Source organism: Yoonia sp. R2-816 (assembly GCF_046762905.1).
Taxonomy (GTDB): Bacteria; Pseudomonadota; Alphaproteobacteria; order Rhodobacterales; family Rhodobacteraceae; genus Yoonia.
Map to the genome: position 1 here is coordinate 110012 of NZ_JBKQXN010000207.1, position 218901 is coordinate 328912.

Genomic DNA, 218901 nt, shown 5'->3' on the forward strand with positions numbered 1-218901 from the left:
CCCCACAAGCCCGGCGACGACGATGATCGTCGCGATATAAGGTGCCATGGCGAGGAACTCTGACGGGATCGGTGTCTGCAACAGCGCCAGTTTTTGCTGCAGCGAGTCAGCAAAGCCGAACACAAGCGCGGCAGCCAGCGCACCCACGGGATGCCAGCGCCCAAAGATCATCGCGGCAAGCCCGATAAAGCCGCGTCCGCCGGTCATGCCTTCGTCAAACCGGCCCACAGAGCCCAGCGTGAACCACGCCCCGCCAAAGCCCGCGACCATCCCGGCAAGCGTTACGTTGATATAGCGGGTCCGATAGACATTGATCCCTAACGTATCCGCCGCGCGCGGGTGTTCCCCGACGGCGCGAGCGCGCAGGCCAAGCCTGGTATGGAAGAGATAGTAGGTGGCAACCGCCACCATGATCAACGCCCCATAGACAAAGATGTTCTGATTGAAAAACATTGGCCCGATTACGGGGATGTCGCCCAAAATGGGAATTTTGACGGATCGGAAGACCGGGGCGTTGTTGAGCGACCGGTATTCTGCAAACACCTGTGAACTGACATAGGACGTGAACCCGAGAACGAAAAGGTTGATCACGACACCGGCGATGATCTGGTCCATCCGATAGGTGACAACCAATGCTGCAAGGATGAAACCGAAGACACCGCCAACAGCGATGGCGGCTGCCAGCCCGCCGAAACCGCCGATCAGTGACCCAACGAGCGCCCCGGTGAACGCGCCGGCAAGCAGCATGCCTTCGATGGCGATATTGACCACTGCCACTCGTTCAGACAGGACGCCCGCCAGCCCACCAAGGGCGATTGGGACGGCGCGCACCATCGTCGCCTGCAACATGCCGGTCAGCGAAAACGCCTTGCCCGCGGTGGCCCAGACGAGAAACGCTGCAACAGCGATGGCCAGACCGATACCAAGTGACAGGGAAGTCCATTTTGTGCCGCTATGCAGGAATTGCCGGACACCCAGAAAGGCAAGGATCGTTGCGGCAACATAGATAAAGGGACCGCCCGGCACGACAAGGTTTGGCACCGGGATTGCGTCTGTTGGCCGGGACAGCCGGAACGTTGCATTGCCGGCTGCGTCAGGGGCAAAAAAGAGTGTAATCAGGATCGCGATGCCCAGCAGAATAAAGCCGGTAATCCTCGCCTGCCGTTGTTTGCCGGTGTCAATCTTTGTGCCTGCGGTTGGGCCAGTAATCACGGTCATGATCCGCCCTCCCTGTCGCGGCGAAAGCCCCAAGGGAAGATCGCCCGCACCAGCAATGGCGCCGCGATGAAGACGATGATCAGCGCCTGGATGATCCCGATAAGGTCGATGGAAACGCCCGCATCGACCTGCATCTGGCGTCCCCCGGCCTCCAGCGCGCCGAAAAGCAGCCCGGCGAACAAAACGCCCACGGGGTGCGACCGGCCCAGCAGGGCGACCGCGATAGCATCAAACCCGAGACCCGCGGAAAATCCCGGCGTGGCCCGGCCCAGAACACCCAGCACCTGATTGGCCCCGGCCAGCCCGGCCAAGGCCCCGGCGGTTGCCATGGCGGCTACGATGATCACGCTGGAATGAATACCGGCAAACCGGGCCGCTTCGGCGTTTTCGCCGCTGGCGCGGAACTCAAAACCCAGCTTGGATCGGAAGAGGAGCCAATAGACAATGGCCACCGCGATCAGTACCAGAAAGATGCCCGCGTGAACCCGCAAATTCGGATCGAGAAAGCTGAGTAGCCGGGGCAGTTCGGCGGCCTCGGGCACCGATTTCGAGATCGGGTCGGCGCGCCCTTCCTTCTGGATCGCGGGCATGCGGAGCATGTAGTCAAGCAGCCGGTAGGAGATCAGGTTGAGCATGATGGTCGAGATCACCTCATGCGCGCCGGTCGTGGCTTTGAGAAAGCCTGCAATCGACGCATACAGCGCCCCTGCCAGTGCCCCGGCCAATAATGACATGGGAAGCAGGATGAGGGTCGGCAGGCCTGCAAAGCTGAAGCCCGTGATGACCGCCGCGATGCCACCCATCACGATCTGCCCCTCGGCCCCGATGTTGAACAACCCGGCCCGAAACCCCAGCGCGAGGCCCAGCCCGGCCAGCACCAGCGGCGCAGCTGCCGTGAGCGTTTCCGATATGGCGTTCAGTGAGCCGACCGACCCTTTCAGAAGCGCCAGGTAGGATAGACCAATCGTGCTCAGATCCACATTCGTCGCGAGCATAGCCACAGCGCCAAGCAAAAGGGCGACGATGATGGCGAACAGTGGAACAACCACCAGATCTTCGATCTCGGTCCGGCCGATCACCTTTGCCTTCATCAGATCGTTCATCGACAGGTCGGTCATGCCGCTGCCCCCGCCATGGCCAACCCGATGGCCCCCTTGTCAACAGTCCCGGCCTCGTATTCGGCCACAACCCGGCCTTTGAACATCACGAGGATACGGTCGGACAGGGCCATGATCTCATCCAGTTCGGATGAGACGATCAGCACGCCGTCACCTTCTTCACGGGCAGCGATCAGGCGCTCGTGGATGTATTCGATGGAGCCAACATCAAGCCCGCGCGTGGGCTGACCTGCGATGACCAGCTTTGTCTGGCGCGATAACTCGCGAGCAACGACCAATTTTTGCTGGTTGCCGCCGGACAGATGCCCCGCCGCCTCGAAAATGGACGGGGTGCGAATGTCGAAATCCTTCACATACCTCGCAGTTGTTTCGTTCACCTTTGGCCAATCGATCTGGGGTCCGCGCGAAAAGCGGTCATCGTAATAGGTGTCCAGCACCATGTTTTCGGCCACGGTGAAATTCTTGATCATTCCGTTGGTCTGCCGGTCCTCGGGGATATGCGCGATACCCAGCCGGTGGCGTGCCCGCGCCGATGTGTGGGTGATATCCTGACCGTCGAACATTACCGTCCCGCTTGCCACCCTGCGCACGCCAGTCAGTGCCTCGATCAGTGCGGATTGCCCGTTGCCCTGCACACCTGCGATGCCAACCACTTCGCCGCTCCGCACGGTCAGGTTCAGCCGGTCGACAGCAATGTCATCATTGTCGCGCAGGATTGTCAGATCGCGGGTTTCCAGCAATGTGGGACCGGGTTCGAAGGGCTGCTTGGTCACTTCGAAACTGACGGGCCTGCCAACCATCATTTCCGCCAGTTCCGGTCGCGTCAGGTCCTTGGGCAGACCGCCCCCGACAATGCGTCCACTGCGGATCACGCTGATCCGGTCAGCGATTTCGAGGATCTCGTTGAGCTTGTGGGTGATAAACACCAGCGCCTTGCCTGCGTCGCGGAGTGACTTCACGATCTCGAAAAACTCATCCACCTCTTGCGGGGTCAAAACGGCTGTTGGCTCATCCAGGATCAGCACATCGGCGGACCGAAACAGCACTTTGATAATTTCGACCCGTTGCTGTGCGCCCACCGGCAGCGTTTCGATCAGTGCGTCAGGGTCCACATGAAGGCCATATTGATCATTGATTTCGCGGACCTGCGCACGGGCCGTATCAAGATCAAGATGATCAAGCCGACCCGTGGGTTCAACGCCCAAAACGACGTTTTCGGTCACAGTGAACACCGGCACCAGCATGAAATGCTGATGCACCATGCCGATCCCTGCGCGGATCGCTTCGCCGGGGCCATCAAATGTCAAGGGCGTCCCGTCGATCAGGATTTCGCCAGCGGTGGGACTGTAAAGGCCGCAAAGCACGTTCATCAGCGTCGATTTGCCTGCCCCGTTTTCACCAAGCAGACCCAGCACCTCACCCGCTTTGATGGTCAGGTTGACGTCTTCATTCGCCGTAACGGGGCCAAAGCGTTTTGTGATGCCACGCAGTTCGATATTCATGGGTCTGTTTCCGCCGCGCGCTTACCGGCCGACCGGGATCGAGCCATCAATGATGCCCATGCGAATGGCATCCAGTTCGGCCTTGAGGTCATCGGGCACCGCGTCTGCAAGGTCATGAAACGGCGCAAGGCCGACACCGCCATTGTCCAGCGAGCCAACAAGCAACCCACCTTCGAATTGATCATTCATGGCCATTTCAATGACCTGCCGCACGGTTGCATCCATGCGTTTGGTAATCGAGGTCAGGTACACATGACCTTTCTCCGGGTCGGTAAGGTAGAGGTCAGCGTCAACGCCGATGATCTTGAGCCGATCCGTGCCCAGCTCATCCGCCAAGGCTGCTGATCCAAGCCCCACGGGCCCGGCAACAGGCAGCACGATATCCGCACCCTCATCATACAGGTTTTGCGCATAGGCACGCCCATCATCCAGTGATTCAAAGTTGTTGGTGAACAGCCCTTCGCGCGTGTCCGGGTCCCAGCCCAGCACAATCACGGATGTGCCCTTTTGCGCATTGTGGTAGTCGACGCCCCACGAAAACCCGTCCATGAAGATGGTCACCGGCGGAATGTTGATCCCACCAAAGACCCCCAGAACTTCAGTCTGCGTCATTCCTGCCGCGAGGTATCCGGCCAGAAACGCCGCCTCATCTGTGGAGTAAACCTGACCAAGAACATTGGCGATAGGCGGATCGTAAGCGAAGTCCACAATCGAGAACTTCTGGTCGGGGTTCGCTTCGGCGGCCGTCTTGGTCGCATCCCCCAGCAGGAACCCGACCGTGATGATAACGTCGCAATCGCCTTCGATCAGAGAGTTGATATTGGCTTCGTAATCCGTCTCTGCCTGCGATTCCAGAAACCGGGCTTCGATACCGAAATCCGTCACTGCATCTTGCACGCCTTTCCACGCGGTCTGATTGAAACTGTTGTCGTCGATACCGCCTGTGTCCGTAACTTGACAGGCTGTGAACGCTGTTGCGCTACCGGTCAACGCCATCACGACAGCGGCGGTCGCGCAAAAATATCTTGGTGAAAACAACTGGCTAAACATGACTTCCCCCCAAAGAGCCTTAGATCACCGCCCAGCCTAGTGAATTGGAAGACGGGGCGGTTGAGGGAAATCAATCCTGGCTTCGATGCGCCTTGGCGGTCGCGTCTGTCTCCAGGATTTCATCGCAAATATCACACCTCAGTATTCGCCGGTGTATCGCCTAAGACGCCGACCGCAACGCGGATTGATATCGGTCAGTTCTACCATTGCTTTGCACCTTAATATGGCGCCCGACGCAGATTGTTGGGGAGGGCGGTCGATGGCCTACGACCAGATCAGGAAAAGTCCCGGGACCGGACCAGCATCCAACATGGCGGATTATGATCTAACCCGGGCGACGTTCAGTTGGGCCGAAGCGCATAAATCGATTGACGGGCTGCCCAATGGCAAGCTGAACATCGCGCATGAGGCGATTGATCGGCATGTGGCCGCGGGTCATGGCAGCCAGATCGCGCTACGCTGGGTCGCCAAATCCGGCGTGCGCACTGATTTCACTTATCAGGACCTGCAGGAGCGCACCAATCGCTTTGCCAATGTGCTGCGCGCGCGCGGGATCAATCGGGGCGACAAAGTCTATTCCCTTCTGGGTCGTGTGCCAGAGCTTTACATCGCCGCCTTGGGTACACTCAAAGCCGGGGCCGTTTTCTGCCCGCTCTTTTCCGCTTTCGGGCCTGAACCGATTCATTCGCGGATGGAGATCGGTGGTGCGAACGCTGTCATCACCTCGTCACGGCTCTATAAACGCAAACTCAAAGGGATACGTGACAGCTTGCCAGAGTTGCGCGAGGTCTTCCTGATCGACGCCAATCAAGAAGGGACGACCCACCTTGCCCCCCTGATGGATGCCGCATCCGCCAGCTTCGATACCGAACCAATGGGCCCCGAAGAAACCGCGCTGCTGCATTTCACGTCCGGAACCACCGGCAAACCCAAAGGCGTTGTGCATGTGCACGAGGCCGTTGTCGCCCATCACACCACAGGCCGCTTCGCGCTCGATTTGCGGCCCGGAGATGTCTACTGGTGCACGGCTGATCCAGGCTGGGTCACCGGCACCTCCTACGGGATCATCGCGCCACTGACCAACCGGGTGACGATGATCGTGGATGAAGCCGAATTCGACGTGAACCGCTGGTACGATATGCTGGAACGCGAGGCGGTTAATGTATGGTACACGGCCCCGACCGCGATCAGGATGCTGATGAAAGCGGGCAAGGAAGCCGCCCGGTCGCGGGAATTCAAGGCGCTGCGTTTCATGGCCAGCGTCGGCGAACCGCTAAACCCCGAAGCAGTCGTCTGGGGCAACGAAACCTTCGGTATGCCCTTCCATGACAATTGGTGGCAAACCGAAACCGGCGGCATCATGATCGCCAACTATGCCTGCATGGATGTCAAGCCCGGCTCCATGGGTAAACCGATGCCAGGGATCGACGCCGGGATTGTCGAAGTTACCGAAGACGGGGCGAAGGAACTAACCGAACCGCTTGCCATGGGCGAACTGGCCCTGCGGCCCGGCTGGCCCTCCATGATGCGCGGCTATCTGCATGAACAGGCGCGCTATGACAAATGCTTTGTGGACGGCTGGTATCTGAGTGGCGATCTGGCGATGCGCGATAGCGACGGGTATTTCTGGTTCGTCGGGCGCGGGAATGACCTGATCAAAAGCGCGGGCCACCTGATCGGCCCGTTCGAGGTGGAAAGCGCGCTGATGGAACATGCCGCAGTCGCCGAAGTTGGGGTGATCGGTGTGCCGGATGAAACGGCTGGCGAAATCGTGAAGGCTTATGTCGCCCTGAAGCCCGGCAACGCACCATCCGACGACCTGATGCTGGAACTGATGGGCCACGCCCGTAAACGCCTTGGCCCCGCGGTTGCACCCAAGGAAATCGTGTTCCGCGAAAACCTGCCCAAGACCCGCAGCGGAAAGATCATGCGGCGCCTTTTGAAGGCGCGCGAACTCGGCCTGCCGGAAGGCGATATCTCGACATTGGAGAGTGATGAAAAATGACCGTAACGGAACTCAAACCCCATCTCGACCAATCCCATGTCCGCGATCTGCTGAAATCGATGATCCGCATCCGCCGGTTCGAGGATAAATGCGCCGAACTATATACCCAACAGAAAATCCGGGGTTTCCTGCACCTCTATGACGGGGAAGAGGCGATCGCGTCCGGCATCATCCCGCTGCTGGAAGATAAGGACCGCGTTGTCGCGACCTACCGCGAACACGGGCATGCCTTGGCGCGGGGTGTCCCGATGGGGTCGATACTGGCCGAAATGTACGGCAAAGCTGAGGGCTGCGCGGGCGGGCGCGGCGGCTCCATGCATCTGTTCAGTCGCGACCACAATTTCTATGGCGGGAACGCTATTGTCGGAGGCGGTTTACCGATGGCCGTTGGTCTGGGTTTGGCTGACCACATGGAAAAGACCGGTGGTGTTACAGCTTGTTTCTTTGGTGAAGGGGCCGTCGCCGAGGGCGAATTTCACGAAAGCCTGAACCTTGCGGCCCTGTGGAACCTGCCGGTGCTCTTTGTCTGCGAAAACAACGGCTACGCGATGGGGTCGGCCCTTGCGCTCACGGAATCCGAGACCGAGATCAGCGTCAAGGCCCGCAGTTACGAGATCGAGGCTGAAACCGTCGACGGCATGGATATCGTCGCGGTCGAGGCCGCGGCGCGGCGCGCCCTGAAATACATCGGTGACACCGGGAAACCCTATTTCCTGGAATGCAAAACCTACCGCTTCCGCGCCCATTCCATGTTCGATGCACAGCTTTATCGGCCCAAGGACGAGGTGGAGCAATGGCGTGCTAAGGGTCCAATCGTAAGGTTCCAGAAATGGCTGGAAGATACCGGGCTGATCCATCCGGAACAGGTCGCTGAAATCATGGTGGAAGTAGACGCTGAAATCGCCGACGCTGTGGCCTTTGCCGAGGCAGGCACGGATGAACCCATTGAAAGCCTGACCAAGCACGTCGTTTCCGGTCAACGTCCGTCCCCACCGCAACCCGTCGCACCCGGCAACATGATCACGACCACCTATCGCGAGGCCATCAAGGGCGGGATTGTCGATGCGATGACCCGCGATGACGGTGTATTCCTGATGGGCGAAGATGTGGGCCATTACGGCGGCTGCTACGCGGTCAGCAAGGGGCTGCTGGACCAATTCGGTGCCGATCGTATCCGCGACACGCCGTTGTCGGAATCCGGGTTCACCGGCGCGGGGATCGGCGCGGCCATTGCGGGGATGCGCCCGATTGTCGAATTGATGACGGTCAATTTTTCGCTTCTTGCGCTTGACCAAATCCTCAACACAGCCGCCACGCTGCGGCACATGTCGAACAACCAATTCGGGGTGCCGGTTGTGATCCGCATGGCCACCGGTGCAGGCAAACAGCTTGCCGCCCAGCATTCGCACAGTCTGGAAGGCTGGTATGCTCACATCCCAGGCCTGCGAATCCTGACACCCGCGACGATGGAAGACGCGCGCGGCATGCTCTGGACCGCACTGCAGGATCCGGACCCGGTGCTGATCTTTGAAAACGTCATGCTTTACAACCGCGAAGGGGAACTGGCCGAAAATGCAGGGCCAGTTGACATCGACAAGGCCGCCGTGCGGCAGACCGGCGATGACATCACCCTCATTACCTATGGCGGGTCGCTGTTCAAAACACTGGATGCAGCCAAGGCGCTCGCTGGTGACGGTATCTCGGCGGAGGTCATCGATCTGCGCAGCCTCCGCCCGCTCGACATGACGACAATCATCGCGTCGGTCACCAAGACCCACCGCGCCCTGATCGTCGACGAAGGCTGGAAAACCGGCAGTCTGGCTGCGGAAATCGGGATGCGGCTGGCAGAAGATGCATTCTTCGAACTCGACGCCCCGCTGGCGCGCGTCTGTAGTGAAGAGGTCCCCATCCCTTACCCGCAACACCTTGAACAGGCGGCCATTCCGCAGACGGACAAAATCGTCACTGCGGCGAAACAACTGATGGCGGCCCAACCATGAGCCAGTTCCTGATGCCCTCACTCGGCGCCGATATGGAGGCCGGGACACTCGTCGAACAGCTGGTTCATCCCGGCGACCCGGTGAAACGCGGTGATATCATCGCAGCTGTCGAAACCCAGAAAGGTGCCATCGAAATCGAGGTTTTCGAGGATGGTATATTGCAGGAATGGCTGGTTGACCTTGGCACAAAGGTCCCCGTCGGCGCGCCGCTGGCCGTGGTCCAGACAGAGGGCGAGGCACAGACGAAAGCGGAGCCAGTGCCCAAGGTCGTCGTCCCGAAAGAGGACATGATGGTCGTGGACTACGAGACACCAACCCAGCCCAAACCGCACGCCGCCCCACGGTCAGGCGACCGCCCCCGCATCACACCCGCCGCCCGCAGACGTGCCGCGCAGCAAGGTATCGAGCTTTCCAGTTTGCCATCAAAAGGTACGATATCGCTGGCAGATGTCGTGGCGATGGGAACCAAACCCAAACCCGCTCCGATGTCGGATATGCGCACCGCCATCGCCGCAGCAATGTCACGGTCCAAGCGTGAAATCCCGCATTACTACCTGTCCCATATGGTCGACCTGACGACGGCGGACGACTTCGTTACCAAGACCAACGCGGACCGCGCGCCAGAGGACCGGCTGCTATTGGGCGCAGTATATGCCAAGGCCATTGCCAAGGCGCTGAAGAAATACGGCGAATTCAACGGGCACTTCACCGATGATGCTTTCCACCAAAGCGATGCGGTGCATTTGGGCCTCGCCATCAACATCCGTAGCGGTGGACTGGTTGCACCGGCCCTGTTCGATACAGACAACAGATCCCTTGATGATTTGATGCAAGCAATGCGCGATCTGGTCGAACGGGTCCGGGCGGGGCGCTTTCGGGCGCGTGAACTGTCCGATGCAACCATCACCCTGACCAGCCTTGGGGACCGCGGGGTCGATCAGCTATACGGCGTGATCTATCCACCGCAGGTCGCCATCGTTGGGCTCGGTACGCCGCGGCTGCTACCGGCAATCCATGAAGGCGAAGTTACCGCTCGGCTCACCGCGACTTTGACACTCGCCGCCGACCACCGTGTCAGTGACGGGCATCGCGGCGCGCTGTTTCTCAAAGCCATCGACAAATACCTGCAAAGGCCGGACACGCTATGACCAGACAAGAGATCGAAACCGCCATCAGCAAGGAACTGAACCGGATCGCCCCGGAAATTGACATGGATGACATCGATCGCGGCGAGGATCTGCGCGAAGAATTTGATATCGACTCGATGGATTTTCTCAATTTGGTCACAGCTCTCGGTAAAATATTCCGCGTCGAAATACCGGAGGCGGATTACGGTCAAATAGGCAGTTTCAACGCGCTGGCCGACTACATGGCTGGCAAAGTAGCTACATAGGCCTCATCGCCAAATCTGATCTATCGGCTACCCGATTCCGGCCCCACCGGCCTGTCTTACTGGCTGGTCGAGCCAATCGATCAGATGCGCCCTCGCGAAGTGGAAACGTTTCGGAAATAGTTTCTCAGTGAGGTCGCCAGCTAGTGTGTCGACACGCTGAACACTAAATGTCACGAGACGTGCAGCGAAGCGGAAGCAGACGTTCATCTGCTTCTGTCGAAAGGCCGGTTTGTCCGCGGACCGTGAATTCCGCCAGACCTAGACCTCGCACCAGCAGCGAATGGCGGTTTTGACGAACCGCACCGCGGCAACGGTTGCGCTAGCTGAATGGCAGGAATGGGCCCTATCCAAACTTTGCAAAGTTCGCTTCCTGCGCAAAGCCGCGATTGGGGCATGGCGCAGCATTTGGCAAAGAGGGCGCTGAGTGGTTATCCGCTACAGGACGGACCAAGGTGAGCTGCAGCGACATTCGGTAGATTGAATTTTGATGAGTTTTGACCCTAAACTATGTGAAAATGCATTGCCAAAGCTCATGATTTCTAGCGTGAGGTGGTATGAATCTTTAGGGCTATAAAAATACTATTAATAAGCGATGTCCTACAAGGATAGGCAGGTGGATTGTCTCTCCACCAATCAGATTAAGCCACTGATTTGTATGGTGTTGATACGATATGCTGGAACCAAATACATGGTGTATCGCGGACCTCTCGAAACAGGACAGGATCGCCTCGAACTAGCAAGAACCGAAAATGCGGCATCTGAAGAAGCCACAGGGGAAGGATCACGCCGTTCATATGGTTACATCCGAAGAACTGGTTGGCGCAAAAAAACCATGAACCGGAAAACCCTTTGGACACGAGATCAAGTTGGAGTTGAGGAGCGCCTGAACTACTACCGAAAAGAGGATTTCGAACCCAAAAACTACTTTGTACTTTATAGCCTTTGCAGGTTTCGGTGCATAAAAAGAAGCAATGGCGGACAGACAGGGATTCGAACCCTGGAGACGGTCTCCCGCCTACACACTTTCCAGGCGTGCGCCTTCGACCACTCGGCCACCTGTCCGTGGCGTGCGGTTTAGCCTCAACCGCCACCCTTTTGCAAGACCCCCGCACATATGTTTGTGACCGGCGTTTACTCTGTGGCAAACCACGCCCTATAACCGAGGGATGACAGGAAACGAGTAAGCCCAGATGTTGCACGATCCACCCAAGACCAGCCCGACGGACAAGCGGTATGACGCAACCCGCCTGCAGACAGGTGCGCTGGTGATCATTGCATTTGCGGTTGTGCTGTTCCTGCTGGTGCAGGCCCGGTTCATCCTGATTTCGCTGGCTACCGCAATCATCCTCTTCAGCCTGACCAGCGATGTGATCAATTCCATCGCGAGGTTGCGGATCGGGCCATTCCGGATCCCGAACGTACTGGCCAGTATCGCGGCCATGGTGCTGATCGCCACAGCCCTGATTTCGCTGACGTCGATCCTCCTGGCGCAGGTCAACACCGTGCTGGTCACCACCTTGTCCTATACCGAACGCGCCCCATCTGCGGTGGCGTCCTTGTTCAGCTGGCTGGGCGAAGACAGCCAGTTGGCGATCCAGAATGCCCTGCGATCCATAGATATTTCAAGCTATCTGCGTACTGCCGCCAGTCAGGCCAGCGGTATGACGCAGGCGACGGTTCTGGTCATCCTCTTTGTCGGCTTCCTGTTCGCGGAACGCATCTGGTTCCAGACCAAACTGCACAATTTCGTTGGGGATCAGGCGCAGGCCGAACGGGTCGGCAAGATCATCCAGTCGATTATCCATCGGGTGAACTACTACCTGCTGGTCAAGACCGTCATCAGCGCCATCACCGGCGCCATGATCTATGTGCTGGCGAGCGCTTTCGGGCTGGAACTGGCTGTGTCCATCGGGATCATCACCTTTGTTCTGAATTTCATCCCGAATATCGGGTCGATTGTGGCGACAGCGCTGATCGCACTGATTGCCCATGTCCAGCTGGGCGATCCGACCATCACGCTTGCCATTTTTGCCAGCGCCGGGGTGATCCAATTCGTAAATGGCAGTATTATCGACCCCATGCTGATGGGGCGTGCCCTGCGCCTGTCATCCTTCGGGATTATCCTGTCGCTTGCGTTCTGGGGGGCGGTCTGGGGTATCCCGGGTATGTTCCTATCGGTTCCTATCATGGTGATGCTTCTGGTTGTGTGCAGCCATGTCCCAGACCTGCGCCCCTTTGCTATTCTGCTATCCCGCGAAGGCTTGCCCGAATCCGAAAAGATGCTCGATCAGCCAATTGAACGGGATTTGTTTGGTCAGGATGTCCGGCCAGACTAGCGCCTGCGACCGATCAGAAACCCGATGGCCAGTACAAGTTCCAGTGCCGCTGCGGCGACGATCATCGGTTGTGCGGTGCCGACCGAAAACTCATAAATGCCCGTGGCGGCAATGCCCGCCCACATGGCAGCCATACCATAGCAGATCGCATCCCGCGCAGCACCGGCCCCGGTCCCCCGCCCCATCCAGAGCAACACAGCCAGCCCCAGAAACATGGGCGAGGCACGACGACCCAGAAAATCAGCCCCGGCATCCGCCGCAACGCCATAAGACTGCACATAAAACCCGCTGTTCAGCAGCAATAGCGGGAAAAGCGCGAGACTCAGAATTGCCGAAACGATGCTGACGATGCGAAACACGCTCAGTTCTCCCGATCAGCCGCAGGCGGTTTGCCGGCAACCGGCTGGCGGGCGTAATAAGTCACGTCTTCGGTGAAATACTGATAGCTGTCCGCGTTATCGACAGCGCGGCGCGGGTTCCGCTCCGCCATTTCGGCGCATTCGCTGCGGGAATAGCAATAATCCTCGGTCCCGGCGATCCGGTTGAAATGGGTCAGCTCATGCACCAGCGTACCTTCACGGGTCCCGTTATCACTGCGCCGTGTTCCCGGCTCCAGGGCGGTCAGCGGGGGCAGGTTGAAAAACGGCGGGCACAGATACATCCGGTAGGGCTGACCCGCATACACCCAGGCATAGGTGCCCGCATCGCAGCCTTCGACACCAACCGCATCGCATTGGGCGGTCACACCCCCGCCCCGTATGGCCGAAACCACCGATTTCAGCGTCGCGCGCACAGCTTCCGCGTTGCCTTGGGAAAAAGTCCCGAACCAGCGTTCATATTCAGGAGTGTCGCCCACCGTACTGGCCGCCTTCAGCGTCAGATCCTTGGCGTTGCGCATGGCATCGTTGATGATGCGCACCTCGTCCTTGTCGCAACCCAGGTAGTTTTCAGCCCACACCGCCGGAGCACCGCACGTCAGCATAAAGCCAAGGATGATCGCGAACTTCATACCGCTACTCCAGATGCAGATAGACGCGCCTGTTCTGGCGGCCCTTCTTTTCGATCTTGCCCAATCGCACCTTACCGATCTCTTCGGTATTGGCGACATGGGTGCCGCCGCAAGGTTGCAGATCGGCGGTCTCAGGTCCGACCCCGATACGGATCAGGCGGATTTTGCCAGTGCCGCGCGGCGGTTGGACGGACATCGTCTTGACCAGATCCGGCTGGGCGTCCAGTTCCGCATCGCTGATCCACTCGGCGGTCACATGCATGTTGCAGGCGATCAGGCGGTTCAGATCGTCCTCCAGTGCGGCCTTATCCTCCGGCGCGTCCGGCATATCGAAATCCAGACGGCCCTTTTCGGCAGTGATGGCCCCGCCCGACACGGGCAAGGGGATGACAACTGACAACAGATGCAGCGCGGTGTGCACGCGCATATGCCGGTATCTGCGATCCCAATTCAGCTTTTGTGTGACCACCTGTCCAACATCGGGCATCGGCGCAGGTTCAGCAGGCAGCAGCAGCACGTCATCCCCCTGCCCCTTCACGGTCGTCGCGATCTCCATTCTGCGGCCCTGCCAGGACAACGTGCCGCTATCGCCTGGCTGACCGCCTGAAGTGGGATAGAAAACAGTCTGGTCCAGCACGATCCCCCCTTCCGATGTGATCGCTGTGACCGTCGCCGGTGCCTCGCGCAGATAGGCATCATCACGAAACAAAAGCGTACTCATTCCTTCTCTCCCCTCAGCGCTTCGGGATTGCGCAACCAGATGTCGCGCTGCGCAAACGGTATCTCGATCCCGGCTTCGGCGAACTTCTTGGCGATTTCATGGTTCATTTCAGACCTTGTGACGATGACATAGTTCACATCACGCAGGATCGCGCGGATCTCGAAATCCAGTGAATCCGCACCAAAGCCCACGAACAGGACCGACGGGGGTGGCGTCATGACGACCATGGGATGCGCCTCGGCAATCCCCCTCAGGATTTCGGTTACCTTATCCACGTCCGACCCATACGCGACGCCAACCGGCACAATCACCCGACCAACCAGATTGCCGCGGGTCCAGTTGGTCACCTGCCCGCTCACCAGATCGGCGTTCGGTACAATGACATCCGTGCGGTCAAAGGTCTCGATCCGGGTCGAACGCACCGAAATCGACCGGACATAGCCCATCTGCCCGCCAACCTCGATCCAGTCGCCTTCGCTGACCGGGCGTTCGATCAGCAGGATGATCCCCGACACGAAATTCGACACGATGTTCTGCAGGCCAAAGCCGATGCCAACCGACAGCGCACCGGCAACAATCGCCAGATTGGACAGATCAATGCCCGCACTTGTGATCGCGATGATGGCGGCAAGGATGATCCCCACATAACCAAAGCCTGCCACGATGGCATTCTGCCCGCCCAGATCAAGCCGGGTGCGCGGCAGGACGGATCGGCGTAATGTGCCCTGAATGAAACGGGTCAACAGGTAACCGACCGCAAAAACCAGTGCGAAGGTCAGGAAATCGGTGGGTGAAATCCGGCTTTCGCCGATGGCAAACCCTTCCCGGAAACGGGTCCAGATTTCCAGCAGATCATCGGTGCGCGCGCCCCAGATCAGCGCAAAAATCGGCAGACTGGCAAGATAAAGCGCAAAACTGATCACGACGGGTATCAGCGACCCACGTGTCGTCTCGGCCCCATCCTTGGCGCGGGTGTTGCTCAGATCATTGACGATCCTCTGCAGGATCAGGATGACACCAATCAGCGCGAGCGAGACCAGCCAAGGCACCATCAGCGCCCGACCAGCGTTGTCATAACCCACTGCCGCAATCACCGGCGCAACAATGGCCACCACGGTACAAACCTTGCCCACGATACTGCGCATGCGGCCTTGCGATACGGTCTCGCCCTCGATCGGTTCCGGCAGGCGTTTGATCTTGCGGCCAAGACGCCACAACAAAACGCCCAGCAGGACCAGAATGGGCCAGACCATCGCAGCGCGTGTTGCCTCGGCCGTATCAATGGTCTGCAATGCCGCCTCAAACAGCAAGGCAACCGCCAGAACCCAGGCAATCGCGATACCATAACGGCGACCGCCAGCACGGGTCGCGGCATCCTGACCCAGAAAACCGGGTTTTTGGCCCACCGGAAAGATGTGGCGGCTCAGCCACCAGGCAAAAACCACCAGAAAACCCGCAACCGGCAGCGCATCAACAACATGTCCGCTGCGCAGGCCAAACACGTTCAACGTCTCCAGCCCGGCGGTCATGGCGATCAGGCCCAGGACAGGCACAATGATCTGCCCAAGGGATAAGACGAACAGCCATAGCGGCAACAGGCGCCCCTCGCCTTGGGCCGCGCGCATACGCCAATTCGTCACCCAGCGGCGGGCAAACACCAGCAATATGATGGCCAGCGCCAGAAAGAACCCCGCGCGGGGAAAGTTGGCTGCCAGTCGTCCATCACCCGTTTGCTGATGAAAACCTGCAACGACCTCGGAACTGGTCACCCGAACCACATCCCACAAGGCCAGACCAGCCGCCGCCAAGTGGGTCGGGTTCAGCGGTGACGGGCCGCGCTTGGTCAGTTCAGATGTTTCGCGCAGCAGGATCTGGGCATCGAATTCCCCAATCAGGCCATTCGCCCTTGCATGAGCTTCTTCGGCCAGAATACGCGGCGCGGTCAGATCATCCAACTGGGATTGCAGCGCAGCACGCCGGTCCGCGATGGCAGGCGGCTCTTCGCCACTTTCGGGCGCGGGGCCAAGTGCGGCAATCTGCGCTTCCACCGTGGCAATCCGGCCCGCATTAATCGTTGTGCGCGACAGGAATTCATCGCGCCATGACACCAGTTCAGCCCGCAAGCGATTGATTGCAAACCGTGATGCATCGCCACGACGCGCCAGATCCTCGGCACGTGAGGCCAGTCTTTCCCAAGCAGGTTCATCCGATGGCAGATCGCTGGTCCCGATTTCAGGGGCCTGCTCCTCTGCTTGCGCAGCTTCGGTGGTTGGTGCCGCTTCCTCGGCCTCAGGCTCTGTCTGCTCAGCAGGCGCTGGCCCAGCCGTATCCGCCTGCTGCGCATGGACAGCCAGCGGCCAGAGCAGCAATGCAATTGCAAGGAAAAGAGGGCGGATCATGCCTCTTCGAACACCGACGGCACATCAATCCGGGCTTCGAGCCACTCAGGAACCGGCAATCCTTTTTCGCGCATGAAGTCAGGGTTATAAAGCTTGGACTGATACCGCGTACCATAGTCGCAAAGGATCGTTACAATCGTATGTCCGGGCCCCATCTCGCGCGCCATGCGTATCGCTCCGGCGATATTCACGCCGGTTGACCCGCCCATGCATAGCCCTTCGTTTTGCAACAAATCAAATACAATAGGAACGGCCTCTTGATCACTGATATTAAAACATAAATCAGGCTTAAGCCCTTCCAGATTCTTGGTGATACGGGCCTGCCCAATCCCTTCCGAAATCGAACTTCCCTCCATCTTCAACTCGCCCGTGGTGTAGTAGGAATACAGCGCCGCGCCATCGGGGTCGGCAAGGCCCATCTTGACGCCCTTGTCCTGCAGCGCCATCGCCACACCAGTCAGCGTGCCACCTGACCCGCAGGCACAGATGAAACCATCCACCTTGCCGTTTGTCTGCTCCCAGATCTCGGGACCGGTGGTTTCGATATGGGCTTGCCGGTTGGCGACATTGTCAAACTGATTGGCCCATATGGCACCGTTCGGCTCCGTCTTGTTCAATTCATTGGCCAAACGCTCGGAATAGCGGACGAAGTTGTTGGGATTGCGGTAGGGTGCTGCAGGCACCTCGACCAGTTTTGCGCCCGCCAGTCGCAACATATCCTTCTTCTCCTGGCTCTGCGTTTCCGGGATCACGATCACCGTCTTGAACCCCATCGACGCACCTACCAGCGCAAGGCCAATGCCCGTGTTCCCGGCCGTGCCTTCAACAATCGTGCCGCCCGGGCGCAGCGTGCCCTTGGCGATGGCATCGCGGATCATGAAAAGTGCGGCCCGGTCCTTGACCGATTGCCCGGGGTTCAGGAACTCGGCTTTTCCCAAAATGGTGCAGCCCGTCGCCTCGGACGCGGCACGCAGTTTGATCAGGGGGGTATTGCCGACAGCATCGGCAAGATCGGTTCGGATTGTCATCGGCTGGGCCTTTCATTGCGCCTGATATGTGTAGGACCCTGTCCGACCGACATCAAGAGATCGCGCAACCCGGTGCGGCGATCATTCCATGCCGCGCAGCCGGTCCCGATGATAAGCCAGCCAATAGAGCAGATGATGCAGCGGGCCGGTTGCGATCTCGCCGCTCTCGGCCAATGTCATGGCCTGATCGAATGACAGCGGATGCAGCCGCAAATCCTCGTTTTCCTGCTCCAGCCCACCCAGCCAGCTTTGGCTGCGGGGCACATCGCACAAACTCACAAAGCAGTAGAAATAGTCGGTCGATGATCCGGGCGACGGGTAATACTGACCTGCAGGCAATAAATCCTGCGGTTCAACACCTGCCTCTTCGATCATCTCACGGCGCGCGGCCTCTTGCGGTGTTTCGCGTGCGTCGATGATCCCGGCAATAGGCTCCAGCATCCAGGGGTTGGGGTCCTGACGTGCCGCCGGGCCAAGGCGGGCCTGCTCGACCAGCAATACCCTGTCCCGCGCCGGGTCATAAGGCAGTATCATGGCGGCATCGACACCCAGAAACGCCTCTCTAACCAGAACATGAGACTGCTTGCGATCAAACCGCTGATGCGTGATATCGAGGCTTTGCAGGCGATAAAACGATCCCAATGGCGGGCGTTGCGCGACGAACTGAAAATCACCCGGCTCGGTCGCACGCCGCACGGTTGCAGGTGCCGCCGCTGCCCGATGTTTGGCCCAGGCCCGGTTTTCGATCATCGGCCACATGCCGCGCAATTCGCCGTGATCCGGCAGAGGTCGGTGCGAAAAAAGCTCTGCGGCCGCCAAAACCGCCGGGGCCAGATGCCCCTCTTCCCAGTTCTCCAGCGACCAATCGCCGGGGCCCGGCGCATTCCGGGTTGTGGGCAGATAGGTCTGCGCGGCCACCGGCATTCCATCCACCTCGACTGTGACGGGCGACAGTTCATAACCAAACGCGCGTTCATAAACATCAAGACGCGTGATCTGCTGATCAGTCAGATCGGTCCAAAGCGTGCCGTCCGTCGTCGCACCGGCATCAGCGACGATAAAGGGAACGACGTTGTCGCGAAGGGGGTGACGCCGATAACCCCGCAGTGTCGCGCTACGCGCTTCCAGATTGCCCGGCCCCGCCACCGCCTCCATCAGCGTGGCCGACATCAGTGTGCCGTAGACGAACAGATCCATCGGTCACGGATACCGTTTGGCAAAATACTCTGTGATAAGGCCGCATATGATGCCGCCAACAGCAACATTGATAATCAAATTGATGTCGTAAAAGTCTGTGCCTAACTTCAGCATCAGGTTAAAAACATCTGTGATCGCATCCATCGGGCCATCATAAAGGCGGCGCAGCGATTTGCGGATCATGTCATAAAAAGAGATCAGAAAAACCATCCACAAGGTGTAGGCAGCAGCGCCGGTCAGCCCGTTCCCGATGGCCGCGATATAACCGCGCCCTGCCCGGCTGCCGACAACCATCCAGCCAACCAGTATGCCCACGACAATGGACAAAGGTACGGCATAACCGGGTAGATTTCCTTCTGGAAAAAGCGGTGTCGCCTGCAGGGGGATATACCAGCCGTAGATGAAAAAGGCCAAGGCGGCGGCAAGGCGTCCAGCGGTAGGCATGTCACTGCGTCCTCATTCGGGCCGCGAACGGCCTTCTTTATGGGGCGCGTGTCACGGTAATCTGCGTTACATCGCAGTTTCCGCTATGAAAAGTGCCCGCGCAAGAGGTCAGATAAAAGTTCCACATACGCTTGAACCGTTCATCAAAGCCAAGGGCGGCAACCTCGTCCCATTTGGCATTGAAGGTTTCGTGCCAGCGACGCAGCGTCTGGCTGTAACTCTCGCCGAACTCAATCGACCGGGCCACTTTTAATCCAGCCTTTTCAATCTCTTGGCGCAGAATAACCGGACTTGGCAGCATGCCACCGGGGAAGATGTATTTCTGGATGAAATCGACACCCCGCTTGTAAACTTGCCAGCGGCGATGCTCGACCGTGATGATCTGAAGTGTTGCGTGTTTGCCCGGTTTCAATCTTTCACGCAGGGTATCAAAGTAGACAGGCCAGTATTTTTCGCCCACCGCCTCGAACATTTCGATGCTGGCGATGCCGTCATAGATACCGGTTTCATCGCGGTAATCCTGCATCTTGATCTCGACCATGTCGGACAAACCGGCCTTGGCGATGCGGTTAACGGCGTAATCATGCTGTTCCTGGCTGATGGTCAGCCCGGTAACCTTCAGACCACGCTCTCTGGCGGCGTATTCGGCAAACCCACCCCAGCCACAGCCGATCTCAAGCACATGATCGCCGGGTTGTGCGCCCATCTGATCGACCATGCTCTTGTATTTCTCGATCTGGGCAGCCTCCAGGCTTTGCTGACCGGTGTCAAACTTGGCCGAGGAATAGGTCATCGTGTCATCCAGCCACAGGCTGTAGAATTCATTGCCAAGATCATAGTGATAGCTGATGTTCTTCTTGGCCTGGGTCTTGGAATTACGCTGCATCCAGAACCGCATCTGTTCGTAAAACCTGACAAGGAACTGACCGGGGAAACCATCATACATGTCCTCGGCATCATCATGAACCAGATCCATGAAGGCCATCAGATCGGGGGTGGACCACCATCCGTCCATATAGGCTTCGCAAAATCCCAGATCGCCCTCGCGGATGGTGCGGGCAAACAGATCGTCGTTATGGACATGGACCTCGGCAACAAAACCCGGGTCAGGGCCTTCGGCGCGAAAATGCCGCCCATCCGGCAGGATGATGTCCACACGCCCGCGTTTCATATGTTTGATTTTGTCGAACACTGCCGCGAAATAGCGTGGCAGTTGCGTCTGCCCATCGGTACTGGTGATGATCATGTCGTCCCTGTTTCTTCTTTGCCGCGCCACAGTGCCTGCCCGCACAGCTTTCACTCAAGTTAACCTTTGATACGTGGAAGTCACGGGAAACGTTCAAAAATTTCTGGCCACTTGACCCAGCGTCACTAAAAGTTGCGGTTTTCGTAGGCATCCAGCGCCCGTTTGCGCCCCTCATCGACAGCCACAATCGGATCGGGATAGCGATCATCCGGCGACATGCCCCACTGTTTGGGGATCATATCAAAATAGCTGCGGGCAATGTCAGATGCATTTTTGTAAGGTTCCGCCAGCCACCGTTTCGCATAGGCACGGTCTTTGTCGAACTTATCAAGCTGCGTGACCGGATTGAAAACCCGGAAATAAGGGGTCGCATCCGGCCCCGATCCTGCCGACCATTGCCAGCCCATCGCATTGCTGCACGGGTCCCAATCGATCAGGCAATCGGCAAACCAATCCATCCCGATCTTCCAGTGACACAAAAGATGCTTGGTCAGGTAAGACGCCACAATCATCCGCCCCCGGTTATGCATCGTGCCGGTCACATACATCTCGCGCATGGCCGCATCGACGAACTGAATGCCTGTGCGCCCCTGTTTCCATGCCTTCACCTCGGCCAGCCGTTCATCGGTGTTCCACGGGAAAGCGTCCCAATCCTCTTTCCAGTTATCACTGACAATCCGGGGCGTGTGATGCGCCAGGTGATAGGCGAACTCGCGCCAGACCAGCTCTTTCAGGAACACTTCGGCATCAGACTTGCCATCATTCAAAGCCCGCCAACCCGAATGCCAGCAACTGCGTGGACTAATCTCGCCATAGGTCAGGTTCTCGGACAGGCCCGATGTGCCGTCCACCGCTGGAAGGTCGCGGTTCTTCTGATAACCCGCCACGCGGTGCGCCATGAATGCGCCCAGACGGTGCGACGCGGCAGTCTCACCCAAGGTGCAATGCGTGCGCAAGATATCCGCGCCACGTTGCATTCCCGCGCCCATCTGCCAGTCATCCAGATCGTCAGAGGTTGGCCAGCCATCAGGTGCGGGTATATTGCCCGGTGTGGGCAAGGCGGACGGCACATCACTGCCACGCACCGATTTCCACATCGGCGTGAATACCTTGTAAAAACCACCTGTCTTGGTCTCGACGGTCCACGGCTCAAACAGGACATGCCCGGCAAAGCTTTTGGCATCAATCCCGTCATCCTTCAGCGCCGCTTTTGCATCCATATCGCGCGCCTTGCTGTCTGGATCATAAAGCCGGGACCAATAGACAGCCCCTGCCCCGGTCTCGTCGATCAGGTCGCGCAGCACATCCAGCGCCTTGCCGCGGCGCAGGATCAGCCGACTGCCCTTGTCCTTCAGCGATTTCGCCAGATCCGCAACAGACAGGCCCAGGCGAAACCGAGGGGCCGCGCCATGCGTCTCAACAACTTCGTCATGAATGAACAGCGGGATCACCGGACGCCCACTGTTGCACGCGGCGGTCAGTGCCGCATGATCGCCAAGCCGCAGATCGCGGCGAAACCACAACAGGATCGGGGACTTGCTCATAACACCTCCGCGCAAGGCACGAAAGCGGCCTGCCTACAGAACCTGATCTAGCGCCGTCATCAGCGCGTCAACCTCGCCCTTGGTTGTGTAATGCACAAAGCTGACGCGCAGCACGCCTTTGTCCATGTCCACACCACAGGCCTGCAAGGGGCGTTGGGCATAGAAATCGCCACCGCTGGCCATGATCCCAAGATTAGCCAAAGCCGCAGCCGCATCCGGCCCGCTCGTCTTCAGCGCAAGTGCGACAGTCGGTGCGCGGCGGTCAGCATCGGCTGGACCAATCAGCCGTACCGAGTTCTTGGCGCTGACATAATCCAGAAGCGGCTGCAGTAACGCCACCTCATGCGCACGCATCAGGTCATGCGCCTTTCGGGCCGCATCGGCACCCGCGCCGCCACCATGATGGGCGGCCATATCCTCAAAATAATCCGCCATACCGGCGCTTGCAGCCACCTGCGCATGATCCGGTCCAGCAGGTGTGAAGCGCTTATAAAGCGTATCACCATTGAAATGATGCCCCTGATTGGGCAGTTCCATCCCCCAGTCTTCGCGGATCACCATCAATCCCTGATGCGGGCCATAGGTCTTGTAGGCGCTGAAGAGATAAACGTCACACCCCATCGCCCCCACATCCGGCAGCCCATGCGGGGCATAGCTGACACCATCCACGCAAACCCGGGCACCGGCGTCATGGGCCAGCTTGGTGATCGCGGCCACATCATTAATGGCACCGACCACATTCGAACAATGTGGAAACACCACCAGCGCCACATCATCGTCCAGCATCGCAGTCAAATCATCCAGCGCCAGCTCGCCCGTCTCGGGATCGACCTGCCATTCGCGAATGGTCACACCCTCTTCGGCCAAGCGGCGCCACGGGCCACTATTGGCCTCGTGATCTTGATTGGTCACAATGATGCTTTGGCCCGGCCTCAACCAGTGGCGAACGGCCCGCGCCAGCACATAGGTATTCTGCGTGGTCGAGGGGCCGAATGATAACTCATGCGGGGCCACACCCAGCATCGCCGCCAGGCGCGACCGGGCCTCGTCCATCTCCTCACCGCCCAGATGGGACGCGCCATAAGGGGCATAGGGCTGCACCTTGCGTTCGGTATAGAACCTGTGCAGCCGGTCAATCACCTGCTGGCAGGCATATGAGCCGCCTGCGTTTTCAAAAAATGCCTGTCCTTGCAATGATGGCGTGCGAAATGCGGGAAACTGGGATCGAACCCATTCAATATCTAATGTCATGAACCCACATCAAACCGGTTGCACCGCAGAGTCAAGAAAGGCCGCCCGTGACAGACGGCCTTTCCCAATTTCCGAACGACGATTCCTCTACAGGTCAGGCACGCCGTTCGCTCTGACCATCGTCAACCCGCAAGGGTCATTCCGCAGGCACAGCGTCATCCACAAAAGTGGTCGGAATGCCTGCAGCCTCTCGGCGGCCATCATTATAGATGGCCTTGACCAAGGCGATACACATCAGCGCCATGACGATCGAGAACGGCAAGGCACCGATGACCATCGCCGTCTGGATCGCCCCCGTACCGCCCGAGATCAGCAAACCACCCACCACAAGGGCCAAGGCAGCACCCCAGAACATGATATGTGGGCGCGCCTTGGGTCCTTCATCGCCTGCCGCGTTGATCGTGTTGACGATCAGAACAGCAGAGTCAGCCGAGGTGACAAGGAACGTCATCAGCAAGACCACGATCATGACAGCCATGGCCCATGACAACCACTGGCTGATCGGCGACAACATGAACTCCGTCATCGCAAAGATCTTGTCGCCATTCCCCGCATTCAGGATCACACCATTCGCATCGCCGTTCAGCTCCAGATCGACAGCAGTGCCACCGGCCCATGCAAACCAGACAAAGCACATCAGTGACGGGACGATCATCGCACCCAGCACGAATTCGCGGATCGTGCGCCCGCGCGAGATGCGGGCCAGGAACAGACCCACAAAGGGCGCAAAGGCGATCCACCATGCCCAGTAGAATACCGGCCACCAGCCCTGCCATGTGGTCAGGCGGTCATTCAGTGTCGCATCCAACGCCACGGCCAGATCAGCGGCCGGAACCGTGATCGAATCTTCGGCCAGTTTGGCTGTCACACTATCGACACTGGCACCCGGACCAGACAAAGCACTCAGAACCGCCTGCGCTTCCTCGGGCGACAAGGCCTGAATCGAGGCTGGCGCAGCCGCGACGAATGCCTCAAGAGCGGTGCCCGCATGGACCTGAACCGACAGGCCCGGCAGCGCAATCAGATAATCCCAGATCCCGACAAAGAAGGCCGATGCCCCAAACCATGTCGCGCCAAAGATGATGAAAAAGCCCAGCAGAATGATCGACAGAACCATGTTGATGTTGGACAACCACTTGATGCCTTTGCCAACGCCCGACAGCGCGGAAAGTGTCGACGCGCCCATGATGAAGAGGAGCGCCACGACAATACCAAATGTGTTCACCGTCCCTGCGATACTTTCGCCATCAGCATTCAGCGCACCTTCGGCATGCACCAGACCATCGATCCCGATCCGGGTCAGACCTGCGACAAACTGATCCACACCAAAACCAAGCGTCTGCGCCACACCCAGAATGGTCGCCACAACCGCCACGATATCAATGATGTGGCCCAGCACGCCGGACAGGGATTTACCGAAAAGCGGGGTCAGCGCCGACCGGATTGTCAGCGGCAAGCCGCGCCGATAGCTGAAGAACGCAAGCGAAAGACCTGCAATCGCGTAGCATGCCCAGGCACCCAGCCCCCAATGCATGTAGGACCACACATAGGCCGTGCGCACATTATCTTCACCAAGGCTTGTCGTGATACCCGCGATAGTTGACGGGTTCTGGCCAAAATGCGCAACGGGTTCCGCCACGGCCCATGTCAGCATGCCAACCCCGATCCCGGCACCAAACATCATCGAGAACCATGAAAAATTGGAAAATTCCGGCTTCTCTCCTTCGACACCCAGGTTCAGCCTGCCACCTGCCGGCCAAATAGCAAGGCCCAGGCAAACAATGACAAATGCCGCCACAACCCAGATATACCATGCCGCGAACTGTGCCAGAATGGCAGAGTTCCAATCGCCAAGGATTCGGCCAGCCTGAAGCGGCCAAAAAATGCACCAGACGACAAGCATGCTGATGATGATCTTGCTGATCACCGTGACATTCACACTGAACCCGCGATAAAAACCGCTGTCAGCGGTCTTGATCGGAAGGTCCGATAAAGGTGGTTTGAGCGCCATTTTGTTTCCCCGTTGGCTATTATTATGCACCAACTATACCTACAAAACCCAGCAGTATAAGCGGTTTTTGCGGCGTGCCGATCACAATACCGACGCTGCAAGTGCAAGATATTCAATGCAATTGCAGCATTCGCACATCAAAAAAACCGCCCGGCGACGATTATCCCGGACGGCTATTCCGATGTCGATTTAGGTCAGATCCGGAAACAAAGCAGCCCGTCAGCCGTTCAGATCAACAACCACCCGGCCCTTCACCTGGCCTTTCAGGATGTCGGCGCCCAGTTGCGGCAGATCAGCCAGCGTCGCAGGCCGGATCATCGCTTCCAGCTTGTCCATCGGCAGATCCTTTGCGATCCGCGCCCAGGCCCGAACCCGATTGTCATATGGCTGCATCACACTGTCGATCCCCAGCAGGTTCACGCCCCGCAACAGGAACGGAATAACCGTCGCGGGCAGCGCGGCACCCCCGGCAAGGCCTACAGCAGCAACCGACGCTCCGTATTTCATCTGGCCCAACACGCGGGCCAGCATTGCCCCCCCCACGGCATCGACACAGCCCGCCCATGTCTCGCCCTCCAACGGGCGTTTGGTGGTCTCGTTGATCTCTTCGCGCGCAACGATCTGGCTGGCACCCAGCGACCGCAGATAATCCGCCGTTTCAGGCCGCCCGGTGACACCGGCAACCTCATACCCAAGATTGGCCAAAATAGCCGTGGCCACGGACCCGACACCGCCCGCAGCGCCAGTCACCAACACCGGCCCATCCTTGATCCCGTGATCCTCCAGCGCCATGACAGCCAGCATCGCAGTAAACCCGGCGGTCCCCACGGCCATCGCCTGCCGGGCATCCAGACCATCGGGCAGCGGCACCAGCCAATCGGCCTTGACCCGGGCCTTCTGCGCATAACCGCCCCAATGCGCCTCGCCCACGCGCCAGCCGGTCAGTACAACCTTATCGCCGGGCTTGTAACGATCATCATCGGATGCCTCGACCGTCCCTGCGAAATCAATACCGGGCACATGCGGATAGTTGCGCACCAGCCCGCCGCCGGGGCCGATGCACAAACCGTCCTTGTAGTTCACGGTGGAATACTCCACCGCCACGGTCACCTCACCTGCAGGCAGGCGGTCCTCCGACAGCTCCTGCACGCTGGCGCGGGTCTTGCCGTCATCGTCTTTTTCTACCACCAATGCCTTGAACATCGCCGTCTCCCTCAAATCCAGAATTTTTCATGAACGGTCGCATCGCGCGGCCCGTCCGGTGTGTCGACCTGCAAAACCGTACCGTCATCCCAATGGGTCATCCTGACCATGCCAACGGCAACATTGGCACCAAAATCGGGGGATCTCGCCGCCGATGTCACCTGCCCCACCCGTTTGCCCTTGGCCATCAAGGGCCAGGCCCGATCACAGGACGGGATGTCACCATCAATCGAAACGGGCCTGACCTGTTGCGTCGGCCCTTCCTTAGCAACGCGCAGCAAGGCGTCACGCCCGACGCACCCAATCGCCGTCTGTGTCGAACAGAACCGGCCCAGCCCACATTCATGCGGCGTGTTTTCCCGGGTCATGTCATTGCCATAAGACAACAGGCCACCCTCGATCCGTTCAATCAGGTTGGGGCAGCCGGCCCGCACATCCAGATCGCGGCCCGCCTCGAACAGCGCGTTCCACAGCGGCATGCCGTTGGCGGTGCCATCCACGTAAATCTCGAACCCGCCCTGCTTGGAATAGCCGGACCGTGCGACCGCCATGCTGACGCCCTGAAAATCAAACCAGCCAAAGCGGAAGAACCTGATGGCGCGTACCGCATCGCCAAAGACGCGGGCGACCAGTTCTTCGGCCTTAGGGCCCTGCACGGCCAATGGCGAAATGTCAGGTTCGTCCACCAGCACATCCAACCGATAGCCATAAGCCAACCCTTTGACCCAGAACAGTAAATCGCTGTCGGCAATGGATATCCACCACCGATCCTCTGACAGTTTCAGCGCCACAGGATCGTTCAACATGCCCCCCGTCTCATCAACGATGGGCACGTAATAGCACTGCCCCGGCAGCATCCCGCGCAAATCGCGCGGGGTCAGCATCTGCATCAGCCGGGCAGCGTCAGGTCCGCGCAACTCGATCTGGCGTTCAACCGCCACATCCCAAACCTGCACCGCCGATTTCAGATGATGATAATCCGCCTCGACACTCTCAAAGACCGTCGGCAGCAGCATATGGTTGTAAACCGTATACCCTTTGACACCCGCCGCCTCCACGCCGGGGGTGAATGGGGTGCGCCGAATACGACGGGACGGTGCAATTGTCGCCATCACAGTGATCCACCCATTCCACGTTTGCACTCCTGCGGCGGCTTGCCGCCCTTTGCGTAGGCCGTGACCTTGCAGGTCTTGCAGCGGTATTCGCCCAGCGACACCGTGTCATTTCCGGTCGCCACCCAGCGACAGCTCCCCGAGGGTCGGCGCGCACCAACCGGTGCCGACCTGCGACCCAGGTTCCAGAACAGAAACGCAATCAGCAGCGCAGCAATGATCAGCACCGGCATGTCAGCGATCCTCCGGCATAAACGGCAAATCGGTATCGTTGGGCTTTTGCCGTGCCGCCGTCAGCATGGCATGGACCTGGCCGCGATGATGGGTCTGGTGGTTGAACAACTGCATCACACACAGCGCGACAGGCTTCTCAAAATCCCGCTTCATCGCGCCCGAATACCATTTCAGATCGCCCACCAGATCAATCGCACTGACGCTTTCGGCCCAAAGCGTAATCCGGGCGTCTATGCGAAACCGGTCCGCGGCCCAGACCGCCGGTGTCGGGGTAAAATCAATACTTTCGGCAATCGACAAATCAGGGCCCGCCCCGCCATCAAACCGGCTGATCCACAGATGATCGGCCCAAAGCAGATGGTTCAATGTGCCCATGATTGACCCGAAAAAGGCGCCACGATCCTGATAAAGCTCCTCTTTGGACATCGCCGGGATCATCTCGCGCAGCCCGGTATTCTGCCAGGCATTATAGCGGGCCATGGTCTGACAATATTCTGGCGTGATCACGGTTTTGGGCCTTTCCAATCAATCGGGCAGATCTCGGCCGATTTGCCGCCAAAATCCCAGACGCGGCCATAATCGCGAACCTTCGATTTCGTCCCGGCGGCAGCAATGATATCCGGGCCCATCCAGTATTTCGAATTGCTGATCATGACCGGATGGTCGGGGCTAGCGCCCTTCATCATCTCGATCTCACCCTGAATTTTGCGGCCAATATAGATGCCGCGCTTGGTCCCTTCGCGGACGATCTCGACCTTTTCGCGCTCGGCGCCAATGATCTCGGACACCAGCATCGTGAACAGGCCTGTCGTGCCCCCCGCAGCCCCGCTAAATATCTTCAGAATACCGTTATAGGCCTTCTGCGTGGACCGCTCATCAACATAAGCCGCCACACGCCAGTTCCCTTCAGCCATCCGACCCGGAATATCGACCAGCAAACCGACGTTCAGACCGGACAGATCCTCACCCTCAAAATGCCCCTCATCAATGGCAATCGCCATCCAGGCATGGCAATGCCCTTCGGTCGGGGGATGGGCACCAAGGCTGACGACACAGGGACAAAACACCGTGCAGGAACAGTTCAGAAACAACTCTCCCTTGATGGCCCATTCGGTGGGCTTCATCTTGCGGCGCAGCGGGTTGCTTTCCATCCGCTGATCAATCCGTTGTGAAATGGGCAGCCTGTCTGCCGGTGCGCGTTCTTTCTTGTCTGCCATCCGGCGTTCCTTTCCTAAATGAATGCCAAACCGATGCCACCCGCAATCAGGGCAACTCCGGTCGGTTTGATCACGCGATGCCCGATATCAGGCAGCTTTTCGAAAACCATCAACAACGTGGCAAGGCCCATCCAGAGCAGGCTCATCACGCCGCCCACAAAACCAAGAACCATAAAGCCCCAGCAACATCCCACACAAAATGCGCCCATAACCAGCCCCATGCGCAAACCACCACCAAAACCGGTTTTCCAATGGCCCAGGAAATAGGTCATCGGCGCATGGCAGACGCCATGGCAGACCTCCTTGGCGCGGGTGAACTGGAACGCGCCGACCGCGATCAGCAGGATGGATGACAACCAGATCGGCGCGATGCCCAGCATGTTCACCACCCCGCCAAACAGCAAGGCCAGTTGCAGGCCGGCAATGACCGCCGCAAAGCAGACCCAGACCAGAAAATATCCCAGCAACACACCCAGCCATCCGGCCCGAGTGCCATCGGCACTGACCATCAACCGCTCATAAGTGGTCAATGTGGGCACCATCGTCGGCAGCATCATCGCCGCCATCATGATGGCCCACATGGTAAACAGCGGACCGAACCGGGCCATGGGCATATCCATCGGCATGCGCGGGTCCATATCGGCCATCGCCTGCCCCATCGGCCCCGGGCGGCCCAGCAGATCCAGATCCATATCCATGGCCATCACATACATGATCCACCACGCCAGCAGGATCGCCCCGAAAAAGGACAACCAAAGCGATGACCGGATCAGGTGAGGCATCGGCGTCCTCCCAAAACGACGACTCAGGACTTGCCACATCATATGTCAGACGTTTAATTGTCTGACAAATGAAAATTGATCCTACCAACCCCGCTGACCTGTCAGCCCAGATCGCCAAGGCGATCCGCGATGCGATTATTTCGGGCGCCTTGCCGGTCGATAAACGGCTCCCGTCAGAGGCGGAACTGGCCGAACAATTCGCCGTGTCACGGCCCACCGTGCGCGAGGCGCTTAAACGGCTGGCCGCGCAATCACTGATCCGCACCCAACGCGGGGCGACCGGCGGGGCCTTTGTGAACCGGCTGAAATTCGAAGACGCCTATGGCCAGCAGATCACCACCTCGACCCTGCTTTTGTCGATGAACGATGTCAGCTTCGCCACAGCGTGCGAGGCGCGCTATGCGCTCGAACGGGCCTGTGCACCGCTCTCCACCCAACGGCGCAGTGCGGACCATCTGGCCACCATGCGGGCCGAAATCCACCGGCAGGGGCAACCGGGTCTCACGGATGAGGCGTTCTGCGCCTCAGATGTCGCCTTTCACCGGGCATTGGTCGATGCGGCTGGCAACCCGGTCCTGTCCTATCAACTCGCCGGTGCGGTCGAAGGCATGCAGCCCCTGATGAATATGATCACCTTCACCGCCCGCTCCCGCGAAACCATCATCGCCTTGCACACCGCCCTTGCCGACGCGGTCGCGGCGCGCGACAGCACCAAAGCTGATGAAAATCTGGTCAGTCTGGCGCAATATTCTCAACAGTTGGCGCAAGAGGTGATCGCCAAACGCAATGCGGCGCGCGCTGCGAAATGACACTTGTCGTGGCCTCCGTGCGGCCCTAATTTGCGGCAGGTTCTAACGGGAGAAACCACCATGAAACTTGCCACCATTTTGGGTGCCGTGTCGCTAACGGCGCTCACCACTGCCGCCAGCGCGCAGGATGCAGACCTGCTGGTGTTTGACTATCCGGGGTTCGAAAACCCCGATTTCCATGTCGGCTATACCGAGGCGCATGGTGACAGCCCCACATTCGCCTTCTTCGGGGACGAGGATGAAGCGTTCCAGAAAATCCGCGCCGGGTTTGAGGCTGACGTGGCCCATATCTGCGCCGGGTCCGTCAGCAAATGGACCGAAAGCGGGATTATCGAGCCATGGGATGTATCCCGCATTCCCGTCTATGGTGACCTTGATAGCAACCTGACCGGCACCGATGTCGGCGCAGGCGATGCGGTCTATTTCGTCCCCGTTGATTTCGGCTCCACCGCCATCGCCTACAACCCTGACGAGGTCCCAGCAGAGGATGTGGCCAGCCTCGATGTGTTCAAGAACCCGGCCTATGCGGGCCGCCTCACCCTGCCGGACAATGTCGATGATGCCTATGCGCTGGCCTATCTGGCCACCGGGGTCAGCAACTGGGCCGACGCAACGGACGAAGAATTCGAAGCCGCCTCCAACTGGCTGCGCGAGGTCCACCCCAATCTGCGCACCTACTGGACCGACCCGGCAGAGCTGGCACAGCTTTTGTCCTCGGGCGAAGTGCTGGTGAGCTGGGCCTGGAACGAAACCTACCCGACCATGGCCGCCGAAGGGCGCCCCATCGGGTTCCAGCGTGAAGCCACAGAAGGCTCCTCACTCTGGCTTTGCGGCTATGTGAACCTCGTCGATGGGCAAGGGTCCGAAGACAAGGCTTATGATTTCCTCAACGCCATGCTGGCGGAATCCTCTGTCGTGCCCCTGCTTGATGCGGGCTACGGGTCCTCGAACGTGGTCGCATTGGCCAACCAGGTCACCGAAGAAGACCTCGAAGCCTCCGGTCTGGGCCAGATCGACGTGCCAGTCCTGGCACAACTGCCCATGTCCAACGAAAAACGCGAACGGCAGGCCGAAACCTTCGAACTGATCAAGGCCGGTTTCTGAAACAACAGATGGGCGGCGCCACCGGGGCCGCCCACAGCAAACTGCGATCAAATGACATAGGTCAAGATCCGGTCAACTTGCCTACGTTATTGGGTGTAACTTATCGTCAAAGCGTATAACTGACCTATCAACGCACCAGATCGGGCGACCCGGAACGACATGCAACCAATGCAGCAAAAAACCTGCGATAAAGCTTTCGCCAGCAGCAATCAGGCACGCGCCACATGATCTGGCGTGGCATCATCTCGGCACTGGCTATCCTTGCGCTGCTCACCGTCAGCCTTGGTCATCAACCGCCTGATCCGGGCAAACAGGCCCAAGCCGCCGCCTATATCCTCGCCGGTGGCTCTTTCAGCGATCTTTGCAGTGAAAACGGCGACCCCACAGCCGGGCATACACCAAGCTGCGAGGCCTGTACGATCAGCGCCACCAGCGCCCTGCCCGACCCGTCAGGTCAGCCCATGCATGTCAGCCTTCCGCGGACCATCGCGTGGATCAATAGCCATGTTGTCGAAACAACGACGCGCTTGAACCCTGACGCGCCTGCGCGCGCGCCACCTTTTGTCTGATCTTTCGAACACCCTTCACTGATCAACACGACCGGATATCAGACCCGGATCAACGAAAGACAAAGACATGAAACCGCTCAAACTGGCCGCTCTGGCCGCATTTACTCTTATGGCCTCCACCGCCCATGCCGATAGCGTCAGCATCGAAAACGCCAGGGCCTTCGCCACTGCGCCCACAGCAATGGCTGGCGGTGGCTTTCTGACGATCACCAATACCGGGGATCAGGACGATACGCTGATCGGGATACGGGCCGATTTCCCAAGGGTCGAACTGCACACCACCGAATTCACTGATGGGGTTGCCAGGATGATGCATCTGGATGCAATCCCCGTGCCCGCTGGTGAAACAGTCTCGCTCGAACCGGGCGGGCTGCATGTGATGTTCATGGGGCTGCGCGGCAACCCGCTTGAAGAAGGGGAAACGATCCCCGCCACGCTGATCTTTGAAAACGCGGGCGAGGTCGAGATCACATTCGACATCGTCAAACGTGACATGGCCCACAGCAACTAGACCTGCGCGCGGGCGTTGCCGCATCCGGCAGCAACACCCGCCAACCAAATAAAGGAGACGCTTATGAAAGCCGTCATCTTCGGCACCACCACCCTCGCCGCCGCTGCCGCCATCGGGCTTTACGTGTGGCAATCGACCAGCGGCACCCCCAACCCCTGCGGCACCACCGCCATCGCAGGCAGCACGATTGGCGGCCCGTTCGAACTGGTCTCGGAAACCGGTGAAACGGTCACCGACGCGGATGTCATCACAAAGCCAACCCTGGTCTATTTCGGCTACACCTTCTGCCCGGATGTATGCCCGCTTGACAGCATGCGCAACGCGCAGGCCGCCTATATGCTGGAAGATCAAGGACTTGATGTCGGCACCCTTTTCATTTCCGTCGATCCACAGCGCGACACCCCCGAGGTCGTGCGCGATTTCACCGACAATTTCCACGAAGACATGATCGGGCTGACCGGCAGCCCCGAACAGGTGCGAGCCGCCTCGCGCGCCTATAAAACCTACTATCAGGCGCATGAAGACGATCCGGAATTCTATCTGGTCGATCACTCCACCCAGACCTATCTGATGTTCCCGAAAACCGGGCTGGCGACCTTCTTCCGACGCGATACCAGCCCAGAAGAAATCGCAGCCACCACGGCCTGCTTCATGGGCCAGCTGACCTGACCGAGTTTCTGCCCGCCATTTGATCTGGCGCAATAAAACCGGCGGGGGACCGTGCCAGTAAAAGGCATGGACAATCTCTCAGACCTCCGCCGGCTCGGCCTTTTTGATGCCCGCGTACCCCGCTACACCAGCTATCCGCCCGCAACCGCGTTCAACCCGCAAACCGGGGCGCAATTCCAGACCAACTGCCTGAAGGCACTTGATCCGGCCAAGCCTGTCTCGGTCTATATCCACATCCCCTTTTGCGAACGGCTCTGCTGGTTCTGCGCCTGCAGGACCCAGGGCACATCCACGCTGAAGCCGGTCGTGAACTATCTGGCCTCGGTCAAGGCAGAGCTTGCACTGCTGCGCGACACGCTGCCCGCCGGTGTCCAGATGGGACAACTGCATTGGGGCGGCGGCACACCCACAATCTTGCCGCCGGACCTGATCAAGGAACTGGCAGACGCCATCAAAGCGGTGATCCCTCCTGCCCCCGATTTCAGCTTTTCAGTTGAAATCGACCCCACGCTGGTGGACGCGGCCAAGATCGACATGCTGGCACAGGTCGGCATGACACGCGCCAGCATCGGCATTCAGGATTTCGCCCCACAGGTGCAGGATGCGATCGGACGACAACAAAGTTTTGCCGCGACCAAGGCTTGCGTCACCATGCTGCGCGATGCTGGCATCACCTCGCTGAACGCCGATCTGGTCTATGGTCTGCCCCATCAAACCCCCGCCAAATTCGCCGACACCATCGCCAAGGTGCGGGTGCTCAACCCCGACCGGATCGCACTTTTCGGCTATGCCCATGTGCCCACATTCTCCAAGCGACAGAAACTGATCCCCGAAGCCGCGCTTCCCGATGAAGAGGCGCGCTATGCGCTCGCCCGGCAGGCCGCACTGGCCTTTACCGGGACCGGATACCAACCCATCGGGATCGACCATTTCGCCAAACCGGGTGACAGCCTGACCCGCGCCCGCGATACCGGCCATCTGCGGCGCAATTTTCAGGGCTATACCGATGATACCTGCCAGACCCTGATCGGCATCGGGGCCTCCTCCATCTCGCAATTCGCCGAAGGCTACGTACAAAACGCCTCGGCCACCGCCGCCTATATGGACCGGATCGGCGCCGGTACGCTGGCCGGGCATCGCGGCTATACCCTGACGGCCGACGATCGGTTACGCGGCGATGTCATCAACATGCTGATGTGCGATTTTGCCATTGATACCGACGCGCTCGCCAGCCGCCACCCAGATGCTAACAGCCTCAACGCAATCCATGATGCCATCAGCGCCGAATTCGGTGATATGTTCCGCAGAACCGCCAATGGCCTGAAGATCACCAAGGCAGGGCGCCCCCTGACCCGGATCATCGCGCAGCGCTATGACGCATTCAGCGATATTGCCGCCCAGTATTCGCAGGCGTCGTAATCTGGTATTGATATCAACCCATCTGTTGACCTTGGGCAAAGCCGCCGCATGTTCATGACAGAACACAGGATTGGTCATGGATATCATCAACATCATCTTCGCCTTGCTCAGCGTCGGATTGGGCTGTTTCGGCTGGCTCGCGCCCAGATACACACTCTCGACGCTCAACCTCGATCCGGGCACTTCAAACATGGGCCCGTCAGAGATCAGGGCCTCAGCAGGTGCACTTTTCATCGGCATGGGCGTCGGCGCGCTGCTCATCGGAACACCGCAGGCCTACATGATGCTCGGGTTCTGCTGGTCCGGTGCCGCTTTGGGGCGGCTGACATCGCTGCTGCTGGACGGGCAGTCGCGCAAGAAATGGGTGTTCTTTCTGGTTGAGGCTGGCGTCGGGATCCCCGCCGTCCTGCTGAACCTCTGATGGGCAAAGCTTAACGCCGCGTTTACACTTTCGCAGTGCGCAGCATTAACCGGGCGAAATCCGCGTTTGGGGTCCGACGTTTTGCCGACGCCCTGCCGACGCAAATCCGACCGGCGATTTCGACCCAAAACCCAGCATTAACAAATGATTCGCCAGAATTGGGCGATGTGGGGTGTTGCGCGCCCTTGCCGACCCACCGAACGTTGCCTATGTATGGGATGTCCTTCGGGACTATGGACATAAACGCGCTCGTAATAAGCGGATCGGACCCGGGGGCGGTACCCGGCGTCTCCACCAAAAACTGCTCATTTGGCAGCCATGGGGACGAAACAGGATCGACGAACGTCTAAAGGGGTTTGCTTTGTCTCGGTGAGTTACCACCGTTATCGGTACAAAAAAGCTAGTTGCAAATGACAACAAAGCACCGATGGCACTCGCAGCGTAAGCTGTGCGTAATATCGAAAATTAACTCCTAAGGTTTTGCGACCTTGGGCGGGGTTCGCAGGTACCTGGCAACAGAAACCTGCACTTCAACCTCCTGAAAAATCACAAAAAAAGCCACCGCAAAACGCGATGGCCCTTGTCGTTTCAGTAGCGCGTGCGGCTAGGTTATTCCACACCCTCACCCAACGCCGCAACCTGCGGAACCGGGCCGGTGTCAACCGGGGCCAAGTAGATATCGACCAATGACGCCATGCGGGCATCCACCGCGCCAGCGCGCAACCGCAGACCATTCAGATCTTCGGCAGTCGCACCACGGTTTGCGACAATCTTCTCCAACACGGGTTTCATGTCCTGCCAGTCAAAGGCAGCCGCCGCCAGAACCTGATTGACGGCGTAATCCTCTGGTGCGGCCAGACCGATGGCAGGCACGCCGTTGGTCAGCGCGTCCATGCTCGCCTCATACAGGGTCATGGTGTCTTCCAGCTTGGCCAATACCTCGGTTCCTGCTGTCTCATCCGCCATTTCGCAGGCCATCAGCTTCATCATCTGGACAAAGACCTCCTGCCGTTCGGCCAGATCCACGGTCAGCACATCCGACATGGTCACGCCTTCAGCGTGCTCGTAATTGGCCGATGTTTGATCCAGCAGGGACAATGTGGTGAACTGCAGCGGACCCTTACCCGCCTGCACCGCTTCGGCATATTTTGCTGGGGTATCCCCGGCCAGGATCATGCTGATCGCGGCATCAACCGGCAGCCAGTTTTCCTTGACCTCCCGGGCCTGATCGGCCAATTCACCCTCTGACAGCGCGGCGAGGGTTTTGATAAAGGACTGGTGCGCAGCCAGCAATGTCTGCATCTCCGCTTCAACCGCGACGCCCGCATTGATCATGCAGACAGAGGCCGCCGTTTCATGAACAAGCGTGTGCAGCTGTCCCGCCAGATAGAGTTGCGAATGCGCTTGGTCGGCAGACGCGCCATTGGCGGCAAAAACGATGGCGGCGAACGATGCGCAGCGCGCAAATCCGGATTTAAGCATAGTGAGACCTTTCAACTGTGGCAGCATCATCGGCCAGATTGCGTGAGTGGTGGCCGAAAACGCGAGTGAGTGGGCAGTGAATGTGTTCGATCCTGTGTAGGTGCCATGTTCTTCCTCGCGAATTGGGCCAAGAAAAAGGCAGAATGAGGCAGAACAGCCGGCAAACCCGTAAAAACCATAGCTTCCCTCGCGTTAACCAATGTGACTTGAAATGCCCCAAGTCCATGCGCAGGATGCAATCATGAAAAGATTAACAATTGCTTGCGCCTTTCTTTGGGGTCTGATTCCAATTGCTGCCTCTGCCTGCGACACGGCCCTTGTTCTGACCATTGATGTCTCCAATTCCGTCGATACCGCCGAATACCGGCTGCAGGTTGACGGGCTCGCAGACGCCCTGCGCGACCCTGAAATCGTCGAAACCATGATCCAAGGTCAGACGGCAATTGCCGTGGTGCAATGGTCCGGGCAGGACAGACAGGAACTGACGATCCCGTGGTTGCGCATCCGTACAGCGCTTGATGCGGAATATCTGGCCAATCAATCCCGGCTGATGCAGCGCGCCTTTGTCCTGTCGGATACCGCCCCGGCAGAGGCCATCTATTTTTCCCTACAACTTTTTGACGAGGTGCCGGATTGCGAGCGCCGCGTCATCGATATCTCTGGCGATGGCACACCCAATGGCGGCACCGATGTGCGTGCGGCCCGTAACGCCGCCGAACGCGCCGGGGTCACGATCAACGGCATCGCCATTGAATCCATGGGCCTCGCCATCACGAATTTCTATCGCAGCGCGGTCATCACCCGAAACGGCTTCGTCATCACCGCCCGCACCCACCGGGAATATCCCAGCTCCATCCGGGCGAAAATCCTGCGCGAGCTGAGCAAGATCGTGGGTTAGTATTGACCCTGCGCCGCTGATCTCGCATCAATGGTACATGGGGTCCGCGAACGCCCCGTCAGGCCAAGGCCCAAGCGTCGCATCCACTGACCACTTTCAGAAAGGATGCACCATGACCGGCTTGAACGAAATTTCCCCTGCAAAACTGATGCGGCTGATCGGCACACCCCGGTGTCCTGTGTTGATTGACGTCTGCATAGATAACGACTTCGACGACGATCCACACCTCGTTCCCACCGCACGGCGCCACCCCCATACAGATATCGACGGGCTTTCGGCCCAAGTGGCCGGGCAAGAGGTCATCGTAATCTGCCAGAAGGGTCTGAAACTGTCACATGGGGTCGCTGCCCGGCTGCGCGCCCGTGGGATCAGCGCGCAGGTCCTTGAAGGCGGCAATTATGGCTGGCGCGACGCCAAGCTGCCGCGCATCCCCGCCGCAAAGATCCCCGGTTCCCTCTGGGTCACCCGCCATCGCCCCAAGATCGACCGGATCGCCTGCCCCTGGCTGATCCGGCGTTTTGTGGACCCGATGGCAGAATTCATGTTTGTACCGCCTGCCCATGTCGCCGGTGTGGCCGAACGCTTTGATGCCACCCCTTTCGATGTCCCTGATGCATTCTGGGGCCACCGCGAGGGAAACTGCACCTTTGACACCATGATTGCGGAATTCGGGCTTACCCATCCTGCACTTGAAACAATGGCGACGGTGATCCGCGCGGCCGATACCAACCAGCATGATTTTTCCCCTCAGGCGGCGGGTCTGCTGGCGATGTCCGTGGGCCTGTCGCGGATGTATCGCGATGATACGGCCCAGCTTGCTGCGGGCATGGCACTCTACGATGCCCTGTACCGTTGGGCGCGCGACGGCCAGGACGAAACCCATGACAGCTGAACTGGTACGTGTCTTCGGGCGCATCGGGCTTTTGTCCTTCGGCGGGCCCGCCGCACAGATCGCCCTGATGCATAAGGAACTGGTCGAAACCCGCGACTGGCTCAGCGAAGAGCAGTTCCTGCGCGCCCTGTCATTCTGCATGCTGCTGCCGGGCCCCGAGGCGATGCAACTGGCCACCTATGCTGGCTGGAAACGGCAGGGGATCATCGGGGGGCTGATCGGCGGCGGGCTGTTCGTGCTGCCCGGTGCGTTCGTCATTCTGGCACTCGCGCTGGCCTATGGGACCTATGGCAACCTGCCTGTCGTGCAGGCGCTGTTTCTGGGGGTCAAGGCGACGGTCGTCGTGATCGTCATCGAAGCGCTCATCAAGATTTCCAAACGGGCGCTGATCAGGCCCGAACATAGCCTGATCGCCATTGGGGGCTTTCTGGCCTTGTTCTGCTTTGCCCTGCCCTTTCCACTGGTCATTGGGGTCGCCGCCATCATTGGTGCGATGCTGACCACATCTGAATATGAGGCCCCGCCGACCAAACCCGCCAACCTCTCTGGCAGCCTGCGGATCATCCTGATCGGCGGGTTGATCTGGGCGGCACCCTTGGCACTGGCTGGCGCGCTCAACCAATCGTTCCTGATCGAGGTCGGCTTGTTTTTCTCCACCCTTGCCGTCGTCACCTTCGGCGGGGCCTACGCGGTTCTGGCCTATATGACGCAAGAGGTTGTGGTCTCTTACGGCTGGCTAACAACCGCACAGATGATGGACGCGCTGGGGCTCGCGGAAACCACACCGGGGCCACTGATCCTTGTCACGCAATTCGTCGGCATGATCGCCGGGATGGCAAAGGGCGGGACCGGCATGGCGCTGTTGGCGGGCGCAATGACGCTTTGGGTGACATTCGTGCCTTGCTTCATCTGGATTTTCGCCGGTGCCCCGCTGATAGACTGGCTCGACGGACGGCCGCGTCTGCGCGGGGCGCTGGCCGGGATTACCGCGGCAGTTGTAGGGGTGATCGCCAACCTGACACTCTGGTTCGCGCTGCATGTCTTTTTCAGCGGCGTCGCACCCGTTGACTGGGGACCGGTCCAGACCATCCGGCCCATCCTTGACACCGCTCAACCCCTTGCGGTTGTGCTTGCAGGCATCGCCGCCGCACTGCTGTTGTGGCGGCACTGGTCGCTCGCCATCGTCCTGCCGCTTTGCGCAGCGCTCAGCCTTGCCGCATCTTATGCGACCGGCACTGCCTGAGATCGGCCCTTTCCTCCGGGATGGAATCGCTTATGCTGACAACAGACCTTGCAAAGGATGATTTGTCGTGAGCCGCTCCATTGACTACGGGAACCTGATGCACCGGGCGATGCGCGGCCTCATTCAGGAAGTGCTCGACAAGGTCGCAGCCGAAGGTTTGCCGGGCGCACATCATTTCTTTATCACCTTTGATACAATGCATCCCGACGTTGAAATCGCCGATTGGCTGTCAGACCGGTATCCGGGCGAAATGACCGTGGTCATCCAGCACTGGTTCGCCGATCTGATGGTCACCAGCGAAGGGTTCACCATCACGCTCAACTTCGGTGACAACCCCGAAACGCTCTATATCCCTTACGACGCGATCAAAACTTTCGTCGACCCGTCTGTGGAATTCGGCCTGCGGTTCGAAACCCAGGATGATGAAGAGGACGAGGACGAGGAGATCGCCGAAGCACCGATGGAAGAAATGGTCGAACCCGAGGCGGAGCCTGAAACAGACCGCAAAGAGGCCGACGTGGTCAGCCTCGATCAGTTCCGCAAGTAAAAGCCCCCACAATACTTTACGAGTACGCCGATGACCGACACTGTTTTCCTGACTATTCGCCTGCCGCTGAAGATCGGCCCATTGGATCGGGGCGAATTATGGGAAGACCCGCTAGACGAAATTCTCGAAGCAGAGGAACTGGGCGAGGTCAGCGGCGGTGGTACCATGATGGACCCGGATGGTGGCATCCTGTTCTGCGATCTGGAGCTGGAGTTGGCTGATCTGTCTGATGACCGGTTGGACAAACTGCAGGACGCCATGATCCGGCTTGGCGCACCACGAAAAACGCAGTTCCTGAACGACGATGGCGAAAGCCTGCGTGAACTCGGCACCGTCGAGGTGGTTGGCATCGGCTTGGACGGCACCGGTCTGCCGGACAGCTCCTACGAAGATTTCGACCCGGACAGTTTCAACGATGAAATCCTCGCGGCTCTCGGCGATGGGCACAGCTATGGCGGCAGCGAGGCTGGCGAACGCTACACGTTTTTCTACTACCATGGTGCGGACGGAAAACAGATCGAAGAGAAGCTTCGCACCTTTGCCGCGACCAAACCCATTGGCGAAGGCGCACAGTTCGTTCACCTGACCTGAACTTTGCGATATTGCGGTCTGCCATCCCCGCCAATATAGGTCATGTGACACTGTATCAGGGGGATCACGATGACCGAGACACGCACCGAAACCGACAGCTTTGGCCCGCTTGAGGTTCCAGCCGATCGTTACTGGGGCGCGCAGACACAGCGGTCCATCATGAATTTCCCCATCGGCTGGGAAAAGCAGCCGGTCGCCATCGTGCGTGCGCTCGGCGTGATCAAACAGGCCTGCGCCATGGCCAACAAGGACCGGGGCAAGCTGGACGCGGAAAAGGCCGATGCGATCATCGCCGCCGCCGCCGAAGTGGTTGCAGGCAAGCTTGACGATCATTTCCCGCTGGTCGTCTGGCAAACCGGGTCCGGCACGCAATCGAACATGAACGCCAATGAGGTGATCAGCAACCGCGCCATCGAAATGCTGGGCGGCGTGATCGGATCCAAGGATCCCATCCACCCCAATGATCACTGCAACATGGGGCAATCGTCCAACGACACCTTCCCAACCGCAATGCATATTGCGGTAGCGACAACCGCCCATGACGTGCTGCTGCCGGGTCTGGCCAAACTGCACGCCGCGCTGGAACAGAAACAGCGCGAATTCGACGACATTATTAAGATCGGGCGAACCCACACGATGGACGCCACGCCCCTAACACTGGGGCAGGAATTTTCCGGCTACACCCATCAGGTCGCCATGGGCATCCGGCGGATCAAGGCAGCTCTGCCCGCGATCTACGAACTGGCGCAAGGCGGCACCGCAGTCGGCACCGGCCTCAACTCTCCCAAGGGCTGGGGCGAAACCGTGGCGGCGCATATGGCCGATATCACTGGCCTGCCCCTTGTCACTGCGCCCAACAAGTTCGAAGCACTTGCCGCCCATGACGCGCTTGTCGAAATGTCGGGTGCACTTAAAACCGTGGCCGCAAGCCTCTACAAGATCGCCGCTGACATTCGCATGCTCGGTTCCGGCCCGCGCTGCGGTCTGGGCGAACTGATGTTGCCCGAAAACGAACCCGGCTCATCCATCATGCCGGGCAAGGTGAACCCGACCCAAGTCGAGGCGATCACACAGGTCTGCGCCCACGTCATGGGCAATGATGCCGCTGTTGGTTTTGCCGGAAGCCAAGGGCATTTTGAGTTGAACGTCATGAAACCGATGATGGCCTACAACGTGTTGCAATCCATGCAGCTTTTGGGCGATGCGGCGGGTGCATTCACCGACAACTGTGTCGCTGGAATCCGCGCCGACCGGACCCGGATCGAAAAATTGATGCGCGAAAGCCTGATGCTGGTCACAGCCCTTTCGCCCACCATCGGCTACGACAACGCCACCACCGTTGCCAAGACAGCGCACAAGAACGGCACAACGCTGAAGGAAGAGGCGATCAAGCTGGGCTTTGTGGACGAAGCGACCTTTGACAAGGTCGTGCGCCCCGAAGACATGATCGGGCCAAAGTGAAGCCGATCAACCTCAATCAGGCGCGCAAGGCGAAGGCACGGACCGCAGCCAAGACCAAAGCGGACGAAAACGCCGTCCGCTTCGGGCGGACCAAGGCGGAACGACAGCTTGACGCAGCCCGCCGGAAACAGGTCGATGACCGGCTGTCGCAACTGAAACGCAGTGATGACTGATCACAGGCGCCCGGTCAAAAGATCGCTCACCCTGCGCGGGCACCGCACATCGGTTTCGCTGGAAGATATCTTTTGGGATGCGTTTCGTCAGATTGCCGAAGAGGATGGCAAGACGATCAACGGACTGGCCGCCGAAATAGACGAAGGCCGAGGGGACATCGGTCTCGCCTCGGCCTTGCGGGTCTATGTGTTCGAGCGCGCCTTGCGGCGCGATCAATCAGAGTAAAGCGCACCGCGCAGGCTGTTCAGCCGATCACGATCCTTCTTTTCTGTGTCGTTCAGCTTGGCAGGCGTGGCTGCAACAGCGGCCTTGCGATCCTGCGTAAACAGCTTGGCAACCTCATGGCGGCCCAACTGCTTTTCAGCTGTTGTCTTCGTCCCGGCTACACCGGTTTCACGACGTTTGCGGCCCAATAGTCCCGAAAGGCCCCGCTTTGTCGTGCTAGGTAGAGCAATAGTCATGTCATCCCCCGATAAACCCACTCACACTAAGCCATTGAGTATCGCCAGCAATGCGGCGGAAAAAAGGCAGTGCGAATTTCACTTAACTTGTCTGATTAGGTCACCCAACTGTGTAAGTGTCTATAATACTTACATTAACACAGGTTAAATGAGCGCTTATCCGCTAGTCATGGGCACAATTACGGCGCGTCAGTTTCTACAATGGCCCTAAATTTAGCCCGTTTTTCGGCTTTGTGCCCCGTTTCGAAACGACCTAGGAAGGGCGCCGTATGATTCGCAGCCGGATTCCATTTTTTGCTCTGACCGTCAGGTGCGCAACCGGCACGGGAGCCGCGCTATCATCAATCGCGAATTGGTAGTTCTTCAGCAGCGACGCCAGCAAAACCATCCCTTCAATCATCGCGAACCCGGCCCCGATGCAAACGCGCGGACCCGCCGAAAAAGGCAGGTAGGCGTCGCGCCCGCTTTCCTTGCCCGCATCCGTCTGCCAGCGCCCGGGATCAAAGCCATCCGGATCGTCCCATAACCGGGAATGGCGATGCAGATGCCACGGAGACAGAACAATCTGCGCACCCTTCTGCACGGGCCTTTCACGGAACACTTCGCCCTGACTAGCCTCCCGCACCATCATCGGCACCGGAGGATAGAGGCGCAGTGTCTCGCGAAACACATCTCGCGTGATTTTCAACTGCGACGGGCCCGCAAAATCCTCTGACCATGCGGCAGCCTCTGCCGCTGCCTGGTCCTGCCAGTCAGGATAAAGCGCCAGAAGGTATAGAGCCCATGCCAGTGCAGAGGCACTCGTCTCATGCCCCGCCAGAAAAAAGATCGCCACCTGATCCACCATTTCCGGCAGCGTAAAGGTCTCGCCCGTCTCAGGATCGGTCGTGGTCAGGATTTTCGTGGCCAGATCGTCCGGCGCATTCCCTTCGGCAATCTGTGCCAGCCGCGCCTTTGTCAGGTCTGTAATCAGCGCCCGAATGGTCCGGGCCGTCTGACGCGTCCCGCGCCGAAAGAACCGGGGCATCCAACGCGGCCCGGGCACAAAAGCCGCCAGGTTCAGGATCGGTTGTGAGCGTTGATAATCGCGAAACGCCTCAAACACCTGACGGGCCGTTTCATCCTCGATCGGGATCGAAAACAGCGTGCGAAACATCACGTCAGCCGCAATGTGACTGGTGATCGCCTCGATCTCGACCACTTCATCAGTACCATCCAACCGGGCCGCACCCGCCTGCCCTGCCGCCAGAATACCGGGAAAGGCGTCGCGCAACCTGCCGCCTTCAAACGCGGGATCAATGATCCGGCGCTGGCGTTTCCAGACATCGCCATTGGTCAGGAACACACTCTCGCCTAGCAGCGGGCGCAGGCCCGCGCCAATCCGGTCGGATTTCGGGAAATCATCTGGCCGCGTCTGCAGCACCTCGCGGATCAATGCGGGATCATTGATCAGGTAGCTGCGAAAAAACGGCGTGCGAAACTCTGCCATCCACGCCCGATAAAGCCGCGCAGGCTGTGCCGACAGAATATCGCGGCGGAACAACCGCATATAACGCCAGAGCGACACCTTGTCAGGCCGAGGCACTGGCTTGGGCGGTTGCATACTCAAGGCAGCAAGGATGTATACTTCGACACCGCCACGTCGATCCGCGATTTCGATGGCGGGCGGTCGCGATAGCGGTCGACCAGCAGCCGGGGTCCAGCGGTGATCTGGAAATAATCGTAATCCTTGGGCCGGTCAAAGGCGCACAGATATTGAAAATGCAGCCGAAAGAACCGCCAGCGCAGTTGTTTCCAACGCGCCTCTGACAGGCTTTGGGTAAAAGCCGCCGACATGATCAAGGGCCAACGTTTGCCCGGCGGGGTCACCCCGGTCACCGCCACGGGGTCGCACAAGGCAAAAGAACAGCCATCGCCGGGGGCAGATACGTCAACCCATGTGATCCGATCCTGCGTTGCCAGAAACGCCAGATCGCTGCGCAACCTGCGCGCCCGCGGTAAAAACGACATCATAGGCACCACCTGCCCCAAAGTCAGAAGTGCCAGTTTTGGCCCATCGGCAGGCACGCGGCCATCCCGGAGCAAGTCAGCCAGCACCGATATCGCCACATGCGCGCCCGATGAATGGCCGACCACCAGCACCTCATCCACATTGGTCATGAAGGCTTGGGCAATCGTATCGCCAAATTCCTTCATCCGCGCCTCCAACTCTGGAGGATGTTCCCCCCAAAGCCGCGCAGAAAAGGCATAATCATGCATCAGGTAATAGGCATAAAGCTTGCTGTCCTTCGACTTAAACCAGCGCAGCAGCAGCACGACAACCACAGCCCAGATACCCAGCTTCAACAGGAATGCAATCCACGCAATCAGCGTAAAAAAGAACCCCGCGCTCAACCCGGCCAGCGCCAGTAGCCACAGGATGCCACCCTGCACCAGATTGCCCAGAAACCGACCCAGCAGGACCGCCGCCAGTAGCTGCAAAAGCAACATACCCACCGGATAAAGGGCGGCAATGACCGGCCCTTTGCGCATCCACATCAACCGGCGCAGGGTGTCGGTGCTGATATAGATCCAGGCGGTCTGTAGCAGTTGCAAATAGGTCGCCGGGATCGACTGTGCCATGCTGTCGCGCACAATATCCGACCAGACCAGCACATCGACACGGGCGGCGACGTCGTAATTATCGATACTGGAATTGACCGACCAGCTGAACGTGTCCGCCGATGCCTTGGCCTGCACGTCAATCTTGTAGCCGCTGATTTCCGCCTGCTTGGCCCCTTCAGTGCGATAAAGTTCGCGATAGCGTCGGGGATGGATCGGGTCATAGCCGGGAATATGAAACACCCTGCGGCGCGTGACCCGCGTGCTGTCTTCGTTCATCGATAGTCCCTGTCTGTCCCGACAAGGCTTAGGCTAACCCAACGCTTTTGAAAACATAAGTCCCCTAACCGACTGTGGCGAGCGCGGGGAACCGCTCAAGCAACCAAAAGCTGAACGCGGTGAACTGACCGGTGACCATCATCAACCCCACGGTCCACAAAAGCAGGCCCGATATCCGTTCAATCCGGGACATATTGCGTTTCATCCAGGCCATCGGCCCCTTCATCATCGGGAAAAACGCCGCGACCAGCAAAAACGGAATGCCCAGACCCAGCGCATAGACCCCCAACAACAACGTGCCGCGTGCCATATCCGCCTCTGACGCGGCCAGACCCAGGATAGCGCCCAATATGGGCCCAAGACACGGTGTCCAGCCAAAGGCAAAGGCCAACCCCAGCACATAGGCCCCAAAGGCCGACCCGCCGCGGTCACCGGCTTCCACCCGCGCCTCGCGATCCAGAAATCCAATGCGGAAAACCCCGATGAAATGGGCACCAAAGATCATCACCACGATCCCGGCAATCGTCACGAACCAGTCCTGCGCCTGCAACAGCATCCGACCCATGGCTGATGCAGCGAGACCCAGCAGCAAAAATATGGTCGACAGGCCCAGCACGAAAAACACCGCCGCCAGCAGAACACGACGGCGCGCTGTCCGCGTCTCGTCCATATCAGTCACCGACACACCGCCCATATAGGCCAGATAGGGCGGGACAATGGGCAACACACACGGGCTGAGGAATGACAGCAAACCGGCTACCATCGCGATCAGCATCGCGGGCAACAGTGTGGCGTCCAGAATAAGGGTCGAGTCGAGCATATCCGTTCCTTTCGCACCTGCCTAAGGGAACAAGGCCGATCCGTCACCCGGCAACTCGTCACAAGTTAGTGGACAATCTGAAACATCACGCCGAGGCGGTGTCTGCATTTATCTCTCGCTATCGGCGCGAGATACATTTTGCCGCTGACAAGCCGATTTGACCGCAGCGATGTGGTTCATCGGCAGGGTAAATCCGCGATGGCAGAGGCAGTCAGGGCGTTCAGCAAAACGTCCAGTGGACGTTTTATAGCCCGCAACGCGCCGCACCCCGCAGGGGTTTCGCCCAAATTGCCCATTTCTACGTCAAAAGAGCTTGAATTAACCCGTTAGTCCTGCGCTCTCTTTCCTGGAACTGAGCAATTTTGACTGAAACCGATAGCGAGAGATAAATGCAGACGCCGCCTGATCCGCTGGCCATGACCTATGATGCCGAACTTGATGCAACCGGACTGCTTTGCCCCCTGCCCGTTCTGAAGGCGCGCAAACGCCTGCAGGCGCTGCAGTCTGGGCAGGTGCTACGCATGCTGGCCGATGATCCAGCGGCGATTGTAGATGTCCCACATTTCTGCACGGAAGCCGGGCACGACCTGCTCGATATGGCCGACACCGATAAGGCGCAGATCTATCTGATCCGCAAGGGCTGAGACCAGATTGACAGCATCCGAGCCCCTGCCTAGGGTTTGCACCCTATACAAAGGTGCCGCATGCCCCCAACACCAGACACGTTTGACTATATTGTCGTCGGCGGCGGATCAGCCGGCAGCGTCATCGCCAACAGGCTCTCTGCGGACGGACAGCGCAGCGTCTGCCTGATCGAGGCCGGGGGCAACACCGACCATATGCTGGTCCGGGCGCCGATGGGGGCCGTTGCGATGATGCCCGCGCATCTGGGGATCAAGATCAACAACTGGGCATTTCAGACCGTCCCACAACCCGGCCTGAACGGGCGACGCGGGTATCAGCCACGCGGCAAGGGTCTGGGCGGCTCATCCATCATGAACGCGATGATCTATATCCGGGGCAACCGGCGCGATTACGACGGTTGGGCCGATATGGGCTGCGACGGCTGGGGGTATGACGACCTGCTGCCGCTGTTCCGCAGGGCTGAAAACTTCACCGGCGGGGCAGATGACATGCATGGCGGCGATGGCCCCCTTCATGTCACCAACCTCGCCAGCCCTCACGCGATCACCGCCGATTTCATCAAGGCGGGCGAAGCCACCCAACTGCCCCGCAACGATGATTTCAGCGGGCCGGACCAATACGGCATCGGCCCCTATCACGTCACCCAATTCCACGACCACCGGCGCGGCGAGCGTTGTTCTGCGGCCGCAGCCTATCTCAACCCCGCCCGGTCGCGCCCCAATCTGGACATCAGGACCAAAACAACCGCGCTCCGGATCATTATGGAAGACGGGCGCGCCACTGGCCTTGCCATTCAAAACCGCGCTGGCAAATCGGTCATCAACTGTCGGCGGGAAGTCATACTCAGCGCCGGGGCGTTCCAATCCCCGCAACTGCTGATGCTGTCGGGCATCGGCGAAGGCGACCACCTGCGCGCCATGGACATCCCCGTCGCCATCCACAGCCCCGATGTCGGGCAAAACCTGCAGGACCATATCGATGTCACCCTGTCCTATGGGGTGAACCGGACCGATGTGATCGGCATCGGGCTGGCCGGGACCGCCCGACTTTTGCGCGGCATCCGCCAATGGCGGCGCGACGGCACCGGCCCGGTCAGCACCAATTTCGCCGAAGCCGGGGCGTTCTTCTCGGTCGGCGATAGCGGCCGCGACTGGCCCGACACGCAACTGCATTTCGTTGTGGCCCGGGTCGAGGATCACGCCCGCCGCCTGCGCTGGGGCTATGGCGTGTCCTGCCATGCCTGCGTGCTGCGGCCTCATAGCCGGGGCGAAGTGCGGCTGACATCGCCCCTCGCCACGGACGCACCGCTGATCGACCCCAGGTTTCTGGAGGATGAGCGCGATCTGACCCAGCTCAAACGCGCCGTGCGCAAAACCCATGACATCATGACAACAGCGCCGATGCGTGACCACATCACGAAGTCCTACACCATGCCCGACAATGCCTCCGATACCGAACTGGAACAGGTCATCCGCGATCACGCCGACACGGTCTATCACCCCGTCGGCACCTGCCGCATGGGGGCCGATGCACAATCGGTTGTCGATCCGCAATTACAGGTGCGCGGCGTTGATGGGTTGCGAGTGGCCGACGCCTCCATCATGCCGCGCATCATCAGCGGCAACACAAATGCACCGGCGATCATGATCGGTGAAAAGTTGTCCGACCTTGTGCTGCATGGCTGACACCATGACAGTACAGACCCTCAGCAAGACCAAACACCGCATCGTCCAGGGGGCCATCACCGCCTTCAACCAAAGCTCATTCGCTGAAGTCACCACCGCCGCTCTCGCGGCACGTCTGGGCATGTCAGAGGGCAATCTGTGGTATCACTATCCCACCAAGGCCGATCTGCTGGCGGCGGTACAGCAGGCGTTTCTGGCTGACTGGACACAGGTGTCCAAGGACATCCCCGCCAGCCCCGATCCCATTGCGGATTACATCGCCTATATGCATCGCTGGCAGGCCCTGTTCGACAGCTATCTGTTCATGTTCCGCGACCGGTCGGAATATGGCGCACACAGCCCCGAACTGGCCGCGAACCTGTCCCGGATATATAGCGCCGTGAGCGTGCGGCTACGAACGCTGTATGATGCGCTGATCGCCGCCAATCTTTTGACGATCCCTGCTGAGGCCGTTGATGACCTGATCACAAACGTGATGATCATCTCGCGCTTCACACTCGAATTCAGACAAGAAGCACAACCCGGGCTTGCCACCCCACCCGCTGCAGGTCTGGCGCAACATCTGTCGCTGCTGAAACCCTATCTTGATCCGGGCAGTTTCCGGCGCGTGCAGGACGGGCTGAAAGGCAACTAAGCCACAGCCGCCTGCGCCATGATATCGGCAAACCCGGCATCGCCATCAAACCCCAGCGAAACGGCAAGGCGCGTATCAAACAACGTCGGCCAGGACCCGACAATGGCTGCAATCTGCGGATCGGGTTGCATATCCACCAGCGCGCGGCGTTCGCCCAAAGCCTCCAGCATCTGCGCTACCGTCACCCGAAGACCCGGCACATTCACTGCACCAAATGCGGGCCAATCCGCCCCCGCCACACTGGGCGCATGATGCAAGGCACGCACAGCCGCATCTGGCGATGCAACCCACATTGCCAATGCCGGATCAACCGGGCAAATCGCCCGCTGCCCCGCCAAAGGCTCGCGAATGATTGACGATGCAAAGGATGATGCCGCCGCGTTCGGCTTGCCCGGCCGGACCGTGACGGTCGGCAAACGCAAGGTTCGGGCATCCGCCCAGCCCCGCCTGCGATAATCGGCCATGACCAGTTCGGCCATCGCCTTGGTCACACCGTAGGTATTGCGCGGCTGGATCGGGGTTGCTTCGGTCAGCGGTTCGACCGCGCCACTCCCATAGACCGCCAATGACGACGTGCCGATCACGCAAACCTCGTGATCAACGGCACGGGCCGCCGCCAGAACCGCATTGGTCCCGCCCAGATTGACCCGCATTGCCAGATCATAATCCGCTTCGGCCTGCCCGCTGACCACAGCGGCCAGATGATAGATCAGAACCGTGTCGGCGGGCATCGCGGCACCCACAGCATCACTATCCGCAATATCAATCGCCGTGAAATGCACATCCGGCAGGTCAGGCACCTGCGCACCCGGAATGTCCCACAAATGCACCCCGGAAACGGAAAGACGCCGCCCATCGGGCAGCGTCACACCTTGTTTGGCAATCCGTCTAGCCAGCGCCGTCCCCAGAAAGCCGCAGCCTCCGGTGATGACGACAGCGCCGGTCATCCCCTGCCGAGCGACCACCAGCCCTTGCGTTTGGGCTTGGCCGGGGCGTCGTCCTGCGCGGGTTCCGGTGCAGCCTCCGCCGCGACAGGTTCCTTCACAGGCTCTGGCTCTGGCTCTGGTTCAGGCGCCGGTTCCGCCTTCGGCGCTTCGGCAGGTGCTTCGACCGCAACCTCTGCTTCCGGCTTCGGCTTGGCCCGACTACGCCGCTTGGGCTTGGGCTTTTCCTCGGCCTCTGGTGCAGCAGCAGCCTCCTCGACAGGCACCTCTTCCACCGCAGCTTCCTCAACCTTTGGCTCCGCCTTCTTGCGAGTCCGGGTCCGTTTCTTCGGCGCAGGCGTCTCCTCAGCGGCCTCAGCCGCAGCAGGTTCGGCAACAGCCTCTTCCGCCGCCTCTGCAGGCTGTTCTACCTTCTTCCGGCGGGACCGCGTGCGCTTGGGCTTTTCTTCCGGCTCCGGCGCATCCTCGGTCACAACAGCCTCAACCGGTGCCGCTTCTGCCACGGCAGGCTGCTCTTCGGCAGTCGCCTCAGTCGCCTCCGCCTGCTGGTTCTCGGCATTGTTGCCGCCACCCCGTCTGCGGCGGCTACGACGACGGCGCTTGCGCTTGGGCTTGTCCTCACCACCATCAGACCGTTCTTCTGCATCTGCCTCGACAACCTCGGCGACAACATCATCGTCATCGTCATCCATCAACGCGGCAGAGGCCACGACAGGGGCCGCCTCCGGCACGACACGGGTCGCTGTCTTAAACTTCTCAATGGCATAATCGGGCGACACCAGCGTCGGATCACATTCAATCCGCACCGACATGCCATAACGGGCCTCGATATCGGCGATATGCTCGCGCTTGCCGTTCATCAGGAAATTCGCAATCGAAATCGGGGCCCTGATCAGCACTTCCTTGCTGCGGCCACGCACGCCTTCCTCTTCCAGCGCACGAATAATCGACAGCGCCACATTGTCGTCAGAGCGCAACAGGCCGGTGCCGTGGCAATGCGAACACATCTGCGTCGTGGCTTCCAGCATGCCAGGGCGCAACCGCTGACGGGACATTTCCATCAGGCCAAAACCGGAAATCCGGCCGACCTGAATACGGGCGCGATCCGTCTTCAACTTATCTTTGAACCGCTTTTCAACGGCCGTGTTATTCCGCCGCTCATCCATATCGATGAAATCGATCACGATCAGACCGGCCAGGTCGCGCAGACGCAACTGGCGGGCCACCTCGTCGGCAGCCTCAAGGTTAGTCTTCAGCGCGGTCTGCTCGATCGACCCTTCCTTGGTCGCCCGGCCAGAGTTCACGTCGATCGCGACAAGCGCCTCGGTAATCCCGATCACGATATAACCGCCCGATGGCAACTGCACCGTCGGATTAAACATGCCGCCCAGATAGCCCTCAACCTGATAGCGGGCAAAAAGCGGCAGTTGTTCGGCATAGTATTTCACGTTCTTGGCATGGGACGGCATGATCATTTTCATGAAGTCCTTGGCCGTCCGATACCCCTGCTCGCCCGCAACGATCACCTCGTCGATCTCTTTGCTGTAAAGATCGCGGATCGACCGCTTGATCAGGTCACCCTCTTCGTAGATCTTCGCCGGTGCGATGGATTTCAGGGTCAACTCGCGGATCTGTTCCCACATCCGCTGCAGATATTCATAGTCGCGCTTGATCTCGGCCTTGGTCCGCTGGGCACCGGCGGTCCGAATGATCAAACCGGCACCATCAGGCACGGTCATGGACCCTGCAATTTCCTTCAGTTTCTTGCGGTCGGCCGCATTGGTAATCTTGCGAGAGATACCACCACCACGCGCTGTATTGGGCATCAAGACGCAGTAACGGCCTGCCAGCGATAGATAAGTCGTCAGGGCAGCACCCTTGTTGCCGCGTTCTTCCTTCACGACCTGGATCAGCAGGATCTGGCGGACCTTGATGACTTCCTGGATCTTGTAACGCTTGGGGCGCGGCTTGCGGACCGGACGAACGTCTTCGCTGTCATCCTCTTCCGCGACACTCTCAATCGTCTCGTCCTTGTCAGACGCATCATCCATGGCGACGTAGGGCTTTTCGTCATCACCATCGTCATCATCATCTTCACCAGCGGCAGGCGTCTCAACCGGTGTCTCGCCCACCAGCTCCATGGGCGAACTGCCCTCTTCCTCGTCCACCAGATCAATGGTTTCCATCCCGGCGATATCGCCGGATGTTTCCTCTTCCGGTGTCTCCACCTCAGCGGTGGTAACCGCATCCTCACCCTCAACCGCTGCGGCTTTGGGCTTGGCGCGGCTGCGGCGGCGCTTGGGCTTGGCCTTTTCTTCGTCCTCGGCCTCCGCTTCGGCCTTCAGGCTTTCGGCATAGGCTTTTTCCTCGGCGATCAGCGCCTCACGGTCAGCAACCGGGATCTGATAGTAGTCGGGATGAATTTCCGAGAACGCCAGGAAACCATGGCGATTGCCGCCATAGTCCACAAAGGCGGCCTGCAGTGATGGTTCAACTCGGGTTACCTTTGCAAGGTATATGTTGCCGGCAAGCTGACGCTTGAACTGGCTTTCAAAATCAAATTCTTCGACTTTGTTTCCGTCGACCACAACAACGCGGGTTTCTTCCGCGTGTGTGGCATCTATTAGCATTTTCTTTGGCATATTTTCCGTTCACAAACAGCCCCGGTGGCGCCCCTGGGGGCGCTGTTGTCCGTACTGCTTGTTTGATTATGGCGACCTGCGCGCGGGCAAAACATGGGCCCCTTGGGGCCGCCCTGTCTTGCCTGTCATATCCTGCGCGTTGCATCGCGTTTCTTCTCCGACCCCACGAAATCGGGGGCCCGTTCAAGGCCCGGTCTGCGTTTGAGTGGACGCAGCCAAGGGCGTTCTTCTGGCCATTGAAGACCAAATCAGCTGCTCCAAGGTGTCGGACAATCCGCCCGCATCACTCAAAACAGAGAATTCTCCCGGATGGCACCGCGCGTACCCCGCCCAGACATCCGTAACTCATACATAAGGGAGGAAGGCCCGGTATTACAATGGCAATTTCGCGACCGCGATAATTGGGTCGACCCGTTCCCACGACCCCGCGCACAACACTGACTGACGGAACCAACCACCCCTCAACACGTTGCCACAATGAACTTAGAAAGACCGGAGCTTGGGATGTCCTCATCGAAATCACATGATCAAATATGGGACGAATGGCGCGACCTCGTCAACATGGCCCCTCAGGAACTCGAAGACTGGCTGGAAACGTCAGAGTCAAAATCCGTGGGCGACAGCGAGGATAGCGAAAGCACCGGCCATAAGTCGGGCCGCCAAATCGTCAACATCAAGCGCACCAACAAGGATGACCTGAGTGATGATCAGTGGGACCACATGGCAACCGTCGTCGGCTACATCAAACGCCATCTGTCACAGGGCGGACCTGATGATGATATCGAACATTCAGACTGGCGCTATTCGCTGATGAACTGGGGTCACGATCCGCCGAAAGAGGAATGAATGTCATCTGCAACGAAAACTGATCCCGATCTTTGGGAGAAGGTCAAAGAAGAACTGATGGAAAGCGACAAGGGCGGTGAGCCGGGCCAGTGGTCCGCGTGCAAGGCCCAACTCGCCGTGCAAGAATATAAAAAACGCGGCGGCGGCTAAGCGGATGATGGTTCAGATCAGGAAGACACCAACGAGAACGGGCGGGGAAAGCGGTCCGTCGCTTCGCTGGAAAACAAGACAAAAAGCGAGCTTTACGACATGGTGCAGGATCGCGAGGTTGAAGGCCGATCAGATATGAGCAAAGACGATTTGGTCAAAGCGCTCGCAAACGACTAACGCGGATCGACACGGCGGCAGAGTTACCGCAGGACACACAATAGATACCGGCGGACGTTAGAAATTTACGAAAGGCACCGCGCGCTGCGTTAAAGGCGGCGATGCCCGCCAAAAGGTCCGACGTTTTGCCGACGCAAATCCGACGTGATGCCGACAGTGGAAAACGCCAGAATATACAGCGTTAACGTACGATTCGCGGCGGTGACGCGAAAATCACCGCCCGATGGGGGTCACGCAACGCCACGGTGCGTTTACAAATAGTCCGACCGCTGCAATCCGTATTTCGCCATCTTCTCGTTCAACGTCCGGCGTGGCAGGCACAGCTCTTCCATCACCGACACGATCGATCCCTTGTGCCGGCGCATCGTGTTGTCGATCAGCATCCGCTCGAACGCTTCCACGAATTCTTTCAAGGGCTTACCCTCGGTCGTCATCGCCGGTTTGGTCTCTTCGGTATCCGCCATCAGAAGTGACGCAATCGACCCTGTGCCGCGCCGGTTCTGCAACACGGCGCGTTCAGCCACATTGATCAACTGACGCACATTGCCCGGCCATGGGGCCTGCAGCAACTGGGCGGCCTCTTGCGCGCTGACTTCGGGCGCATCGCAGCCATATTCATCGGCAAATTGCTCGCTCAAACGCGTAAACAACGCCAGAATATCCTCGCCCCGCTGACGCAGCGGCGGCACCGTGATCCGCAGCGCGGCCAACCGATAAAACAGATCCGGGCGCAGCACGCTTTCACAGGTCTTGTCTTGCTCCTGCAGGTTACAAATGGCGACGATCCGGGTTTCAGCCGGGGTGCCCTGATCATTGATCGCGGTCAGCAAACGGGCCTGCAATGCGTGGCTAAGTGCCTCAATATCCTCAAGAACCAGCGTCCCACCGCGGGCCTCTTCCATCGCCGGCACAGGCTCATCATCCTTGGCTGGTCCAAAGATGCGGCGACCCAGCGTTTCCTCGTCATAGGCCGAACAACTCAGCAGAACAAACTTCTTGCTGGCACGCGCACCAACCGCATGCAGGGCGTGGGCGACAAGGGTTTTACCCGTCCCGGTTTCACCCTCGACCAGCACATGACCATCGGCCTGGCCAAGATCCAGAATGTCCTCTTTCAGGCGCTCCATCGGGGCAGACTGGCCGATCAGTTTCTTGATCAGGGCCGATCCATCCGACAATTCCTTGCGCAGCGCGCGGTTGTCCAGCGTCAGCCGACGGGCCTGCGTGGCCTTCTTGGCCAGTTCGGTCATCCGGTCCGGGTTGAACGGCTTTTCGAGGAAATCAAAGGCACCGACGCGCATTGCCTCCACCGCCATCGGCACATCACCATGACCTGTGATCATGATCACCGGGAGCGAGCTATCAACGCCCTTCAGCTTCTTGAGAAACTGCATCCCATCCATGCCGGGCATCTTGATGTCGCTGACCACAACGCCGGGGTAATCACTTCCTAACCCTTTCAGCGCATCCTCAGCCGAGGCAAAGGTTTCGGTGTCGAACCCGGACAGGGCCAACCACTGGCTGATCGACTGCCGCATATCCTTTTCATCATCGACAATCGCGATTTTCATAGCCTTGGACATATTTTCTTTCCTTACTCTGCCGCAGCGACTTCGTGTTGTTTCAGTGCGGGCAACTGCACCTCAAAGATGGCGCCACCATCTACCGCGTTGCGGGCCGTCAGACGGCCGCTCAAATCGTTCACGATGCCAGACGAGATAGCAAGCCCCAGACCAACCCCGTCACCAGGCTGTTTAGTGGTATAGAACGGCTCGAACAACTCATTAAGGTTTTCAATACCGTCGCCATTATCACGGATTTGCAGGCTGACGGTGTCTCCAGCGGCCAACAGGATTTCAATGGTTGGATTACTTGCGCTTTTGGTCGCATCAAACGCATTACGCAGCAGATTGATGATCACCTGTTCAAGGCGCAGGCGATCACCATAAATCATCACCGGCTCGTTGGGCAATGTGCGGATGATATTGACGTCACGCGTCTTGAGCTGCGGCTCCATCATCGCCAGCGCTGTGGACACAGCAGCCCTGCAATCAACGGGTTCGAACGCATCCTTGCCCTTGCGGGCATAGGATTTCAGCTGCCGGGTGATCGCGCCCATCCGCTCCAGCAGATCGTCGATCCGCTGAAAGGATGACAGCGCCTCATCTGGCCGTTTGCGTTGCAGCAATAGCCGCGCGCCCGCCAGATAGGTTTTCATGGCCGCCAATGGCTGGTTCAATTCGTGACTGACCGCCGCTGACATCTCGCCCAGGGCGGCCAGTTTCGACGATTGCGCGATGGTCTGTTCGGCCACCTGAAGCGTCTTTTCGACCTTCTCACGTTCGGCGATTTCCCGCTGCAGCCTGCGGTTCAATGCGCGCAACTCTGCTGACTCGCGCTGAAAGAAGACCAGTCGAGACGCGGTCTTGCGGGACATGAAATAAAACACGACCGCCAGAAGCAGCGCGAATCCCATAACCTCGAGCGCCAGAATGCCGTTCACCTTTTCACGGACCGACGCATAGGTGGTAAAGCTGACCATCCGCCAGCCTTGATGCGATACGCGCGCCTCGCGGCGCAAAACGGCCTCGCCGCGCAGGTATGCATCGGCAGGCAGTGCGGCCCAGCCCTGGGTCAACCTGATGGCCCGCTCAATCGCGGACGGGGCTGACTGACGTGACAGCGCCTCTTCCTCGTTCAGGCCGCGCCAGCGTGGTTCGGTCGACATGATGATCGTGCCTTCGCTGTCCATCACGATGACAGCTTCGGAAAATCCGGTCCAACCTCGTTCAAGGGTCGGCACGTCCACCTCGACCGATATGACGCCAAGAAATTCGCCATCCACCTCAACCCTACGCGAATAGATGAAGCTGAACGCACCATCCTCATCCCGATAGGTGGTGTAGATAGTTTCGTTTGCCCGTTGTGCGTTGACAAAGTAGGGGGCGGCGCGATGAGACTCGCCAATGCGGTTCCGGTCTGTCGCCGCAACGGTCCGCCCATCGCGATCAAACAGCATCGCAGAGGCACCACCGAATTCATCGATATTTGCCACAAGGCGGGCGGTCGATAGCGAATAGTTCCTATCTTTCAACGCCGTAATCAATTCAGTGTCCCGCGCCAGAAATGACGGGTCCCGCGAAGTGTTCCGTAATTCGTAGCTCAAATCGCTGACATGACCGGCCAACCGGATTTCGGCCCGATTGCGGATTGTTTCGGTAAAGCGCTGGGTCAGAAACTGGTTGCTGACATAAATGACAATGACCGCAAACAGGCAGATCACAAGAATGGACAATCGCAGATACCATCTGCCCTGCCCCTTGCGCGGCTTCATTTTACCAAACCCCTTCATGGGTGCAGTCTAGGCCCATGGCGGACCTGCAGCAAGAACGCAGATCAGGCTGCGGTCAATTGCCCGACCAGCCCGCGGAAAAGTGCCTGCCCATCAGTGCCGCCATGGCCCACATCAACTGCCCGTTCAGGATGCGGCATCATCCCCAGCACGCGCCGGTTTTCCGACAATATGCCAGCAATATCTGCGACAGACCCGTTAGGGTTTTCAAGGTAACGGAACGGAATACGCGCCTCGGCCTCAAGCTGCGCCAGCGTATCAGCATCAGCGGTGTAATTACCATCGTGATGCGCGATGGGAAAGCCCACGGTATCACCTGCATTATATCCTTCGGTAAAGGCACTGTCCGAGGTTTCCACTTTTAAATCAATCGCTTTGCAGACAAATTTAAGGTTCGCATTGCGCATCAATGCACCGGGCAAAAGCCCGGTTTCGGTCAGCACCTGAAACCCGTTGCAAACACCCAGGGCAAAGCCGCCACGCTCCACATGGGCCACAACCGCCTTGCAAATCGGCGACTTGGCCGCAATCGCCCCGCAGCGCAGATAGTCACCAAATGAAAAACCACCGGGGATCGCCACCAGATCAACGCCATCCGGCAAAGCGGCATCCTTGTGCCAGACCATGCTGACATCGGCACCCGCAGCCTTAAGCGCGACCGCCATGTCGCGGTCGCAGTTCGATCCGGGAAAGACAATGACCGCGGCCCGCATCAAAGCATCTCCACCCGGTAGCTTTCGATCACTGTGTTGGCCAGCAGCTTTTCACACATCTCGTTGATGGTCGCCTCTGGCGTGCCATCGGCCAAATCAAGCTCGATCACCTTGCCCTGACGCACACCTTCAACGCCGTCAAACCCAAGCGAACCAAGGGCGTGGCGCACCGCCTCGCCCTGCGGGTCCAGAACACCATTCTTGAGCATTACATGCACACGCGCTTTCATTGTGCGGACCTTTCTAGTTGATCAATGTCGGCTTCGCTGGGCGGTGTGTGACGTTCGACGGCATCACACCCAAACGCTTTGCCACTTCGGTATAGGCATCGGTCAGGTTGCCCAGATCGCGGCGAAACACGTCCTTGTCCAGCTTCTGACCGGTTTCGATATCCCACAGGCGGCAACTGTCAGGGCTGATCTCATCAGCCAGCAGCAGGCGCGGAAACTCATTGTCCCAGACCCGCCCGATTTCGATCTTGAAATCAACCAGTTTGATGCCCACGCCATACATCACACCAGACATCCAGTCGTTGACCCGCAAGGCAAGGCTGACGATATCGTCCATGTCCTGCTGTGTCGCCCAGCCGAATGCGATGATGTATTCCTCGGGGACCAGCGGGTCGCCAAGGCTGTCATCCTTATAGGAAAACTCGACAATCGGACGTGGCAAGGCCGTCCCTTCTTCCATCCCCATCCGCTTTGCCATGGTTCCGGCGGCAAAGTTGCGCACGATCACCTCGAGCGGAATGATCTCGACCTGGCGGATCAGTTGCTCGCGCATGTTCAGGCGCTTGATGAAATGGGTCGGAATGCCGATCTGGGTCAGGCCGGTCATGAAAAACTCGGACAGGCGGTTGTTCAACACGCCCTTGCCTTCGATCACGGCCTTCTTTTCAGCGTTGAACGCAGTGGCATCATCCTTGAAATACTGCACCAGTGTGCCCGGTTCAGGGCCTTCATACAGGATCTTCGCCTTGCCTTCGTAGATCTTTTTGCGGCGCGCCATGCTCACCCCTTAACACTGCGCTGGCCCGGCATGGGCTGCGCGTTGTGCGCGTCATAGTGCAAGCCCCCCTTGCGGGCAAGCACCTGCGGAGGCATATCAAGGGTAACAGTTGTTTCAAATGATGAGGCCCACATGAGCACCTTTGACGACCGCGAACACGCCTTTGAGGCAAAATTCGCCCACGATGCCGAAATGCAATTCAAGGCAGAGGCCCGACGCAACAAGCTTCTGGGCCTCTGGGCCGCAGACCTGATGGGAAAATCCGGTGATGAGGCGCAGGTCTACGCACAGGACGTCATCAAATCCGATTTTGAAGAGCCGGGCCACGAAGACGTCTACCGCAAAGTCTCTGGCGATTTGGGCGATCTGGCCGATGAAACAACTATTCGCACCAAGATGGCTGAACTGATGGCCGAGGCGAAGGCTCAGTTGCTTAGCGAATACTGATTAACATCAAATTTTCACTATCTTGACGACGTTTTGGCCCGGCCAAGGCGTCGTTTGCATGTGGGGCAAGGTCTGACTTAACCCGGCCTTCACCTCTGGCCCCTAGCCCGGTGTGACACCCGCCGGAGCCGCCATGATCAACCTTCCCGCCACCCGCCCCCGCCAGTTTCTGCGCAATGGCTTGCCGGTTGCGGTTTTGCTGATCTGTGTTCCACTGCTATGGCAGCGCCTGTCGATCATGGATATGGGCGCGATCCGCGCGGCGGTTGGTGCTGTCGGTTGGGATCAGTGGCTGCTGGCCGTCCTTGCGACCTGCCTGAGTTTTCAAGCGATTGGACGCTACGATGCGGTCTGGCATCGTCTGATGGGTACAGGCGTGTCGCCTGCCATTGCCAGACGCGCCGGTATGCAAGCCATCGCTGTGGCACAACTGCTGGGGTTTGGTGCAGTCACGGGCAGTCTGGTGCGCTGGCGCTGTCTGCCCATGTTTTCGCTCTGGCAAGCGACCCGCCTCTCCATCGCCGTCACGCTGGCCTTTACCCTGTGCTGGGCCCTGTTTGCATTATGCGCATTCTGGTGGTCGGGCCTATACCCAGCGTTTTCGGCACTGCATCTGGGCCTACTGCTGTTGGCGGCGGCTGTTCTGATCACGATAGTGCGGCGCAGACTGACCCATAATCTGACCGCCGCCGACATCGGGCAGTTGATGGTCTGGACGGCAGTGGATCTGTGTTGCGCCGCTGCGGCCCTTTCCGTGATGTTGCCGGACGCCATTGACGTCAGTTTTTCACATATTCTGGCCGCCTATGTTCTGGCACTCGGGGCGGGCCTTGTCTCAAACACCCCGGGCGGTGCGGGCGCGTTTGACCTGGCCCTTTTGACACTGTTGCCAATGGACACGCCTGAACCGCTCGTCGCCGCCATCATTGCGTTTCGGCTGGTCTATTATCTGCTGCCTGCCAGCCTCGCGCTTGTGTCCTTGGCCCGTCCGGCGCGGCAAGCAGGCGCATCGCGCAACACACCTGCCCATTGGGCGCTGGCCCGGCAGTCCGGTGAGGTCCGGACCATCGCGGATCAAGCCTGGTATCTGAGTGACTTGCCTTTCGTGATGACTGCGGTGGGGCCTGCCCACCGGGCAACCGCCAAAGCGCCCAATCTGACGGCGCTGCGCCGGCACGCCGCAATCCGCACCAGGTTTCCGGCGCTCTACAATTGCGACCCAAGGCTGGCCATGGCTGCCAGAAATGCAGGTTGGCATGTACGCCGCACCGCGATGGAGGCGTTGATCCGCCCCGCGACATGGTCCACCGCCGGAAACCGGCGACAGACCTTGCGGCGCAAACTCCGCCATGCCGCCGCCGCGGGTGTCGAGGTCACGCGCCCGGGCGCGATGCAACCAATCCAACAGATGCACCATGTTGCACGGCAATGGGCGCTGTCGCATGGCGGAGAGCTTGGCCTGTCGATGGGGCGGTTCTGCCCTGATTTGCTGAAACAACAAGAGGTTTTTCTGATCACGATCAACGGGCAACTCATCGGTTTTGTAAGTTTTCATGCATCACCTGCCGGGTGGGTGCTTGACCTGATCCGCCATGTTGACGTGATACCAGACGGCGCAATCCAGACAGCCATCATCTTCGCAATCGAAGCCGCGAGACAAAGCGAAATTCCGATACTGTCGCTGGCCTGCACGCCCGATCCCCGTTACACGCCGGATCGCTGGGCAAATCGCAAGGCCGGCCTGATCCAGTTCAAGCGGTCGTTCGGACCGATCTGGGTACCGCGTTATCACGCCGCCCCGTCCCGTTTCAGCTTTTGGATGACAGGCATCGTGATCGGAATCGGCATTCATCGACCATGGACCAATCTGCCCTGGAAACTTGCGCGGCGCATCAAGATCATCATGCAGAAATATCAAGTCGCGCTGGTCCGATACTGATTGAAAAACACAAAGATGCGTGACAAGCGAGCTGTATCGGCTGCCAAGGAGGTCGCGGGCCCATGACGAATGCACTTTCCAAACTGCTCGAAACCCGCGATTGGCTGATGGCCGACGGGGCCACTGGCACCAATCTCTTCAATATGGGGCTGATGTCCGGTGATGCGCCGGAGTTTTGGAACATCTATGAAACCGCAAAGATTACAACGCTTTACAAGGGCGCTGTTGATGCGGGTAGTGACATTTTCCTGACCAACAGTTTTGGTGCCAATGCGTCACGGCTCAAACTTCATGGCGCCGAGGGGCGCGTTCAGGAGTTGAACAAAGCCGCAGCCGAGATCGGTCGCGAGGTCGCTGACGCCTCTGGTCGCACTGTTGTTGTCGCGGGTTCCGTCGGGCCAACGGGCGAGATCATGGCGCCCATGGGCACGCTGACGCATGAAACCGCTGTTGAGATGTTTCATGAGCAGGCCGAGGGTCTGAAGGCCGGTGGCGCAGATGTCTTGTGGGTGGAAACCATCAGCGCGGCTGAGGAGTTCAAGGCTGCCGCAGAAGCGTTCAAACTGGCTGACATGCCATGGTGCGGCACAATGAGTTTCGACACGGCTGGCCGGACGATGATGGGGCTGACCTCTGCCGAGATGGTCAAGATGGTTGGCAAGATCGACAATCAACCCCTTGGTTTCGGGGCAAATTGCGGGGTTGGCGCCTCAGATTTGTTGCGCACTGTGCTGGGCTTTGCGACCGCCGGCCCCAGTGTTCCGGTGATCGCAAAGGGAAATGCGGGCATTCCCAAATACCACGATGGACACATTCACTATGACGGGACGCCAGCGCTGATGGGCGATTATGCGGTGCTGGCCCGCGACTGTGGTGCGACGATCATCGGCGGCTGCTGCGGGACAACACCAGATCATCTGCGCGCGATGCGAGAGGCGTTGGAGACGCGGCCCAAAGGCGAAGCGCCGACCTTGGATGCAATCACCGAAGCGCTGGGCGGATTCTCATCCGCATCGGACGGGACCGATGGTGCCGGACCTGTCGCGAGCCCGCGCCGGGGGCGCCGCCGCCGCGGTTGATGTCGGGCGCGACAACAGACATGACCTATCCTGCGTCATCGACGGAGGGGGCGCTGCCCCCGCCGCATACGGCGCCCCCCCGAGGTATTTTGGAACAAAGAAGATCATGTTTACAGCTTATTCACGATGAAACCGGATTGTCGGGATGCGGCACAGGCTGAGGAGCCGATGACCGTAACGGAAGAAGCCCCCGCGAGACGTCAACGTCTTTGCGGGGGTTGTCTTCTTTTGTTTTTAAATACCTCCGCCGGAGGCTCCGGCAATCACCACAAGCGCAGGCTCAAAAAAAGGAAAGCTGATCACCCCGTTGCGGTGGGCGCGCAAAAAGGTCCGTGCGCAGCGGTGGCAAAGATCGATCCAGCCCCAGTTTCCGCGTTGCCAGTTTAAAGCGTTGTTGGATCATGGCCGCCCACTCCCCCTGCCCGGTCATCCGTTTGCCGAACTCCGGGTCGTAATCCCGACCGCCATGTAACTCCCGCACACGGCCCATCACGCGGGCGGCACGGTCCGGGAAATGTTCGGCCAGCCAATCACGGAAAAGCGTTGCAACCTCGCGCGGCAGGCGCAGCACGATGGATGAGGCCGCGACCGCACCTGCATTGGCGCAGGCATGCAGGATCGCCTCCAACTCGTGATCGGTCAGGGCGGGCACTACCGGCGACACCATCGCGCGGACCGGGATGCCAGCGGCGGTCAGCCGCCGGATTGTGCGCAGACGCGCCGCCGGGAGCGGCACGCGCGGCTCCATCGCGCGAGAGGTTGCATTGTCCAGGGTAGTGACCGAAATCCCGACACGAACAAGATCCTTCGTCGCCATCTCGCCTAGGATATCAGCGTCGCGTTCGATCAATGTGCCTTTGGTCACGATCCCCACCGGATGGTTGAAATCACGCAGGACCTCCAGCACCTCGCGCATGATCTTACGCTCTTTCTCAATCGGTTGATAAGGGTCGGTATTGGTGCCGATGGCAATTGTTTTGGGCACGTAACGCGGGTTCGCAAGTTCAACCCGCAAACGATCGGCCGCATTGGGTCGCGCGATCAGTTTGGTTTCAAAATCAAGACCAGGCGACAGGCCAAGAAAGGCGTGACTGGGCCGGGCAAAGCAATAGATGCAGCCATGTTCGCAACCGCGATAGGGGTTGATGGACCGATCAAAGCTGAGATCGGGCGAGGTGTTGCGGGTGATGATCTTGCGCGCCATCTCTTCGCTGACTTCGGTGCGCAGAACGGGCAGTTCCTCGTCCCGTGCCCAGCCATCATCCACCATTTGCGAGGTGTAGCGATCAAACCGCACATCTGGGTTGGATGTGGCCGCGCGGCCGGGGGTGCGATGTGACTTTGGCGCGGTATGATCAGTCATGATCTTTATTAGAACATTTCATGAACGCGCACAATGGCAGGTCGGTCACGATCTGATGTATGTCGTTATTCAGCAGGTAGTCAAAGCTGATCGCGCGCACTACTAACAAAGTAACGCTTTTCAAGAGGTTCCGCATGTCTGACGAAGAAGACGACATCATCCTGTCCGAGTTGAATGACGAGGACCTCGTCGCGCAAATGTTCGACGACCTTTATGACGGCATGAAGGAAGAAATCGAGGAAGGCGTGAACATCCTACTGGAACGCGGGTGGGAACCTTATCGCATTCTGACCGAGGCGCTGGTTGGCGGCATGACCATCGTGGGCCACGACTTCCGTGATGGGATCCTGTTTGTGCCAGAGGTCTTGCTGGCCGCCAATGCGATGAAGGGCGGCATGGCCATCCTGAAGCCGCTTCTGGCCGAAACAGGTGCCCCGCGCGTGGGTAAAATGGTGATCGGCACCGTCAAGGGCGACATCCATGATATCGGCAAGAACCTGGTGTCGATGATGATGGAAGGCGCCGGTTTCGAGGTCGTTGATCTGGGGATCAACAACGCGGTCGAGGCTTATCTGGAGGCGTTGGAAACCGAGCAGCCTGACATTCTGGGCATGTCCGCCCTGCTGACAACCACCATGCCCTACATGAAGGTTGTCATCGATACGATGATCGAAAAGGGGTTGCGCGACGACTATGTCGTTCTGGTCGGTGGCGCGCCGCTGAACGAAGAGTTTGGCAAGGCGATTGGCGCGGATGCCTATTGTCGTGATGCGGCTGTCGCCGTGGAAACGGCCAAGACATTCATGGCGCGCAAACATAATCAGGGTGCTGCCGCGACCTAAGCCCTTTCAATTCGCGGCGACCGTGCACATCTAGAGCGACAAAGGAGAGTGCCGATGCCGTTTCGAACCTTTGCACTTATCGTGATTGGCGTGATCGCCACGTCGGCCGGGACCGTCTGGTTGATGTCACTCATCGCTATCCACCTTCAGGTCCGACCAATGCCCATGTTCGTGATGTTGGGCTTGGTGGCTATAGCTGCGTTTGTTGCGGTGCGAAGGCGCAATGGATGATGCGACGCTGACGCGTGACGGGCTTGCGCCTGACGGGGGTGGTCGCATCCTGCTGATCGCTTGCGGTGCGCTTGCGCGGGAAATACTGGCGATCAAATCAGCAAATGGTCTGGATCATCTTGATCTGCAGTGCCTGCCAGCCATCCTGCATAATCACCCAGAGCGGATTGTGCCGGCGGTGCGGAAAGCCGTGCAGACCTACCGCGACGAGTATGCTGATATCTTTGTTGTTTATGCTGACTGCGGCACGGGCGGGCAGTTAAAGGCCGCTTGTGATGATTTGGATGTGAAGATGGTGGCTGGCCCGCATTGCTATTCATTCTTTGAAGGCAGTGATCGCTTTGCCGCGCGCGAGGAGATGACGGCGTTCTATCTGACCGATTTTCTGGTGCGTCAGTTCGATGCTTTTGTGTGGGAGCCGCTGGGTCTGGGCCGTCATCCTGCCCTGCGCGACATGTATTTCGCCAATTATGAAACGCTGGTCTATCAGGCCCAGACCGACGATCCGGCTTTGACAGAAAAAGCCCGCACATGCGCCGAGCGGCTCGGGCTGCGGTTCGAGCGACGCTTTACAGGCTATGGCGATTTGGAACCAGCGCTCGCGGCTTTGCGCTGAAAATTTCTGACACAGAAATTTGCCCAGATTTTTCGTAAAAATCTGGCGCGGCTAGGCTGCCGCTGCGGATTGTCTGATCCGCTCAACCATCGCCCGCAATCCGTTGGACCGTTGCGCGGACAGATGGTCGTTCAGGCCCAGCCGCCCGAGTTCTGCAGCGGCGTCAATTTTTAAGACATCGGCAGCCGGCTGGCCGCTGTAAAGCGTGTGAAGCACGGCAATCAATCCGCGCACGATCATCGCATCGCTGTCGCCACGAAAGGTAAAAGTGCCATCCTTGATCTGGGGCACAAGCCAGACCTGGCTGGCGCAGCCATCCACCTTGGTGGCGGGCACGCGCAACGCATCCTCCAGCGGATCCATCGCCTTGCCCATGTCAATGACATGGCGATACCGGTCTTCCCAATCATCAAGGAATTCAAAGGTTTCGACCAGTTCTTCAAAATCGGGGTTTGCCATGGATGCGCCTTTAGCTGTCTGCCGTTGATGTAGGGCGCGCAGACTGCAGCGTCCAGATCAAAGCGCGACGGTCACAACCTTCTGGCCCTTCACGGCCAGTGCCACCTGCCCTTCGCAGAGCAGCAGGGCATCATTGCCGAACACCTCGCGCCGCCAGCCCTTGAGCGCAGGCACGTCCCGTTCGCCTGCCGCCAGCGCATCCAGATCGGCAGAATTGGCAATGAGCTTTTGCGCCACGCCTTCGTTTTCAGTCTTGGCCTTGAGCAGCACGCGCAACAGATCAGCCAGCGCCGGGTTCACCTGCAGTTTGGCCCGGTCGTTGTCGGGTTTGGGCATGTCTTCGGGTTTCACGGCCAGCCCTGTCTTGATGCTTGTCAGGATACCCTGGGCAATGTCGCCCTTGCGCGCCTCGCGCAGCAAGAGCCGGGACCGCCCCAGATCCTGCTCCGTCTGCGGCTTGGTGGACGCCAGTTCAACCAGCGCATCGTCCTTGTAAACCCGGTTGCGGGGGATGTTGCGTTCCTGCGCGTAGGTTTCGCGAAACCGGGCCAGCTCGCGCACGATGGCCAGAAATTTGCCGGACGTGGTGCGTGTTTTAACCCGCTTCCATGCGTCATCCGGGTTGGCTTGATAAGTGGCGGGGTCTTTCAGCACCGCCATTTCTTCAGCCACCCATTTTTTGCGGCCAGACTTGCCCAAACGGTCAGACAGGTATTCGTAGATATCGCGCAGATGCGTAACGTCAGCCAGCGCATATTTCTTCTGCGCGTCAGTCAGGGGACGACGCGACCAATCGGTGAAACGGGACGATTTATCCAGATCGGCTTTGGCGATCTTGCGCACCAGCGTTTCATAGCCGACCTGTTCGCCAAAGCCACAGACCATTGCGGCGACCTGCGTGTCAAACAACGGTTCGGGGATAACCCCCACATCGACATAGAAAATCTCAAGATCCTGACGTGCGGCGTGGAATACTTTGACGACACCTGCATCGCGGAACAGATCATAAAGTGGCTCGAGCGACAGATCATCGGCGAGCGGATCGAGCAGAACCGCATCCTCGGCGCCATCATCCCGATAGGCCAACTGCACAAGACAGAGTTTGGAATAGTAGGTCCGCTCGCGCAGGAACTCGGTGTCTACGGTGACATAGCTGCATTTTGCAGCCTCTGCACAGAATGCGGCCAAGTCCTTGGTTGTGGTTATTGTTTTCATTCTTGTTCCGTCACTCGTTCAGGGCCCACACCCAAGCGCCGTTCATTGATAGGCGATCAGGTGGCCCATGGAAAGAAGGACGCTGCGGATCAGGCGGAAACTGTGACCTGGCTGCGATCCCCGATGGCAAATTTGCGCAAAACGGCTGCGTAAAGCTGGTGTTCCAGTGGCAAAAGACGCGCGGCAAGCATCTCGGGCGTGTCGTCAGGCTGGATCGCGATACGCGCCTGCCCCAGCACCGGGCCGCCATCCAGCTCTGCTGTCACCTCATGCACCGAACAACCATGTTCACTGTCGCCAGCTGCCAGGGCACGGGCATGTGTGTGCAGCCCCTTGTATTTCGGCAGAAGCGATGGATGGATGTTCAGCATCTTGCCGTCCCATTTCTTGATGAACTCGGGCGTCAGGATGCGCATGAAACCGGCCAGACAGATGATATCCGGTCTGGCCGTTGACAGGGCCCTATGCAATTCGGCCTCAAACGCCGTTCGATCCTTGCCGAATGGTTTATGATCAATGGCGAGTGTGGGCACATTCAGCGCCCGCGCCTTGGCCAACCCTGCCGCCTCTGGATCATTGGACAGCACCAGAACCGGACGCGCCGGATGATCGCCGGTCATGGATTTGACCAGCGACACCATGTTGGAGCCGCTGCCGGAAATCAGGATCGCAACCCGCTTGGTCACAAGAGCGCACCTGTGTAGCTGACACCGTCACCCTTGATGACGCTGCCAAGCCGGTAGACCGTTTCGCCGGACGCGGTCAGATTTGACGTCAGATCATCGGCGCTGTCCGCGTCCACGACCAACACCATGCCAATGCCCGCGTTAAAGGTTTTCAGCAGTTCCGCCTCTGCCATACCGCCGGTTTCGGCCAGCCAGCCGAACACCGGGGGAAGCGTCCAGGCGCCCAAATCAATCTGCGCGCCAAGCCCCTCTGGCAGGACACGCGGAAGATTTTCTGTCAACCCGCCGCCGGTGATATGGGCCAGAGCATGCACACCCCCTGCCCTGACCGCCGCCAGCGCCTGTTTGACATAGAGCCGGGTCGGGGCCAGCAGGGCCGCACCAAGGGTCGCATCGGCAAAGGGTGCGGGATCAGCCCATGTCAGCCCGGACAGATCGACAATCCGCCGCACCAGTGAATACCCGTTGGAATGCACCCCGTCCGACGCCAGCCCCAGCAACACGTCGCCTTCAGCCATGTCGGCAGGCAGATCCGCGCCGCGTTCCATCGCGCCCACAGCAAAGCCCGCCAGATCGAAATCCCCATCGTGATACATACCCGGCATCTCGGCCGTTTCACCGCCAATCAGGGCACAGCCAGACGCGGCGCACCCGGCGGCGATCCCTTCTATGATACGGGTGGCCTGATCAAGCTCCAGCTTGCCGGTGGCAAAATAGTCAAGGAAAAACAAAGGCTCCGCCCCTTGGCAGACCAGATCGTTGACGCACATGGCGACCAGATCGACGCCGATCGTGTCGACATTGCCCGTATCGATGGCGATCCGCAGCTTGGTGCCAACTCCATCGGTGGCCGCCACAAGGATGGGGTCGACATAGCCTGCACCCTTCAGATCGAACAGCGCGCCGAACCCGCCCAGTCCCGCCATAACGCCCGGACGGGCAGTGCGTTTGGCAGCCGGTTTGATGCGATCCACAAGGGTGTTGCCCGCGTCGATATCGACGCCTGCATCGGCATATGTCAGGCCATTTTTTGTCATCGCGACACCCCGTTTTTCCGTTGGCGCTGCGATAGCGGATCAGCGGCATGGCCGCAAGAAGACATAAATAAAGTGTATTCTGTTGAGCGTTTGTTAATACTTTGACTGCAGAACGATAGGTGAGACGAAGCGCCCTCCTCAAGTTCTTGTCAGTCTCGCTGGTATAGGGGCGGCCGGCGTTTGGTTAGTCAGTATCTACTCCAGCGTCGCCGCCTCGTCATCCTTCACACGAAAACCCATCCTGATCTTGACGGCCCGGCCCTGTCTGGTAGTGCAGGATAATGGATGGGCCTGTAGCTCAATTGGTTAGAGCAGAGCGCTCATAACGCTTTGGTTGCGGGTTCAAGTCCTGCCGGGCCTACCATCCTTGCCTCCACTCAGTATACGAATGCATACCACCTTTCCGTCCGCAAAGATTTGCGTTATGGGGGCGGCAGAATCCATGCAATGCGGAGGGACGAGATGTCCAAGATCAAGGTAGAGAACCCAATCGTCGAGATGGACGGGGATGAGATGACCCGGATCATCTGGGACTTCATCAAGAAAAAACTGATACTGCCTTATCTGGATGTGGACCTGCTCTACTACGATCTGGGGATCGAGGAACGCGACCGCACCGAGGACCAGATCACCATCGATGCTGCCGAAAAGACCAAAGAGGTCGGTGTCGCTGTCAAATGTGCGACCATCACACCGGACGAAGCCCGGGTCGAGGAATTTGGCCTGAAAAAGATGTGGCGCAGCCCGAACGGCACCATCCGCAATATCCTGGGCGGTGTGGTTTTTCGCGCGCCGATCATTTGTAAAAACGTGCCGCGCCTTGTGCCCGGATGGACCCAACCGATTGTGATCGGGCGTCACGCCTATGGTGACCAGTACCGTGCGACCGACATGAAATTCCCTGGCCCAGGTAAACTGTCGATGAAATTTGTCGGCAATGACGGCGAAGTGATCGAACATGAAGTGTTCGATGCCCCGTCCTCCGGCGTCTATATGGGCATGTATAACCTTGATAAATCGATCGAGGATTTCGCGCGCGCCTCCCTGAATTACGGTCTGAACCTCGGCTGGCCGGTCTATCTGTCCACCAAGAACACCATCCTGAAACAGTATGACGGTCAGTTCATGCTGATCTTCCAGCGCATTTTCGAGGAAGAGTTCAAGGACAAGTTCGAAGCCAAGGGCATCACTTACGAACACCGCCTGATCGACGATATGGTCGCCGCCGCAATGAAATGGTCCGGCGGCTTCGTCTGGGCCTGTAAAAACTATGACGGCGATGTGCAGTCCGACACTGTTGCGCAAGGCTTTGGCTCGCTTGGTCTGATGACCTCGCAACTGATGACCCCCGATGGGAAGATTGTCGAGGCCGAGGCCGCGCACGGCACCGTTACCCGTCACTACCGACAGCATCAGGCGGGCAAGGCGACATCGACCAACTCGATCGCGTCGATCTTTGCATGGACCGGCGGGCTCAAGCACCGTGCCAAGCTGGATGACAATGCAGAGCTGATGAAGTTTGCCGACACGCTGGAAAAGGTCATCGTGGACACGGTCGAAAGTGGCCACATGACCAAGGATCTGGCCCTGCTGGTTGGTCCCGATCAGCAATGGCTGACCACCGAAGGGTTCCTTGAAAAAATCGACGAAAACCTGAACGCGGCGATGTAATCCTGCAACGATTGTTCAGAAAAGGCGGCCCTGTCATGGGCCGCCTTTTTGTTGTCAGTTCGCTGGTTCACGTGATCCGAACATCGCAACCGAAATGATCCTATGACCCAATACGAATTTACTGATCTTTCCGGCCCGGGGCGGCGCGCCATCTGGGCCACATGTGCCTATGCCTGTGCCCAGCTGGGCCTTTCGGCCGCGCATGTGTACCAAAACGCCGTGATCCGCGGCTACATCTCCGGCACAACCGATGATGCGGCCTTGTTGCAAAGCGACAACGTCGTCGGAATGACGTCAATTGTCTTTCTTCTGCTGCTCATTCTCGTTTTCATCGTGAACGGGCGCTTTATCTATCTGGCAAGTCGAAATGCAGCAGTCATGACGCCTGACAGCCAGGCGATCACCCCCGGATGGGCTGTCGGTTGGTTCGCGGTACCTATTGCCAATTTCTGGATGCCCTACAGAGCGATGAAAGAGACCTGGCTGCGGACGTTTAAGACGGCAGATACCGTTCCGGGATGGTTTGTCATATGGTGGCTCAGCTGGGTGGCCATGAATATAGTCGATCAAGTTCTTGGCCGTATGTCGCCACCAAACAACCTGCCCGACTACATCGGCTATAATCAGGCCTTTATCGTCTCGGGTGTTCTTTGGCTGATCCCCGCCTACCTTTTCCTTCGGATCATCCGCGCACTCAAAGAGGCCAAACACAACCCTGCCGAGGTTTTTGCCTAGGTCTAGGTCGTTTTACTTTGCGTCCTGCGTGTTCGTGTCAGTTTGGGACTAGCCATTCGCGCCGCCTCGCGTTATCCGCGCCGCAACTTATCCCTAAAGGCTGATCCCATGGATATCCGCAATATCGCGATTATCGCGCATGTTGACCACGGCAAGACGACACTGGTTGACGAACTTCTTAAACAGTCCGGCGTGTTTCGCGAAAACGAAGCCGTGTCCGAACGGGCGATGGACTCGAATGATATCGAGCGCGAGCGCGGCATCACCATTCTGGCCAAATGTACATCGGTTGAATGGAAGGGTACCCGGATCAACATCGTCGATACACCGGGTCACGCCGATTTCGGCGGAGAGGTGGAACGAATCCTATCGATGGTGGACGGGGTCGTACTGCTGGTTGATGCCGCCGAAGGGCCAATGCCGCAGACAAAATTCGTGACATCCAAGGCGCTTGCGCTTGGCCTGCGCCCGATTGTGGTGGTTAACAAGGTGGACAAGCCCGATGGGGAGCCTGACCGCGCGATTGACGAGGTGTTTGACCTGTTTGCGGCACTGGAGGCCGAGGATGAGCAGCTGGATTTCCCCTCCATGTATGCTTCCGGCCGCGCGGGCTGGTGCGACGCCACGCTTGATGGGCCGCGCAAGGATCTATCAGCTCTGTTCGATCTGATCGTCGATCACGTGCCGACACCAGCGCAAATCACGCGCAAGGACGAACCGTTTCAGATGCTGGCGACAACCCTGTCAGCCGATCCATTCATCGGGCGTATCCTGACCGGTCGGGTCGAGGCAGGGACTTTGAAAGCCGGCGAAACGGTCAAGGCCTTGTCGCGGACAGGTGAAAAGATTGAACAGTTCCGGGTGTCCAAGATCCTTGCGTTTCGTGGCTTGTCGCAACAACCGATTGATGTGGCCGAAGCCGGTGACATCGTGACCCTCGCCGGGATGACCAAGGCAACCGTTGCTGACACAATCTGCGATCTGAGCGTTGATACCGCCATTCCCGCTCAGCCAATCGACCCCCCCACGATCACAGTGACGTTCGGGATCAATGACAGCCCACTTGCAGGTCGTGATGGCAAAAAAGTGCAGTCACGCGTCATCCGCGAACGGCTGATGAAAGAATCCGAAGTCAATGTCGCGATCAAGGTCGCCGACACGCCCGGTGGTGATGCATTCGAGGTGTCCGGCCGCGGCGAATTGCAGATGGGCGTGCTGATCGAAAACATGCGCCGTGAAGGGTTCGAGCTGTCGATTTCCCGCCCGCAGGTGATTTTCACGGAACAAGATGGTCAGCGGATGGAGCCGGTCGAGGAAGTCACTGTCGACGTGGATGATGAATATACCGGCGTGGTCGTCGAAAAACTGACCGGTCCGCGCAAGGGTGAGTTGGTCGAAATGAAACCCGCCGGTGCGGGCAAGACACGCATCATTGCGCATGTCCCGTCGCGCGGACTGATCGGCTATCATGGCGAGTTTCTGACCGACACGCGCGGGTCTGGCGTGTTGAACCGCCTGTTCCACGGCCAAACCCCATATAAGGGCAAGATCGAAGGTCGCCGACAAGGCGTCTTGATTTCGATGGAAAACGGAACGTCTGTTGCCTTCGCCCTGTGGAACCTGGAAGATCGGGGCAAGATGTTCATTGGCGCACAAGAAGCGGTTTATACCGGCATGATCATCGGCGAGCACAGCCGGGATAACGATCTGGAAGTGAACCCGCTGAAGGGCAAGAAGCTGACCAATGTGCGGGCGTCGGGCACGGATGAGGCGGTGCGCCTGACAACACCTGTGACCATGTCATTGGAGCAGGCAATCGCCTATATTGACGATGATGAACTGGTCGAAGTCACGCCAAACGCAATCCGTCTGCGCAAGCGCTATCTTGATCCGCATGAACGCAAACGGCAGGCGCGGGCAAGCTGAGCGGCACAAAGTTTCGCAGAAACTTTGGCAACAGACTTTCCTCGAAAGTCTGGCTACGCCGTTGTCATCGGATCACCAAGCGATACATTACCGGGCCCAACGACCGAGGCGTACCAACCGCCGTGACCGCGCATGGCGTTGTAACCGCCCGGCCCCAATTCCTGTTCCATACGCGAACAAGGCGGGCATGGTCCTTCGATCTGCAACACCGCCTGCCCGACCTTGATACGTGATTTTCTAAGCGCATAAAGATTGACGCCCGACACCATCAAGTTGCGCCGCAATTGTCCGGGCTGCACGCATTCGAGGCCAGCCAGACTTGCGATGACCTGCAGATGCTCCTGCTGGATCAGCGTCACAGCTCTTTTCTCGCCCGACGCGTGATCACCAACCAATCCATTTTCGTCAATGAAAACTGAACTTTGACTGATCACTGCCTCTCTACGTGCTGGCCGCAGGCCGATCCAATCCAACCGACCGGGCTTCGCGTGCCGGGCCATCATTTCAGCCAGATGGCCCTTCAAGCGATCTCTTCTACGATGCTGAGTTCGCGCTGACTTGCGCCTTTGGCAAAGCTCAGCGCTTCCTGATAAGCATCTGAATAGTAGCAGTCATGGGCCGCCTGAAGGCTTGGAAAGCGGGCCACCACATTGCGCGGCCTGTCCGGCCCTTCCAGCTGTTCATAGGCCCCGCCCCGCGCCAGAAAGACGCCGCCGTGATCGGCAATGGCACCCGTTGCCCGTTTGGCGTATTCGCCATAGGCCGCTTCGTCCGTTACCTTGACATGTGCGATCCAAAGTGCGCTCATTTCAATTCCTCCAAGACTTTCCTTGCTGCTGCAATTGCGCCTTCGGCGTTGTCAGCCGATGCCCCACCACCTTGCGCCATATCCGGACGGCCACCGCCGCCCTTACCGCCCAGTTCGGGGGTTGCGGCACGCAGGATATCCACAGCCGAGACCCGGCCCGTCATATCATCCGTCACGCCTACAGCCACTGCAGCCTTGCCGCCAGTATCGGCGATCAGCAGCACAGTACCGCTGCCCATCTGCGCCTTGATGTCGTCGATAAGAGACGGCAGGTCCTTTCCAGTCACCCCGGTCAGAACCTGCGCCTGAAAGGCGACGCCATTGATCACCTCTGATGGTGCGGTCTCTTTCGCGCCACCGCCCATAGCCAGTTCGCGGCGCAGTTGTGCGACTTCATTGGCCAGCGCCTTGCGCTCATCCAATAGTGCCTTCACCCGATCTGCAACTTCCGTTGCGGGGGCTTTCAGCGCCAGTGCGGCCTGTGCCAGTCGGTGATCCTGTTCGCGCAGGTAATCAAGGGCTGCCTGCCCGGTCAGCGCCTCAATCCGGCGCACCCCGGCGCTGGACGCGCTGTCGCCCAGCGTGACAAAGGCCCCGATTTCACCCAATTGTTTGACATGGGTGCCACCGCAAAGCTCCAACGAATAGGTGTTGCCATCGGTGCCCTTGCCAGAGTCGGTTTTACGGCCCATGGACACCACGCGGACCTCATCCCCGTACTTCTCACCAAAAAGCGCCTGTGCACCCATGGCGCGGGCGTCATCGGGCGTCATGACCCGAGTTTCGACAGTATCATTCTGGCGGATGACTGCATTCACATCGCGCTCAATCTGTTCCAGCTCTTCAAGGCTCAGCGCCTTGTTATGACTGAAATCAAAGCGCAACCGGTCCGGGGCGTTCAGCGACCCGCGCTGTACCACGTGGTCACCAAGCGCCTCGCGCAGCGCCTCGTTCAGCAGATGCGTGGCTGAGTGGTTCGCCATGATCCTGCCCCGCCGCTCCACATCCACAGCCAGTTCAGCGCCCTGCCCTTTGGCTAGCGCACCATCTGTGACCTTCGCGATATGCACATGCAGGCCAGCGACCTTTTTCGTGTCCGTAATCTCTGCGGTGCCAGTTTCGGTCCTGATCGTCCCGGCATCGCCGACCTGACCGCCGGCCTCTGCATAGAAGGGCGACTGGTTCAGCACGATCTGGACAGAGCCGTCCGCCTTGTCGGTTTGCTCACCATCCGCCACCAACGCCACGATCTGACCCTCTGCGGTCAGCGTGTCATAACCCAGAAAATCCGTTGTGCCATGCGTATCGGCGATGTCGAACCAGACGGCGCTATCGGCGGCCTCGCCCGTGCCGGACCACGCCGCGCGGGCCTTGGCCTTCTGTTCGGCCATGGCCGCCTCGAACCCGGCAGTATCAACCTCGCGCCCCTGTTCGCGCAGTGCATCCTGCGTCAGATCCAGCGGGAAACCATAAGTGTCATAAAGCTTGAACGCCGCCGCACCCGGCAATGCGGCATCCTCTGATAACCCGGACAGCTCATCATCCAGCAGCTTCAAACCCCGGTCGAGGGTCTGTTTGAATCGTACTTCCTCGTTCAGAAGCGTCTCTTCAATCAGGCGCTGCCCTTGGCCCAGTTCAGCGTAAGCAGCACCCATCTGTTGCACCAGCGCGGGCACCAGTTGATGCATGACCGGGTCCTTGGCGCCCAGCAGATGCGCATGGCGCATGGCGCGGCGCATGATGCGGCGCAGGACATAGCCGCGCCCTTCATTTGACGGCAAAACACCTTCAGCGATCAGGAAGGCGGTCGAGCGAAGGTGATCAGCGATGACCCTGTGATGAACAATCAGATCATCATCGGTTCCGGTAGAGGTGGCATGGGCCGATGCATCGACCAGCGCCTTCATCAGATCCGTTTCAAAGACATTGTTGGTGCCCTGCAATAGCGACGAAATCCGTTCCAGCCCCATACCGGTATCAATGGATTGATTGGGCAGTTCGGTCCGGCTGCCATCCTCGAACTGCTCGTACTGCATGAAAACGAGGTTCCAGATTTCGATGAACCGGTCGCCATCTTCCTCGGCCGAGCCGGGAGGGCCACCCCAGATATGATCGCCGTGGTCAAAGAAAATTTCGGATGACGGCCCGCACGGCCCCGTCGGGCCCATCATCCAGAAATTGTCGTCCGTGGCGATCCGGATAATCCTGTCATCGGACAATCCGGCAACTTTCTTCCAGATATCAGCGGCCTCATCATCTGTGTGGTAAACCGTGACCAGCAGCTTTTCCTTGGGGATTTCAAGCTCTTTGGTCAGCACCTCCCATGCATAGGGAATGGCGGCTTCCTTGAAATAGTCACCAAAGCTGAAATTCCCCAGCATTTCGAAAAACGTCAGGTGCCGGGCGGTATAGCCCACATTGTCGAGGTCATTATGCTTACCGCCCGCACGCACGCATTTCTGGCTAGTGGTGGCCCTTGTGTAGTCGCGGGTCTCGACCCCGGTGAACAGGTTCTTGAACTGCACCATACCCGAATTCGCGAACATCAGTGTCGGATCATTACGCGGCACCAGCGGGCTGGAGGCTACGACCTCGTGCCCCTGCTGGCCGAAGTAGTTCAAAAAGGTCGCGCGGATGTCAGCAAGAGAGGTCATGACAAGGTTCTCATTGGATTGCGTTAGGCCGGAGAAATAGCCCTGCACCCGCACACTGTCCACAGCCAACGCAAAAAGGGTGCCGCAATGCAGCACCCTTTTTCCGGAGTATTCTTCACCGCATTGCGGTGCGGGCGTTTCAGCAGTCGCCGTCTGCGTGCCTTAAACCTCGACCAGGTCGTCATCCCCATCGTCCATTCCGCCCTCTGGCAGATCAAAATCCAGACCATGGGCGGCTCTGATCTTGTCTTCGATCTCATGCGCAATATTGGGGTTTTCTTTCAGGAACAGCTTGGAGTTCTCACGCCCTTGCCCGATCCGTTCATCGCCATAGCTGAACCAGGCACCGGATTTTTCGACCACACCAGCCTTGACCCCAAGGTCGAGCAATTCGCCGGTCTTCGAAATCCCCTCGCCATACATGATGTCGAATTCCACCTGCTTGAAAGGCGGGGCCACCTTGTTCTTGACCACCTTCACGCGTGTGGCATTACCAACCACCTCATCACGATCCTTGACCGCACCGATCCGGCGGATATCGAGCCGGACAGAGGCGTAGAACTTCAAAGCATTCCCGCCTGTGGTTGTTTCCGGAGACCCGAACATGACACCGATCTTCATGCGAATCTGGTTGATGAAAATCACCATACAGCCAGAGCGGTTGATCGACCCGGTCAGCTTGCGCATCGCCTGGCTCATCAGACGGGCATGTACACCGACGCTGCTGTCGCCCATATCGCCTTCAAGCTCCGACTTTGGCGTCAGGGCCGCGACGGAATCGACAATCACCATATTGACGGCACCAGAGCGCACCAGCGTGTCCACAATCTCCAATGCCTGTTCGCCTGTGTCGGGCTGAGAAATGAGCAATTCATCCAGATTCACGCCCAGTTTCTTGGCATATTGCGGGTCCAGCGCGTGTTCGGCGTCAACAAACGCGCAAACGCCGCCTTTTTTCTGTTCTTCGGCAATCGCATGCAGGGTCAGCGTGGTCTTACCGGACGATTCAGGCCCGTAAATCTCGATCACCCGGCCCTTGGGCAAACCACCGATTCCCAGCGCAATATCCAGACCCAGTGAACCGGTCGATGTCGCCTCGATATCGGCCATCTGGTTTTGACCGCCGAGCTTCATGATAGAGCCCTTGCCGAACTGCCGTTCGATCTGTGCCAGCGCGCTTTCCAGCGCCTTTTCCTTATCCGCGGTCTTCTTGTCAGTCATTTTGAGGAGTTCTGCCGTTGCCATATTTCCTGTCCTTATTTCATGCGCCTTCAAGGGCGGCAATCACTGCTTTGTTCTTCTTGTGTTCTCACTGTTAATGAGATCAAAAAGAGAACATTGCAACTAAAATTTTCCTGTCTCAGCCTCTGCTAAGAGTGGTTAAAGAGTGGTTTATGCCCTAGAAAAGGTTCCAAGGCGGACGAAGGACACCGATCAAATGCTTGTTTTCTGGAAGGAAAATCTTGTTCTGCTGGCTGTGCCCAAGACCGGATCAACCGCGCTCGAAGGCGCGCTGGCCCCCCGCGCGTCGATGGTATTACGCGACCCGCCGCACCTGAAACATGCCCCCTGTTACCGCTACAAACGATTCCTCAAGCCGTTTTTCGTACAGGCCGGCGGGCAGAAACCGGAACTGATGGCCGTGGTGCGCAACCCGATCGACTGGCTGGGCAGCTGGTATCGTTACCGGACGCGGGATGACCTGATCGGCCATGAAAACTCCACTCGCGATGTCAGTTTCGATGATTTTGTGCTGGAATACTGCAAAGGCACCCCCGCCCCCTTTGCGAATGTGGGATCACAGAACAAGTTCCTGCGGATCAACGATGGCGAAGTCGGCGTGCAGCATTTGTTCCAGTATGAGCAGTGGGACAAGGTGATCGGTTATCTGGAGGAGCGGCTGGAGATGACGATCACGCTGAAGCAGAAGAACGTGTCGCCAAAGATGGATTTGACTTTGTCGCCCGCTGTCGAGGCAAGGCTACGCGACAAACGCGCAGCGGAGTTTGAGGTGTGGGAGTTGGGGCGGAGAGAAATCTCTGGCTAGGCCCGGAATCCGCCCCCAAACTACATAATGGTTGCAGACCAATAGCCTGCCTAATCTTCCTTGTCTCGCGGTATATCCGGAGGGACAATATAGCCTATGACTGCTGCAAAGGTAGCGGCTCCAAAAATCGCTATAACCGACGGCACCTCAAAGTCGATGCCTTGTATAAGACTCAACAACAAACTGACAATCCCTGGTACAAAAATGCCGAAAAACAAGCTCACAGCGTTCTGCAAACGCGCGTGCAACTCATCATCAACGACCCAGTTGTGCTTGCGGCCTTGGTCGGCCAAAGCACTGCCTGCCAACATGCCAACCCCAATGCTCAGGAACACTAATACGTATGCCAAACCAGTAATGATCTGATACCGTTGACCTGTCAGGATCGGAGCGATGAAGACTGCAACGAAAATGAAGCCCAGAAACAGGCGCGAGTGTCCTAGAAAACCACTTGGAACGCTCGAGCTTCTTTATCACGGTCAATATCATACCCAAATCATAGAAGAGTGCATCATGACTGGCCACTCTTCACTGCAAGTCCGTGTCGGAAGCAGGCTACATCACCGCGTGGAAAGCGTCCGCCTCACCGCATCCTGCCACCCGGCATACCGGCGCTCTCTGGTCGCCTCATCCATCGCGGGTTCGAACCGCCGATCCAGCGCCCATTCAGCGGCAAAGCCTGCTTGTTCGGGATAGACCCCAGCCTTCATCCCCGCCAGCCATGCCGCGCCCAGTGCCGTTGTCTCCAAAACCTTGGGCCTGTCCACCGGCGCGCCGATGATGTCGGACAGGAACTGCATCGACCAGTCCGAGGCGCTCATCCCGCCGTCTACGCGCAAAACACCAGCCGTATCAGATGTTTGCCAATCGCTTTTCATGGCCTCCAGCAAATCCCGCGTCTGAAAACCAACACTTTCCAGCGCGGCACGGGCGAACTCGGCCGGTCCCGAATTGCGGGTCAGGCCGTAAATCGCGCCCCGCGCCTCCGCATCCCAGTATGGAGCGCCGAGGCCAGTGAAGGCGGGAACCATGTAGAGCTCCTGCCCCTGATCTGCTTTCTCGGCCAGCGGTTGGGTCTCGCTTGCCTCGCGAATGATCTTCAGCCCGTCGCGCAGCCATTGCACCACAGCCCCTGCGATAAAGATCGACCCTTCGAGCGCATATGTCGGTTTGCCATCAAACTGATAGGCGATGGTGCCCAGCAGGCGTTTCTGGCTTTCGACCAGCGTATCGCCGGTATTGAGCAGCGCAAAACACCCCGTCCCATAGGTGGATTTCAGCATACCGGGCTGGAAACACGCCTGCCCGATGGTCGCCGCCTGCTGATCGCCAGCCACGCCAAGAATGGGGAGTTCCTTGCCAAAGAGATCAGCGCGCGTCGTACCGAAATCAGCGGCACAGTCCCGCACCTCTGGCAACATGGACATCGGGATACCGAAACGCTCGCAGATCGTGCTGCTCCACCGTCCCTTGCGAATATCATAGAGCATCGTGCGGGCCGCATTGGTCGCGTCGGTTGCGTGAACCTTGCCACCAGTAAGCTTCCAGATCAGATAACAATCGACAGTGCCGAACAGCAGATCGCCAGCCGCTGCCCGTGGCTTGGCCCCCTCAACATGGTTTAGAATGTAATGCACCTTGGTGCCGGAAAAGTAGGGATCAGCCAGCAGCCCGGTGCGCTGCGTGATCGTCGCCTCGAACCCTTCCTTGCGGAGCTCCTCGCAAAACGGGGCGGTGCGCCGGTCCTGCCAGACGATGGCATTGTGGATCGGCTCGCCTGTCTTCCCGTCCCAAACCAACGTTGTTTCGCGCTGGTTGGTGATGCCGATGGCGGCCACATCTGCGGCGGTGATCCCCGCCTTTTCGATGGCCCCACGGCAGGTGGACGCGACAGAGGACCATATATCGGACGGATCATGTTCAACCCAGCCAGAGCGCGGGAAATGCTGGGAGAACTCCTCTTGCGCGGTGGCTTTCACGCGCATCTCGGCGTCAAAAATAATCGCCCGGCTGGATGTGGTGCCCTGATCGATGGCCAGAATATTGGTCATGGTGTCCCCCCGTTTGTCGTTTTGTTTCAAGCCGCCATGAATGCGTCAAGGGCCGCAATCTGATCAGGCGTCATCCGCAGGCCCAGCTTGCTGCGCCGCCAGACGACATCCTCGGCCGTGCGGGCGTATTCGCGGGTCATCAGCCATTTGACCTCGGCCTCGGTCAGGGTCGCCCCGAAATCCTGCCCAAGATCAGCCGCTGATTTGGCATCGCCCAGTATCTGTGCCGCTTCGGTGCCGTAGGCGCGGATCAGACGCAAGGCCCAGAATGGCGTCAGAAAACTGTAGCTGGCCTGCAAATCCGCCACCAACGCATCGCGCCGTGACACCGGGAAATCGCCTCCGGGCAAGGGTGCGCCCGCCGTCCAGGGTTCGGACCCGCCCAAGAGCGGTGTCAGCCTTTTCAGCGCGTTTTCGGCCAGTTTGCGATAGGTCGTGATCTTGCCGCCAAAGATGTTCAACAACGGCGCGCCATTGTCATCGAGCGACAGCACATAATCACGGGTCGCCGCCGTCGCCGATTTGGCCCCGTCATCGTAAAGCGGACGCACCCCGGAATAGGTCCAGACGATATCATCGCGAGTCACTGGTTTCTCGAAATACTGCGATGCGAAGTTGCATAGATAATCCTGTTCTTCGTCCGTTGCATAAGGCTTTTCGGACAGGTCTTCATGCTCTGCATCTGTCGTCCCGATCAGGGTGAAATCAGTTTCATAAGGGATAGCGAAGATGATCCGCCCATCCTCTCCCTGAAAAAAGTAGCTCTTTTGATGGTCGAACAGCTTTTTCGTAACGATGTGACTACCCCGCACCAGCCGCACCCCTTCGGAGGTGTTCTGCCGCGCCACCTGCCGGACGATATTTTCAACCCACGGACCGCCAGCATTGACCAGCCCACGGGCGGTATAAACGGTCTGTTTGCCACTGGTTTCCAGGACGATCTTCCAATGGTTTTCGACCCGCTCCGCGCTGATGACCTTGGTACGCGTCATGATCTTCGCGCCACGCTCCTCTGCATCGCGGGCGTTCAGGACGACAAGCCGCGAATCCTCAATCCAGCAATCGGAATATTCATAGGCGCGCTTGAACTTGTCCTTCAGCGGGCCACCGACCGGGTTCTTGGTCAGATCCACCGTCCAGGTGCCAGGCAGGATTTTCCGCCCGCCCAGATTGTCATAAAGAAACAAACCCAGCCGGATCAGCCAGGCAGGCCTGCGCCCTTTCATCCACGGCATGAACAACGACAGAAGTTTTGACGTTGGCGTGTCCCCTTCGAACCGCATATCCTTGTGATAGGGCAGTACAAAGCGCATCGGCCAGCTGATATGCGGCATTGCCCGCAGCAACACCTCGCGTTCGATCAGGGCCTTGCGAACCAGTCCAAACTCGAAAAACTCGAGATAACGCAACCCGCCATGGAACAGCTTGGTCGAGGCCGAAGATGTAGCCGACCCCAGATCATTCATCTCGGCCAACCCGACCTTCAGCCCGCGCCCTGCCGCGTCGCGCGCAATGCCGCAGCCATTGATTCCGCCGCCGATGATGAAAAGGTCGAAATCCGTTTGCATGATGTGCCCCATATGTTCGACTGCCTGCTAGGCCCCCTGTCCTGCCGGCGCAAGCGCAGTGCTGCAATATGTTCGCCCCGCGACGAACGAACACGAAACGAAACCAAGTTTTCCAATAAATATAAAGAAAATGGCTTGCCAATCGTTCGCATAATCCGCAAACCGAACATATGGAAACATCCCAGCGACACGCCCTAATCCGGAATGAGGCGCAAAAGCACGGCAAGGTCACGGCGACTGACCTTGCAATCAATCTGGGTGTCGCGGTCCAGACGATCCGTCGCGACCTGCGCCAGCTTTGTGCGACAGGGCTGTTAGAACGTGTGCATGGCGGCGCAGTTCTGCCATCCGGGGTAAGTAATATCGGCTATGGCGACCGGCGGGCGCTGAACCGGGACGCCAAGATCAAGATCGCCCGCCGTGCCGCCCAGCTGATCCCCGATAGCGCGTCTGTCTTCCTCAACATCGGCACCACGACCGAGGCCGTGGCCCACGCCCTGCAGACCCATCGCAACCTGATGGTGGTGACGAACAATCTGAACGTCGCGAATATTCTGGCTGACAACCCAAGCTGCGATGTGGTGGTTGCAGGAGGCCTGCTGCGCCGGTCCGACGGGGGTCTGGTCGGTGACCTGGCCGCGATCGCCATCGATCGGTTCAAAGTGGATTTCGCCGTGATTGGGGCGTCAGCGATCGACCTTTCCGGCGATCTACTGGATTTCGACCCCGAAGAAATACGCGTCAGCCAACAAGTGATCAGGGCCGCGCGGTCAACGATCCTTGTGGCTGATAGTACGAAATTCACACGCAAGGCCCCGGTCAAGATCGCCTCACTCGCGCAGATGGATCATTTCGTGACTGATCGGGTCCCATCCGAGGCGCTGATCAACCAGTGCGCCGACTGGGGAACGAAAATTGCTTTGGTTTAGATCTTATGTCCGATTATCACACCGCAAGAATGTCGGACGAAAACCGCTGGAGCCTCTTCGGCAGACTTGGAAATTGGAACGATCATGAAGGTCAGAAGATCAGTTTTCCTGAAAGGCGGCAACAAATATGGGTTCAAACCCATCTTACGATAAACGACTGTCAGAAAACAAAAAAACTGCCAAGGCCCGCCATCGCCAATGGCACGCTCATCGGTGTGCTTTTACCGCGCAGAACATGCCAATTGCTTTCTTCATTTCCGATGAACTTTCGCGCTTGAATCACCACAAAGCCGGTCAGGAAAACTGACGCAACAAAAACAGCCGTTGCGGTCAACGCCTCTGACACCGGGACGAACAGCGCCAGCCCGCTCATCAGTTTGACAGCACCCGCACCGAACCCCACAAACGCAAACAACAGCAGGCCCACGGCAAAGACAGCCACAGCCAACATTAATTGCCAGAGCAGTGCTGATCGATCCTCAACCGTGACTGCAACCGCAATGAAAACCACAAACGGCACCAGTGTCAGCCAGTTCGGGATTTTACCCGACCTGAGCTCAAATAACATCGCAGTGATCAGGACAAGTCCGATCAGGTAGAGTGCGTATTGCGCGATCATTCCGCTCATTTCCTCTTTGGACGCCCTGCGCCCTTATGGCAAAGCCACCGGTGGATTACACCCCGTTCCTCTGCAAAAACCCGACAAGTGCGGCAGTTGAGCCATCCTTGCCCTCAACCCCCGACTTTCCTTCGACCACAGGCTGCAGTGCGGTGGCCAGTTCCTTGCCTAACTCAACACCCCATTGATCAAATGAATTGATCCCCAAAACCGCCCCTTCAACGAAAACCCGATGTTCATAGAGCGCGATAATCTGACCCAACACAAACGGTGTTAGTTGGGGGTAGGCAATTGTCACCGTTGGACGATTGCCGGGAAAGACGCGGTGCTTGGCCTGGCGTTCCAGTTCAGCCCCCTCAAACCGGTCTGCCACTTTTGCGCGTGCCTCATCCAGTGTCCGCCCGCGCATCAGCGCCTCTGACTGTGCCAGACAATTGGCCACCAGCAACTGGTGCTGATGGTGCAGATCATCCTCATGACCCCGCGCAGCCACCAGAAATTCACAAGGGATCACGCGGGTGCCCTGATGGATCAGCTGATAGAACGCATGTTGCCCGTTCGTCCCCGGTTCACCCCAGACAACAGGACCGGACGGAACCTCCAGATCGGCGCCATCCATGCTGACTCCCTTGCCGTTGCTCTCCATCTCCAATTGTTGAAGATAGGCTGGTAAGCGACTGAGACGATTATCATAAGGCAACACAGCCCGGGTGGCATAACCACAAACCTGATTGTGCCAGATCCCCACCAGCGCCAACAACGCAGGCAGGTTTTCATGCCACGCGGCCGCGCGGAAATGCGTGTCCATCGCCTGCCCGCCGCGCAGAAACGCCTTGAACGCCTGTGGTCCGATGGCAATCATCAGCGACAGACCGATCGGGCCCCAGACCGAATACCGCCCGCCGACCCAATCCTCGAAACCGAACACACGAGACGGATCAATCCCGAAATCGGTGGTCTTGTCCTCTGCCGTCGACAACGCGGCGAATTGCGCACCGGTATCGCTGACAACCTCACCCATCCAGGCCTGCGCGGTGCGGGCATTGGTCATGGTTTCGATCGTCGTAAAGGTCTTGGAGGCGACGATGACCAAGGTGGTCGCGGGATCACATTGGCGCAACACACCGGCAATATCCGCCGGGTCCACGTTGCTGACGAAATGACAGCGCGGGCCATCGTGATAGGGCGCCAGCGCCTTGACCGCCATGGCAGGCCCAAGGTCTGAACCGCCAATCCCGATATTGACCACATCGGTGATCTTGCCGCCCTGCCCGGCAAATCGGCCCTCGCGAATATCGGTCGCGAAATCCTCCATCCGGGCCAGCGTCTCCAGAACACCCGGCATGATGTCCGCACCATCAACAAAAACCGGATCACCATCCAGATTGCGCAGCGCAGTATGCAGCACGGCCCGGCCTTCGGTTTCATTGATCGGCTTGCCGCTGAACATCGCCTCGCGCTTGGCGGCTACGCCCGCCCGCTCCAGCAGATCGATCAGCAGCGCACGCCCCTCTACGTCGATATTCGTCTTGGCGTAATCCAGCAGCATATCGCCCGCCTGCGCCGAAAAATCGGCAGCGCGATCCGCGTCCACAAGGCTCTCAAAACGGCGGTCGGCAACCTTGGCATGATGGGCACGCAACTTATCCCACATAGCTCAGCTCTCCGCCCAATGCACGGTCGTACCAGGCAGGATGGCGACGACCGGCGCCTCTTCGGGGGGTAAATGGCGGGCACGTTCCAGCGCAGCACGCTTTTCGCCACCAACAATGACCATATGACGGCTCATCGCGCTTTTCAGCACCTTGGCCGAAAGCGTGATGCGCGGCTCCGGCGCACCGGGGGCGCGCATCGCGACCAAATGATCATCACCATGCAACGCGCGATCCAGCTGGTCCGCCCCGGGAAAGATCGACGCGGTGTGCATATCCGCCCCCATCCCAAGCAACATGACGGAAATCGGCAATTCCGGTTCCAGCGATTTTGCCAGATCATCAAGTTTATCTTCTGGCGTCTCGGCTTCCGCGTAAAGCGGGACGTAAACCGCAGCCGCCGCCTTTTCGATCAGCAGACGCTCGCGCAGCAACCGTGTGTTCGACCGCTCTGACGTTTCCGGCACCCAGCGTTCATCGGTCAGCATCACATGCACGCGCGACCAGTCCAGATCGACGGCACACAGGCTGTCAAAGATCGGGCCGGGGGTCGTACCACCCGGCACGGCAAAGGACGCATGTTCATGCACCAGTAGACAATTCTTCAGCTCACTGGCCAGGGTATCGGCCAGATCCATCATCATCATCTCCGCGTCCGGATATTCGACTACCTTCATCGCCTTCGCCCCCATGGTGATGTGTCAGACGTTTTGATCAAGTGTGTACACGCCCGATATACGCCATCTGTACGTGTTCTGCAGACCGGCGTCAGCCCTTGATTTCGCGCCATTTGCGGCCATCGCGATGCATCAGCATCATCGCATCCTCTGGCCCTGCCGACCCCGCGTCGTAATGCTTGGGCACGTCATTGCGCGCCTCCCAGCCTTCGATCAGTGGATCGGTCCAGGCCCATGCGGCCTCGACCTCATCACCGCGCATGAACAGGGTCTGGTTGCCGCGGATCACGTCCATGATCAGACGCTCATAGGCGTCCGTCACCTCGTGTTCTTCATCACCCAACGCCTCGGCAAAGGTCATGTCCAGCGGCACATCGATCAGCCGCATGCCACCCGGACCCGGTTCTTTTATGGTGACCTGCAAATCCATGCCTTCATTCGGCTGCAACCGGATCGACAGGATATTGCGATGGCGGGCCTCGTCACCTTCAAAAATCGAATGGCCGAGATCCTTGAAGACAACGGCAATTTCCGATGACCGCGCCTTCATCCGCTTACCGGTACGCATGTAGAACGGCACGCCAGCCCACCGCCAATTGGCAATGTGACAGCGCATCGCGATAAAGCTTTCAGTAAAGCTGCGCGGATTTTCAGCATCCGCGCGATAGCTGGGGCCATCCGGCCCGGCATCATATTGGCCGCGCACAATATGATGATAATCTATGGGCTGCAATGCCCTGATAACCTTCAGCTTTTCGTCTCGCACCTCATCGGCCCCAAACTGGCTGGGTGGCTCCATCGCGATCAGGCACAATAGCTGCATCAGGTGGTTCTGCACCATATCGCGCATCGCACCGGACTTATCATAATATGCCCCGCGCCCACCGACACCGACGGTTTCTGCAACCGTAATCTGGATATGATCGACATAGTGGTTGTTCCAAAGCGGCTCGAACAACACATTGCCGAAGCGGACCGCCATCAGGTTCTGAACCGTCTCTTTGCCCAGATAATGGTCGATCCGGTAAATCTGGCTTTCGTCGAAATGTGCGGCCAGCGTTGCGTTTAATGCGCGGGCACTGTCCAGATCACGGCCAAACGGTTTTTCCACCACGATCCGACTGCTTGCATTCGCGATCTTGTTAGTATGCAGCCGTTCTGCCAGATCACCAAACAAGGAAGGTGCCACGGAAAAGTAGAAGGCCTGGACCACATCCTGACGCACGATTTCAGCCAGCTTGGCCCAGCCACCTTCGCCCTTGGCGTCAATCGCGACATATTCGATACATTGAAGAAAGGCCTCTAACCCCTTCTTGTTACGGTATTCTTCGCCGCCAAACTCGGCCACGGCATCATCAATCATCTCGCGATAGGCAGCGGCATCCAATTCAGACCGGGCCGCCCCGATAATCCGGGATCCTGCAGGCATCTGACCGGCCAGAAACCTGCGGAACAGGCCGGGCAGGATCTTGCGGCGCGCCAGATCGCCGGTCCCCCCGAATATGACCAGATCAAAGGTTTCCACTGGAATGACGCGAGAGACCATGGCTTACTCCGCTTTCTAAGCTGGTTTACGTTAGCGCTAACGCTGTGTTCCTAGCGCGGACATCAAGGCAAGTCTAGCGTAAGAACGCGACCTATGCCTCCAGTTCAGCATCCCAGTAAAGGAAATCGACCCAGCTATCGTGCAAATGGTTTGGCGGGAACTTGCGTCCAACATTGTGCAACTGCTCCGGCGCGGGCCGACGAGGTGGCTTTCGCAGACTCATCCCGCATTGCTTCAACGACCGCGACCCTTTGCGCAGATTGCATGGGCTACATGCCGCCACCACGTTTTCCCAGCTGGTCACGCCGCCACTGGCGCGTGGCACGACATGATCAAAAGTCAATTCACCTTTTGCCCCGCAATACTGGCAGCAGAATTCATCGCGCAAGAACAGGTTGAACCGGGTGAACGCCACCTGCTTTTGCGGTTTGACATAGTCTTTCAACACAACAACTGACGGGATGCGCAGGGTTGTCGACGGACTGCGCACAACCTCATCATATTCGCTAACGATATCGACACGGTCCAGCCAGGCCGCCTTGATCGCTTCCTGCCATGGCCAAAGGGACAAGGGATAGTAGGACAAGGGGCGATAATCGGCGTTCAACACCAATGCCGGATAGTGTCTGAGCACGCCAGGTGCGCGCACAAAATCTGTCCTGAATTCCGTCTGCGTCATGTCTTACATCCCAAACCGTCAGGCTGCGGAACGGGAACATGCCCGTTTATCCCGTGGCCTCGTTAAGGTGGACTATATATCGCGTCAGAAATGTGACAAGCCCCACAATGTGCGGCAAAAACTGCGAGAATTCACCGGCCCCGGATCAACCAAGACGCGGCGGGACCAACGAGCCAATTCAGCCGTCAGGCCACCAGTGGCAGTTCGTCAATCACCACACAGGCCCGCCCCTTTAACTTGGCGCGATCCAGGGCTGTATCCGCATCGCGCAGCAGCCGCTCCAGCGAAGTGCGACCATCAGCCAGCACAGCCCCGACCGAGGTCGTCAACCGCAGCTTTCCGTTTGGTGTGACAATGATCATTCCCTCGCATAACCGCTGAGAAATCTCATGGGCTTGTTCCACGGTTGCCCCAGGCAGATAGATCGCGAATGAGGCACCATCCAGCCGCCCAACCACATCCGACTGGCGGGTCAGTTCGCGAAACCGCTGCGCCAGCGCCATCAGGCACAAATCACCCGCACGGCGTCCGCGCCGATGATTGATCGCTTTGAAATCATCCACATCCACCAGCAGGAGCGCGCCCGCCTGTGGCAGAACACGCTGGGCGCGGCGTACAAAATCCGGTCGGTTGGACAGGGCCGTAATCGGATCAAGATCCGACAGGGTTTTGACACGCGTCTGCGCACGGCCTAGACAAGACAACGCCCAGAACAGTGCCGCACCCAATGGCGCGCCAACGACCAGGGTGTAGATCACATGAGTCTGGATTACCGCTGGCACGGCCAGTTCAGCACCCGGAAACGGCAGCACGCCCAACGCCAGAACGACCAGCAGCAGCAGGATCAGACGCAGACTCCAGCCTGCAAAATCCCTCGGGATCAGGATCTGAGATGCTCGTGGAAAATAGGTCACCGGGCCACACCATTGCTAAAACTGAACTCAACTTTGATATGAAGGCGCAGCGATGACCAAAGCGTTAACGCAGCGTGCGATGCGCTGAAAACCGCACAAAATGCCGTTACGTCAAGTTACGATGCCACGGATCAGGACATGCCCAACCGGTCGCGCATAAACGCCAGCGCGACAGACAGCCCATCCGGTGCAATGCCATGGCCTGTCCCCTTCATGATATGGGCAAAGACCTCTGTCCAACCGGCACCTTGCAGCGCCTCGGCTGCCTGGGGCAGCGATTGCGGCGGAACCACATCATCCTGATCACCGTGGATCAGCAAAACCGGCGGGCGGCTGACCACCTCATCGACCAGTAATTCAGGCTCAAGCAGACGCCCGGAAAAGGCGACGATCCCGGCAACCGGGTCCTCGCGGCGCGGGACAACATGCAGTGCCATCATCGTGCCTTGGGAAAAACCCAGAACGACCACCTGCTCAGGCAGCAGGTCTTCATCCACCATGACACCTGTCAGAAACGCATCCAGATCCGCCGCGGCCCGGTCCAGACCCTGGCGCGATTCCTCTTCGCTGGATCCGTCAATCCACGGGATCGGAAACCACTGAAATCCCATTGGCGCACCCGCACAGGCCTCTGGCGCATCAGGTGCAACAAACAACGTATCGGGCATATGTTCGCCCAACGGGTCGGCCAGCCCGATCAAATCCGCCGCATTGGCCCCGTAACCATGCAGAAAGATCACGCAAGACCGGGTCTCGCCCGATACCGGTTCGCGCCGCTGCGCCTCTAACGCTCGTGTCATCTGATGCCTTCCCGCTGTTTGTTCTGCTTGTAGTAGGCCCACATGATGCGCGCCGCAACCGACCGCCAAGGTGACCACGCGACCGCCATTTCGCGCAAGGCACGGTCCTTGGGGCGTTCGGGCAGTTCAAAAATCAGCCTGGCCGCCTCCTGCAACGCCAAATCGCCCGGCGCAAAAACATCAGCACGGCCCAGCGAAAACATCGCATAGATTTCTGCGGTCCAGACACCAATGCCCGGCACTGCTGTCAGCGTCGTTATCACGTCCACCGCAGGCATCTGACGCAATGCGTCAAAGTCGATCTCGGCTGCAGCCAAAGCCTGCGCATAACGCACTTTCTGACGACTCAATCCCAAAGCCTTCAGATCATCCTCAGACGCGGCACTGACGGCCTGCGGCTCTGTCATCCCGGCCTGCACCAATCGGCCCCAGATGGCATTGGCCGAGGCAACGCTGACCTGCTGGCTTACGATGGCGCTCAACAACTCCGCAAAGCCGTCCGGTTTCAGGCGCAAGGGCAAACGCGGCAGGTCAGTCATGACATAGGCAAAGCGCGGCTCTTGTGCGCAAAGCCATGCGGCCCCCTCCGCAATACATGCATCGTCTTTGATCACCCGTTCCTTCACAGACGGCGCGCCCAATCCAACGCAGCGTCAACGGTATCAACAATCGGCCAGTCGCCCTGCGGCGGACGCGCGATCATCAGCACTGGAATACCCAGCTGACGTGCTGCCGTCAGCTTGGTCCGGCTAGCAGCCCCGCCTGCGTTTTTGACAACCAGCCAATCCACCTTCAGCCGGGAAAACAATGCGATCTCATCCTCAACCGAAAATGGGGGGCGCCCGACCAGAAATTCTCCACCTTCAAACGGAAACGGCTCCTCCGGCGGATCAATCTGGCGGCAGATCACGCAGCGTCCGGCGAGGTTGGCAAACCCCTCCAACATCTGACGCCCCGTTCCTAAAAACACGGTCGTCCCTTTCGGAATATGGGCCGCCGCATCCTCTTCCCGCGCGATCTCGGTCCATTTGTCCCCCGGCTCTGGCGTCCACCCCGGGCGCAAGAACTGCAGAAAGGGTAAATCAAGTTCGGCACAAACCCGGGCAGTCCGGGCAGTGATCCGGTGCGCATAAGGATGGGTGGCATCCAGCACCGCTGTAATGCCATTCTCGGTTAAAAACCGACGAAACCCCGCCTCGCCACCAAACCCGCCGGACCGAGTGGGTACTGGCAAGGGCGCCGGGTCACGGGTCGCGCCAGCCAACGATGCAATGACATCGACCCCATTCAATCCTTCGGCAATCCGCCGGGCATCCCCGGATCCAGCCAGCAACAACAGCGTCACACCCCGGCCCTCGCAATAATCCCCCCGGCGCGATCAATGACCACAACATCAAACCGCATTTCTCCACCGCCAAAGCGGTCCTCCACAACCCTCAAAGCTTCTTGCGCAACGGCCTCAGCCAAGGGCGCGCCCGCTATCTTATAGGCCTCCAATGCGGTATTTGCATCAGCCACTTCCGGCACACCTGCAAGCTTCGCCAGTGCGGCAAAATCCACCTGACTGCGGCCTGAATGCAGATCCATCGCTCCTTGCGCCAGTTTGGTCATCTTGCCGATCCCACCGCCGATCGTCACGCGCAGCACCGGATGTTTCTCCAGATACTTCAGCATTCCCCCCGCAAAATCTCCCATATCCAACATGGCATGATCCGGCAGATCATACAGCGCCTGCACCACCTTCTCAGACGTTGCCCCGGTGCATCCTGCCACATGGGTCAGCCCATCAGCGCGGGCCACGTCAACACCGCGATGGATCGAGGCAATCCAGGCCGCACAACTGAATGGCCGGACCACGCCCGTCGTCCCGAGGATCGAAATGCCACCTTCGATACCCAATCGAGGGTTCCAGGTCTTCAGCGCCAACTCCTGACCGCCGGGCACAGATATCTCTATCTTCACATCTGACGTCTGGCCAAACTGCGCCGCAACCTCGTCCACTACACTGCGCATCATCTGACGCGGCACCGGGTTGATTGCCGGCTCCGCAACACCAATCGGCAGCCCGGCTTTGGTGACCGTGCCAACGCCATCACCTGCTACAAAGACCACGCCGCCCTCAGAAGGCGAGACCTTCACCACAATCAGCGCCCCATGGGTCACATCCGGATCATCGCCCGCATCCTTGGTAATCCCGACTTGCGCCCAACCCTGACCGGCCTCCGCCAACGCCAATGAAAAAACAGGTGTCTCGCCCTTTGGCAGCACGATCCCCACGTCATCCGGGAACGCTCCACCCCATAGACGTATCAATGCGGCCTTTGTCGCCGCAGTCGCACATGCACCCGTGGTCCAGCCTCGGCGCAATTCCCCTGTTGGTTTCCTACTCATCGGCGCGACTATAGGCCGGTGCCGCCAATCCGCAATCCAACGTCGTTTGACGGCTTTCCAAGCGGCCAGATCAGCGGCATAAACAAAACATGAGCGACACGATCCCCCTTCCCAGCCATACATGGCCAACACTGGAACCCGGCTGGGTCTGGCTTTGCGGCGCAGGCCCCGGCGATCCGGGGCTGCTGACGCTGCACGCGGCCAATGCATTGCGGCAGGCTGATGTGGTGATCTATGACGCGCTGGTGCAGGAACAGATCCTCGACTGGGCACCGCAGGCCGAACATATCTATGCCGGCAAACGGGGCGGCAAACCCTCGGCCAAACAGCGCGACATCTCGCTGCGACTGGTCGATCTGGCCCGCGCAGGCAAACGGGTGTTGCGGCTCAAGGGCGGCGATCCTTTCGTCTTCGGGCGCGGCGGGGAAGAGGCGCAGACACTTGTCCAGCACGGCATCCCGATCCGGATCATCCCGGGCATCAGCGCAGGCATCGGCGGGCTGGCCTATGCAGGCATTCCCGTCACCCACCGGGACGTGAACCAGTCGGTCACCTTCGTCACGGGGCATGACCAATCCGGCAATACCCCCGGCTCGCTCGACTGGGTCAGCATTTCCAAAGGATCACAGGTCATCGTAATCTATATGGGCATGAAACACATCGCCCAAATCACCGGCCACCTGATCGCCGCCGGGCGCAGCATCCACGAACCCGTCGCGGTGGTGACAACGGCAACAACTGACGATCAAAAAGTCCTCGAAACCACGCTCGGCACGATCGTCGACGACATCGCCAAAGCCGCGTTGGAACCGCCCGCAATCATCTGCGTGGGTCAATCCGTGCTGATGCGCCAGGTGCTGGATTGGCAGAGCATGGCCGCCGGGCAAGCACCGCGCAACCTCGACCCTCTTGGGCGTGGGCGCCCGGCCGAGTCCGCCTGATCATGGCCCCCAACTTCTTTCTTCCCCAAATACTCCCGCCGGAGGCATCCCGACGGCGCAACCCGGGATGAGCTTCATCATCAGCGCCCCCGCCTCCGGCAGCGGCAAAACGACCATCACCCTTGGCCTTCTGCGCGCCCTCAGCCGGACAACAGCCATCCGCGCCGCAAAATCCGGCCCCGACTACATCGACCCCCGCTTTCACGAGGCCGCCTGCGGGCAACCCTGCCTCAACCTCGACGCCTGGGCGATGACGCAGGACCGAATCCGGTCGCTCGCCAGCGGCCAAACGCCGCTGATTATCGAAGGGGCAATGGGCCTCTTCGACGGCGCACCGCCCGACGGCAAGGGGGCAACAGCCGACCTCGCACGCATCCTGAACCTGCCAGTCATTCTGGTCATCGACGCGGCAAAAATGGCAGGATCCGTTGCACCGCTTGCCAATGGGTTCATCAACCATGACCCATCGGTTCGGATCGCGGGGGTGATCCTCAACAATGTTGGCTCGCCCCGGCACGAGGGTATGCTGCGCAACGCCCTGAAAGACATACCCGTCCTTGGCGCGATCCCCCGCACCCCCGGGCTAACACAACCCTCCCGACATCTCGGACTTGTGCAGGCGCAAGAACGGCCCGATCTCCACACCTACCTGAACCATGCCGCCGACATCATCAGCCAATCGGTCGACCTTGAAACCTTGCTACAACTACACACCGATCCACTCCCGGCCCACGACGCGCCAACACGCCAACCACCCGCCCAACGGATCGCCATCGCGCAGGATGCTGCCTTCGCCTTCAGCTACCCGCATATCCTGAATGACTGGCGCAACGCCGGAGCAGAGCTGCAATTCTTCTCCCCCCTTCGCGACGAGGCTGCACCACAGGCCGACCTGATCTATCTGCCCGGCGGCTACCCCGAACTGCACGCAGGCCATCTTGCGGCAAACACGACATTCATGGACAGCCTGCGCAATAGCAGCGCGCAAATCTACGGCGAATGCGGCGGCTACATGACCTTGGGCGAAACACTGACCGATGCAGACGGGATCACCCATAAGATGGCCGGACTACTGCCTCTCGATACGTCTTTCGCAACCCGTAAACTGCATCTGGGGTATCGCAGCCTGCAAGCAGTCGGCGGCCCATTTGCTGGCAACTGGACCGGGCATGAATTCCACTATGCCACCACTCTCCGGGCCGAGGGCAAGCCGCTTTTCGCCGCGCAGGACGCGACCGGCGCAGAGCTACCGCCGATGGGCCTGATCGAGGGCCGCGCCTCAGGCTCATTCGCCCACATCATCGACGCGGCCTAAAGGCCCATTGCCACCGCCGTGATCCGGGATTACCGATGCAGCATGACCTATACCGACGATACCCGCGCCAAACGCAACGTGGCCGTTCTGGTGATGGCACAGGCCATCCTCGGCGCGCAGATGCCCATGATCTTTGTCATCGGCGGGCTGGCTGGGGGCATGCTCGCCAGCAATGTCTGTCTGGCGACGCTGCCCATATCCTTCATCGTCTTCGGATCGATGACGACGGCACCATGGCTCAGCCCGCTGATGCAACGCAACGGGCGGCGGTTCGGGTTTTTCCTAGGGGCCTTTGCCGGGGCGATGGGCGCGCTGATCGCGGCCTACGGCCTCTATGCCGAATCTTTCACCATCCTGCTGGCCGGGTCCTACCTCACAGGCATCTACATGTCAGCGCAAGGGTTTTACCGCTTCGCCGCAACCGATACCGCATCCGATGAGTTCCGGCCCAAGGCGATTTCCTACGTCATGGCCGGTGGCCTCCTCTCTGCCATTGTCGGGCCACAACTGAACAAGCTTGTGCAAGACGCTTTTGTGGTGCCCTTCATGGGCACCTATCTGGCCGTGGCAGCACTCAATCTCGTCGGCATGCTCCTGTTTCTCTGGCTGGATTTACCCAAGGGCAGCCGGTCCGAACCCAAAGTCGAGAATGCAGTGATCGGACGAACCCGCGGCGAACTCCTCCGCGACCCACGTATCGTCGTTTCCATCATCGTTGGCATGGTGTCCTACGCTCTGATGAACCTCGTCATGACCTCCACACCGCTCGCCGTTGTAGGCTGTGGTTTCACCACAAACAACGCCAACGATATCGTCTCGGCCCATGTGCTAGCCATGTTCGCCCCGTCCTTCTTCACCGGGCACCTGATCGCCCGTTTCGGGGTAAAACGTATCATGTCCGCTGGGCTGGTCTTTCTCGCCGCCGCCGGGATTGTCGCCCTCTCCGGCGTCGAACTGACCAACTTCTTTGCAGCCCTCATCCTGCTGGGGCTCGGCTGGAACTTCGGCTTCATTGGCGCGACCACCATGCTGGCAGGTGCGCACCGACCCGAAGAACGGGGTGTCGTGCAAGGCATGAACGACATGATCGTGTTTGGCATGGTGACCGTGGCCTCGCTGGCCTCCGGCGGGCTGATGAACTGCTCTGGCGGGTCGGCGGTCGAAGGCTGGAATGCGGTCAACCTCGCCATGATCCCCTTCCTTGTGCTGGCAGGCGGATCACTGATCTGGCTGGTGCGCCAGCCAAAACTTGCAACCTGAGCGCCATGTTCTGGGGCCGAAAACCCAGCATCAGCGATGATCTGAAGGGTTGGATCATCGACAGTTTCGACTGGGCCAATGACACGTTCGGAAAAAACTGGACCGGCAGCCGCAAACTGATCGCGCCAAGCCGTGACTATTTCACGGCCGGGGCCGGCCAAACGCCAGAGGTCGCCCAGCAGATTGCCAATGACATCGCCGCCCTGCTGCCGGTCGCCCCGATCGAGGTGCAGCCGCTGTCAAACTTGCCCCCGGAATACCGGCATAATTATCAGGACATCGCTAGTGTCGGTGGCACCTATCTGCACGATGACCATGACCCTCTCATCAGCTACGACGCGGCCCTGATGGCGACGCCAATCGCCTTCATCAACACCATGACGCACGAGCTGATGCATGCCCGCCTCGCCCCGCATATCGAAGCGATGCCCGGCGGCGAGCCGGTCCACGAACTCTCAACCGACCTGCATTGCATCACCCATGGCTTCGGTCTCTTCGCGCTCGACGGGCCTGCACAGATTGGCTGGTCCGGCTACATGACCCAGGAATCGCGGACCTACGCGCTGGCCGTCTTTCTGGCCCGGCATGACCTGAACCCGCAGGACGCGCTGACCCGGCTCAGCCCGCGCTCTGCCAAGGCGCTCAAACGGGCCATGACCGAACACAACAACGACACCTAAACACCCAGACCGCCAACACAACGCTACCGCCACCACCCCCGCAGCGCGACATTCAAAAAACGCACGCGCTCTGCCAATGGCGGCAATCCCAATGCGCCGCGCGCCACCTTGCTTGGGTCTTTCAAAACCTGCCGCAACACCGGTCGGCCCAGATACCCTGCATAGAGCGCCGCACCAGCCTCGGCAGACACGCTCTGTCGTTGCCGCCGCGCCGCCTCCAACCGCGCAGTCGTCTTTTCCGCCAGCGCCGTCACCGCTGCGCCTGACCCGTCCACCAGCGGCTTGCGGCCGCGTTCCTCCAGATCAGGGATCGCCCGAAACAGATTGGCCACACCGACCCCATAGGCAAAGTCGCGCACGACAGCCTCATCCGCCTGCCCCAGCAGACGCGCGGCGGTCCACATCAAATGGCCAGAGGTCGCATCAATATAGTCGTCAAAATGGGCGGCATCCTCAAAAACATCCTTGTAAACATCCCAACGACGGGCTGCGACCAGTTCGTCCAGCAATCGCGCCCCGTCGCCATCCAACACACCCGCCAGCGCATCAACAACCTCATGCCGTCGCGGTTGGCCGCCACCTGCAATCTCCTCCAGCGCGTCACGCCACCATTGCAGACGCATCTCGGCAATCATCGGCTCTTCGGTCACCCAAGGGGCGCGGGCCACCTCCACATTGAACGCATAAAGCGAAAACAGAACACGGCGCGCCGCCACGGGGGCGGCCATCGCCGCACGAAACCGCTCCGGATCAGCGCGTTCCACAAGGGCGGCACAAGCGTCAAAGCTCATGTCACCAACATCTTGCGAAGAATACCCAAGAAATCAGACCTCAGCCCCGTCTCGGATCAATTTCCAGTTGATCGCATCAACCAGCGCATCGAACGAAGCGTCCACGATATTGGCGCTGACCCCCACTGTGGCCCAACGACGGCCCTGCCCGTCCTCGCTGTCAATGATGACCCGGGTCACGGCCTCCGTCCCGCCATTGGTGATCCGCACCTTGAAATCGACCAAGCGCATGTCCTCGATCATGCCTTGATAGGGGCCAAGGTCCTTGACCAGCGCCCGCGCCAAAGCATTCACCGGTCCCTGATCGGACCCGTCAGGGCCCATGCTCTCAGACACATTCAGGAATTTCTCGCCACGCACCTTGGTCACGACAACAGCCTCTGACAGTGACACCATCTGATTGCGCTTGTTCTTGCGGCGCTCAACGGTAACCTTGTAGCGCTTCACCTCAAAGAAGGCAGGCAGCAGGCCCAATTCCTCGCGCGCCAGAATCTCGAAACTGGCCTGCGCTCCGTCATAGGTGAATCCTTGCGCCTCACGCTCCTTGATCCGCTCGACAATGCGCGGCAGTGCCGGGTTTCCGATCTCCACCGCAATCCCCATATCCGCAAGCCGGGCTTTTAGGTTCGACTGGCCCGCCTGATTGGACATGGGCACGATCCGGCTGTTGCCAACCGCGGCAGGGTCGACATGCTCATAGGTACTGGGATCCTTGGCGATAGCGCTGGCGTGAAGCCCCGATTTATGAGCAAAGGCCGACGCCCCCACATAAGGGGCCTGCTTGGCGGGGACCCGGTTCAGAATATCATCCAACAGACGCGAGGCCCGGCGCAGCCCTTTCAACGCATCCCGCGACACACCGGTTTCAAATTTGCTTGCATATGGCTCTTTCAACAGCAGTGTTGGGATCAGCGTCGTCAGGTTGGCGTTGCCGCACCGCTCGCCCAAGCCATTCAAGGTCCCTTGTATCTGCCGGGCCCCGGCCATCACTGCCGCCAGCGATCCGGCCACGGCATTCTCGGTATCATTATGGGTATGGATCGCCACGTGATCGCCCGGAATACCGCTGGCGATCACCGCCGTCACGATCGTCGCAATCTCGTCCGGCAGCGTGCCGCCATTGGTATCACACAGCACGATCCATCGGGCACCGGCATCATAAGCGGCATGCACGGCTTCCAGCGCATAATCCGGGTTAGCCTTGTAGCCGTCAAAGAAATGCTCCGCGTCGAACAAACCTGCGCGCCCCGCCCCCTTGATATGGGCAAAGCTGCTGTGGATGTTCTCGGTATTCTCTTCCAGCGTCACACCAAGGGCGGTTGTCACATGAAAATCATGTGCCTTGCCCACCAGACAGACGGCAGAGGTTCCGGCATTCATCACTGCTGCCAGAACATCGTCATTCTCAGCAGATCGGCCGGTGCGCTTGGTCATCCCAAACGCAGTAAAAGTCGCGCGGGTTTGCGGCGGCGAGGCAAAAAACGCCGTATCGGTCGGGTTCGCGCCCGGCCAGCCACCTTCGATGTAATCCAGCCCAAGCCCATCCAGCACCGCCGCAATCTGATGCTTTTCCTCAGCCGAAAACTGCACCCCCTGCGTCTGGGCTCCGTCACGCAAGGTGGTGTCAAAAAGATAAAGCCTCTCTTTCATGACACCCCCCACACAATATTCGTCACGAAGATTTTGACGCCGCGAGAATTTTCGTGACGAAAATTCTCCATCACATATCCCCCAGTTTGGCGGCATCGAAATCCGGGCCAGGCACCCAGGTTGCCTGCCCGCCCACATCCGTCACCTGCACGCCAGCAGCATTGAGCACGTCGCGCACGGCATCCGCTCGCGACCAATCCTTAGCCGCCCGCGCCTCTGCACGCTCGGCCAGCAGCGCATCAACCCGCGCAGTCACTGCCTGGGTCACCTCCGGCCCTGCCTCTCCGCCATCAAACATCGGGATCGCGGCCCAGTCATTCACCAGCCCCAGCATCTCCATCCCATGGGCAAACCCTGCCAGCGCGGCTGGTGTCTTGCCTTTGGCAAGCACATGCAGACGCGCCAGTGCCCCCGGCGTATTCAGATCATTGGCCAGCACGCCAATGAACTCCGCGTCCGGCTCCCACTTGCCATCCGCCTTTAACGCGGCCACCAGATCACGACCAAACCCGTGACCATGCAGAATGCCGTACCAGCGGCGCAATGTCGCGTCGGCCTCAGCCCTGCGGGTCTCGGTCCAGTCCATGGTCTTGCCGTAATGGGTTCCCAGCATCACCAGCCGGATCACCTCACCCGGAATACCGCTGTCCAGCAGATCCCGCACGGTAAAGAAATTGCCCAAAGACTTGGACATCTTCTTGCCCTCGACCTGCAGCATCTCGTTATGGATCCAGTAGCGTGCAAACTCACCGGTCGGATGGGCGCAGGCGGATTGGGCAATCTCGTTCTCATGGTGCGGGAACATCAGATCATTGCCGCCGCCATGAATATCGAAACTTTCGCCCAGCAATTCATGCGCCATGGCCGAGCATTCGATATGCCAGCCAGGGCGGCCATAGCCCCAAGGGCTGTCCCATCCCGGCTGCCCGTCACCTGACGGCTTCCACAGCACAAAATCCATCGGATTGCGCTTATACGGGGCCACCTCAACACGGGCACCGGCAATCATGTCATCAACAGACCGGCCGGACAGCTTGCCATAATCAGCATAGCTTTCAACTGCAAACAGGACATGACCATCGGCAGCATAGGCATGATCCTTGGCCACCAGATCGGCGATCATCGCCACCATCTGGGCGATGTAGTTGGTCGCGCGCGGCTCATGCGTGGGGCGCAACGCCCCCAACGCATCCATATCCTGATGATACCAGCCAATCGTCTCGGCGGTAATGTCACCGATATCACGCCCCGCCTCAGTTGCACGCGCGTTGATCTTGTCATCAACGTCAGTGAAGTTGCGCACATAGGTCACATGGTCCGGGCCATAAACATTGCGCAGCAGGCGGAACAGCACATCAAAAACCAGCACATTGCGCGAATTGCCCAGATGGGCGCGGTCATACACCGTCGGCCCGCAGAGATAGAGACGGACATTCGTCGGATCAATCGGCACGAAGTCCTCGCGCCGGCGGGTCTTGGTATTGTGTAGCCTGATCGTCGTCATAACGCCTCGCAAACGGGTTTCGCCGCGGGCTTAACAAGTTCAGTATTCAATGAAAACGTGAAAGAGCGACCCGCGACAGATGTCAGCAGATAATAATGCAGCAGGTAATGATGCAGATGCTCTTCATGCGCGTATCATAGCAGACCGGCACCGACCCGTCCAGCCTGCACCGACTCCCTCACCGCTCACGCCGTCGACTAACTTTTGACGCACGACCGCAACAAACCAAGATACAATGATTTCGCAAGTGATCATGGTCTAAAGAGGAGATGAAGATGGAAAAGGTCGACGCAATCGGTGGTTTCTTTTTCCGCGCAAAAGACCCCAAAGCGCTGGCGGCGTGGTACGAACAACACCTTGGCATCAATCCTGTGACTCAAACCGCGGATGAACAGCCATGGATGCAAAAGAGCGGACCAACCGTCTTTGCCCCTTTTGCCATGGACACTGAATATTTCGGCGCAATGGACCAGCAATGGATGCTGAACTTCCGGGTATCCAATCTGGATGCGCTGATTGAACAGCTTCAAAGCGCCGGGATCGAGATTGGCCGACGGGACGAGATAGCCGATATCGGCAGCTTCGCCCGCATCCATGACCCCGAAGGAAACCCTATCGAACTCTGGCAGCCTAAGAAGGCAGATGACGCTTAGCCATCAAGTATGACCGCGTCCTCGACATCCGTCGCACGCGGTTTCTGGCCCGTGCGGCGTTCAAAAACCCAGGCGCGCTGGGCGGCCTGATGGGCCAGTTCCGCCTCGCGCATAAACTCCTCATGACGCAATTCTTCTTCCGTCTTCTTCGGTTTGGCTTGGGCGTAAAGCTGACTGACATCCTCCGCTTTGGCTGAGGCCGCTCCAGCCGAAAACCGGGCAATGACAACCGATTGGGCGGCGGCATGGGTCTGCAAAACAGGATGACGCCGCTCGCGGCCTGCAGCCCAGGACCCTCCGCGCAAAGCACGGTCTTCCTGACGGCGGCCGACTGACCGCTTCGACGAATGATTTGATCCTACCAGCTCAGCAAACGACATACCTGCATCTCTCACCCGAAAACCCACACCTCATGACGGCAGATTAGCTGATCGACTGGCGAAAATCCCGTATTTTGCAAAGAACAGGTTAACGGCCAAATGGGCGCGCGCCAACCATTGTCCCCCAACGACCGATCAGGCATTCTGCCAGCATGACACGGCAGCTGATCAACAAAATCTGCGCTGAAATGCCCGGCGCCCGTGCGTCCGATCCAACAACGGAACTGGACAGCTGGAAGGTGGGCGAAAAGATGTTCGTCTGTTTCGGCGAAAAGATCGACGGTTTCGCCGCCAAGACAGACAGCATCGAAACGGCTCAGATGCTGATAGACGCCGGTGCCGCGACCAAGGCCCCCTATTTCCACAAAAGCTGGGTACTGGTTCCCTTTGACGCCGCAGAAGACGAGATGCGCCATCGCATCCAGACCTCTTACGACATCATATTCAAGTCCCTCCCGAAAAAGGTTCAGGCCGAAATTTCAGCGGCGTAGGCCTGCATCGCGGCAGGCAACCATGTTGAAAACCGTTCGGCCAGACGTTCATAACGCGCGACAAAATCGGGATGCGACAGATAAAGCTCACCCAGGTCCGCATAAGCCTCAGGTGCACATTCCTTGCCCCACAACTGACCCATCAGCGCACGATGCGCGTCCAGATCGGCTCGCAAGCCAGCATCGCCCGGCGCTATCCCTGCCTTGAAATGGGTCACCAACCGCGCTTCGATTTCCGCAAGCGTACTCATCGCCCCCGCGATCCCCTCCGGCATTGCATCAACAACCGCTTTCGAAGTGGCGATATCAGTCGCCATCTGCAGTCCATATGTGGTGATCAGCCAATCTTCATACGCGGTCTGTTTGGCTGCATCAAACGGGGTGTATAGGTCGATATCGGGCATCTTCGCCTCCTTTGAGAGTGTTGCGATGGTCCGATCAAGGGTGCTTAGCAACGCCTGCGTATCCGCGACCTGCGATACAAGCCGTTCGCGATGTGCGCGCAGGCGCGTCAGGGCATCGGCCTCGTCGTGCAGCACAACTGCGATGTCCTGCAAAGGCAGGCCAAACGCGCGGTAGAACAGGATTTCCTGCAACCGCAGCAGTTCAGCCTGCCCATAAACGCGATAACCGCTGTGAGTGACATGGTGCGGGGTCAGCAGGCCGATCGCATCGTAATGATGCAGCGTGCGCACGGTGACGCCCGACAATTTGGCCAACTGACCGACGGTATATTCCCTGATTCGGTGATCCATGCACCCGTTCTGCCGCCTCACGCCGCGTAAGGGTCAAGCATAGCTGACAACCTCAAACTCCACACCATCGGCATCGTAGAAATAGAACCGGCGACCGGGCTCATAATCTGCGTGACTACGCGGTTCATATCCGGCGGCCTTCACTTTTTCTTCCGTCGCATCAATGTCATCGACCACAACACCAATGTGGTTCAGCCCCCCACGCGTGGAATAGCTGGCGTCCGACTTCGGCACTGTCTGTTCGGGGGCGGTACCGGAATAGACCGCGACATAACTGTCGTCGGTCCCCACATGCACCGTGTACCCGGCGCCATCCATGGCCGATCCTTCCCACCGCGTGTGCCAGCCGAACAGATCCGACAGCATCGCGGCGGTTTTCTTGGGGTTGGCCACGGTGATATTGACGTGTTCCAGATGTGCCATTGTTATGATCTCCTTTTCAATTGGCTGACGAAGCGTGTGAACAGATTGGGTCGCGGAACAGGTGCGAAGTCTTCAAAATAGCCGCATTCCAGATCATGACCCCAACCAAGCCCATCTCGCTTCATTGCAGCCAAGGCCTCCGGATCAGCACAATAGCGCGTCGTTCTCGATTTCGGCATCTGCCTTCTCCCCTGTTCAATCATCGACAAACATGTTCTAATTTCTCAAGTTAACTTGAGATCAAGGACTTTCTTCATGCCTCAGGGATTATCGATTGGGGACCTAGCGGACCGGACCGGCCTCGCCGTGTCCGCCATCCGGTTCTACGAAACACACGAGATCATCAAACCCGTTAGAAACAAGGGCGGCCACCGGCGTTACGGGCGGCATGACATAAGGCGCCTGTCATTTGTCATGGCCGCGCAAAAGCTCGGTTTTCCGCTGGCTGAAATCGCCGGCCATCTGCGCGCCCTGCCCGATCACAAGGCCCCGACCAAGGCCGACTGGACCCGGATCAGCAGAACCTTTCGCAAAAAAATCGACGCGCGAATCGCAGCCCTCGAAGAGCTGCGGGACAAGCTCGACGGTTGCATCGGCTGCGGTTGCCTCAGCCTGAAATCCTGCGCGCTCTACAATCCCAAAGACATCAAGGCACAAGAAGGTCCGGGTCCCCGCAATCTGACCCAGCTATCTGGTTGACTTCGCCCACGCTTCGGCTTTCCCCTGCGCGCTATGGAACTTTCATCACGCATCACAAACATCACCGGCGGCGGCTCTGACGGCTGGGGTGTGTTTTACAAGGCCCGGCGCATGATCGACGCCGGGGTAAATGTCACCGAACTCACAATCGGTGAACACGATATCCGCACAGCCCCGGACATTCTGCGCGCGATGTATGATGCGGCAAGCGGCGGGCATACCGGCTATGCGGAGGTGCCTGGCACGGCCAGTCTGCGCCGAGCTGTGGCGGCACGGATCGCGGAACGCACCGGCGTGCCCACGACAGCAGATAACATCCTGATCACCCCCGGCGGTCAGGCCGCGCTTTTTGCCGCCCACATGGCCGCTTGTAATCCGGGCGACACCGCTCTCTTTGTGGACCCTTATTACGCAACCTACCCCGGCACGATCCGCGGTGTCGGGGCCGTTCCACAACCCATCGTGACGGCCCCCGATACGAATTTCGAACCAACAGCCGATGCGATCAACACCGCCGCACCCGGCGCCAAATCTCTGCTGATAAACACACCCAACAACCCCACCGGCGTCGTCTACTCCGATACGACGCTGGGCGCGATAGCCAAGACCTGCCAGGATCACGACCTCTGGCTGATCTCGGACGAGGTTTACGACACGCAGGTCTGGCAAGGGACCCACACCAGCCCGCGCGCCCTGCCTGACATGGCCGACCGGACACTGGTCGTTGGGTCCATGTCCAAAAGCCACGCCATGACCGGCAGCAGGGTCGGTTGGATCTGCGGACCAGAAGCGGCAATCAGCCATCTGATCACGCTCGCCACCCATACGACCTACGGCGTGCCCGGCTATATTCAGGACGCCGCCGAATTTGCGCTGGGCCAAGGGATTGAGGTCGAAGAAGCCGTAGCAGCCCCCTTCCGCCGCCGTCGCGATCTGACAATCGACGCCTTGGCAGGGCAAAACGCGGTCCGCGCCGTACCCGCCCAAGGGGCCATGTATGTGATGCTGGATATACGCGCGACAGGCCTATCAGGTGATACATTCGCCAACGCGCTGCTCGACGCTGAACACATCGCCGTCATGCCGGGCGAAAGCTTTGGTCAGGCGGCAGCAGGTCATGTGCGGGTCGCGATGACCATTGATGATGACGCCTACATCGCCGCGCTCAACCGCCTGATCCGCTTCGCTCAAACCCAAATCAAATAGACGCCCGAATTCAGGCGGCACGGCCACCGGGAATCAGCTATAGATAGGTCATGTTATTTGACCTACCTTCAGACGACGCGCTTTACGCAGCCCTTCTCGCCCGTGATCCGGCGTTTGACGGGCGCGCCTATGTCGGCGTCGCATCAACCGGCATCTTTTGCCGATTGACCTGCCCGGCCCGCAAACCGAAACGGGAAAACTGCAGCTTTTACAATGACGTGGCGGCCTGCATCAATGCAGGATACCGCCCCTGCAAACGCTGCCACCCTATCGCGCCAGAGGCAGAGGGCGATCCGACAATCCAACATCTGCTTGATGCGCTTGATCGGGACCCTGCACATCGCTGGTCCGAGGCTGATCTGACAGCGCGCGGGCTAGACCCTTCGACCGTCCGACGCAGCTTCAAGCGGCATTTTGGGGTGACATTCCTTGATATGGCGCGGCAAAGGCGGCTCGCGCATGGTTTCAGTGCGTTGGGCCAAGGCAAGGTGATCGACGCACAGCTAGACGCCGGGTTCGACAGCCCATCGGCCTTCCGCGCCGCCTTCGCCAAGCTCATCGGGGCAGCCCCCAACCAGTTCAAATCCGATGCCATGTTACGAGCGGACCACATTGACACACCGCTCGGGTCCATGATTGCAGTTTGCGACAGACAGGCGCTGCATCTTCTTGAATTCGCCGATCGCAAGGCCCTGCCTCGCGAATTACAGCGCTTACGCAAACTGACCAAAGGCAGTATCGGCGTTGGCCACTTCGACACCACAGATCAGGTCAGCGACCAACTCAACGCCTATTTCTCGGGCAGAAGTGACCAATTCAGCGTCCCACTGGTCCTGCACGGCACCGGCTTCACCCGCCAGGTCTGGACCGCACTGCGCGACATCCCTGCAGGCGAAACACGCAGCTACAGCGACCTCGCCCGCCTGATCGGTGCACCAAACGCGACACGTGCGGTGGCACGTGCCAACGGGGCCAACCAAATCGCCCTCATCATCCCGTGCCATCGGGTGATCGGCGCCGACGGATCGCTCACCGGCTATGGCGGCGGGCTTTGGCGCAAGCAACGGCTGATAGACATCGAAAAACATTACGCAAAGAGGAGAACCCAATGACCCACCCCGCCGAGACCTTCCGCGCCCTTCATATCAAGGGCGATCCGTTCATCATGGTCAATGTCTGGGACCGGGGAACGGCCAAAATGATGCAGTCGATGGGAGCAAAAGCGCTTGCGACATCATCGGCAGCGCATGCCTTTACCATGGGGCGGCCGGACGGCGGGACCATCAGCCGCGACGAAGCCCTTGCCCATGCAGCAGAAATCCTGTCGGTCGTCAGCGTGCCGGTGCAAGGCGACTTCGAAAACGGGTTTGGTGACGATCCCGACACCTGCGCCGAAACGGTTCGTTTGGCAGCCGAAGTCGGGCTGGCAGGTATCTGCATCGAGGATATCAGCACAGAAGGCTTTGACGCCTATGACTTTGATCTGGCCGTCGAACGGATCAAAGCATCCGCCGACGCAGCACGCAACCTGCCGCATGATTTCGTTCTTACAGCCCGGGCCGACGGCATCTTGCGCCAACGTTACGACCTGAATGAAACGATCCGTCGCTTGCAGGCATTTGAAGCCGCAGGTGCCGATTGCCTCTATGCGCCACTTCCCGCAACGATGGACGATCTGGCGCAAATCTGTTCAGCAACCAACGCTCCGGTCAACGCACTTGTTGCAGGATCATATGCTCAGCAACCCCTGAAAGCCTTCGCAGAAATCGGTATCGCGCGCATCTCGCTCGGCTCCTCGCTCGCCAGCATCTGCCAGAAAGCCATCCATGACGCCGCGAACGCGATGTTGGACCATGGGGATTTCGAACCATTACTCGCGAGGATCAAAGGCGGCAAGATCAACGCCTTGCTGAAATAGAAAAGGCCCGCAACGACAGTTGCGGGCCTCACTATTCTGCTGGACACCCAAAGAAATGGTCAGCATATGACTATTTTAGAAGCGGTAGGATGCCCGCAGCGTACCGGTCAACACTTCAACGTCCAGCCCATCAGTCACGTAGTCGTCGAACTGATGCTGCAGAATTTCACCACTAACGATCCAGTTAGGCGTAGCAAGGTACTTCACACCACCACCAAAGAACGTGCCATCACCATCGCCGTCAACAGCAGCAGTGTCGGAACTTGTCGTCGCCTGTGCCCAGCCACCAGCCAAGTATGGCAGGAACTGACCGGCATCGTAGCCTAGCAAAAGTTTTGCACGCGCGACGGAATCGACTTCAAAGGAATCGTCAGCAATCGCGTCTGCGATGGAAGGCTCAATCGACGTGCCATCGTAATCCAATTCACCACCCAACACGACTGTACCGAAGTCATACAGATAACCGGCGTGTACACCAAAAAGCGCACCGGTTTCGTCATCATCAACGGCGTCGGCGCCGCCCAATTCCGCGCTCAAATCGCCAAAGCCAAGTTGGCCACCGACGTAAAACCCAGTCCAGTCTGTGCCGGGCGCAACAACGACGGGTGGTGGTGCAACAGGTGCAGGTGGTGCAACAGGTTCGGCCAGACCGCCCGCTGCAGCCATACCGCCAGCAAGAATGAGTGGCAGTGCGAACATGCTCGAACGAGCGGTTGTAAATGTCGGTTTCATTTTATTCTCCGTTAATCGGGTTACCGTGGGGGTTAACTGGCAGTTAATAGAAAAAGTTCCATAGCCCTCACGCGTCTGTGATGGGCTTCGGCAAATATGGGCATGAAAACCAGACGCCAGTCGGCCAACTTTAGCCCATAATTGAAACAATTGAATTGATTTCGCTCAACTGTTCGAAAATTTTCGGATCACCGCCTATAAATGAGGCATTTTTTTGGCGGCTATGCAGGTGTCGCCAATTGGCCACCATTGCAGGGACGCGCCACAGCGGTCGTGCCCGCAGCCGATATCGGCAGCCCGCGCGCCACCCGGACGGCAAGATAAGCAAAGGCCTGAGCCTCCAACATATCACCATCCAAACCAACCGCCTCGACGGGCTGAACCGGACATCTCAGCGCAACCACCAGGCGGTCCATCATCGTCTCATTCTTGCGACCGCCCCCTGTCACCAGGACCCTCGATGGCGCGATAGGACAATGCGCCATCGCCCGAGCCACCCCTTCAACCGCAGCGGCAGTCAGCGTGGCAATGGCATCGGCATCGTCAAACACTGCAGTCTGGTCAAGCAAGGTCGCAAAATCATCCCTGTCCAGCGATTTGGGCGGGGGTTTCTCAAAATAGGGATGCAGCGCGAACGCGGCCAAGATACCCTTGTCGACCTGCCCTTGACGAGCCAATACGCCAGCATCATCAAATGCCAATCCGCGCCGCTGACGCATGGCATCATTGATGGGCGCATTCGCCGGCCCGGTGTCAAACGCCAAAAGCGCACCATCCTCCTCTGGTCGGGCAAGCCGCGGATCAACCCAAGTGATGTTTCCCACGCCCCCCAGGTTCAAAAACGCCATCGGCGCGTTAGCCTTCAACCACTTCGCCAAAGCAAAATGATAAAACGGGGCAAGCGGGGCACCCTGCCCGCCTTGCCTGACATCTTCACTGCGAAAATCCCAGGCCACGGGATAGCCCAACGCGCAGGCGATCCGGTATCCATCACCACATTGATGGGTCCGACCCTGCGCAGGGTCGTGGGCCAGCGTCTGCCCGTGAAAACCGGCCAGATCAATCCCGCCAAACGGACGCATCACCGCAATATGGGCGTCTTCGACAATCCGGGTCGCAGCATCCACACCATCACCCGACCAGCGCCCCAAATGTGCACGCAACACCATCTGTTCCGCAGTGGAATAGGGGCGATAGGATGTGGGACCAAACCCATGAATCGCAACGCCATCTGTTCGCAGCACCGCCGCATCAACCCCGTCCAGCGACGTCCCCGACATCGTGCCAAGGGCGGTGATCACATCTGCCTGCAACATACGCTTTCCCTTGTCACGCGACGCCCTTATAGACTGCACCACGCAATTCACGGGAACAAGCCAATGACCTACCATCCCAAATCCGATTTCATCAGCATCATGATGGAGCGCGGCTTTCTCGCCGACTGCACGGATTATCAGGGCCTCGACGAGGCACTGAGCAAAGGGGTGGTGCCCGCCTATATCGGCTTTGACGCAACCGCGAAATCGCTGCACGTCGGCTCGCTCATCCAGATCATGATGCTGCGCTGGCTGCAGAAAACGGGGCACAAACCGATCACGCTCATGGGCGGCGGCACCACCAAGGTCGGCGATCCGTCATTCCGGGCCGATGAACGGCCCCTGCTCAGCCCCGCCCAGATCGATGAAAACATCGCCGGGATCAAACAGGTGTTCTCGGCCTACCTGACCTATGGCGACGGCCCCACCGACGCGATGATGATCAACAATGCCGAATGGCTGGACGATCTGAACTACCTCGATTTCCTGCGCGATATCGGGCGGCATTTCTCGATCAACCGGATGCTTTCTTTTGAAAGTGTGAAATCGCGGCTGGACCGGGAACAATCGCTGTCTTTCCTCGAATTCAACTACATGATCCTGCAGGCCTATGATTTCCTCGAACTCAACCGGCGCTACGGCTGCCTGCTGCAGATGGGCGGCAGCGACCAATGGGGCAATATCGTCAACGGGATCGACCTGACCCGGCGCGTGTTGGACCACGAAATCTACGGGCTGACATCGCCACTGCTGACCACAAGCGACGGCAAGAAAATGGGCAAGTCAGAGGCCGGGGCCGTCTGGCTGAACCCAGACATGTGCAGCCCTTACGAATTCTGGCAGTTCTGGCGCAACACCACCGACGCGGATACCGGGCGTTTCCTGAAACTCTACACCGAACTACCGGTCGATGAATGCGACCGTCTCGGCGCGCTGGAAGGGGCCGAAATCAACGCGGCCAAGATCATCCTCGCCAACGCGGTCACCACTCTGCTGCACGGCGCCGAAGCAGCCAAAGCGGCCGAGGCGACAGCCCGCGAAGTCTTTGAAAAAGGCGGCATTGGGGATGACCTGCCGACACTGACGCTCAGCGCCAATGACATCAGCGAAGGCATTTCCATCGTGCAACTAATCGTGCGCGCCGGTCTGGCCAAAAGCGGGAAAGAGGCCAAGCGCCTGATCAGCGAACATGGCGCGCGGCTGAACGACGAACCGCTGACCGATGCCGGCCTGATGGTCGATGCCACCGCCCTGAGCAGCCCGATAAAGCTCAGCGCCGGTAAAAAGCGGCACGCGCTGGTTCAACTGGGCTAAAGTAACAGCAGATCCACAAACAAAATCGTCACCGCGACTGGAAATGTCATCGTGGTGGCGATGACGGCGGCACCCAACACCGTGGGCCGGGCGGCAGGGGCGACAACGCCCGCGACGGGTCTTGATCGGTCATGTTTCATGACACCATTAACCACGGCTTAGGTTTCAGATGGCTTAACAGGGGTCATGATCCCTGCCCTGCCCTTGCAACAACATCCCACTTTCGGGGCCGCCCTGAAACGGCTGGGCACCGACACACGCCAGATCGATATCGGCGGCATCTCACCCGTGCAGGTCATCCGCCGGTGCGGGATCAGCTTTGCCACACGCATCCGGGCACAAGATCCGCAATTGCTGCGGCACAGCCCACTGCGGATCGTCAACGCCGAAACGCCTGACACAATCTACCGGCAGGCCGGGTTCCGGCAGATCATGACACCCGCCCATGTGGCCGAAATCGACCTGACAGCCCCCCTGCAACCGCACCCCAAATGGCGGCACAGTTGGCGCAAATCCACCGTCAAAATCAGGCATGACATCTTTCATCCGACCCAGCATCAATGGCTACTCGAAGCGGACCGCGCACAGCAACGCACAAACCGCTATCGTACCCTGCCGCACGCCATCATCCACGCTTATGCCGCGATCAGCCCAACCGATGTGATCGTCCTGACCGCCACACAATCCAACACCCCCGTCGCCGCCATGCTCTTCATGCTCCACGCACCCGTCGCCACCTACCAGATCGGCTGGACCGGGGATGCCGGGCGCAAGGCCCACGCCCATCACGCGCTACTGATGCACGCCGCCGATCATTTCGCCCGGCAGGGGCTGACCCGGCTCGACCTTGGCACGGTCGACACCGAAAACACGCCCGGCCTGGCCCGGTTCAAGATCGGCAGCGGTGCCACAGTGCGGCCCCTTGGTGGCACATGGCTGCGCCTCCCCTTCGCCTGACGGACCCGTCCGGCATTTTTCGGTGTTGGTCGGTGCGATCATGGTGCAGGGTCTGGCTGTCCACTCAGCAGCCGAATCCATGGGGCACCCGCAATGACACAATTCCTCGTCTACGATGTCTTTACCGACGACGCCTTCGGCGGCAACCAGCTTGCCGTGATCCCCGATGCGACCCACCTGCCGGATGACAAACTGCAAAGCATCGCGCGCGAATTCAATTTCTCCGAATCCACCTTCGTCTATCCGCCCGCCGATCCGGCGCATACCGCAAAGGTGCGGATCTTCACCCCAACCATGGAAATCCCCTTCGCCGGGCATCCCACCATCGGGACGGCCATCGCCCTGCATGATCTGGGACACAAGGGTGCCATGACACTGGAACTTGGCATCGGGCCGATCCCCTGCACGGTCAGCGACACAGGCGCCAGCTTCCAGACCAGCGCCCCCCTTGAATATCTCGCCACACCCGATCCGGCGCTTGTCGCCGCCGCACTCGGCCTGCAACCCGGCGACGTCAAGACTGACACCCATGCGCCGACACAGGCCAGCCTCGGCCTGCCCTTTGTGATCGCCGAACTGCAGACCGAAACCGCGCTGAACGCCTGCACACCATCCGTCGACCACATCAGGCAAGGCGCCACTGAATACCCGGCAGGGCTGGATTTCGCGCTTTATGCCTATGTCAGACAGGGCAACACCATCGACGCGCGCATGTTCGCCCCGCTCGACAACATCACCGAAGACCCGGCCACCGGCAGTGCGGCGGCCACCCTTGCGGCACTGTTGACGGAACTGGCAGGGGCACCGCAAACTCTGACGATCCGCCAGGGCTTTGCCATGGGCAGGCCGTCGATCATTCAGGCCATGACGACACATGCGCCGATCAAGGTCACCATCAGCGGCCAGGCGGTCAAAACGATGGAGGGGACGCTTGTCATCTGATCCAACCCCGGTCTGCGCCTATGACATCAACCCGGATGGCAGCGCCACCGCCGTGTCCGACAGCGGCGCACACCCGGCCAATGACGGGGCTGCCTATCGCTGGCTGCATTTCGATCTTTCTGCGCCGGGGCTAGACACGTGGTGCCATGAAAACCTGCCCCCGCTGGCAACCCGAACCCTGCTCGCGGTGAAAACACGCCCGCGCGTCGATGATCTGGATGACGGGCTGATCGTGACATTGCGGGGGATCAACCTCAACGAAGGGGCCGAGGTCGAAGATATGGTCTCGCTCCGGCTGTGGGTGGCGCCCCGGCTGGTGGTCAGCGTGCGCAGGCAGCGTGTTTTCGCGATGGAGGATCTGCGCGGCCAGATCGACGCCGGGAATGCCCCCCTCAGCCCCGCCCACCTGATCGCGCGGATCACCGAAAGCCTTGTGGACCGGATCGAAAGGATCTCGCTCGATGTCGAAGACCGGGCCGACCAGCTCGAAGACTGCATCTACGACAATGGCGAAACCGAAGCGAACGAACTCGCCCCGCTCCAGCGCAGTGTCATCAAGCTGCGGCGGCATGTCGGCCCGATGAACGACACGGTCAAGGCGCTGGCGACAATCGACACCCCGCTCATCACCAAGAAACTACGGCACCGGCTGCGCGACACCGCCAACCGGGCCACCCGGTCCGTCGAAGAACTGCACGAGGTCGCGGACCGGCTCAGCGCGCTCAGCGAACATATCGACATGGTCAATGATTCCCGGCTCGGGCGAAACAGCTATATCCTGTCGGTCATCGCGGCCATTTTCCTGCCGCTGGGGTTCCTGACCGGGCTGTTCGGGGTGAATGTCGGCGGGATGCCCGGCGTCGACAGTCCCTACGGCTTTGCCATTCTCTGCGGTGTGATGATTCTGGTCGGGCTGGCCGGTTACCTGATCTTGCGTCTGATCCGCTGGTTTTAGCCGGGTGGCGCTGGAAACCCGGGCCAAGGCTGGTTATCAGGGACCCACAGACAGACCGGGATATTCATGACCGACACCATCATCTCCCGCTGCGAGGCGAACGGACTTCGCATGACCGACCAGCGCCGGACCATCGCCGCCGTGCTCGAGGCCGCGGATGATCACCCGGATGTTGAGGAACTCTATAACCGCGCCTCCGCCGCCGATCCGCGAATTTCGCTGGCGACGGTTTACCGGACGGTCAAACTCTTCGAAGAGTCAGGCATCCTGGAAAAGCACGAATTCGGCGACGGGCGCGCGCGCTACGAATCCGCCGACCGCGACCATCACGACCACCTGATCGACATGCATTCCGGTGAAGTGATCGAATTCGTCGATCCGGAAATCGAAGAACTGCAGGAACGGATCGCGGCCAAACTCGGCTATAAACTGATGGGGCACCGGTTGGAACTTTACGGCGTGCCGCGAAAACCTGAAACCAGCGACTGATGGAAAACCTGCGCGGTGCGCTTTTCATGGTCATCGCCATGGGCTGCTTCGCGGTCGAGGATGCCCTGATCAAATCGCTGTCCGGCACGGTCCCCGTCGGACAGGTCCTCTCGATCACCTGCGCTGGCGGCCTGCTCGCCTTCATCCTCTGGTTCATCATCCGCAACATCCCGCTCTGGCAGCCCGAATACCTGCACCCCAAGGTCCTGATGCGCAGCGGCGCCGATGTCATCGGCTCTTGCCTCTTTGCCACTGCCCTCACGCTCGTGCCGCTCACCACCGCCTCAGCGGTCATTCAGGCAACCCCGCTGGTCGTGGCCACCGGGGCCGCGCTCTTTCTCGGGCAAGAGGTCGGGTGGCGGCGCTGGCTCGCCATCGGGATCGGCTTTGCCGGGGTGCTGATCATCGTGCGGCCGGGGCTTGAGGGGTTCAACAGCGCGGTCCTGCTGGCCGTCGCTGGCATGCTGGCGCTCGCCTCCCGCGATCTGCTGACGCGGTCACTCCGGGTCAGCCTTTCAGGCCCGCAACTGGCCGCACACACGTTCCTTCTGATCATCCCCGCGGGCTACGTCCTGTCCACTCTGCTCGGGCAACCCTTCGTCATCCCCAATGGCCGCGAATCCTGGCTGCTCCTCGGCTGCATCGCCTTCGCCATCGCCGCCTATCTCGCCCTCGTCACCGCCACACGGCACGGCAACGCCGGCATCATCTCCTCCTTCCGCTATTCGCGCATGGTCTTCGCGCTGATCCTCGGTTTCGCCGTCTTCGGTGAAATCCCCGACGCCCCCACATGGATCGGCACCGCCATCATCATCGCAACCGGTCTCTTCACCCTCTGGCGCGAGGCGCGACTGCACCGTACTTCCCTTGCGTCACAACCCGCGCTATAGAGCGCGCGATACCGCTAACACCCTGCCCCTAGGAGCCTGACATGAGCACCATCATCGACATTCACGCCCGCGAAATCCTCGACAGCCGGGGCAACCCCACGGTGGAAGTCGATGTCATCCTCGAAGACGGCACCATGGGCCGGGCCGCTGTGCCTTCAGGGGCCTCCACCGGCGCACATGAAGCGGTCGAAAAACGCGACGGCGACAAATCCCGCTACATGGGCAAAGGCGTGCTCGAAGCAGTCGCCGCCGTGAACGGCGAAATCGCCGAGGCGATCCTGGGTTTCGACGCCACCGAACAGGTCGGCATCGACATGGCAATGATCGAACTCGACGGCACCCCGAACAAGGGGCGGCTTGGCGCCAACGCCATCCTCGGCGTCTCCATGGCCGTGGCCAAGGCCGCCGCCGATTTCACCGCACAGCCGCTTTTCCGCTATATCGGCGGCACCTCGGCCCGCACCCTGCCCGTCCCGATGATGAACATCATCAATGGCGGCGAACATGCTGATAACCCGATCGATATTCAGGAATTCATGATCATGCCCGTCAGCGCGGACAACATCCGCGAGGCCGTGCGCATGGGCTCCGAAGTTTTCCACACGCTGAAAAAGGAACTGTCCGCCGCAGGCCACAACACCGGCATCGGTGACGAAGGCGGGTTCGCCCCCAACCTCGGCTCCACTCGCGAAGCACTCGATTTCATCATGAAATCCATCGAAAAGGCTGGCTACAAACCGGGCGAAGACATCTACCTCGCCCTCGATTGCGCCGCGACCGAATACTACACGAACGGCAAATACGAGATGGCAGGCGAAGGCATCACGCTGACGTCGCAGGAAAACGCCGAATACCTCGCCAAACTGGCCAGCGACTACCCGATCATCAGCATCGAAGACGGGATGTCCGAGGACGACTGGGACGGCTGGAAAACCCTGACCGACATGATCGGCGACAAAGTGCAACTGGTCGGCGACGATCTTTTTGTCACCAACCCTGCTCGTCTGGCTGACGGCATCGCCAAAGGTTCCGCCAATTCCATGCTGGTCAAGGTCAACCAGATCGGCACGCTGACAGAAACCTTGCAGGCGGTTGACATGGCCCACCGGGCGCGGTTCACCAACGTGATGTCGCACCGCTCAGGCGAAACCGAGGATGCCACCATAGCCGACCTCGCCGTCGCCACCAATTGCGGGCAGATCAAAACCGGCTCACTCTCGCGCTCCGACCGGCTGGCGAAATACAACCAGCTGATCCGGATCGAGGAACTGCTGGGCGAAACCGCCATCTATGCAGGCCGCAGCATTCTGAAGTGACGGACATCACCATCAGACCGGCGCGCGGCACGGGTGATCTGTACGCCGTGCGCCAACTCTGCTGGGATTACCGGGATGTTCTCGTCCAACGAACCACCGACTTCCCGCTACTGCTCGATTATTATTATGAAATGCCCGTCTATCAAAAATTGATGGACGAGCTGCCCGGTCGGCATGTCGCACCAGATGGAGAGATTTTCGTTGCGGAAACGGACGGTCAAATCGTCGCCTGCGGTATGACCCATCGGATTGATGCACATACCTGCGAAATCAAACGCGTTTTCGTAACCCCCGTCGCGCGCGGCAGAGGCGTGGCACAACTCCTCTGCAAAGCCGCGATGGAAAACGCACGCGCCCTCGGCTACCGGCGGATCGTTCTCGACACGATGCGGTCCCTGCCAGAGGCGATGGCGCTTTACGAAGGCATGGGGTTCAAATCAACCGCGCCCTATTACGATGTCCCGCAAGAACTGGCGGACGATATCGTCTTTTACGAACACTCCCTCTGATCGGTCGGACCGGCATCACTTCATAAAAAAGGGAGGGGCGAACCCTCCCTCTTCACAGATCAAATCGCAATCAGTTCCAGAACGCTTCGTCGACCTCTTCCATCGCTTCCAGCTCTTCTTCGGTCTTGTTGGTCACATAACCATAAGTCTGGTCGTCAACGGCAGTCAGGCGGATGTTCTCAACCGGGATCATCACATGCTTGTCACCGATATCAAGGAAACCGCCAACCTCGGCGATGATACCGATCATCTGGCCGTCCTTGTTCAGCACGATGTCCTCGATCTCGCCAATTGTATTCCAGTCCGCGTCGACTGAATCGTAAACCTCGTTACCGTCCCACATGCTATCATTCAGCTCGACATCCATGCGGTAGATATTGCCACCCGTGATATCGCGTGTGCGGATCAGATCCTCATCGGCCATTGCGCTCGTATCGGCCAGCGCAGCGGTGCCCACAGTGGCAAGGATTGCGGTGATGGCAGTCAGTTTGAAGGACTTCATTTTCAGTCTCCCCTTTCTAGGTTGCTTTGTACCCGTTCAACCCGCCGCCTGCCGAACGGTTCCATCTAACGAAGAATTTTGTGCATACATTTGTGCGCAGGCAAGCGCGTCCGCAAAGGGTGGGCTTTCATGCCAATCAACAGTTAACATAGGTCGACAACCCCGCGCGTTGGGGTCCGACGTTTTGCCGACGCAAATCCGACGCGATGCCGACAGGAAAAATAAGCCCAATGACTGCAGATGAGATCATCGCAAAACTCAACCTCAAACCGCATCCTGAAAGGGGATACTACAGACAAACCTGGGTCGCCGAAAACGACGGTCGACCGATAGGAACCTGTATCTATTTTCTGTTGAAAGCTGGCGAAAATAGCCATTGGCACAAGGTCGACGCGGTCGAGATCTGGCACTATTACGCCGGTGCGCCGCTGATCCTATCCACCGCCGAAACGCTGGCGGGACCAGCACAGGACCAGACACTTGGCGCCGATCTGGTTGCCGGTGAGCGCCCGCAAGCCATTGTTCCGAAAGGTAATTGGCAGGCCGCGCGCACAACCGGCGACTGGACACTGGTCGGCTGCACCGTCTCGCCCGGTTTTCAGTTCGCGGGATTTACCCTTGCTGAACCGGGCTTTGATATTCCCCGCTAACGGTCGCCGAACATATCGCCCAGACCGCCCAGCACGGAGCCTTCGCCCTTACTGCCGCCCGGCCCTGCGGCACGCATGATGCGGTCAGCCAGGCGCGAGAATGGCAAGCTCTGCAAATACACCGTCCCCGGCCCGCGCAACGTGGCCAAAAACAACCCTTCGCCGCCAAACACCATGGATTTCAACCCACCCGCCCGTTCAATGTCATAATCAACACCGCTCGTGAACGCACCAATACAACCGGTATCGACACGCATCACCTCACCAGGTCGCAGCTCGCGTTTGATCACCGTGCCGCCCATATGAATAAAGGCCATGCCATCGCCACGCAGGCGCTGCAAGATGAACCCTTCACCCCCGAAAAAGCCCACACCAAGACGTTTCTGAAACGCGATATCGGTCGATGTCCCCAACGCCGCGCAAAGAAACGCATCCTTCTGACAAATCAGCTCTTCACCCACGAGGGCCATGTTGATCGGAATGATCTTGCCCGGATATGGCGCGGCAAAGGCCACACGTTTCTTGCCCTGCCCGTTATTGGTGAAATGGGTCATGAAGATAGATTCGCCCGTCAGCACACGCTTGCCCACATTCAACAGCGAATTCATGATGCCGCCCGACGGCGATGACCCATCACCCATCTTCGCCTCAAAACCGATACCGTCTTCCATGTAATTCATGGCACCGGCCTCAGCGATCACGGTTTCCTTCGGATCAAGCTCAACCTCGACAATCTGCATGTCGTCGCCAAATATCTCATAATCAACCTCATGGCATCGCATCGTTGAAACTCTCCATTCTTTCAAAGCATTATAAGTAACAGTTAAGAACCGGGCGGCCTGACCACAACGTCCGGAAAACCCTACCCGGTCCGTTCATCCGCCTCGGGCATTTTTCCGGTTTCAAGGATTTCCATCATCTCATCGTGTAGCGCTGCCTCGCGCGGTCCGATGATCTCCTGCACACGGGCAACATATTCCTTGTTCTCCATGACAGGGATCGCCGGGTCATAGGCATCGGCCAGCGATATCATCGACGCCCGGTCGGCGCGGTTGAACGCCTCGACCATCATCTCTGCACGATCCGGGGCGATCCCCATCGCCTCAAATACCGACCGCCCCATGCGTAAGGAGCTGTCGTAAGTATCACGGATAATATCACGACAACCTGCGGCCCAAAGCTCGTAAACATGATGCCGGTCCACTGCGCGCGCCACGATATGCACGTCGGGTGCTGCCTGTTTGGCATAGCGCACCAATTCGGTGATCTTGTCCCTGTCATCAATCGCAATCACAAATATCTTTGCCTTCTGCAGCCCGGCAGCATGCAACAGATCAGGGCGCGTCGCGTCGCCATAATAAATCTGCGCACCAAAAATTCGCATATTTTCCAGATGCTTGGCGTTGTAGTCGATTACCGTCAGGCTGTATCCCGCCGCGCTCAGAATACGGCGCACGATACCACCCACCCGACCGCCGCCAGCGATAATCACCTCACCCTGCTCTTCAATCGTGTCAGCCTCGCGAACCTCCTGCCCGACATAGCGCGGCGCAATCAGCCGGTCGTAAAGGATAAACAGCACCGGGGTCAGCAGCATCGACAGCGCCACCACCAGTAGCAGCAGATCCGCCATATCAGACGGGATCGCCCCGTTCGCCACCGTAAAGGACAGCAACACAAAGCCGAACTCACCAGCTTGTGCCAACCCCAAAGCCATCAGCCAACGGTCGCCCCCGCGAATGCCAAATATCATGCCCAGAACCAGCAGAACCGCCGTTTTGACCGCAATCAGTGCCAGCGTCAGACCAATGATCAGCGCCAGATTTTCACCCAGCAGAACGAAATTGATACTCGCACCAACAGTCATAAAGAAAAGACCCAGCAACAGCCCCTTGAACGGATCAATGTCCGATTCAAGCTCGTGCCGATATTCGCTATTGGCGAGGACCACCCCTGCCAAAAATGTGCCCAACGCAGGCGAAAGCCCCACCAGTGACATCAAAAGAGCGATCCCAACCACCATCATCAGCGCAGTGGCTGTAAACAATTCACGCAAACCAGCCGCCGCGATGAAACGAAAAACGGGCCGCGTCAGATAGCTGCCCGCCCCAACAACGGCGCCAATCGCCGCGAGATTGACCAAAGCGGTCTGCCAGCCATTCAACCCGGCAACCAGGCTCATGCTTTCTTCATGTCCACCTTCCGCACCATGCGCAGTCACCACCGCCAGTTCTGGCAAGGCCAGTAGCGGCACCAGCGCTAGCATCGGGATCACGGCAATGTCCTGAGCAAGCAAAACGGCAAAGCTTGACTGGCCACCATCACTTTTCATCAATCCTTTTTCGTTCAATGTTTGCAATACGATAGCGGTCGAACTCAGCGACAGCACCAGACCAATCGCCAGCGCGATGGTCCAGCTAGCCCCCAGCAGCATGGCCACACCCATCACCGCCAATGCGGTCAATCCAACCTGCCCACCGCCAAGCCCCAGCAGCCGCCCCCGCATCGACCAAAGCAGTTTCGGCTCCAACTCCAGCCCCACCAGAAACAGCATCATGACAACGCCAAACTCAGCAAAGTGCTGGATCGCGATCACATCCACATGCAGCCACCCCAGCACCGGACTGATCAGAATACCCGCAATCAGATAGCCAAGCACCGACCCCAGCCCAAACCGCGTCGCTATTGGCACTGAAAAGACGCCTGCAATCAGAAAGATGAATGCCAGCAACAGGAAATCAGTCATATGTCAGCCCCTCGGGTTTTGGCAGATGATGCGCGGGACCAGCGGGAAATGCAAAGCCCGCCAGCAGACAAAAAAAGGGCCCCCGAAGGGACCCTATAGTTTCGTCGATCAGGCTCACTCTTTATATACCGCTCGGTTTGTTGCCTGCGGCCCGATCCACGCCGAGGGCGAGCGCACCCGCCCCGGGATTTCGTTGGTGTGAAGAAATTTCGTAAGGAAATTTCTTCACCTCCCGAGATTTTTCGTCACGAAAAATCTCAGCTACACCCAGAGGTGCCCCCACATGTATTGCACTTCATGCAAGTCCCGTTCCTAACCAGCGTATAGTTTCCGCACTCCCCGCAAGGGTCACCCTCGTAGCCCTGCATCTTGGCCTTGTCCCGTGCACTCAGACTGGTGGTTGATGTCGCTGTAACAACTGTTGTCGATGTTTCAACTTCTGGCACGAGTGTCTGCAAAGCCGCCGACGGATCAGACCCGGTGGCCAAGGCTGTCGCCCCCATGCCGCCCTGCAGCACCACCAGATCCTGTGGCATCCGCTTGCGCAGATATCCGGTCGAGGAAATCTGCTTGAGCACTTCGAGCGAGCGCGTCGCCGCATTCTCGGTCGGGGCCTGAATGTTCGACACGCCTTCTTGTTCCCCACGCCCGATATCATCGAATGTGGCTCCTTCCGGCTTCACATGCGCCAGATCGGTACGGTCGAGATAGGACACAGCCAGTTCGCGGAAGATGTAATCCAGGATCGAGGTCGCGTTCTTGATACTGTCATTCCCCTGCACCATGCCTGCCGGTTCGAACTTGGTGAATGTGAACGCATCCACGAATTCCTCAAGCGGGACGCCATATTGCAGGCCCACCGACACCGCGATAGCAAAGTTGTTCATCATTGCCCGGAAGCCAGCGCCTTCCTTGTGCATATCGATGAAAATCTCGCCCAGCGATCCGTCTTCGTATTCGCCGGTGCGCAGATAGACCTTGTGCCCACCAACAATGGCCTTCTGGGTATAGCCCTTGCGCCGCTGCGGCATCTTTTCACGCTCGCGGTTGCGAACTTCCTGCACGATGATCTTTTCAACGATCTTCTCGGCCAGCACTGCGGCCTTTTCGTGATGGTTGCCGCTTTCCAGCACCTCCATCGCGTCGTCGTCATCCTCTACCAGCGCGGATGCCAGCGGCTGCGACAGTTTCGATCCGTCACGATACAGCGCGTTGGCCTTCACCCCCAGCGACCAGGACAATTCATAGGCTTTCTGACAATCCTCGATCGTCGCATCATTGGGCATGTTGATCGTCTTGGAAATCGCGCCCGAGATAAACGACTGGGCCGCTGCCATCATATAGATATGGCTGTCAACACTCAGATAACGCTTGCCTTTTTTGCCGCACGGGTTGGCGCAGTCGAACACATTGTAATGCTCTTCCTTCAGGAATGGCGCACCTTCCAGCGTCATCGTCCCGCAAACATGGTCATTCGCGGCGTCGATATCCTGCTTGGAATAGCCAAGGTGACGAAGCAGATCAAATGTGGGATCATTCAGCTTTTCAGCGGGAATGCCGAGGGTCTTGGTGCAGAATTCCTCACCCAGCGTCCATTGGTTAAAGACGAACCGGATATCAAAGGCAGATGCCAGCGCCGCCTCAACCTTATCCAACTCCGCCTGACCAAAACCATGCCCGATCAGCGACGTTTGGTTGATCGCGGGCGCCTGCCCGATAGAACCATGCCCAACGGCATAAGCGATGATTTCTTCGATCTGCGCCGAGCCATAGCCCAGCTTTTCAAGGGCCGCGGGCACGGACTGGTTGATGATTTTGAAGTAACCACCACCGGCCAGCTTCTTGAACTTTACCAAAGCGAAGTCAGGCTCGATCCCGGTTGTATCGCAATCCATGACCAGACCAATGGTCCCGGTCGGCGCGATGACTGACACCTGCGCGTTGCGATAACCGTGCTGCTTGCCAAGCGCCAGCGCCTCATCCCACGCGGACACGGCCAGTTCAACCAACCGCCGATCAGGGCAGTTGGCGTGGTCCAGCGGAATCGGCTTCACGTCCAGCTTGTCATAGCCGGTTGTCTTCCCAAGTGCGGCCTGCCGGTGGTTCTTGATCACCCGCAACATATGCTTGCTATTTTTCTTGTAGCCCGGAAAGGCACCCAACTCGCCCGCCATCTCGGCCGACGTCGCATAAGACACACCCGACATGATCGCAGTCAGCGCGGCACCCATCGCACGGCCTTCATCACTGTCATAGCCAAGGCCCATATTCATCAGCAGACCACCGATATTGGCATAACCCAGACCCAGCGTGCGGAAGTCATAAGAGCGCTGCGCGATTTCTTTCGATGGGAACTGCGCCATCATCACGCTGATTTCCAGCGTCACCGTCCACAGACGGGTCGCATGCATATAGTCTTCGACCTGGAATTCGCCGTCTTTATAGAACGTCAGCAGGTTCATTGACGCCAAGTTACAGGCCGTGTCATCCAGGAACATGTATTCAGAACACGGGTTTGAGCCGCGGATCGCGCCATCTTCGGGGCATGTGTGCCAGGCGTTGACCGTATCATGGTACTGAATGCCCGGATCGGCACAGGCCCAAGCGGCATGACCCACCTGTTCCCACAGATCGCGCGCCTTGATGATCTTGGCGACCTCACCGTTCTTGCGGTTGATCAGCTTCCAGTTCTCGTCGTTCTCGACGGCCTTCAGGAAGGCATCGGTGACACGGATCGAGTTGTTGGAGTTCTGGCCAGACACGCTCGAATAGGCTTCCGAATCCCAGTCGGTGTCATAGGTGGGGAATTCGATGCTGGTATGGCCCTGCTTGGCATAGTCCAGCACGCGCTTGATATAAGTTTCTGGGATCGCTGACTTTTTCGCATCCTTGACGGCAGCGGCCAGCGTGTCGTTCTTCTTGGTGTCGTAGGCATCATCGGCCGCGCCGTCCCATGCTTTGATCGCCGCAAAGATCGCATTTAGATAACGCTCGTGCATCTTGGAACCGGCGACGATGCTCGCCACCTTCTGTTCTTCGATGACCTTCCAGTTGATGAATTCCTCAATATCGGGGTGGTCGGCATCCACGATCACCATCTTGGCCGCACGGCGTGTTGTGCCACCCGATTTGATCGCGCCAGCCGCACGGTCACCGATTTTCAGGAAGCCCATCAGGCCGGATGACTTGCCGCCACCGGACAGCGGCTCACCTTCGCCGCGCAGGCTTGAGAAGTTCGTGCCCGTACCAGACCCGTATTTAAACAGACGCGCCTCGCGCACCCACAGGTCCATGATGCCACCATCATTGACCAGATCATCGTCAACCGACTGAATGAAACAGGCATGCGGCTGCGGATGCTCATAAGATGATGCTGACTTGGTCAGCTCACCGGTCTTGTAATCCACGTAATAGTGGCCCTGCGCGGGCCCATCGATACCGTAAGCCCAATGCAGGCCGGTGTTGAACCATTGCGGGCTGTTGGGTGCCGCGCGCTGGGTCGCCAGCATGTAGCGCATTTCGTCGAAATAGGCGCGGGCGTCGTCCTCGGACGAGAAATAGCCACCCTTCCAGCCCCAATAGGTCCACGCGCCTGCAAGGCGATCAAACACCTGTTTCGCTGACGTTTCGCCGCCGAATGTTGCACCCTTGGCAGGTTCGGACCGCCACAAGAACTCCGGCACGCCCTTTTCCTTCACCTTTTTCAGTGCTGAAGGCACGCCCGCCTTGCGGAAATACTTCTGGGCAATGACATCGGACGCCACCTGACTCCACCCGGCGGGGATCTCGCAATCGTCCAGCTTGAACACAATCGTCCCGTCGGGGTTTCGGATTTCTGACGTGGTGGATTTGAACTCCAGCGCGGCATAGGCATCCTGCCCGGCGGTGGTAAAATTGCGTTCGATCTTCATTGCTTCTGCCCCTTGCTATCTTGCCGTCGTTGCGGCCAAATCCTGAATCACACCGCTTTGTGCAGCGCAAAAAATAATGCGTATCGATAACCCCAGGCCGACCACAACCGGTCCGGTCAATGACCAGACAACTATCGTGACGTCGCTATTGGCTTTACGCCCGCCTGCTGAAACCGTCCCCGTGCCGCTACCACATATTGTGTCGTGATTGTCGGCCTGCACAACCTGACGCATCTACCCATAGTGGGTCAACGAATTTTTAACACAAAATCTCGATTAAATCTGTTGACGTGGCCAATCGGAAAACCGCGGACAACGGCCACGTGATTCACCCACTGACTTGTCCACAGATCACGGGTCTTCACGAAATCGAGAAACCCTTTAGGTTCGGCCCACTTACGCCAAATGGCTCAATCAATACCTGAGCGGAAATCGATCAGCTTCCGGGCGATTAACACAGATTAACGTAAAGTTAACACACACTTAAGCTGGGCGATCCGACCGACCAAATCACCCGCGATGCGCGAAATTGGCCACCGAATCGGTGGTTATACTGCTTGTCATATCCTGAAGATGAAGTGGTCGGGGCGGAGAGATTCGAACTCCCGACCCTCTGTTCCCAAAACAGATGCGCTACCAGGCTGCGCTACGCCCCGGACCGAGAGTGTCTTTAGCCCCACCGGGATGATTTGAAAAGCCCTAACTGTGAGTCTTTTCGATGCAGGGCAAAATTGCCTCCGCCCCAAAACTGGGATGCTGCATCACATCGCCAACATCCATGCCCAACCGGTTCACCAGGCCGCCATTGATTTCCAGCACCATCTGCACGCCATCACCGCCGGGGATCGGGGTCAGATCACCGGGCACAGCATTTTCGTGTATGGCCAGAATTTCCCCAACAGGGCTAGCAAACAACATATCAAGGGGAATCAATGTGTTTTTCATCCAAAAGCTGACAGCCTGCGGTTCTTCGTAGATAAACAGCATGCCGGATAACGTCGGCATCTCTTCAACGAACATCAGACCGCGGGACCGTTCCTGCGGATCATCGGCAACTTCAACGGTAAATGTCGCCTGACCCCAGTCACCGGAAACAGTGACCTTATCGTCGGCGCAAACGGCCCAGACGGGCTGCGCAACGCACAGGCAAAACGCAACCAGCGCGCCTACCTTCACTTGACCGCTGCCTCCCAACCGACAACTTCGATGGCCATACGCCCACGCTCGCCATCGACCAGACGCAAACCGACAGCCTCACCGGATTGCAGGTCGGACAGGCCGGAGCGGCGCAGCACCTCAACATGAATGAAAACATCTTCGTCATTGCCGAAAATGTTAGCGAATCCAAAACCCTTGGCCTTGTCGAACCACTTGACGCGGGCGGGCTCAATCGGCCGTTGGGCGATATCCTCCGCCGTGAACTCCACCATGTCGCGCAACGGGACAGAGGTTTCACTTTGGGGCGGCGTGATCGACAATACCTGCGTGGCCTGCAGCCCGCGTTGCGTATCCTGCACGATGATCTCGATCGCCGAGCCGTCAACAACAGATCCCTGACCAAAGTTTCGCAGCACATTCGCATGCAGCAGAATGTCAGGTCCTCCAAGGTCGGCCACGACAAAGCCGAATCCTTTTGAGGGATCGAACCACTTCACCTGTCCAGTCACCTGCCGTTGGCCGCTGGCCTCTTGCGTATTCATCAAGTCTTCCCCTACGTCACCTTCCACATATTCGGGATGTGACCGTCTTTGTCTTTCATATACGATCTCGACCAGAAAAAAACCCGGACTTCAAGGCCTTGCATTTCACGAAGCGTGAAATTCAGGGGTTTAGTCGGGCAATTTCCCAGTTCTGATCAATCGTTGCGCGTGACCACCGAAACCGATCATGCAATCTGAACTGACCGTCGGACCAAAACTCGATCTCCAACGGCCGGATACGAAAACCACCCCAAAAGGGTGGCCGTTCCGGATCCGGTCCCTTTTGCAGCGTTACCTTTGCCACCTCCGCCATCAAGGCGGAACGCGACGTCAATGGGCGGGATTGCCGCGATGCCCATGCGCCCAGCCTACTCTTGAGTGAACGTGAGGCATAGTAGGAATCGGCCAAAGCCCCGTCTTCCTTGCTGACTTCGCCACGAACCCTGATCTGACGACGCATCGACTTCCAATGAAGGACAAATGCAGCCTTGCCGCAACCGGCAATTTCGATGCCCTTCTGACTTTCGTAGTTGGTATAAAACACAAACGCCTCGGGCTCGATCTCTTTCAGCAACACAATGCGCACATTGGGCATGCCTGTATTGTCTACGGTCGATAAGGCCATCGCGTTGGGGTCGTTTAACTCAGCCTTCTCCGCCTCCGCCAACCAGGCGCGCGCGATCAGAAACGGATCACTACCAGAAAATATGCCCTCGCGGTCGGACATAACCGATCCTCAAATAGGCCCCGCGTTAACGATTAGGATTAATCGCGCCGAGAGGCAACCACTTTGGTTCCATCGGGCAATAGCTTGCTGACCGGTTTGCAATCGCCTAAACCGATTTGAAGCAACGCCAAAAGAAACAAAGGACTGGTGGGATGAGCGCGAAATTGATGCAGGGCAAACGGGGCCTGATCATGGGGCTGGCCAACGACAAATCCATCGCATGGGGAATCGCCAAAGCCTGCGCAGACGCAGGTGCCGAACTTGCCTTTTCCTATCAGGGCGAGGCCTTGAAAAAGCGTGTTGAACCACTCGCCGCCTCTGTCGGCTCCGATATTGTGCTGCCCTGCGATGTGGGCGACGAAGCATCGATCGACGCACTTTTCGCATCGCTTGAACAGCGTTGGGGCAAGATGGATTTCATCGTCCACGCCATTGGTTTTTCAGATAAAAATGAACTCCGCGGCAGGTATGTCGACACCAGCCGAAACAATTTCCTGATGTCGATGGATATCTCGGTTTACTCCTTCACCGCCGTCGTGCAGCGCGCGGAAAAGATGATGACTGATGGCGGTTCCTGCCTGACGCTGACCTATTACGGCGCAGAGAAAGTGATGCCGCATTATAATGTCATGGGCGTCGCCAAGGCCGCACTTGAAGCATCTGTGCGCTACCTGGCCGAGGATCTGGGCAAGGACAATATCCGGGTCAACGCAATCAGCGCGGGCACAATCAAAACACTTGCAGCCTCCGGCATAGGCGACTTCCGACTGATCATGAAATGGAACGAATATAACTCGCCCCTGCGGCGCACCGTCACGCAGGAGGAAGTGGGCAAGTCGGCGCTTTATCTGCTCTCGGACCTTGGCAGCGCCGTCACGGGTGAGGTGTTGCATGTCGACGCCGGTTACCATGTCGTGGGCATGAAGGCCGTGGATGCACCTGACATTACGAAGGAATAATCACTTTGACGCTGACCGCACTTCTGACTTTGATGGGGCTTCAGGCGCTGATCGCGATCAGCCCGGGGCCCGCAGCCGTCGTCACAATCAAAACATCGGCGGCGCGAGGTGCACAAGCGGGACTTCTCTTAAGCTTCGGTCTCGCGTCTTCGATCGTGCTATGGGCCGCCGCCGCACTTGCAGGTCTCTCCATTATCTTTGAGGTCGCACCTTACCTGCAGACAACTTTGCGCATTATCGGTGGACTGTTCCTTATCTGGATCGGGATTTCGATGATCCGCCATGCCAGCGCGCCGATGGCCGATGCCAATGAAGCTGACGTCATCGGGGGTCGACGACTCTTCCGGCTTGGCCTCATCACCAACCTCGCCAACCCCAAGGCGCTGGCCTATTTTGCCGCCGTGTTCGTTGGTATCATGCCGCACGATCCAACACCCGCCGCCGCAGCCGCAGTCCTCGCTGTCATCTTCATGATCGAGTTCGGGTGGTACGCCCTGCTCAGCCTGCTTTTTTCCCGCCCATCGCCACGCAGGGCCTATCAGCGGGGCAAGACCCATCTTGATCGTATCTTCGGCGGTCTGATCGCGGCACTTGGTGCCCGGATCGCCTATAACTAGGAACAGAGTGATGACCGACACCCGACTGCCCCATGAAAAAGGTTTCCATATCAGTTGGGACCAGATCCACCGCGACAGCCGGGCATTGGCTTGGCGACTTGACGGGCAAGGCCCTGATAACGGAGCCTGGAAAGCCGTGGTTGCCATTACCCGCGGCGGCATGGCCCCCGCCATGATCGCCGCACGCGAACTGGATATCCGCACCGTCGATACAATCAGCGTAAAAAGCTACGATCACCAGGACCAGTCCGAGGCCAAGGTGCTGAAAGCCCCCGATGCTGAACTGATGGGCGATGGCACCGGCGTGCTGATCATCGACGATCTGGTCGACAGCGGCAAAACGCTCGAACTGGTGCGGCAACTCTACCCCAACGCCCATTTCGCGACGGTTTACGCCAAACCCAAGGGACGCCCGCAGGTCGATACTTTCATCACCGAGGTCAGCCAGGATACCTGGATTTTCTTTCCGTGGGACATGGCACTGCAATATGTCGAGCCATATCGCGGCAAGGATTAAGCACGTCACGCCCAAGGGGATCGCCATGCCGCTACCGCGCACCGCCACGACATCTGCGCCACCCGTGATGGAAGCGCGGCGCTGGCTTGAAGGCGTTAGCCACCCATCTGGCAGGCCGTTGCTCAATGTCAGCCAGGCCGCGCCGGTCGATCCGCCACCCGCCCCATTGCGCGAAGCGATGGCGCAAATCGTGCTGAACGATCCTGATGCCCATCTCTACGGCCCTGTACTTGGCTTGCCAGAGCTTCGGGATGAGGTGGCAAAGCAATGGACCGCAAGCTACGGTGGATCGATCAGCGCCGATCAGGTCGCCATCACCTCCGGCTGCAATCAGGCCTTTGCGGCGGCCATCGCCACTCTTTGCGCCGAAGGGGATGAGGTGATCATCCCCGTCCCCTATTACTTCAATCATCGCATGTGGCTGGACATGTCCGGGGTCAAAACCGTGCCGCTGCCTTTTGGCGATGGCATGATACCTCTGGCCGCGGCGGCCGCGCCGTTGATCACCAGCAAGACACGCGCCATCGCGCTGGTCAGCCCCAATAACCCTTGTGGTGTGGAATACCCGGCGGAGACCTTGCGCGCCTTCCTCGACCTCGCCCGCACCCACGGCATCGCCTTGATCGTCGACGAAACCTATCGCGATTTCGACAGCCGTACCCGCGCTCCTCATGATCTGTTTGCCGATCCCGACTGGCACGAGACTCTGATACACCTTTATTCCTTTTCAAAGGCTTACAGGCTGACCGGACATCGGGTGGGCGCCATCGTCACCTCACAAGCCAGACTGGCCGAGGTCGAAAAATTCCTGGACACAATCACCATCTGTCCAAACCAGTTGGGGCAGCGGGCAGCACTTTGGGGGATGCAAAACCTTGGCGACTGGCTTGCTGGTGAACGGCTGGAAATCCTCGACCGGCGGGCGGCCATTGCGGACCACTTTCCGGGACTTGCCGCCCAAGGCTGGGACCTGCTCGGGTGTGGTGCATATTTTGCCTATGTCCGCCATCCTTTCACCGTCTCATCAGCGGAACTCGCGCCCCGTTTGGTGCGTGACGCCGGTGTTCTGTTGCTGCCCGGCACGATGTTCATGCCGGACGAATTGCAAGGCGGCGAAACCCAGTTCCGGATCGCCTTTGCCAACATTGATCGGGCCGGGGTCAAGACGCTTTTCGAAAGGCTGGCAAAGGTCACCTACTGACCCTTGCACGCCTGCCCCCTGCCCCTTATTCATGCGCCACCCGATAGCGGGCATATGAATAACAGGCGGGTGCAACGCATGGCGGAAAAAAAGAAAAATCGGTACGGGGTCTGGATTGTCGTGATCCTGATTCTGCTGGGTCTGGCAGGCTTCGGCACCGGTGGGCTGTCCGGCAGTATCCGCAACATCGGCACCGTCGGTGAAAAGGATGTCAGCGTGGCGGATTACCAGCGTACGCTCAACACCCAGATCCGCGCCTTGTCGGCCCAGTTCGGTGCACCGATTTCCTTTCAACAGGCGCAGGCCTTCGGTATTGACCGGGCGGCGTTGCAGCAGATCATTCTGACCCGGACACTCGATAACGAGGCAGCACAGTTGGGCATTTCCGCTGGCGATGAAAATGTCTTTGCCCGTTTGCGCCAGATCCCGCAGTTTCAAGGGGCCGGCGGCAGCTTCAATCGCGAAAGCTATCGTTTTGTGCTCGAACAGGAGGGGCAAAGCGAGGTTGAGTTCGAAAACACGCTACGTGAAGAAATGGCGCGCACCCTGTTGCAAGGTGCCGTTGTTGGCGGCGTACCAGCGGCAGAGGCTTATGCAGAGGCACTTGTGCAATATATCGGCGAACAACGCAGCGTGACATGGGCCACCGTCGATGCCGAGGCGCTGACATCGCCTGTCCCCGGCGCGACCGAGTCTGATCAACAGGCCTACTACGATGCCAACCCAGAGGCATTTACTTTGCCAGAGGCCCGCAACATCACATATGTCTGGCTGACCCCCAACATGATCCAAGATCAGATGACAGTCAGCGACGTAGAGATTGAACAACTCTACAATGACCGCATCGCCGAATTCGTCCAACCAGAGCGTCGGCTGGTTGAGCGTCTGGTCTATTTCGATGCTGCACAGGCGGAAGCAGCGCGTGAAAAGCTGGAAGCCGGTGAAGTCACCTTTGAGGATCTCGTCGAAGAACGGGGGCTGGGCCTGTCTGACATCGACCTTGGCGATGTCGATCAGGCCTCGCTTGGCGATGCAGGGGATGCCGTTTTTGCCGCAAACCCCGGAGATGTCGTCGGCCCCTTCAACTCAGGGCTTGGGCCTGCACTCTTCCGGATGAACGCGATCCTGTCGTCACAGGAAACCACCTTGGAAGAGGCAACGCCCGCCTTGCGTGAAGAACTTGCCGCAGATGCAGCACGCGAAGTGATCAATGACAGCACCGACCAGATTATCGACCTGCTGGCGGGCGGCGCCACGATGGAGGATCTGGCCGAACGCACGGACATGGAACTGGGCACGATCAGCTGGACCGCCGACATGGCCGAAGGGATCGCCGCTTATGAAGGTTTCCGGCAAGCGGCAGCGACCGTGGAAGAGGGAACCTTTGCCGAACTCAATGATCTGGCCGACCGGGGTGTCTTCGCACTGCGGCTCGACAGCATCACGCCACCCACGCTACAACCGCTCGACGATGTTCGCGAGGCGGTGAAAGACGCATGGCAGGTCCAGGCCCGGCAAGACGCCGTGATGGCCAAGACCGCAGAGATCGCTGACGGCATTGAACTTCTGACCGGTTTTGAAACCGTGGGGCTGGAGCCTGTGATTGAACCAAACCTGACCCGGCGCAGCTTTGTCGAAGGCACGCCACCGGATTTCAACGACCAGATCTTTGAGATGTCGGTAGGCGAGGTCCGTGTGCTCGACGCCGAAAACCGGGCAATCATCGTGCGGCTTGATGATATCGCCCCGCCCGACCCGACCTCCGAAACAACGATCGCGCAACGCGAACAGCTTGCGCAAAACGCGGCCGCCGGTATCGCGCAAGACATATTCGATGCCTATGCCACATCGCTGCAGGAACGGACGGACGTCAACATCAATCAGACCACCGTGAACGCGGTCAACGCCCAGTTTCAATAGGTCAGCCATGGCGCTTCTGCCCGCATATGATGATTTCGCCAGTGGCTATGAGGCGGGCGAAAACCAGATCGTCTACACCCGCATCGCGGCCGATCTGGACACGCCCGTATCGCTGATGCTCAAGCTCTCCGGCGCTGGCAAGAACGCCTTCATGCTGGAAAGCGTCACAGGGGGCGAGGTACGGGGGCGTTACTCCATTATCGGCATGAACCCTGACCTGGTCTGGGAATGCCGTGGCACCACATCACGGGTGAACCGAAACGCGCGCTTTGATGATGCGGGCTGGGCCGATATGGCTGACGATCCGCTTACAGCGCTGCGGGCGCTTCTATCCGAATCGCAAATCGATTTACCCACCGATCTGCCAGCCGCCTCTGCCGGGCTCTTTGGGTATCTTGGCTATGACATGATCCGGCTGGTCGAACACCTTCCCGATGTAAACCCCGACCCGCTGGACCTGCCCGACGCGGTCATGTTGCGCCCATCTGTCGTGGCCGTGCTGGACGGGGTCAAGGGCGACGTGATCCTTGTTGCACCGGCTTATGTAAACAGCGGGCTGTCAGCACGCGCCGCCTACGCACAGGCCGCCGAACGGGTGATGGATGCGCAACGGGCGCTGGAACGGCCCGTACCCGGCAGCAGCCGGGCACTAGCCGAACCGGCACCAGTCGCACCGCCGGTCTCGAACTTCAGCCATAACGGCTATTTGCAAGCCGTTGAAACGGCCAAGGAATACATCCGCGCTGGCGACATCTTTCAAGTGGTGCCATCACAGCGCTGGACCCAGGAATTTCGGGAACCGCCCTTCGCGCTCTATCGCTCGCTGCGGCGTACCAACCCCTCGCCCTTCATGTTCTTTTTCAATTTTGGCGGCTTCCAGGTCATCGGGGCCAGCCCGGAAATCCTCGTCCGCGTCTTCGGGAAAGAGGTCACGATCCGTCCCATCGCGGGCACAAGACCACGCGGGGCCACGCCGGACGAGGACAAGGCCAACGAGGCCGATCTGATGGCCGATGAAAAGGAACTGGCCGAACATCTGATGCTGCTTGATCTGGGGCGGAATGACACCGGCAAGGTCAGCAAGATCGGCACGGTGCGGCCAACCGAACAATTCATCGTCGAACGTTACAGCCATGTGATGCATATCGTCTCGAATGTGGTGGGAGAACTGGCCGATGATCAGGATGCGCTCAGCGCATTTTTCGCAGGCATGCCCGCTGGCACGGTGTCCGGCGCACCCAAGGTTCGCGCGATGGAGATTATTGACGAACTGGAACCCGAAAAGCGCGGCGTCTATGGCGGCGGCTGCGGATATTTCAGCGCCAATGGCGACATGGACATGTGTATCGCCTTGCGCACCGCCGTGCTGAAAGAGGAAAAACTCTATATCCAGGCAGGCGGCGGCGTCGTCTATGACAGCGACCCCGAAGCGGAATATCAGGAAACGGTGCACAAATCCAACGCGATCCGCAAGGCTGCGGCGGACGCGACCATGTTCGAAAACGGCAACGGCTAAAACACGACAGACACCACACCGTAAGATGGGTTTTAACCCATCTTCCCATGGACCATCTCTACTCCGTCGTAATCTGATCTTTCAAAATGGCCGTCACAGGTGCCATCAGAAACTGATCACTATCAATTTCCCCGCCCCACGCAGCCAGCGCACCAAGTGTTGCGTCGCTGACCTTCGCCAACAGTACCGCATCACCCGACTGGCGTGCGCGAAACGCCGCCTGATCCAACGCCCGTCCGATCGCTGACGGGCTTTGCCCATCGCCATCCAGATCACGCAACACTGCGGCGGCAGGCACATTGGCTTGCTCCGCGATCCGCAAGGCATTGCCAAGACCACGTTGAATGGTCACCAGACCACGCCCATCAGCAGCCAGAACCTCGACAACCTGCTCTGTCACTGACCGATTGCCTTGTACACCATCCTCACCATCCGAAAACAAAACAACAGCGTCAGGCACGGCGGCCAATGCAGCCTCAAAGGCAATCTCGACATCAGACGGCGTCGCACCACCTGGCAGTGACGCACTGATCCCGACCTCGATGCCAGCGGCGCGATAGGCCGCCATCCGGCTAACGGCGTCAGCGGCCAAAGGATCCAGAATCACTGTCACCGGAAACCCAAGCGCTGCCACACTGTCCGGAGCTGCAGTAATGGATGGATCATCAACCATCATCAATGACAGCATCGGCAAAGCCTGCGGGTTCTCGAACGCTGTCGCATATCGCAGCAAGGCGGGTGCACCTTCCGGTATCTCCGTCTCCGGGACGATCTCGGCCTCTTGTCCCGCCTGCGCGGTCGGCTCCGCACCGGGACGGTTTACCCTCACCGCGGTTCCGCCGCCGGGCAGACTTGGTTCAGCGGCAGGTTCCTCGACCGCCGCAGTGCCATCCGCTGTCGGCGCGGCGTCCGGCTCAGACTCGGGAACGATTTCTGGCGCGGGCTGCGGGTCAGGATCCACGCGGGCAATGTCCGCTGCCACATCTTCCTCGGTCGACACCGCTTCGGACTGCTCCTCGGCGACCGGTCTGTCCGAGATATCCGGCTCCACAACTTCGGCAATGATCGGGGGCGTGTCATTCGTGGCATCTGGAACCGCCTCCACCACAGGTGGGGCCTCCACCGGTGCGGGGGCAACAACTACCTCTTCGGTCGGCGCCACCAATGTGGGGAGTGTTTCGTCAACAGCTATAGGCGCATCAGGTTCAACAGGGCCGCCATCCACGGTCGGTGCAACGACAGTCTCGGTATCGACATCGATCGATGCGATCTCATCCGGGGCTGCTGCCGGTTGCTGATCAATCTCGGGGACTGCCTCAACAACCAGTTCGGGTTGTCTCTCGGCCGGGCTGGCAGGCGCTACCGGATCGTCCGCAGCAGGTGCAATCGCTGGTGGGGCCGGTTCAGCAGGGGCTGAAACCTCTGGTGCGGCAGCAACAGTCTCAGGAACAGCAGGAGGCTCAGTCTCGGCCAAGGGCAGGTCCACAGCACCATCATCCTGCTGTAGCGGTGCGACCTCCGGGACCTCTGACATGTCTGTTTCCGGCTGCAAACCATCAGCTGAGGCGGTATCGATAACATCCGGTTCCGCCGCTGATTCAGGCGCCGCTTCAGCGATCAGTGTAGCTTCACGCTCGGGCAATTCGCCCACTTGCGACGCAACACCAAGGCACACACCGCCGATCACTAAACCCCAAAGGCTACCTGACACCGTACCACGCATGCTGCCTACCCTTTAATTCCTGCGCATTCACGCATCGTTCGACCTTGACGCTCCGGTACATCCCGGCCCATGTATGGACAGCCTTATATCGTCAGCCGCGTGGTGGACGGTAGCCCCTATTTCCACCTGCGCGGGATTTGTCCATGCTGCTCCTGATCGATAACTACGACAGCTTCACATATAACCTTGTGCACTACCTCGGTGAACTTGGGGCAGAGGTCGTGGTGCGCCGGAACGATGCGCTGAACGTGCAAGAGGCGATGGCAATGAAACCGTCGGCCATTATGCTGTCACCGGGCCCGTGCGACCCATCACAGGCCGGCATCTGTCTGGCCCTCGTTCACGCTGCTGCAGAAACGCGAATGCCGCTCATGGGCGTCTGTCTGGGGCATCAAGCCATTGGTGAGGCGTTCGGCGGCAAAGTCGTGAGATGTCATGAGATCGTTCATGGTAAGATGGGCGCAATGAAACACACCGGGCACGGGTTGTTCGCCGACCTGCCCAGCCCGTTCGACGCGACACGCTACCATTCGCTGATCGTGGACCGCGCCACTCTGCCCGACAGCCTCGAAATCACCGCCGAACTGGACGACGGCACCATCATGGGGCTACAGCACAAGGCATTACCCATCCACGGCGTGCAGTTCCACCCCGAAAGCATTGCATCCGAACACGGGCATAAGCTTTTGGGCAACTTCCTCAGACTGGCAAAGGTGCCTGCATGAGCGACGCGCTGAAGCCACTGATCAATGCCGCGGCTGAGGGTCCGTTGACGCGTCAGCAGGCCGAGCAGGCCTTTCAGATCCTGTTCGAAGGCGACGCGACGCCATCCCAGATCGGCGGCTTTCTGATGGCCCTGCGCACGCGTGGCGAAACGGTTGATGAATATGCCGCCGCTGCCGCGGTCATGCGCGCCAAATGCCTGCCTGTGCGGGCACCGGACGGGGCAATGGATATCGTCGGCACAGGCGGTGACGGCAAACACACGCTCAATATCTCGACCGCAACGGCCTTTGTGGTGGCTGGCGCGGGTGTGCCGGTGGCCAAACACGGCAATAGAAACCTGTCATCCAAATCCGGTACGGCTGACGTGCAAGGCCAGTTGGGGATCAACGTCATGGTCGGGCCTGATGTGGTTGAACGTGGTCTGGCCGAGGCGGGGATCGGTTTCATGATGGCGCCAATGCATCACCCGGCGATTAAACATGTCATGCCGACGCGGGCCGAACTTGGGACAAGAACGATCTTCAACATCTTGGGACCGTTGACAAATCCCGCAGGTGTAAAACGCCAACTCACCGGGGCATTCACCCGCGATCTGATCCGACCCATGGCCGACACTTTGCTGACACTCAGGTCAGAGGCGGCCTGGCTGGTCCACGGTTCCGATGGCACCGACGAGTTGACAATCACCGGGGTGAGCTGGGTGGCCGCAGTTGCCGATGGCGGCGTGACAGAGTTTGATGTAAACCCAGAAGATGCAGGCCTTCCCGTTCATCCTTTCAGCGACATCATCGGAGGCACACCCGAAGAAAACGCACATGCCTTACGAGCGCTGCTCGCCGGGACACAAAACGCCTATCGCGATGCAGTCCTGCTCAATGCTGCAGCGGCGCTTGTTGTCGCAGGCAAGGCCGATAACCTGCCGCAAGGTGTTGAAATGGCACGGGAAAGCATCGACAGCGGCAAGGCGAAAACCGCCGTCGAAACCTTGGCGAGAGTTACCCAGGAAAGTTAAACGAGTATGAACATTCGGCCCCTTCGTGCGTTGATCATCGCAGGCATCGTTCTAACAACAGGTATCTGGCTTTCTGCCACTGCCATATCCCAGCTCAATGATGCATCCATCCTGCAGCGTACGGGCGTTGAGACAACGGGAACAGTATCGCAAAAATGGATCGTCGCGGGTGAAAGCAAGGACACAAGCCACCGCATTCGCTACACTTTTCAACTCAATGATCAAAACCACACTTTCGAACGCTCGGTACCCATCGCCTTGCATCGTGTTGTCCATAGTGGCTCCAACTTTCGCGTGACAGTCAGCCCTCAAGATCCTGACCTGCACGAAATTTTCCCTGGTCAGCTCGCCGGGACTGCGCAGTCTCAGCTAATTGCGGGTTTGATAATAGGCGCGATTGGCGTTGCGATCTTTTTTCTCGGCGGCGGTATGGGATTCTTCCGGCGCGAAGAGCCGGATGTTTGATCTCTCACACCTGGAATCATGGGCAGGCTTGCCGTTCTTCTCCGACGATCTTGATCGGATCGCAGGTCAGTTGGGTCCGGACTTTCTGCCTCCCTCGGATCTGACTTTCGCAGCCCTCGAAAGTACATCACCCGACAAGACCCGGGTCGTGATTATCGGCCAGGACCCATACCATACACCGGGCAAGGCTGATGGGCTCGCCTTCTCGATTCCGGACGATTTTGGCGGGCGGCTCGATAGTCTCGGCAACATATTCAAGGAAATCGAAACCGACGTCGGCCAGACCCGCAGCAAAACCAGCCTCGATGACTGGGCTGACCAAGGCGTCTTGCTGCTGAACACAGCCCTCACCGTTCCGCCCGGCCAACCCAAAGCCCACGCCAAACTCGGCTGGTCCAAACTGGTCACGCAAGTCATCACCCACCTGAATGACCGCCCCCGCGCCTACATCCTCTGGGGCGGCCCTGCGCAATCTTACGCCAAGCACATCGCAGGCGACAATCTGATCCTCAAATCCGCACACCCCTCGCCACTCTCCTGCCATCGCGGCTTTTTCGGCTCCCGCCCATTTTCAACCGTGAACCAGTGGCTTATTGATCGGGGTCAGGAACCAATCCACTGGGCGGACCCATGAGCGACATCCTCGAAAAGATCAAAACCTACAAGCTGGAAGAGGTCGCAACCCGCAAGGCCGCCATGCCTCTGTCAGAGGTCGAGGCACAGGCCAATGATGCCCCACCCACCCGCAGTTTTACCGAAAAACTGGCCGAGGCCGCCCGCGAGGGCTACGGTCTGATCGCCGAAATCAAAAAGGCCAGCCCGTCCAAGGGCCTGATCCGCGCTGATTTCGATCCGCCCGCGCTGGCCCGCGCCTATGCCGAAGGTGGGGCCGCCTGCCTGTCCGTCCTGACCGACACCCCCAGCTTTCAAGGCGACGACAGCTACCTGACCGCCGCACGATCAGCCTGCGACCTGCCCGCCCTGCGCAAGGATTTCATGTACGATACCTATCAGGTGGCAGAGGCCCGCGCGCTGCACGCCGACTGCATCCTGATCATCATGGCCTCGGTCAGCGACACACAGGCGCAGGAACTCGAAGATGCCGCAATCGGATGGAACATGGACGTGCTGATCGAAGTGCATGACGCCGACGAACTCGAACGGGCCACGCATCTGAAATCCCCGCTCATGGGCATCAACAACCGCAATCTCAAGACATTCGAAACCTCGCTCGACACCACCCGGACGCTGTCCAAGCTGGTTCCAACCGACCGAATGATCGTCTGCGAAAGCGGGCTGAACACACCGGAAGAACTGGCCGATATGGCCCGCTACGGGGCGCGCTGCTTTCTGATCGGCGAAAGCCTGATGCGACAAGACGATGTTGAGGCGGCCACGCGGACCCTCCTTGCCAATCCACCATCGGGGGGCATGTGATGTCCAGCCTCAGCCATTTCGACAGCGACGGCAAGGCGCACATGGTCGATGTGTCCGATAAACCCGTCACCGCCCGCATCGCGGTGGCCGAGGGACACATCACAATGACAGCCGCAACGCTCGCGTTGATCACCGAAGGCCGCGCCGACAAAGGCGACGTCCTCGGCATCGCGCGCATAGCAGGTATCATGGGGGCCAAGAAAACCGCCGAACTGATCCCCCTCTGCCACCCGCTGCCGATCACCAAAGTGGCGCTGGATCTGGTGCCAGACGAAACCCTCCCCGGTATCCGGATCACCGCGACCGTCAAAACCGACGGCCAGACCGGCGTCGAAATGGAAGCGCTGACAGCCGTCAGCACCGCAGCCCTCACAGTCTACGACATGGTCAAGGCCGTACAAAAAGACATGGAAATCAGCGGCATCCGCCTGACACTCAAGGACGGCGGCAAATCCGGACGGTTCGAGGCCCCATGATCACGGTCGAAGAGGCCCTCGCCCACCTCTTCGCGCTTGTGTCGCCCCTGGACACCGAGACGGTCCCGCTGGCCAAAGCCAACAATCGCGTGCTGTCACAGGATGTCACCGCGCGCCGCGATCAGCCGCCCTTTGCCGCCTCCGCCATGGATGGCTATGCGGTGGGAGGTGCGGACGCCCAAACCGGGGCCACATTCAAGGTCATAGGCGAAGCCGCCGCTGGCCATGGTTTCATCGGGGCCGTGGACAAGGACGAAGCGGTCCGCATCTTCACTGGCGCACCGCTTCCCCAAGGCACCGATTGGGTCGTCATTCAGGAAGACGTGACGCGGGCTGGCGACATGATCACCATCGGCGACACCCTCGAAAGCAAATCAAATGTTCGTCCTGCCGGGGCTGACTTCAAAACCGGCGACACAATCACCGCCCCTCGCCGCCTGACCCCATCGGATGTCGCTCTGCTGGCATCCATGAACATCCCGCGCGTCCCGGTGACCCGCCGCCCCACAGTCGCAATCATCGCCACAGGCGATGAACTTGTCCAACCGGGCGAAGATCCCGGCCCAGATCAAATCATCGCCTCCAACAGCTATGGCATCGCCGCGTTGCTGGAAAATCTCGGCGCATACACGCGGCTTCTGCCCATCGCACGCGACACCGTCTCATCGCTCGAACTCAGCTTTGATCTCGCCAAAGATGCCAACCTGATCGTCACCATAGGCGGGGCCTCGGTGGGCGATCATGACCTGGTGGGCTCTGTGGCTCAGGCACAAGGAATGGAGCGCGCCTTCTACAAGATTGCCATGCGCCCCGGCAAACCGCTGATGGCCGGGCGCATGGGCAACGCAACCATGATCGGCCTGCCGGGCAACCCAGTCTCGGCGATGGTCTGCGGGCATATCTTCCTCGCCCCTGTCATCAACAAAATGCTGGGACTTGGCGAAACACCTGCACCCCGGCAAATGGCGACGCTTGCCAAGGATATCGGCGCCAACGGCCCGCGCGAACACTACATGCGCGCGCAACTTGGCTCCGATGGCGTCACGATCCACGACCGACAGGACAGCTCCCTGCTGACGGTTCTGGCCGGGGCCAACTGCCTTGCAATCCGCCCCATAAACGATACGGCCCGCGCCAAAGGCGACCCGATCGACATCATCCTGCTCTGACCAGCTTCTTTCTTCCACAAATACTCCCGCCGGAGGCATCTGCCCTCACAACATCCCGAAACAATTGACACAAAACAGGAACATGCGTAGAACATATGCAAAACCTGTGAGGGGAAGAGCATATGTTAACCAAGAAACAACTCGACCTGCTGGAGTTTATCCACGCCCGCGTTCAGCGCGATGGAGTCCCGCCCAGCTTTGACGAGATGAAAGAAGCGCTGGATCTGCGCTCGAAATCCGGTATCCACCGGCTGATTACCGCATTGGAAGAACGCGGGTTCATCCGCCGTCTGGCCCACCGCGCCCGCGCGCTGGAAATCGTCAAGCTGCCCGATGCCATGCAGGCCAAGACGGGCTTTACCCCCCGTGTAATCGATGGTGACAAGCCCGACAGTACCCCGGCCCGCGCAATGCCCGTCGACACTGGCTCGGTCGAACTGCCTGTCATGGGCCGTATCGCCGCCGGCGTCCCGATCGAGGCGATCAGCCAAGTCTCGCACAACGTGCATGTGCCGCAATCCATGGTCGGCAAGGGCGATCACTACGCCCTTGAAGTCAAAGGCGATTCGATGATCGATGCCGGGATCAACGATGGCGATGTCGTGGTAATCCGCGAAACCACCGTGGCCGATAACGGCGATATCGTCGTGGCCCTTGTCGAAGGGCAAGAGGCGACGCTGAAACGCTTCCGCCGCAACGGCAACGCCATCGCACTCGAGGCGGCAAACCCCGCCTACGAAACCCGCGTCTTCCGCGACGATCAGGTCAAGGTGCAAGGCCGCCTTGTCGGTCTGATCCGCACCTACTGACGGCTTGTCATTTCGGTCACAAGGGTCGCTTCGGCGGCCCTTTGGTCTTTTGTCAGAACGCGCGACGGCTCTGCCGGGCCCTGCCTACGGTTCCAGGGCCGATTGCCGGCAACACCATGTGCCGTTGTCACCTGCAAATCGCCGTGCTCGGTCAGATCAAACGCCAACGCACCGGATTTGCGCAAATCGTCCAGATCATACTGCGTGCAAGGTCGCGACAGCGGATCAACCTGATTGCTGATCAGAACATCCGCACCACCGCATCCGTCCAGATCAGCCAAGGCCATTTTGCCAGAAACTTGCACAATCTCCCAATCGCCCAGCATCGCGCGCACCACCCGGCCATCACGTTGCAAACCATTGCGCGCCGCAGCCACCGCCTGTTCCACCGGCCCGCCATCGTTTTCCAGCCAGATCCCGGCAACAAACCCGCTGCCACTTTCGCTTGATAATGCGCGACCGTCGGGGCCGATCACGCCCAACAGCGCGCCCGTATCAGCCACCAGAACCGCAGGCCGCCCGGATTGCTGCCACAGCACCCCGGAAATCAGAACCGCGACCAGCCCCGCAAACCGGCCACGGCCTTGCCATAGGATCAACACCAGCAACCCTGTCGCCACCAGCGGCAGCACGAACCAATGCGGGGCCACCACATGCCCCACCGCACCTGGTTGCCCGGCCACATGATCCGCCACAAACAGGATCCAGCGCAGCCCAAGATCCATGAACCACAACCCCACCTGCCACAGACCAAACGGGGCCAGGCAGACCGCCAGAACCGCTGCGGGCATCACCAGAACACCCATCAACGGCACGCTCAGCAAGTTCGCAATCAACCCGTAATGCGCAATCTGGTTGAAATGCGCGGCGGCAAACGGGGCCGTCGCCAGCCCCGCCACAAAGGATGAAATGACCACGGACAAGATGGGTCGCGACCATTTCGGCAGGCGTGACATATCAAACCGACGCAAATACCCGAATACCGCAACCAGTGCAGTCGTCGCAGCAAAAGACATCTGAAACCCCGGCCCGGTCAACGCCTCCGGCTGCCAGATCAGCACGATAATCGCCGCCATCGCCACCGCACGCAGGGTCAGGGCGCGCCGGTCCAGCAAGACGGCCACAAACATCACTGCCACCATGATAAAGGCCCTTTCGGTGGCGACGTTGCCCCCGGACAATGCCAAATAGAATGCTCCGACGCATAACGCGCAAACCGCCGCAATCTTCTTCAACGGCAGCCGCAATGCAATCCAAGGCACCAAAGCCAACCCATAGCGAATAACCGCAAAGATGAACCCGGTCAGCAACCCCATATGCAGGCCTGAAATCGCCAATAGATGGGCCAGATTGGCTGCACGCAAATCAGCCAAAGCCTCTTGATCCATCGCAGACCGGTCACCTGTCATGATCGCCGCGGCGAATGCTCCTGTGTCTCCCGGCATGGCCTCCTGCACGGCTTGCGACAATGCCATACGTATTGCGAATATACGCATGCGCCAACCAGCGCGCGCAGGCTCCGCCAAGCGCAAGACAGCGGTCCGGGTATATCCAACAGCACCAAGCTCCAAAAACCAAGCATGGCGCTGAAAATCAAACCCGCCGGGTTCCGCCGGACCTGCGGGCGGCGACAGATGGCCCGTCATAATCAACGTCTCACCGGGGCGAAACGTGGTCATCACCTGCGTACCATGCACAGATACGCGTACCCGGGCAGGCGTGCGGTCTGGCGCAAAATCCTCCAAAACCACACGGTCCAGCGTCAGGCGCGTCGCATCGCTGGCCGAACGGTCGATATTCACCACACGCCCTTCAATCGGACCATAATACCGGAAACCCAGGGTCGGCGCCTCGACACTCATCGTGCGCCACTTGGCCAAGCCAGCACCCGCGATCACCAGCATCAGCCCAATCATGATTGGGGCATAAGCTACATTGACCAGTCGCGACAGCACCAGCAGAACGACCGCACAAATCCCAATCCCCGCCATGAAAACGGCGCCCGGCTCCTCACCGACAGAAAAATACCACCCGATCCCCAGCGCCAGGCAAACCGGCACCCAGCCAATCAATGCGCCCCGCTGCGCCAAAAGCGCGTCTTCGATCACGGCACGCACTTGTCCTTCGCCCCTTGGCTTAGTATCCCCCGACCTCAAGCCGGAACCCTACCGGAAATCTGGTTAGCGAAAGGTTAATCCCTCATGTCCGTCGTCACACGTTTCGCCCCGTCCCCTACCGGTGCCTTGCATATCGGGGGCGCACGCACGGCGCTCTTCAACTGGCTTTACGCGCGCGGTCGGGGCGGTCAATTCCTGCTGCGGATCGAAGATACGGACAAGGCACGGTCAACCGAGGAAAACAAGCAGGCCATTCTCGATGGTCTGACATGGCTCGGCCTTGATTGGGACGGCGAACCATCCAGCCAGGCCGCCAACGCCGCGCGGCACGCCGAGGTCGCAAACGACCTGCTCATCAAAGGCAAGGCCTATAAATGTTTCAGCACGCAGGAAGAAATCGAGGCTTTCCGCGAAAAGGCACGGGCAGAAAAAACCTCCACCCTGTTCCGCTCTCCTTGGCGGGACATACCCGAAAGCGATCACCCCGACGCACCATTCGTCATCCGGATCAAGGCACCCCGCGACGGACAGACAACGCTTCATGACGAAGTACAGGGCGATGTGACATGGACCAACGACCAGCTTGACGACATGGTGCTGCTCCGCTCCGACGGCACGCCGGTCTATATGCTGGCGGTGGTGGTCGATGATCATGACATGGGCGTGACCCATGTGATCCGGGGCGATGATCACCTCGCCAATGCCTTCCGGCAAAACCTGATCTATGACGCCATGGGCTGGGCCAAACCCGTTCTGGCCCATATCCCTCTGATCTTCGGACCGGATGGCAAGAAACTGTCGAAACGGCACGGGGCCACCGGTGCAGCGGAATATCAGGCCATGGGCTATCCTGCGGCCGGCATGCGCAACTACCTGACGCGACTAGGGTGGAGCCACGGGGACGACGAATTTTTCACCGACGCGCAGGCGCGTGACTGGTTCGATCTAGATGGGATCGGCAAATCACCCGCCCGGTTCGACTTCAAAAAACTGGAAAACTTGTGCGGCCATCACATTGCGGCAGCAGACGATGCTGCACTGCTGCAGGAGTTACAGAATTACCTTGCGGCAACCGGGGCCGATCCTCTGACTGAAACACAAGCCGACGGAATGCTGAAAGGGATGTACTGCCTCAAAGAACGGGCCAAGACCTTCCCGGAACTGCTTGAAAAAGCACATTTTATACTGAAATCAAGACCGATTCAGCCAGACGACAAGGCGGCGGCACAACTCACCGATGTATCCCGTGGTATACTGTCTGAATTGACGCCGCAGTTGCAAAATGCTAGCTGGACCCGTGACGCTCTCGAAGGGGTCGTCGCGTCTGTTGCCGAAGCTCATGACATGAAGTTGGGCAAGCTCGCCGGACCGCTGCGCGCGGCTTTGGCCGGACGCGCGGTATCCCCGAGCGTTTTCGACATGATGTTGGTCCTGGGGCAAGACGAAACCATCGCCCGGCTGCAGGACGCCAGCGCCTGAAACCAATTCGTTACGAATTGTAGGTAGCTGGCCACCGACGAGTGAATACGCGCCGGCGACACAATTGCTGTGCGCCGCCTACGAGGGAAGAGATATGGCAGAAAACACTGATACCGCGACACTGAAGATCAAGGGCAAGACCTATGAACTGCCCATGCATTCCCCAACCGGCGGCCCCGACGTGATCGATATCCGCAAGCTTTATGGCCAGGCAGACGTTTTCACCTATGATCCCGGCTTTACCTCCACCGCCGCCTGCGACAGCACCATCACCTTCATTGATGGCGACAAGGGCGAATTGCTGCATCGCGGCTATCCCATCGACCAGCTGGCCAGCAAATCGCACTACCTCGAAGTCTGCTACCTGCTGCTATACGGTGAACTTCCTTCGGCAGAGCAGTTGGAAGAATTCGAATGCCTCGTGACCAATCACACGATGATCCACGAGCAGATGCACAATTTCTTCCGTGGTTTCCGGCGTGACGCCCACCCGATGGCGACCATGGTCGGCGTGGTCGGGGCGATGTCGGCCTTCTACCACGATTCCACCGATATCAACGACGCCCACCAGCGCGAGGTCGCATCGATCCGCCTGATCGCCAAGATGCCCACAATCGCAGCGATGGCGTATAAGTATTCAGTCGGCCAGCCCTTTGTATATCCACGCAATGACCTCGATTATGCGGCCAACTTCCTGCATATGTGCTTTTCGGTTCCGGCAGAACAATACAATGTGAACCCGATCCTCAGCCGCGCCATGGACCGGATTTTCACACTGCATGCCGACCATGAACAGAACGCATCCACTTCGACAGTCCGCTTGGCATCGTCGTCCGGCGCCAACCCCTTCGCCTGTATCGCCGCTGGCATCGCCTGCCTGTGGGGGCCAGCGCATGGTGGCGCAAACCAGGCCTGCCTTGAAATGCTCAAGGAAATTGGCACACCCGACCGGATCCCCGAATTCATCGCGCGCGCCAAGGACAAGAATGACAGCTATCGCCTGATGGGCTTTGGTCATCGGGTCTATAAAAACTTCGATCCCCGCGCGACGGTCATGAAGGAAAGCGCGGATGAGGTGCTCGACCTTTTGGGCGTCGAAAACAACCCGATCCTGCAGGTCGCAAAGGAACTGGAAAAACAGGCCCTCGCCGATCCCTATTTCGCCGAGAAAAAGCTGTTCCCGAATGTCGATTTCTATTCCGGCATCATCCTCGAGGCGATGGGTTTCCCAACCTCCATGTTCACGCCCATCTTCGCCCTCGCGCGCACCGTCGGCTGGATTTCTCAATGGAAAGAACAGCTTGCCGATCCACAGCTAAAAATCGGCCGACCCCGCCAACTCTATCTTGGCGAAATGGCCCGCGACTACGTGGACATTGAGAAGCGATAGTTTGAACAGGGCTGCCATCTGGCGGCCCTTTTGCTATCTGCAAAGAACGAACCGGAGCCATGTTGATGAAAGCTATCGTTGCAGCCATCGCTATCATCATCGCGCCCACCATCTCCAAGGCGGGCGACCCCTGCCCCATTCCAGTCAATATCGTTGATCTGGGTGTGCCATCGTGGCTCGACCGGAACGCACTGCTCGAACAGATCAGTTCACAACAGAGTTGGATCGGGATCCAGCACCGCGATACGCCGCAAGGAATTGTCCTGTCCCAGATCTACGACCAGAGCCCTGCGGCCGCTGCCGGACTGCAAGAGGGTGACCTAGTTACCGCGATCAACGGTGTATCGACCATCGATGTGGCGGCCCGCGAGGCGCTGTTTGATGCCGCTTCCATCGGCGATACCCTGACGTTCTCCCTGTTCAACGGGTCCGACATCACACTGACGGTTGGCCGCGCCGACCCTGTCGCCATGGGCATGATGCAAGCCCTGCGCCGGCAAGACTGCCGCGCCAGCAACATCCGCACACCCGACCCGCAACAGCAGGCCCTGTTGCTGCCGCTGCTCTTCAACCCCAACCGCAGTTTCCGCTGCGAGGAAGCCCATCAGGCACTCGAATTTCTTGGAGAACGGTTTGAAATCGACGACGTCTATATGGTGCGCGGCAGTCGTCGCATCCTGCTGGCCATGCCCCATTGGGGTACGACCTGCATCACCGCCGCCAGCGTCGACGGGGACAACCTGACTGACGCCGCGCTGCTAGCGGCGCTCGATGACGTGATCGGCGATTATGTTCAGGACCGGATCGACAACCCATGATGCTGAGAACGGACCGCCTGATCCTGCGTGCCCCGCTACCGCGGGACCTTGATGCGATGTTTTCGGTCTACAGCGACCCGCGGGCGATGCGCTACTGGTCCACGGCACCGCATGACAGCCCTTCCATCACCCGGGAACTGCTCGACTGGCGTATCGCGCATTGGGCCGTCGCCCCGGTCAACTTCCAGATAACCCTGAATGACCGCTACATTGGCAATGCAGGCAATTTCAAAGAAGATGAAATCGGCTTCATGCTGCATCCTGATCACTGGCGGCAAGGCATCCTGACCGAGGCGATGGGCGCAATCATCCCCTACCTTTGGAAGGCCACAGACCATACACAACTCACCGCTGACGCGGACCCCAACAATGCCGCGTCCTGCGGCCTGTTGCGCAGTCTTGGCTTTCAGGAAACCCATCGGGCCGAAAACACCTTCTGCATCAACGGGGTCTGGTCCGACAGCGTCTACTTTGCCTTGCCACGGCCCTGATCCATCGGCTATGCAACCCGTGGTCATCAGTTCACCAAGGCGTCGCCGGCCCGTCACGGGCCACGCTAAACCTGACATTGGCAATACCGACCGCTGACCTTTTTCAGCCGGACGACAAGGGCGACCATCACCTCAGAACGGGGTCCGGCACTTTCAGGAAAGGCCAGATCATGCCACGCGAAATCCAGACAATTACCATTCCCGACCTGTCAACGTTCACCAAGGCGTTGCGAACCCGCCTGCAACGCCATGACGGTCTGCCAACCCACGCCTCCATGTTATCCATGGTCGCGCAGGCCGCAGGCTACGACAATTTCCAACACCTGAAGGCGTCCAAGCCTACAGCATGCAAACCAACAGACAGTAAAAGGCTGGAAAAGGCACTCAGGGTCTTTGATCAGGGTATCATGACCCGCTGGCCCAAACAGACAGCGGTCCAGGGGCTGTGCCTTTGGGCCTTCTGGGCCGCCCTGCCCGCGCGGCGTGACATGACCGAGAAAGAGGTCAACGCGCTGCTGAAATCCCGCCACAGCTTTGGTGACCATGCCCTGCTGCGGCGGTCGCTGATCGACCACCGGCTTGTGCAACGCACCATTGACGGAAAAACCTATCGGCGGATCGAACAGGCACCACCAGAGGATGCCCGCGCCCTCATCGCAGCAATCTAGCGGCCTTCATACTTGGCAGGCCGCTTTTCGAGAAACGCAATCACGCCTTCCTGAAAATCACGGGTCTGGCCGCAACGGCCCTGCAACTTGGCCTCAAGGGCCAGTTGCTCGTCCAGCGAATTCTCAAACGACCCGCGGATCGCCTTTTTCAATTGACGATAGGCAACCGTGGGCCCCTGGGCCAATTGCGCCGCCCGCCCCTGCACATGCTCTAGGAATGTCTGCGCCGGTGCGGTCTCATAAATCATGCCCCAGGCGGCAGCATCCTTGGCCGACACCTTGTCGCCAAACAGGGCCGCCCCCATCGCCTTGGCCGCCCCCATCTGGCGGGGCAACCAATAGGTGCCACCGGCATCCGGGATCAGGCCGATCCGGGTAAATGCCTGAACGAAATACGCATCCTCTGACGCGATCACGACATCGGCGGCCAGCGCAAGGTTGGCACCCGCACCAGCAGCAGGGCCGTTCACCGCCGCAATCGTCGGAATACGGCAATCAAAAATCGCCTTCAGCATCGGCACGTATTCATCGCGCAGCGTCCGTTCCAGATCCAGTGTCGCCGCCGATCCGGCATCGCCCAGATCCTGCCCTGAACAAAATGCCGTGCCCGCGCCGGTCATGATCAGCACCCGCGCATCCTTTTCAGCAGCCTTGACGGCATGCGTGATCTCGGCGCGCATCTGCGTGTTCAGCGCGTTCATCAATGCGGGGCGGTTCAGCGTGATTACGGCAACCGAATTGCGGATCACAAGTGTAATGGCCTGATAGTCCATGGGCTTTCCCTGTTCCAATGCGTTGGCGACACCCTAATGAACTGATCGGTTCAGGAAAGCCCTACACTGCGTCACGACCGCAATATTTTGTCCAATTCCGCCTTTTCGGCATCGGTCAGCGCATCAGGCACCGGCTTGCGGCTGCGAATAGTCATCCAGCCGATCCCCAGCGCGATCAACAACAGCGCCGGGGCGGCAAGCCACAAGATCAGATTGGCGCCGCGCGCATCGGGGCGCAAAAGCACATATTCGCCATACCGCGCGACCATGAAATTCACTGCCTGCTCATCGGTATCACCCGCAACCAGCCGCTCGCGCAGTACGATGCGTAGCTCCTTGGCCAATGTCGCGTTGCTCTCGTCAATGCTTTCATTGCGGCACACAGGGCAACGCAGTCCTTGTGACAGGTCTCGCGCGCGTTCCTCCAGCACCGGATCATCGAGCATCTCACCCGGCTCCACCGCCCAAAGCGGGGCAGCCAGTAACATCAGGACTACTAACAGCCGCTTCATTCCGCAGGCACCGCGTCGGGGACCTTCTTGGCAGCGGCGGCACCAACGCGCAAACGCCGGTCAGACAGCGAGAAACACCCCCCCAGCGCCATCAGGATCGCACCACCCCAGATCCAGTTGGCAAAAGGTTTGATATAAACCCGCACGGCCCAGCCGCCCTGCTCCTGTGGGTCTCCGATCACCACATAAAGGTCACGCAGCACACCATTGGCAATCGCAGCCTCTGTCGTGGGCATATTCGCCACTGGATAAAACCGCTTTTCCGGGCGCAGCAACGTCACTTGCTGGTCCCCCCGCCAGACCGAGATATCAGCCATCGTCGTCAGGTAATTCGGCCCGCGCGTCTGCGCAACATCATCCAGTTGGAATTCAAACTGTCCCACAGCCCAGCGGTCGCCGACCATGGCCACGCGGATATCTTCCTTTTCCCAGGCCAGCATGGCCGCAATACCAAAAATCGTAACGCCCATCCCGATATGCGCCGTGGCCTTACCCCAATCGGCACGCGGCAGGCGGGTCATGCGGCGCAGCCGGGTCTGCCACCCGTCGCGGCCACTACGCATCCACAGATCAGCAATCGCGCCACCAACAACCCAGACACCCAGCGCCACACCAATCGGACCAAGCGCGGAATTCCCACTCTGGATCGCGTAGGCGAGCGCGGCCATGGCCACCGCCAGGATCAACCAGCCCATCAAAGGTTTCGCAGCACGCCCTAAGGTGCCCCGCTTCCAGGCCAGAATCGACCCTAACGGCAAGACAATCGCCAGCGCCACCATGAACGGGGTAAAGGCCGCATCAAAGAACGGCGGGCCAACTGATAGGGTGCGGTCAAACAGCATCTCCGCCACCAATGGCCAGATCGTGCCAATGAAAACTACGAAACAACTCACCGCCAGTAGAATATTGTTCAGGATCAGCGCACTTTCGCGGCTGACCGTAGAAAACACCCCCTTGGCCTCCATCGTCCCTGCGCGAACCGCAAAAAGGGTCAACGCACCACCCAGAAAGATCGCCAGGATGATCAGGATAAGGATGCCCCTTTCGGGATCATTGGCAAAGGCATGCACGGACGTCAGCACACCAGAGCGCACGATAAACGCGCCCAATAGCGAAAAACCAAACGCCAGTATGGCCAGCAGGATGGTCCAGCTTTTCAACGCCTCGCGTTTCTCCACCACAATGGCCGAATGCAGCAGCGCAGCGGCGATCAGCCACGGCATGAATGATGCGTTCTCAACCGGATCCCAGAACCAGAAACCGCCCCAGCCCAATTCGTAATAGGCCCACCAGGACCCCAACGCGATCCCCACTGTCAGGAACATCCATGCGGCCAGCGTCCATGGACGCACCCAGCGGCCCCATGCCGCATCAACGCGCCCTTCGATCAGGGCGGCCACGGCAAAGGAAAACGACATGCTCAGTCCGACATAGCCAAGATACAAAAACGGCGGATGAAACGCCAAACCGGGGTCCTGCAGCAGCGGGTTCAGGTCCCGACCGTTCAATGGTGGTTCCGCAAGACGCAAAAACGGGTTCGAAGTGAACAGAATAAACGCGAAAAACGCGACCCCGATCGAGGCCTGCACTGCCAGAACACGGGCCCGCAACCGGGCCGGCAAGCCGCCGCCAAACCACGCCGCACAGGCCCCGAACAGCGCCAAGATCAGCATCCACAGCAGCATGGACCCTTCATGGTTCCCCCAAACACCCGTGATCTTGTAGATCATCGGCTTGTCAGTATGCGAGTTGGCATAGACCAACTGCAACGAGAAATCAGAGGTCACAAAGGCCCAGGTCAGCACCGCAAACGAAAACGCGACCAGCAGAAACTGCGTTGTCGCCGCAGGCTCAGCCACCGCCATCCACCCGGCATTGCCGCGATGCGCGCCCACCATCGGCACAATCATCTGCACAATGGCGACACCAAAGGCCAGAATCAGCGCAAAATGTCCAAGTTCGTTCAACATGTTCCCAGTCATAGCGCAAAGCAAAACCGGGCAACATAGCTGCCCGGTCAAATCGACGCTACATTTTGGCACGCCTCAGCCGTAGAAACGGGTTTCCGTCAGCCAAAGCGCATGGCAGCGATGATAAACAACCGCGTAAGATCGGCCCAAAAGCTGCTCTGGTGTCAGTTGCACCAGCCACGGGCCAAAAGAGAACCGGCCGCCCGGACGCACCTTGGTGCCTTCTTCAAACACCAGATCAGCACGGGCATTGTCCGCTTCATCACCCAGATACCAGACCAGATGATCAAAAGAACAATGACGCAATCGGGCTGAATCGCCCCAAATCCGCGTACTCGTCTCTCCGACCGCCTCATAGCGAATGATCACGCCGGGGGTCGCAACAGGGAAAAAATAGCCTTCAATCCGTCCACCAATCGCAGTCGCAAAGAAAATCGTGACGAGGGCGCAGGCCCCAATCAAAACCTTCGTCATCTTACGAAACCTCCCTGCACCGCATAGGTCAGCGCGGCCATCAGCAACCCGCCGATAATCAGTCGCACCAACCATTTCAGTGTGTCCTCAATCGCACCCAATCGGTCCGAGACATTGTCGCGATGCACCTCATCGACCGCATTGCGTGTCTCCAGCGCGATGATGCGCCGCTCAAGCTGATCAACCCAATCGTTATCCATGATTTGCCTGCCAATCAGTCAATGCCGCATTCGGTGCTGATGGAGCCTCCGGCGCATACTCGGGCGCGACGGGCGCCTTCAAATGCTGCGCCATGATCAAGCTTCGCGCGACAGAGCGTTGAAAATCCTGCCCTTTCGCCTGATGCCGTGCACCAAAATAGAAACTGACAATCGCCCCCATCAGCCACCAGAGCGGCTCCGGCACCAGCGCGATACCCTGCATTCCTTCAATGAACATCTCCGGCTCCTGCATCGCCAGCACAAACAGCCAGATCGTTCCCAGCGCCAGCATCGGGCGCGGCAACCGGTTCATCGCATCAACGATCCGATCAAACAGACCACAACGCGGATGCATGAATTCTGCCGCGAATTGCTGCAGGCTCTCCGACCGGGCTTCGGCCTCGCGCACGGCCCCTTTCTCGGCATTCTCGCGAAACACCTCTGCGGTTTCCGCTACGACATTCCGCCCGCCACCAAACAGGAACGTCATCAATCCGGTAATCAACCCCATGCCGCCACCCTCTGCCGATGTTGCGCATCCGTCAGGTGATAGCGCGGGGCAATGAACTCCTCCGCCCGCAAGATCCAGCCCCCCTTGCCACCATCACGGCGGCGGGCATATTTGCGGCTGTTCGCCCGCCGGTCGGCCAAATCATAGTAATAGTTCCGCCGCGCAATCCCGTAGGCATCGACAAAATGATTGGGGGCCGCTTCCAGCGCTTTCATAGTCGCCGCAATAGTGCGCGGCCCGATCACACCATCAACCTTGACCGGGATACGCATATCACCCAGCAAACGCTGGAGGATCTTCACCGCATTCGCCCCGGCATTGACATACATGTCAAACACCGTCGCATGCAGCACCTCAGGCAGCTGATCGATCCTGGGTTTGCGGAAATAATGTTCGACAAAAATCGACACGGCCTTGACCTTGGTCAGCACCTTCACGTCAGCTTCGTCAACATCCCCGTCACCATCCAGATCGAGCCCCAACCGGCGCATCGTATGAATGGTCACCCCGTATTTGGTCGCCCCGCCGGGATCATCGGGGTCATTCACATAGCCACCCTCGCGGGCGACAATCTCGGTCGCAATTTCTGTAACGCTTTGCATTCGCAGCCCTCATGCCCAACAACACAAAAGCTGCGAGGAATTGGTTAATTCGTGACAACCTCACCGTCCGGTGCCTGATAGACGCCCTGTTCCTTCAGGGCATCCACCACCTCTGCCGGCATGTAGGTTTCATCATGTTTGGCAAGGATTTCAACAGCTTCAAAGCGACCATTGACGTAATTCCCCTGCGCCACCATGCCCTGACCTTCCTCAAACAGATCAGGCAGGATACCGGTATAAACAACAGGCACAGACGCACCACCATCGGTCACGGCAAAGCTGATCTGCTCCCCCTGGCCACGCACCAGCGACCCTTCCTCAACCAGCCCGCCAATACGGAACCGCTCTGTCGGCAAGGGCGGCGCTTCGGCCACCTCAGTCGGCGATCGGAAGAACTGAAAACTGTCATCAGGCAGAAACGCCAATAACACCAGCACCAGCGCCACGCAGACACCGGCAATCGAAAGCACCTGAATACGGCGACGCTTTTTCAGCGATTTCAGACCTCCCGTCATGGGAACACCGGGGCCAGCATCAACCCCTCCGTCTCTGGCAGGCCCAGCATCAGGTTGGCATTCTGCAACGCCTGCCCGGATGAACCCTTGGTCAGATTATCCAAGGCGGCGATCACAATCGCCCGCCCCGGTACCCGGTCAGCCACCACGCCGATATGGCAAAAGTTGCTGCCCCGGATATGTTTGATCGACGGATGCTGTCCCATCGGAAGTACCTCAATAAACGGCTCGGCCGCATAAACCGCGACCAGCGTATCATATATGGCCTGCGGATCACCCTGCACATAGGTGGTGGCCAAAATGCCGCGGTTGGCCGGAATCAGATGTGGTGTGAACTGGATTTGAACAGGCCGACCAGCGACCAATGCAAACTCCTGATCGAACTCACCCAGATGCCTATGCGTGCCACCAACGGCATAACCATGCGCCCCTTCTGACAATTCCGCGTGCAACAGGTTCTCCTTCAAGGCGCGCCCTGCCCCGGATACTGCCGCTTTCAGGTCAAGAATGATCTGATCCAGATCAATCACGCCTGCCGCAATCAACGGACGCAACGCATATTGGCCGGTCGCTGCGTTACAGCCGGTACCGGCCACAAGCCGGGCATCCCTGATCTGATCGCGATAAAACTCCGTCAGGCCATACACAGCCGTCTTCTGCAATTCAGGTGCCGCATGCGGCTTGCCATACCATTTCTCATAATCCGCCGGGTCACGCAGCCGGAAATCAGCGGACATATCCACGATCCGAACGTGATCGGGCAGGCCAGCAATCACCTGTTGCGACGTCGCATGCGGCAATCCACAAAACACGATCTCGACCCCGTCAAACGACATCTCTTCAATCGTGGTCAAACGCGGCAGGTCCAGATGGCGCAGATGCGGAAACACCTCGGCCATGGCCATCCCGGCCTTTGAGTTTCCGGAAAGCCCGACAATCTGCAGGCTCGGATGTGTGGCAATCAACCGGACGAGTTCCGCCCCGGTGTAGCCAGAAGCGCCAAGAATGGCGACATTATGGGTCATATCGATATCCCTTTGGGATGAAGTCTTTGGAAGGGTTCAAGCAGCTTCAAACGTGATTTGTCGTCGCAAAAACTGTGTGGCGCGGCTCGACACACGCGCGGGATCGCCCGTCGTCAGAAACGCGCTCTCAGTACCCGACCCAGTCATATTTGGATGCCGCTCAAGATAATCCGCCAGACTCTCGGCCACCAAATCCGCCTGTGAAAACACCTTCACATCCGGCCCCAACGCCGCCTGAAACGCATCATGCATCAGCGGATAATGGGTGCAGCCCAGAACAGCCGCATCCGGGTCAGGCATCTTGCGCTTCAGCGCATCGACATGCGACTTCACCAGCGCCTCCGCCAGAATCATATCGCCGTCCTCAATGGCATCGACAACACCACCACAGGCCTGCGCCTCCACATCCACGCCAATCGCCCGAAACGCCAGTTCCCGCTGAAACGCCCGGCTCGACACCGTGGCGGGCGTCGCAAACAATGCAACATGCTTGGTCGCGACCTCGCGCGGTGGTGAATTATCGCCCCACTGCCGTTCGGTCAGCGCCTCGATCAGCGGCACAAACACACCCAGCACGCGCTTGCCCTCTGGCACCCAGCCTTCCTGCATCCGGCGCAGCGCGGCGGCAGAGGCCGTGTTGCACGCCAAAATCACCAGATCACAACCGGCGTCAAACAGGCGCTGCGTGGCCTGCGTCGTCAGATCATAGATGTCATCAGCATCGCGCACACCGTAAGGCGCATGGGCGCTGTCACCAAAATAGACCAGCGGCAAATCGGGCAAACGCTTCGTCACGGCGTCCAGCACCGTCAGCCCCCCAAGCCCGCTATCGAATATCCCGACGGCCATTACGCACCTTGTATTTATCTTCAAACTCATGGCCCAAGCGACTTGCATCGACGGGCTTTGGGCTCAACTCATACGTGGCTTTACGCAGGAAATCCATGCACCCTTTTGGGTCTTTTTTGAATGCGGCCAGCCGATCAGTCGGGATAGGCTTACCCACCACGACACGCACCGGTTTATTGATCCGGGCCCTGAACTCGCGGAGCAGCAAACCAAGCCGCAAATTCGCATGAATATGGCTCGCCAACTGAAAAATCCGGCTGTTCCCGCCCTCGAAAAATACCGGCACAACCACCGCATCCGACTTGGCAATCATCTTGGCAGTAAACGTGCGCCAGCCCGGATCCATCGGCTGCGAAAACGGCTTGGCCGCGGTGGAAACTGTCCCGCCCGGGAAAATCCCGATCGCGCCGCCATCCTTCAGATAACGGACCGCCTCTGCGCGCGTTTCCAAATTCAGCTTTGCCGCTTCTTTCGTCTCATCAAAGGAAATCGGCAAAATCACCCGTTCCAGATCAGGTGACCGGCGAAAGATCCGATGCGCCAACACCCGAAACTCGCCATCGCGGCGTTGCGACAGGATACGCCCCATCATCAACCCATCAAGGATGCCATACGGATGATTGGACACCACAATCAGCGGGCCGGTCGCGGGGATATTCTCCAGCGCCCCACCAACGACCTCGAGTTTCAGACCATAACGCCCTGAAATCACTTCCCAGAAGTCCTGGCCGGCAGCGACATCCAGATCATAGCCGCGCGCCTTGCGGATCAGCCGTAACCGCCCCGTGGCATTCTCCATGACCCGCACCAAGGCGCGCGCACGCCTGCTCTTGACCGAACTGGCATAAGAGATATCGCGCGCAACTTCGCGGTTTTTCATACCATCTCCAATTTCAACTGACCTCGGCACAGTACTCAAACTACTGCGTTGTTATCACAATCCCATGTCAGTAGGCTTCCCATAGTGAAACCAAAGGTAAAATTTGATCCATGAAATTCCGCAAAATTCGTTTGGCCCTCGTCGCATTTGCTTTGGCCGGCTGCAGCGCCTCGGTAGAGCCTTACGTCAAAACTGGCGGTAGCAGTAAGGTCTCCCAACTGGAACAAACCGTGATGGTGACAGGCGGGCAAGTATTCAAAACAATGGGTTTCGTTGAGGTGTTTGAACCGGACTACTACGTTCTGGTCTCGGCACCGGACGGGCGGAACCTCGCCCAATCGCGGCGACGTGCCACCGAAGCGGCAAAAGTATCTGTCGAAGGCTTTGACTGCATACGCGGGACGACGGTCAGATCCGGTAGCAGGTATTCCGAAGAAGCAAATCAGTGGTTGGTTGTTGTCAGATGCGCCCGCGGTGGTCTGCTGTGACAGCCACGCGCGAGCCGATCATCCAATAATTCACTCCGCCGCCTGTTGCATCGGTGTAGCGCGCAGCACCGCCAGCAATTCCTCGCGGCGCTTGGCGGCCTTGCGGGCATTGGCCTCCTTCACCGGACCGAACCCACGGATATCCAGCGGCAGCGCGGCCAGCGCCACAGCAGCATCGCGCGTATCCGGGCGGACGATCTGCAAAACTTCGGCCATATCCTTCTCATATTCCTTGACCAGCGCCCGCTCCATCCGGCGTTCCGCCGTCCGGCCAAACGGATCAAACGGCGTGCCCCGCAGGAACTTCAGCTTCGCCAGCCGGGGGAACATCCGCGCCATAGTGGCGCCGTATTCCTTCTTCATTGGGCGACCATCCGGCCCAGTCTTGGAAATCATCGGCGGCGCCAAATGATAGGTCAGCTTCAGATCGCCATCAAACTCTGCCTCCGCCTTCGCCCGCGTCTCGGTCAGCAGACGTGCCACCTCATATTCATCCTTATACGCCAACAGCTTATGATACCCTTTTGCCACAGCTTCGCGCAGCGGGGCATCCTGAAACTGATCCACGAGCTTGCGATACCGCTTGGCCAGCCGCTTGCCCTGATAGTCCACCAGGCGCGCCTCACGGAACGCAATCTTATCCTCCAGTGACTTCGGCAATTGCACCACTTTCGGCGTCAGCAAGGCCTGCGCATCCTCCGGATGCAGATAGGCCCACCGCCCCAGCTCAAACGCGCGGATATTGCGCTCCACCGCCGCGCCATTCAGCCGGATCGCCCCGACAATCGCCTCATAGCTAAGCGGGATCGCCCCCATCTGCCAGGCGGCACCAAAGATCATCATGTTCGAATAGATACTGTCACCTAACAGCGCCTTCGCCAGATCAGAGGCGTCAAACATCGCCAGCCCCTCACCCAGCCGCGCCTGCAACGCCACCTGCAACTGATCGGTGGGCAGCTTGAACTCGGTATTCCGGGTGAAATCGCCGGTGATGATCTCGTGGCTGTTCACCACACCTTTCGTCCGCCCGGTCTTCATCAACCCAATCGTCTTGGACCCGGCAGAGACCACCAGATCACCCCCGATCAGCGCATCACACTCACCCGTTGCAACGCGGATCGCATTGATATCGCTCGGCTTCTCGGCAATTCGGCAATGGATATGCACAGCACCGCCCTTCTGGGCGAGGCCTGCCATCTCCATCATGCCAGCCCCCTTGCCATCCATATGCGCAGCCATGGCCATGACTGCACCAATGGTCACCACACCCGTGCCACCCACACCGGTAATCACAACGTTATGCGTGCCTTCAATCGCTGGCAGCTCTGGCTCTGGCATATCTGGCAGATCAACGTCCGCCGTCGCCTCTTTCCTGATCTTGGCCCCTTCAATCGTCACAAATGACGGACAGAACCCTTTCACACAGGAATAATCCTTGTTGCAGGACGACTGATCAATCGCACGCTTGCGGCCGAGTTCCGTCTCCACCGGCACAATCGATACGCAGTTCGACTGCACACCGCAATCACCACATCCTTCGCAGACATCCGTGTTGATAAACACCCGCTTGTCCGGGTCCGGAAACTGACCTCGCTTGCGACGGCGGCGCTTCTCGGCCGCGCAGGTCTGCACATACACAATGGCCGACACACCTTTGTATTTGCTTAATTTATCCTGCACCGCAGGCATATCCACCCGCTCATGCACATCCAGCCCCTTGGGAAAGAGGGACAGATCGATATCCTCTTTCTCATCATAAACCAGCGCGATATTCCGCACCCCCATCGCCTGCAATTCGCGGCAGATCTGGTCGGCGGTCAGACCGCCATCATTGCCCTGCCCGCCGGTCATGGCGACGGCATCGTTATAGAGGATCTTGTAGGTAATATTCGTGCCCGCCAGCAGCGCAAAGCGAATGGCCTGCACCCCCGAATGGTTATACGTCCCATCGCCCAGGTTCTGGAACACATGATCACGTGTCGAAAACGGCGCCTCACCCACCCAGTTGGCACCTTCGCCGCCCATCTGGGTGAAACCAACGGTCTCCCGGTCCATCCACTGCACCATGTAATGGCAGCCGATCCCGGCATAGGCACGCGACCCTTCCGGCACCTTGGTCGACGAATTATGCGGACATCCCGAACAGAAATAGGGCAACCGCGCCGCGATCTCGGGCGCATTGTCCGCCCGGCGCGCCTCACTCAACTGCGCAAGACCCGCCTTCACCCCGTCTGATCCACAGCCTTCCTCAACCAGTATCCCACCCAGCTTTTCGGCAATCCAGATCGGATCAAGTGCTGCCCGCGTCGGGAAAATCTCTTCCCGCCGCCCTTCGGAATGCTCATCCCCCTTGTGCCAGCCATAGACCCGGCGTTCACGGCGATCATCAAAGATCGCCTCCTTGACCTGCACCTCGATCAGCTTGCGCTTTTCCTCAACAACGACGATTAGCTCCAGACCCTCAGCCCATTCATGGAAACTCGCCATGTCCAACGGCCAGACCTGCCCGACCTTATAGGTGGTGATCCCCAGCCGCTCCGCCTCAGCCTCATCAATATTCAGTAGCGACAAGGCATGCTGCAAATCCAGCCAGTTCTTACCGGCGGCCACAAACCCGATCTTCGCCCCCGGCTTGCCCCATTTGCGCTGATCCATCTTGTTTGCACGCGAAAACGCTTCTGCCGCAAACCGCTTATGGTCGATCATCCGCGCCTCTTGCAGCTGCGGCGTATCGACCAGACGGATATTCAGCCCACCCTCCGGCAATTCCATCTTTGGCGTCACAAACGACAACCGATGCGGATCACCATCCACGACCGAGGTCACCTCAATCGTGTCCTTCATCGTCTTCAGACCAACCCACACCCCCGCATACCGGGACAACTCCCAAGCGTAGAGACCATAGTCGAGGATTTCCTGCACACCCGCTGGCGACACAATCGGCATATAGGCATCGACCATCGCCCAATCCGACTGATGCAAGGTCGTGGAACTCTCACCCGTATGATCGTCGCCCATCGCCATGATGACCCCGCCATGGGGCGACGTACCGGCCATATTGGCGTGGCGCATCACATCACCGGTGCGGTCCACACCCGGGCCCTTGCCGTACCACAGGCCAAAGACGCCATCATACTTGCCCTCGCCGCGCAGTTCCGCCTGCTGCGACCCCCAAAGGGCGGTGGCTGCCAGGTCCTCGTTCAAACCCAGTTGAAACTTCACCTGCGCAGGCTCCAACACCTTCTTCGCCCGGGTCATCTGCATATCAACCGCGCCCAGCGGCGACCCGCGATACCCCGTGACATAGCCCGCCGTGTTCAAACCGGCCTTCTCATCACGCGCCCGCTGCATCAGCATTAACCGGACCAGCGCCTGCGTGCCATTTAGCAAAACAGGCGATTTTGATAGGTCATACCGGTCGTTCAGGGATACATCCTGATGGGTCATCTCGCACCTCCCCGCGCGTCAAATCACTTGACGCAACTATAGGTCAAAATTACTGACCTACAAAGCGGAATTTTGTCGCGCATCACGTTTGCAACCAATTGCACACTTCGCGTAATGATCTGCTAAAGATAGCGATAACATTGATGACGGCGGGAAAAAATGGACTGGGACAAACTAAGAATATTTCACGCCGTCGCAGACGCCGGATCGCTGACACATGCAGGCGACACGCTGCATCTGTCGCAATCTGCCGTCTCGCGCCAGATCAGGGCGCTAGAGGAATCACTCAACACCACCCTGTTTCACCGGCATGCGCGCGGCCTGATCCTGACCGAACAGGGTGAACTTCTGTTCGACGCCACCAAATCCATGAACAAACGGCTCGAAGCCGCATCGGCCCGTATCCGCGACAGTGAAGAGGAAGTGTTCGGCGAACTCCGCGTGACCACCACCACCGGTTTCGGCACGCTCTGGCTGGCTCCGCGCCTGCCCAAACTCTATGAACAATATCCCGACCTCAAAATCGACCTGATGCTCGAAGAACGGGTGCTGGATCTGCCCATGCGCGAGGCCGACGTTGCCATCCGCATGAAAGAACCCAGCCAGGCTGACCTGATCCGCAAACGGCTAATGTCCGTGCGCATGCGGCTCTACGCCTCGCGGGAATATCTGGAAAAGAACAATCCGATCGAAAAGATCGAAGATATCAGCAACCATCGTCTGCTCTGCCAAAGCCTGAACTCGATCCAGGTCGCTGCCGGGGCCACGCTGGTCCAGCACCTGCTCACCTATGACATCCCGAACCTGTTTACGGTGAACAACTATTTCGGGGTGCTCCAAGGGGTACTCAACAACCTCGGCATCGGCGTGCTGCCCGATTACGTGACCGAAGATTTCCCCGACCTCGTGCGCGTCCTGCCCGATCTGGAATCCGGCGAAGTCCCCGTTTTCCTCGCCTACCCCGAAGAGTTGCGGCAATCCAAACGGATCAGCGCCTTCCGCGACTTCGTGCAGGAAGAAATCTTTGCCCACCGCAAAAAGATGCGGGAAGCAGTCGGCGTCTGACCTCTTGAAGAAAGCTCACCGCACCGCGCGCCCATTTCATCATGGGGTCTGCAAACACGTGCCCGACGATTTGCCGACACAAGTCCGACGCAACGCCGACCGCACCAATCGCCTGAAATCAAAGCATTAACAGGCGATTCGATCTAACCGCACACAACTTGGATACGAAACGCACCCCAAACAAAACCCCGCCAAAGGTGTGAGCCATGCACGCAACACATACCGGCAATGCAGTCCAATAATCAGATTTTTTCTTGAATGGTCAAAAAACGCACCCTATCTCATCTCTCGAAGGCGATGATGCTCAGACGCTCATCAACTTCACCTCCCTGTTGGACTTCGCCGGGCCTTGTGCCCGGCTTTTTTCTGCCTGATCGGCAGATTGATCGGAACGATCCGGTCAGCACTGCGTTTCGTCCTAGTAACGCAACACAATAGGAGAGCGTCATGAACTGGGATCAGGTCCAAGGCAACTGGAAGCAATTCAAAGGCAACGTACAGTCCAAGTGGGGCGAGTTGACCGATGATGAGGTCGACCAGGTCGAGGGCGACCGCGAAGCTCTCGAAGGCAAAATTCAGGCCAAATACGGCAAGTCGAAAGAAGAGGCGAAAAAAGAAGTCGACGAGTTTATCAACAGCCTCTGATCAGCCTTCAAAGCAGTAAACAAGCCGGGCCCCGCGCCCGGCTTACGCGTTTTTAGACCTCTCATTTTGCGAACCCGGTCCGTGGTGTTAGTTTTTCCGCCGAAACATCCCGGATCACACCATGATCACTGACATCGCCGACTATTTCACCAAAGGCTGCGGACGCTGCACCCATTTTGACACGCCCGATTGTTCAACCAAGGTCTGGAACCAGGGCTTGCGCGACCTGCGTGAACTGTGTCGCAGCGCGGGCCTGACCGAAACCGTCAAATGGGGCCACCCCTGCTACATGCACGCAGGGCGCAACATCGCGATCATTGGCGCGTTCCGCAATAATTTCCGGCTCAGTTTCTTCAACGCCGCCCTGATGAAAGATCCCAACAGCGTGCTGGAACGCCAAGGCAAAAATACCTCCCATCCCGACATGCTGCGCTTTACCGACAACGCACAAGTAAAAGCACAAGCTGACCTGATCAGGTGCTATCTGGCTGAGGCGATGGACTATGCCGAAAAGGGCATCACCCCCCCACCCACAGAAAACACGCGCGAGATGCCCGCTGAACTTGCCGATGCACTCGATGCCGACCCCCAACTGGCCGAGGCCTTCGCCGCCCTCACCCCCGGCCGCCAACGCGGCTACTTCCTGCATATCGCCAACGCCAAACAATCCGCTACGCGCAGCGCCCGTATCGAAAAATGCCGCGACCGCATCTTCGTCGGCAAAGGCTTCAATGAACGCTAACCCCGTTGCCCCTTCGCGCCCCTTCGCTTAAAGGACCTGCAACTGCCGAAGGGGACGTCATGCAAGAGCCAGCCATCACCGAAGATCTGATCGCCGCCCATGGGCTCAAACCCGACGAATACGACCGCATCCTCCAGATCATCGACCGCGAACCAACCTTCACCGAACTTGGCATATTTTCGGCCATGTGGAACGAACATTGTTCCTACAAGTCTTCCAAAAAATGGCTGCGCACCCTGCCCACGGAAGGCCCCCAGGTCATCTGCGGCCCCGGCGAAAACGCAGGTGTTGTCGATATCGGCGACGGGCAGGCCGTTGTTTTCAAAATGGAAAGCCACAACCACCCCAGCTACATCGAACCCTACCAAGGGGCGGCCACCGGCGTCGGTGGTATCCTCCGCGATGTCTTCACCATGGGCGCACGACCCATCGCCGCGATGAACTCACTCAGCTTCGGCGCACCGAGCCACCCCAAAACCAAACAACTCGTAAACGGAGTCGTCGCTGGCATCGGCGGCTACGGCAATTGCTTCGGCGTCCCCACCGTCGGCGGTGAGGTCCGTTTCGACCCCGCCTATAACGGCAACTGCCTTGTCAACGCCTTCGCTGCAGGCCTCGCTGACGCGGATAAGATATTCTACTCCGCCGCCTCCGGCGTCGGCATGCCCGTCGTCTATCTGGGTGCCAAAACCGGGCGCGACGGCGTCGGTGGCGCCACCATGGCGTCAGCCGAATTCGACGACACGATCGAGGAAAAACGACCCACCGTACAGGTCGGCGACCCCTTTACCGAAAAACGATTGATGGAGGCAACACTGGAACTCATGGCCACCGGCGCCGTGATCTCCATCCAGGACATGGGTGCGGCCGGCCTCACCTGCTCAGCCGTCGAGATGGGTGACAAGGGGGGCCTGGGCGTCAAACTCAACCTCAACGCAGTCCCCCAGCGCGAGGACAACATGACAGCCTACGAAATGATGCTCTCTGAGTCTCAGGAACGCATGCTCATGGTCCTCAAACCGGAACTTGAGGCCGAAGCCCGCGCTGTTTTCGAGAAATGGGACCTCGATTTCGCCATCGTCGGTGAAACCATCGCCGAAGACCGTTTCATCGTCGAACATAATAGCGAAATCAAAGCCGACCTGCCGCTGGCCACGCTCTCCGGCTCCGCCCCTGAATACGACCGGCCATGGGTGCCCACACCCGCCGCTGCCCCGCTTGGCAACGTGCCTGACGTGAACCCCATCGATGGGCTGAAAGCAATGATTGGCAGCCCCAATTACGCCGCCAAGCAATGGGTTTACGAACAGTACGATAGTCAAGTCATGGCCGACACAGCCCGCACGCCCGGCGCTGGCAGCGGCATCGTGCGGGTCCACGGCACCGACAAGGCGCTGGCCTTCACCAGCGACGTGACCCCCCGCTACGTCAAGGCAAACCCGGTTGAAGGCGGCAAGCAAGCTGTGGCCGAAGCCTACCGCAACCTCACCGCCGTCGGGGCCACACCATTGGCCACCACCGACAACATGAACTTCGGCAACCCCGAAAAGCCCGAAATCATGGGGCAATTTGTCGGCGCGATCCAGGGGATCGGCGAAGCCGTCAAAGCACTCGACATGCCCATCGTCTCCGGCAACGTCTCGCTTTACAACGAAACCGACGGCAAGGGCATCCTGCCCACACCCACCATCGGCGCCGTCGGGATCATCGGCGACCCCGAGCACATGATCACCGGCCAGATCCGCGAAGGGCACATCCTGCTCCTTCTGGGCGAAACCCACGGGCACCTGGGGCAGTCAGCGCTCTTGGCCGAACTCCTCGGGCGGGTCGAAGGTGACGCGCCGCCAGTCGATCTGGAGGCGGAAAAAACCAACGGCGATTTCATCCGCGCCAATCAGAACCTGATCACCGCCTGCACCGATCTCAGCGATGGCGGTCTCGCGCTGGCCGCGTTCGAACTGGCCGAACAGGCCGGCGTGGGCATCACGCTCGACGTTGCAGATACGCCAACCCTTTTCGGCGAAGATCAGGCGCGGTACCTCATCGCCAGCAATTTCGATCAGGCCGAGGCGCTGATGGTCGCTGCCAATCAGGCCGGGGTCACGCTGACAACAGTCGGCAAGGCAGGCGGTGATCAGATCACCTATGGCAGCCACAGCGCTCCACTTGATGACCTGGCCCGGATCTTCCGCACATCCTTCGAAAACGCGGTGGCCTGATCTTCTTTCTTCCCAAAACACTCCCGCCGGAGGCTCCGGCTTGTCCACAGACGCAGGCGCCCCTAGATTAAGCGCAACAGACGAGGAACCAGATGCCCATCACCGCCTATGAGATCGAAACCCTGCTGCGCGAAAGCTTCCCCGATGCCGTCATCGAAATCCAGGGCGACGACGGGGTTCATTTCCAGGGACTCGTGATCGACGAAAGCTTCCGCGGCATGAACCGCATCCAGCAACAACGCGCCGTGATGGCCGTGATCAAACCCAAGGTCGATAGCGGCGAAATTCACGCGCTTGGCCTCACCACGAAAGCCCCCGACGAGCCGCAAAATTCTTAAACAAGAATTTTGACAAAAGTCTTTTCAAGACTTTTGCGCCAACCCAAAAGGAAGAACCATGACAGCTCAAGACCAGATCAAGGAAACCGTGACGAAGAACGACGTCGTGCTCTTCATGAAAGGCACCAAATCCATGCCGCAATGCGGTTTCTCGTCCCGCGTGGCCGGGGTGCTGAACTTCATGGGTGTCGAATATCACGACATCAACGTGCTGGCCGATGACGACATCCGGCAAGGGATCAAGGATTATTCCGACTGGCCCACCATCCCCCAGCTTTACATCAAGGGCGAATTCGTGGGCGGTTGCGACATCATCACCGAAATGACGCTCTCTGGCGAACTCGATGCCGAATTCGCCAAGCACGGGATCAACTTTGACAAAGACGCCGCCGACAAGATCCGCGAAGCGAACGGCTGAACGCACTGCGCGGGGGCGCTAGGATGCGCCCCCTTCGACCTGATCGGCCAGCGCCTCGGCCCGCGCAGCAATTTCGGCCAGCGTATCGGTGACCTCTGAGGGCACCACCAGAACCTCGACGCGCTCGGGCGCAGGCGCGGGTTGCGCCTGCATCGTCTCAATCTGCGCGCGCATCTTGGCGGCTTCGGCTTCGGCTTCGCGCACCTTGTCCTCAAGCCCAGCGGTCTTGTCAGCCAGCATCAGCCCCGCCATCAGCAGCATCCGCGCCTCCGGCATCCGGCCGATCTGTTCAGACAAATGCGCGGCCTCCGCATCCAGCATGGCCGCGGCCGAATGCAGAAAATGCTCCTCACCATCCTGACAGGCCACTTCAAAGCTGCGGCCACCAATCGCAATCTCAACCTGCGGCATGGGATGTCTCCTCGATCAGGGGGGTCAGTTCGGCCAGAATGGCATCCACCTCAGCGGCATCGGCAGACCGTTGGGCCTGCAAGGCTTCCACTTCCGCAGCCACAGCCTGATCCAGCAGTTCCGGGGCCAGCCCCTTGGTCACAGCCTCGCGCAACTGGGTATTCATTTCGCGCATCTGCGCGTTTGACGCCCGCAAGCGCTGCAATTCGGCATCCAACTTGACCATTTGCGCCTTCTGCGCCTCAACCCGCTCGGTCAATGACGCCACCTGGGTATCCTGCCGCTCTTTCAGCGCACGGACACGCTCAATCAGCTCGGCATTGGCCGCACGTTCCTTTTCCAGCGCTTCGGTCAGGTCCGTCTGGGGCGCACCACCGCGTGCCTCCATACCCTGCCTGATCCGGTCCAGCGCCGCCGTAATCCGGCTTTCCAATGCACTAATGTCACTCATCCGCCCGTCCTTTCGCACCCCGGCACCCCGGGGTCATGCAACGCTGCGGTCTGCCCCCGCCTGCGTCGAAAATGATCCGGCAAAGCCGAATCGTGCCTCTTTACCGATAGCCTAAGCCATCCGCCAAAGGCCCGCAAACGCAGAGGCGGCAAGAAAATGAACAGCTTAGCCCGCATGCTTGATCTCGCGGGGGGGCCTGATATGAGGCAGGGCAAGCCAAAAGATCATCTTTGTAAACAGGAACCTACCCCCTTGGATATTGCAGCCCTGCGCACCGCCCACCCCGATCACTGGAAGAAAGCCACCGCGATCCGCACCCTGACGCTGGATGCGGTCGCTGCCGCAAATTCCGGCCATTCCGGCATGCCCATGGGCATGGCCGATGTCGCCACGGTCCTTTTTGAAAAACATCTGAACTTCGACCCCAAGACACCGGACTGGCCTGACCGCGACCGGTTCATCCTGTCGGCGGGTCACGGCTCCATGCTGCTTTACTCCCTGATGTACCTGACCGGCTACGAAGACATGCCGCTGCAACAGATCAAGGATTTCCGCCAATGGGGCGCGCGCACCGCTGGCCATCCCGAATACGGGCATGCCCGCGGTATCGAGACCACCACCGGCCCCCTCGGCCAAGGCATCGCCAATTCGGTTGGTTTTGCCATTGCCGAGGAAATTCAGCGCGCCACTTGGGGCAAGAAAATCGTCGACCATTATACCTATGTCATGGCTGGTGACGGCTGCCTGATGGAAGGCGTCAGCCACGAAGCCATCGGTCTGGCCGGCATGCAGAAACTCGGTCACCTGATCGTCTTCTTCGACAACAACAACATCACCATCGACGGCACCGTCGACATGGCGGATATCACCGACCAGCCGCAGCGGTTCGAGGCAGCAGGCTGGCACGTCCAATCCATCGACGGTCACGACCCCGCAGCCATCGACGCCGCCATCACAGCGGCCAAGAAAGACCCGCGGCCGTCCATGATCGCCTGCAAAACCCATATCGCGTTGGGTCACGCCGCACAGGATACGTCCAAGGGCCACGGCGCCCTGACCGACAAGGATCAACTCAAAGCCGCCAAAGAGGCCTATGGCGCGCCCATGGGCGATTTTGAGGTCGACCCGGATGTCAAAAAACAGTGGGAAGCCATCGGCGCACGGGGCGAAACCACCCGCAAAGACTGGGAAGCGCGCTTCGCCAGCCTCTCCGCCACCAAACAGGCCGAATTCAACCGGACCTACGCGGGCGAAGCACCGAAAAAACTCAGCGCCACCATCCGCGCCCTGAAAAAGCAGGTCACCGAAGGATTGCCAAAGGTCGCAACCCGCAAATCCTCCGAAATGGTGCTCGAAGTGATCAATCCGATCATGAAGGAAACCATCGGCGGCTCGGCTGACCTTACCGGCTCCAACAACACCAAAACCAGTGATCTTGGCGTCTTTACCCCCGCCAGCCGCAAGGGCCGCTACATTTATTACGGCGTGCGCGAACACGGGATGGCGGCGGCCATGAACGGCATGGCGCTGCATGGCGGCACCAAACCCTACGGCGGCACCTTCATGTGCTTCACCGACTACGCGCGCGGGGCGATGCGGCTGTCGGCACTCATGGGCGTGCCGGTGACCTATGTTATGACCCATGACAGTATCGGCCTTGGCGAAGACGGGCCAACCCACCAGCCGGTCGAACACCTCGCCATGCTGCGCGCCACACCAAACGTGAATGTCATTCGGCCTGCCGATACGGTCGAAACAGCCGAAGCATGGGAACTGGCGCTGACCTCACAGAAAACCCCAACCGTGCTCAGCCTGACCCGTCAGGGCCTTCCCACAGTGCGCAAAGACCACAAGACGAAAAACCTGACGGCCCAGGGCGCCTATGTCCTCGCCGATGCCGAAGGCAAAAGGCAGGCGATCCTGCTCGCCACCGGCTCCGAAGTCAGCGTCGCCCTCGCCGCCCGCGATCTGCTGGAGGCCGAAGGAATCGGCACGCGTGTCGTCTCCATGCCATGCTGGGAACTGTTCGAAGAACAGGACGAAAGCTACCGCAAACGCGTCCTGCCCGCAGGGCCGGTAAGGGTCGCGATCGAAGCCGGAATCCGCTTTGGCTGGGACCGCTGGTTATTTGGCGAACGCGGCAAGCGCGAAAAATCCGGCTTCATCGGCATGCACGGTTTCGGCGCCTCTGCCCCGGCCGAGCGCCTCTTCGAAGAATTCGGGATCACGGCACAAGACACGGCTGACAAGGTCAAGTCCCTGATCAAATAACAACAAAAGGCGACGGTTAGTCCCGTCGCCTTTTCTTCGGATGCCCGATTATTCAGGCTTTCATTGCATTGATGACTTCACCGAAATCCAGATCGCTCACACGCTTCATAGTCCAATCTGTGAAATAGCGGCTCTCGATCTGCTTTTCATCCAATATCTTGAACCCGCCATGGCGCGGATCCTTCTCAATCGTCTTAATCAATTCACGGACAACAGGCTCTTCGCCTTCAAGGACCTGGCAGAAATTCCGGCCATTATAAGCCAGAGCACCTGTCACGCCGCGATCGGCATTGGCCTTTTGTGACTGGGCCACTATCGCCTCTACGCCATCATCACCCAAATCCGCGTGGGCGGTGCTGAAATAAAGTATTCTGATCATCTCAATCCCTTCACTGCATGATGTGGCAGAATGTCTCAGTTAGGATCAGGTTAAGAAATTGTAAACGGCAACTTGGCGGTTCCTGTGTCCTATGACATAGCAATCCGGATTGACCATACGTTACCCGCCAACGGTGCGGTTCTGTCCTGACAGGGCATATCAACAAATCCCAGCCATCGGCGTTTATCCGCCGACAGCCGGACCGGCACCGGTTTTCGCTATCCCTGCCCCGCCAACTCTACGAGAATCGCAAACATAATAAATATCTCAAAGAGATAGTGACATGAGCAGGCATTCAAACAGGCGCATTTCTGGCTTTATTCTTGTGCTTACGCTGCTGGCCAGCTGTAACACCGCCTTGGAAAGGCGAACGATCAGCGGCCCCGATATTGCGCCTGCCCCGGTCTCGGACATCGACAGCTATGCACAACGCTTTCTAAACGCCTTGCAGCCAAGATCCTTTGCAGAATCGCGCGAATACTGCGGGTTCTTTGTCGCCAACCGGGACGGCCAGGTCGTGGGCACGGCACCACGGGCAGGCACTGCCGACAGCTGCGTCGCTGGCTTCATCCCCGCCAACGCGATTGCCAGCTATCACACCCATGGCGGCTATCTACCCAACTACTTCAACGAAGTTCCCTCCATCAGTGACGCGGTCAGTGCGATGGACGTGGAATTGGACGATTACGTCAGCACGCCCGGCGGACGGTTCTGGCGGGTCGACGGGGACACCGGAACAGCCATCACGCTCTGCGGGCGCGGATGTCTGGCGCAAGATCCGATCTTCCGGCCTGATCCGCGCAACCCAATTGGGGTCCGCTACACGCTGGATCAGCTACGCGCGCTGCAAAGCTAGGATCGTGTTAGCGACAACGGTTAGCGCAACCAGCCAATTTTAACGCTAACATACTGACAATAAGTCACTTTTATCGTAGCACGCCCCGCTTCGTAGCCCTATAGCTGGCGTCAAACAAAAGGCGTGAGGGATCGGGAATGACAGTCACAATCGGGATCAACGGCTTCGGCCGCATCGGGCGCTGCACCTTGGCGCACATCACCGAAGCGGCGCGCAACGACGTCCAGGTCGTCAAGATCAACGCCACCGGACCGATCGAAACCAATGCCCACCTCCTAAAATACGACAGCATCCACGGCCGGTTCGGCCACCCCGTGACCGTCAAGGGCAACAGCCTCGACCTTGGGCGCGGTCCGATTGACGTCATGTCCACCTACGACCCGGCGGAGCTTGACTGGGACGGCGTCGATGTCGTGCTCGAATGCACCGGCAAATTCAACGATGGCACGCAATCGGCCATCCATCTCGACCGGGGCGCCAAAAAGGTCCTCATCTCCGCCCCCGCGAAAAACGTCGACCGCACCGTCGTCTACGGGGTCAATCACCGGGAACTGATCGCGACAGAACGCATGGTCTCCAACGGCTCCTGTACCACCAACTGCCTCGCCCCGCTCGCCAAGGTCCTGAACGACGCCATAGGCATCGAACGGGGCATCATGACGACAATCCACAGCTACACAGGCGACCAGCCCACGCTGGACCGGCGGCACAATGACCTCTATCGCGCCCGCGCTGCCGCCATGGCGATGATCCCCACATCAACCGGCGCCGCTAAGGCACTGGGCGAGGTGCTGCCGGAACTCGCCGGCAAACTCGACGGCACCGCGATCCGCGTGCCCACACCCAATGTCAGCGCGGTCGACCTGACATTCGAAGCCGGCAAATCCGTCACCGTCGAAGATGTAAACGCTGTGGTCGCCGAAGCGGCGTCCGGTTACATGGGCATGGTCATGGCCTACGACGCCGAGGCCAAGGTCAGCATCGATTTCAACCACACCACCCAAAGCTGCATTTTCGCCCCTGACCAGACCAAGGTCGTCAGCGGCAAAACCGTCCGCGTCCTGGCCTGGTACGACAACGAATGGGGCTTCTCCGCGCGTATGGCCGACGTCGCCGGCGCAATGGGGCGGCTGCACTAGCGCCGAACATCCGGTGGGCGTGGGACCGATACCAACGACCCAACCTCAATCCAAAGAAGCGGCTAACGGCAGTTTCCAGCCCAACTTAACTGATGCTGCAATTGAACAAAAGTCCGCTTCGACTGCCGCAGAATGTTATTCAGCTTTCTTCACAAGTGAGAGCTATTGTCTTGATAGCCTCGGCCACTTCATTGGGGTGATCTGTCTGTATCTGGAAGGAATTTTTACGGATTTCCCCATTGGTGCAGTAGGCCGTGCAAGTCTCATAAGAATAGTTTGTTCGGCGCACGGTCGCTGCTGAAAAGAGGGTGTTGATTTCCACATAGCTGCCATAAGCATCGGTCTGGCCAATGGTTATGGCATCCGGATCTGCATCTTTTAACTCAATGGTATCCGTACTGACAGTGTGAACGATTCCATCGGCTAGATTGAGCAGTATATGAGTTGTTGATTTCAGCGTGCAGGTCTCTGCTTCCTCATATTCATAGGTCAATTCGCCCGATCCATCGCTGCTTTCGTAGATGTCGGACGGGTCCGTATTTTCAAAGATGACCATGACAGCGGTATCATAGCCTTCTTCAGGCTGGGCTGTTGCAGTCGTTGCAAAAACCAATGCGCAAAAACATGAAATAGAAAAACGCATTTCAGTATTTCCCATAGTTTTGATAGACTTGCCAATCCGGACATAACGATCGCCCGGAGTGTTTGCACGCGTAATCTGCAGCTTATCCATGGCTTGAGCGGAATATCATAACATGATTAGATAGCGGACCATTGCGATGACACGTTGAATGGCCGCAAAGTCCGCACAGCCAACACGGGACCATATCTCTCCCGCATCCGACCAACCTTAGATGAACGGCCCTGATGAAGAGCTCACATTTTCGTTTTCTTAGCGCGAAAGATGCGCGCGCTGCCCAAGCCCCTCTTCGCTAAACCGAACCCGATTTTGCCATTTCCATCCCACCCGGCTAGACCTGCGCCATGACCAACACCATCGCTATCTGCCTCGGCATCCTGATCATCGGCTTTTTCGCCCTCGATCACTTTGTGCTGGAATGGAATACGCCACAGTTCCTGATGCAGCAACTGATACGGCTCACCGAATATATTGCCTTTTGGCGCTGAGCATTTCGGTGCAAGATAGGTTGACCTTTGGTCATAAATCGCAATGTTAGCGCCAACATTGATCCCATCAGGAGGAACATCATGGCCGTCAAAGTCGCCATTAACGGATTTGGCCGGATCGGCCGCAATATTTTGCGGGCCATCATCGAAAGCGGACGCACCGATATCGAAGTCGTCGCCATCAACGATCTCGGCCCGGTGGAAACCAACGCCCACCTCTTGCGGTTCGACAGCGTGCATGGCCGCTTCCCGGCCACCGTGACCACAACCGAAACGACCATCGATGTCGGGCGCGGCCCGATGGAGGTGACAGCCATCCGCAACCCCGCCGACCTGCCATGGGCGCATGTCGATATCGTTCTGGAATGTACCGGCATCTTCAACAGCAAAGAGGCCTGCAAGGCCCATCTGGACAATGGCGCCTCCCGCGTGCTGATCTCGGCCCCTGGCAAAAACGCCGATAAAACAATCGTCTACGGCGTGAACCACCATGTGCTGACCAAAGATGACATCGTCGTCTCCAACGCGTCCTGCACCACCAATTGCCTGTCCCCCGTAGCCAAAGTGCTGAATGACGCGATCGGGATCACCAAAGGGTTCATGACCACGATCCACAGCTACACCGGCGACCAGCCGACGCTGGATACCATGCACAAGGACCTCTATCGCGCCCGCGCGGCGGCCCTGTCCATGATCCCGACATCAACCGGGGCGGCCAAGGCCGTGGGCCTCGTCCTGCCGGAGCTCAACGGCAAACTTGACGGCGTTGCGATCCGTGTGCCAACCCCCAACGTGTCCGTCGTGGACCTGACATTTGAATCGTCACGGGCCACCACCGTCGAAGAAGTCAACGACGCCATCAAAGCCGCCGCTGACGGCTCGCTTAAAGGCGTGCTTGCCTATACGGACCTGCCCATGGTCAGCTCTGACTTCAACCACGATCCGCATTCGTCGATCTTCCATCTGGACCAAACCAAGGTGCTGGACGGGAACATGGTGCGAATCCTGACCTGGTATGACAACGAATGGGGTTTCTCCAATCGGATGGCTGATACAGCCGTTGCGATGGGCAAACTGATCTAGATTCAACCATCTGCACAGCAAACAGGCCGACCAACACCGGGTCGGCTTTTTTGTGACCAAACCATGAATTTCGCCATGCAGAACATGCATGGCGCTTTGCATTTTACGCACCTTGTTCTGCGCCGCAGCATCGCTAAATCAGGGTCAAGACAACGAAACGCGATGACTTAAAAGGAGCACGCAAATGACCGCACTGAACACCGTTCGCAATGCAATTGAAAAGCGCGTGGCCTATTCACGCCTCAAGCGCGAGCTGCGCAACATGCCGCTGGAAACAGCCATTGACCTGGGCATGTTCCGCGAAGATGCCGCCAAGATCGCAACCAAGGCGATCTACGGCTAAGCCACTCAATAAGTTACGAAAACCAGCCGTCCCAATGGGGCGGCTTTGTTATTTCAGGACCCTGTCCAGAAACGCGTCGATCCGCGCGGAATACTCCGGCTGGCCAGCGATATTGTTATGTGTGGCCCCTGCCACCTCATGCATCGTCACATCCAGCCCGGCATCCTCCATCAGCCGCGTCAGACGCTGACCATTGGCAATCGGGATCAACTGATCGACGGCCCCATGCTGCACCAGCACAGGCGCTGACAGACGGGGGACCAGCACTGCGTTGTTCCATTTCTGCACCCCAGGCATGTAACAGGCCGGCAAGTATGACGCCCGCGTCATCAGTTCGCACATCTTCACATAAGGCGCATCCAAAATGATCGCCGCGACCTCGCGTTCCACCGCCACATGCTGCGCAATCCCCGTTCCCATGGAATAGCCATGCACCACAATCGGCCCGTCATGCCGGGCGGCCAACCAGTCATAGGCTTCCAGCGCATCGGTCTTCAAACGGTGCTCTGACGATCGGCCGGGAATGCCACCGCCCCCTGGATATTCCATCGCCACAATGGTGCGCCCGGCATTCACATGCGCATCCAGCGTATAGGTGAAATAGGCCAGCGCGCCGCCATTGCCCATGAAAAACAAAACCGCCGGGTCGGCACTCCCTTCCGAAATGGCAAGGGCGACCTGCCGGTCCGAAACCACCTCCTGCCGAAATCCGGGCGCGTCAAACGGGTCAGGACCAAAGGGATAGATGAACCGGGGATGGGTCAGCACCATCGCCGCCGCATAAAGCAGATAAGTCCCCGCAAACAAAAGCAGCAGCTTCAATCAGCGAACCGCGCCAGCAGCGCGGTATTCACAGCCGGGGTCACGAATTTCGACACATCGCCATCCAGCCGGGCGATTTCCTTGACCAGCTTGGACGCAATCGCCTGATGCTGCGCCTCCGCCATCAGGAACACGGTCTCGATACTGTTATCAAGCGCACGGTTCATGCCAACCATCTGATATTCGTATTCAAAATCCGCCACCGCGCGCAGGCCGCGAATGATGACACCGGCATTCACATCGCGGGCACAATCGATCAGCAAATTCTCGAACGGATGCACGACAATCTCGCATCCGGTTGCGGCACCCAAAGGGGCGCATTCCGCCTCGACCATGGCCACACGCTCCTCCAGATCGAACAGAGGCCCCTTGTCGCGGTTGATCGCCACGCCAATGACCAGACGATCCACCAGCGAACAGGCCCGCCGGATAATATCCAGATGGCCCAGCGTGATCGGGTCAAATGTGCCGGGATAAAGCCCTGTCCGCATGGCGCACCTCATCGTTACAAAATCTGGGGGCCACGCAACATTATTGCGGACAGGATTGCAAGAGGGCTAGTGCCCCATGATCATGCCTTCCAAGGCATCCTTTTCCATCGACAATTCCGCCAGTCGGGCCTTGACCACATCACCGATGGAGATCAGGCCGATCATCGTACCGCCTTCCATCACCGGCAGGTGACGAAACCGGCCGTTGGTCATCATCTCCAGAACCGCATCGGCGCTATCGGTGGGCGCACAAGTCACCAGCTTGGATGTCATCATCTCGCCCACCGGTTCACTCAGACAGGCCACACCGCGCTTGCCCATCTCGCGCACGATATCGCGCTCTGACAGGATCCCATCCAGCGTTTTCCCGTCGGCGGACACGACAACCGTCCCGATCCGCTTTTCCGACAACAGCTTGACAGCATCGTTGACATGATCCGTCGGCTTGACCGACACCACACCGATATCAGTCTTGGATTTCAGGATTTGGGACACAATCATCAGCGGGCTCCTTGGCGCGGCTTCAATGGTTTCAGCGTGTCAAATCACGGGGCTACCTGTCAAGCGTGCCATTTGTTCAAGACGCGCAACTTCTGCCTGCATCCCGCGCATGAGCGCACCGGCAAACCGGGTCAATCGGTCCGACTGACGGTCGGACGTATGACGCACCAGATAAAACGACCGACGCAGCGAAATCTCATCGGTCAGCACCCGGCACAGCTCTGGCGCGAAGGGCAGCACAAAATCATGCACAAACCCCACCCCGGTCTGGCGCAGCATCTGCAATTGCACGGCGACCGAATTGGATGCCAGTTGTACGCCATCCGCCCCCAGCGCACCCAGATAGTCCAGTTCCTTGTCGAAAATCATATCCGGGATGTAGCCCACAACCGGCCTGCTCCGCAGGTCTTCCCGCGACCCGACAGGCGGCGCATCGGCCCGCGTCGCCAGATGCAGGTGGTAATCCGTGATCTTCTGCACCGTCAGACGGCCCGCTGCTGGCGGGCTGACCGTCACCGCCATATCCGCCTCGCGGCGCGACAGGTTCACGACACGGGGCAACGCCAGCACCTGCACCTCCAGATCGGGGTTGTCCGCCTGAATGGCGGCACAGACCTGCGGCAACAGGAAATTCGCCGCGCCATCCGGCGCCCCAATCCTGATCTGCCCGGTCAGTGCCGCCGACGCCCCCTGCCCTTCGTCGAACGCCAGCGACAGATGCGCCTCGGCCTCCGCCGCCCTGTCGCGCATCCGTTCCCCCAAATCGGTCAGGGCGTAACCCTGCGGCGATTTGACAAACAACGTCGCCCCCATCGCGCGTTCCAACCGGGCCACACGGCGGCCCAGCGTCGCCGGATCCATCTTCAGCACTGGCGCTGCCCCCGACAGGCTTTCGGCGCGGGCCACCGCCAGAAACACCCGCATGTCATCCCAGTTTTCCATCACACCCTTGCATTTTTGCAAAATGATTTTGGGACATTGCGGGTTTTACCACCAAAAACGCAAGCCTATAGTGACCTCAAATTCAGGGAGGATTCCATGCAAGAACTGACCCATTACATCGGCGGCCAGCAAGTCAAAGGCACATCAGGCCGCTTTGCCGACGTCTACAACCCCGCGACCGGCGAGGTGCAGGCCAAAGTTCCGCTCGCCAATGCCGATGAACTGGCCAAGGCTGTCGAGATCGCGCAAAACGCACAGCCCGAATGGGCCGCCGTCAACCCGCAACGCCGCGCACGGGTCATGATGGCCTTTGTCGGCCTGCTCCACCGTGACATGGACAAACTGGCCGAGGCGCTCAGCCGCGAACACGGCAAAACCCCGCCCGACGCCAAAGGCGACGTGATCCGCGGGCTCGAAGTGGTCGAATACTGCATCGGTGCGCCGCAACTGCTCAAGGGTGAATTCACCGATAGCGCGGGCCCCGGCATCGACATGTATTCGATGAAGCAAGCGCTCGGCGTCACCGCAGGCATCACGCCTTTCAACTTCCCCGCCATGATCCCGATGTGGATGTTCGCGCCCGCCATCGTCTGCGGCAACGCCTTCATCCTGAAACCCTCCGAACGCGACCCATCCGTGCCCCTGATGCTGGCCGAACTGATGGAAGAAGCAGGCCTGCCCAAGGGTATCCTGCAGGTCGTTAACGGCGACAAGGAAGCGGTCGATGCGATCCTCGATCACGACGTGATCCAGTCCATCGGTTTTGTCGGCTCCACCCCGATCGCCTCCTATATCTACAGCCGCGGCTGCGCGGAGGGCAAACGTGTCCAGTGCTTTGGCGGGGCGAAAAACCACATGATCATCATGCCTGACGCGGACATGGATCAGGCTGCCGATGCACTCGTCGGAGCGGGCTACGGTGCGGCCGGTGAACGCTGCATGGCCATCTCCGTCGCCGTACCGGTCGGTGATGAAACCGCCGACCGCCTGCTGGAAAAACTCGTGCCCCGGGTCGAGGCGCTCAAGGTCGGCCCCTACACTTCCGGCAACGATGTCGATTACGGGCCGGTCGTGACCGCCGCCGCCAAGGCCAATATCGAACGCCTCGTGCAATCTGGCATCGACCAAGGCGCGAAACTGGTCGTCGACGGGCGGGACTTCAACCTGCAAGGCTACGAAGACGGCTTCTTCGTCGGCGCGCATCTCTTCGACAACGTCACCAAGGATATGGACATCTACAAAACCGAAATCTTCGGCCCGGTCCTGTCCACCGTGCGTGCGCAAAGCTACAAAGAAGCGCTCAGCCTCGCCATGGACCACGAATATGGCAACGGCACCGCGATCTTCACCCGCGACGGCGACACCGCCCGCGATTTTGCCAACCGGATCAATATCGGCATGGTCGGGATCAACGTGCCGATCCCAGTGCCGCTGGCCTACCACACCTTCGGCGGCTGGAAGAAATCGGTCTTTGGCGATCTCAACCAGCACGGGCCGGACGCGTTCAAGTTCTACACACGGACCAAGACAATCACGTCCCGCTGGCCCTCGGGCATCAAGGAAGGCGGCGAATTCTCGATCCCCGTGATGGAATAAGCAGACCGGGCGGCGTGAAACCACGCCGCCCCCTACGGCTCTTAAACCACGGTGATGCTGCCCTTCATGCGAGGATGCACGGCGCAGAAATAGCTGAACGTGGCCGATGACGGAAACTGCAGCGATGCAGACTGACCACCGCGCAGATTGCCGGTATCGAACGCGCCACTATCGGCGGTGGCCGTGTGCGGGGCGTTATCCTCATTCACAAACTGCACGGTATCGCCCGCATTGATTGTCAGATTTGCTGGTTCAAACGCGAAATTCCGGATGGCGACTGTATGTGTGGTCGCATGACCATCAGCCCTGGCCATATGCGCGGCAAGCGGTGCCACGGTGGCAACTGCTGCCAGACGAAGGGCGGTACGACGAGTAATCTTTGACATTGGTTTTTCCTCAAGTTTCAAATCAGATCGTAAACCCCACTCTGCTAACCGCGGGCGAGGTATCAGACGCAAAACAATAACCAACGGCACCACGCTAAAAGAACCGGTGATGTTGCAAAGCATCTGTCTAGGATACGCGCAAAGAACCGGCTTTATTCCCGGAATTTTGAAAAAATTTCGAGATTCTGGAAAAAGCCTGCCGCGCAGAAGGTCCAGGCCTCCGTCGAAAGGCCTCTCAGTCCCGGCTTTTTGTCGGGTCTCCTACCATCGCCAGTCGCGCCCTTGCCCCCCCAAGAAAAATAATAAATGGTGATCCACCGTCAGGCCGAAATGCCCAAAACCACGCCATCGTCTGGCCTTCAAACCGGTAGGAAATAAGGCCGGACCGCCGCAAACCATACCAAACTGCGCGACACTGCTATCCGTTATCCTGTTGAAAATAACCGGACCATCAGCCGTCAACGCACCGTCCGGTAGCCGGATTTCCGCGACAAACGCAACCTCATGACGGGTAACACCCTGATGCTGATAGATGTTTTCAAAAGACAACAGATCACCCACGACATCAAACTGCAGGCCAAGCTTCTCGTCAAACTATCGGATCAACGTATCTTGCCAGCTGTCTCAGAAATTGCCCCTCTCGCCAAGGGCCTGACGCCCTTGATGGTGCCGTCGTCATTATACACTTCCGCCACCAGCAGGCAGCCATCACGCGACGCAAGGCCAAGGGTCTTGATCTGAATGCTTTGTGCCAGGCGCCAGACCGCCATTGACCGAACCGCTCCGATGCGCACCGGTCATCAATCGACTATTCCAGTTGCACCGATACCGGATCGTCCATACCCGCTGCGCCCCCGCTTAGCCCAACATCTTCCCCAAATAATGCACAACCGGCGCAATCAGCTCTGCATCGTCCCAATATGACGCATGCGACAGCGGATTCCATCCACCCGTCGGCGGCGCCCCCAGATGGATAGGAATGTCGCGCAGATGCCGGTCCGATACCATTTTGGCGTAGCGCGGGGCGGCTGGCCCCAACGGATATGCCAGAATATCTTCGCGGTCATAAAAATTCTGCCACCAGGTCACGATCTGCTGCTCTTCGGGCAGATCGGCGCCCGGATAGGCAATCGGCCTGATATCGTCCGGTTTATGGGGAAACAGAAATACCGGGATGTTGCAGCCAAACGTCATCAGCCCTGCCACCGTGCGCATATTCTGCAAGGGCGATCCAAACCGGCGTTCGCCCGTGCGTGCCGCGAACCGTTGCAGATCATAGATATAGTTTGACACCACATGCCCACCCAGCGAATGGGCCAGGATCAGCAGCTGCCCCCCCGGCCCGATATCAGCCTCGATATCACGCACCGTCAGTTCCAAACGACTGTGGATCTGCTCGTAAAACGCTGACGATCCATCGGCCGTCTTGCGATAGGCGGCGGCATCCGACAGGGCAGCCATGACAAAGCCGCGCGGCGCCTCTGCATTGGTCTTGTCGCGGATATCATCAAGAAATCCCTGCTGACGGCTCTGCAGAATATCCGACCAGAACACCTCACGCCACGCCACCCGCCCCGCATCGTCACCCAGCTTGCGTTGCACACGACGCGCCATATCTGCTGAAAACGTCAAATCGTTTGTCTGTGCCGGTCTTTGATCGCCCAGCCGACCCACACCATGGATCACAATCACACCGATTTTCTGCTCAGCCACAGATGATTCCTTTCGCAAAACACCGCCTTTATGGCCAAACAGGAATAACCAATTGCTAACAGCCAAGACTTGCCAAAGCCGCGCAATCAGCCCAAGAATATGAACAAGCGTTCAATTCATGCGGGAAGGGCATCATGGACTTTGCATTGACCGAGGAACAATCGGCCATTTTCGACATGGCCCAGGCCTTTGGGGCCGAACATATCGCCCCTCATGCCCGCCAATGGGAAAGCGACGGCACCATCCCCAAAACGCTCTGGCCCAAACTCGCCGAACTTGGCCTCGGCGGACTCTATGTGACCGAGGATATGGGCGGCTCCGGCCTCTCCCGCCTCGACGCCACACTGGTCTTCGAAGCGCTCTCGCAGTCCTGCGCCTCCGTCGCCGCGTTCCTGTCGATCCACAACATGTGCGCGCGGATGATCGACGCCTACGGATCAGACGAATTACGCCACCGGATCCTGCCAAGGGCCGTGACGATGGAAACCATCCTCAGCTACTGCCTGACCGAACCCGGCTCCGGCTCCGACGCCGCCGCGCTGAAAACCAAGGCCATCCGCACCAACGAAGGTTACGAACTGACCGGGACCAAGGCCTTCATCTCCGGCGGCGGCTATTCCGACGCCTATATCGTCATGGCGCGCACCGGCGACGACAGGCCAAAGGGGATCAGCGCGATCCTCATCGAAGACGGCACAGACGGCCTCAGCTATGGCGGGCTGGAGGACAAGATGGGCTGGCGCTCCCAACCCACCCGTCAGGTCCAGATGGACGCCTGCAAAGCCCCTGCGGGCAACCTGCTCGGCGACGAAGGACAAGGGTTCAAATACGCCATGGCGGGCCTTGACGGCGGGCGGCTCAACATCGCCGCCTGCTCGCTCGGCGCGGCACAATCCGCGCTCGACCAGACGCTGGCCTATATGAAGGAACGCAAAGCCTTCGGCAAACCCATCGACCAGTTCCAGGGGCTCCAATTCCGGCTCGCGGATATGGAGATTGATCTACAATCCGCTCGCACCTTCCTGCGCCAGGCCGCCTGGAAACTCGACACCGGCGCGCCCGATGCCAGCAAATTCTGCGCCATGGCCAAGAAACAGGTGACAGAGGTCGGCAGTCGGGTGGCCGACCAATGCCTGCAACTGCACGGGGGCTACGGCTACCTCGCCGATTACGGGATCGAAAAGATCGTGCGCGACCTGCGGGTCCACCAGATCCTCGAAGGCACCAACGAAATCATGCGGCTGATCACGGCCCGCCATCTGATCCAATAAACACCCGTCCCGGGCCTGCCCCGGGACCTCACCCTCGGACCAATATGACCGACATCATCATCCGCAAATCCGGGCGCGCAGGCCACATCACCCTCAACCGGCCCAAGGCGCTGAATGCGCTGACATGGGACATGTGCCTTGCCATCGAATCCGCCCTCGATAATTGGCGCAATGACCCCGATGTGGCCCTGATCCTGATCGACGGCGCAGGCGACCGCGCCTTCTGCTCGGGCGGGGATATCGCGGAAATGTACGCAACAGCCGGGCGCGGCGATTACGACTATGGCCAACGCTTCTGGCGCGACGAATACCGGCTCAACGCCAAGATCTACAATTACCCCAAACCCATCGTCACCTTCCTGCAAGGCTTCACCATGGGTGGGGGCGTCGGCGTCGGCTGCCACGGCTCGCACAGGATCGTCTGCGACAGCAGCCAGATCGCGATGCCCGAATGTGGAATCGGGCTTGTCCCCGATGTGGGCGGCTCACTGATCCTCGCCAAGGCGCCCGGACATTGCGGCGAATTCCTCGGGCTGTCAGGCGACCGAATGAACGCGGGCGACGCGATCTATGCAGGCTTCGCTGACAGCTACATCCCGGAAAGCGAATGGGAAGCGCTCAAGACAGCACTGATCGACAGCGGCGATCCTGCCGTGATCAAACCGCACCCTGCCCCCGAAAGCCGCCTTGCAGGCTGGCAATCCGAAATCGACGCGACCTTCGCCGGTGACACCCTCGGTGATATCTACCGCGCCATGCACGCTACCCCCGGCCCCGCTATCGCCCACACGCGCAAGCTGATGGACCGGAACGCCCCACTCGCCATGTCGGTCGCCACGCAGATCATCCATCAGGTCCGCGCCGACCCGCGCATCGAAAACGCGCTCGACCACGAATTCCGCTATACCTATCACTGCGCCGAACAGGGCGATTTCATCGAAGGGATCAGGGCCGCCATCATCGACCGGGACCGCAACCCGAAATGGCAACACGCCAGTTGGGCCGACGTCCCCGCATCAGAGGTTCAGCGCATGACCGCACCCTTGGGTGAAAACGCGCTGCAATGGGAGGACTATCCATGAAAATCGGCTTCATCGGCCTCGGCAACATGGGCGCACCCATGGCCGCCAATCTGGCCAAACATCACGAGGTCACCGGGTTCGACACCATCGCCAAACCCGACGGCATCACCATGGCGACAAGTGCTGCAGACGCCACCAAGGACGCCGATGTGGTCATCACCATGTTGCCCAACGGCGATATCCTGCGTGCCGTGGCGGCAGAAATCCACCCGGTCATGAAACCCGGCGCGATCCATCTCGACTGCTCCACTGTCGATGTGGAAAGCGCCCGCGCGGTGGCCACACAGGCCGACACCCACAACCTTGCCGCCATCGACGCGCCGGTCTCCGGCGGCATCGGCGGCGCGCAAGCAGGCACGCTCACCTTCATGGCAGGCGGACCGGACGCAGCCTTCGCCACCGTCAAACCGCTTTTCGACATCATGGGGCAAAAGGCCGTGCATTGCGGGCCAGCGGGCAACGGCCAGGCTGCGAAAATCTGCAACAACATGATCCTCGGCGTCACCATGATCGCCACCTGCGAGGCTTTCGTGCTCGCCGACAAACTCGGCCTCGACCGGCAGGCGATGTTCGACGTGGTCAGCACCTCATCGGGCTATTCATGGACCATGAACGCCTACTGCCCCGCCCCCGGCATCGGGCCGCAAAGCCCCGCGGACAACGACTACAAACCCGGCTTTGCCGCGGAACTGATGCTCAAGGATCTCAACCTGTCACAAATGGCCGCTGAAGCCGCCGACGCCGACACCCCCATGGGGCAAGCGGCAACAGCGCTCTACCGGCAATTTGTCGAAAACGAAGACGGCAAAGGCAAGGATTTCTCGGCCATGCTCCCGCGCTTTGAAAAACGGCACCGTGGATGAATTGGCTTGACCAGCCTCCATGGAACCAATTGCCGGCGGAGGCTTTGAAAGCACTCGCGCAACTCCGCCCACTGAACCTGCAAAAGGGCGACATCGTCTTCCAACCCGGCCAGACGGCAAAGGGTTTCGCAGTTGTCTTCAGCGGACAGATCGACGTTTATCTGATTGGGCCGACCGGGCGAGACATCCTGCTTTACAGCGTCACACCCGGGCAAAGCTGTGTGCAGACAACGCTCGGGCTGCTGGGGGGTGAACCATATAGCGGCGAAGGTCTGGCAGCGCGGGACAGCCAGATCATCCTGATCCCCGGCACGCTGTTCACAAATCTTATGGACAGCACACCCATGCTCCGGACTCTCGTGTTCCAGGCCTTTGCAGAGCGCATGCAAAACACCATGCATGTACTTGAAAAAGTTGCTTTTCAACGGGTCGAGGCGCGACTTGCTGAGGCCCTGCTGTCTATGGCTGATCAAGGCGAGGTACGGGCCACACAGGCCGAAATCGCCAGTCATATCGGATCGGCTCGCGAAGTGATATCGCGGCGTCTGGACAGTTTCGCCCGGCGCGGCTGGGTCACAACCGAACGGGGCCATGTCGTGATCCGCGACGCAGACGCACTCAAACGTTTGGTCAGCATCGCGGGCGAAACGTGACCAAGTCACAGACCCGCGCAGCCATCGGATATATCCTTTCTGCATCAGCCAAATCATCGGTACGTCAGAAAAGGAAACAACATGACAAAGAATGTAGGAACTCTCGACCGCGTGCTTCGCATCGTTCTGGGCGTCGCACTTCTGATCGGCTTCTTCTTGAACCGCGACGGCGCCTATAGCTGGCTCTATCTGATCGGCATCGTGCCATTGGCGACCGGTCTGTTATCCACCTGCCCACTCTATTCGCTGCTTGGCATTCGGACCTGCCCGCTGAAAAACAGCTGATTGGCCAAACCTGCCAGCTGATCTGCCCGTCACCATCATCCGGCACCACCGATTTGACGGAATGAATGCCCTCAGCTTCCGCTTGCAGGATGTTCATCCACCACAACAGCACCGGCCGGTAGAACAACACCGTCCGGGTCCCCACGCACGACAAAACTTTGGCAGGTCATACCGCTGGCATCGACCATTTCGCCTTCGTTACGGATCGTGATCGTATTACAGCTACCGGCTGCAATGATGGTGCCGCCATCGCGCGCCACCATTGTCAACTCTTCCACTTCGATATCGGTGACCGCGACCATCCCCCCGGCCCCCGCCTCAACCCAAAGCCGCTCGCCCGCATCACCGGTAAACGTGGCCTGCGCGCCATCAAAGGCCTTCAGCCCGTTCAATACTGACGTCTCGACCGACACCTCCAGCACATCATTCCGCCATTTGGGAAAGATGAACCAGCGGGTATTCCGGTCAAACACAAGCCACGGCAAAAACTCCCGCACCCGCAGCTTCGACACATCACCATCCAGCGCCACCGCCGTGACCGCCTGCGCCTGCCCCATGGTGACGCGCAGGCGCACATCTTCCTGCACTTCGATCGCGCGAAACGCACCAACCTCATGCACGACAGGTTCGGCCAACGCCGCCCCGGCAAGGGCCGCACCAAAGATCAGACCGATAGCATGCTTCATCGCATCACCCAGACAACGTCATCCCTCTCGCGATAGCCAAACGAGGGTGACAAGGCAATTCACATGCCCACCAGCAATGTTACAGCAAACTCCGGCTATTCGCCGACCGTGATCATGACCAGAACGACAAACATCGCAGGCACGACACCCAGCATCGGCACAATCAACGCAGGGTAGCCCCAGGTCAGAATCGCCACGAACCACAGCGCAAGGACACTGAACAGGAAATAGTAAATGTTGTCGGCATCACCATAATACACCTCACGCAGCATGCGGCCCAGAATGGGCACCCGGAACAGGATGCGGGTCAACAAAGAGCGGTCAGCATACGGGGTCTTGGTGGCGGCGGTCATGAATTCTATCCCTTTAACATGTTTGGCTACGAATTAGTCTGAGCGCCCGGCATTGGAATGCGGCAATCTGACCAAAAATCGAAAATTTGACCACAATTACACCGGTTCGGCATGCGACAGCCTCGCGATGAGCACCGAAGCAACTCCGCGCCACGGGCAAAATCACGCCGATCCACAGGCGACCATGCCACACAAACCTTGTCTGAAAGATCCAGGCTCCCATTTATTTCCTACAGAAACACTCAGAAAAGGAGGATAACGTGGAACAGCAGAAACCAAATTCTGTCACATTCCAAAACATCAGCGAAAAGTTGAAATCAGATATCACCATCACAGCACCAGGCTGGGTCTATCTGGCCGTTGCCATCAGTGCGCTTGTGCTTCTCGGCATCGCGCTGGATTAAGGGGGCCCTCATGAAAAAGACATTCTGGATCGCCGCAATTGCCATTGCCGCACCCACATCCCTCTTCGCTGGACAAACGATTGCCGAACTTGGCCCACAGGACCGCGTGACCGTCAGCGGGGTCGTCGACCGCATCGCTGACGAAGACACATTCATCCTCAGGGATCATACCGGCCAGATTCCGGTCTATCTTGGTCCGAACATGGTGCCGGTCGCGGTTGGCACTGCGGTCACCGTTCACGGCATCTTTGACGACGACGCGCCGCAGGAAATCTATGCGAACCGGATGGAAACGGATAACGGCACCAGTTTCAGCTTCGATCGCACCTACGAATAACAAACACTCACCAACCGCCGGCAGCCGCGGTGGCCACATCTCGCCACCCGGCTGTTTCAGGTCTTACTCAGCCGCCACCTTGCGCACCTTCAGCATATCCTTCAGATACCGGCCCGTATGACTTTCCACCACCTCGGCCACCTGCTCTGGCGTACCGGTCGCGACGATCTTGCCACCGCCATCGCCACCCTCCGGGCCGATATCAATGATATGATCGGCGGTTTTCACAACGTCCAGATTATGCTCAATCACGATGACCGAGTTCCCCTGATCAACCAGTTCATGCAGCACTTCCAGCAGCTTGCGCACATCCTCGAAATGCAGGCCCGTCGTCGGCTCATCCAGAATATACAGGGTCCGACCGGTCGACCGCTTTGCCAACTCCTTCGAAAGCTTCACGCGCTGCGCCTCACCCCCTGACAGGGTCGTCGCCTGCTGGCCCACCTTGATATAGCCCAACCCGACCCGCATCAGCGCGTCCATCTTTTCACGGATCGACGGCACGGCGGAAAAGAATGCCTGCGCATCTTCCACTGTCATATCAAGCACATCGGCAATGGACTTGCCCTTGAACTTGATCTCCAGCGTCTCGCGATTGTACCGCGCGCCCTTGCAGGTCTCGCAGGTCACATAGACATCCGGCAGAAAGTGCATTTCGATCTTGATGACACCATCACCCTGACAGGCCTCACACCTGCCACCCTTGACGTTGAACGAAAACCGACCCGGTTTGTACCCGCGCGCCTTCGCCTCGGGCATCCCTGCGAACCAATCACGGATCGGGGTAAAGGCCCCGGTATAGGTCGCCGGGTTCGACCGTGGGGTCCGGCCAATCGGGCGTTGGTCGATATCGATAACCTTATCGAGATGCTCGAACCCCTTGATCGTCTCGCAAGGTGCCGGTGTCTGCCGCGCGCCATTCAGCTTCATCGAGGCATTCTTGAACAGCGTCTCAACCGTCAGGGTCGACTTGCCGCCACCCGACACGCCCGTCACGCAAATGAACTTGCCCAGCGGGAAATCCACCGTGACATTCTGCAGATTGTTGCCGGTCGCCTTCACCACGGTCAGCTTCTTGGCCTTCCCCTTGCGGCGCTTCGCAGGCACGGGAATTTCCCGCGTGCCCACCAGATATTGCCCGGTGATCGACGCCGCATCAGCCATGATATCCGCAGGCGTCCCTTTGGACACAACCTGCCCGCCATGCACCCCGGCACCGGGGCCAATATCGAACACATAATCGGCCTCTCTAATGGCCTCCTCATCATGCTCGACAACAATCACGGTATTGCCCTGATCGCGCAGGTTCTTCAGCGTCGTCAGCAGCCGGTCATTGTCGCGCTGATGCAGGCCGATCGACGGCTCATCCAATACATAAAGCACCCCTTGCAGGCCCGACCCGATCTGCGACGCCAGCCTGATCCGTTGGCTTTCGCCCCCCGACAACGTGCCGGAGTTACGCGACAACGTCAGATATTCCAGCCCCACATTGTTCAAAAATCCCAGCCGCTCGCGGATTTCCTTCAGGATGGCGACAGCAATCTCGTTCTTCTGTTTGGACAGCGCTTCGGGCACCGACTGACACCAGTCAAACGCCTCCTTGATCGACATCTGCACGACCTGACCCACATGCAGGCCGCCAATCTTCACCGCCAGCGCTTCCTCGCGCAAACGATAGCCCCCACAGGTCCCGCAATTGCGGTTATTCTGGTAATTCTCGAACTCTTCGCGGATCCAGTTGCTATCCGTCTCGCGATAGCGGCGCTCCATATTCGGGATCACACCCTCGAATGCACGCTCCACCTGATAGACACGGCCACCCTCATCATAGCGAAACTTGATCTCTTCCTCGCCCGATCCGCGCAGGAATACCTGCTGCACCTTGGGGTCCAGATCTTTCCAACGGGCGTTCTTGTTGAACCCGTAATGCTTGGCAATCGCTTCAATCGTCTGCAGGAAATAGGGTGATTTCCCCTTGCGCCACGGCGCCAACGCCCCATCAGCGATCTTCAAAGTCACATCAGGCACAACAAGCTGCTCGTCAAAGAACAACTCGACCCCCAGCCCATCACAGGACGGACAGGCCCCAAACGGCGCATTGAACGAAAACAGGCGCGGCTCGATCTCGGGGATCGTGAACCCTGACACCGGACAGGCAAAATTCTCCGAAAACGTGATCCGCTCCGGATCACCCTCTTTCGGGGCCGTCTCCAGCACCGTAATCCCATCCGCCAGATCAAGCGCGGTGCGGAAACTGTCAGCCAGCCGGGTCTCAAGCCCCTCTTTGACGACAATCCGATCCACAACCACATCGATGTCATGGCGAAACTTCTTGTCCAGGGTCGGCGGCTGATCCAGTTCATAGAACTCACCATCTACCTTGACCCGCTGGAACCCCTGCTTGCGCAGTTCCAGAAACTCCTTGCGATACTCGCCCTTGCGGTCGCGGATAATCGGGGCCAGCAGATAACCGCGGGTGCCCTGTTCCATCGCCATCACGCGATCCACCATGTCCTGCACCTGCTGCGCCTCGATAGGCAAACCGGTCGCAGGGGAATACGGCGTGCCCGCACGGGCAAACAGCAAACGCAGATAATCGTAAATCTCGGTAATTGTGCCGACGGTCGACCGCGGGTTTTTCGACGTCGTCTTCTGCTCAATCGAAATCGCCGGGGACAGACCGCTGATATGGTCCACGTCCGGCTTTTCCATCATATCCAGAAACTGGCGGGCATAGGCGGACAGCGACTCAACATAGCGGCGCTGGCCCTCGGCATAGATCGTATCGAACGCCAGCGAAGACTTGCCCGACCCCGACAGACCGGTAATGACCACAAGCTGATCACGCGGAATATCCACATCGATATTCTTCAGATTGTGTTCGCGCGCGCCGCGCACCTCGATATTCTTCAGCTCAGCCATTCTGACCCCCAGGGTGACGCCCTACCAGATAGCAGCGCGATCCGATTCCGCCACCCCGGATATAGAACATTAAGCGAACATGTGCAAAATAATCATGACAAGCAAAAGCCCGGCCGCATTGCTGCAGCCGGGCCATGCTTTCATCGGTCCCGATGGCACAGATCAGTTCGCGTAATAGGCGGTAAATCCGGAACGCACAGTCTGGAACCACTCACCCGAATCCCGGATATTCTTCAGACCTGCATTCAGGGCTTCGATGACTTCAGGCGCGTCAGGGTTGTTTTTGTCGACAAAGACGGCCAGCACATTTGCCGTCGTCAGGTTGGGATTGATCGTGACCTGATCGGCAACGCCCATGCGCTGCGCGATGTCTTCGGCCTGCGATGTCACCAACGACACGCCATCGACCTCACCAGCAATCAGCGCCGTAAAGCAATCATCGGGGCTCACCGGCTGAACATACTCCATGACGTCACGACCCAGACCAACACTTGTTGCGCCAACGTCAGAATAATCGGCGGGCAGACACATGGTTTTGCCAGTAAAGTCAGCAGCGTTGTCCGTTGCACCCAATGGATCGTCGCGACGGGTCACCACACCGGTGATGATCTCGTAGAACGGATCGGAATGCAGGAAACCGTCGCAGCGGAACTTCGAATTCTCGGTCAGCGTTTCGGGCTCTTCACAATTCGGACGCAGCCAGGGGAAAGCACCGTCAAAGGCGCGTGCCGGCAGCAGGACCTCAAGATGAGATCCCCAATCGTTAACAAATACGATCTGGGTTTCGTATTGCGGCTCCATCGTGTCCATAGCGGCCCGGACCAGCTGAGTGTAGATGCCGCCGCCTTCCATGTCCTCATCCGTGTAGGGCGGATAACCTGTGCCGGTCACAAGGCGGATCGTCACAGGGCCATCGCTCGACACTTCAGGCACCGGTGCCACGACGCTGGCCTGCACCGTACCGGAACCCGGTAAAGCGCCATCGGCGCATGGCAATTTCAATTCCATCCCGACCGAAATCGCATTCGGGTTACCACCAATCACGGACCGGTTCGCATCCCAGACGCTCTGATAGCTGATGCTGCCATAAGCCTCGCGGGCTATGCCGCTCAGTGAATCACCGGACTGCACGGTATAAACCGTACAGGCCTGCTGCGCTTGGGCTGCACCAGCGCCTGCCAGAAACGCAACTGCTGCGAGTGTATATTTGTTAGACATTCTGTCCCTTCCATTCTTCACACATGACAGGCAATGACCTGCCTTTTTACTCTCTCAAGATCTGGCGACAGCACCCCCGAGGCGCGCCCGTCTGCACCACACCAACCTCACTCAATCACTCGGAAATTTACGACTTGCGACAACACTGTCCGGCTCTGCGTTAGAAATCAATGATGGTCGAAATAGGACACAAACCGGACCGCGATATGGTGAATGGCCGATAGATCGGGACCTTGCGGAAAGGGACGCCGCGTCAGACGACAATCAACGTCAGGTTGACGCGGGGGTAAGGTATTCCGGACCAATACCGCCCAGTGCTGGAAACGGCACCCGATTTGTGATTGTTTTCAAGATATTCATTTTCAAAGAGGCCCCCATGCGCTTTCTGGCATCCACAATTCTGCTGACCACATTCTTCACCGCCGCCGCCGCACAGGACCGGCCCAACACGATCCTGGTAATGGATGGCTCTGGCTCCATGTGGGGGCAGATTGATGGCACCGCCAAGATCACCATCGCACAACAGGTCGTCAGTTCTCTGCTTGACGAATTTCCAGCCGATCAGGGCCTTGGCCTGACCGTCTATGGTCACCGCGAACGGGGCAACTGCACCGATATCGAAACCATTGTCGCCCCTGCCCCCGGCACAGTCGGCGATATCGTGACAGCCGTGAACGGGATCAAACCGCTGGGTAAAACACCGATGACCGATGCGGTCATCGCCGCGGCGGAGGCTTTGCGCTACACCGAAGACAGCGCCACGGTCATTCTCGTCTCTGACGGCGTCGAAACCTGCAATCCTGATCCCTGCGCCGCCGCGCGACTGCTGGAAGAGGCCGGGATCGACTTCACCGCCCATGTCATCGGCTTTGACGTCAACGACCCCGAAGCACTCGCGCAAATGCAATGCATCGCCGAAGAAACCGGCGGGCAGTTCCTGACGGCCGCCAACGCCTCAGAACTCGACCTCGCCATGACCGCCATGGTGATGGAACCCGCCACCGTGACCGGCACGTTCGAGGCGCGGATCGGCACCGCTGACGGCCCGCTCGTCGAGGATCCGATCATCTGGGATATCATCAGCGAAGCCGGTCAGATCACCGATGATACACAAGGCAACCCGCTCACGCTGGATATGTCGGAAGGCACCTATCAGGCCACCGCCTACCGGATCGTGGACGAGGCCGAAGCAGAAGCCGAGGTCACAATCGCAGGCCCCGGCGATGTGACAGTCACGGTCATCTTCCCCGAAACCCTGCCCGCCGCCACCGTCAGCGCCCCTGAAAGCGCGCCAGCCGGATCAATCATCGCTGTGGACTGGACCGGCCCCAACCGCGACGGCGACCAGATCATCATCACGCAACAAGATGACAGAATCCCGCGGACAACCGCGCGCACAAGCGGCGGCAACCCCACGGAAATCATCCTGCCACCGACCCCGGGCAATTACGAGGTTCACTATCTGCTGCGTGATCGGCCCAACAAAATTATCGCATCAACCCCGATTACGGTGACACCGGTCACCGCGACGATCATCGCGCCTGATACCGGTGCCATCGGTGAAACCATCAGCGTGGAATGGACCGGACCTGATTACCCCGGCGATATCATCGTGTTGGCGCAGGACGGCGGGGCGAGCACCATCAACTCTGTCCGCACCAGCAACGGCAACCCACTGGACCTGGAACTCCCGTCAGAGCCGGGCATCTATGAAATCCACTACCGGATGCGCCAAAGCGCAACCGTCATCGGCAGCAAGGAAATTGAGGTCACCGACCTCAAGGCACAACTGACGGCCCCCGACACCGCCGTCGCAGGCGAAACCGTCACAGTCGGCTGGGAAGGACCGGATTACGATCTGGACTTCATCGCCGTTTCGGAACCTGGCGAAAACGGCAACATCAACCTGACCTACACGCGCGAGGGCAGCCCGCTCGGCCTCGAAATGCCGCCCATCCCCGGCGACTACGAAATCCGGTACACTTTGCGGCAAGACCGCGAAGTGATCGCCACCAAACCGATCACCGTCACAGCACCAGAGGTCAGTCTGACAGCCCCCGACACCGCCATTGCAGGTGAAACCGTGGCCGTCGGCTGGACGGGTCCGGATTACAATCTCGACTACATCGCGGTCGGGGTCCCTGGCGAACGGAACTACATCAACCTGACCTACACCCGCGACGGTGATCCGCTTGGGCTGGAAATGCCCGCCGAACCCGGCGACTACGAAATCCGGTACACTATGCGGCAGGACAATACCGTGATCGCCACCCGGCCCATCACCGTGACCAAGGCAGAGGTCGGGCTGAACGCCCCGGACACCGCCATTGTCGGCGAAACCGTCACGGTCGAATGGACGGGACCGGATTACAATCTCGACTTCATTGCGGTCGGCGAACCCGGCGAAAACAACTACATCAACTACACCTACACGCGCGACGGCAATCCGCTCGGCGTCGAAATGCCGCCCCAACCGGGCAATTACGAAATCCGCTACACGCTGCGGCAGGACAACGAAATCATCGCCCGGCGACCCATCACCGTCACCGCGGCAGAGGTCAGCCTGACCGCCCCCGACACCGCCATCGCCGGCAGCACCGTCGCGGTCGACTGGATCGGACCGGATTACAATCTCGATTTCATCGCGGTCGGCGAACCGGGCGAAGGCTATGTCAATTACAGCTACACTCGCGATGGCAGCCCGGCACAGGTCGAAATGCCCACCGAACCCGGCAGCTACGAACTGCGCTACACCCTGCGGCAGGACAACACCATCCTGATGACCCGCCCGATCGAGGTGACAGCCGTCAAGGCCACCATCAACACACCCGCCAGCGCCAATGCTGGCGAAACACTGACCCTGGAATGGGAAGGGCCGGACTACAACCTCGATTTCATTTCGGTCGGGCCTGTCGGGGAAAATGCCTATGTCAACTACACCTACACCCGCGATGGCAGCCCCCTCGGGCTGCAGATGCCGCCCGAACCCGGTGAATACGAAATCCGCTACCAACTACGGCAGGACAGCGTGATCATCTTCCGCCAGCCGATCACCATCAACCCGGTCAAGGCGCAACTGATCGCCCCCGACAGCATCACCATGAACGACGACCTGATCGTCGGTTGGGACGGGCCGGACTACAATCTGGATTTCATCGGCATCTCGAAACCCGGCGATAACCGGTACGAAACCTACAGCTACACCCGCGACGGCAACCCGGTTACGCTACGGCTACCCGACGCGCCGGGGGATTACGAACTGCGGTATTACATGGGACAGGACAACACCATCATCGGCACCCGTCCGATCACGATCACCGAATAAGGGGCGCAATCTCAGCGAAACCCATGCCCTGATTGATGAATGTCATAAACTCCCGCGCAGCGCTTCCTAAACTCAAGCTGCTCACATCGGGAGGACAAGAATGAAAACCGGTGACTACCGCAATGGTCTTGATGCATTGCAAGGGATCGCCTTCGTCATCGATCGTGACGGAAACATATCAAGTATTGGCAGCAAACACTGGGATGCGTTTGCCTGCCATAACGACGCTCCAGATTTGCGCGCGGATACACTGATAGGCCAGAACCTCTTTGATTATGTCAGCGGGGCGGACTTGAGGGAACAACTGAAACAGGTCGTGGCAAGGGTCGTTGATCGGCCGGACACGCAGTTGGTCCTCGACTTTCGCTGTGATGCACCCGCCCGTCTGCGACGTATTCGCCAGACAATCAGCGCATTGCCAGGTTCAGGCACTAAGGACGAGGTGTTGTTTCAATCTGTCGAAGTCGAAGCTCATGATCGGCCGCCCATCAACCTGTTTCGGCGGCATCGGGATTTGCCGCTCGACACCAAGGACGACAGACCGATTGTCAGACTGTGCAGTTGGTGTCAGCGGGTTCAGTTTGCGCCGATTGGCGGCGATGACTGGCTCGATACCGAGGAATTTGCACGCAAGGGCGGACCGGATCACACCCGGATCACGCATTGCATCTGCGATGACTGTTTCAAATTGCAGGACATCGATCAAAGCCCCCCAGATCATTGAGGCATCTCAATCCATCCTGCCCCGTCCACCGCTAGAATTGCATGCCACCAAAGAAGGAGGGGCACCGATGCAAACCAACGCACTTCCACATTTCGATGACAGCATCAACACCACCGGCTGCTGCCCGAAATTCAACCCTGAAGGCTGGGATGGGCAAGAACTGCATCTAAAGGACAAGCCCTTTGTCCGCGCTACAACAAAAAGCGCGATGCACATCCCACTGAACATGGGATCAGTATTCACCCGAGTTCAAACCCATATTGATGACGCGGGTGCGTCAGACAATGACAACATGATCGTACTGAGCCGGGACCTGTCAGCCTGGAAAGCCGAACATCTGTTTTCAATCTCCAAACCCGTCGGGAACGAAGAAACCGTGCATCTCGGCGGAAACTTCATCACCAAGGTCTTCGAAGGTCCCTACCGCGAGGCCGGAAACTGGTACGAAGAAATGAAAGACCTCGCGAAATCAAAAGGCAGCACATCGGAAGAAATCTATTTCTTCTACACGACCTGCCCGAAATGCGCCAAAGCCTATGGGAAAAACTACATCATCGGCGTGGCGCGCACGGACTAGTCCGGCGTATCCAATTGGCGGCGATAACCGCGGTGCTGCCCTTCAAACCCGCAGGCCAAGTAAAACGCATGCGCGTCCGCCCTTTCGTTATGAACAAACAGCTCCACCAATCCACACCCGCGCGCCGTGGCAAGCGCGGTCGCGGCATCCATCAACTGACGCCCAAGCCCGCGCCCACGATATGACGTCGCCACACGGACATCCTCGATCAGGGCCCGCGTGATACCCTGATAGGACAATCCTGCAAGCATGTTCATCTGCAAACAGCCCACGACAGCCCCGTCCATCTCGGCCACGAACAACACGGCTTGCGGATCGCTGGCAATCTGCGCGAACGCCGACTGATAGCGGGGCAGCACGTCAGGCGATAGGCTCTCACGCCGCGCACCCTGCGGGTCGTCATGCAACAGCGCCACGATCTGCGGCACATCCGCCGCAACAGCCTCCCGGATCATGTCCGACCTCCTGTGCTGAAAACCTTACCGCGCCGTTTACACATCCAACCACGCGCTGCATTAAGCCACCCCCACCGTACGGTGGGGTCCGACGTTTTGCCGACGCTTATCCGACGCAACGCCGACAGCCCATTTTGCCTGCAAAACCAGCATTAACACATGATTCGGCACCCGAAAGCTGGCGACCACCGCGCGGCACCGTAAGATGGGTTTTAACCCATCCCCGTCTTAGAAATGAATAGCGCGACCATAAGCATCCAGCACGCTCTCATGCATCATCTCCGACAAGGTCGGGTGCGGGAACACCGCATGCATCAGGTCTTCCTCGGTCGTCTCCAACTGACGGCCGACAACATAACCCTGGATCAGCTCAGTCACCTCGGCACCCACCATATGCGCGCCCAGAAGCTCCCCGGTCTTGGCATCGAAAACGGTCTTGATCATGCCCTCAGGCTCACCCAAAGCAATGGCTTTGCCGTTGCCGATAAAGGGGAAACGACCCACCTTCACGTCAAAGCCCAACTCCTTGGCCTTCGCTTCGGTATAGCCAACCGACGCGACCTGCGGATGGCAATAGGTACAGCCCGCAATGCTTTCCGGCTTGACCGGATGGGCATGTTTGCCAGCGATCAGTTCGGCGACCATCACACCCTCATGCGATGCCTTGTGGGCCAGCCACGGGGCACCAGCGATATCACCAATGGCATAAACACCATCGACTCCGGTGCGGCAGTATTCATCAGTGACAACATGGGTCCGGTCCACCTTGACACCCAGTTCCTCCAGACCCAGCCCCTCAACATTACCAACGATCCCTACAGCGCTGATAACAGTATCGAATTCCATCTTCTCGACCTTGCCGCCAGCCTCGATATGGGCGGTCACCTTACCCTTGGCGCGATCCAGCTGCTTGACCATGGATTTCTCCATGATCTTCATGCCCTGCTTGACAAAGGCCTTCTTGGCAAAGGCCGAAATCTCGGCATCTTCGACCGGCAACACACGGTCCATGACCTCTACCACAGTCGTCTCGCAACCCAGCGTGTTGTAGAAACTGGCAAATTCGATCCCGATCGCGCCCGATCCAATGACCAGCAGCTTCTTGGGCATCCGCGGGGGCACCAGCGCATGTTTGTAAGTCCAGACCAGATCACCATCGGCTTCAAGCCCCGGTAATTCGCGGGCACGGGCACCGGTGGCCAGTATGATGTTCTTGGCGGTCAGCTCCTCGGCACCCTTCTCACCCTTAACCGACACTTTACCTTTGGCCGGTATCGTTGCGTCGCCCATGACGACGGTCACCTTGTTCTTCTTCAATAGATGGCCAACACCACCCGCCAACTGGCCCGCCACCTTGCGCGACCGTTTGACCACCGCGTCCAGATCGTAATCTATACCATCCGCCTTCAGGCCAAATTCCTTGGCGCGATGCATCAGGTGGAAAACTTCGGATGACCGCAACATCGCCTTGGTCGGGATACAGCCCCAGTTCAGGCAGATACCGCCAAGATGCTCGCGCTCCACAACGGCGACATTCATGCCCAGCTGTGCGGCGCGGATCGCCGCGACATAGCCGCCCGGACCGGCACCAATCACGATCAAGTCAAAGTTCTTCGCAGCCATGCAAACGCCCTCCAAATGCAATTTGGTTGAACGTTAAACTACTTTCCGCCGAACCTCTAGTGACCTTGCGTCATAGCCGCTAATCAATCCGTGCAAAGCGGATCATCCAGCGTCCTGCTGGACCGCCCGGATCGCCGCACCATAACCGCCCGCATCCAGAAAGGCCTGTTCAGCCGGGGTCGTCTTGCGGCCCAACGCATTGTTACGATAGGGAAAACGACCAAAATCGCGGATCACCTGCCGGTGCGCCTGCGCATGCTGTTCATTGCCCGATCCATGTTCCGGCATCCGGGTATGGATCAGCCTGACCGCACGGTCCTGATCACACAGGTTCTCCGAATGCATCAGCGGCAGATAGAAAAACTGCCGGGCCGGTTCATCGATCTTCATATCCCAATTGCGGTCGATCGCCATCTTGGCCGCGGCCAGGGCGCATTGATCGGTCGAAAACGCCTTGTCGTCATCACGGAACATATTGCGCGGAAACTGGTCGGTCAGGATGATATAGGCCAGCGTGCCCGACGGATAGGTCAGCCAAAGCCCCAGCGCACCCTCATAGGATTGCTTCCAGGTCTCTTCAAATCTATCGCGGATCATCGCATCGAAATCAGGATCCGACCGATACCAGTCTGAGGGGTTACATTCATCCAGCCAAAAAGCCAGAATTTCGTCTGCGGTTGCCACGGCACCACTCCTTAATCGCGTCCCCCTAACGTCAGGGAAGCAGAGAAATCAAAGCCTTGCAAGGTAGCAGTTTCCACCATTGATCACGTGATCTTTCGATATGTCACAGTGGTTGAGCATTTCCCTCCGGCCCGACCTCCTCTTCCGCCTCGATATAGACCTCCTGTGCCACCTCAGCCACGACAGGGGTCGATGCCGCAGAAACAGCGGCATAAGGCACGGCCTCGGCATCCATGGTCTTGCGGCTCCGCTGCGTTGACCGATAAAGCCCGTAAAACCCAACCGTCAGCATCAGGATCGCGGTGAACAGCCAGAACCCGTTGGCCCCCAGCCCGTCCATCATCCACCCGACAATCAGCGGCCCCATAATCGCCCCTAACCCATTGATAAACAACAACCCGCCAGAGGCTGCAGCCATATCCTCGCGTTCCAGATAATCATTGGTATAGGCGATCAGAAGGGCATAAAGCGGGTTCGATGTGCCACCCACGATCGCACCACTGATCAGGATCAGCGCATAATTTCCGGGGATCAGAAAAGCGATCAACGATCCGGCCCCGCCCAACAGCGAAATCCAGATGATCAGTACCCGGCGGTCCATCCGGTCTGACAGCCAGCCAATCGGATATTGCAGGACCAGTGCCGCGATATAGATCGCTGAAACGAACAGCGAAATCTCGCCAACAGTCAAGCCGACCCGATTACCATAAACCGCCGACATACCGAATTGCGCGGCAAACACGCCGCCCAGCATGAACATCCCGAAACAGGCGAGCGGTGAGGCGTTGATCACCTGCCGGATCGTCATCGGCTTGGTCGAGGCAAAGGCAGGCATCGGACGCACCGACAAAAGGATCGGGGCAAAGGCCAGCGACACCAGCACCGACGGGATGATGAACAACGCATAGCCAGACACATCGCCCTGACTGACAATCCACTGCGCAAACACGATCCCCGCCATCTGCACAATCATGTAAAGCGACAGCGCCTTGCCCCGCGTCTCGTTTGACGACGCATCATTCAGCCAGCTTTCAGCGGTGATATAAACACCGCAAAAGCAAAACCCGATGATGACCCGACCAATGGTCCAGGCCCAAGGCTCAACCAGCACCGGATAGAGGATCAGCACAGCCGATATCATCGACCCCAGTGCCGCAAAGACGCGCACATGACCGACCCTGCGGATCAGCTCCGGGGTATAGCGGGAACTGAACAGAAACCCCAGAAAATAGGCCGACATGACAACCGACAGGCTGAAAGTACTGAACCCCTCGATATCGCCCCGCAGGCCCAGCAACGTGCCCTGCAGGCCGTTGCCAATCATCAGCATGAACATCCCCAGAAAAAGGGCCCATGAACCGGCGAAAACCTGAAACATTTCATGCCCTTTCAATGACTGGCAGAACCGGGCTATCTCACGATTCCCTTACCAATTCATCACATGAAAACGACGCGGTCGCGCCTGTTCGCGCCTTTGAAGGTTTTAGTCCTCGGGCGGCAACAAAAGCGACGCATCCCCGTAGGAAAAGAAACGATACTCCCGGGCAATCGCATGGGCATAAATCGCCCTGATCCGGTCTATCCCCATCAATGCGGATACCAGCATCATCAGCGTCGACTTGGGCAAATGAAAATTCGTCATCAACCCATCGGCAATCTGAAACTGAAACCCCGGCGTGATAAAGATATCCGTCGGCCCGTCCCATGGTTGCAGCACACCATCCGTCGCCGCACTCTCGATCAGCCGCAGCGCCGTGGTGCCCACGGGAATGACCCGGCCACCAGCCGCTTTGGTCGCGTTGATCTCTTCCGCCGCGGTCGCGGTCACCTCGCCCCATTCGGCATGCATCTTGTGATCGCGCACATCATCCACCTTCACCGGCAGAAACGTCCCCGCCCCCACATGCAAGGTCACATGGGTGAACTGCACGCCACGGGCCTCAAGGGCCGCCAGAAGCGGGCCGTCGAAATGCAACGACGCCGTCGGCGCCGCCACTGCACCGGACCGGCGCGCCCAATAAGTCTGGTAATCCAGTTTGTCCGCCTCATCCGCCGGACGCTTGGCCGCGATATAAGGGGGCAAGGGCATCGCCCCAACCTCTGTCAGCGCGGCATCAAAATCTTCGCCAGACAGGTTGAAATGCAGATACGCCTGGCCATCCGCCCGGCCCATCACCGTGGCAGACAACCCACCGGAAAAGACAATGATCTCACCATCCCGGATCTTCTTCAGCGGCTTGACCAACGCCGCCCAATCGCCATTCGCCTGCGGCTCCAGCAAGGTCACCTCGATCCGGGCCGAGGTGGCACCAGCCTCGCCCGTCCGGTGGCGCAAACCCGTCAGGCGGGCCGGGATCACCTTGGTATCATTCAGAACCAGCCGATCACCGGGGCGCAATATCTGCGGCAGGTCCGACACGATCCGGTCGGCAATCGCATCACCCTCGGCCAGCAATAGCCGCGCCGATGACCGGGGGCGCGCAGGGCGGGTCGCGATCAGCCGCTCGGGCAGCTCAAAATCGAATTCACTGAGTTTCATTGCCCGATCACCGGGGCCGGACGGCGGAAAATCTCGCGGAACATCCCCGGCGTCAGTGCCGAAAGCGGGTTGACGCTCACGATTGGGGCATTGGCGGAGCCAGTGATGTTAAAGTTGAACCCAATCAGCCCCTCACCCCGACGGGTCAGGACCGATCCGATTGAATTCACAAGGTAAAATGGTGACACGACGCCCTGCAGGTCCAGTTGTTTGCTGGCCAGCGTGTAGATGCCATCCACAGAAATGCCAAGACCAGGACCCACGGCACTGGCCTCTGTGACGATCACCTGCGCCGGGGTCAGCCGGAACCTTGCGTCAATCTCGTCAAAGGACAGGCCCTGCCCGTCCAGCTGTTGCAACAACCCCACCACACTGATCGCATCCAGCAGGGCGGCCATCGTCGGGGCATCACGCACCCGCAAACCGCGCACGGCCAGAATACCGTCAAAACTGCCGGCACCGCCCGCTGGCAACAGCGTCAGATCAAGCGATCCACCCAAACCATTACGCATGAATCCCGCAGCCCGCGCTACACCGCCAGCATCATCGCTGACCAGCCGGACGGCTGACCGCCCGTTTCGGGGGGCAACTGACCCGCGCACCCGCGTCGCCCCGTTGACCTGACCACTGAACTGGCCTGAAAACCCGCCAGCACCATTGAAATCACCCTGAAATCCGGTCAGGGCAATACCCTCGGACACCTGCAGACGGTCAAGCCTGATCTGCACCGGACCACCCTGCCCTTGCGACGGACCAAACCGCGCGCGGCGCAGATCGACCGTGCCACCATCAATTTCCACTCCCACCGGTTGGCCCGCACCACGCCCGCGCAAAGTGATCGCCGCATCCAGCCAGTTGTCCACCTGCAAACGATCAAACCGCGCGGCCTCCAACTGACGATCTGCATTCAGATCAACACGGCCATCCGCCTCCAGCCCCGGCGCGCGGATCGCGAGGGTCGCAATCTCCGGCACCGGTCCCAACGATCCTTCCACCAGCAACTCACCGGTTTGACCCGGGGCCTTGTCCCAGCTTAAGGCGGCAATGCCGACACCCAGCCCCCGCATATCCGACTGCAATGAAAAACGCGGTGGCGTGCCGGTTTGCAGATCAATCGTTAGATCAGCCGTCGCTGCCCCACGGACAGAACCGGGCGGCAAGGCAATACCGAACTCATCCAGAAACCGCTCCGACAGTTCCACCTCACCCTGCAACCGGCTTTGGCCCGCATGTTCGGGGCCGAACGCCTTGGACCAGACCACATCCACCGGCACGTCACCCACACGCACAGGCCCGCCCACTGTCAGGCCACCACGATCCGCCGCGACCCGCATGCGCGGCGCGGCCAGCCTGCGGCCCGGCACCAGAACCTCGCTGCGGACACCTGTCAGGTCAGCGGCCATGTTGAAACTGATCTCTTCATTGGTGATGCGCGGCTTAAGCGGCATTTCAATCCGGCCATCAACACGCGCGCGACCATCAACAAGGGTCACTGGCAGGTTGGCCTTGTCCAGAAACTCAAACGGGCGCTGGTTGAGCACCGAAAGCACCGCAGTGGCCGAACTGGCAATACGCAGATCCAGCACAGCCGGCGGATTGGGGATGCCCATTTCCGGGATCGCAAAGACCGACCCCGCCAACTGCATCTGTCCCCCTTGGGGCGGCGCGGCGATACCGTCATCCAAGGCAATGACCAGACGTTTGCCGATAATCGACACCGTGCCGGTCCCGTCATCAATCGGCGGCATGGTCCGCATGAACTGCACCCTGGCACCATCAAAACCGAAATGTGTCGCAAATTGCGCAGGCGTATCCGGCGCAATCCGCAGCCCCGCCACCGCATCCACAATCCGGCCTTCAGTCACGTTTTTTTCGAACCAGCCACGGGTCCGGGGTTTGACGCTGACCGGCCAATAGCGCAGCAAATCCACAACCGGGCTTTGATCAATCGACGCATCCATCGCCACGCGCCAGCCTGCATCCGTGGCCCTGACCTCGCCTGTCGCGGATACGCGGGTCGGGCCGTCGGTCAAAACCAACTGGCCGACATCAACCGCAAACGGGGCAAATCGAAGCCTGACATCCACCGCCGCCTCGGCCACCGTCACCGGCGCATCGTAAAGCTCTGCCGGATTGACCGCGACGTCGGTCAGACGAAACTGCGCCAGCAATGCCTGCGGCAACCCATCGCGAAATTCGCGCAAATAGGCATCCCCAGTGGCCCGCAACCGACCCCATTCGGTTTCAAGCGATATGTCGCTGAACGTGATCCTGTCGCGTGCCGGATCATAGGTCAGATAGGCCTTGGCGGCATCAAACTTCACCGGCTGCGTGGCCGGGTTGGGTTGCAAGGCACCCGCCCCGATCTCCAGCACACCGTTCAACGGCCCCAGCGCGCCCTCGCTATCCAGCTCGGTACGCAAGGCGGCGGTGATCGGGGCGTCCACATCACTCAGCCAACTCAGTGCGGGGGATTGTGTGGCGATGTCACTGGCCACGGCATCGCTGATATTCAGACCCAGTTGTGCAGACCGGCTTCCGCGCGGGCTGCGATAGGACAGATTAACCGTTGTGACCTCTGCCCGCCCGGACAAAAGGGCAAATTCACCACGCAGCGCGGTTTCACCGCCACGCAGGTCCAGCGTCAGGTTGCCGCCATCCACGACCCAGCTGCGGCGGGCACGGGCATCATCGAAGTTCACGATCAGGCCACCGGCCTCGACAATCTCCAGCGCTTCCAGTTGTGGACGCTCCAGCAAGGCATCCGCCTGATCCAGAAGTTCGGCCAATGATCCCGCCTGCCCGGTCGTCGGCGCGCCTGACCCAAATGCCACGGCCACTGATCCGTCCCGTGCCCGGCGCAGATTGATCTGGGCACCGGTCACCCTGATCTCTTGCAGCAGTACCTCGCGCTGAATGATCAGACCACGGGGCGACATCAACCCTTCGGCGACCGGGACGCGGCTGATCAGGGTACCGTTGGCATCGCGTAGCTGCACATCCGTCAGGCGAACCGTCGGGTGCAGGTCACGACCGACGTTCAGGCTGATCTCGCCAAAACGCAGATCGCCACCATTCAACAACTCCGCCGCCCGCGCCTCGATCCGGTCAACAATCCAGTCCGGCGCGCTGACATCGCGTTCCAGCAAAACAATGCCAGCAGCGGCCGCAAAAAAGATCGGGGTCAGCGATAACCAGACAAAGGCACGCACCCAGAACAACCAATGATGCCATACGGGGCGCGGCGCAGCGGCCACCTCTGGTTCGTCGGTTTTTTCGGCCTCTGTCACATCTGCTCCGCTCACCGCGTCAACATACCCTTTATCTTTGCCCGTGGCGGGCTAAAACAAAACCACGAAAACGCGTTACTGCAAAAGGATGCCCAAATGACAAATCCCGCCGTGGGTGACACCGCCCCCGACATCAGCCTGCCACGCGACGGAGGCGAAATTGTGAAATTGTCAGATTTCAGTGGCAAGAACGTCGTGCTGTATTTCTATCCAAAGGACGACACGCCCGGTTGCACGAAAGAGGCGATTGGCTTCACCGACAATGTCGCCGCCTTCGATGGTTTGAATACCGTGATCCTCGGCGTTTCCAAGGACAGCGTCAAAAAACACGACAAATTCATCGCCAAACACGATCTGAAAATCGCGCTTCTGTCCGACGAAGAAGGCGATGTCTGCGAACGCTATGGCGTCTGGGTCGAAAAGAACATGTATGGCAAGACATACATGGGCATCGAACGGGCGACCTTTCTGATTGGTGCCGACGGCAAGATCGTGCAGGTCTGGCGCAAGGTCAAAGTCCCCGGCCATGTGGACGCGGTGCTTGATGCGGTCCGCGCGCTGTGACACTGGCGGAAATGGCCGTCGCGGTGCTGACCACTGCCGACGGCCGCGAAAAGACAGCCCTGTCGCGCAAATACGCGGCGGAGTGGCAGGCGGCACGGCACGCAGGCCAGACCCCGGCCATCGGCCAAGCCAAACCACCCGCGCGCCCGTCACGCCCCGCCGAGCCGGACCTTCTGGACCCGCGCGATGTTCCCCATCGCAAACCGGGGTCAGAGGCAGGGCGCATAGCACTTCTGCACGCGGTCGCGCATATCGAACTGAACGCAGTCGACTTGCATTGGGACATCATCGCGCGCTTCACCGACACCACACTGCCGATCGGCTTCTACGACGACTGGGTCAAGGCGGCGGACGAAGAATCAAAACACTTCAACCTGATGTGCGATTGCCTCGAGGCGCTTGGCAGCCATTATGGCGCCCTGCCCGCCCATGCGGGCATGTGGCGCGCTGCAGAAGACACCGCTGACGATCTGATGGGGCGGCTGGCCGTGGTGCCGATGGTCCTTGAGGCACGCGGGCTGGACGTGACCCCCGGCATGATCAAGATCTTCAAACAGGCCAAACTGACCCAAGCTGTCGAAGCGCTCGAAGTGATCTACGCCGAAGAGGTGCACCACGTCGCCTATGGCTCCAAATGGTTCCATTTCCTGTGCGGACGGCACGATCTGGACCCCGCCGGGGTCTTCCACGACCTCGTGCGCAAATACTTTCACGGCGGTCTCAAACCACCCTTCAACGAAGAAAAACGGGCCGAGGCGGGGATACCACCGGACTTTTATTGGCCGCTTGCCGCGAAAGCCAAAGTTTAGACACAACAAAGCCGCGAAAGATCGGCAAAAGCCCGCGCAAACGGGGCGTGGACAGCGCAAATCCCCCACTGCTGCTCAAAAATCTTGCAGCACTTGGTCTGTCTGTCTAACAGAGTATGACGACACCGGTTGGGGGACCGGTTTAAATGGGACGGGACGGGAAACGCATCGTGCGATCACGACTTACAGTAAGAATTCACGCGCTATTGGAACGGGTGTTTCCAGAAAGACGTCTCTTTCTGCGCTCTGACACCGAAACACGGTTCATTCGGCTGACACCGGAAACACAGCTGGTTGGCTGGACCGGGTGTACCATCGTTGTCGCCTGGACAATCGTTGCCACAGCGATCCTTCTGATGGACAGCATCGGCGCCGGTAACTTCCGCGCCCAGGCGCAACGCGACCAGATGACCTATGAACAGCGGCTCAACGCGCTTTCGTCCGAACGGGACATGCGCGCGGCCGAGGCTCTGGCAGCACAGGAACGGTTCAATTCCGCGCTGCAACAGATTTCGATCATGCAATCGGAACTTCTGGCCACCGAAGAAAAGCGGCGCGAACTGGAAACCGGGCTTGAGGTCGTGCAGGCCACATTGCGCGACACCATGCGCGCCCGTGAAGAAGTGCGCGACCAACTGGCCGAACTGACCGCCGAAACCGACGGACCCACCGTCGCAGCACTCAGCGAAGATGCGGCAGGCACCGTCGATCTACTGGCAAACGCCCTGGCCGAAACCGCCGCTGAACGCGACATGATCGCGGCTGATGCCGAATTCGCCATCGACCATGCGCAGGAAATGGAACTGGAACTGCGCCTGCTGCAGGAACGCAACGACCAGATCTTCCGCCAACTGGAAGAGGCGATGCTGGTCTCGGTCGAGCCGCTTGACGAAATGTTCCGGGCCGCTGGCATGAACCCTGAAAACCTGATCAGTCAGGTGCGGCGCGGCTATTCCGGCACCGGCGGGCCGCTGACACCGCTGCAATTCTCGACGCGAGGCGGCACGCCGGACCCCGATGCATTGCGGGCGAACGCCATCCTGACCTCCATGGACCGTATCAACCTTTACCGGATTGCCGCCGAAAAGGCGCCGTTCTCGATCCCGGTCAAATCGAACTTCCGCTTCACATCCGGCTTTGGGCCGCGCTGGGGGCGGATGCATTCGGGCACCGACTTTGCCGGCCCAATCGGCACGCCGATCTATTCGACTGCGGATGGCGTTGTAACTCATGCTGGCTGGTCATCAGGTTATGGACGCCTGATCAAGATCCGGCACGAATTCGGAATTGAGACAAGATACGCACACTTGAACTCCATGGATGTCACCGTGGGTCAAAGAGTCTCGCGTGGCGAGCGAATTGGTGCTATGGGCAATTCCGGACGGTCAACAGGACCACACCTTCACTACGAGGTTCGCGTTGGGGGCGAGCCAGTCAACCCAATGATCTATATAAGAGCGGGACAAAATGTTTTCTAAATCCAAAATCAACGAACCCGGCCCAAAAGCGGCCGACAATGCGGAAGCTGCCAAAACCGCACCAGCCAAAACAGGTGCCCCAGCAGCCAAGCCGCCTGCATCGGTACTTTCTGCCGATCTGCTGATCACCGGCAACATCAAGACAACCGGTGACGTGAATGTCGAAGGTCAGGTCGAAGGCGACGTGCGCGCACACCTCCTGACCGTTGGCGAAGGCGCCACGGTGAAGGGCGAAGTCGTTGCTGACGATGTTGTGGTCAATGGCCGCGTCGTCGGCCGTGTGCGCGGCCTCAAGGTCCGCCTGACATCGACCGCACGGGTCGAAGGCGACATCATCCACAAAACAATCGCCATCGAAAGCGGCGCCCATTTCGAAGGCTCCGTACAGCGTCAGGACGATCCGCTGGCAACAGGCGCCAAGAAAATGCCAACGACTGCGGCACCGGCTTCAGCACCAGCCGCGGCACCTGCTGATAAGCCCAAAAGCTGATCAGGTCGACCGATCCGGTTGAGAAAGGGCGCCCTCGTGGCGCCCTTCTTCGTGTGTCTGCCTGCAACGGCGCTTACCTGCTGAACAACAGCCGCAAACCCAAGGCACCCAGCACACATGCAGCAGCGCGGTCGATGTACAGCCTTGCGCGCATATATGCCCTGCTGACGGCGACACTGCTCATGGCAAAGGCAAGCCCGGTATAGAACATGGTTTCGACAGCCAGATGATTGACAACGACAAGCGCATTCTCGGCCATCGTCATGCCCGGCGGAAAGATGACGACCAGAACCGCCGCCGCAAACAGCACGGACTTCGGGTTCAGGATATTGATCATCACGCCCCGCCAGAACGCGTTACCGGCCTTGGCGTCGGTGGACCTGATCGGGTCACGCGCGCCGACCCACATGCCATAGGCGATGTAGATCAGATATGCCGCACCCAGAGTCTTGACCAGCGTATAGGCCCAAGGAAACAAGACAAAGATCGCCTCAAGCCCAAGAAGCGCTGCGAGAGTCCACAATGACGCAACCATAGCTAAACCAAGGCCGATCATTACACCTGACTGCCTGCCTGAATTCAATGTCGTCCTGATCGCGACCAGCAGCGCCGGACCCGGGCTGACAATGGCGGCAATAAGCGCCACGTTAAACGCGATAAGATGTGAGAATTCCATGGAACACTCCGTTTTGCGTTCCACAGTGGAATTCACCCAGCGAATGTCAACACGCAGCGCCCGCCGCTGATCCACCTGCGATCGACATGACTAAGAAATCAGCAGATGAAGGGGAAAAATCAGGCCAACGCCTTTCGGTACAGATGCCATGTTGCATGCCCCAGCACCGGCAACACGATCATCAATCCCAGAAACCACGGCAGCAGCGCCAGCAGGGTCAACACCGCAATCAGCACCGCCCAGACCAGCATCACAAGCAGGTTGGCCCGCACCGTCTGCATGCTAACCAGCATGGCAGTGACAAAATCCACCTCGCGGTCCAGCACCAATGGCAGGCTCACAACCGTCAATGAGAACAGCAGGAACGCCAGCACAGCCCCCACCACCAGTTCGACCCCAATCATCATCAGCCCGTTAACTGTGAGAAAGACATCCCAGCTTTCCGACACATTGGTCATGGTCGAAAGCCCCATGAACAGGGCAAACAGCATATGTGCCAGAAAGGTCCAGAACAGGAAGTAGATGACGATGATCGCGCCCAGCCACGGCAATTGGCGTGTGCGTTCGGCCCAGACGATGCCAAGCACCCCACCCCACTCCAATGGCTGTTCCTTCTCCATCCTGCGGCTGACTTCGTACAGCCCCGCCGCCGCAAAGGGTGCCAGCAGCGGAAAGCCCAGCGAGGTCGCCAGGGTCCATGTCACATGTCCGGCTCCCAGCCAAAGCATGAAGAACCCGCCAAGCACATAGACCGCACTGAAAAACAGACCGAACTGCGGCGCGCGCCGGAAATCGGCCAGCCCGGCGCGCAGCACCGCACCAACATCCGCAAAGTGCAAGATCTTGATCTCTGGCCGCGCGGCTCCGCCGCTCATTGTGTCAGCTGATGCCATGCCAAGCCTCCCCCAATTGCAGCACACCGATATCATCGCGCGGACGCCCGGCAATTTGCAAGCCCATCGGGCGCGGCCCGGTCATCGGCACGCCGAGGCATGGCAACCCGATCAGGCTAACCGGCACGACCACTTCCATCCAGCGGTGATAGGTGTCCATCATCACGCCGCTTACTTCCTTGGGCCAATCCCACTCCACCGAAAACGGCCAGCATTGCGCGGTGGGCAGGACAAACGCATCATATTCATCAAACAATCGGACCACAGTCCGGAACCAGTCAGATCGGATCGCACTAGCGCGCTGGATTTCCGCCCCCGACAGGGCACGCCCGCGTTCCACCTCCCACACCGCCTCCGGCTTCAACTGATCGCGCATCGCGGGCTGATCATAGATCGGGCCCAACTTCGCCGCGACGGCCCAAGACCGCAGCGTGATCCACGCCTCCCACAACGCAGCAGCATCAAAAGGCGGCGACACCTCCTCAACCACGCATCCCGCATCCGCGAACCGGGCAACCCCTTCGGCACAAGCCTCGAGCACACCCGCCTCCATCGGATAGGCGCCGCCCCAGTCACCCAGCCAGGCAATCCGGCGGCCGGTCACATCCGCCTGCACATGGTCCATGAACGGCTCATCCGGCAACCCAAAGGGCTGGCGCGGATCAGCGCCCGCCTGCACATCCAGCAACATCGCCACATCGCGCGGACAGCGCGCCATGGGGCCATTGGTGGATAGCTGGTGCAAAAACATTTCACCCACAGGCTCTGCCGGAACCCGCCCCCATGTGGGCCGCATCCCGTAAACACCGTTCCAGCCAGCAGGATTGCGCAAACTGCCCATCATATCCGACCCATCCGCCAGACAGACCATGCGCGTCGCCAGTGCCACTGCGGCCCCACCCGACGATCCACCAGCCGTACAGCCCGGCAGCAACGCGTTCTGAGTCGCCCCGAACACCGGATTGTAAGTGTGACTGCCCAATCCGAATTCCGGCGTATTGGTCTTGCCGATGATGAGGGCGCCCGCATCCTGCATCCGCTGCACCATGATGTCGCTCGTCAGCGCAGGCTTGCCCGCAAACAGGGGCGATCCCATCGAGGTCGGCAACCCCGCGACATTGGCCAGATCCTTCACTGCCATCGGCATCCCGTGAAGCGGACCCTTGGCAGGAACCATATCCGCCGCCCGCGCTTCGGCCATCAACTCCGCCTCTGGGCGCAAGGATACGATGGCGTTCACCGATGGATTCACCTGCGCCACACGATCCAGCGTCGCGCGCATCAGTTCAACGGCTGTGATCTGCCCCGCCGCGATTGCGGCAGACAGCCGATACGCATCCCATTCCAGAAACTCTCCCATGCCGACATCCAATCCCGGCAGAGCGGGATTGGCAAGCTATTCGGCGTTCGCGGCGTCCCGGCCCTTGCCGGACATATCCATCGCCAGCGTTGCGGCCATGAGACCATCCAGATCGCCATCCAGAACACCCTTGGTGTCGGATGTCTCGTAACTGGTCCGAAGATCCTTCACCATCTGGTAGGGCTGCAGCACGTAAGACCGGATCTGGTTGCCCCATCCGGCATCGCCCGCGCTTTCATGCGCCTCATTGACAAGGGCAGAGCGCTTATCCAGCTCGATCTGGTACAAACGCGATTTCAGCGCCTTCATGGCGATATCGCGGTTCTGGTGCTGGGACTTTTCCGAACTTGTCACCACGATGCCCGTCGGGTGGTGGGTGATCCGCACGGCGGAATCGGTCGTGTTGACGTGCTGGCCACCGGCACCCGAGGACCGATAGGTATCAATACGAATATCCGCCGGGTTCACCTCGATCTCGATATTGTCATCGACAACCGGATACACCTTCACCGACGTAAACGACGTGTGGCGCTTGGCGGCACTGTCAAACGGCGAAATCCGCACCAGCCGATGCACACCGCTTTCCGATTTCAGCCAACCATACGCATTATGGCCGCTGATCTTGTAACTGGCGGATTTGATCCCGGCCTCATCACCCGCCTGCTCTGACTGCAGCTCGACCTTATACCCCTTCTTTTCGGCCCAGCGGACATACATCCGCGCGAGCATATTCGCCCAGTCACACGACTCTGTCCCACCGGCGCCAGCATTGATCTCAAGAAACGTATCATTGCCATCGGCCTCACCATCAAGTAGCGCCTCCAGCTCCTTCTGGGCAGCCTTGTCCTTCAGCTTGACGAGGGCCGCCTCCGCCTCGGCCACAACCTCGGCATCGTCTTCCATCTCGCCCAATTCGATCAGTTCGCGATTGTCTGACAGTTCCTGCTTGATGCTGTCGTAATTGGCCATCGCATCCACCAGCATCTGACGATCACGCATCAGTTTCTGCGCGGCCTCGGGATCGTCCCACAAGGTCGGGTCCTCGACGCGGGCGTTGAATTCCTCCAGCCGATGCGGCGCGGTTTCACGATCCATCCGCTGGGCAAGCAGGGCCAGCGACTTCTCAATCGCCTCCACGGTATTCTGGATTTCTGCGCGCATGGGGCACCTTTGGACTGAACTGATCAGGGGGTCATAACGCGGGATTTGAACCGCAGCAAGCAGGCTTGCGTCAGTACAGCCCGCCCGATGACAAGGTGCCAAATGTGGCCTTGGGTCCAACCGTAGCGGTGCTGCCGGTCGATGTGGTGACCTGACGCCCAGTGCGCGGCACTTCGTCAAACAGCGGCAGGTCAGCGGCCATCGCGAACCCACCATCAAACATGATGCCAAACAGCGGCTCCTCGCCGGGGCGGAAGCATTCGGCAATCACATTGTCACCCGATGCACCATCAGGCAGACGCGCCCCGCTGAACCGATCAATATTGATGAACTGGCAGCTTTCAGGCACCGCAAAACGACCACCACCGAATTTCTCGATGGCATCGGTCATAAAGCGGTTGAACACGGGGCCACAAATCCCGCCGCCAGAGGCACCACGGCCCAGCGTGCGTGGCGTGTCATAGCCAATATAGCAACCGGCGACGATATTGGACGAGAAGCCCACAAACCAGACATCTTTGGCGTCGTTGGTCGTGCCTGTCTTGCCTGCAATCGGCACCGGCAGGTTGATGGCACTGCGGGCGGTGCCGCGATCCACCACACCCTGCATCATGGAAGTCAGCTGATAGGCCGTGATCTCATTCATCACCCGGTCGCGGTTTGACGTGATGCGCGGGGCTTCCCCGGCAGGCAGGTTCGCATCGGTGCAATCTTCGCAAATGCGCTGGTCATGGCGATAAACGGTATTGCCAAAACGGTCCTGTACGCGGTCCACCAACGTGGGCTCCACCCGCTCACCGCCATTGGCGAACATCGCATAGGCGGCCACCATCTTGAACAGGGTCGTCTCGTCCGAGCCAAGCGAGGCTGCCAACACCCGGTTCATGTCCTGATACACGCCAAAGCGTTCGGCATAGCGGCCAACGGTATCAATCCCGATCTCCTGCGCCAGACGAATGGTCATCAGGTTCCGCGACCGTTCGACGCCGGTGCGCAGCGGGGTCGGGCCGTAAAACTGGTTCGACGCGTTTTTGGGACGCCACGTCCCCTGCGGTGTGTTGATCTCAATCGGAGCGTCCACAACGATGGTTGCAGGCGAATAGCCACTGTCCAGCGCAGCCGCATAAACAAATGGCTTGAACGATGAACCGGGCTGACGCTGCGCTTGCGTGGCACGATTGAACACCGAATGTTGATAGCTGAAACCACCCTGCATCGCGATGACACGGCCGGTATTGACGTCCATCGCCATAAACCCGCCCTGCACTTCGGGTACCTGGCGCAACGTCCAGCGGATAAACGCGCCATCGCTGTCCTGAGTCATCTTGCGGACATGGACGACATCGCCGGGGGTGAAGTTTTCGAAGAAATCGCCACGGATCCACTGAATATCCTCACGCGGGATAACCTGCGGCTCGGCGTCGGTGTCCAGCAGCCCTTCGATACCGATACGCAACTGGTTCTCGGCCACTTCCAGCACAACAGCCGGATACCACTTATTGACCAGTTCAATGTCACGGGCCACATCTGCTTCGCTTAGGGCGGCGCGCCATGTGGCCTCATCGGCCAACGCCTCTTCGGGAATTGTCTCGCCGGTACCGCGCCACTCTGCAGTGCTGCGGTCAAATTCTTCCAAGGCCTGCTGCAGGGATTGCGCGGCGGAGACCTGCAATTCTGGATCAACCGTCGCGCGGATCGACAGCCCGCCGGAAAAGAACTCTTCCTGGCCAAAGTTCTGGCTCAGCTGGCGGCGAATTTCATCAGTGAAATAATCGCGATCCGGCAGGTTTTCGCGGAAGCTGGGATAATCTCCACCCTGCACCGACAAAAGCGGTGCTTCACGCTCTGCATTATAGGTCGCCAGATCAATATAGCCGTTCTGATACATCAGACGCAGGGTATTGTTGCGCCAGAAAAGGGCTGTATCGCGATCATTCACAGGGTGGCGGTTGCTCGGGGCTTTGGGAAGCGACGCCAGATAGGCAGCCTCACCGGGAGTCAGCGCACTCAGCGGTTTGTTGAAATAGGTCAGCGCAGCAGCAGTCACACCATAGCTGTTCTGGCCCAGAAAAATCTCGTTCAGATACAGTTCAAGAATACGCTCCTTGGGCATCGCGCCTTCGATCCGGGCCGCCAGGATGATCTCTTTGATCTTGCGTTCCGCCGACCGGGAGCCATCCAGCAAAAAGTTCTTCATCACCTGCTGGGTGATGGTCGACGCACCGCGCACATCTTCCCCCCGCGACTGCACCGCATCGACAAAGGCAGACAACATGCCCATCGGATCATAGCCAGCATGGGTATAGAAATTCTTGTCCTCAGCCGAAATAAAGGCCTGCTTTACGATATCCGGGATTTCCTCGGCTGGGGTAAACAACCGACGCTCGACCGCGAACTCATCAATGATCCGGCCTTCGCCGGAATAGATCCGGCTGATCGTCTTGGGGGTGTATTGCGACAATGTCTCGTAGCTCGGCAGATCACGGCCATACATATAGAAAATGCCGCCAAGGGTCAGCGCGCCCATGATCGTGCCAAGGGTCAGCAGCGTAAAAATGCCGCCAAAGAAATTGAGGATAAAGCGCAACACGACGGTCAGATGTCCTTGATGATCTGCTCTGCTTATACGCGGCCCACCCGCAATGGTCAAAAGGCCAAATGTCGCTTTCGGCCAGAAGACGCCACGCCACCGATCACTTTTTCAAAGCCCCTTGAAACGGATCATGATCCGGGTCAGGTCAGCGGCATGAAAGCACAAGATGTCATCCCGACCTACGAGCGTGTGGGGGCCGAATGGGCCCAACAACGCAACCGCAACCTGATGGAAAAGGCCTGGCTGGACCGGATGCTGGCCGCCGCACCGCGCGATACCGGGGTGGTCCGGGTCCTTGATATCGGCTGCGGATCAGGCAAACCCATTGGCAGCTATCTGGCAGAACGCGGCGCACAGTTGACCGGCGTTGATGCCACCGATTGCATGACGGCGCTTTATCCCGAAAACGTGCGGGGCGCCAAAGCGATCAAGGCAGATATGCGGGGTCTGAAACTCGACCGGCAATTCGACGCTTTGCTGGCCTGGAACAGTTTCTTTCACCTTTCCGCCGACGACCAACGCGCCATGTTCGCCACCTTCGCCGCCCACGCTGCACCTGGGGCTGCCTTGATGTTCACCTCCGGGCATATAGCCGGCGAAGCGATTGGAGAGGTCGCTGGCGCACCGATCTACCACGCGTCGCTGGCGCCTGACGACTATCGCACGCTCTTGTCCGAAAACGGATTCAAGGTGCTGCGTTTCGTGCCAGAGGATCCCACATGCGGCGGCCACACGATCTGGCTCGCTCAGTTCCGCAGGGCCTAGCCCTCATGGGCGGCGAAAGCCGCCACGGCATCGGCAATCGCCCGAACCAGCGGCGCGCGGCCACCGACATCCAGCAGGCGCTCGCGGTCGCGTGCGTTGGACAGAAACCCTGCCTCAACCAGCACACTCGGGAAATCCGCCGCCGACAGCACGGCGAACTGGCCTTCTCTGCGGGGCCGCGCGTTTAAACGCACGCCACGATCCCGCATCTGTTGCACCAGCAAATCGGCGAAGCGCTGGCCTTCGGGCCCCGTATCCCGCCGGGCGATATCCAACAGCACTGTGGCCACCTGATCCCCCTGCCCGGTCAGGTCGACACCTTCCAGCAGATCGACCCGCTCGTGCCGCTCCACCATCCGTCGCGACGCCGCATCGCCACCATCCTTGCCCAGCGTATAGACCGACGCCCCCTGCGCCTCGTCCTCTTCCAGCGCATCGGCATGAAGCGAAATCAACAGATCTGCACCCGCTGCCCGGGCAAGGCTGATCCGACGTTCCAGCGACACGAAATCATCCGCCTCGCGCGTCAGGACCACCTGCACACCCTCCATATCCGCCAGCGCTGCAGCCACTTCGCGGGCCAGTTGCAGCATTAGCGGCGCCTCCTGCACACCGCCCCGATCCGCCCCGGGATCAATCCCGCCGTGGCCCGGATCAATGGCCACGACAAACCCGGCATCAAGCACACCTTCCTCCGGTAGGGTCGCGTCCGCCTTCAGGCCAGAACTGCGCGCTGACGCTGCAAACGCCGCGACCGAACTCCGCTCCATAACAACCGTCAAATCCGCACCCTGCGGCACGGTCAGCATGCCCGCCTCTGCCACGGCCATCGGCTCTGCCAACGTGACAACCAGCCGCGACCAACCATCTGGCATCGGTTCCAATCGCAGGTTGGTGGCCCGCCCCGGCTCCAATACATCGGACAGGTCAACGCCATCTCCATCCAACCCCTCAAACTCCAGAAACAGGCGGCGCGGATCATCCAGCGTGTAAACCCGATACGGCGTGACATCACTCAACCCCAGCTCAACCCGCAGGCTCCACCAGCCATCGCGCACCACGCTGCGGGCGGGATCAATCCGCACCTCCGCCCAGACCGATGACGCGCAGAACAGCAGTATCGCCACCAGCCGGATCATGCCCGCCGCGCCGCCATAAATATGGCCAGCCGGTCCAGCCCTTCGCGAATATCATTCGTCGACCTTGCATAGGAAAACCGCAACCAGCGATGGCCACGGGCCGCATCGAAATCGAGGCCAGGTGTCACCGCCACCCCCGCCTGATCCAGTATCTCGGCGGCAAAGGCCCGGGCATCATCCGTATGGGCCGACACATCGACATAGACATAAAACGCGCCATCCGGCGGCGCGAACCGGTCCAGCCCGGCGGCCTTCAGCCCGTCAATCATCAAAGCGCGATTGGCGGCGTAAACGGCCTTGTTCGCCTCCAGTTCATCAGGACAATCCATCGCATGCAAGGCCAACCGCTGCGAAGCATGCGGGGCGCAGATGAACATATTCTGCGCCAACCGCTCCACCCTTCGGACGTGATCGGTCGGGACCACCATCCAGCCAACACGCCAGCCGGTCATGGAAAAATACTTCGAAAACGAATTGACGACATAAACCTCATCGGTGACCTGCAAGGCAGTCACAGGCTGGGCCTCGTAGTCTATCCCATGATAAATCTCATCCGAAATCAGCGCCGCATCACGCGCCTGACAAGCACCAGCCAGTGCCGCCAGCGCATCCCGGTCCAGCATCGTGCCTGTGGGATTGGCAGGCGAAGCCACGATCAGCCCCGCCAGATCATGGGCGGCCACATCACCCGGCAAAGGCTGAAACCGCTGTGCAAAAGTGGTGGGAATATCCACCGGTGTCAGGCCCACGGCCTTCAAAATCTGGCGATAGGACGGATAGCAGGGCGTGCCCAGCCCCACCCGCTCGGCATTGTCGAACAGGGCCGAAAACGCCAGCAGAAACGCCCCCGATGCACCGCTGGTAATCACCACGCGGGCCGGGTCCAGATCAACACCATACCAATCGGCATAATGGGCAGCGATCCGGGCGCGCAAGGCAGGCAGGCCCAGACCGACAGTATACCCCAACGGCTCGCTCAGTTCCTGCGCCAGTTTCGCACGCGCCGCAGCGGGGGCACCGGTGCCGGGCTGGCCCACCTCCATATGGATGATATGACGGCCCGCCTCCTCGGCCTGACGGGCGGCCTCCATCACATCCATTACAATAAACGGATCAACCTCGCCCCTTGTCGCGTGTCGCATCTGCTGCCTCATTTCTTTGACGCCTGTTTGCCCCTCACCGGCATGTGACGTCAATGCACCTTGGCAATTTCCGGCGGATGTGGTCTGACGGGGCGACCCATCCCGCAAGGAGCCACCCATGAAACTCCGCCTCGCCCTGCCCCTGACACTCGCCCTCGCCAGCCCTCTGGCAGCCCTTGATCTGGACGCGATGAGCGATGAGGAGCGGGCGCAATTTCAGGCCGAAATACGCACCTATCTTCTGGAAAACCCCGAAGTGATTGCCGAGGCCATCACAGTCTTGCGCGCGCGCGAAGAGCTGGCGCAACAGCAGAACGATACGCTCATGGCGCAGACCTTCGCCAATGATCTGTTCAACGACGGGCATTCCTTTGTGGGCGGCAACCCGGACGGCGACATCACCGTGGTCGAGTTCATGGATTACCGCTGCGGCTTCTGCAAACGGGCCTTCCCTGAAATCGAAGCACTTGTCGCGAGCGACGCCAATATCCGCTACGTGATCAAGGAGTTCCCGATCCTAGGCGAACAATCAGTGCTGGCGTCACGCTTTGCCATCGCCACGCAACTGGTCGCGGGGGACGCGGCCTATAAGGACGTCCACAACACCCTGATGGAATTCCGAGGCGATATCTCAGCGCAAAGCCTCACACGATTGGGGGATACGCTTGGCCTTGATACGGCAGCCATCAGCGCCCGGATGGACGACCCGATAGTCACAGAAATCCTCTCCAAAAACCGCGCCCTAGCGCAGCAACTACAAATCAGCGGCACACCAACCTTTGTTTTTGATGACCAGATGGTGCGGGGCTTCGTGCCACTGGCTGAGATGGAAGAACTGCTTGCCGAACTGCGCAGCGAATAGCTAGCGGCACAGCCGCTAATGCGCAGCATTGACAGATATCAATGCCGCTGCGTCCGTTTTTGTGAACAAGGGCGGCATGGATCATGCAGCCCTTCTTGATTGGCTCAACACCGGCGACGCTGCTATCCGCTACCAGACGCGGCGGGACTTGCAGGGCGTTGATGATCCCGCACTAAAGCGTTTCGGTTTGAACCTGAATCGCTGGGGATTCCCTTGAGGGATCAGATGTGATTCATCCTGTTTGGGAGGATGGATCATGTCAGCACCTTTGCCATTGGCACTCAGGACGCGATTTCAGAGATATATTGAAGAA

General features: G+C 59.0%; 219 protein-coding genes, 3 tRNA genes and 1 other RNA gene (1 of these 223 running past the window's edge). 107 read left to right on the forward strand and 116 right to left on the reverse strand.

From position 1 onward, the window contains the following. The 4 genes in view from ACFWW2_RS12860 to ACFWW2_RS12875 are tightly spaced (at most 21 nt apart) and all read right to left on the reverse strand, a layout consistent with a single transcriptional unit that may run on beyond the window. Window positions 1-1218: the 5' portion of an ABC transporter permease gene (locus ACFWW2_RS12860; RefSeq protein WP_393928478.1), read on the reverse strand. Its footprint begins 48 nt before the window's first position; the window shows 1218 of its 1266 coding nt (coding positions 1-1218); the start codon lies at window positions 1216-1218; its stop codon lies off the left edge, out of view. Then, the gene (locus tag ACFWW2_RS12865) at window positions 1215-2336 is read right to left on the reverse strand and encodes an ABC transporter permease (protein ID WP_393928479.1); all 1122 of its coding nucleotides are present in this window, start codon (window positions 2334-2336) and stop codon (window positions 1215-1217) included. Before ACFWW2_RS12865 ends, ACFWW2_RS12860 begins: the two co-directional genes overlap by 4 nt. Beyond that, window positions 2333-3838, reverse strand: coding sequence for an ABC transporter ATP-binding protein (locus tag ACFWW2_RS12870; RefSeq protein WP_393928480.1), 1506 nt, complete (start codon window positions 3836-3838; stop codon window positions 2333-2335). Before ACFWW2_RS12870 ends, ACFWW2_RS12865 begins: the two co-directional genes overlap by 4 nt. Window positions 3839-3859: 21 nt before the next feature. Continuing rightward, the gene (locus tag ACFWW2_RS12875) at window positions 3860-4834 is read right to left on the reverse strand and encodes a BMP family protein (protein ID WP_393928481.1); all 975 of its coding nucleotides are present in this window, start codon (window positions 4832-4834) and stop codon (window positions 3860-3862) included. A 313-nt stretch (window positions 4835-5147) separates the two neighbouring features. Here ACFWW2_RS12875 and acsA point away from each other — a divergent pair, with 313 nt between their 5' ends. Genes acsA through ACFWW2_RS12895 form a run of 4 tightly spaced genes read left to right on the forward strand, consistent with a single transcriptional unit; the run spans window position 5148 to window position 10286 of the window. Continuing rightward, window positions 5148-6893 (forward strand): acetate--CoA ligase, encoded by a 1746-nt coding sequence (gene acsA / locus ACFWW2_RS12880; RefSeq protein ID WP_393928482.1) that lies wholly within the window; start codon window positions 5148-5150, stop codon window positions 6891-6893. After that, window positions 6890-8893 (forward strand): pyruvate dehydrogenase (acetyl-transferring) E1 component subunit alpha, encoded by a 2004-nt coding sequence (gene pdhA, locus ACFWW2_RS12885; RefSeq protein WP_393928483.1) that lies wholly within the window; start codon window positions 6890-6892, stop codon window positions 8891-8893. The genes acsA and pdhA overlap by 4 nt, the downstream gene beginning before the upstream one ends. Next, window positions 8890-10041 carry a dihydrolipoamide acetyltransferase family protein gene (locus tag ACFWW2_RS12890; protein ID WP_393928484.1) on the forward strand — a complete coding sequence of 384 codons (1152 nt, stop codon included), beginning with the start codon at window positions 8890-8892 and terminating at the stop codon, window positions 10039-10041. Before pdhA ends, ACFWW2_RS12890 begins: the two co-directional genes overlap by 4 nt. Then, window positions 10038-10286, forward strand: a complete 249-nt coding sequence (locus tag ACFWW2_RS12895) for an acyl carrier protein (RefSeq protein ID WP_393928485.1) — start codon at window positions 10038-10040, stop codon at window positions 10284-10286. Before ACFWW2_RS12890 ends, ACFWW2_RS12895 begins: the two co-directional genes overlap by 4 nt. Window positions 10287-11258: 972 nt before the next feature. Here ACFWW2_RS12895 and ACFWW2_RS12900 read toward each other — a convergent pair. Then, window positions 11259-11348 (reverse strand) — tRNA-Ser (locus ACFWW2_RS12900). Window positions 11349-11476: 128 nt separating this feature from the next. On the opposite strand from ACFWW2_RS12900, the gene ACFWW2_RS12905 reads away from it, so the two are divergent. Further along, window positions 11477-12622, forward strand: a complete 1146-nt coding sequence (locus ACFWW2_RS12905; protein WP_393928486.1) for an AI-2E family transporter — start codon at window positions 11477-11479, stop codon at window positions 12620-12622. Here the strand turns inward: ACFWW2_RS12905 and ACFWW2_RS12910 are convergent. The 17 genes from ACFWW2_RS12910 to ACFWW2_RS12990 all read right to left on the reverse strand — a co-directional run bounded on the left by ACFWW2_RS12910 (window position 12619) and on the right by ACFWW2_RS12990 (window position 30020). After that, window positions 12619-12981, reverse strand: coding sequence for a hypothetical protein (locus ACFWW2_RS12910; RefSeq protein ID WP_393928487.1), 363 nt, complete (start codon window positions 12979-12981; stop codon window positions 12619-12621). The two genes, ACFWW2_RS12905 and ACFWW2_RS12910, sit on opposite strands and share 4 nt — an antisense overlap. Before the next feature lie 2 nt (window positions 12982-12983). Continuing rightward, complete coding sequence (locus ACFWW2_RS12915; protein WP_393928488.1) at window positions 12984-13631, reverse strand: M35 family metallo-endopeptidase; 648 nt, start codon at window positions 13629-13631, stop codon at window positions 12984-12986. 4 nt (window positions 13632-13635) lie between these two features. Continuing rightward, window positions 13636-14352, reverse strand: coding sequence for an alanyl-tRNA editing protein (locus ACFWW2_RS12920; protein ID WP_393928489.1), 717 nt, complete (start codon window positions 14350-14352; stop codon window positions 13636-13638). Beyond that, window positions 14349-16751, reverse strand: coding sequence for a DUF3772 domain-containing protein (locus ACFWW2_RS12925; RefSeq protein WP_393928490.1), 2403 nt, complete (start codon window positions 16749-16751; stop codon window positions 14349-14351). The genes ACFWW2_RS12920 and ACFWW2_RS12925 overlap by 4 nt, the downstream gene beginning before the upstream one ends. After that, on the reverse strand, window positions 16748-17779 hold the full coding sequence (locus tag ACFWW2_RS12930; protein WP_393928491.1) for a cysteine synthase A: 1032 nt from the start codon (window positions 17777-17779) through the stop codon (window positions 16748-16750). Before ACFWW2_RS12930 ends, ACFWW2_RS12925 begins: the two co-directional genes overlap by 4 nt. Before the next feature lie 81 nt (window positions 17780-17860). Beyond that, window positions 17861-18976 carry a gamma-glutamylcyclotransferase gene (locus ACFWW2_RS12935; RefSeq protein ID WP_393928492.1) on the reverse strand — a complete coding sequence of 372 codons (1116 nt, stop codon included), beginning with the start codon at window positions 18974-18976 and terminating at the stop codon, window positions 17861-17863. 3 nt (window positions 18977-18979) lie between these two features. Further along, a complete protein-coding gene (locus tag ACFWW2_RS12940; protein WP_393928493.1) occupies window positions 18980-19420 on the reverse strand; it encodes a TrgA family protein in 441 nt (146 codons plus the stop codon). A 37-nt stretch (window positions 19421-19457) separates the two neighbouring features. After that, window positions 19458-20666 carry a class I SAM-dependent methyltransferase gene (locus ACFWW2_RS12945; RefSeq protein ID WP_393928494.1) on the reverse strand — a complete coding sequence of 403 codons (1209 nt, stop codon included), beginning with the start codon at window positions 20664-20666 and terminating at the stop codon, window positions 19458-19460. A 125-nt stretch (window positions 20667-20791) separates the two neighbouring features. After that, window positions 20792-22210: a cryptochrome/photolyase family protein gene (locus ACFWW2_RS12950; RefSeq protein ID WP_393928495.1), complete on the reverse strand. Its 1419-nt coding sequence runs from the start codon at window positions 22208-22210 to the stop codon at window positions 20792-20794. 33 nt (window positions 22211-22243) lie between these two features. Continuing rightward, window positions 22244-23461, reverse strand: coding sequence for an aminotransferase class V-fold PLP-dependent enzyme (locus ACFWW2_RS12955; RefSeq protein ID WP_393928496.1), 1218 nt, complete (start codon window positions 23459-23461; stop codon window positions 22244-22246). A 136-nt stretch (window positions 23462-23597) separates the two neighbouring features. Further along, a complete protein-coding gene (locus tag ACFWW2_RS12960; protein ID WP_393928497.1) occupies window positions 23598-25472 on the reverse strand; it encodes a BCCT family transporter in 1875 nt (624 codons plus the stop codon). A 219-nt stretch (window positions 25473-25691) separates the two neighbouring features. Next, entirely contained in the window at window positions 25692-26675 is a 984-nt protein-coding gene (acuI, locus tag ACFWW2_RS12965) for an acryloyl-CoA reductase (protein WP_393928498.1), read from the reverse strand. 11 nt (window positions 26676-26686) lie between these two features. After that, entirely contained in the window at window positions 26687-27787 is a 1101-nt protein-coding gene (locus ACFWW2_RS12970) for a dimethylsulfoniopropionate demethylase (RefSeq protein WP_393928499.1), read from the reverse strand. Continuing rightward, complete coding sequence (locus tag ACFWW2_RS12975) at window positions 27787-28020, reverse strand: hypothetical protein (protein ID WP_393928500.1); 234 nt, start codon at window positions 28018-28020, stop codon at window positions 27787-27789. Before ACFWW2_RS12975 ends, ACFWW2_RS12970 begins: the two co-directional genes overlap by 1 nt. 1 nt (window position 28021) lies before the next feature. After that, window positions 28022-28528, reverse strand: coding sequence for a DinB family protein (locus ACFWW2_RS12980; RefSeq protein ID WP_393928501.1), 507 nt, complete (start codon window positions 28526-28528; stop codon window positions 28022-28024). Beyond that, complete coding sequence (locus ACFWW2_RS12985; protein ID WP_393928502.1) at window positions 28525-29238, reverse strand: DUF1326 domain-containing protein; 714 nt, start codon at window positions 29236-29238, stop codon at window positions 28525-28527. Before ACFWW2_RS12985 ends, ACFWW2_RS12980 begins: the two co-directional genes overlap by 4 nt. A 14-nt stretch (window positions 29239-29252) precedes the next feature. Continuing rightward, the gene (locus ACFWW2_RS12990) at window positions 29253-30020 is read right to left on the reverse strand and encodes a DUF2182 domain-containing protein (RefSeq protein ID WP_393928503.1); all 768 of its coding nucleotides are present in this window, start codon (window positions 30018-30020) and stop codon (window positions 29253-29255) included. Window positions 30021-30088: 68 nt separating this feature from the next. Between ACFWW2_RS12990 and ACFWW2_RS12995 the strand changes: the two genes are divergently transcribed. From ACFWW2_RS12995 to ssrA, 8 genes are all read left to right on the forward strand, one after another. Further along, complete coding sequence (locus ACFWW2_RS12995; protein ID WP_393928504.1) at window positions 30089-30829, forward strand: FadR/GntR family transcriptional regulator; 741 nt, start codon at window positions 30089-30091, stop codon at window positions 30827-30829. A 60-nt stretch (window positions 30830-30889) separates the two neighbouring features. Next, the gene (locus ACFWW2_RS13000; RefSeq protein ID WP_393928505.1) at window positions 30890-31933 is read left to right on the forward strand and encodes an ABC transporter substrate-binding protein; all 1044 of its coding nucleotides are present in this window, start codon (window positions 30890-30892) and stop codon (window positions 31931-31933) included. 224 nt (window positions 31934-32157) lie between these two features. Continuing rightward, complete coding sequence (locus tag ACFWW2_RS13005; RefSeq protein ID WP_393928506.1) at window positions 32158-32502, forward strand: hypothetical protein; 345 nt, start codon at window positions 32158-32160, stop codon at window positions 32500-32502. Window positions 32503-32569: 67 nt separating this feature from the next. Further along, complete coding sequence (locus ACFWW2_RS13010) at window positions 32570-33013, forward strand: copper chaperone PCu(A)C (RefSeq protein ID WP_393928507.1); 444 nt, start codon at window positions 32570-32572, stop codon at window positions 33011-33013. A gap of 63 nt (window positions 33014-33076) precedes the next feature. Next, entirely contained in the window at window positions 33077-33682 is a 606-nt protein-coding gene (locus ACFWW2_RS13015) for an SCO family protein (RefSeq protein WP_393928508.1), read from the forward strand. Window positions 33683-33748: 66 nt separating this feature from the next. Then, window positions 33749-35101, forward strand: a complete 1353-nt coding sequence (gene hemN / locus ACFWW2_RS13020) for an oxygen-independent coproporphyrinogen III oxidase (protein WP_393928509.1) — start codon at window positions 33749-33751, stop codon at window positions 35099-35101. A gap of 76 nt (window positions 35102-35177) precedes the next feature. Continuing rightward, window positions 35178-35522, forward strand: coding sequence for a DUF4345 family protein (locus ACFWW2_RS13025; protein ID WP_393928510.1), 345 nt, complete (start codon window positions 35178-35180; stop codon window positions 35520-35522). Between the two features lie 181 nt (window positions 35523-35703). After that, window positions 35704-36052, forward strand: a transfer-messenger RNA (tmRNA) gene (ssrA, locus tag ACFWW2_RS13030). 79 nt (window positions 36053-36131) lie between these two features. Here ssrA and ACFWW2_RS13035 read toward each other — a convergent pair. Next, window positions 36132-37004: a hypothetical protein gene (locus tag ACFWW2_RS13035; protein WP_393928511.1), complete on the reverse strand. Its 873-nt coding sequence runs from the start codon at window positions 37002-37004 to the stop codon at window positions 36132-36134. A 241-nt stretch (window positions 37005-37245) separates the two neighbouring features. On the opposite strand from ACFWW2_RS13035, the gene ACFWW2_RS13040 reads away from it, so the two are divergent. The 8 genes from ACFWW2_RS13040 (at window position 37246) to ACFWW2_RS13075 (ending at window position 43035) form a co-directional block, all read left to right on the forward strand. Beyond that, window positions 37246-37902, forward strand: coding sequence for a DUF1194 domain-containing protein (locus tag ACFWW2_RS13040; protein WP_393928512.1), 657 nt, complete (start codon window positions 37246-37248; stop codon window positions 37900-37902). 112 nt (window positions 37903-38014) lie between these two features. Next, the gene (locus tag ACFWW2_RS13045) at window positions 38015-38794 is read left to right on the forward strand and encodes a chromate resistance protein ChrB domain-containing protein (protein WP_393928513.1); all 780 of its coding nucleotides are present in this window, start codon (window positions 38015-38017) and stop codon (window positions 38792-38794) included. Further along, window positions 38784-40037, forward strand: a complete 1254-nt coding sequence (chrA, locus tag ACFWW2_RS13050; protein ID WP_393928514.1) for a chromate efflux transporter — start codon at window positions 38784-38786, stop codon at window positions 40035-40037. The genes ACFWW2_RS13045 and chrA overlap by 11 nt, the downstream gene beginning before the upstream one ends. Window positions 40038-40104: 67 nt before the next feature. Continuing rightward, a complete protein-coding gene (locus ACFWW2_RS13055) occupies window positions 40105-40584 on the forward strand; it encodes an SspB family protein (RefSeq protein ID WP_393928515.1) in 480 nt (159 codons plus the stop codon). 30 nt (window positions 40585-40614) lie between these two features. Next, a complete protein-coding gene (locus ACFWW2_RS13060; protein WP_393928516.1) occupies window positions 40615-41175 on the forward strand; it encodes a hypothetical protein in 561 nt (186 codons plus the stop codon). Between the two features lie 69 nt (window positions 41176-41244). Then, on the forward strand, window positions 41245-42636 hold the full coding sequence (gene fumC / locus ACFWW2_RS13065; protein WP_393928517.1) for a class II fumarate hydratase: 1392 nt from the start codon (window positions 41245-41247) through the stop codon (window positions 42634-42636). Continuing rightward, entirely contained in the window at window positions 42633-42809 is a 177-nt protein-coding gene (locus tag ACFWW2_RS13070) for a DUF4169 family protein (protein ID WP_393928518.1), read from the forward strand. Before fumC ends, ACFWW2_RS13070 begins: the two co-directional genes overlap by 4 nt. Then, the gene (locus ACFWW2_RS13075) at window positions 42802-43035 is read left to right on the forward strand and encodes a ribbon-helix-helix domain-containing protein (RefSeq protein WP_393928519.1); all 234 of its coding nucleotides are present in this window, start codon (window positions 42802-42804) and stop codon (window positions 43033-43035) included. The genes ACFWW2_RS13070 and ACFWW2_RS13075 overlap by 8 nt, the downstream gene beginning before the upstream one ends. On the opposite strand, the gene ACFWW2_RS13080 is transcribed toward ACFWW2_RS13075, so the two are convergent. From ACFWW2_RS13080 to ACFWW2_RS13095, 4 genes are all read right to left on the reverse strand, one after another. Continuing rightward, complete coding sequence (locus ACFWW2_RS13080; protein ID WP_393928520.1) at window positions 43023-43271, reverse strand: hypothetical protein; 249 nt, start codon at window positions 43269-43271, stop codon at window positions 43023-43025. The two genes, ACFWW2_RS13075 and ACFWW2_RS13080, sit on opposite strands and share 13 nt — an antisense overlap. A 253-nt stretch (window positions 43272-43524) precedes the next feature. Further along, window positions 43525-44874 (reverse strand): cytochrome P450, encoded by a 1350-nt coding sequence (locus tag ACFWW2_RS13085; protein WP_393928521.1) that lies wholly within the window; start codon window positions 44872-44874, stop codon window positions 43525-43527. Between the two features lie 2 nt (window positions 44875-44876). After that, the gene (locus tag ACFWW2_RS13090) at window positions 44877-46151 is read right to left on the reverse strand and encodes a hypothetical protein (RefSeq protein WP_393928522.1); all 1275 of its coding nucleotides are present in this window, start codon (window positions 46149-46151) and stop codon (window positions 44877-44879) included. Between the two features lie 64 nt (window positions 46152-46215). Further along, window positions 46216-46971 carry a cytochrome c biogenesis CcdA family protein gene (locus ACFWW2_RS13095; protein WP_393928523.1) on the reverse strand — a complete coding sequence of 252 codons (756 nt, stop codon included), beginning with the start codon at window positions 46969-46971 and terminating at the stop codon, window positions 46216-46218. 416 nt (window positions 46972-47387) lie between these two features. Here ACFWW2_RS13095 and ACFWW2_RS13100 point away from each other — a divergent pair, with 416 nt between their 5' ends. The 3 genes from ACFWW2_RS13100 to ACFWW2_RS13110 are packed head-to-tail and all read left to right on the forward strand — an operon-like array spanning window position 47388 to window position 49935. Then, the gene (locus tag ACFWW2_RS13100) at window positions 47388-47615 is read left to right on the forward strand and encodes a sulfurtransferase TusA family protein (protein ID WP_393928750.1); all 228 of its coding nucleotides are present in this window, start codon (window positions 47388-47390) and stop codon (window positions 47613-47615) included. 60 nt (window positions 47616-47675) lie between these two features. Beyond that, window positions 47676-49301 (forward strand): GMC family oxidoreductase, encoded by a 1626-nt coding sequence (locus ACFWW2_RS13105; RefSeq protein ID WP_393928524.1) that lies wholly within the window; start codon window positions 47676-47678, stop codon window positions 49299-49301. 4 nt (window positions 49302-49305) lie between these two features. Next, entirely contained in the window at window positions 49306-49935 is a 630-nt protein-coding gene (locus ACFWW2_RS13110; protein WP_393928525.1) for a TetR/AcrR family transcriptional regulator, read from the forward strand. Here ACFWW2_RS13110 and denD read toward each other — a convergent pair. After that, on the reverse strand, window positions 49932-50882 hold the full coding sequence (denD, locus tag ACFWW2_RS13115) for a D-erythronate dehydrogenase (RefSeq protein ID WP_393928526.1): 951 nt from the start codon (window positions 50880-50882) through the stop codon (window positions 49932-49934). The genes ACFWW2_RS13110 and denD overlap by 4 nt on opposite strands. Then, on the reverse strand, window positions 50879-53521 hold the full coding sequence (locus ACFWW2_RS13120) for a ribonuclease E/G (protein WP_393928527.1): 2643 nt from the start codon (window positions 53519-53521) through the stop codon (window positions 50879-50881). The genes denD and ACFWW2_RS13120 overlap by 4 nt, the downstream gene beginning before the upstream one ends. Before the next feature lie 504 nt (window positions 53522-54025). On the opposite strand from ACFWW2_RS13120, the gene ACFWW2_RS13125 reads away from it, so the two are divergent. After that, the gene (locus ACFWW2_RS13125; RefSeq protein ID WP_393928528.1) at window positions 54026-54367 is read left to right on the forward strand and encodes a DUF3140 domain-containing protein; all 342 of its coding nucleotides are present in this window, start codon (window positions 54026-54028) and stop codon (window positions 54365-54367) included. Next, window positions 54368-54517, forward strand: a complete 150-nt coding sequence (locus ACFWW2_RS13130) for a hypothetical protein (protein WP_393928529.1) — start codon at window positions 54368-54370, stop codon at window positions 54515-54517. It abuts the gene before it with no gap. Window positions 54518-54945: 428 nt separating this feature from the next. On the opposite strand, the gene ACFWW2_RS13135 is transcribed toward ACFWW2_RS13130, so the two are convergent. Genes ACFWW2_RS13135 through purC form a run of 5 tightly spaced genes read right to left on the reverse strand, consistent with a single transcriptional unit; the run spans window position 54946 to window position 59767 of the window. Further along, a complete protein-coding gene (locus tag ACFWW2_RS13135; RefSeq protein ID WP_393928530.1) occupies window positions 54946-56277 on the reverse strand; it encodes a sigma-54-dependent transcriptional regulator in 1332 nt (443 codons plus the stop codon). Between the two features lie 11 nt (window positions 56278-56288). Continuing rightward, entirely contained in the window at window positions 56289-58046 is a 1758-nt protein-coding gene (locus ACFWW2_RS13140; RefSeq protein ID WP_393928531.1) for an ATP-binding protein, read from the reverse strand. A 44-nt stretch (window positions 58047-58090) separates the two neighbouring features. After that, entirely contained in the window at window positions 58091-58759 is a 669-nt protein-coding gene (gene purQ / locus ACFWW2_RS13145; RefSeq protein WP_393928532.1) for a phosphoribosylformylglycinamidine synthase subunit PurQ, read from the reverse strand. Then, window positions 58759-58989 carry a phosphoribosylformylglycinamidine synthase subunit PurS gene (purS, locus tag ACFWW2_RS13150; protein ID WP_393928533.1) on the reverse strand — a complete coding sequence of 77 codons (231 nt, stop codon included), beginning with the start codon at window positions 58987-58989 and terminating at the stop codon, window positions 58759-58761. Before purS ends, purQ begins: the two co-directional genes overlap by 1 nt. 13 nt (window positions 58990-59002) lie before the next feature. After that, window positions 59003-59767, reverse strand: a complete 765-nt coding sequence (gene purC, locus ACFWW2_RS13155) for a phosphoribosylaminoimidazolesuccinocarboxamide synthase (protein ID WP_393928534.1) — start codon at window positions 59765-59767, stop codon at window positions 59003-59005. A gap of 132 nt (window positions 59768-59899) precedes the next feature. Here purC and ACFWW2_RS13160 point away from each other — a divergent pair, with 132 nt between their 5' ends. The 3 genes from ACFWW2_RS13160 to bmt all read left to right on the forward strand — a co-directional run bounded on the left by ACFWW2_RS13160 (window position 59900) and on the right by bmt (window position 63232). Continuing rightward, on the forward strand, window positions 59900-60214 hold the full coding sequence (locus ACFWW2_RS13160) for a DUF1476 domain-containing protein (RefSeq protein ID WP_393928535.1): 315 nt from the start codon (window positions 59900-59902) through the stop codon (window positions 60212-60214). Between the two features lie 133 nt (window positions 60215-60347). Next, a complete protein-coding gene (locus ACFWW2_RS13165) occupies window positions 60348-62153 on the forward strand; it encodes a phosphatidylglycerol lysyltransferase domain-containing protein (RefSeq protein ID WP_393928536.1) in 1806 nt (601 codons plus the stop codon). Between the two features lie 62 nt (window positions 62154-62215). After that, window positions 62216-63232, forward strand: a complete 1017-nt coding sequence (bmt, locus tag ACFWW2_RS13170) for a betaine--homocysteine S-methyltransferase (RefSeq protein ID WP_393928537.1) — start codon at window positions 62216-62218, stop codon at window positions 63230-63232. Window positions 63233-63512: 280 nt separating this feature from the next. Here the strand turns inward: bmt and ACFWW2_RS13175 are convergent, their stop codons facing one another. Further along, the gene (locus ACFWW2_RS13175) at window positions 63513-64595 is read right to left on the reverse strand and encodes a PA0069 family radical SAM protein (RefSeq protein WP_393928538.1); all 1083 of its coding nucleotides are present in this window, start codon (window positions 64593-64595) and stop codon (window positions 63513-63515) included. A gap of 134 nt (window positions 64596-64729) precedes the next feature. Between ACFWW2_RS13175 and ACFWW2_RS13180 the strand changes: the two genes are divergently transcribed. From ACFWW2_RS13180 to ACFWW2_RS13190, 3 genes are read left to right on the forward strand one after another with little or no spacing between them, the layout of a single operon-like run. Beyond that, a complete protein-coding gene (locus ACFWW2_RS13180; protein WP_393928539.1) occupies window positions 64730-65437 on the forward strand; it encodes a corrinoid protein in 708 nt (235 codons plus the stop codon). A gap of 54 nt (window positions 65438-65491) precedes the next feature. Continuing rightward, window positions 65492-65668, forward strand: a complete 177-nt coding sequence (locus tag ACFWW2_RS13185; RefSeq protein ID WP_393928540.1) for a hypothetical protein — start codon at window positions 65492-65494, stop codon at window positions 65666-65668. After that, a complete protein-coding gene (locus ACFWW2_RS13190; RefSeq protein ID WP_393928541.1) occupies window positions 65661-66284 on the forward strand; it encodes a DUF1638 domain-containing protein in 624 nt (207 codons plus the stop codon). The genes ACFWW2_RS13185 and ACFWW2_RS13190 overlap by 8 nt, the downstream gene beginning before the upstream one ends. A 51-nt stretch (window positions 66285-66335) precedes the next feature. Here the strand turns inward: ACFWW2_RS13190 and ACFWW2_RS13195 are convergent, their stop codons facing one another. From ACFWW2_RS13195 to purM, 4 genes are all read right to left on the reverse strand, one after another. Then, window positions 66336-66743 carry a SufE family protein gene (locus ACFWW2_RS13195; RefSeq protein ID WP_393928542.1) on the reverse strand — a complete coding sequence of 136 codons (408 nt, stop codon included), beginning with the start codon at window positions 66741-66743 and terminating at the stop codon, window positions 66336-66338. Window positions 66744-66800: 57 nt separating this feature from the next. Further along, window positions 66801-67958: a ribonuclease D gene (gene rnd / locus ACFWW2_RS13200; RefSeq protein WP_393928543.1), complete on the reverse strand. Its 1158-nt coding sequence runs from the start codon at window positions 67956-67958 to the stop codon at window positions 66801-66803. A gap of 89 nt (window positions 67959-68047) precedes the next feature. Next, window positions 68048-68644, reverse strand: coding sequence for a phosphoribosylglycinamide formyltransferase (purN, locus tag ACFWW2_RS13205; protein WP_393928544.1), 597 nt, complete (start codon window positions 68642-68644; stop codon window positions 68048-68050). Beyond that, window positions 68641-69681 carry a phosphoribosylformylglycinamidine cyclo-ligase gene (purM, locus tag ACFWW2_RS13210; RefSeq protein WP_393928545.1) on the reverse strand — a complete coding sequence of 347 codons (1041 nt, stop codon included), beginning with the start codon at window positions 69679-69681 and terminating at the stop codon, window positions 68641-68643. The genes purN and purM overlap by 4 nt, the downstream gene beginning before the upstream one ends. Window positions 69682-69968: 287 nt before the next feature. Here purM and ACFWW2_RS13215 point away from each other — a divergent pair. From ACFWW2_RS13215 to typA, 4 genes are all read left to right on the forward strand, one after another. Beyond that, window positions 69969-70045: transfer RNA gene (locus ACFWW2_RS13215), tRNA-Ile, on the forward strand. A 98-nt stretch (window positions 70046-70143) separates the two neighbouring features. After that, window positions 70144-71352, forward strand: coding sequence for an NADP-dependent isocitrate dehydrogenase (locus ACFWW2_RS13220; RefSeq protein WP_393928546.1), 1209 nt, complete (start codon window positions 70144-70146; stop codon window positions 71350-71352). Between the two features lie 102 nt (window positions 71353-71454). After that, the gene (locus ACFWW2_RS13225; protein WP_393928547.1) at window positions 71455-72087 is read left to right on the forward strand and encodes a DUF4328 domain-containing protein; all 633 of its coding nucleotides are present in this window, start codon (window positions 71455-71457) and stop codon (window positions 72085-72087) included. Window positions 72088-72195: 108 nt separating this feature from the next. Further along, the gene (gene typA / locus ACFWW2_RS13230) at window positions 72196-74013 is read left to right on the forward strand and encodes a translational GTPase TypA (protein ID WP_393928548.1); all 1818 of its coding nucleotides are present in this window, start codon (window positions 72196-72198) and stop codon (window positions 74011-74013) included. 53 nt (window positions 74014-74066) lie between these two features. Here typA and ACFWW2_RS13235 read toward each other — a convergent pair whose 3' ends face one another. The 4 genes from ACFWW2_RS13235 to recA all read right to left on the reverse strand — a co-directional run bounded on the left by ACFWW2_RS13235 (window position 74067) and on the right by recA (window position 78720). Next, entirely contained in the window at window positions 74067-74513 is a 447-nt protein-coding gene (locus ACFWW2_RS13235) for an MOSC domain-containing protein (RefSeq protein WP_393928549.1), read from the reverse strand. Window positions 74514-74533: 20 nt separating this feature from the next. Then, window positions 74534-74821, reverse strand: a complete 288-nt coding sequence (locus tag ACFWW2_RS13240) for a DUF1330 domain-containing protein (RefSeq protein WP_342070832.1) — start codon at window positions 74819-74821, stop codon at window positions 74534-74536. Next, window positions 74818-77475, reverse strand: a complete 2658-nt coding sequence (gene alaS / locus ACFWW2_RS13245) for an alanine--tRNA ligase (protein WP_393928550.1) — start codon at window positions 77473-77475, stop codon at window positions 74818-74820. Before alaS ends, ACFWW2_RS13240 begins: the two co-directional genes overlap by 4 nt. A gap of 162 nt (window positions 77476-77637) precedes the next feature. Continuing rightward, window positions 77638-78720 (reverse strand): recombinase RecA, encoded by a 1083-nt coding sequence (recA, locus tag ACFWW2_RS13250; RefSeq protein WP_393928551.1) that lies wholly within the window; start codon window positions 78718-78720, stop codon window positions 77638-77640. A 193-nt stretch (window positions 78721-78913) separates the two neighbouring features. Between recA and ACFWW2_RS13255 the strand changes: the two genes are divergently transcribed. Further along, window positions 78914-79522, forward strand: a complete 609-nt coding sequence (locus ACFWW2_RS13255) for a gamma-glutamyl kinase (protein ID WP_393928552.1) — start codon at window positions 78914-78916, stop codon at window positions 79520-79522. A gap of 50 nt (window positions 79523-79572) precedes the next feature. Here ACFWW2_RS13255 and ACFWW2_RS13260 read toward each other — a convergent pair whose 3' ends face one another. From ACFWW2_RS13260 to glpD, 3 genes are all read right to left on the reverse strand, one after another. Further along, complete coding sequence (locus ACFWW2_RS13260; RefSeq protein WP_393928553.1) at window positions 79573-79857, reverse strand: hypothetical protein; 285 nt, start codon at window positions 79855-79857, stop codon at window positions 79573-79575. A gap of 225 nt (window positions 79858-80082) precedes the next feature. Then, entirely contained in the window at window positions 80083-81573 is a 1491-nt protein-coding gene (glpK, locus tag ACFWW2_RS13265; RefSeq protein WP_393928554.1) for a glycerol kinase GlpK, read from the reverse strand. A 26-nt stretch (window positions 81574-81599) separates the two neighbouring features. Beyond that, complete coding sequence (glpD, locus tag ACFWW2_RS13270) at window positions 81600-83141, reverse strand: glycerol-3-phosphate dehydrogenase (RefSeq protein ID WP_393928555.1); 1542 nt, start codon at window positions 83139-83141, stop codon at window positions 81600-81602. A 170-nt stretch (window positions 83142-83311) separates the two neighbouring features. Here glpD and ACFWW2_RS13275 point away from each other — a divergent pair, with 170 nt between their 5' ends. Then, the gene (locus tag ACFWW2_RS13275) at window positions 83312-84070 is read left to right on the forward strand and encodes a DeoR/GlpR family DNA-binding transcription regulator (RefSeq protein ID WP_393928556.1); all 759 of its coding nucleotides are present in this window, start codon (window positions 83312-83314) and stop codon (window positions 84068-84070) included. 160 nt (window positions 84071-84230) lie between these two features. Here ACFWW2_RS13275 and ACFWW2_RS13280 read toward each other — a convergent pair whose 3' ends face one another. The 10 genes from ACFWW2_RS13280 to ACFWW2_RS13325 form a co-directional block, all read right to left on the reverse strand. Next, complete coding sequence (locus ACFWW2_RS13280) at window positions 84231-84698, reverse strand: prepilin peptidase (protein WP_393928557.1); 468 nt, start codon at window positions 84696-84698, stop codon at window positions 84231-84233. Between the two features lie 46 nt (window positions 84699-84744). Continuing rightward, entirely contained in the window at window positions 84745-86343 is a 1599-nt protein-coding gene (gene pgi, locus ACFWW2_RS13285) for a glucose-6-phosphate isomerase (protein ID WP_393928558.1), read from the reverse strand. A 3-nt stretch (window positions 86344-86346) separates the two neighbouring features. After that, the gene (pgl, locus tag ACFWW2_RS13290; RefSeq protein ID WP_393928559.1) at window positions 86347-87018 is read right to left on the reverse strand and encodes a 6-phosphogluconolactonase; all 672 of its coding nucleotides are present in this window, start codon (window positions 87016-87018) and stop codon (window positions 86347-86349) included. 91 nt (window positions 87019-87109) lie between these two features. Continuing rightward, a complete protein-coding gene (gene zwf / locus ACFWW2_RS13295) occupies window positions 87110-88564 on the reverse strand; it encodes a glucose-6-phosphate dehydrogenase (RefSeq protein ID WP_393928560.1) in 1455 nt (484 codons plus the stop codon). Between the two features lie 91 nt (window positions 88565-88655). Next, window positions 88656-89243 (reverse strand): HNH endonuclease, encoded by a 588-nt coding sequence (locus tag ACFWW2_RS13300; protein ID WP_393928561.1) that lies wholly within the window; start codon window positions 89241-89243, stop codon window positions 88656-88658. 185 nt (window positions 89244-89428) lie between these two features. After that, window positions 89429-90157 carry a GGDEF domain-containing protein gene (locus tag ACFWW2_RS13305; RefSeq protein WP_393928562.1) on the reverse strand — a complete coding sequence of 243 codons (729 nt, stop codon included), beginning with the start codon at window positions 90155-90157 and terminating at the stop codon, window positions 89429-89431. A gap of 131 nt (window positions 90158-90288) precedes the next feature. After that, on the reverse strand, window positions 90289-90957 hold the full coding sequence (locus ACFWW2_RS13310) for an alpha/beta hydrolase (protein WP_393928563.1): 669 nt from the start codon (window positions 90955-90957) through the stop codon (window positions 90289-90291). After that, window positions 90954-91598 carry a DNA-3-methyladenine glycosylase family protein gene (locus ACFWW2_RS13315; RefSeq protein WP_393928564.1) on the reverse strand — a complete coding sequence of 215 codons (645 nt, stop codon included), beginning with the start codon at window positions 91596-91598 and terminating at the stop codon, window positions 90954-90956. The genes ACFWW2_RS13310 and ACFWW2_RS13315 overlap by 4 nt, the downstream gene beginning before the upstream one ends. Next, window positions 91580-92302, reverse strand: coding sequence for a cobalt-precorrin-6A reductase (locus ACFWW2_RS13320; RefSeq protein ID WP_393928565.1), 723 nt, complete (start codon window positions 92300-92302; stop codon window positions 91580-91582). Before ACFWW2_RS13320 ends, ACFWW2_RS13315 begins: the two co-directional genes overlap by 19 nt. Then, window positions 92299-93348, reverse strand: coding sequence for a cobalt-precorrin-5B (C(1))-methyltransferase (locus tag ACFWW2_RS13325; protein WP_393928566.1), 1050 nt, complete (start codon window positions 93346-93348; stop codon window positions 92299-92301). The genes ACFWW2_RS13320 and ACFWW2_RS13325 overlap by 4 nt, the downstream gene beginning before the upstream one ends. An 89-nt stretch (window positions 93349-93437) precedes the next feature. Between ACFWW2_RS13325 and cobA the strand changes: the two genes are divergently transcribed. From cobA to ACFWW2_RS13345, 4 genes are all read left to right on the forward strand, one after another. Then, entirely contained in the window at window positions 93438-94289 is an 852-nt protein-coding gene (gene cobA / locus ACFWW2_RS13330; RefSeq protein ID WP_393928567.1) for a uroporphyrinogen-III C-methyltransferase, read from the forward strand. A gap of 67 nt (window positions 94290-94356) precedes the next feature. After that, window positions 94357-95604 carry a cobyrinate a,c-diamide synthase gene (locus ACFWW2_RS13335; protein WP_393928568.1) on the forward strand — a complete coding sequence of 416 codons (1248 nt, stop codon included), beginning with the start codon at window positions 94357-94359 and terminating at the stop codon, window positions 95602-95604. Window positions 95605-95646: 42 nt separating this feature from the next. Beyond that, the gene (locus ACFWW2_RS13340) at window positions 95647-96864 is read left to right on the forward strand and encodes an MFS transporter (protein WP_393928569.1); all 1218 of its coding nucleotides are present in this window, start codon (window positions 95647-95649) and stop codon (window positions 96862-96864) included. A gap of 5 nt (window positions 96865-96869) precedes the next feature. Then, window positions 96870-97544: a hypothetical protein gene (locus tag ACFWW2_RS13345; RefSeq protein WP_393928570.1), complete on the forward strand. Its 675-nt coding sequence runs from the start codon at window positions 96870-96872 to the stop codon at window positions 97542-97544. Between the two features lie 23 nt (window positions 97545-97567). Here ACFWW2_RS13345 and ACFWW2_RS13350 read toward each other — a convergent pair whose 3' ends face one another. The 3 genes from ACFWW2_RS13350 to cysS form a co-directional block, all read right to left on the reverse strand. After that, complete coding sequence (locus tag ACFWW2_RS13350) at window positions 97568-98335, reverse strand: squalene/phytoene synthase family protein (protein ID WP_393928571.1); 768 nt, start codon at window positions 98333-98335, stop codon at window positions 97568-97570. Window positions 98336-98368: 33 nt separating this feature from the next. Next, complete coding sequence (gene cimA / locus ACFWW2_RS13355; RefSeq protein ID WP_393928572.1) at window positions 98369-99985, reverse strand: citramalate synthase; 1617 nt, start codon at window positions 99983-99985, stop codon at window positions 98369-98371. Window positions 99986-100055: 70 nt separating this feature from the next. Next, window positions 100056-101489, reverse strand: a complete 1434-nt coding sequence (gene cysS, locus ACFWW2_RS13360) for a cysteine--tRNA ligase (RefSeq protein WP_393928573.1) — start codon at window positions 101487-101489, stop codon at window positions 100056-100058. Window positions 101490-101764: 275 nt separating this feature from the next. Here cysS and ACFWW2_RS13365 point away from each other — a divergent pair, with 275 nt between their 5' ends. Then, window positions 101765-102142 (forward strand): VOC family protein, encoded by a 378-nt coding sequence (locus tag ACFWW2_RS13365; RefSeq protein ID WP_393928574.1) that lies wholly within the window; start codon window positions 101765-101767, stop codon window positions 102140-102142. Here ACFWW2_RS13365 and ACFWW2_RS13370 read toward each other — a convergent pair. Further along, window positions 102139-102522: a hypothetical protein gene (locus tag ACFWW2_RS13370; RefSeq protein ID WP_393928575.1), complete on the reverse strand. Its 384-nt coding sequence runs from the start codon at window positions 102520-102522 to the stop codon at window positions 102139-102141. The genes ACFWW2_RS13365 and ACFWW2_RS13370 overlap by 4 nt on opposite strands. 152 nt (window positions 102523-102674) lie before the next feature. On the opposite strand from ACFWW2_RS13370, the gene ACFWW2_RS13375 reads away from it, so the two are divergent. Further along, window positions 102675-103013: an MmcQ/YjbR family DNA-binding protein gene (locus tag ACFWW2_RS13375; RefSeq protein ID WP_393928576.1), complete on the forward strand. Its 339-nt coding sequence runs from the start codon at window positions 102675-102677 to the stop codon at window positions 103011-103013. On the opposite strand, the gene ACFWW2_RS13380 is transcribed toward ACFWW2_RS13375, so the two are convergent. Further along, window positions 102989-103768 (reverse strand): MerR family transcriptional regulator, encoded by a 780-nt coding sequence (locus ACFWW2_RS13380; protein ID WP_393928577.1) that lies wholly within the window; start codon window positions 103766-103768, stop codon window positions 102989-102991. The genes ACFWW2_RS13375 and ACFWW2_RS13380 overlap by 25 nt on opposite strands. Before the next feature lie 33 nt (window positions 103769-103801). Further along, the gene (locus ACFWW2_RS13385) at window positions 103802-104191 is read right to left on the reverse strand and encodes a VOC family protein (RefSeq protein ID WP_393928578.1); all 390 of its coding nucleotides are present in this window, start codon (window positions 104189-104191) and stop codon (window positions 103802-103804) included. Window positions 104192-104446: 255 nt separating this feature from the next. Between ACFWW2_RS13385 and soxR the strand changes: the two genes are divergently transcribed. From soxR to ACFWW2_RS13405, 4 genes are read left to right on the forward strand one after another with little or no spacing between them, the layout of a single operon-like run. After that, window positions 104447-104890: a redox-sensitive transcriptional activator SoxR gene (gene soxR, locus ACFWW2_RS13390; protein WP_393928579.1), complete on the forward strand. Its 444-nt coding sequence runs from the start codon at window positions 104447-104449 to the stop codon at window positions 104888-104890. 33 nt (window positions 104891-104923) lie between these two features. After that, window positions 104924-106096 (forward strand): pyridoxal phosphate-dependent aminotransferase, encoded by a 1173-nt coding sequence (locus ACFWW2_RS13395; protein ID WP_393928580.1) that lies wholly within the window; start codon window positions 104924-104926, stop codon window positions 106094-106096. Window positions 106097-106146: 50 nt separating this feature from the next. Further along, window positions 106147-107208, forward strand: a complete 1062-nt coding sequence (locus ACFWW2_RS13400) for a bifunctional transcriptional activator/DNA repair enzyme AdaA (protein ID WP_393928581.1) — start codon at window positions 106147-106149, stop codon at window positions 107206-107208. Further along, complete coding sequence (locus ACFWW2_RS13405; RefSeq protein ID WP_393928582.1) at window positions 107205-108014, forward strand: oxaloacetate decarboxylase; 810 nt, start codon at window positions 107205-107207, stop codon at window positions 108012-108014. The genes ACFWW2_RS13400 and ACFWW2_RS13405 overlap by 4 nt, the downstream gene beginning before the upstream one ends. A 75-nt stretch (window positions 108015-108089) precedes the next feature. Here the strand turns inward: ACFWW2_RS13405 and ACFWW2_RS13410 are convergent, their stop codons facing one another. Both ACFWW2_RS13410 and ACFWW2_RS13415 read right to left on the reverse strand, forming a co-directional pair. Next, window positions 108090-108746 carry an outer membrane protein gene (locus tag ACFWW2_RS13410; protein ID WP_393928583.1) on the reverse strand — a complete coding sequence of 219 codons (657 nt, stop codon included), beginning with the start codon at window positions 108744-108746 and terminating at the stop codon, window positions 108090-108092. Window positions 108747-108967: 221 nt separating this feature from the next. Then, window positions 108968-110062, reverse strand: coding sequence for an anhydro-N-acetylmuramic acid kinase (locus ACFWW2_RS13415; RefSeq protein ID WP_393928584.1), 1095 nt, complete (start codon window positions 110060-110062; stop codon window positions 108968-108970). Window positions 110063-110125: 63 nt separating this feature from the next. On the opposite strand from ACFWW2_RS13415, the gene tyrS reads away from it, so the two are divergent. After that, window positions 110126-111376: a tyrosine--tRNA ligase gene (gene tyrS / locus ACFWW2_RS13420; protein ID WP_393928585.1), complete on the forward strand. Its 1251-nt coding sequence runs from the start codon at window positions 110126-110128 to the stop codon at window positions 111374-111376. On the opposite strand, the gene ACFWW2_RS13425 is transcribed toward tyrS, so the two are convergent. Beyond that, entirely contained in the window at window positions 111373-111516 is a 144-nt protein-coding gene (locus ACFWW2_RS13425) for a hypothetical protein (RefSeq protein ID WP_393928586.1), read from the reverse strand. The two genes, tyrS and ACFWW2_RS13425, sit on opposite strands and share 4 nt — an antisense overlap. 46 nt (window positions 111517-111562) lie before the next feature. Here ACFWW2_RS13425 and ACFWW2_RS13430 point away from each other — a divergent pair, with 46 nt between their 5' ends. The 7 genes from ACFWW2_RS13430 (at window position 111563) to ACFWW2_RS13460 (ending at window position 117434) form a co-directional block, all read left to right on the forward strand. Further along, complete coding sequence (locus ACFWW2_RS13430; protein ID WP_393928587.1) at window positions 111563-112333, forward strand: GNAT family N-acetyltransferase; 771 nt, start codon at window positions 111563-111565, stop codon at window positions 112331-112333. Window positions 112334-112426: 93 nt separating this feature from the next. Next, window positions 112427-113275, forward strand: coding sequence for a PhzF family phenazine biosynthesis protein (locus tag ACFWW2_RS13435; protein ID WP_393928588.1), 849 nt, complete (start codon window positions 112427-112429; stop codon window positions 113273-113275). Continuing rightward, a complete protein-coding gene (locus tag ACFWW2_RS13440) occupies window positions 113265-114230 on the forward strand; it encodes a zinc transporter ZntB (protein ID WP_393928589.1) in 966 nt (321 codons plus the stop codon). Before ACFWW2_RS13435 ends, ACFWW2_RS13440 begins: the two co-directional genes overlap by 11 nt. A 66-nt stretch (window positions 114231-114296) precedes the next feature. Continuing rightward, a complete protein-coding gene (locus ACFWW2_RS13445) occupies window positions 114297-114719 on the forward strand; it encodes a Fur family transcriptional regulator (RefSeq protein ID WP_393928590.1) in 423 nt (140 codons plus the stop codon). Beyond that, on the forward strand, window positions 114719-115609 hold the full coding sequence (locus tag ACFWW2_RS13450; RefSeq protein WP_393928591.1) for a DMT family transporter: 891 nt from the start codon (window positions 114719-114721) through the stop codon (window positions 115607-115609). The genes ACFWW2_RS13445 and ACFWW2_RS13450 overlap by 1 nt, the downstream gene beginning before the upstream one ends. A 41-nt stretch (window positions 115610-115650) precedes the next feature. Continuing rightward, window positions 115651-116925, forward strand: coding sequence for a phosphopyruvate hydratase (eno, locus tag ACFWW2_RS13455; RefSeq protein ID WP_393928592.1), 1275 nt, complete (start codon window positions 115651-115653; stop codon window positions 116923-116925). Beyond that, window positions 116922-117434, forward strand: coding sequence for a GNAT family N-acetyltransferase (locus tag ACFWW2_RS13460; RefSeq protein ID WP_393928593.1), 513 nt, complete (start codon window positions 116922-116924; stop codon window positions 117432-117434). The genes eno and ACFWW2_RS13460 overlap by 4 nt, the downstream gene beginning before the upstream one ends. A gap of 70 nt (window positions 117435-117504) precedes the next feature. Here ACFWW2_RS13460 and ACFWW2_RS13465 read toward each other — a convergent pair whose 3' ends face one another. Then, on the reverse strand, window positions 117505-117936 hold the full coding sequence (locus ACFWW2_RS13465; RefSeq protein ID WP_393928594.1) for a PRC-barrel domain-containing protein: 432 nt from the start codon (window positions 117934-117936) through the stop codon (window positions 117505-117507). A 230-nt stretch (window positions 117937-118166) separates the two neighbouring features. Here ACFWW2_RS13465 and ACFWW2_RS13470 point away from each other — a divergent pair, with 230 nt between their 5' ends. Then, window positions 118167-118586, forward strand: a complete 420-nt coding sequence (locus ACFWW2_RS13470) for a cupin domain-containing protein (protein ID WP_393928595.1) — start codon at window positions 118167-118169, stop codon at window positions 118584-118586. Here ACFWW2_RS13470 and ACFWW2_RS13475 read toward each other — a convergent pair. The 7 genes from ACFWW2_RS13475 to pdxH form a co-directional block, all read right to left on the reverse strand. After that, window positions 118583-119368: a TIGR00266 family protein gene (locus ACFWW2_RS13475; protein ID WP_393928596.1), complete on the reverse strand. Its 786-nt coding sequence runs from the start codon at window positions 119366-119368 to the stop codon at window positions 118583-118585. The genes ACFWW2_RS13470 and ACFWW2_RS13475 overlap by 4 nt on opposite strands. 80 nt (window positions 119369-119448) lie before the next feature. Beyond that, complete coding sequence (locus ACFWW2_RS13480) at window positions 119449-121332, reverse strand: cation:proton antiporter (protein ID WP_393928597.1); 1884 nt, start codon at window positions 121330-121332, stop codon at window positions 119449-119451. 257 nt (window positions 121333-121589) lie between these two features. After that, complete coding sequence (locus ACFWW2_RS13485; protein WP_393928598.1) at window positions 121590-125243, reverse strand: vitamin B12-dependent ribonucleotide reductase; 3654 nt, start codon at window positions 125241-125243, stop codon at window positions 121590-121592. A gap of 579 nt (window positions 125244-125822) precedes the next feature. After that, window positions 125823-125899 (reverse strand) — tRNA-Pro (locus tag ACFWW2_RS13490). A gap of 43 nt (window positions 125900-125942) precedes the next feature. Further along, on the reverse strand, window positions 125943-126419 hold the full coding sequence (locus ACFWW2_RS13495) for a DUF192 domain-containing protein (protein ID WP_393928599.1): 477 nt from the start codon (window positions 126417-126419) through the stop codon (window positions 125943-125945). Next, window positions 126416-126943, reverse strand: a complete 528-nt coding sequence (locus tag ACFWW2_RS13500) for a cold-shock protein (RefSeq protein ID WP_393928600.1) — start codon at window positions 126941-126943, stop codon at window positions 126416-126418. Before ACFWW2_RS13500 ends, ACFWW2_RS13495 begins: the two co-directional genes overlap by 4 nt. Window positions 126944-127064: 121 nt before the next feature. Then, window positions 127065-127670, reverse strand: coding sequence for a pyridoxamine 5'-phosphate oxidase (gene pdxH, locus ACFWW2_RS13505; RefSeq protein ID WP_393928601.1), 606 nt, complete (start codon window positions 127668-127670; stop codon window positions 127065-127067). A 152-nt stretch (window positions 127671-127822) separates the two neighbouring features. Here pdxH and fabI point away from each other — a divergent pair, with 152 nt between their 5' ends. The 6 genes from fabI (at window position 127823) to trpE (ending at window position 134400) form a co-directional block, all read left to right on the forward strand. Beyond that, window positions 127823-128629, forward strand: coding sequence for an enoyl-ACP reductase FabI (gene fabI, locus ACFWW2_RS13510; RefSeq protein ID WP_393928602.1), 807 nt, complete (start codon window positions 127823-127825; stop codon window positions 128627-128629). Window positions 128630-128634: 5 nt separating this feature from the next. Further along, window positions 128635-129246 carry a LysE family translocator gene (locus ACFWW2_RS13515; RefSeq protein WP_393928603.1) on the forward strand — a complete coding sequence of 204 codons (612 nt, stop codon included), beginning with the start codon at window positions 128635-128637 and terminating at the stop codon, window positions 129244-129246. Window positions 129247-129256: 10 nt separating this feature from the next. Continuing rightward, window positions 129257-129763, forward strand: coding sequence for a xanthine phosphoribosyltransferase (gpt, locus tag ACFWW2_RS13520; RefSeq protein WP_393928604.1), 507 nt, complete (start codon window positions 129257-129259; stop codon window positions 129761-129763). A 25-nt stretch (window positions 129764-129788) separates the two neighbouring features. Continuing rightward, window positions 129789-130964 carry an aminotransferase gene (locus tag ACFWW2_RS13525; RefSeq protein ID WP_393928605.1) on the forward strand — a complete coding sequence of 392 codons (1176 nt, stop codon included), beginning with the start codon at window positions 129789-129791 and terminating at the stop codon, window positions 130962-130964. Window positions 130965-131042: 78 nt separating this feature from the next. Beyond that, entirely contained in the window at window positions 131043-132884 is a 1842-nt protein-coding gene (locus ACFWW2_RS13530; protein ID WP_393928606.1) for a peptidylprolyl isomerase, read from the forward strand. Window positions 132885-132891: 7 nt separating this feature from the next. Then, window positions 132892-134400 carry an anthranilate synthase component I gene (trpE, locus tag ACFWW2_RS13535; RefSeq protein WP_393928607.1) on the forward strand — a complete coding sequence of 503 codons (1509 nt, stop codon included), beginning with the start codon at window positions 132892-132894 and terminating at the stop codon, window positions 134398-134400. 58 nt (window positions 134401-134458) lie between these two features. On the opposite strand, the gene ACFWW2_RS13540 is transcribed toward trpE, so the two are convergent. Then, entirely contained in the window at window positions 134459-136123 is a 1665-nt protein-coding gene (locus ACFWW2_RS13540) for a divergent polysaccharide deacetylase family protein (RefSeq protein WP_393928608.1), read from the reverse strand. Window positions 136124-136266: 143 nt separating this feature from the next. Here ACFWW2_RS13540 and ACFWW2_RS13545 point away from each other — a divergent pair, with 143 nt between their 5' ends. From ACFWW2_RS13545 to lexA, 8 genes are all read left to right on the forward strand, one after another. Continuing rightward, window positions 136267-136848 carry an anthranilate synthase component II gene (locus ACFWW2_RS13545; protein WP_393928609.1) on the forward strand — a complete coding sequence of 194 codons (582 nt, stop codon included), beginning with the start codon at window positions 136267-136269 and terminating at the stop codon, window positions 136846-136848. Continuing rightward, window positions 136845-137861, forward strand: a complete 1017-nt coding sequence (trpD, locus tag ACFWW2_RS13550; protein WP_393928610.1) for an anthranilate phosphoribosyltransferase — start codon at window positions 136845-136847, stop codon at window positions 137859-137861. Before ACFWW2_RS13545 ends, trpD begins: the two co-directional genes overlap by 4 nt. A gap of 6 nt (window positions 137862-137867) precedes the next feature. After that, window positions 137868-138326 (forward strand): DUF3592 domain-containing protein, encoded by a 459-nt coding sequence (locus ACFWW2_RS13555; protein WP_393928611.1) that lies wholly within the window; start codon window positions 137868-137870, stop codon window positions 138324-138326. Then, on the forward strand, window positions 138319-138960 hold the full coding sequence (locus ACFWW2_RS13560) for a uracil-DNA glycosylase (RefSeq protein WP_393928612.1): 642 nt from the start codon (window positions 138319-138321) through the stop codon (window positions 138958-138960). The genes ACFWW2_RS13555 and ACFWW2_RS13560 overlap by 8 nt, the downstream gene beginning before the upstream one ends. Beyond that, window positions 138957-139763: an indole-3-glycerol phosphate synthase TrpC gene (gene trpC, locus ACFWW2_RS13565; protein ID WP_393928613.1), complete on the forward strand. Its 807-nt coding sequence runs from the start codon at window positions 138957-138959 to the stop codon at window positions 139761-139763. Before ACFWW2_RS13560 ends, trpC begins: the two co-directional genes overlap by 4 nt. Next, window positions 139763-140239 carry a cyclic pyranopterin monophosphate synthase MoaC gene (gene moaC / locus ACFWW2_RS13570; RefSeq protein ID WP_393928614.1) on the forward strand — a complete coding sequence of 159 codons (477 nt, stop codon included), beginning with the start codon at window positions 139763-139765 and terminating at the stop codon, window positions 140237-140239. The genes trpC and moaC overlap by 1 nt, the downstream gene beginning before the upstream one ends. Next, a complete protein-coding gene (gene glp, locus ACFWW2_RS13575; protein ID WP_393928615.1) occupies window positions 140236-141408 on the forward strand; it encodes a gephyrin-like molybdotransferase Glp in 1173 nt (390 codons plus the stop codon). The genes moaC and glp overlap by 4 nt, the downstream gene beginning before the upstream one ends. Before the next feature lie 122 nt (window positions 141409-141530). After that, window positions 141531-142217: a transcriptional repressor LexA gene (gene lexA, locus ACFWW2_RS13580; protein WP_393928616.1), complete on the forward strand. Its 687-nt coding sequence runs from the start codon at window positions 141531-141533 to the stop codon at window positions 142215-142217. On the opposite strand, the gene ACFWW2_RS13585 is transcribed toward lexA, so the two are convergent. Continuing rightward, window positions 142211-144325, reverse strand: a complete 2115-nt coding sequence (locus ACFWW2_RS13585; RefSeq protein ID WP_393928752.1) for a ComEC/Rec2 family competence protein — start codon at window positions 144323-144325, stop codon at window positions 142211-142213. The genes lexA and ACFWW2_RS13585 overlap by 7 nt on opposite strands. Window positions 144326-144418: 93 nt before the next feature. On the opposite strand from ACFWW2_RS13585, the gene gltX reads away from it, so the two are divergent. The 5 genes from gltX (at window position 144419) to ACFWW2_RS13610 (ending at window position 149180) form a co-directional block, all read left to right on the forward strand. Then, window positions 144419-145813 carry a glutamate--tRNA ligase gene (gltX, locus tag ACFWW2_RS13590; protein ID WP_393928617.1) on the forward strand — a complete coding sequence of 465 codons (1395 nt, stop codon included), beginning with the start codon at window positions 144419-144421 and terminating at the stop codon, window positions 145811-145813. 94 nt (window positions 145814-145907) lie between these two features. After that, complete coding sequence (locus ACFWW2_RS13595; RefSeq protein WP_393928618.1) at window positions 145908-147203, forward strand: citrate synthase; 1296 nt, start codon at window positions 145908-145910, stop codon at window positions 147201-147203. Between the two features lie 65 nt (window positions 147204-147268). After that, on the forward strand, window positions 147269-148021 hold the full coding sequence (locus ACFWW2_RS13600) for a PDZ domain-containing protein (RefSeq protein ID WP_393928619.1): 753 nt from the start codon (window positions 147269-147271) through the stop codon (window positions 148019-148021). Then, on the forward strand, window positions 148018-148512 hold the full coding sequence (locus tag ACFWW2_RS13605) for a GNAT family N-acetyltransferase (protein WP_393928620.1): 495 nt from the start codon (window positions 148018-148020) through the stop codon (window positions 148510-148512). Before ACFWW2_RS13600 ends, ACFWW2_RS13605 begins: the two co-directional genes overlap by 4 nt. A gap of 170 nt (window positions 148513-148682) precedes the next feature. Further along, window positions 148683-149180: a DUF2087 domain-containing protein gene (locus ACFWW2_RS13610; protein ID WP_393928621.1), complete on the forward strand. Its 498-nt coding sequence runs from the start codon at window positions 148683-148685 to the stop codon at window positions 149178-149180. Here ACFWW2_RS13610 and ACFWW2_RS13615 read toward each other — a convergent pair. The 11 genes from ACFWW2_RS13615 to ACFWW2_RS13665 all read right to left on the reverse strand — a co-directional run bounded on the left by ACFWW2_RS13615 (window position 149177) and on the right by ACFWW2_RS13665 (window position 157491). Further along, window positions 149177-149953 carry an enoyl-CoA hydratase-related protein gene (locus tag ACFWW2_RS13615; RefSeq protein ID WP_393928622.1) on the reverse strand — a complete coding sequence of 259 codons (777 nt, stop codon included), beginning with the start codon at window positions 149951-149953 and terminating at the stop codon, window positions 149177-149179. The genes ACFWW2_RS13610 and ACFWW2_RS13615 overlap by 4 nt on opposite strands. A 71-nt stretch (window positions 149954-150024) precedes the next feature. Continuing rightward, window positions 150025-150465 carry a cytochrome c-type biogenesis protein CcmH gene (locus ACFWW2_RS13620; RefSeq protein WP_393928623.1) on the reverse strand — a complete coding sequence of 147 codons (441 nt, stop codon included), beginning with the start codon at window positions 150463-150465 and terminating at the stop codon, window positions 150025-150027. Continuing rightward, the gene (locus tag ACFWW2_RS13625) at window positions 150462-152435 is read right to left on the reverse strand and encodes a heme lyase CcmF/NrfE family subunit (RefSeq protein WP_393928624.1); all 1974 of its coding nucleotides are present in this window, start codon (window positions 152433-152435) and stop codon (window positions 150462-150464) included. The genes ACFWW2_RS13620 and ACFWW2_RS13625 overlap by 4 nt, the downstream gene beginning before the upstream one ends. A gap of 75 nt (window positions 152436-152510) precedes the next feature. Continuing rightward, window positions 152511-152909, reverse strand: coding sequence for a hypothetical protein (locus ACFWW2_RS13630; RefSeq protein ID WP_393928625.1), 399 nt, complete (start codon window positions 152907-152909; stop codon window positions 152511-152513). Continuing rightward, complete coding sequence (locus tag ACFWW2_RS13635) at window positions 152906-153109, reverse strand: hemolysin XhlA family protein (protein ID WP_393928626.1); 204 nt, start codon at window positions 153107-153109, stop codon at window positions 152906-152908. The genes ACFWW2_RS13630 and ACFWW2_RS13635 overlap by 4 nt, the downstream gene beginning before the upstream one ends. Next, window positions 153102-153620, reverse strand: a complete 519-nt coding sequence (locus ACFWW2_RS13640; RefSeq protein WP_393928627.1) for a holin family protein — start codon at window positions 153618-153620, stop codon at window positions 153102-153104. Before ACFWW2_RS13640 ends, ACFWW2_RS13635 begins: the two co-directional genes overlap by 8 nt. Beyond that, window positions 153611-154222 carry a holin-associated N-acetylmuramidase gene (locus ACFWW2_RS13645; protein WP_393928628.1) on the reverse strand — a complete coding sequence of 204 codons (612 nt, stop codon included), beginning with the start codon at window positions 154220-154222 and terminating at the stop codon, window positions 153611-153613. The genes ACFWW2_RS13640 and ACFWW2_RS13645 overlap by 10 nt, the downstream gene beginning before the upstream one ends. A 44-nt stretch (window positions 154223-154266) precedes the next feature. After that, the gene (ccmE, locus tag ACFWW2_RS13650; protein WP_393928629.1) at window positions 154267-154737 is read right to left on the reverse strand and encodes a cytochrome c maturation protein CcmE; all 471 of its coding nucleotides are present in this window, start codon (window positions 154735-154737) and stop codon (window positions 154267-154269) included. After that, complete coding sequence (gene argC / locus ACFWW2_RS13655; protein WP_393928630.1) at window positions 154734-155762, reverse strand: N-acetyl-gamma-glutamyl-phosphate reductase; 1029 nt, start codon at window positions 155760-155762, stop codon at window positions 154734-154736. Before argC ends, ccmE begins: the two co-directional genes overlap by 4 nt. A 36-nt stretch (window positions 155763-155798) precedes the next feature. Continuing rightward, the gene (locus tag ACFWW2_RS13660; protein ID WP_393928631.1) at window positions 155799-156611 is read right to left on the reverse strand and encodes a glutamate racemase; all 813 of its coding nucleotides are present in this window, start codon (window positions 156609-156611) and stop codon (window positions 155799-155801) included. Then, window positions 156589-157491 (reverse strand): lysophospholipid acyltransferase family protein, encoded by a 903-nt coding sequence (locus ACFWW2_RS13665; protein ID WP_393928632.1) that lies wholly within the window; start codon window positions 157489-157491, stop codon window positions 156589-156591. The genes ACFWW2_RS13660 and ACFWW2_RS13665 overlap by 23 nt, the downstream gene beginning before the upstream one ends. Before the next feature lie 110 nt (window positions 157492-157601). Here ACFWW2_RS13665 and ACFWW2_RS13670 point away from each other — a divergent pair, with 110 nt between their 5' ends. Then, window positions 157602-157979, forward strand: coding sequence for a hypothetical protein (locus ACFWW2_RS13670; RefSeq protein ID WP_393928633.1), 378 nt, complete (start codon window positions 157602-157604; stop codon window positions 157977-157979). A 30-nt stretch (window positions 157980-158009) separates the two neighbouring features. On the opposite strand, the gene ACFWW2_RS13675 is transcribed toward ACFWW2_RS13670, so the two are convergent. Next, complete coding sequence (locus tag ACFWW2_RS13675) at window positions 158010-161426, reverse strand: indolepyruvate ferredoxin oxidoreductase family protein (protein ID WP_393928634.1); 3417 nt, start codon at window positions 161424-161426, stop codon at window positions 158010-158012. A gap of 159 nt (window positions 161427-161585) precedes the next feature. Here ACFWW2_RS13675 and ACFWW2_RS13680 point away from each other — a divergent pair, with 159 nt between their 5' ends. The 6 genes from ACFWW2_RS13680 (at window position 161586) to grxD (ending at window position 166853) form a co-directional block, all read left to right on the forward strand. Further along, window positions 161586-162491 carry a LysR family transcriptional regulator gene (locus ACFWW2_RS13680; RefSeq protein WP_393928635.1) on the forward strand — a complete coding sequence of 302 codons (906 nt, stop codon included), beginning with the start codon at window positions 161586-161588 and terminating at the stop codon, window positions 162489-162491. Between the two features lie 447 nt (window positions 162492-162938). Further along, the gene (locus ACFWW2_RS13685; RefSeq protein ID WP_393928636.1) at window positions 162939-163136 is read left to right on the forward strand and encodes a CsbD family protein; all 198 of its coding nucleotides are present in this window, start codon (window positions 162939-162941) and stop codon (window positions 163134-163136) included. A gap of 121 nt (window positions 163137-163257) precedes the next feature. Continuing rightward, entirely contained in the window at window positions 163258-163878 is a 621-nt protein-coding gene (locus tag ACFWW2_RS13690; RefSeq protein ID WP_393928637.1) for a YdeI/OmpD-associated family protein, read from the forward strand. 59 nt (window positions 163879-163937) lie between these two features. After that, window positions 163938-166097 carry a phosphoribosylformylglycinamidine synthase subunit PurL gene (gene purL, locus ACFWW2_RS13695; protein ID WP_393928638.1) on the forward strand — a complete coding sequence of 720 codons (2160 nt, stop codon included), beginning with the start codon at window positions 163938-163940 and terminating at the stop codon, window positions 166095-166097. A 92-nt stretch (window positions 166098-166189) separates the two neighbouring features. Continuing rightward, complete coding sequence (locus tag ACFWW2_RS13700; protein WP_393928639.1) at window positions 166190-166435, forward strand: BolA/IbaG family iron-sulfur metabolism protein; 246 nt, start codon at window positions 166190-166192, stop codon at window positions 166433-166435. A 58-nt stretch (window positions 166436-166493) separates the two neighbouring features. Beyond that, window positions 166494-166853 carry a Grx4 family monothiol glutaredoxin gene (gene grxD, locus ACFWW2_RS13705; protein WP_393928640.1) on the forward strand — a complete coding sequence of 120 codons (360 nt, stop codon included), beginning with the start codon at window positions 166494-166496 and terminating at the stop codon, window positions 166851-166853. Window positions 166854-166871: 18 nt separating this feature from the next. Here grxD and ACFWW2_RS13710 read toward each other — a convergent pair whose 3' ends face one another. Next, the gene (locus tag ACFWW2_RS13710; protein ID WP_393928641.1) at window positions 166872-167264 is read right to left on the reverse strand and encodes a cell division protein ZapA; all 393 of its coding nucleotides are present in this window, start codon (window positions 167262-167264) and stop codon (window positions 166872-166874) included. Then, on the reverse strand, window positions 167251-167715 hold the full coding sequence (locus tag ACFWW2_RS13715; RefSeq protein WP_393928642.1) for a hypothetical protein: 465 nt from the start codon (window positions 167713-167715) through the stop codon (window positions 167251-167253). Before ACFWW2_RS13715 ends, ACFWW2_RS13710 begins: the two co-directional genes overlap by 14 nt. A 252-nt stretch (window positions 167716-167967) precedes the next feature. Between ACFWW2_RS13715 and tkt the strand changes: the two genes are divergently transcribed. Then, a complete protein-coding gene (gene tkt / locus ACFWW2_RS13720) occupies window positions 167968-169986 on the forward strand; it encodes a transketolase (protein ID WP_393928643.1) in 2019 nt (672 codons plus the stop codon). Between the two features lie 52 nt (window positions 169987-170038). On the opposite strand, the gene ACFWW2_RS13725 is transcribed toward tkt, so the two are convergent. Next, entirely contained in the window at window positions 170039-170365 is a 327-nt protein-coding gene (locus ACFWW2_RS13725) for a BLUF domain-containing protein (RefSeq protein ID WP_393928644.1), read from the reverse strand. Window positions 170366-170648: 283 nt separating this feature from the next. Between ACFWW2_RS13725 and ACFWW2_RS13730 the strand changes: the two genes are divergently transcribed. Beyond that, a complete protein-coding gene (locus tag ACFWW2_RS13730; protein ID WP_393928645.1) occupies window positions 170649-171221 on the forward strand; it encodes a DUF4329 domain-containing protein in 573 nt (190 codons plus the stop codon). A 137-nt stretch (window positions 171222-171358) separates the two neighbouring features. Then, complete coding sequence (gap, locus tag ACFWW2_RS13735) at window positions 171359-172360, forward strand: type I glyceraldehyde-3-phosphate dehydrogenase (protein WP_393928647.1); 1002 nt, start codon at window positions 171359-171361, stop codon at window positions 172358-172360. A gap of 139 nt (window positions 172361-172499) precedes the next feature. Here the strand turns inward: gap (ACFWW2_RS13735) and ACFWW2_RS13740 are convergent, their stop codons facing one another. Further along, window positions 172500-173093, reverse strand: coding sequence for a hypothetical protein (locus ACFWW2_RS13740; protein ID WP_393928649.1), 594 nt, complete (start codon window positions 173091-173093; stop codon window positions 172500-172502). Window positions 173094-173344: 251 nt separating this feature from the next. Between ACFWW2_RS13740 and ACFWW2_RS13745 the strand changes: the two genes are divergently transcribed. From ACFWW2_RS13745 to ACFWW2_RS13755, 3 genes are all read left to right on the forward strand, one after another. Next, window positions 173345-173488 carry a hypothetical protein gene (locus ACFWW2_RS13745; protein ID WP_393928650.1) on the forward strand — a complete coding sequence of 48 codons (144 nt, stop codon included), beginning with the start codon at window positions 173345-173347 and terminating at the stop codon, window positions 173486-173488. Window positions 173489-173569: 81 nt separating this feature from the next. Continuing rightward, the gene (gap, locus tag ACFWW2_RS13750; RefSeq protein ID WP_393928652.1) at window positions 173570-174571 is read left to right on the forward strand and encodes a type I glyceraldehyde-3-phosphate dehydrogenase; all 1002 of its coding nucleotides are present in this window, start codon (window positions 173570-173572) and stop codon (window positions 174569-174571) included. 184 nt (window positions 174572-174755) lie between these two features. Continuing rightward, a complete protein-coding gene (locus ACFWW2_RS13755; protein WP_393928654.1) occupies window positions 174756-174914 on the forward strand; it encodes a hypothetical protein in 159 nt (52 codons plus the stop codon). Window positions 174915-174962: 48 nt separating this feature from the next. Here ACFWW2_RS13755 and ACFWW2_RS13760 read toward each other — a convergent pair whose 3' ends face one another. The 4 genes from ACFWW2_RS13760 to ACFWW2_RS13775 all read right to left on the reverse strand — a co-directional run bounded on the left by ACFWW2_RS13760 (window position 174963) and on the right by ACFWW2_RS13775 (window position 177670). After that, window positions 174963-175736 carry an alpha/beta hydrolase family protein gene (locus ACFWW2_RS13760; protein WP_393928656.1) on the reverse strand — a complete coding sequence of 258 codons (774 nt, stop codon included), beginning with the start codon at window positions 175734-175736 and terminating at the stop codon, window positions 174963-174965. Beyond that, a complete protein-coding gene (coaD, locus tag ACFWW2_RS13765; protein WP_393928658.1) occupies window positions 175733-176227 on the reverse strand; it encodes a pantetheine-phosphate adenylyltransferase in 495 nt (164 codons plus the stop codon). The genes ACFWW2_RS13760 and coaD overlap by 4 nt, the downstream gene beginning before the upstream one ends. Window positions 176228-176293: 66 nt before the next feature. Next, on the reverse strand, window positions 176294-176728 hold the full coding sequence (locus ACFWW2_RS13770) for a CBS domain-containing protein (protein WP_393928660.1): 435 nt from the start codon (window positions 176726-176728) through the stop codon (window positions 176294-176296). A 39-nt stretch (window positions 176729-176767) separates the two neighbouring features. Further along, window positions 176768-177670, reverse strand: a complete 903-nt coding sequence (locus ACFWW2_RS13775; RefSeq protein WP_393928662.1) for a LysR family transcriptional regulator — start codon at window positions 177668-177670, stop codon at window positions 176768-176770. Window positions 177671-177766: 96 nt separating this feature from the next. On the opposite strand from ACFWW2_RS13775, the gene ACFWW2_RS13780 reads away from it, so the two are divergent. After that, window positions 177767-179266, forward strand: a complete 1500-nt coding sequence (locus ACFWW2_RS13780) for a CoA-acylating methylmalonate-semialdehyde dehydrogenase (protein WP_393928664.1) — start codon at window positions 177767-177769, stop codon at window positions 179264-179266. 41 nt (window positions 179267-179307) lie between these two features. Here the strand turns inward: ACFWW2_RS13780 and ACFWW2_RS13785 are convergent, their stop codons facing one another. The 4 genes from ACFWW2_RS13785 to ACFWW2_RS13800 form a co-directional block, all read right to left on the reverse strand. Next, on the reverse strand, window positions 179308-179652 hold the full coding sequence (locus ACFWW2_RS13785) for a cupredoxin family copper-binding protein (protein WP_393928666.1): 345 nt from the start codon (window positions 179650-179652) through the stop codon (window positions 179308-179310). A gap of 261 nt (window positions 179653-179913) precedes the next feature. Then, window positions 179914-180213: a hypothetical protein gene (locus ACFWW2_RS13790; protein ID WP_393928668.1), complete on the reverse strand. Its 300-nt coding sequence runs from the start codon at window positions 180211-180213 to the stop codon at window positions 179914-179916. 41 nt (window positions 180214-180254) lie between these two features. Beyond that, the gene (locus ACFWW2_RS13795) at window positions 180255-180422 is read right to left on the reverse strand and encodes a hypothetical protein (protein WP_393928670.1); all 168 of its coding nucleotides are present in this window, start codon (window positions 180420-180422) and stop codon (window positions 180255-180257) included. Window positions 180423-180510: 88 nt separating this feature from the next. Continuing rightward, window positions 180511-181365, reverse strand: a complete 855-nt coding sequence (locus tag ACFWW2_RS13800; RefSeq protein WP_393928672.1) for a hypothetical protein — start codon at window positions 181363-181365, stop codon at window positions 180511-180513. Between the two features lie 134 nt (window positions 181366-181499). Between ACFWW2_RS13800 and ACFWW2_RS13805 the strand changes: the two genes are divergently transcribed. From ACFWW2_RS13805 to ACFWW2_RS13825, 5 genes are all read left to right on the forward strand, one after another. Then, a complete protein-coding gene (locus tag ACFWW2_RS13805) occupies window positions 181500-182636 on the forward strand; it encodes an acyl-CoA dehydrogenase family protein (RefSeq protein WP_393928674.1) in 1137 nt (378 codons plus the stop codon). A 44-nt stretch (window positions 182637-182680) separates the two neighbouring features. Then, window positions 182681-183718: an enoyl-CoA hydratase/isomerase family protein gene (locus ACFWW2_RS13810; RefSeq protein WP_393928676.1), complete on the forward strand. Its 1038-nt coding sequence runs from the start codon at window positions 182681-182683 to the stop codon at window positions 183716-183718. Further along, complete coding sequence (gene mmsB / locus ACFWW2_RS13815; RefSeq protein ID WP_393928678.1) at window positions 183715-184581, forward strand: 3-hydroxyisobutyrate dehydrogenase; 867 nt, start codon at window positions 183715-183717, stop codon at window positions 184579-184581. Before ACFWW2_RS13810 ends, mmsB begins: the two co-directional genes overlap by 4 nt. Next, window positions 184578-185234, forward strand: a complete 657-nt coding sequence (locus ACFWW2_RS13820; protein WP_393928680.1) for a Crp/Fnr family transcriptional regulator — start codon at window positions 184578-184580, stop codon at window positions 185232-185234. The genes mmsB and ACFWW2_RS13820 overlap by 4 nt, the downstream gene beginning before the upstream one ends. 81 nt (window positions 185235-185315) lie before the next feature. Next, entirely contained in the window at window positions 185316-185519 is a 204-nt protein-coding gene (locus ACFWW2_RS13825; protein ID WP_393928682.1) for a DUF2892 domain-containing protein, read from the forward strand. Between the two features lie 71 nt (window positions 185520-185590). Here the strand turns inward: ACFWW2_RS13825 and ACFWW2_RS13830 are convergent, their stop codons facing one another. Then, window positions 185591-186205 carry a GIN domain-containing protein gene (locus ACFWW2_RS13830; RefSeq protein WP_393928684.1) on the reverse strand — a complete coding sequence of 205 codons (615 nt, stop codon included), beginning with the start codon at window positions 186203-186205 and terminating at the stop codon, window positions 185591-185593. Between the two features lie 95 nt (window positions 186206-186300). Next, window positions 186301-186558, reverse strand: coding sequence for a hypothetical protein (locus ACFWW2_RS13835; RefSeq protein WP_393928686.1), 258 nt, complete (start codon window positions 186556-186558; stop codon window positions 186301-186303). 260 nt (window positions 186559-186818) lie between these two features. Between ACFWW2_RS13835 and ACFWW2_RS13840 the strand changes: the two genes are divergently transcribed. Together ACFWW2_RS13840 and ACFWW2_RS13845 are read left to right on the forward strand one after the other, a co-directional pair. Then, the gene (locus ACFWW2_RS13840) at window positions 186819-186962 is read left to right on the forward strand and encodes a hypothetical protein (protein WP_393928688.1); all 144 of its coding nucleotides are present in this window, start codon (window positions 186819-186821) and stop codon (window positions 186960-186962) included. 10 nt (window positions 186963-186972) lie between these two features. Next, on the forward strand, window positions 186973-187299 hold the full coding sequence (locus ACFWW2_RS13845; protein ID WP_393928690.1) for an OB-fold nucleic acid binding domain-containing protein: 327 nt from the start codon (window positions 186973-186975) through the stop codon (window positions 187297-187299). A gap of 63 nt (window positions 187300-187362) precedes the next feature. On the opposite strand, the gene uvrA is transcribed toward ACFWW2_RS13845, so the two are convergent. After that, window positions 187363-190221, reverse strand: a complete 2859-nt coding sequence (gene uvrA / locus ACFWW2_RS13850) for an excinuclease ABC subunit UvrA (RefSeq protein ID WP_393928693.1) — start codon at window positions 190219-190221, stop codon at window positions 187363-187365. 162 nt (window positions 190222-190383) lie between these two features. Then, window positions 190384-191439 carry a LysM peptidoglycan-binding domain-containing protein gene (locus tag ACFWW2_RS13855; RefSeq protein WP_393928695.1) on the reverse strand — a complete coding sequence of 352 codons (1056 nt, stop codon included), beginning with the start codon at window positions 191437-191439 and terminating at the stop codon, window positions 190384-190386. 376 nt (window positions 191440-191815) lie between these two features. Here ACFWW2_RS13855 and ACFWW2_RS13860 point away from each other — a divergent pair, with 376 nt between their 5' ends. The 3 genes from ACFWW2_RS13860 to ACFWW2_RS13870 all read left to right on the forward strand — a co-directional run bounded on the left by ACFWW2_RS13860 (window position 191816) and on the right by ACFWW2_RS13870 (window position 196065). Then, window positions 191816-194764, forward strand: coding sequence for a VWA domain-containing protein (locus ACFWW2_RS13860; protein WP_393928697.1), 2949 nt, complete (start codon window positions 191816-191818; stop codon window positions 194762-194764). A gap of 100 nt (window positions 194765-194864) precedes the next feature. Then, a complete protein-coding gene (locus ACFWW2_RS13865) occupies window positions 194865-195488 on the forward strand; it encodes a hypothetical protein (protein WP_393928699.1) in 624 nt (207 codons plus the stop codon). Window positions 195489-195555: 67 nt separating this feature from the next. After that, on the forward strand, window positions 195556-196065 hold the full coding sequence (locus ACFWW2_RS13870) for a hydrolase (protein WP_393928701.1): 510 nt from the start codon (window positions 195556-195558) through the stop codon (window positions 196063-196065). Here ACFWW2_RS13870 and ACFWW2_RS13875 read toward each other — a convergent pair. The 6 genes from ACFWW2_RS13875 to ACFWW2_RS13900 form a co-directional block, all read right to left on the reverse strand. After that, entirely contained in the window at window positions 196062-196520 is a 459-nt protein-coding gene (locus tag ACFWW2_RS13875; protein WP_393928703.1) for a GNAT family N-acetyltransferase, read from the reverse strand. The genes ACFWW2_RS13870 and ACFWW2_RS13875 overlap by 4 nt on opposite strands. A 228-nt stretch (window positions 196521-196748) precedes the next feature. Continuing rightward, on the reverse strand, window positions 196749-198143 hold the full coding sequence (gene lpdA, locus ACFWW2_RS13880) for a dihydrolipoyl dehydrogenase (protein ID WP_393928705.1): 1395 nt from the start codon (window positions 198141-198143) through the stop codon (window positions 196749-196751). A gap of 102 nt (window positions 198144-198245) precedes the next feature. After that, the gene (locus ACFWW2_RS13885) at window positions 198246-198827 is read right to left on the reverse strand and encodes a DUF924 family protein (protein ID WP_393928707.1); all 582 of its coding nucleotides are present in this window, start codon (window positions 198825-198827) and stop codon (window positions 198246-198248) included. A 103-nt stretch (window positions 198828-198930) separates the two neighbouring features. Further along, on the reverse strand, window positions 198931-200205 hold the full coding sequence (locus tag ACFWW2_RS13890) for an MFS transporter (protein WP_393928709.1): 1275 nt from the start codon (window positions 200203-200205) through the stop codon (window positions 198931-198933). A 105-nt stretch (window positions 200206-200310) separates the two neighbouring features. Beyond that, on the reverse strand, window positions 200311-201366 hold the full coding sequence (queA, locus tag ACFWW2_RS13895) for a tRNA preQ1(34) S-adenosylmethionine ribosyltransferase-isomerase QueA (protein ID WP_393928711.1): 1056 nt from the start codon (window positions 201364-201366) through the stop codon (window positions 200311-200313). Beyond that, the gene (locus ACFWW2_RS13900; protein WP_393928713.1) at window positions 201363-204656 is read right to left on the reverse strand and encodes an AsmA-like C-terminal region-containing protein; all 3294 of its coding nucleotides are present in this window, start codon (window positions 204654-204656) and stop codon (window positions 201363-201365) included. The genes queA and ACFWW2_RS13900 overlap by 4 nt, the downstream gene beginning before the upstream one ends. A gap of 96 nt (window positions 204657-204752) precedes the next feature. Between ACFWW2_RS13900 and bcp the strand changes: the two genes are divergently transcribed. From bcp to ACFWW2_RS13920, 4 genes are all read left to right on the forward strand, one after another. Then, a complete protein-coding gene (gene bcp / locus ACFWW2_RS13905; RefSeq protein ID WP_393928715.1) occupies window positions 204753-205220 on the forward strand; it encodes a thioredoxin-dependent thiol peroxidase in 468 nt (155 codons plus the stop codon). A gap of 11 nt (window positions 205221-205231) precedes the next feature. Continuing rightward, entirely contained in the window at window positions 205232-206029 is a 798-nt protein-coding gene (locus tag ACFWW2_RS13910; protein ID WP_393928754.1) for a ferritin-like domain-containing protein, read from the forward strand. Between the two features lie 170 nt (window positions 206030-206199). Continuing rightward, window positions 206200-207507 carry a DUF5930 domain-containing protein gene (locus tag ACFWW2_RS13915; protein ID WP_393928717.1) on the forward strand — a complete coding sequence of 436 codons (1308 nt, stop codon included), beginning with the start codon at window positions 206200-206202 and terminating at the stop codon, window positions 207505-207507. Next, window positions 207497-207997, forward strand: coding sequence for a polymer-forming cytoskeletal protein (locus ACFWW2_RS13920; protein WP_393928719.1), 501 nt, complete (start codon window positions 207497-207499; stop codon window positions 207995-207997). Before ACFWW2_RS13915 ends, ACFWW2_RS13920 begins: the two co-directional genes overlap by 11 nt. A 73-nt stretch (window positions 207998-208070) precedes the next feature. On the opposite strand, the gene ACFWW2_RS13925 is transcribed toward ACFWW2_RS13920, so the two are convergent. The 5 genes from ACFWW2_RS13925 to ACFWW2_RS13945 all read right to left on the reverse strand — a co-directional run bounded on the left by ACFWW2_RS13925 (window position 208071) and on the right by ACFWW2_RS13945 (window position 214677). After that, complete coding sequence (locus ACFWW2_RS13925; RefSeq protein ID WP_393928721.1) at window positions 208071-208673, reverse strand: LysE family translocator; 603 nt, start codon at window positions 208671-208673, stop codon at window positions 208071-208073. Between the two features lie 119 nt (window positions 208674-208792). After that, a complete protein-coding gene (locus tag ACFWW2_RS13930) occupies window positions 208793-209566 on the reverse strand; it encodes a DUF2189 domain-containing protein (RefSeq protein WP_393928723.1) in 774 nt (257 codons plus the stop codon). Next, entirely contained in the window at window positions 209553-210926 is a 1374-nt protein-coding gene (locus ACFWW2_RS13935; protein ID WP_393928725.1) for an amidase, read from the reverse strand. The genes ACFWW2_RS13930 and ACFWW2_RS13935 overlap by 14 nt, the downstream gene beginning before the upstream one ends. A gap of 36 nt (window positions 210927-210962) precedes the next feature. Further along, window positions 210963-212087 (reverse strand): peptide chain release factor 2, encoded by a 1125-nt coding sequence (prfB, locus tag ACFWW2_RS13940; protein WP_393928727.1) that lies wholly within the window; start codon window positions 212085-212087, stop codon window positions 210963-210965. 70 nt (window positions 212088-212157) lie between these two features. Beyond that, a complete protein-coding gene (locus ACFWW2_RS13945; RefSeq protein ID WP_393928729.1) occupies window positions 212158-214677 on the reverse strand; it encodes a penicillin-binding protein 1A in 2520 nt (839 codons plus the stop codon). A 156-nt stretch (window positions 214678-214833) separates the two neighbouring features. On the opposite strand from ACFWW2_RS13945, the gene ACFWW2_RS13950 reads away from it, so the two are divergent. After that, window positions 214834-215445 carry a class I SAM-dependent methyltransferase gene (locus tag ACFWW2_RS13950; protein ID WP_393928730.1) on the forward strand — a complete coding sequence of 204 codons (612 nt, stop codon included), beginning with the start codon at window positions 214834-214836 and terminating at the stop codon, window positions 215443-215445. On the opposite strand, the gene ACFWW2_RS13955 is transcribed toward ACFWW2_RS13950, so the two are convergent. Continuing rightward, window positions 215442-216584: an N-acetylmuramoyl-L-alanine amidase gene (locus ACFWW2_RS13955; RefSeq protein ID WP_393928732.1), complete on the reverse strand. Its 1143-nt coding sequence runs from the start codon at window positions 216582-216584 to the stop codon at window positions 215442-215444. The two genes, ACFWW2_RS13950 and ACFWW2_RS13955, sit on opposite strands and share 4 nt — an antisense overlap. Beyond that, the gene (locus tag ACFWW2_RS13960; RefSeq protein ID WP_393928734.1) at window positions 216581-217726 is read right to left on the reverse strand and encodes a pyridoxal phosphate-dependent aminotransferase; all 1146 of its coding nucleotides are present in this window, start codon (window positions 217724-217726) and stop codon (window positions 216581-216583) included. Before ACFWW2_RS13960 ends, ACFWW2_RS13955 begins: the two co-directional genes overlap by 4 nt. A gap of 118 nt (window positions 217727-217844) precedes the next feature. Between ACFWW2_RS13960 and ACFWW2_RS13965 the strand changes: the two genes are divergently transcribed. Continuing rightward, window positions 217845-218588: a DsbA family protein gene (locus ACFWW2_RS13965; RefSeq protein ID WP_393928736.1), complete on the forward strand. Its 744-nt coding sequence runs from the start codon at window positions 217845-217847 to the stop codon at window positions 218586-218588. 28 nt (window positions 218589-218616) lie between these two features. After that, complete coding sequence (locus ACFWW2_RS13970) at window positions 218617-218805, forward strand: hypothetical protein (protein ID WP_393928738.1); 189 nt, start codon at window positions 218617-218619, stop codon at window positions 218803-218805. Window positions 218806-218901 lie beyond the last annotated feature (96 nt).

What these genes read in the sequence shown, in the direction of transcription:
- ACFWW2_RS12865 (WP_393928479.1), bottom strand. Translation starts at nt 2,336, where the DNA reads ATGACCGACCTGTCGATGAACGATCTGATGAAGGCAAAGGTGATCGGC.
- ACFWW2_RS12870 (WP_393928480.1), bottom strand. Translation starts at nt 3,838, where the DNA reads ATGAATATCGAACTGCGTGGCATCACAAAACGCTTTGGCCCCGTTACG.
- ACFWW2_RS12875 (WP_393928481.1), bottom strand. Translation starts at nt 4,834, where the DNA reads ATGGCGTTGACCGGTAGCGCAACAGCGTTCACAGCCTGTCAAGTTACG.
- acsA (WP_393928482.1), top strand. Translation starts at nt 5,148, where the DNA reads ATGGCCTACGACCAGATCAGGAAAAGTCCCGGGACCGGACCAGCATCC.
- pdhA (WP_393928483.1), top strand. Translation starts at nt 6,890, where the DNA reads ATGACCGTAACGGAACTCAAACCCCATCTCGACCAATCCCATGTCCGC.
- ACFWW2_RS12890 (WP_393928484.1), top strand. Translation starts at nt 8,890, where the DNA reads ATGAGCCAGTTCCTGATGCCCTCACTCGGCGCCGATATGGAGGCCGGG.
- ACFWW2_RS12895 (WP_393928485.1), top strand. Translation starts at nt 10,038, where the DNA reads ATGACCAGACAAGAGATCGAAACCGCCATCAGCAAGGAACTGAACCGG.
- ACFWW2_RS12905 (WP_393928486.1), top strand. Translation starts at nt 11,477, where the DNA reads ATGTTGCACGATCCACCCAAGACCAGCCCGACGGACAAGCGGTATGAC.
- ACFWW2_RS12915 (WP_393928488.1), bottom strand. Translation starts at nt 13,631, where the DNA reads ATGAAGTTCGCGATCATCCTTGGCTTTATGCTGACGTGCGGTGCTCCG.
- ACFWW2_RS12920 (WP_393928489.1), bottom strand. Translation starts at nt 14,352, where the DNA reads ATGAGTACGCTTTTGTTTCGTGATGATGCCTATCTGCGCGAGGCACCG.
- ACFWW2_RS12925 (WP_393928490.1), bottom strand. Translation starts at nt 16,751, where the DNA reads ATGATCCGCCCTCTTTTCCTTGCAATTGCATTGCTGCTCTGGCCGCTG.
- ACFWW2_RS12930 (WP_393928491.1), bottom strand. Translation starts at nt 17,779, where the DNA reads ATGACAATCCGAACCGATCTTGCCGATGCTGTCGGCAATACCCCCCTG.
- ACFWW2_RS12935 (WP_393928492.1), bottom strand. Translation starts at nt 18,976, where the DNA reads ATGGATCTGTTCGTCTACGGCACACTGATGTCGGCCACGCTGATGGAG.
- ACFWW2_RS12940 (WP_393928493.1), bottom strand. Translation starts at nt 19,420, where the DNA reads ATGCCTACCGCTGGACGCCTTGCCGCCGCCTTGGCCTTTTTCATCTAC.
- ACFWW2_RS12945 (WP_393928494.1), bottom strand. Translation starts at nt 20,666, where the DNA reads ATGATCATCACCAGTACCGATGGGCAGACGCAACTGCCACGCTATTTC.
- ACFWW2_RS12950 (WP_393928495.1), bottom strand. Translation starts at nt 22,210, where the DNA reads ATGAGCAAGTCCCCGATCCTGTTGTGGTTTCGCCGCGATCTGCGGCTT.
- ACFWW2_RS12955 (WP_393928496.1), bottom strand. Translation starts at nt 23,461, where the DNA reads ATGACATTAGATATTGAATGGGTTCGATCCCAGTTTCCCGCATTTCGC.
- ACFWW2_RS12960 (WP_393928497.1), bottom strand. Translation starts at nt 25,472, where the DNA reads ATGGCGCTCAAACCACCTTTATCGGACCTTCCGATCAAGACCGCTGAC.
- acuI (WP_393928498.1), bottom strand. Translation starts at nt 26,675, where the DNA reads ATGTTCAAGGCATTGGTGGTAGAAAAAGACGATGACGGCAAGACCCGC.
- ACFWW2_RS12970 (WP_393928499.1), bottom strand. Translation starts at nt 27,787, where the DNA reads ATGGCGACAATTGCACCGTCCCGTCGTATTCGGCGCACCCCATTCACC.
- ACFWW2_RS12975 (WP_393928500.1), bottom strand. Translation starts at nt 28,020, where the DNA reads ATGCCGGTGCTGATCATTGCTGCGCTGCTGATTGCGTTTCTGTTCTGG.
- ACFWW2_RS12985 (WP_393928502.1), bottom strand. Translation starts at nt 29,238, where the DNA reads ATGGCAGACAAGAAAGAACGCGCACCGGCAGACAGGCTGCCCATTTCA.
- ACFWW2_RS12990 (WP_393928503.1), bottom strand. Translation starts at nt 30,020, where the DNA reads ATGCCTCACCTGATCCGGTCATCGCTTTGGTTGTCCTTTTTCGGGGCG.
- ACFWW2_RS12995 (WP_393928504.1), top strand. Translation starts at nt 30,089, where the DNA reads ATGAAAATTGATCCTACCAACCCCGCTGACCTGTCAGCCCAGATCGCC.
- ACFWW2_RS13000 (WP_393928505.1), top strand. Translation starts at nt 30,890, where the DNA reads ATGAAACTTGCCACCATTTTGGGTGCCGTGTCGCTAACGGCGCTCACC.
- ACFWW2_RS13005 (WP_393928506.1), top strand. Translation starts at nt 32,158, where the DNA reads ATGATCTGGCGTGGCATCATCTCGGCACTGGCTATCCTTGCGCTGCTC.
- ACFWW2_RS13010 (WP_393928507.1), top strand. Translation starts at nt 32,570, where the DNA reads ATGAAACCGCTCAAACTGGCCGCTCTGGCCGCATTTACTCTTATGGCC.
- ACFWW2_RS13015 (WP_393928508.1), top strand. Translation starts at nt 33,077, where the DNA reads ATGAAAGCCGTCATCTTCGGCACCACCACCCTCGCCGCCGCTGCCGCC.
- hemN (WP_393928509.1), top strand. Translation starts at nt 33,749, where the DNA reads ATGGACAATCTCTCAGACCTCCGCCGGCTCGGCCTTTTTGATGCCCGC.
- ACFWW2_RS13025 (WP_393928510.1), top strand. Translation starts at nt 35,178, where the DNA reads ATGGATATCATCAACATCATCTTCGCCTTGCTCAGCGTCGGATTGGGC.
- ACFWW2_RS13035 (WP_393928511.1), bottom strand. Translation starts at nt 37,004, where the DNA reads ATGCTTAAATCCGGATTTGCGCGCTGCGCATCGTTCGCCGCCATCGTT.
- ACFWW2_RS13040 (WP_393928512.1), top strand. Translation starts at nt 37,246, where the DNA reads ATGAAAAGATTAACAATTGCTTGCGCCTTTCTTTGGGGTCTGATTCCA.
- ACFWW2_RS13045 (WP_393928513.1), top strand. Translation starts at nt 38,015, where the DNA reads ATGACCGGCTTGAACGAAATTTCCCCTGCAAAACTGATGCGGCTGATC.
- chrA (WP_393928514.1), top strand. Translation starts at nt 38,784, where the DNA reads ATGACAGCTGAACTGGTACGTGTCTTCGGGCGCATCGGGCTTTTGTCC.
- ACFWW2_RS13060 (WP_393928516.1), top strand. Translation starts at nt 40,615, where the DNA reads ATGACCGACACTGTTTTCCTGACTATTCGCCTGCCGCTGAAGATCGGC.
- fumC (WP_393928517.1), top strand. Translation starts at nt 41,245, where the DNA reads ATGACCGAGACACGCACCGAAACCGACAGCTTTGGCCCGCTTGAGGTT.
- ACFWW2_RS13075 (WP_393928519.1), top strand. Translation starts at nt 42,802, where the DNA reads ATGACTGATCACAGGCGCCCGGTCAAAAGATCGCTCACCCTGCGCGGG.
- ACFWW2_RS13080 (WP_393928520.1), bottom strand. Translation starts at nt 43,271, where the DNA reads ATGACTATTGCTCTACCTAGCACGACAAAGCGGGGCCTTTCGGGACTA.
- ACFWW2_RS13085 (WP_393928521.1), bottom strand. Translation starts at nt 44,874, where the DNA reads ATGCAACCGCCCAAGCCAGTGCCTCGGCCTGACAAGGTGTCGCTCTGG.
- ACFWW2_RS13090 (WP_393928522.1), bottom strand. Translation starts at nt 46,151, where the DNA reads ATGAACGAAGACAGCACGCGGGTCACGCGCCGCAGGGTGTTTCATATT.
- ACFWW2_RS13095 (WP_393928523.1), bottom strand. Translation starts at nt 46,971, where the DNA reads ATGCTCGACTCGACCCTTATTCTGGACGCCACACTGTTGCCCGCGATG.
- ACFWW2_RS13100 (WP_393928750.1), top strand. Translation starts at nt 47,388, where the DNA reads ATGACCTATGATGCCGAACTTGATGCAACCGGACTGCTTTGCCCCCTG.
- ACFWW2_RS13105 (WP_393928524.1), top strand. Translation starts at nt 47,676, where the DNA reads ATGCCCCCAACACCAGACACGTTTGACTATATTGTCGTCGGCGGCGGA.
- ACFWW2_RS13110 (WP_393928525.1), top strand. Translation starts at nt 49,306, where the DNA reads ATGACAGTACAGACCCTCAGCAAGACCAAACACCGCATCGTCCAGGGG.
- denD (WP_393928526.1), bottom strand. Translation starts at nt 50,882, where the DNA reads ATGACCGGCGCTGTCGTCATCACCGGAGGCTGCGGCTTTCTGGGGACG.
- ACFWW2_RS13120 (WP_393928527.1), bottom strand. Translation starts at nt 53,521, where the DNA reads ATGCCAAAGAAAATGCTAATAGATGCCACACACGCGGAAGAAACCCGC.
- ACFWW2_RS13125 (WP_393928528.1), top strand. Translation starts at nt 54,026, where the DNA reads ATGTCCTCATCGAAATCACATGATCAAATATGGGACGAATGGCGCGAC.
- ACFWW2_RS13130 (WP_393928529.1), top strand. Translation starts at nt 54,368, where the DNA reads ATGTCATCTGCAACGAAAACTGATCCCGATCTTTGGGAGAAGGTCAAA.
- ACFWW2_RS13135 (WP_393928530.1), bottom strand. Translation starts at nt 56,277, where the DNA reads ATGTCCAAGGCTATGAAAATCGCGATTGTCGATGATGAAAAGGATATG.
- ACFWW2_RS13140 (WP_393928531.1), bottom strand. Translation starts at nt 58,046, where the DNA reads ATGAAGGGGTTTGGTAAAATGAAGCCGCGCAAGGGGCAGGGCAGATGG.
- purQ (WP_393928532.1), bottom strand. Translation starts at nt 58,759, where the DNA reads ATGCGGGCCGCGGTCATTGTCTTTCCCGGATCGAACTGCGACCGCGAC.
- purS (WP_393928533.1), bottom strand. Translation starts at nt 58,989, where the DNA reads ATGAAAGCGCGTGTGCATGTAATGCTCAAGAATGGTGTTCTGGACCCG.
- purC (WP_393928534.1), bottom strand. Translation starts at nt 59,767, where the DNA reads ATGGCGCGCCGCAAAAAGATCTACGAAGGCAAGGCGAAGATCCTGTAT.
- ACFWW2_RS13160 (WP_393928535.1), top strand. Translation starts at nt 59,900, where the DNA reads ATGAGCACCTTTGACGACCGCGAACACGCCTTTGAGGCAAAATTCGCC.
- ACFWW2_RS13165 (WP_393928536.1), top strand. Translation starts at nt 60,348, where the DNA reads ATGATCAACCTTCCCGCCACCCGCCCCCGCCAGTTTCTGCGCAATGGC.
- bmt (WP_393928537.1), top strand. Translation starts at nt 62,216, where the DNA reads ATGACGAATGCACTTTCCAAACTGCTCGAAACCCGCGATTGGCTGATG.
- ACFWW2_RS13175 (WP_393928538.1), bottom strand. Translation starts at nt 64,595, where the DNA reads ATGACTGATCATACCGCGCCAAAGTCACATCGCACCCCCGGCCGCGCG.
- ACFWW2_RS13180 (WP_393928539.1), top strand. Translation starts at nt 64,730, where the DNA reads ATGTCTGACGAAGAAGACGACATCATCCTGTCCGAGTTGAATGACGAG.
- ACFWW2_RS13185 (WP_393928540.1), top strand. Translation starts at nt 65,492, where the DNA reads ATGCCGTTTCGAACCTTTGCACTTATCGTGATTGGCGTGATCGCCACG.
- ACFWW2_RS13190 (WP_393928541.1), top strand. Translation starts at nt 65,661, where the DNA reads ATGGATGATGCGACGCTGACGCGTGACGGGCTTGCGCCTGACGGGGGT.
- ACFWW2_RS13195 (WP_393928542.1), bottom strand. Translation starts at nt 66,743, where the DNA reads ATGGCAAACCCCGATTTTGAAGAACTGGTCGAAACCTTTGAATTCCTT.
- rnd (WP_393928543.1), bottom strand. Translation starts at nt 67,958, where the DNA reads ATGAAAACAATAACCACAACCAAGGACTTGGCCGCATTCTGTGCAGAG.
- purM (WP_393928545.1), bottom strand. Translation starts at nt 69,681, where the DNA reads ATGACAAAAAATGGCCTGACATATGCCGATGCAGGCGTCGATATCGAC.
- ACFWW2_RS13220 (WP_393928546.1), top strand. Translation starts at nt 70,144, where the DNA reads ATGTCCAAGATCAAGGTAGAGAACCCAATCGTCGAGATGGACGGGGAT.
- ACFWW2_RS13225 (WP_393928547.1), top strand. Translation starts at nt 71,455, where the DNA reads ATGACCCAATACGAATTTACTGATCTTTCCGGCCCGGGGCGGCGCGCC.
- typA (WP_393928548.1), top strand. Translation starts at nt 72,196, where the DNA reads ATGGATATCCGCAATATCGCGATTATCGCGCATGTTGACCACGGCAAG.
- ACFWW2_RS13235 (WP_393928549.1), bottom strand. Translation starts at nt 74,513, where the DNA reads ATGGCCCGGCACGCGAAGCCCGGTCGGTTGGATTGGATCGGCCTGCGG.
- ACFWW2_RS13240 (WP_342070832.1), bottom strand. Translation starts at nt 74,821, where the DNA reads ATGAGCGCACTTTGGATCGCACATGTCAAGGTAACGGACGAAGCGGCC.
- alaS (WP_393928550.1), bottom strand. Translation starts at nt 77,475, where the DNA reads ATGACCTCTCTTGCTGACATCCGCGCGACCTTTTTGAACTACTTCGGC.
- recA (WP_393928551.1), bottom strand. Translation starts at nt 78,720, where the DNA reads ATGGCAACGGCAGAACTCCTCAAAATGACTGACAAGAAGACCGCGGAT.
- ACFWW2_RS13255 (WP_393928552.1), top strand. Translation starts at nt 78,914, where the DNA reads ATGCTTGTTTTCTGGAAGGAAAATCTTGTTCTGCTGGCTGTGCCCAAG.
- glpK (WP_393928554.1), bottom strand. Translation starts at nt 81,573, where the DNA reads ATGACCAATATTCTGGCCATCGATCAGGGCACCACATCCAGCCGGGCG.
- glpD (WP_393928555.1), bottom strand. Translation starts at nt 83,141, where the DNA reads ATGCAAACGGATTTCGACCTTTTCATCATCGGCGGCGGAATCAATGGC.
- ACFWW2_RS13275 (WP_393928556.1), top strand. Translation starts at nt 83,312, where the DNA reads ATGGAAACATCCCAGCGACACGCCCTAATCCGGAATGAGGCGCAAAAG.
- ACFWW2_RS13280 (WP_393928557.1), bottom strand. Translation starts at nt 84,698, where the DNA reads ATGAGCGGAATGATCGCGCAATACGCACTCTACCTGATCGGACTTGTC.
- pgi (WP_393928558.1), bottom strand. Translation starts at nt 86,343, where the DNA reads ATGTGGGATAAGTTGCGTGCCCATCATGCCAAGGTTGCCGACCGCCGT.
- pgl (WP_393928559.1), bottom strand. Translation starts at nt 87,018, where the DNA reads ATGAAGGTAGTCGAATATCCGGACGCGGAGATGATGATGATGGATCTG.
- zwf (WP_393928560.1), bottom strand. Translation starts at nt 88,564, where the DNA reads ATGGTCTCTCGCGTCATTCCAGTGGAAACCTTTGATCTGGTCATATTC.
- ACFWW2_RS13300 (WP_393928561.1), bottom strand. Translation starts at nt 89,243, where the DNA reads ATGACGCAGACGGAATTCAGGACAGATTTTGTGCGCGCACCTGGCGTG.
- ACFWW2_RS13310 (WP_393928563.1), bottom strand. Translation starts at nt 90,957, where the DNA reads ATGACACGAGCGTTAGAGGCGCAGCGGCGCGAACCGGTATCGGGCGAG.
- ACFWW2_RS13325 (WP_393928566.1), bottom strand. Translation starts at nt 93,348, where the DNA reads ATGAGTAGGAAACCAACAGGGGAATTGCGCCGAGGCTGGACCACGGGT.
- cobA (WP_393928567.1), top strand. Translation starts at nt 93,438, where the DNA reads ATGAGCGACACGATCCCCCTTCCCAGCCATACATGGCCAACACTGGAA.
- ACFWW2_RS13335 (WP_393928568.1), top strand. Translation starts at nt 94,357, where the DNA reads ATGAGCTTCATCATCAGCGCCCCCGCCTCCGGCAGCGGCAAAACGACC.
- ACFWW2_RS13340 (WP_393928569.1), top strand. Translation starts at nt 95,647, where the DNA reads ATGACCTATACCGACGATACCCGCGCCAAACGCAACGTGGCCGTTCTG.
- ACFWW2_RS13345 (WP_393928570.1), top strand. Translation starts at nt 96,870, where the DNA reads ATGTTCTGGGGCCGAAAACCCAGCATCAGCGATGATCTGAAGGGTTGG.
- ACFWW2_RS13350 (WP_393928571.1), bottom strand. Translation starts at nt 98,335, where the DNA reads ATGAGCTTTGACGCTTGTGCCGCCCTTGTGGAACGCGCTGATCCGGAG.
- cimA (WP_393928572.1), bottom strand. Translation starts at nt 99,985, where the DNA reads ATGAAAGAGAGGCTTTATCTTTTTGACACCACCTTGCGTGACGGAGCC.
- cysS (WP_393928573.1), bottom strand. Translation starts at nt 101,489, where the DNA reads ATGACGACGATCAGGCTACACAATACCAAGACCCGCCGGCGCGAGGAC.
- ACFWW2_RS13365 (WP_393928574.1), top strand. Translation starts at nt 101,765, where the DNA reads ATGGAAAAGGTCGACGCAATCGGTGGTTTCTTTTTCCGCGCAAAAGAC.
- ACFWW2_RS13370 (WP_393928575.1), bottom strand. Translation starts at nt 102,522, where the DNA reads ATGTCGTTTGCTGAGCTGGTAGGATCAAATCATTCGTCGAAGCGGTCA.
- ACFWW2_RS13375 (WP_393928576.1), top strand. Translation starts at nt 102,675, where the DNA reads ATGACACGGCAGCTGATCAACAAAATCTGCGCTGAAATGCCCGGCGCC.
- ACFWW2_RS13380 (WP_393928577.1), bottom strand. Translation starts at nt 103,768, where the DNA reads ATGGATCACCGAATCAGGGAATATACCGTCGGTCAGTTGGCCAAATTG.
- ACFWW2_RS13385 (WP_393928578.1), bottom strand. Translation starts at nt 104,191, where the DNA reads ATGGCACATCTGGAACACGTCAATATCACCGTGGCCAACCCCAAGAAA.
- soxR (WP_393928579.1), top strand. Translation starts at nt 104,447, where the DNA reads ATGCCTCAGGGATTATCGATTGGGGACCTAGCGGACCGGACCGGCCTC.
- ACFWW2_RS13395 (WP_393928580.1), top strand. Translation starts at nt 104,924, where the DNA reads ATGGAACTTTCATCACGCATCACAAACATCACCGGCGGCGGCTCTGAC.
- ACFWW2_RS13400 (WP_393928581.1), top strand. Translation starts at nt 106,147, where the DNA reads ATGTTATTTGACCTACCTTCAGACGACGCGCTTTACGCAGCCCTTCTC.
- ACFWW2_RS13405 (WP_393928582.1), top strand. Translation starts at nt 107,205, where the DNA reads ATGACCCACCCCGCCGAGACCTTCCGCGCCCTTCATATCAAGGGCGAT.
- ACFWW2_RS13410 (WP_393928583.1), bottom strand. Translation starts at nt 108,746, where the DNA reads ATGAAACCGACATTTACAACCGCTCGTTCGAGCATGTTCGCACTGCCA.
- ACFWW2_RS13415 (WP_393928584.1), bottom strand. Translation starts at nt 110,062, where the DNA reads ATGTTGCAGGCAGATGTGATCACCGCCCTTGGCACGATGTCGGGGACG.
- tyrS (WP_393928585.1), top strand. Translation starts at nt 110,126, where the DNA reads ATGACCTACCATCCCAAATCCGATTTCATCAGCATCATGATGGAGCGC.
- ACFWW2_RS13425 (WP_393928586.1), bottom strand. Translation starts at nt 111,516, where the DNA reads ATGAAACATGACCGATCAAGACCCGTCGCGGGCGTTGTCGCCCCTGCC.
- ACFWW2_RS13430 (WP_393928587.1), top strand. Translation starts at nt 111,563, where the DNA reads ATGATCCCTGCCCTGCCCTTGCAACAACATCCCACTTTCGGGGCCGCC.
- ACFWW2_RS13435 (WP_393928588.1), top strand. Translation starts at nt 112,427, where the DNA reads ATGACACAATTCCTCGTCTACGATGTCTTTACCGACGACGCCTTCGGC.
- ACFWW2_RS13445 (WP_393928590.1), top strand. Translation starts at nt 114,297, where the DNA reads ATGACCGACACCATCATCTCCCGCTGCGAGGCGAACGGACTTCGCATG.
- ACFWW2_RS13450 (WP_393928591.1), top strand. Translation starts at nt 114,719, where the DNA reads ATGGAAAACCTGCGCGGTGCGCTTTTCATGGTCATCGCCATGGGCTGC.
- eno (WP_393928592.1), top strand. Translation starts at nt 115,651, where the DNA reads ATGAGCACCATCATCGACATTCACGCCCGCGAAATCCTCGACAGCCGG.
- ACFWW2_RS13465 (WP_393928594.1), bottom strand. Translation starts at nt 117,936, where the DNA reads ATGAAGTCCTTCAAACTGACTGCCATCACCGCAATCCTTGCCACTGTG.
- ACFWW2_RS13470 (WP_393928595.1), top strand. Translation starts at nt 118,167, where the DNA reads ATGACTGCAGATGAGATCATCGCAAAACTCAACCTCAAACCGCATCCT.
- ACFWW2_RS13475 (WP_393928596.1), bottom strand. Translation starts at nt 119,368, where the DNA reads ATGCGATGCCATGAGGTTGATTATGAGATATTTGGCGACGACATGCAG.
- ACFWW2_RS13480 (WP_393928597.1), bottom strand. Translation starts at nt 121,332, where the DNA reads ATGACTGATTTCCTGTTGCTGGCATTCATCTTTCTGATTGCAGGCGTC.
- ACFWW2_RS13485 (WP_393928598.1), bottom strand. Translation starts at nt 125,243, where the DNA reads ATGAAGATCGAACGCAATTTTACCACCGCCGGGCAGGATGCCTATGCC.
- ACFWW2_RS13500 (WP_393928600.1), bottom strand. Translation starts at nt 126,943, where the DNA reads ATGAATACGCAAGAGGCCAGCGGCCAACGGCAGGTGACTGGACAGGTG.
- pdxH (WP_393928601.1), bottom strand. Translation starts at nt 127,670, where the DNA reads ATGTCCGACCGCGAGGGCATATTTTCTGGTAGTGATCCGTTTCTGATC.
- fabI (WP_393928602.1), top strand. Translation starts at nt 127,823, where the DNA reads ATGAGCGCGAAATTGATGCAGGGCAAACGGGGCCTGATCATGGGGCTG.
- gpt (WP_393928604.1), top strand. Translation starts at nt 129,257, where the DNA reads ATGACCGACACCCGACTGCCCCATGAAAAAGGTTTCCATATCAGTTGG.
- ACFWW2_RS13525 (WP_393928605.1), top strand. Translation starts at nt 129,789, where the DNA reads ATGCCGCTACCGCGCACCGCCACGACATCTGCGCCACCCGTGATGGAA.
- ACFWW2_RS13530 (WP_393928606.1), top strand. Translation starts at nt 131,043, where the DNA reads ATGGCGGAAAAAAAGAAAAATCGGTACGGGGTCTGGATTGTCGTGATC.
- trpE (WP_393928607.1), top strand. Translation starts at nt 132,892, where the DNA reads ATGGCGCTTCTGCCCGCATATGATGATTTCGCCAGTGGCTATGAGGCG.
- ACFWW2_RS13540 (WP_393928608.1), bottom strand. Translation starts at nt 136,123, where the DNA reads ATGCGTGGTACGGTGTCAGGTAGCCTTTGGGGTTTAGTGATCGGCGGT.
- ACFWW2_RS13545 (WP_393928609.1), top strand. Translation starts at nt 136,267, where the DNA reads ATGCTGCTCCTGATCGATAACTACGACAGCTTCACATATAACCTTGTG.
- trpD (WP_393928610.1), top strand. Translation starts at nt 136,845, where the DNA reads ATGAGCGACGCGCTGAAGCCACTGATCAATGCCGCGGCTGAGGGTCCG.
- ACFWW2_RS13555 (WP_393928611.1), top strand. Translation starts at nt 137,868, where the DNA reads ATGAACATTCGGCCCCTTCGTGCGTTGATCATCGCAGGCATCGTTCTA.
- ACFWW2_RS13560 (WP_393928612.1), top strand. Translation starts at nt 138,319, where the DNA reads ATGTTTGATCTCTCACACCTGGAATCATGGGCAGGCTTGCCGTTCTTC.
- trpC (WP_393928613.1), top strand. Translation starts at nt 138,957, where the DNA reads ATGAGCGACATCCTCGAAAAGATCAAAACCTACAAGCTGGAAGAGGTC.
- moaC (WP_393928614.1), top strand. Translation starts at nt 139,763, where the DNA reads ATGTCCAGCCTCAGCCATTTCGACAGCGACGGCAAGGCGCACATGGTC.
- glp (WP_393928615.1), top strand. Translation starts at nt 140,236, where the DNA reads ATGATCACGGTCGAAGAGGCCCTCGCCCACCTCTTCGCGCTTGTGTCG.
- lexA (WP_393928616.1), top strand. Translation starts at nt 141,531, where the DNA reads ATGTTAACCAAGAAACAACTCGACCTGCTGGAGTTTATCCACGCCCGC.
- gltX (WP_393928617.1), top strand. Translation starts at nt 144,419, where the DNA reads ATGTCCGTCGTCACACGTTTCGCCCCGTCCCCTACCGGTGCCTTGCAT.
- ACFWW2_RS13595 (WP_393928618.1), top strand. Translation starts at nt 145,908, where the DNA reads ATGGCAGAAAACACTGATACCGCGACACTGAAGATCAAGGGCAAGACC.
- ACFWW2_RS13600 (WP_393928619.1), top strand. Translation starts at nt 147,269, where the DNA reads ATGAAAGCTATCGTTGCAGCCATCGCTATCATCATCGCGCCCACCATC.
- ACFWW2_RS13605 (WP_393928620.1), top strand. Translation starts at nt 148,018, where the DNA reads ATGATGCTGAGAACGGACCGCCTGATCCTGCGTGCCCCGCTACCGCGG.
- ACFWW2_RS13610 (WP_393928621.1), top strand. Translation starts at nt 148,683, where the DNA reads ATGCCACGCGAAATCCAGACAATTACCATTCCCGACCTGTCAACGTTC.
- ACFWW2_RS13615 (WP_393928622.1), bottom strand. Translation starts at nt 149,953, where the DNA reads ATGGACTATCAGGCCATTACACTTGTGATCCGCAATTCGGTTGCCGTA.
- ACFWW2_RS13620 (WP_393928623.1), bottom strand. Translation starts at nt 150,465, where the DNA reads ATGAAGCGGCTGTTAGTAGTCCTGATGTTACTGGCTGCCCCGCTTTGG.
- ACFWW2_RS13625 (WP_393928624.1), bottom strand. Translation starts at nt 152,435, where the DNA reads ATGTTGAACGAACTTGGACATTTTGCGCTGATTCTGGCCTTTGGTGTC.
- ACFWW2_RS13630 (WP_393928625.1), bottom strand. Translation starts at nt 152,909, where the DNA reads ATGACGAAGGTTTTGATTGGGGCCTGCGCCCTCGTCACGATTTTCTTT.
- ACFWW2_RS13635 (WP_393928626.1), bottom strand. Translation starts at nt 153,109, where the DNA reads ATGGATAACGATTGGGTTGATCAGCTTGAGCGGCGCATCATCGCGCTG.
- ACFWW2_RS13640 (WP_393928627.1), bottom strand. Translation starts at nt 153,620, where the DNA reads ATGGGGTTGATTACCGGATTGATGACGTTCCTGTTTGGTGGCGGGCGG.
- ACFWW2_RS13645 (WP_393928628.1), bottom strand. Translation starts at nt 154,222, where the DNA reads ATGCAAAGCGTTACAGAAATTGCGACCGAGATTGTCGCCCGCGAGGGT.
- ccmE (WP_393928629.1), bottom strand. Translation starts at nt 154,737, where the DNA reads ATGACGGGAGGTCTGAAATCGCTGAAAAAGCGTCGCCGTATTCAGGTG.
- argC (WP_393928630.1), bottom strand. Translation starts at nt 155,762, where the DNA reads ATGACCCATAATGTCGCCATTCTTGGCGCTTCTGGCTACACCGGGGCG.
- ACFWW2_RS13660 (WP_393928631.1), bottom strand. Translation starts at nt 156,611, where the DNA reads ATGGCCGTCGGGATATTCGATAGCGGGCTTGGGGGGCTGACGGTGCTG.
- ACFWW2_RS13665 (WP_393928632.1), bottom strand. Translation starts at nt 157,491, where the DNA reads ATGAAAAACCGCGAAGTTGCGCGCGATATCTCTTATGCCAGTTCGGTC.
- ACFWW2_RS13670 (WP_393928633.1), top strand. Translation starts at nt 157,602, where the DNA reads ATGAAATTCCGCAAAATTCGTTTGGCCCTCGTCGCATTTGCTTTGGCC.
- ACFWW2_RS13675 (WP_393928634.1), bottom strand. Translation starts at nt 161,426, where the DNA reads ATGACCCATCAGGATGTATCCCTGAACGACCGGTATGACCTATCAAAA.
- ACFWW2_RS13680 (WP_393928635.1), top strand. Translation starts at nt 161,586, where the DNA reads ATGGACTGGGACAAACTAAGAATATTTCACGCCGTCGCAGACGCCGGA.
- ACFWW2_RS13685 (WP_393928636.1), top strand. Translation starts at nt 162,939, where the DNA reads ATGAACTGGGATCAGGTCCAAGGCAACTGGAAGCAATTCAAAGGCAAC.
- ACFWW2_RS13690 (WP_393928637.1), top strand. Translation starts at nt 163,258, where the DNA reads ATGATCACTGACATCGCCGACTATTTCACCAAAGGCTGCGGACGCTGC.
- purL (WP_393928638.1), top strand. Translation starts at nt 163,938, where the DNA reads ATGCAAGAGCCAGCCATCACCGAAGATCTGATCGCCGCCCATGGGCTC.
- ACFWW2_RS13700 (WP_393928639.1), top strand. Translation starts at nt 166,190, where the DNA reads ATGCCCATCACCGCCTATGAGATCGAAACCCTGCTGCGCGAAAGCTTC.
- grxD (WP_393928640.1), top strand. Translation starts at nt 166,494, where the DNA reads ATGACAGCTCAAGACCAGATCAAGGAAACCGTGACGAAGAACGACGTC.
- ACFWW2_RS13710 (WP_393928641.1), bottom strand. Translation starts at nt 167,264, where the DNA reads ATGCCGCAGGTTGAGATTGCGATTGGTGGCCGCAGCTTTGAAGTGGCC.
- ACFWW2_RS13715 (WP_393928642.1), bottom strand. Translation starts at nt 167,715, where the DNA reads ATGAGTGACATTAGTGCATTGGAAAGCCGGATTACGGCGGCGCTGGAC.
- ACFWW2_RS13725 (WP_393928644.1), bottom strand. Translation starts at nt 170,365, where the DNA reads ATGATCAGAATACTTTATTTCAGCACCGCCCACGCGGATTTGGGTGAT.
- ACFWW2_RS13730 (WP_393928645.1), top strand. Translation starts at nt 170,649, where the DNA reads ATGAGCAGGCATTCAAACAGGCGCATTTCTGGCTTTATTCTTGTGCTT.
- gap (WP_393928647.1), top strand. Translation starts at nt 171,359, where the DNA reads ATGACAGTCACAATCGGGATCAACGGCTTCGGCCGCATCGGGCGCTGC.
- ACFWW2_RS13740 (WP_393928649.1), bottom strand. Translation starts at nt 173,093, where the DNA reads ATGGATAAGCTGCAGATTACGCGTGCAAACACTCCGGGCGATCGTTAT.
- ACFWW2_RS13745 (WP_393928650.1), top strand. Translation starts at nt 173,345, where the DNA reads ATGACCAACACCATCGCTATCTGCCTCGGCATCCTGATCATCGGCTTT.
- gap (WP_393928652.1), top strand. Translation starts at nt 173,570, where the DNA reads ATGGCCGTCAAAGTCGCCATTAACGGATTTGGCCGGATCGGCCGCAAT.
- ACFWW2_RS13755 (WP_393928654.1), top strand. Translation starts at nt 174,756, where the DNA reads ATGACCGCACTGAACACCGTTCGCAATGCAATTGAAAAGCGCGTGGCC.
- coaD (WP_393928658.1), bottom strand. Translation starts at nt 176,227, where the DNA reads ATGCGGACAGGGCTTTATCCCGGCACATTTGACCCGATCACGCTGGGC.
- ACFWW2_RS13770 (WP_393928660.1), bottom strand. Translation starts at nt 176,728, where the DNA reads ATGATTGTGTCCCAAATCCTGAAATCCAAGACTGATATCGGTGTGGTG.
- ACFWW2_RS13775 (WP_393928662.1), bottom strand. Translation starts at nt 177,670, where the DNA reads ATGGAAAACTGGGATGACATGCGGGTGTTTCTGGCGGTGGCCCGCGCC.
- ACFWW2_RS13780 (WP_393928664.1), top strand. Translation starts at nt 177,767, where the DNA reads ATGCAAGAACTGACCCATTACATCGGCGGCCAGCAAGTCAAAGGCACA.
- ACFWW2_RS13785 (WP_393928666.1), bottom strand. Translation starts at nt 179,652, where the DNA reads ATGTCAAAGATTACTCGTCGTACCGCCCTTCGTCTGGCAGCAGTTGCC.
- ACFWW2_RS13795 (WP_393928670.1), bottom strand. Translation starts at nt 180,422, where the DNA reads ATGGCGGTCTGGCGCCTGGCACAAAGCATTCAGATCAAGACCCTTGGC.
- ACFWW2_RS13805 (WP_393928674.1), top strand. Translation starts at nt 181,500, where the DNA reads ATGGACTTTGCATTGACCGAGGAACAATCGGCCATTTTCGACATGGCC.
- ACFWW2_RS13810 (WP_393928676.1), top strand. Translation starts at nt 182,681, where the DNA reads ATGACCGACATCATCATCCGCAAATCCGGGCGCGCAGGCCACATCACC.
- mmsB (WP_393928678.1), top strand. Translation starts at nt 183,715, where the DNA reads ATGAAAATCGGCTTCATCGGCCTCGGCAACATGGGCGCACCCATGGCC.
- ACFWW2_RS13820 (WP_393928680.1), top strand. Translation starts at nt 184,578, where the DNA reads ATGAATTGGCTTGACCAGCCTCCATGGAACCAATTGCCGGCGGAGGCT.
- ACFWW2_RS13825 (WP_393928682.1), top strand. Translation starts at nt 185,316, where the DNA reads ATGACAAAGAATGTAGGAACTCTCGACCGCGTGCTTCGCATCGTTCTG.
- ACFWW2_RS13830 (WP_393928684.1), bottom strand. Translation starts at nt 186,205, where the DNA reads ATGAAGCATGCTATCGGTCTGATCTTTGGTGCGGCCCTTGCCGGGGCG.
- ACFWW2_RS13835 (WP_393928686.1), bottom strand. Translation starts at nt 186,558, where the DNA reads ATGACCGCCGCCACCAAGACCCCGTATGCTGACCGCTCTTTGTTGACC.
- ACFWW2_RS13845 (WP_393928690.1), top strand. Translation starts at nt 186,973, where the DNA reads ATGAAAAAGACATTCTGGATCGCCGCAATTGCCATTGCCGCACCCACA.
- uvrA (WP_393928693.1), bottom strand. Translation starts at nt 190,221, where the DNA reads ATGGCTGAGCTGAAGAATATCGAGGTGCGCGGCGCGCGCGAACACAAT.
- ACFWW2_RS13855 (WP_393928695.1), bottom strand. Translation starts at nt 191,439, where the DNA reads ATGTCTAACAAATATACACTCGCAGCAGTTGCGTTTCTGGCAGGCGCT.
- ACFWW2_RS13860 (WP_393928697.1), top strand. Translation starts at nt 191,816, where the DNA reads ATGCGCTTTCTGGCATCCACAATTCTGCTGACCACATTCTTCACCGCC.
- ACFWW2_RS13865 (WP_393928699.1), top strand. Translation starts at nt 194,865, where the DNA reads ATGAAAACCGGTGACTACCGCAATGGTCTTGATGCATTGCAAGGGATC.
- ACFWW2_RS13870 (WP_393928701.1), top strand. Translation starts at nt 195,556, where the DNA reads ATGCAAACCAACGCACTTCCACATTTCGATGACAGCATCAACACCACC.
- ACFWW2_RS13875 (WP_393928703.1), bottom strand. Translation starts at nt 196,520, where the DNA reads ATGATCCGGGAGGCTGTTGCGGCGGATGTGCCGCAGATCGTGGCGCTG.
- lpdA (WP_393928705.1), bottom strand. Translation starts at nt 198,143, where the DNA reads ATGGCTGCGAAGAACTTTGACTTGATCGTGATTGGTGCCGGTCCGGGC.
- ACFWW2_RS13890 (WP_393928709.1), bottom strand. Translation starts at nt 200,205, where the DNA reads ATGTTTCAGGTTTTCGCCGGTTCATGGGCCCTTTTTCTGGGGATGTTC.
- queA (WP_393928711.1), bottom strand. Translation starts at nt 201,366, where the DNA reads ATGAAACTCAGTGAATTCGATTTTGAGCTGCCCGAGCGGCTGATCGCG.
- bcp (WP_393928715.1), top strand. Translation starts at nt 204,753, where the DNA reads ATGACAAATCCCGCCGTGGGTGACACCGCCCCCGACATCAGCCTGCCA.
- ACFWW2_RS13910 (WP_393928754.1), top strand. Translation starts at nt 205,232, where the DNA reads ATGGCCGTCGCGGTGCTGACCACTGCCGACGGCCGCGAAAAGACAGCC.
- ACFWW2_RS13920 (WP_393928719.1), top strand. Translation starts at nt 207,497, where the DNA reads ATGTTTTCTAAATCCAAAATCAACGAACCCGGCCCAAAAGCGGCCGAC.
- ACFWW2_RS13925 (WP_393928721.1), bottom strand. Translation starts at nt 208,673, where the DNA reads ATGGAATTCTCACATCTTATCGCGTTTAACGTGGCGCTTATTGCCGCC.
- ACFWW2_RS13930 (WP_393928723.1), bottom strand. Translation starts at nt 209,566, where the DNA reads ATGGCATCAGCTGACACAATGAGCGGCGGAGCCGCGCGGCCAGAGATC.
- ACFWW2_RS13935 (WP_393928725.1), bottom strand. Translation starts at nt 210,926, where the DNA reads ATGGGAGAGTTTCTGGAATGGGATGCGTATCGGCTGTCTGCCGCAATC.
- prfB (WP_393928727.1), bottom strand. Translation starts at nt 212,087, where the DNA reads ATGCGCGCAGAAATCCAGAATACCGTGGAGGCGATTGAGAAGTCGCTG.
- ACFWW2_RS13950 (WP_393928730.1), top strand. Translation starts at nt 214,834, where the DNA reads ATGAAAGCACAAGATGTCATCCCGACCTACGAGCGTGTGGGGGCCGAA.
- ACFWW2_RS13955 (WP_393928732.1), bottom strand. Translation starts at nt 216,584, where the DNA reads ATGATCCGGCTGGTGGCGATACTGCTGTTCTGCGCGTCATCGGTCTGG.
- ACFWW2_RS13960 (WP_393928734.1), bottom strand. Translation starts at nt 217,726, where the DNA reads ATGCGACACGCGACAAGGGGCGAGGTTGATCCGTTTATTGTAATGGAT.
- ACFWW2_RS13965 (WP_393928736.1), top strand. Translation starts at nt 217,845, where the DNA reads ATGAAACTCCGCCTCGCCCTGCCCCTGACACTCGCCCTCGCCAGCCCT.